A 230,686-nucleotide genomic window follows, 5' to 3' on the forward strand; every position below is an offset into this window, starting at 1 on the left:
CATACATCCCCTTCAGCATCGTTTCCCGCGGATGCTTGCCGCGCAGCACTTCCCGCTGTGAGTTCTGGCTTACGTGCGTATAGATTTCAGTCACCAGCAGGGAGCTGTGGCCCAATAAGGTTTGTATATTTCGTATATCAACGCCGTTATCGAGCAGCATGGTGGCTATGGTGTGGCGGAACATATGCGGGGTAATGCGATCCTTCACCCCTGCGATTCCCTGAAACTTCCGGACGATACGCCGCACGGACTGGTCAGACAGCGGCCTGCCGTCACGGTTTCGGTAGAACGCCTCTCCCTGTTCGAGATATGCCGCATAGGCAGCCTTGTACGCCTTCAGCGCCGTCAGCGTCTGCTTGCTGCACAACGGCACCATGCGCTCACGCTTGCCTTTGCCGAAGATACGCACTGAGCCGATTCTGCAATCCACATCTTCCACTTTAAGCGCGCACAGCTCGGAAACACGCATCCCCGTTGCAAACAGCATTTCCAGCACAGCGACATCACGCAAGGCCTCACGCTCCCGATGTGCAGACACATTGCTCCCCTGTCCCGACTTGTATGCAGCCTTGAAAACCTTCTCCACTGCCCCTTTTTCTATGGTTCTGGGCAGGGTTCGACTTTTGTCGAGATTCAGCTTCATCTTGCGGAACGGGCTGGATTCAACCACATCTTCGCGCTCCAGAAAGGCGAACAGCGATTTCAACGCTGCGGCCTTGCGCTTGATGCTCCTTGGCTTATAGCGACCATGCAACTCTTCGAGATACTCGCGGATCGTATTTCGAGACACCTCCGCAACGGGCATCTCCCCGCCCCCCTCCTTCTCCACAAAGTCGAGGAACTGCCTGAAATCCATAGTGTAAGCCTTCAGCGTATGCTCGGTAAGATCCCGTTCCACCTTGCAATGGCGCATGAAAAGGGAAACGGCATCAACCACCTTCAAACCGATCACGGAAACTACTGCTTCAACCAAAACAATTCCTCCTGAACGAGAACTTGATATTCCTATATATGCTTGCAAATATTAAATATATTCTCAATATGGGTCACTCCGGTCAAGTTCTTTGCTCAATCAATCACTTATACAGGCAGGTTGACAGCGATCTGTGAAAACTGATGAATATAATGCCAGTTACACTTCTTCCATGCCCCCACCCAAACAAGGAGCCTCACATGCCCTTTGTCTGCATCGAGATTCGCAAGCAATACACGCAGGAAGAGGAGGTCGGCATCATCAACGCCGTGCATGCCGCCTTGCAGGAAGCCTTTCTGATCAAGCCTGACGACAAGCACATCCGCCTGATCGTGCATAAGCCGCACCGCTTCACATGTCCCGACGGCAAGGCGAAGCCTGAATGCAGCACCATGGTAACCATAGACGCCTTTGCCGGACGTTCGCTGGATGCCAAGCGCGCCCTGTACAAGGCCATTGTGCGCAATCTTGAACCCTTCGGTATTCCGGCAGACCATGTGCTGACCGTGCTGCGCGAACACCCGCAGGAAAACTGGGGCGTGCGCGGCGGACAGGCGGCCTGTGACATTCAGCTTGGGTTCAAGGTAGACGTGTAACCGCCGTTGTCAGCGATGCCCGAACCATATCCTGTTGGCATGTAACGGACTGTGCCGGATGGCGTAACGCGGTACAGGACTGACGAAGCTGGCAGTCCCTGCGCCAAAGCGTTTCAGGCTGCTTTGCTGATGCTGATGGAGAGCGCACGACATCTCCCGCACCGTACCGGTCATCTTCCGGCAGCGTCGTAGCGTTCTGTTGACAAACCGGCCCGCGGCCCATCATGGTTCCCTGCGTATGCATGACGAAGCGGAAATCATATCGGAGTACGTGGGTGCGCTGAAAGCGTCTGACCGGCTTGGCGAGCAGGTGGTCTACCATCGCGTGCTGCCGGAAGCAGCGGCGCAGTTCGCGCCGAACAAGCGCCCGTGGTCCACTGCCATGCGCGACCTGCTGGCCATGCAGGGCATTCGCGAGTTGTATGCGCATCAGGCGCTGGCAACAGACTACATCCGCTCGGGCAGGCATGTGGTGGTGGCAACCCCCACGGCCAGCGGCAAAACCTTCGTCTACAACCTGCCGGTGATCGAACGCTTTCTGCAGGACCGCGACGCCCGTGCGCTCTACCTCTTTCCGCTCAAGGCGCTGGCGCAGGACCAGCTCAAGACCTTCCGCCAGCTGACCGCGCACTGGCCCAAAGAAGCGCGTCCGGAAGCCGCCATCTATGACGGCGACACCACCCCGCATTTCCGCAAGAAGATACGCACCAATCCGCCCACGGTGCTGATGACGAATCCGGAAATGCTGCATCTTTCCATTCTGCCGCACCATGAGCAGTGGGTGCAGTTTCTGGCCTCGCTCCAGTACATTGTGGTGGACGAGGTGCACACCTATCGCGGCGTGCTCGGCTCGCACATGGCGCAGCTCTTCCGCCGCCTGCTGCGCATCTGCAAGCAATACGGCATTACGCCCACCTTCATTTTCTGCTCCGCCACAGTGGGCAACCCCGGCGAACTGTGCCGCCAGCTGACCGGCCTGCCGGAATCCGACATTCAGGTCATCACGCAGAGTGGCGCACCGCAGGGCAAGCGGCATTTCGTGTTTCTGGACCCGTATGAGAGCCCTTCCACCGCTGCCATACAGCTTTTGAAATCCGCGCTTTCCCGCAACCTGCGCACCATCGTGTATACGCAGTCGCGCAAGATGACGGAGCTTATCAGTCTGTGGGCGGGCCAGAAGTCCGGCCCGTACAAGGAACGCATCTCCGCCTACAGAGCGGGCTTTCTTCCCGAAGAACGGCGCGAGATTGAAGCAAAGATGTCCAGCGGCGAGCTGCTTGCGGTCATCTCCACCAGTGCGCTTGAGCTGGGCATAGACATCGGCGCGCTCGACCTGTGCATTCTGGTGGGCTACCCCGGCACGGTCATGGCAACCATGCAGCGCGGCGGCCGCGTGGGCCGAGCCACGCAGGAAAGTGCCGTGGTGCTGGTGGCGGGCGAGGATGCGCTGGATCAGTATTTCATGCGGCATCCGCAGGACTTTTTTGAACGCCCTGCCGAGCATGCGGTGTTGAACCCGCATAATCCGGTGATCCTGAAACGGCATCTGGAATGCGCGGCGGCGGAACTGAGCCTGCGGCCCGCAGAACCGTGGCTGCAGGCGCAGGACGTGCAGAGCGCCATACATGAACTGGAGATGGAAGGCCTGCTGCTGCGCGATGCGGACGACACCGCCATATTTGCCGCACGCAAACGGCCACAGCGCCATGTGGACCTGCGCGGCGCGGGCAACAGCTTTCATATCCAGACCACGGACGGCACGGTCATCGGCAGCGTGGACGGCATAAAAGCCCTGCGCGAAACCCACCCCGGTGCGGTGTATCTGCACAAGGGTACCACGTGGACCGTCACATCGCTGGACCTTGAAACCCGCACGGCCCGCGTAGCCGAAGACAAGGTGGACTATTACACCCGCGTGCGCGGCAACAAGGATACCGAAATTCTGGAAGTGCTGGACCAGAAGGTGGTGTGGGGCACCCGCATCTGCCTCGGCAGGCTGCGTGTTACCGAATACATCAGCGGATACGAACGGCGCAGCGTGCGCGGTGGCGGCAACCTGCTCGGCATCATCCCGCTGGACCTGCCGCCGCAGGTTTTCGAGACCGAAGGCTTGTGGTTCGAGATACCCATGGACGTGCAGCGCGCCATGGAAGACGCCTTCATGCACTTCATGGGTTCCATCCACGCCATAGAACACGCGGCCATAGGCATTCTGCCCCTGCTGGTCATGACGGACCGCAACGACCTTGGCGGCATTTCCACGCCCATGCACGCGCAGGTGGGCAAGCCTGCGGTATTCATCTACGATGGCATGCCCGGTGGCGCTGGGCTGACCAGACTGGCCTTTGAACGTGCGCAGGATATGTTTGAGCGCACGTTTGCGGTTATCCGCGACTGCGGCTGCGAACTGGGCTGCCCTTCGTGCGTGCATTCGCCCAAGTGCGGCTCAGGCAACCGGCCCATAGACAAGGCCGGAGCCCTTGATCTGCTGCTGCGCCTCGGTTCCCGCGATGCCGCTGCTGATGAACAGCTGCGCGAACAGTTCGTATTACAACCTGTCAGTCAAAATAGTGGGCAATCCAGCGGGCAATCCGGCTCTGCGCCGTTTGAAGCCACCGCACATTCTGCCTCTGTCCTGCCAGAGAACCCTGACGTGGCAACGCCTCCTGCCAAGTTTGCGCCCGCTGGCGGAATGGAAGCTGCCAGACAAAGCGAATCACCACATCCCCCCCTGCCCGCTGGAGGCATGCCGCAGAATTCACCCTCAGCCTCTGCCGACTCTCTTTCCGTTCCGAAATTCACCCCTGCCCGCTATGCGGTGCTGGACGTGGAAACCCAGCTTTCCGCGCAGGAAGTCGGCGGCTGGAACCGTGCCGAACGCATGCGCGTGAGTGTTGCGGTTCTCTACGATTCCGCAACGGATGCCTTTACCGCCTACACGGAAGACCGCATGCCCGAGATGCTGAAGCTGCTTGAAGAGTTCGAGCTTGTGGTGGGCTTCAATATCCTGCGTTTCGACTACAAGGTGCTGTCGGCCTATACCACGCAGAACCTTGCCACCCTGCCCACGCTGGATATGCTGGATGTAATCCGCAAGCGGCTGAGTTACCGCGTTTCGCTGGATAATCTGGGTTCGGCCACCTTTGATGCTCCCAAGTCTGCGGACGGGTTGCAGGCGCTCAAATGGTGGAAGGAAGGCAAGGTGGACGAGATTGCCCGCTACTGCGAGCAGGATGTGCGCATAACCCGCGATTTGTACCTGCACGGCCGCGAGCACGGCTATGTGCTTTTTACCAATAAAGCCAAGCAGAAAGTCCGCATTCTTGTGGACTGGTAGCCTGAGCATCTGAACGGTCAGCATTTGCTGACGCCTCTTTGCGTATTTCTCTTTTCCTTATCAGGAATCGTGTGTTATAAAGTGCATTCTTGCCCTCTCCTTAAGGATGGGGCGTTTTTTAGAGTATACTTGCTGTTTCTGCAGGCTGTGCTCCAATGAGTTTCTGTGAGCCGGACCGGGCAAATAGCCCAACCCAATAACCGGCCGGAACCCGTTCAGAGCAACCCCATACAGGCACGGGCAGGCACAGACAAAAGAAGAACAGGCCAGCCCATGCGCGAACCATGGCGGGCTATCCACTCCGGCCTGTTCTGGCTGTTCTGGTAACTTTGCCAGTTCGGTATGTTCTGTTTGCCTAGTCTGTTCAGGCTATATTCAGGCTGCGTTCAGCCTGCATGGTCCGCATAAACAGCCGGGCATAGGGCCCTTACCCGTCACACATTGATTTGCTGGAGGAAAAAGCATGTTGCCGGCACCGTATGCTGATTTCTACAAGGAAGTCCTCGAAGTCGTCCCCAAGCATTGCATCTACACCGACCCGCTCCGCGTGCTCGCCTACGGTACCGATGCGAGCTTCTACCGCCTCATTCCCAAAATGGTCATCGATACCAATGAAGAGGCGGAACTCATCCACATTCTCAAGCTTTCCAATAAATACCGCATTCCGGTTACCTTCCGCGCTGCGGGAACAAGCCTTTCCGGTCAGGCGGTATCCGATTCCGTGCTGGTGCGCCTTGGCGATGGCTGGCGCAAGTTCCGCATCTTCGACGATGCCAGCCGCATAACCCTGCAGCCCGGCATTATCGGCACCAATGCCAACCGCCTGCTGGCAGAGTTCGGCAAGAAGATCGGTCCGGACCCGGCATCCATCGACTCTGCCAAGATCGGCGGCATTGTGGCCAACAACGCCTCCGGCATGTGCTGCGGCGTTGCCGAAAACAGCTACAAGACGCTGGACAAGATGCGCATTGTGTTCTGGGACGGCACCGTGCTCGACACCTCGGACGACAAGAGCCGTGCGGAATTTTCGCGCAAGCATCCCAACATTCTTGAACGTGTGCGCCTGCTGCGTCAGGAAGTGGTGGCAGATTCCACCCTTGCCGACCAGATTGCCCGCAAGTTCAAGATCAAGAACACCACAGGGTACAGCCTGAACGCGCTGGTGGATTTTGAAGATCCCTACGATATCATTCAGCACCTCATGGTGGGTTCTGAAGGTTCTCTCGGCTTCATCTCCGAAGTGACCTACCGCACCGTGGTGGAACACCCGCACAAGGCATCTGCCCTGATATTCTTCCCGGATATCAAATCCGCGTGCGAGGCCACCATCATTCTGCGCGACACACCCGTTTCCGCCGTGGAACTGATGGATGACCGCGCCCTGCGCTCCGTGGCAGGCAAGCCGGGCATGCCCGCAAGCCTTACCGGAGACATTGCGGACAACACCACCGCCCTGCTCGTGGAAACCCGCGCCGCCACCAAGGCGCAGATGACCAAGCAGATGGACAAGATCACCAAGTCCATTGCGCACATTCCCAAACTGGGCGATGTGGAATTCACCGACGTGCCTGCCGAGTTCAACAAGCTGTGGGCCGTGCGCAAGGGCCTGTTCCCTGCTGTCGGCGCCGTGCGCAAGGTCGGCACCACGGTCATTATCGAAGACGTGGCCTTCCCCATCAAGGATCTGGCGCACGCCACGCTCCGCCTGCAGGAACTCTTCAAGAAATACGAATACAACGAAGCCATCATCTTCGGCCATGCGTTGGAAGGCAACCTGCACTTCGTGTTCACGCAGGACTTCTCTGAAGCCAAGGAAGTTATCCGCTATCAGGGCTTCATGGACGAAGTGTGCGCCATGGTCGTGAAGGACTACGACGGCTCGCTCAAGGCCGAACACGGCACGGGCCGCAACATGGCTCCCTTTGTCGAAATGGAATGGGGCGCAGCCGCATACCGCCTGATGAAGGAGATCAAGAACATCTTCGACCCCTACGGGCTGCTGAACCCCGGCGTTATCATCAATGAAGACGCAGAGGCACACATCCGCAACCTGAAGCCGCTGCCGCCCGCCCACTCCATTGTGGACACCTGTATTGAATGCGGTTTCTGCGAACCCATCTGTCCCTCGCGTAACGCCACGTTCACCCCGCGCCAGCGCATCACCGCATGGCGTGAAATCAGCCGCATGAAGGCCAGCGACGAGAAGGACAAGCTGCTCAAGAAGCTCTTCTCCGACTACAGCTACTTCGGCGACAACACCTGTGCGACCGACGGCCTGTGCGCCACCCGCTGTCCCGTGGGCATCAACACCGGCTCGTTCATCAAGAAGCTGCGTGGGGAGAACGTAACCCCGCGTCAGGCCAAGGCTGCGGACTGGGTGGCAAACAACTTCGGCACCGTTGCCAAGGTTGTGGCAAACACCCTGAAGGGTGTGAACCTTGCGCACAAGCTGCTCGGCACCAAGGTCATGGATACCGGCTCGCAGACCCTGCGCGTGCTCTCGCTGAAAAAGGTGCCGCTGTGGAACAGGCAGATGCCCAAGGGCATAAGCCCCGTGAAGCCGGTGCCCGTGAATCCGGCCAACCCGCTGAAAGTGGTCTATTTCCCCAGCTGCATCAGCCGCACCATGGGGCCGGCAGAAGGCGATGCAGAAAAGACCGAACTGCCCAGAAAGACCATCGCCCTGCTGCTTAAGGCCGGATACGAGGTCATCTTCCCCGAACGTCTGGGCGACCTGTGCTGTGGTCAGGCCTTTGAATCCAAGGGTTTTGATGCGCAGGCAGACATGAAGTCCAAGGAGCTTTCCGAAGCCCTGCTCAAGGCCAGCAACAACGGCGAATATCCCATCCTCAGCGATACCAGCCCCTGCCTGTACCGCATGAAGGAAACCATGGATAAGCGCCTCACCCTGTTCGAGCCCATCGAGTTTGTGCTCACCCACCTGAAGGACAAGCTCGCCTTCACCAAGGTGTCCAGAACCGTGGCGCTGCATTCAACCTGCACCGCCCGCAAGATGGGGCTGGACGGCAAGTTCAAGGAACTGGCCGAGCTGTGCGCCGAAAAGGTTGTGGTGCCGGAAAACGTGTTCTGCTGCGGCTTCGCAGGCGACCGCGGATTCCGCTATCCTGAACTGAACAAGGCCGCCCTTGCCGAACTGAAGGCACAGGTCGAGCACTGCTCGGAAGGCTACTCCACCTCGCGCACCTGCGAAGTGGGTCTGGCACTGCACGCCACCATTCCGTACCGCAACGTGATCTACCTTGTGGATGAGGCAACACGGGAACTGAAGTAGCTAAATCACCATACGAAGATAAATAAACAGCCGGGGTGGCAACGCCCCGGCTGTTTACGTTGATGGACATTGCAATCCACAGGCTTCGCGTATAAACAAAAAAACCTGATCGTGAAGGGGGGGCGTTCACGTTGACCTTCACCATATGGTACACACTCTAACGACTACTGTTATGGGGGCATAACATGATCATTTGGAGCGGTTTGGGATTTCTGATCCCGGTTATTGCTTTCGGCTGCCTGTGGCTGGTGCTCGGCGTAACCGACTTTGCTTTAGGTGCCGATTATAAGACTGGACACGACTGGCTACTCGGTGCTTCTCTTCTTCTGTCCGGCATCGTGTCGTGGTTTCTGGGGCGCTTCCTCACTGCACGGCAGGGACGCGTCACGATCGACAAGAATACCGGCGAAGAAGTTCTGGTTACCCCCAGCAATTCCCTCTTCTTCATCAAGATGCAATGGTGGGGACCGATCTTCTTCTTTTTGGGTCTGGTTGTGATTGTGCTAGACCTCATACCTAAAGGCTAACCGCCAGACTACTTGCCGTTGCCTGCCCCAAGTCTAACGCCACTTGGGCGGGTAACATTCCACACAGATAAGACAGTCCCTGAGATGGACTGACTCTTCGGCACAAGCTTTCATCAACCCAACGGCCTACTCCACCGCGACCTGATCGTCCTTCAGGTCCACACCGGATATGCCGCGACGCAGCGATTCCCTGAGCAGGTAATGCAGCGTCTCCGCAGCCTGCGCGTAACTTTGTCCGGCAGGGCGGATGTTTGAAATGCAGTTGCGCCGCTCGTCCGTGGTACCCGGCCTGGCATCATAGGTCATGTATATGCCCATGCTGTCCGGCGAGGTCAGGCCCGGGCGTTCGCCTATGAGCATGACCACCACCTTGGCGCCCAGAATGGCGGCCACGGCATCGCCCGCCGCAACGCGCCCCTGCTCAACATGGACCAGAGGAGAATAGCGCACACCTTCCATGACGTTTTCACGGAAGACCTTGAGGAAAGGCACAAGGTTGTTCTGAATGGCAATGGACGACAGCCCCTCTGAAAACACAAGGGCAATATCCGGCTCGGCAGCCTGCGAGGCGGCCAGCGCGGCAAGGCGCTCTGCGCCGGATGCGGAAAGCTGGCGTCCCAGATCAGGCCGCCGCAAGTATTCCGTGCGGTTGGTGACCTTGCTTTTCACCACCACTATGCGCTGCTCCATCACTTCAAGATCATCATACAGCCGCTTGGTATCCAGAGGCTGCAACACAGCATCCCGCGCCTGCGCATGCGCCAGTTGAAAGCGCAGCACCTCCCGCGTGGGTATGCTCACCCCGCTGCGCCCAATGGCGATGCGGGCATCGGTAAATTCCTTGAGATAGCTCCATGCGTTGCGTTCAACCAGATCGGGCAGAAGCATTTGGTTCTCCTTATGCAAGCCGTTGCAGGGTGCGCTTGTCCGGCAGGGGCAGTTGTGCCAGCCCCGGCAGGGAAAGGGCGCCGTTTTCCGTCACTATGCCCATGTTATGCAGCCATTGCGCGAACTCCGGCGCAGGGGTGAGCCCCAGTTGGCGGCGCAGATACAGGGCATCGTGAAACGACGTGCTCTGGTAGTTGAGCATGATGTCATCCGCACCGGGAATACCCATGATATAGGTACATCCGGCCACACCGAGCAGGGTAAGCAGCGAATCCATGTCGTCCTGATCGGCTTCCGCATGGTTGGTGTAGCAGACATCCACGCCCATGGGCAGGCCCAGCAGCTTGCCGCAGAAGTGGTCTTCAAGCCCCGCGCGGATGATCTGTTTGGCATCGTACAGATATTCGGGGCCGATGAAACCCACCACCGTATTCACCAGCAAGGGCTTGAAATGCCTTGCAACAGCGTAGGCGCGGGCTTCCACCGTCTGCTGATCCACTCCGTGATGCGCGTTGGCAGAAAGTGCACTGCCCTGCCCCGTTTCAAAATACATGACATTATCGCCCACAGTTCCACGGCGCAGCTCCAGCGCCATTTCCCGTGCCTCGCCCAGCATGGCGAGCGAAACGCCAAAGCTGCTGTTCACGGCCTCGGTTCCACCGATGGACTGAAACACAAGGTCCACGGGCGCACCGCGCCGCATGGCTTCCATGGTTGTTGTCACATGCGTGAGCACGCAGCTTTGCGTGGGAATATCGTAGCGTCGGCGCAGATCATCCAGCACCTTCAACAGTTCCGTGACCGCCTGAATATTGTCCGTTGCGGGGTTGATGCCGATGCAGGCGTCGCCGCTGCCGTACATGAGGCCATCCAGCGTTGATGCCACAATGCCTGCGGGCGAATCCGTGGGATGGTTGGGCTGCAGCCGTGCCGCGAGCGTACCCGCAAGCCCTATGGTATTGCGAAACGCCGTAACCACCCGCACCTTTGAGGCAACATGAATCATGTCCTGCAGGCGCATGATCTTGGAGACGGCGACCACCATTTCAGGCGTAAGCCCGGGTGAGACGCTGGCGAGCACTTCGGCCGTGACGGACTCTGAGAGCAGCCAGTCGCGAAACTCGCCCACGGTCAGCCCTGCAACCTGACTGAACGCCTTGCTGTCGTGGGTGTCCACGATAAGCCGCGTAACCTCGTCCTCCTCATAGGGAACGAGCAGGTCTTCCAGAAAACGGGCCAGCGGAACTTCCGACAGAAGCAGCTGTGCGGCCACGCGTTCCTCCGCATTGCGGGCAGCAACGCCTGCAAGCTGGTCGCCGGACCGCAGGGGCGACGCTTTGGCCATCAGCTCCTTCAGGTTGGAAAAACCATGGATACGTCCTGACATGGAACAGGAATACATTGGCTATCTCCCATAGTTTCCGGGGCCTTTTTCAGCACCATTCGCAAAGCTATCGTAAAGCATTTGATAGCTTACGATTACATTTCTTTTTTCGTAATACGTTTCGTATCCGGTCACAAACCGGCAGCGCTGTGCCGGAATACCGGAGGGCGTTAAGCCCTCCGGTACGAGATACATCCGTTGTTACACTTCTTCGAGCAACTGTGCAAAGAACGGCTGGTCGCCCACCGACTCATGATAGGTGCTGACCTTGTAGTAGAAGAAGCTGAAGACCATGATGCCCGCATAAATGGCTGCAAGCATGGCGTTGTAATAGCACACGGCCACCATGGCCACACAGGCGATGACAAGGCCGATGGCGGGAGAAAGCGGATAGAACGGTACCTTGAAGGGACGGGTCATGCCCGGTGCCTTCTTGCGCAGCACGAACAGCGAGATCAGCGATACAATATACAGGGTCAGCGCGCCGAACACGGCAATGGTGATGATCTCGCCGGTCTTGCCCGTGAACAGGGCAATGATGCCGATCACCATGTTTGCCATCAGTGCGTTGGCGGGGGTGCGGAACTTGGGGCTGACTGCGCCCAGCGTTCTGGGCACGAATCCGGCGCGGCCCATTTCCAGCACGGCACGGCCGGCAGCCAGAATGATGCCGTGGAACGAGGCAACCAGACCGAACAGGCCGATGAAGATAAGCAGGTGATACAGCAGATGGCTGTCGCCCACGAGCTTGCCCAGTGCCAGCGGCAGCGGGGAGTCGGAAGCGGCGGCACCGGCTGCGGGGTAGACAATGGCTTCCCAGCCTGCCACGCCCACGGAGCTGAGGAAGGTGATGATTGCCAGCACCACAAGGGTGACAATGGCGGCACCGAACCCGATCAGGATGTTACGCTGCGGGTTGATGGCTTCTTCAGCCACATTGGCAACACCTTCAATGGCAAGGAAGAACCAGATGGCAAAGGGAATGGCGGCAAAGGCCCCGCCCCAGCCGTGGGGCAGCGCGTTATGCGTAAGGTTTTCCCACTGGAAGGCGGGCGCGGTCACACCAGCGAAGATGAGCAGTTCAACCACGGCAAGAATGGTGATGAACAGTTCAAAGCTGGCTGCGGCCTGCACGCCATAGATATTCAGCGCGGTGAAGAGAATATAGGCGACAATGGCAATTTCAAGCGTGGGCACATCGGGAAGAAACAGATTGAAATATGCGCCGATGGCTGCGGCAATTGCCGGAGGAGCGAATACGAATTCAATGACCTGCGCCATACCGGCAAGAAAGCCGAGATCGGTACCCAGCGCCTTGGTGGCGTAGTCGAATGCACCGCCCGCACGGGGAATGGCACAGGCAAGTTCGGTGTAGCTGAAGGTGAAGGTCAGATACATCAGGATGATGAACAGCGTGGCCACCCCAAGGCCCAGCGTTCCACCCTGCTCAAGGCCAAGGTTCCACCCGAAATACATGCCCGAGATGACGTAGCCGACGCCAAGTCCCCAGAGCATCCACGGCCCGAGCTTGCGTTCAAGCTGCTGAGATTCCGCTGCGTGTGACATAGTTCCTCACAAGGTTGATGGTTGCGTTTGTGGCAGAAAACACTCCCGTCAAAGCATAGCGCATGCCAATTTTCGGCACCCTGCAAAAATGTCGTTGCCCCGTTTTGAATATGTGTTCAGAATCGCCGTGTTCATGAAAAAGGCCCCGTGCGGTGCACAGGGCCTACAGAAATGTACTGTGGTCAAATTTACATATATGTTAAATTTTGATGTCTTAATTTTTCATATTTGTAAATTTAGTCGTTTTTCAACTCTCAGAGACCTGCTCCGCCTCCCCCCCCTGCTGCGCCTCGCTCCACTTCTGTGCGCTTCTGCGCTTTCGCATGCCACCCAGCCGCAGAACCACCACCCCCAGCAGAATGAGCACGGCACCGCCCCACTGGGCAGGGGTCATCGTCTCGCCAAGCCACCAGTAGGCCACAATCGCCGTGAGAGCCGGTTCCATGGTCAGAATGATATTGGCAATGGACGAGGGTAGATAGCACAGCGACACGTTATACAGGCCAAAGCCCAGCAAGGTGGGACCGGCAGCCAGCACAAACAGGGCGAACCAGCCGCCCCACTGCAGCCGCTCCGGAGCCATTTCCGTCAGTGATGTTGCCGCAAGCCCCAGCTCGGGCTTGAGGCTGCCCACGATCAGATTGAAAAGCGAAAGAAACACCACGGCGAACCCGAAGGTATAGAGCAGCGTCACCCACGGCTGCAGCCCGCGCGTACCCGCCCTGCGGCCCATGATGCTGTATCCGGCATACAACAGGCCGGACGCTATGCCCGCACCGGCACCCAGAGCGTTCAGCCGCCATGTCTCTGCGTTAAGCGCATCCGCCACCAGCACACACCCCGCCACACACATGACCACGGCCAGCAGCTTGGAGCCATCCAGCGGCTCTGCAAAGAAAATGCGCCCGAGCACAACGGTATAAGCTGCCGAGCAATACACCAGCACGGTACCCACAGCCGCCCCGTTCAGGATGACCGTGGTGGTCCACATAGAGTTGAACACTGCCAGCATGCCGCCGTAACACACGAAAAATCGCCAGTTGCGGCGCAGCGGCTCCACAACGGAAACGCCCTTCACAAGCAGCGCACACAGCAGCACGGCGCAGACAATGGAGTTACGCGAAAAGGCCAGCACCATGGGAGGCAGGCTGTACGTATCCCCGATGTATTTGATCAAAATGCCTGTAAACGACAGCAGCACGGCACTGGCCACCGCCGTGGCATATCCCTTTCCCGCGGTACTTTCCGCAGCACCGACAACAGTCGCGCCCATTATTCCGCTCCTTGGTGGTTCTCGTTATTCCGCTTTCTACAATCAAGATTGACCCCTTCGGAAGGCATGGTTTACACCAAAAACAACCATGCCAATTTGAGCAGGACACCTAGGAAGGAAACACATGCGTATTCCACTGGACCGTGAAAGCCCCACCCCGCTCTATTCCCAGATAGCCGCGTTCATCCGCACAGGCATAGAATCGCACACGCTGCCCGCAGGCATGCGGCTGCCTGCCATACGCAAGCTTGCCTCTGAACTGGGGGTTAACCGCATAACCGTGGAAACCGCATATGCCGAACTGGAGGCTGCCGGACTTGTGGCGGCGCGGGTTGGGAGCGGAACCTTCATACTGCCGCCTTTTCCCGCCTATATAGCCGGAAAGGGCGGACACGACATTTTGTCACCAGATGGTATATCATTTCGTAATACGAACGACGCACCATGGCCGCACTGGCAGCAGGGCGTTCTCGACAGGTTCAGCCATCTTCCTGCCAAGCCTGCCATTCCGCTGAACACGCACCATCCGGATACGCACATCATTTCCCTGAACAGCGGAAACAGCGATCCTGCACTCTTTCCCCTCGACGAGGTGCGGGCCAGCCTGCGCGACACCCTGCGGCAGGAAGGCACGGCCGCCGGAGAATATGCCGACATGGCCGGATACATGCCCCTGCGGCGGACCATTTCGCATGTACTGGCCGATCAGGGCATTCCTGCCGCCGTAGAGGACATCATCATCACATCTGGTTCGCAGCAGGCACTGGCGCTCATCACCCAGCTGCTGACCGTCCCCGGCGACACGGTGGTCATTGAAGCTCCGTCCTATGCCGACGGAATGGATCTGTTCCGCGTGCGCGGGCTGAATATCCTGCAGATTCCCATGGATGCGGAAGGAATGCGCGCCGACTTGCTTGAAGAAGCCCTGCAGCAGCATGCGCCCAAGTTCATCTTCACCATGCCCAATTTTCACAACCCCACGGGCATGTGCATGAGCGGACAACGCAGGCGGCAGCTGGTGCAGATTGCCGCAGCCCATGGCGTGCCGCTTGTGGAAGACGACTTTGTGGGCGACCTGCGCTACGAAGGCCACGCACAGCCTGCGCTGAAGGCACTGGCCGCCAGAGGAGCCTGTTTCTACATGGGCACCTTTTCCAAAATGCTCATGCCCGGACTGCGCGTTGGCTACATGGTGGCGGAAGGCCCCGTGCGCGACCTGCTGATACGCTGCAAACGTCTGCACGACATATCCTCTTCCGGCGTCATCCAGCGCGCACTCTACCGTTTTGTTTCCGTGGGCAGGCACCGAACCCACCTTGCCCGCTCGTGCAGCATATACCGCAAGCGGCGCGATGCCCTGCTGGAAGGCATTGCCGCGCATCTGCCGCACGGCATAACCGTGGCTCCGGTTACGGGTGGCCTGTTTGCATGGTGCACGCTGCCGCCCGATCTCAGTGCCACGGCGCTGGAGCAGGCTGCCTTCAAGCGTGGCGTGGCCATAGCGGCGGGTACGGCCTTTTTCCTCAATCCCGCAGAAGGCGACAGGTTCATACGGCTGAACTTTACCCCGCATCCCCCCGACGTGCTGCGCGATGCAATGCGCAAGCTGGGCGAAGCCTGCAATGACATACAAAAGGGTGGCGCAGCCTGAGCCGCGCCACCCTGAATATATCGTATATGCTGCCGTCGGTACCGGCGGTGTTCCATCCTTTCCCGCTGCCTGAAGATGTCCTGCCCCATTCCTGTGCCATTCCCGTACCGATTCAGGACCAGTTCAGAACCAGGTCAGGCACCGAGCAGGATACCTACGGGGCCCAGATCTAGACCCAGGCAAAGGTATCTGCCACAGCCGGAACCCTATTCTATACCAGCTTCCTTGAAGGCCTTGGCGATGGATTCCTTGTAGGGAGCACGCAGCACGCCCACTTCCGTGATAATGCCCGCGATGAGTTCACTTGGGGTTGCATCGAAGGCAAAATTGTATACCGGCACGCCGTCAGGGGTGATCTGGGTTTCCCCTACGTGGGTCACTTCGCGGGGCGTGCGGTCTTCAATGGGCGTAGAATCGCCGTCGGGCATGTTGCGGTCTATGGTGGACAGCGGCGCAGCCACATAAAAGGGCACACCATGTTCGCGGGCCAACAGCGCCACGGAATAGGTACCTATCTTGTTCACGGCATCGCCGTTGGCTGCCACGCGGTCGGCCCCCACGACTACCTTCTGCACCATGCCACGGCGCATGAGCAGGCCGCAAGCGTTGTCGCAGGCAACGGTAACAGGAATGTCGTCTTCCTTCAGTTCATAGGCGGTAAGACGCGCGCCCTGCAGGAACGGACGGGTCTCGTTGGCAATGACCGTAATGCCCTTTCTGCCTGCATCAATGGCACCACGCACCACGCCAAGCGCAGTGCCGTATCCGGCAGTGGCCAGCGCACCGGCATTGCAGTGGGTCATGATGGTATCGCCATCGCTGATCACGGTTGCCCCGTGCGCGCCCATGCGGCGGTTGATCTCTATATCTTCCCTGTGCACAACCCTGGCTTCTGCAAGCCACAGTGCCACGAGTGCGGCGTTGTCCAGACCCGAATTGCCTGCCCACAGCTTCTTCATGCGCTCCACACCCCAGCGCAGGTTCACGGCCGTGGGGCGCGCCTCTGCGATCTCTTCCAGCTTATGGGCGAGCGCCGTCTTCCAGTCAGCCTCGGCAGCCACTTCCATGGCGGCCAGAACGCATCCATAGGCAGCGGTAACGCCAATGGCCGGAGCGCCGCGCACCACCATGGTCTGCAGGGCATAGATAATGTCCTGCGTGTTGCGGCAGTAAAAATCGTCTTCGCGGGTAGGCAGGTAGCGCTGATCAAGCAGGACAAGCGCATTGTCCTTGTCGGAATAACGGATATGGCGTTCCATTCGGTTCGTCCTTGCGGCTTGAAGGGTGTTTGCGGTTCCGGTCGACGCCCACGGGCGGGCGCGCCGGTTCATGTCTGTTCGTAGCGGATCTTATCAGGCCGGGCCTGTTCGTTCCGGACTATATCGTATCGGATCATGCAGAGTCGGGCCGGATCGGGCCGGATCACGCAGGATAGTGCAGGAGCAATCCGATTCGATCTGCCCCAATCCGTAACAACCGGATTTTCAGGCGGACCTGTCCGCGTCTGGATACCGTCTTACCGCACTACGGGCAAGTGCCAGATTCCTTGCCTTGGCCTGTTGTGCGTTCAGCCCAGCCCCCCCTGTACCCAACCATAAACCCTGACATGTGCTCTACTGCGTACCCTGACGCCGCACACGTACAGGCAGCCAGCAGACAGCGGCTGCATCACGTTTCCGCACGGTCCGCACCAACCTGCCGTTGCTCATGCTGCCCCTTCGCGCTACACTCCGGCCATGATTGAACACACTCACCCTGCTGCTTCTGTTACAATGACCATGGGAGTTCATTCAGCATGACAGCCCTGTTCAGACTTTTCATGGCGCTCGTGGTGCCCGTAGCGCTTGTTACCGGAGCCTTTTTCGTCTCGGCGGACACGGCCAGAATACCTTCTGCCCTGCGGCCTCTGCTGCCTGCCCTGCCCTACATATTCAGTTTTGCGGGCGTGGGGCTTTCGTGGCGCTTCAAGCGCAGCCGCAGCGTCTTTCTGCTGCTCCTGCTCGCAGCGGGCTGCTGGATAACCACCAGCTTTCTGCCGGAAGCGCCCGTCTCCGCCCTCAATGTCAAACTCGGCTATGCGGCCACGTGCTTTCTGCTGCCGGTAAACATAGCCATACTTGAACTGCTTGAAGACCGTGGCGTGTTCACGGGCTGGGGCATTCTGCATTTCTCCGTCATTCTGACTCAGGGCCTTGCGGTTCTGCTGCTGATGACCGCAACAACCCTGCTCAGTCCCGCCACGGCCAATTCCATCATCAACGCCGTGCAGCAGGTCATCTACTTCCGCCTGCTGCCGGAATGGGCAGACAGCTGGACATACATCCCGCAGATGGCGCTAGTGCTTTCCGGCCTCATGATCTTCGGGCTGATGGTACATCTGGCCGTTGTTCCTGCCGCGCGCGATGCCATGCACGGCGCGCTGGCAACCACCATCATCTGCACCATGGCCGGGCTACATCACGTGGAACAGCCGGACCTTGCCGCCATGTTCTTCAGCGTGGGGGCGCTTATCGTCACCCTGACCCTGTTTCAGGAATCCTACTCCATGGCCTTTGCGGACGAACTGACCGGATTGCCGGGCCGCCGCGCACTGATGGCAGACTGCAAAAAGCTGGGCCGCAAATATGCCATTGCCATGTGTGACATAGACCACTTCAAGAAGTTCAACGACACCTACGGGCATGATGTGGGGGATGATGTGCTGCGCATGGTTGCGGGGCACCTGTCGCGCATATCGGGCGGCGGCACGGCTTATCGCTATGGTGGCGAAGAGTTCACCATACTCTTTCCCAAAGGAACGACCATTGATGCTGCCCCGCATCTGGATGCCGTGCGTGAAGGCATTGCCCGTGCGGAATTCCGCATACGCGGCCCCCTGCCCAAGAAGGCCAGAGGCAAAGACGTTGTGACTGTCACCATCTCCATCGGCGTTGCAGAACGCACGGACGAGGCAACCACGCCGGAAGAAGTTATCAAGGTTGCTGATGGATTGCTGTATAAAGCGAAAAAGGCAGGCAGAAACAAGGTTGTGGCGGGGTAGGAAGGGCTGCGGTGCTGGAAGGACTGCGGTGCTGGTGCGGGGCGTGGCAGACAACCCCGATCTAACGCGAGTGGGCTGGGTAATATTACCACCCCTGCCTTCGTTTTCTGGAAGCCATCCAAGGCCTTTTTGCCGAGCATGGCCTATCCACCGCTACGAAGGTCCATAAGCAACGTCTAAACCCACAAATAGACATAGCAAAATACACACTTACATAAATCTATCTATTGAATAACAACACCATTCTCTATCTTATACATCTTGCTTAAATCTTTTGTAACCAGATATTTTCCTTTATATTTACGCTCGCTGACTAATCCATAGGCCGCGATAATGAGAAATACAACGGCGTAACTATCATCAAGAGCAAAATAAATTGTCGATAACGCAAATATCAATACAACAAAACAATATCTCCGCATTGTAAAATCTCTAAATATGAACTGCTCACACCCTATATATTTTGATTTATGAGCCTTTTCATATATAAATTTAACAATTCCAAACACAATCAAGCACCACATTGAGGGAGATGACAACAAACCAACGACAATATCCATATTGACCTACCTTAACGTGGAAAAGAGAGAATAAGGCAATTCTATCCGACAAAGCGGCCGATGCGCGGGTCGTACTCACGGTAGCCCAGATGAACGAGGCCGGTGTCGGCATCGAGCAGACCGCCACCAAAGCCGAAGGGAATGTGTATAGAAAAGGAATTGCCCCCCTAGAGCTCAGCAAACCCGATGCAGAAGGGGGCCTCACCAGCCGCGATAAAAGAATCACGAAACACCTAGTCGCGCCCCCTTTTAGCCTTTATCCCTACTGCAAAAACAAAAGATACAAGCAGAGCTACAATCACGTTTACGTGAAAGGGAACAACTAACAAGGCGTGCTGAACTCCATACGTTTCTATCAACTCCGGCAAGAGGATTACTTGTCTGAACAGCGCTAGCAAAACAGTCACCACAATAAACCGCCATCCATTCAAATATCGCAAACAGAGAACGCACACTATGGTAGACATACAAATTTGCAACATCACATTCATAACATCACTTTTCACTTCTTAATTTTAACCAGCGCGCTATAAATACTACAAAAGACATCAACAATGAGACCATAAACAACAGGCCAGCAGTAATTATAAAACCATACGTTTCCTGAGTATCATTCATATAACTATTCACAAACTGCAGCACATCATACAAAACAGAAGTGATTACTGAATAACACAACCGGACTACTGGCTTTTCAAATGCTATATTACATACGCACACTGAAAACAGGCAAGTAAATACGATCTCAACCAATGCCCACCCTCCTCCCTCAAACATTTCTACTGCTGCGCCTTGCTATATGCAGATCCACCGAAGTGCTTTACTGCACCATAATACAAATCACGCGAAACACCGCACAACGCGTTACCGCCCTCTCTGCATACTTTATCCATGCTTCTTCTAAATTGCATGTCACAATCTTCCTTTTGGCTCCCTTTCGTACCATAGCAAACGTCATGTTCGCGGCAGGCTGCAGAAAAATTGTTCCCCAAAGGGCTCTCCGGGACAAAGCTTGAGTTCCAGCCAGAGCCGCACCAGTCCTCATCAGATCCTCCCGCCTTCTGACCCGCGCCGCTTCCTTTTTCAGCACTGCTAGCTGCTGGTTCCAACCCCAGCGGGTCCACAAGGTTCACCGGATCATCGAGGCAGTAGCCGTATACATCCACATCGCCGCCAGCGTAGCCGATGGGATCGGGCTGGATGAAGCGGCCGATGCGCGGGTCATACTCACGGTAGCCCAGATGAACGAGGCCGGTGTCGGCATCGAGCAGGCCGCCACCAAAGCCGAAGGGAATGCGGACATTCTCCGCCAACATGCTGATGACATTGCCAAACGCATCATGTTTGTAAGCCTGTATCAAATCGCCGTTTGCGTTGGCAACCGCAAACGGGGTGCCCGCATGGTCAAAGGCGATGGAATAGCGCTGCCCCGCACATTCCATGCACGCGGGCATGCGCGAGCCCTGCTGGTACAGGAAGCGGCAGAGGCCGGAACCATCAGGGCGGGAAGTTCCTTCCAGCGTCGCGGCTCCGCGCCATGCGTACTTTTCCAGCATCACGCCGTTCACACTCTTGGCAATGCGCCTGCCCGCGGCATCCAGCAGATATTCCACCACCCTGCCGTCAGGGAGCGCCACCGCGGCAAGATTGCCCGCTGCGTCATATGCATAGTTGGTTTCACCACCCGCCGAGAGACGGCGCACCAGCCTGCCGTAGTCGTCATAGGCGAAACGCTCTGCCCCCGCCTGAACCAGACGCCCCGCGTTGTCATAGGCATAGCGGACCTCGCCCGCGCCTGCATGGGCTGACGCCAGACGCTCACCCGCAGGTCCGTACAGGTAGGTCTCCGTCAGCATCCGAGCCTGTACCACAGGTTGCACCTTGGCCTGCACCGAAGATTGCCCCAAAAGTTGCCCTGTAGGTTCCACAGGCACGAGACCCGCGCCCTGACCGCCCCGGCCAGAAGACTGATCTTCCTGTGTTCCCTTGGCAGCGCGCGGCGCATACGGGTCACGCCCCTGTACGGCAACCATATCCCCGCCTGCAATCAGCCGTCCTGCGGCATCGTAGGCATAGAAACGCTCATCCATGCCCAGAGCGGTTCGCATGACCTTGCGGATGATGCGCCCCTCTTCGTCACGCTGCACAAAGAGTTCAGCGAACTCAGGCCGTGCAGCAGGCAACGCAATGCTCGATGTACCCCCATATGCCTGATTCTGCGGGCAGACAGGGAAGCGGCGCAGCTCTTCAGCGGGCAGCGAGTCGGGCGTCAGGTCACTCAGCTGGTCGGGTCCGGCCTGCGGCATGGCGGTTCTGCCGGAAGCGATGCCCCCGGATGCTGTCAGGGCAGATGCCGGGGCTGCGGGGACGCCCCCCTTTCCCGGCACTGCCAACGACTTTTGCAGTGCCAACCGCCCCCTGCCCTGCACGCCCGCCGAGCCCGATACGCCCGATGTCATTACCCCTGCGCCTGTTGCCCTTCCATCGCCTGCCAGAGCCAGTCCTTCACCTGCACGAACTGCCTAATTGCCACCCGCTACTCCGGCAGGCCGGTAGCCTGCCTGATCCGCGAACACGGGCAAACCCGCGGCATCGCATTGCAGTTCCCATTCATCCGCAAACATACCGCTCACACCGGCCACCCTGCGTTCCGCAAAGGGCTGCTCTGCGGGCATGCCGCTACGGGACACCGCAGCGACGTGCGCATACGGTGCTCCCTCCATGTTACCCATGTTACACATGTAACCCGTGTTGCCCGTGTTGCCTGTTCTGCCTGCATGCTGGCCCGCACCCTGATCTGCAAACATGCCCTGCAAGCATTCCTCCGTACTCAGAATACACGGCTGTCCTCCCGCGTATCCCGAACGTATTCCTCTGATCATGTTCATCTCCTGCCTGTTGAGGAAGATTATGCACCGACGAAACCCGCTGCTCCGCCGCGATGCCCCCTGTAGCACCCGCAATTTTGCGGATTCGGCGTGCACACGGTCTCACCATGCCGGAAGGATGGTCCCGAATGGGCGTAAGGGAAGGTGGACAGCAATCGCCATAGCACGCAAAAAAGCCCGTTTCCGGCTCAAAAACACCGGAAACGGGCTCACATGCATGTCATGCGTATTTTGCGCTACAAACGCCCTTCCTCGACTCCGTGGCAGGCAACCACGGTTCCGCTTTCAAGCGTCCGTGCAACAGGCACTTCCTTCATGCAGCGTTCCTGCGCATACGGACAGCGGCCATGGAACACGCAGCCGGAAGGCAGGTTGATGGGCGTAGGCACATCGCCCGTCAGCTTAAGGTGCTGGAACCCCTTGCCGATACGCGGAATGGCTGAAAGCAATGCCCTGGTGTAGGGGTGCTGGGGGTTCTCGAACAGCTCTTTGGACGTGGCGAGCTCGCACAGGGAACCGAGATACAGCACGGCAACGCGGTCCGAGATATGCTCAACAACCGAAAGGTCATGGCTGATGAACAGGTAGGTCAGATTGCGCTGCTCCTGCAGGTCCATCATCAGGTTGAGCACCTGCGCCTGAATGGAAACGTCCAGTGCGGAGATGGGCTCGTCGGCCACGATGAACTCGGGGTCCAGCACGAGCGCACGCGCAATGGATATGCGCTGACGCTGGCCGCCGGAGAATTCATGCGGATACCGTTCTGCCCACTGGGGGTTGATGCCCACCTGTTCCATCACCTCCGCAACTTTCTCGCGCACCTGCGCATCGGAAAGCTCCGGCTTGTGGAAGCGGACAGGCTCTTCGAGAATCTGGCGCACACGCATACGGGGGTTCAGCGAGGCATAGGGGTCCTGAAAGACCATCTGCGCCTTGGTGCGGAACGGACGCCTTTTGGTGCCCTGCAGATTGTCTATCCGCTGATCACGGTAGTAAATCTCGCCGCTGGTGGGCGGATACAGCCCGATAACCACACGCGCAAGGGTAGACTTGCCGCAACCGGATTCGCCCACCACGGAAAGGGTTTCCCCTGCCATGATGTCGAGACTCACGTCGTTCACGGCATGAACCACAGAGCGGTTGCGGACGATCTTGCCACCGGAAAAGGTGAGCTGATCCAGCAGACCGCCGGAGATGTCAAAGTGCTTTACGACATTCTTTATGCTTACAAGAGGCGTATTACCCATGACTACTCCAGTTCATGACAAGCGGCGCAAACGCCGGTTTTCTTGAGCTCCAGCAAGGGAACTCTGGAAAGACAGACGTCCTTGCACAGATCGCAGCGGTTGTTGAAAGCGCAGCCTTCCGGAATGTCCGTAAGGCTGGGCATGCTGCCGGGAATCTGGTTCAGGCGTGAGCCGGTGGCCCCTTCGGGCAGCGCGGCTATAAGACCTCTGGTGTAGGGGTGCTGCGGGTTGGTACAGACCTGTTCGGTTTCTCCCAGCTCCACAATGCTGCCTGCGTACATAACGGCCACCTTCTGCGTCACCTGCGATACGACACCAAGGTCGTGGGTGATGAGGATAAGGCCCATGTTCTCGTTTTTACAGAGCTCAAGCAGCAGGTCCATTATCTCCGCCTGAATGGTCACGTCCAGCGCGGTGGTGGGCTCGTCCGCAATGATGAGCGCGGGGTCGGTCAGCAGCGCAATGGCAATGACGATGCGCTGGCGCATGCCGCCGGAGAACTCGTGCGGGTATTGCTTAAGCCGCTTTTCGGGAGAGTTGATGTATACCTTGCGCAGTTTGTCGATGGCGATGGCCTCCGCCTCCTTTTTGGAGATGTTCTTGTGGGCCATCAGCGTTTCTATCATCTGCGTCCCGATGGTGAGCACCGGGTTCAGGGTCATCATGGGGTCCTGGAAGATCATGCTGATGCGGTTGCCCCGCACCCGGCGCATTTCTTCTTCAGAAAGGGTCGCAAGATCGCGACCGTCGAACCACACCGAGCCGCCTGCAAGGAAGCCCGGTTTGGAGATCAGATTTATTATGGAAAAACCCGTAACCGATTTGCCTGCGCCGGATTCGCCCACAAGGCCGAGGCGTTCCCCGCGCTTGAGCGTGAAGGAAACGTTGTTCACGGCCGTAAGCGCATAATCACGCAGGGCAAACTTGACGGTCAGGTTTCGTACGTCAAGCAAAGTATCCATGTTCCCTAGTCCTTATAGAGTTTGGGATTCAGGAAATCCCGCAGCCAGTCGCCCAGCAGGTTGATGGAAAGCACCAGCAGCACCAGTACCAGACCCGGGAACAGGGTAATCCACCAGCTGCCGCTCAGCACATAGGTGAAACCGGATTTGATGAGCGAGCCGAGGGAAGGCTGGGTGGCGGGCATGCCGAGACCGAGGAAGGAAAGTGCCGCTTCGCTCATGACCGCGTTGGCCACCTGCACGGTGGAGATGACGAGCACGGGCGTAAGCGTGTTGGGCAGAATGTGGCGCCACATGATGCGCGAAGGCTTAAGGCCGATAACGCGGGCGGCTTCCACATATTCCTTCTTCTTTTCCGCAAGCACGGAGGCGCGCACGGTACGTGCATACTGCGGCCATTCCGAGATGCCGATAACGAACACGAGGAACGGCAGTGCAATGTTGGCATATCCGGCAACGCCGAAAGCCGTCTGCAGAATGGCGCCGAAGAAGATGGCCACCATGTAGGAAGAGAAGGACAACTGCACGTCGGTGATTCGCATCAGAATGGAATCAATCTTGCCGCCCTTGTAGCCGGAAACAAGGCCCACGATGATGCCGAGCCCTGCCTGCAGCACAACGGCACCAAGGCCGATGAGCAGCGAAACGCGCGCACCGTAAAGAATGGTGGACCATATATCGCGGCCCTGCGCATCGGTACCGAGCAGGAAGTTGCCGCCGGAAATCCACATGGGCGCTATTTCGGCGTCCATGATGTCGATGGAGGAGCCGTCATAGGGGTTCTGTGTGGCCAGCAGGGGCGCAAACAGCGCAAGCATCAGCAGAATGAACAGAATGAGAAAACTGCCGACCGCAACAGGGTCGCGCAGAAAGCTGTACAGAAAGTAGGATTCGCGGAATTTTTTCCACATGTATTATTTCCTCCCCGAAATACGGACCATGGGGTTCACCAGGCCGTAGATAATATCCACCACCGTGTTCACGGTGACGAAGAGCGCGCCTACAAAGACAAGGTAGGCAACCAGCAGGGAGGTGTCTGAACGTTCCACGGCTTCGATGAACATGAAGCCCATGCCCTGCCACTGGAACACTGTTTCCGTCAGAATGGTGTAGGCAATCATGATGCCTATCTGCACACCGCCCACGGTAATAACCGGCAGCAGCGTGTTCTTGAACCCGTGAACCATGAGGATGCGCCACGGCTTAAGGCCCTTGGCGCGGGCGAACTTCACATATTCCGTCTGCATTACTTCCTTCATTTCCGCACGGATAAGGCGGATAAAGAGCGGCAGCATGATGGAAGAAAGGGCAACGGAAGGCAGAATCAGGTGCTTAAGGCCGTCCAGCGTCAGCAGGCCGGTATCCCAGAAGCCCCATAGTTGCACAGTATCACCCCGTCCGTACGACGGCAGCCAGTGCAGCTCTACTGCAAACAGATAAATGAGCAGGATTGCCGTAAGGAACACGGGAACGGAAACCCCTACAATACTGAATCCCATGATGAACCGGGCCAGCCCCGACTTGGGTTTCACCGCGGCGTAAATGCCTGCGGGTGTTGAAACCAGCAGAATGATCATGGCACTGCAGAACACCAGTTCAAGCGTTGCAGGTGCCTTTTTCATGATCACTTCGGTGGCAGGTTTGCGATAGAAGAACGAACGGCCGAGGTCGCCCTGAAGCGCATTGCTTACAAAGCGGGTCCATTGCACCACTATCGGATCATTCAGACCAAGCTTGTCCCGAAGGGCCTCGCGATCGGCGGCAGACACAGACATGCCTACCATTTCGCGCACCGGATCCCCGAAGGAGTACTTGATGCCAAAGCCTATGATGGAGATGACAAACATGACGAGCATTGCCTGCGCCAGTCGTCTCATGATGAACGCGAACATAACTGTTTAATATCTTTGTTGGTTATAGGTAATGTTGTGCGGTCGCCCGGACACGGGAGAACCGGCGCGGGGCCGGTTCCTTTCATTCGGTCCTTTTCAAAGTTACCCAGTTGCGACGGCGGACGCCCGCCGCCGCTCAAAGAAACTTTGAAAAGGAGAAGCCGGAGCGGGTGTCCGCTCCGGCATTTCATCCATTCAAGGCTATTCCATTACCAGGTCGCCAAAGTAGGGGAAGTCCATACCGTTCACGATTGCCTGAGCATTCTTGACCTTCTTGGAAGCGGCCCAGGAAAGGTCCTGCCAGTGCAGCGGAACGAAAGCTGCGTCTTCGTACAGGATTTTTTCAACCTGCTGCAGCATTGCGGTACGCTTTGCGCGGTCGGTTTCGGCATTGGATTCGTTGATGAGCTTGTCAACTTCGGGGTTGCAGTAGTTGCCGGAGTTGTATGCGCCCATGCCGGTTTCCTTGTTGGGGCACATGAGCAGGTATTCGGTGAAGTTAGCGGAGTCTTCGGTGTCGGAGTGCCAGCCGATCATCTGGATGTCGGCGACCTGAGCATCGAACTCATCCCAGTACTGAGCCTTGGGCATGGTCTTCAGGTGCACCTTGATGCCGATCTTGTCCATCATTGCCACGAAGGCCTGAGCAATGGCTTCGTCCTTCACGTAGCGGTTGTTGGGGGCGATCATGGTCACTTCGAAGCCCTTTTCGAAACCGGCTTCCTTCATGAGTTCCTTGGCCTTCGCTACGTCGTAACGGGGCTTCAGTTCTTCAACGTAGCCAAGGTAGCCCTTGGGGCTCTGCTGGCCGGCGGTGGTGGAACGACCCTTGAGGATCTTCTTCACGATGCCGTCGTTGTTGGTAGCGTATACGATAGCCATACGAACGCGCTTGTCGGCAAATGCGGGCACACGCTTCTGGTTCAGCTGCAGGGTGATGAGACGGGTACCGGAAAGAGTGATCAGGTCCACGTTCTTGGCTTCGTCAAGACGGTCGTAGTCCTGGGGGGGAACGGGCTGAATCCAGTCAACGTCGCCGGAAAGGATGGAGGCAACGCGGGTTGCTTCGTTGGCAATGGGCTTGAATTCGATGGTGTCCAGGTTGCCGCGGGGACCCCAGTAGCCGTCGAACTTGTTGAGCAGCAGCTTAACGCCCTGTTCACGCTCGGTCACAACAAAGGGACCGGTGCCGGATTCATGTTCGTTGGCGAAAGAAGGACCGGATTTTACGATGGCGGCCTTATCCTGGCCTGCGGCATCCTTGCCGGTGTAGAAAGCGCTGTCCATGGGGAAGATGTAGGTAGCCATGTTGAGAAGCAGGGGGTAGGCAACCTTGGTCTTCAGGTCCACGGTGTAATCGTCAACGATAACAGCGGGGCCGAACACTTCGAACAGGCCCTTGAAGTCGGGAGAAACTTTCAGGCGGTCAAGGGTCCAGGCAACGTCCTTGGCGGTAAAGGTGTTACCGCTGTGGAACTTGACACCCTTGCGCAGGTGGAAACGGACGGTCATGGGATCAAGACGTTCCCACTTCTCGGCCAGACGGCCTTCGAACTTCATGTCCTGAGTCCAGCGGATCAGCGGATCAAAGACCATGTGGGAATACTGCAGCATGCCGCCGGAAAGCTGAACATGCGGGTCAAGGGACACCGGGTCGGCGTCCATGGCGAGACGCAGGGTCTTGCCGGCCATAGCGGGGACGGCGAACAGTGCCAGAGACAGAGCCAGCACCATTGCGGAAACAAAACGTTTCATCCAGTACCTCCAGTACTCTTTCAAACAGGTTTACCTACCTCAACGACGGATCGTTGCCACATTCCTATAGCACTACAGCCGTAGTCCGGAATACCCCCGGACACAGCTTAGATCGATCCAAAGTAAACAACAGGAAAGCGACTTATCCAACCCATGAAAGGGCTTCAAGTCAAGCTATTTCTACTGCAAAATTGTCAATATTGTTATGTTGATACGACTAAAACATTCCTCTCGGAAACAGAAATGGCACTCTAGAGGCCCTTTTTCACAATTAGTGACGCGGGGTTGCGACTGTCTGTGCACACAGTGCGCCTCCGGACCTGTAAGGCAAAAAGGCAACAAAAAACCTTCGTGAATATAGCCGAATGCACCCGCCTTTTTTGGAGAGACCAGAAAATCACACGGGGCATTTTGAGGCATCACGCAGGCACAATCAGGCCAGAGCCTTCACAAACCGCTGTAGCGCCTCAGACAACTGGCTTTTTGCGCATGCGAAATTCAATCGCATGCCGCTCTCGCCTCCCGGCCCGTAGGTGGTTCCGTGGTTGAGCGCGAGGCGGGCATCCTGCTGTATGCGGCGAACCACCTCGGCCATGTCGCAGCCGGTGCGCTCGCAGTAGCCGGAGAAGTCCAGCCACGAAAGGTAGGTACCTTCAAGGGGCATGCAGTCCACGCCGGGCAGCGCCCGCACAGCCAGTGCCACGGTATCGCGATTCGTCGCCAGATACGGCAGCAGACTGTCGAGCCATGCATCACCGTGGGTATAGGCGGCCATGGCCGCGATCATGCCGAAGGTGTTGGGCAGGAACATGCCTGCGCGGTGCACCTGCCGCTCATACTGTCTGTGCAGAGTCGGATTGGAGATGATCACGTTCCCCGTAAGGGTGCCGGCAAGGTTGAAGGTCTTTGTGGCAGAAGTGCAGGTGATGGTGCGCGCGGCCACTTCCGGCGCAATGGAGGCCATGACGGTGTGGCGGTACCCCGCATCGGGATAGACAAGGTCATGATGGATCTCGTCCGCCACGATGAGCAGGTCGTGCCTGCAGCACACTTCTGCCAGCCGTTCCAGTTCCGGCCGCGTCCAGACCCTGCCGCCGGGGTTGTGCGGGCTGCACAGAATGAGCATGCGGGTGCGGGCGTCTATCTGCGCTTCCAGCGCATCAAAATCCATCTCGTATCGACCCTGACCCTTGCGTACCAGACGGTTGGCCGTCACATGGCATCCGTTGTTCCGCACGGCCCCGAAGAAGGGATAGTACACCGGCGTCTGCAGCACCACATTGTCACCGGGGCGGCAGAATGCCTGCACGGCCAGATTCACGCCCATGACAATGCCGTGTGAGGCAAATATCCATTGCGGTTCGATATGCCAGTTGTGCCTGCGCTCCATCCAGCCGGCAATGGCCGCATGATACTCCGCATAGTTGCCGGAATAGCCGAGCACGCCGTCTATCATGGCGGAAAGCGCCTTCTTCACTGCGGGCGGAGGCAAAAATTCCATATCCGCAACCCAGAGGGGAATGCCCCCTTCTGCGGGAGAAACGCCGAACAGGGCCTGCATGTCGTCCCATTTTTCGCAGTAGGTGTTGTTGCGGTTGATTACGGTGTCGAAGTCGAAGCAGTGTGCGGACACAGGCATATCCTTTCTTGTGAGAGTATTGTCTGCTGCGGGAACCTGTGCGGCTGCAGTGAGCCTCAACCGGCCCCGCAGTGTGATGTTATTACGATAACCTCGAAATATCGGGGTTTGGTCAGTTGCTCCCCGATGCGCTACGCGCGGGCCACGAACCAGCCGTTCAGCAGATCCGCCTTGCCATAGAGAAAGGGTTCACCCTCAAACCCGCACATGGAGCCGCCTGCCGCCTCCAGCAGAGCCTGACCCGCTGCGGTATCCCACTCCCACGTGGCATGCAGGCAGGGAAAGAGCTGGGCGCGGCCTTCCGCCAGCAGGCAGAACTTATAGGAACTGCCTGCCCGCAGGCGGGTATGGGGCGCATCCCCCATATAACTGTCGAGGCGCGGAGTCTTATCCACATTGCTCTGCAGCACCACGGGGCCGCCATCGCCCGCATCGCGTCGGGTGCGTATGCTGCTGATGGTGCGCAGAGGTCGCACGGGGCCGCCATCGCCGTCGCCTATGCGCAGTGCACCGGCTCCGGCCACGCCGAGATAGGTTGTGCCGTTGAGCGGCACATGGATGATTCCCGCCAGAGGGCGGTGATTCACCATATAGGCGATGTTCACCGTGAACTGGGCGTTACGCTTGATGAAGCCCTTGGTGCCGTCGAGCGGGTCCACAAGAAAATAGCTCGGCCACGCCGCCCGCTCTTCATAGGCAGGCAGCCCGCCCTCTTCGGAAATGACCGGAATGTCGGGGACAAGGCGCGACAGGCCGCTCAGAATGCAGTCGTTGGCTGCTTCGTCAGCTATGGTCACGGGCGAATCGTCTTCCTTGTAGGATATCTGCACATCCCCGCCATAATACTGCATAATCAGCGCTCCGGCTTCTTCCGCAAGCAGCGCCAGATGCCAGAACACCTCCGCCAGCCCTGCAGGCAGCGGGGTGAGAAGCGATTGCGGAAATTCGCCTTCCGCGTGCAGCTGTTCAATGACTGATCTGTTCATGACTGCTCTCTTGATGGCATTCCGGTGGCGTTCAGACTGCTGACAACGTCATTTGGGGTATTGTTTGGCTCCGCCGGGCAGGAACCTTACGTTCCTGCTCCTCGCATACGCGGTGAAATCCGTTTTTGAACCTCTGTCTCAACTTAACGGGCATAGGGTTTATTGAAAACATAGGTTTGTCATTACCCTTCACGTCATTCAGGTGGCGTTGCCCCCTTGGCGAAGTGCCCTCCACTGCTGTAGTACATGCATTAGCCGAGGATGTTAAGCACCACACGGCCATCGCAGTATCACAAACGAGGTAGCCATGTCCTTTGCCCGCCGCACCGCAGCACACGCCCATTCGCCCGCAGCCGCTCCTGCCATGCAGACGGACGACATCCCCCTGCGGGAAACAACGCCGCCCCCGCTGCGCCTGCTTCTCTGCCTGCTTGCCTGCCTGTGCCTGACTCCGGCGCTCGGAGGCTGCGGTTCACGCAATACCGCAACGGTAGTGCAGGACGGCCCGTTGCCCACGCGGCAGGAAGCGGCCATCGTCCGCACGGCCCGCAAAGCCATTGGTGCAGACTACAATTATGGCGGCTGCAATCCGGCCGAAGGCTTTGACTGCTCCGGGCTGGTCTGGTGGGCCTATCAGGAAAACGGCCTTTCCATTCCCCGCACCACCTCGGCCCAGAGTGCCGGTGGCCGCCCTGCCGACTGCGCCTATCCCAGACAGGGCGACGTGATCGTCTTCCGCATCTCGCACAAGGGGCTGCACTCCGGCATATATTCCGGCAACGGATATTTCGTGCACAGTCCCAAGACCGGCCACGTGGTGCGCGAGGAATCGCTGCGCAAGGATTACTGGCAGTCACGGCTGCTCACTTGCCGCCGCTACCTGCCCTGACCCTGCGCAGACCCTGTCCTGCCCCCTACCCCGGCTCCAACAGTCATGAAGCCCCTCACCCCCCTGAGGCCAGCCCTGACAAGACTTCCCCGAGACGTGCTGCAAACGCCCCTCTCAGGCTGCCCGCATGATCCAGCGAACCAATCGGCACCTCAAACGGGAAGATTCCGGCATAGATGTTTGCATGCAATACAACCATTTGATATAGTTGCATTATATTGACAAACCCTATCCGGAGAAGCCTCATGTATAGAAAAATTCTATTGCTCGTCGCAGCCTGCGTACTCGTTCTTGCCGGCAATGCCTTTGCCGGCAGCTACAACTACATCTCACCCGAGCAGATGAAGACCAACCTTGAACAGAAGACCCCCATGCACATCATGGATATTCAGGTAGAGGATGGCTATGCCAAGCATCACCTGCCCGGTGCCATGAAGTCCTGCGCGTATCCTGTAAAGTCCGCAGAAGACAAAGCCAAGCTCGATGCCTTCATGGCAGACATCACCAAGGACGAGGCTCCTGTCGTCATCATCTGCCCCCGCGGCAAGGGCGGTGCCGAGCGCACCTACGAACACCTGAAGGAAAAGGGCATTTCCGAAAGCCGCCTGCTCATTCTGGAAGGCGGTCAGGAAGGCTGGCCCTATCCCGAATCGCTGGACAAGTAATTCTGGTTCTGAATGTTGCAGAGCCGCTCCGGATGATCCGGGGCGGCTCTTTTTTGTATTGTCTCTGTCTGTCAATCACGGGGCAATCACGCGGACAACCGCGCGGGAACGGCTCGGCCCGAACACGGCCCGAAACACGACAGGGCATGGCAGTATATGACAGGCAGCTAGCGGGCCAGATGGTGCCGCAGCTTTTCCAGCACGGCCTGTTTCTTGGCAGGTTTGGCCAGATAATCGTCACACCCTGCGGCAAGGCACTTTTCGCGGTCTTCGGCATAGGCATTCGCTGTCAGAGCGATGATCGGCACCCGACGCTTGCCTGTTTCCGTTTCAAAACTCCGTATGGCCTGGGTTGCGGCATACCCGTCCATACCGGGCATCTGGATGTCCATGATGACGGCATCGAACTGCCCTTCCCTGAACTTGGCTACGGCCTCATTGCCGTCTTCCGCATAGTCGCAGGTATAGGGCGAATCCTTGAGATAGAAGCCCATGAGCATGCGGTTGGCACTGGAATCTTCCGCAATGAGCACCTTTCCTGTCTGGTCGGAATCATCCATGGAGCTCCCCTCGGCAGACGTTATGGAAAGGCCCGGCGCGAGCGTGTTGTTCAGAAGACCTTCCAGCACACTTATCAGCTTGCCCGGCGTGGCAGGTTTGGCGAGAATCGGCAGTCCGGTCTGGGGCAGCGTCTTGCCGCCCTGCGGGGAGTGCGAAGAATCCAGATAGAGCAAGGTGGGAGGCAACATGGAGCCGAAACGCTTCAGCATCTGCCTGTGCGCCGACACACCGTCCAGTTCTGCCAGATCACTGCCCATGATAATGGCATTAAACCGGGTGGCGCCCTGCCCGTTCTGTCGTTCCAGCTGATTCTGCGCCTCCTGCACCGAGAAAGCCTCCACACTTTCAGCACCATAGTTTGCAAGCGTGAGCACAAGATAATGCAGGGTAACGGGGTTATCGTCCACAAGCAGCACCCGCCTGCCCGCAAGCGACGGAGCAGAACCACTCACGGACGACTGTTCCGGCAGGGGCAGCACGCAGGTGAATGTAAAGGTCGCCCCCTGTCCGGGACGGCTTTCCACGCTTATGGCACCCCCCAGATACTCCACAAGGCGCTTGGTAATGGCGAGCCCCAGCCCTGTTCCGCCATATTTGCGGGCGGTTGAACTGTCAGCCTGCGTAAACACGTCAAAAATGCTCTGCTGCTTGATGATGGGAATACCTATTCCCGTATCCTTTACGGCGATTTCGAGCGTTACGTTATTCTCTACCCGCTGCAGCACGTGCACCGTGGTAATGACATGGCCGAGCGCGGTAAACTTGAGCGAATTGCTCAACAGGTTCAGCAGAATCTGCTGCAGCTTGTTGGGATCGCCCACCACCTTTTCCGGTACGTCGGGGGCAATGTAGAGAATGGTTTCCAGCCCCTTCTGCGCGGCCTGTACACTCGTCATGGAATACACGCGTTCAAACAACCCTTCGAGACCGAAGGGAATATGTTCAAGCTCTATATGGCCGGCCTCGATTTTGGAAAAATCCAGAATATCGTTGATCAGGTCGAGCAACACCTCGCCGGAGCCGCGCAGCATCTGCAGATACCGCGACTGCTGCTCGTTGAGGCCGGATGCCTGCAGCATATCCACCAGTCCCAGCACGGAATGCATGGGCGTGCGGATTTCGTGACTCATGGAGGCAAGGAACCCGCTCTTGGCGCGGTTGGCTTCCTCCGCATTCTGCATGGCCTTGCGCAAAGCGTTCTCGGCCGCAATACGCGGTGAAATATCGCGTATAACACACAGAACCGCGTCCTGCTCCTGATACCGGAGTTTGCGGATATGCATTTCCGCATGAAAGGCATCACCCTCAACGGGCATGATGCGCATCTCGAACTGCCGTTTGGCCAGCGGGCTGCCGGCAGGTGTCTTGCGCACCATCTCCAGCACCTGCCACATTTTCTGGCCGTATTCCTGCATCACCAGATCCTGCATGGACAGAGAGAGCATGCGGTTGCGTTCCGTCCCCATGAGGTCCAGCGCCTGCGCGTTGCATTCGAGAATCCTGCCGTCGAGGTCATAGATGATGATGGCATCCATAACCTCCTCAAACAGCAACTGATAGCGCGCCAGTTCCTCCGCCTTGCGCAGATTCACCAGCATCGCGTCCAGCGCATGAAGCACGTCGTTCACTTCGGTAATGGGCGTAACGCCTTCAGGCAGGGCAAGACGCGCCTGACCGAGCGAAATGCTCCGCGCGCTTTCTGCCAGCGCCCGCAGCGGGCCGGTGATCTTGAGACCTATGAAATAGGCCAGAATGGAACATAGAACACTGGTGAACAGCAGCACCACAACATTGTTCAGAAGGTTGGAACGCTTCAGTTCCTCAAGCGGGGCCGACGAGGCAAAGTAGTAGATACCCTCGAATCCGGTGGCAGCCAGCAGGCCCTCACGCCCTTCCACCAAACAAGGCTGGGGGATACCCTTGTCCGTGACTCCCGAAGTGTATTGCACAGAGGCAGGCCTGCCGGTGCGCAGGTCGCGAAAAGCTCCAAGATGGAGAACGAGCAGGGAATAATCCTCTTTTTCAAGAAGCACTCCCTCTGCCGGAGGTTGGAAGAAATACATGCCCACGGCCGTACCCACAACCTGCGAGCGGTTGCGTATAGGGCGCGTTGAGGCCACGTAGAACCGGCCTTCCGATGTCAGGGATAACGAACTGGTCTGCGGTGCAGGCTGAAGAGAAAATTCGTGGGCCTCTATGGGAATGGGACCGTCTGTTGCGGCATACACGCGCTGGGAATCGGCCGCGCGCAGATACAAGTGCAGATCAGGCGCAGCTGCGGCAAATGCGGCCAGACGTTCCCGCATCTGGTATTCCACCCCCAGCTGCAGGGTCACACGAATGGAATTGTCTTCGCCAAGGGCATCCAGTTGCCGCTGGGCCTCACCCATTCCCCTGAAATAGTACTGGCCGAGCTGCTTTGCTTCTGCGCCCACGCGGTCCTGGAACTGGCGGTACATCGAGCCGGAGTATGTATACTGCATCACCGCAAGCAGCGCGAGGGCGCAAACAAAGACCAGCCCCACGGTTGCTACAATGATCAGCGATGTGACCGATCTTGATGTATTACGTTTTAGCATACGATCTGCACATAAAAAACATTACTCTGTGTATACATAGTCCGCAGCCAGCAAAATATCTTCAGGAATGACTATGCCCAGTTCCTTTGCCCGCTTCAGATTGAACACCAGCGCATAGCGCTCTGCCTGCTCCAACGGGATGTTTCCGGGCTTTTCACCCTTGAGCAGCCGCCCGACAATTCTGCCGGCCTGCATGCCCATATGTTCAAAATCAACGCCCACACCGCCCATCACGCCCAGCTTTACGAAGGAATAGTTGATGGGAATGCTGGGCTTGCGGCAGATCTTCGAGGTCCACTTCAAAATTTCCGGCGCGGTATACGCCCTGCCAGAGGCATCCTTGAGCAGCAGAGCCATGGGATAGATGGTATCAATCTCGCTGTCGTTGCAGGCTGCCAGCATCTGGCGCTGATACTCCTCCCAGCTGTCCGTCACCATTTCCCGCACGGCAAAGTCATGCGGCTCGGCAGCCAGTTCCTCATGAAACTGCTCCATTCCGGCCTGCCCAGTGGTAGAATTATCCGCGATCACGAACACGGTATCCAGCGACTGCAAAATCTTGCGCTGCACCCTGAGCGCCGTGAGCGAGTGCAGCTTCTCCAGCACGCCAGTGATGTTGTGTCCCGGCTGTTCACGGGATTCAAGCCACCGCTTGCCCGCAACACACGTTTCCGGACGCATGTTCAGACCGGAAAATACCACCGGCATCTGCGAATCAACAAATTCCAGCGCAACCATGCGAAAGGCGTTGTCATCCAGCGTTACCAGCACATCAGGACTGAACGCGCGAATGGCTTTTTTTGCCAGCTCGGCCTGCAGGCGCATAAGCTGCGGGGTATTGTTCACCCGCTTGGTGTCCATGGGAAAGGTCTGCACCGCAAGATTCACCCCTTCGGTGAATCCGCTTTCCGCCAGTCCGCGCAACACCCCCACATGCTGCGGCTCACCGCAGACATGTTCGAGTTCATAACTGTGAAGGATAAAAACCCTCGGGATTTCCTGCCCTCCGGCCTGAGAAGCCAGACTCAGGACAAAAATGCCGACGGACACCACTTCAAACAGTTTCCGGATATGTGCGATCATAATTCCACCGGATTTTTGATGAACACCCCAATCCCCCCTTCCTGCCACTGCCCATAATTATCTACCGTGAGAGATAGCAAAGGTAAAGCATGACACATCAAAATCAGAAAGGAACATACGTTGCCAGTGCCTGCATCATACATAACAATATGTACCACTTGTTTTCCCAGGACCACTGGCGCAGCTCACTGCCTATCAGCTCAACAATTTTCAGGCTATCGTATATCGGCTATGCGGGCATTGATATGAAACCGGATATCCCCCGAACCAGCAGAAGGTTGCCACCCGGGCCGATGCATGGCATCACACCCCGCAGGGAAGCTCCCCCGTCCGAATCCCCGGCCAGAGACGCACGCGACACACTGCAAAGAGACATGCCCGTGACCACCACCGTAACCGGAACCCACTGCCTGCTGGAACTTACCGGCTGTTCCGCTGACCTGCTGAACGATGAAGCCTTCATCCGGCAGGCCATAACGGACGCCGCAGCCGCCGCAGGCTCCACCCTGCTCTCCCTGACCAGTCACGCCTTTGCACCGCAGGGCGTAACAGCCCTCGGCCTGCTGGGTGAATCGCACATATCCATCCACACATGGCCGGAAGCCGGATACGCCGCCGCAGACATCTTCACCTGCGGCAGCACCTGCCAGCCCCGCGCTGCCTGCGATCTGCTTGCGGAACGCCTGCGGGCGGGCAACGCCACCATACGTGAATTTGAACGGGGCAACGCACAATAAAAGCGCGCCACTGACCTTGTCGTCAGAAGCGCGCTTTCTCTTTTTCTGTCAGGAACGCCTACTTCAGCATTGAGCTGTAGTAGACCTTTTCCGTCACGTCGGACCATTCCTTCCACTGCGCCATAAAGGCCTTGCCGCACTCGAGACAGGTAATGGACTTTTCCTTTATCACCTTGGTCGGGTCCTGTTCCGTCTCAGGCGCTACCGTTTCTGCCTCCGCACCTTCGGCAATCTGCTTGATGGAAAGAGCAATGCTCCGCATCATGGAGCTGATCTCTTCTTCCGTCATGGTACGCACCGATGCCTGAGCCTTGATGATCTCCAGCGCTTGTTTCAGATACTCATCCATACGGTACTCCTTCGGGCCTTGTGCGTACTTTCCGGCATTGTGTCCGGCAGTGCCGCACTCCCCCCCTGTAGTTTCAGCGTGTATGTGATGGTCCCCCATGAGGATACAAATCACTCACCACAGACTATTTAAGCATCACCCAAGACCGTTGCCATTATTTTATACAATAAAACAAGCCTACAATCGTATTTTCTACCTCCCGCACAACAGGGGCCGCCCTCTGCGGCATTCTCCCTGCAACAAGAAACGGCGCAGACATCAATATCTGCGCCGTTGTTCTGCTGTGCGGGACCATTATTTCCACAATACCCGCTTAGTCCCACCGGTTGCGTTTGCGGTGCAAAAAATCATGTCCCTCACCCGGATAGACCATGCGGTCCTCTGCCGGAGTGGGTGTTCCTTCCGGCCATACTCCGGCAACAGGCTCAGGCCCCTGCAGTGCCGCGGCGCACGGCGCGCTGTCCGTCATACGCGGATGCTCGCGCACATCCACCCCCGGCACCATGCAGCTGAATTCCAAAGCTATACCGTTGGGGTCGAAGGTATACACCGAGTGGATGAAGCCGTGATCCACCGGTTCGGAAACCCATATGCCCGCCCCTTCCAGCCTGTCGCGTATCTCCCACAAGGCCTCGGAATCAGCCACCCCCACTGCCACATGGTCAAAGGCGTATCTGCCCCGCACGGGGACCCCGTGGTCTTTTTCCACAAGCGGTTCCACGCCTTCCCACTCGAAAAAGGCAATCATGTCCGTTGCCGATATCTCGAAGAAATACTGACGGTAGCCCTCATGCCCCAGTCCCGCCACAAGCCGCATTCCCAACAGATCGCGCCAGAAGCGCACGGTGGCATCCATGTCGCCCGTGGCCATGGCCAGATGATTAACGCCGGTATATCGTGTCATGCTGATTTCAAAATGAGGTTGAGATCGTGCTTGAATGCTGCAGCAAGCCCGCAGCGTCATCTTTTGGAGCGCCTACTGCAGCGCTTCCAGTTCCTTCATGATGCTGCCCAGTTCAGGGCGAAGATTTATGTCGGATACCGAGACGTACCGGATGATACCCTGCTTGTCGACAATGATGATGCCCCGCTCGCTCACACCTTCCGTCCGGAGAAGCCCGTAGGCTGATGCCACTGCGCCGTGCGGCCAAAAATCTGATAGTACGGGAAACCACAGGCCGCCTGCGTCCATCTGGTGCGTCCACGCATACAGCGAGGGCAGATTATCCGTGGTTATGCCAAGCAGAACCGCATCGTGCGCCTCGAACAGCTCGCGTGCAATGTTATACCCCGGCCACTGGTCGGAACAAACGGGCGTGAAGGCCGCAGGCACAAAACTGATGACCACGTTCTTCTTTCCGCGAAACTCCGACAGAGAAACCTTGCCCCCACTGAGCGAAGGCAGACTGAAGTCAGGCGCAGCCTGCCCCACGGCCACCTTGAGCACGCTGTCCACGGGTTTCAGACGCCCGGGGTCAAACAGCTGCGCAGGGTCCACTACCGCCCATGCGGAACCGGCCGAACACAGCATCAGAGCCGCCAGAAGCAGGACCAGCCTGCAATATGAATGATGACGGAGCATGGGCACCTCCTATTTAAGGCCCGCGGCCTGCTTCTGCTTCGTAAAGAACGCCGCGGGTGATTTCATGCGCCCTGTTTCCGAATACAGGGTTTCCAGCTGGCCGCCCTTGAGGTTCACCAGATAGAAATGCGGTGTTGCGGGTTGCCCCAGCTGCGTGTGCAGGGCAAGTTCCGTATCCTCGAACAGCGGCAGGGAAATACCATACTTCTTTCTGAAGAACTGCACCTCGAACCGCGAATTGCCCGCGCCTATGCCGATGAGCTTCATGGCGCCCGCATGGGGTGATGCGTTCATCAGCTCATAAAGTTCGTTCACGGCAGGCGCTTCCGCCTGGCAATGCGGGCAGTACATGCTGAATACCTCTATGAGCACGTAGTCTGCTTTCACGTCCTTGAGCGTCCAGGGGCCTTCCCCCGTGAGCCCCAGATAGTCCTTCTGCACAGCAGTCAGATCGCCCGAAAGCACGACATCGGGAAACGCTTCACCGGCTTTCAAGGGCTCGGCATGCAGTGTGCCCGCCAGCAGCGGTACCAGCAGAACAGCCAAAATGAGCAGCAAATTCGGACGCTTCATATCCCACTCTCCTTATCAAAGGTCAGTCTTGCATTTATACTAGTACAGCGGTCTAGCCTTTGCTGTCCAGTTGCCATGACATGCTTCAGTTTCACCACCGGACAGGTGTGCCAATGCATAGAACTGCAACGCTGAATTCGTGAATATTATCAAATTACACAGCACGTTATAAAATATAACCTTTCTATCTTACTGCAAGATATGACTATAATATTTACTGCAACACCGTAGACACGGTTATGCATATGTCGTATATTTCAACAAACGGTAATCGCCCGGGGTCGTCTTTGTACATCTTTTTTACGAAGGCTAGCAGGGAATTACGATCTATCGTTGACATAGTACATTGGCAAATTGAGTTGCCCATCATCAATCCAGTGTGCGATCGGCCCTTTGTTACGGATACACCCGACAGGGCACAGCCGGTCACCGGCAGGCACAAAACGCGGCAGAGGCGTGTTGCAAACATGATTAAGGAGGATACTTCTGGAAGAGATGTTCCCATATATCGGCAAAGTGAGTTGCCCATGAGCAGGGAAGATACTGACGTAAACCTGCATGTCGTGCGCGAATAGTCTCATTGCAATGTCCACCATCGGACTGAATGCATGAGAACGCCGGTCACCGGAACGCGCACGACTTCTTTTTTGCATACCCCCCTATTTTTGCCGCGCCAACTGCCCTCTTCTGCGGCAGTAAATACACACAGACCTTGCCAAATGAGCCGGAAGGCATTAGACCTACCTTTCGGGTAGGATTTGACCTGCGAGCGGAAGCTGCGTATTCAGGCAACGTCCTGCCCCGCAAAGGAATTCCCGTTGGTTTCTCTTTGCAGCCACTGGTTTCCGCCGCCCAGCTACATACCCCCATCAGGCATGACGGACGGCCCAATTCATGATCGACGGCAGTAACCGTCGCAAGCACGTGATTTCGGAGGAACCTCCATGTCCAAGCATGTTGTTGTCATCGGCGCGGTGGCACTGGGGCCCAAGGCCGCCTGCCGTTTCAAACGCCTCGAACCCGGCTCCAGGGTCACGCTCATAGATCAGGCTCCGCGCATTTCCTACGGCGGCTGCGGCATTCCCTATTTCGTTTCCGGTGAAGTGAACAGCGTCACCGATCTGCAGTCCACGCCCTACCACATAGTGCGCGACGCAGCCTTTTTCAAAACCAACAAGGACGTTGACGTTCTGACCAACACCCGCGCCACCAAGGTGAACCGTGCGGAAAAGACTGTTGAGATCGTCGACGTGCTCACCGGCAAGACCGACACCCTGCACTATGACAAGCTGGTGCTGGCCATGGGCTCCAAGGCCAACCTGCCCCCCTTTGAAGGCATCAACCTTTCCGGCATATCCGCGGCCACCAATCTTGATGAAGCCGAGATGCTTCGCAATGCCGTTGCCGCCGGTCAGGTGAACAGCGCCGTTATCGTGGGTGCGGGTTTCATCGGCCTTGAAATGGCCGTGGCCTTTGCCGACATGTGGGGCATTGAAACCACTGTTGTGGAACTGCAGGATCAGGTTCTGCCCAACTTCCTTTCCAAGTCCATGGCCACCATGGCCCAGCACGACCTTGAGGAAAAGGGCGTGACCGTTCTGCTCGGCGAGTCCGTGCAGCGCTTCGAAGGCGAAGACGGTGCCGTGGCCCGCGTGGTCACCAACAAGCGCACCATCGAAGCCGACCTCGTGGTGCTGGCAGCAGGCGTTTCCCCCAACACCGGCCTTGCCAAAGAAGCGGGCATTGAATGCGACCCGCGCGGTGCCATTATCGTTGACGAATACATGCGTACCAACGATCCCGATATTTACTCCGGCGGCGACTGCGTCACCATACCCAACCTCGTGACGGGCAAACGCGGCTACTACCCGCTCGGCTCCATGGCCAACCGTCAGGGCCGCGTTATCGGCACCAACCTTGCGGGCGGCAAGGACACTTTCCCCGGCGCAGTCGGCGGCTGGGTGGTAAAACTCTTTGATCAGTCTGCATGCGGCGCGGGCCTGACCATCGAAAACGCCGTGAAGGAAGGCTTTGACGCCATCAGCGTGCATGTGGAGCAGTTTGACCGCGCCCACTTCTTCCCCGAAAAGGCACTCATGTCCCTTGAACTGGTTGTGGACAAGCCCACCCGCCGCGTGCTCGGCATTCAGGGCATGAGCGAACTGGGCGATGCGCTTACCGCACGCATAAACGCCGTGGTACCGCTGCTCAAGGCACACAGCACCATTGAAGAGGTTTCTAACCTCGAAGTGGTCTACTCACCACCCTTCGCCTCTGCCATGGACATTGTGAACGCTCTTGGCAACGTAACCGAAAACGTGCTGGAAGGTCGCAATCACATGATGACCCCTGCCGAGTTCGCCAAAGCATGGGGCAACTGCGACACCGACGAAATGTGCTTCATCGATACCCGCCTTTCCGGCAACGCCCAGCCTCTTGTGGAAAAATATCCCGGCCGCTGGCACAACATTCCCAACGAGGAAATCCGTGCCCGGATAAATGAAGTGCCTGCAGACAAACCTATAGTGGTTATCTGCAACACCGGCCTGCGCTCGTACGAAGCCATGCTGCTGCTCAACGAACTGGGTCGCGGCGATGTAAAATCCGCTGCCGGCGGCATGGTTGCCCAGAAAAAGATCGGCTCAGCCATTTAGCTGCACCGCACCCCATTTAAATGCACAAAACCGCCCGAAAGGGCGGTTTTTCATTGGGACGCGAACCGCAAGCCGCTTTTCCTTTTTTAATCGCTTATACCGCAACTGTGCGCGTTGCGATTTTACCCGCTGCAAACCGCAATTTGCTGCGATACATCATTTTATTGAGATGCCACATTTATTACAGTGCATTTCGATCAGCGCCCCCTGTATTCCCCGACCAACGACATTGACGTTTGCTTTTTGCTTCCCCTATCATCACCTCTGGTGAGGGGGAAAACCTGATTCCCATTTTACCCCCGACCACATAAACACTCTCGAATACAAGAGCATCACCGCAGGCATTGTGCATGCAGATCCAGCATACCATCGGAGAACACACCATGACCCAGCCGAACCACGAGACAATCATCAACACCCGGAACGTTCTTGTCAGGGTCATGCGCCTCGGGCCCCGCGAATCTTCTCCGCAGCATTTTCACACCGAGATCACCGACACCATGGTCGGGCTGAGCGGTCCCGTTGTTGTTACCGAACATGCGGTAGCCGCAATCACCAGCGGGGAACAGACCGGCACCCCGCAGCCAAAGGAAAAGGCGACCGAAGTCGCCGTTTCTCTCGCTCCCGGAGAGCGCCATTCCGTGCCCCCCCTCACCAGCCATTCGGTATCCAATCCCGGTGACGAACCGGTGGAGTACCTGCTGATTCAGGGCGTGGGCAAATACGATTTCATTCTTACTGTGTAATCTCGCCCTCTTCCCTGCCTTCAAGGAACTTGGCGCGCAGGCGGGATATTTCGTCAGAAAGTTCCTGACGGTCTTCGCTGCTCAGAGAAAGCACGTCCATGCGATGCACGTCGGGCTCCAGATACTGGATGGATACAAGGCCGCCCTCTTCCGCAAACACGGAAGCAAGCCCGCGCACGGCATAGGCTTCGCCAACCTTGATCCGCTCGAAAGTGGACTTGTCGCACTGGGGGAAGAACAGGATGATGTCGTTCTCCTCATCTTCCGCGAACAGCACCTTGCCGTATACGTCCATTTCGTGGCCGCCGTCTTCCATGTGCTTTTCCACGATAAAGACGTCTGAATTCACTTCTACTACCAGAGGCATGTGTTTCCCTCTCCGTATATTGGATTGCGCCCCGCATGGGCGCAGACAGAATCAATCAGTACCGGTACAGCCCGATGCTGCATGCCGGTCGGATTTGGTACACGGCTCCCGCCTTCATGACCAGCGGAAAACGCACACCGGCTAACGCTTACTTATCGTAATACGATTTACAACTTTTTCGTAATACTCATTTTCCATATCCATCACCACGGCTGCATGACCGCGTTCCCGCATGCGGAAAAAAATGGCCTGCAGCTTCTGCATCTGCCGGTAGCGGGTCTGCTCATCCACGTTGCCCTGCAACATCTCGATTATGGTGGTGGCATCCTTTATGTCCTGCGCTTCCGGCGGCAGATAGCCTGCGTTCCTGAGCACCTTGTAGGCCATGCGCAGGTCCGGCGGCACCATGGAATCGTCATCCAGTTCCAGCGGTTTGCCCGCACCGGGCAGTTCCCTGAATTCGCCCTTTTCCGTGGCTTCCGATATGCGCTGCTCCGCAATGGCGGCGATGATGTTCATGTTACCGGCCTCTTTCTTCTGCCCGCGCCCTGTCTCAGGCTGCGGCAGCCTCTCCTAGTGCTGTGCAGCTATGGCCTGCAAACCTTCGGTCTTCAGCCATTCGCCAACGGATTGCGCTGCCGAAGCCATGCCCTTTGAAGCGGCATCGGCAATGGCCTGCGGTGTCATGGCGGAAAGAGGCTCATGCACGTCCACGGAACGGGTGAGCAGAAGCACCTTGCCCCGCTCGGTCCACAATGCCATGCGCAGGCTTATCACCATTTCCGACTCATGCTCACGCACTTCAAAGCGCTCCACCCTGCCGGTCAGCACGGCCTGATGCTCCTGCCTGTTGCGCGCGGGCCACACCAGCGTGTACTCGCGGTTGGCCTGCAGGGACGATGCGATACTGACAGTTGCAATGGATGCCGGAGCGCCTTCCCAGTACCAGCGGGTGCTGGGGGTGAGCACATTGCCCCGCGCCATCATCACGGCAGATCTGTCCAGCGCAGGAAAGCTCTCGAAATTCTCCATGAGGATGAGCGGTCCGCCGAAACGGTGCGAGGTACCAAGAGTACCGTCGCCCGTGCTGTTGGCCTGCATTGCGGCAGCCTGACGGGGCGCGATGCGCAGAATCTGCTCTGAAGGAATTTTGCTGCCCACGCAGCCGGAGATCATCACCGCAGCCAGAAGGAAGACAGCCACTAATGCCATACTCCCTGACGCGAATTCACGTCGGATACTGGCGGCGCCAGTGTGTATACTGTTCCGGACACTCTTGCGAACACGAGCCATGATTACTCCTTCATCCTGTCGTCCGGAGGATAGATGACCTGCCACGGACGTTCCTTGAGCGACTGGGTGAGCACCTTGAGATTGTGGGTAAGTTCGGCTGTATTGTCGAGAATCTCTTCAACCACGCGCTGGTCGTAATCAAGATCCTTCTGCAGCTGGCCGCTCAGGCCGGTAACCGAGGCGCCCACCGCCTCCACCTGCGTGCGCAGCACCTTAAGGGTTGTTGCGGTATCTCCGTGCACGCCGGTTATGGCCGCATTAAGGTTGTTTATGGCAGCATTAAGATTCTGTCGGGTTTCGCTCACCATCTGGCGTGTTTCCCGTATGCCGTCTCTGGCATCGTGTGCCACGCCCTTGAAATCGCTGTTCAGTCCGCCGATCATACCATGAGCATCCTTCAGAAGCCCGTTCATCTCCACAAGAATGCTCTGCACCTGCTTGCGGTTGTCCGTATTGAGCAATTCGCGCAGGCTGTCTGCAATCTCTGAAATCTTCGGTTCAAGCTTGGCGGCCATGGTGGCCATGGATGCCGCAACTTCCATGATGTCCGGTGTGGGTTCCTGCGGAATCTCGCTGCCTGGCGGCAGGGCCGGACCGGCCTTGCGCGAAAGGTTCAGCAGCACGAAGTTGTCGCCCACTATGCCTTTCTGCGAAATGGACGCCATGGTGCCGTCGTACACGGTAAAACCATCCTTCAGGCCTATCACCACAAGCACGAGACCGGGGTCGTCCTTGTCCACATCAATTTCCAGCACACGGCCGACATTGATGCCCGCATACTTGACCGGCCTGCCCACATCCAGATTCTTCACCCCGTTGAAGCGTATGACGTAGTGGTCAAGCTTTTCCCAGAACCGGTGGCCGCCGAAAGCAATGATGAAAAGACCTAATATGATAAGCCCCGTAACAACCGTTACGCCGGCACGGGCCATTTCCCTTTTTCCTGCTGCCTGATTCAGCACACTGCTTCTCCCCGTAATATGTTACCGCAGCCCGTCCGCTCTCTCCGCAACCTGCCCTGCATGCAGGACCGGTTACAAAAAGGGCGCCTGACGGATGTTGGGCTGCCGGTCAAGAAACTGTCTGATGTAAATATCTTCAGTGGATTTCAGCGCATCTATGCCGCCCTCGAACAACACCTTGCCACCGTGCAGCACCACAACATGCTCCGCAATGGTGAAAAGGCTGTCGAGATCATGGGTAACAACCACAATGGTCATACCCAATGCCTCATGCAGATCAAGGATAAGCCTGTCCACCTCTGCCGCGGTGATGGGGTCCAGTCCTGCAGAAGGTTCATCGCACAGCAGCATTCTCGGATCCATGACCAGCGCACGGGCCAGTCCCGCCCGCTTGCGCATGCCGCCCGAAAGCTGGTTGGGATAATAGTCCATGAACTGTTCCAGCCCCACCAGCGAGAGCTTGAGCCGCACCATGGTCTGTATGGTGCCTTCATCCAGATTTGTGTGCTCCAGCAACGGCAGGGAAATATTCTCGCCAAGGCTCAGCGACCCCAGCAGCGCGCCATCCTGAAATAGAACGCCCATGTTACGCTTGTGCTTGTAGAACCGGTCCGGACTCATGGCGAACAGGTCTTCGTCTTCAATAAAAATCTTGCCTTCGCTGGGTACGGCCAGACCGAGAATATGCCGCAGCAGCGTTGACTTGCCGCACCCGCTGCCCCCAAGAATGACGGATATCTTGCCGCCGGGCAGTGTAATGTTGGCATCACGCAGGGTGACGTTTCCGGGGTACCCCACCGCAAGATTTTTGGTGGTGATGCTTGGTGCCTTGGGTCTGGATGCCATTGCAGTGCCCGCTTACATGAAGGTGTAGTTGATGGCGGTGAAAAAGAAGTCGAGCAGTATGATCAGGAAGATGGACTGCACCACTGCCTTTGTGGTTCTTCTGCCCACGTCGGCAGCACCGTCGCGGGCCATGAGTCCCTGCCAGCAGGAAATGACAGCAATGGTTATTCCGAAGCCCAGTGCCTTTATGAGACCGGAGAATACATCGCCCACGGTCAGAAAGTTCACGCACTGTTCAAAATAGGTCTTGAGAGTAAGGCCGAGGAATATGGCGGAGAACAACCCGCCGGAGACTATGCCCACAAGGTCTGCCATGAGCGTGAGTACGGGCAGCATAACCGCCATGGCCAGCAGTTTGGGCCAGACGAGAAACCGTATGGGGTCTATGCCGATAACATGCAGAGCGTCTATCTCTTCCGAAATTTTCATGGTGGCCAGTTCGGCGCAGAACGAGGCGCCCGAGCGGCCGGTGAGGATTATGGCAGTGAGCAGCGGGCCAAGTTCCTTGATGATGATGACAGACACCATGTTGGCCACATAGCTGAGGGCCCCCACCTTTTCGAGCTGCCCTGCGGCCTGCAACGCGAGAATCATGCCTGTACAGGCGGCGATAATGGCGACGATGCCGACGGAACCCGTACCCACTGCGGTCATGTGGTTCCAGCTCTGCCATGAATAAAAGGCGCGCCTGTGCCGTAAAATGCCCGTGAAGCACCTGAGCAGATCGTTGATCAGCTTTGCAAGAATAGTCAGCTCACTCCACATGGTGTATTTCGTGTGCTCCTACATCCCGAAGAGAATGCCGACCTGCGTCAGGCTGAACAACTTGCGCACCTGAGGTGAGGCGTCTGTTACCTCAAGGCCTCTTCCGTCCATCATCAGCACCCTGCGGGCTTCAATGAGAACGGCCAGACCCGATGAATCGAGATAGCTGACATTGCCGAGGTCCAGTTTGAGAATGCCGCTGGTTTCCCTGACGGCGCCCAGCAGAAAGCTGCGCACGTCGGGTGTGACTGAATAGTCTATCTCCCCCCGCAACGTAATGAACCCATTGTCCTTGCTTGCAGTCCAAAGATCCTTCGCCGCCATTGCCATCCTCCTGTCCGGCTGCTTCTGCCGCTGCATGCTTCAAACCGGCAGACCATACTCCGGCCACACTCCGATCTTGCCTGGCCATCATGCGGGATCACGCCAGACTTCCAGTAAGGTTATGTCATCATTGCTGGCTATGCCCGCCTGCCACAGATCCACCGCCGCCAGCAGTGCCCTGCCATACGGTGCCGAGCTGGCCGCCTGCAACAATTCCATGACACGCTCTTCACCATACAGTTCATGAGCGGCATCATAAGCCTCTGTTATGCCATCAGAAAGCAGCAACAGAGACTGACCTGACCGCAATTCTACCAAAGTGTCATCATAATGCACATTCTGCTCTATGCCAAGCGGCAACCCTGTGGATACAGGCAATTCCCGCACGGTGCCGGAACTGACAATCAAGGGACGCAGGTGTCCGGCGTTGGCAAAGGTGACGGTCTGTGCAGCCATATCGTACACCGCAATGCATACCGTAACAAACAGGTTGTTTTCCATGTCGTTCAGCAGCATTTCGTTCAATATTTTCAGTATACCCGAGGGAGTTATTTCGCTTGCGGCATGGCTGCGGATGCGCGACCAGACCGCAGTGCCGACCAGTGCCGCACCAAGCCCCTTGCCCGCAACGTCCGCAATGTAGGTGACAAGCCTGCCGTCCGGCAGCGGAATGAAGTCATACATGTCGCCGCCCACATGGATGGCCGGCCTGCTTGTGGCCCACACGTTCCAGCCTTTCGGCATGGCCGGGAGTCTGGGCAGAAAAGCCTTGTGGATATGCGCTGCGGCCTGCAACTGCACGGTCATGCGCTCCTGCTCCAGCAATGCCTCAAGCAACTTGGAACGCACAAGCGCCACACCGGCCAGATGGGCAAAACTCTCGAGAATCTCCAGATCTTCAGTCGTAAAATCACCACCGTCGTGCGGGTTGAGCACCTGTGCCACACCCAGCAGTTCATTCTTGTAGAGTATGGGAACGCAGAGAAGTGAGCGGGTGGTAAATCCGGTTGCAACATCTGCAAGACGGTTTATGCGTGGGTCGCTCCCGCTGCACAGAATGGGTTTTCGTGATTCTGCAACGCAGCCGGCAATGCCTTCGCCCATGTGCAGGGTAAAGTCGCCTTCCAGAATCTGCTGCGCCACAACGGGAGAATCGTTTCTGGCCAGAGCGAATCTGAGCACGTTCTGCTCTTCATCGTACAACAGGATGGACGACGCCACCGCATCCGTCACATCCTGCGCCAGTTCAAGCAACCGCGGCAGCAGTTCCGGCAGGGAATCCATCTGCGCGAGCATCTGGTTTGCCTGAATAAGCTTGCGCAGACGGCTTTCTTGTCTTGTTGCCATATCCGGAAACTCCATCAGCCCCCCCAACGTTGTTCCCTGTTACCCGCCGGTGCACCCGCTACGGTACCGGCGTCACACCATCAGACCCACTGCTCTATTTCCGGCACGCCGGACCGGTTGATGGCCTCTACCAGCCCTTCCGGCGAGACCGTGGCCGCGCCTACATGGCCAACCACCACACCCGCCGCATAGTTTGCCAGCATGCATGATTCCAGCAACGGAAGCCCCGCCGCCAGCGCCAGTGCCGCCGTGGCGATAACCGTATCGCCCGCGCCGGTCACATCAAATACTTCACGCGCCATGGTGGGAATGTGCCATACGCTTTCCCGCCCTTCAAACAGGGCCATACCCTGCGGTCCGAGGGTGGTGAGCAGCCTGTCGCAGCCCAGCAGATCAAAGATGGCCTGCCCTGCGGCGATAATCTCTTCCTGCGTACCCACGGGCATATTCGCGCCTTCGCTCGTTTCCTTGGCGTTGGGCGTGAGCATGAAAACGCTCTTGTACCACTTGAAGTTCGGCGTTTTGGGGTCGACCAGAATTTTGGGGGTACGTGCCGCGCTTCTGCACAGCGCCGTAAGCCGCTCCATGAAGGTCTGGGTCACCAGCCCCTTGCCGTAATCCGACACAATGCAGACATCGTATTCGTCAATACATTGCGAAACGACCTTGAAGACTTCTTCAAGTGCCTCGCCGGATATGGGAGATGTGTCTTCCCTGTCTATGCGCAGCATCTGCTGCCGGCTGGCAATGATACGCGTTTTCCGCGTGGTCTTCCTGCCTGCTATGCGGATGAAGGTATGTTCGATGGAATCCGTGGTGAGCAGCGAATCCAGAAGGTCTGCGCCGCTGCCCGTGCCGGTGATGCACACAAGGTGGGGGATACCGCCAAGGCTGCATATATTGCGGGCCACGTTACCCGCGCCGCCCAGCACGTGCCTGTCGTTGAATACCCGCACCACGGGAACCGGCGCTTCGGGCGAAATGCGCTCCGCATCGCCGGTAAGGTATTCATCGACCATCACGTCGCCTATGAGAAGCACCTTCTTGCCCGCCAGAAGCGGGACCATATCGCTCATAGCACGAGTCGTCATTCCTGATTTCGTCGTCAAACTTGATTCCATTGTCAGTCTGGAGTCCATTATCAGTCTGGAGTCGGTCATGCAGGTTATCCGTTTACAGTAACGCCGAGTCTGGTCAGCAGTTCATTCAGCTCATCCTGGCTGGAGAAGGAAAGTGTAACCTTGCCCTTCTCTTCCGTTCCGCTGACAGCCACCTTGCCGCTGAAGACGGTTGAAAGCGTGCTGTGAATATCCTTCATGCGCGGAGATAGAACCATCGCAGGGCGCTGTGCCTTTGCTTCCTTTACCGCTTCAGCACCTTCATGCGCGGGCAGTTCGCCGTGCGCCTTCCAGTATTGAGCCATGGCTTCGGCCTGCCGCACAGTAAGCATCTGCTTGATGATGCGCTCAAGCATCTCATCCCGCACCTCTTCAGCAACCGCCAGCAGGGTACGCGCATGTCCGGCACTGATGGTGCCGTTCTGCAGCATGGCCCTTGCAGCCTCGGAAAGCTGCAGCAGGCGCAACGTGTTGGCTATGGAAGAACGGCTCTTGCTGAGCTTCTGCGAAAGATCTTCCTGCGAGAGGCCGAACTTGTCTTTGAGCTCCTGCATGCCGAGCGCCTCTTCCATGGGGTTGAGGTCTTCGCGCTGCAGGTTTTCAATAAGCCCCACGGCCAGAGTCTCAAGGTCCGTCATTTCACGGATGATGACCGGCACCTCGCGGATTCCGGCCATGCGGCTGGCACGCCAGCGGCGCTCACCGGCCACGATTTCATAAAATGTTTCTTCCCCGTTTTTCACGGGGCGGACCAGCAGAGGCTGCAACACGCCCTGCGCCCGGATGGATGATGCAAGCTCTTCCAACCCTTCTTCGGCAAATGCCTTGCGCGGCTGGTTGGGGTTCGGCTTCAGCATGCGCAGGGGAAGGGTGTTCGGAGTGGTGCCACCGGTTGCCACCGGTTCTTCATTCGACTTGAACAGGGCGTCCAGCCCTCTACCGAGACCTCTTGGTGCTCCTGCCATCTGTATAACTCCTTGACAATCCGTCATTTCGCCCTAAGTCTACAGCCTCAACTTAGTCAGTCGAAGCGCAAACGGAGGCATTCATGTCTGAAAAAGATTCTCACGTCGTCCAGCTCTATGCCAAGGACGGCTCAATGTACGGTGTTTTGCTCAGCCCTCAAATATGGGACATGGTGAGCCGCAAGGTTGCCCCCATTCTGGAGCAGGCTCTTGATACCATGTACCCCACTCTCGCCAGCGAGAAACCTGAACCCCTTGATGACTGGCAGCAATTCAAGGATTTCTGGGATTTCAAGTATCCGTTCAGTGCCGAGGTGGAGTGCAAAATATGCGGTAGCAAAACGTCCGATTGGGAACATGACCCCGCAAAACCTTTCCGCCTCAAAAACACCAGCTTGAGCGGGTTGTGTGTGTTCCATTGCATGAAGTGCAAGGCAACCGTCCGCAAAAAGCACTTCAAAGACCACATATGCTTTGAGGCAACCGCCACCAATACGAGCAACACGGTTGGTAGCTGCGGAACCATCATCGACTAGTTACAAACACACTACAACGCGTATTACGGGCGCGGGGGCCTTCTCAGCACAACCTCTTTGGCCAGTGCGAGATAGGACTCCGCGCCTTTTGATTTTACATCATAATGAATGATGGAACGCCCGAAGCTCGGCGCCTCAGACAAACGCACGTTACGCGGCACCACTGTTTCAAACAGGTGGTCGGGGAAGCATTTGCGCACTTCATTCTTCACCTGTCGGGACAATCTGTTGCGCACATCGTACATGGTGAGCACTACCCCAAGCAGGTTAAGATTGGGGTTAAGGCGCTTTTTCACCTGCTCAAAGGTCTGCAGCAGCTTCACTATACCTTCAAGCGCAAAAAATTCGCATTGCAGCGGAACAAGCAGTTCCCGCGCAGCGCACAGGGCATTCAGCGTAATCAGCCCCAGCGAGGGCGGACAGTCCAACAGAATATAATCAAAACGCGATTCAAGCGTATTGAGCACATCCTGCAGATAGTATTCCCGCCCCATTTTATCCACCAGTTCAAGCTCAATGGCTACCAGATCGGTGGTGGAAGGCAGAATGGAAAGGAAGGGAGTGTTTGTTTCATACACTGCTTCCAGCGCCTCTTCAGGCTGAAAGAAGGTGGTGTACAGGTTATTGGGCATGGTTTCATGATCCAGTCCCAGCCCGCTAGAGCAGTTTGCCTGCGGGTCGCAATCTACTACCAGCACCCTTTTTTCCATAACAGCCAAAGATGCGGCAAGGTTTATGGATGTGGTCGTCTTCCCTACTCCGCCCTTCTGGTTGGCTACAGCGATAATCCTGGCCACGTCGACCTCATTCTACGTTGGTTGTGTGGACATGTTTCATGTGAAACATCAAGAATCATCCAAATGCACATGCGTACCTTCACTAGCTAGAAAATGGAACGTTTTGTGTCAACTCACCCTTCCACTTACATTGACTACTTATCAGCTGCTTAACCTGCAGCACGCATGGCCTACGGGGGATTTTGCCACCCACAATCTTTTTTTGGAAAAATTTTGCCTCTTCGCAATTTGGAGAGTGAATGTTTCACGTGAAACAAACTACATGTTAAAGTGAAGTTAAAGCGTAATACGAAATGGCGATTACAACGCTCACATTAAGGAATCACAAGCGTAGAACAGAAGTAAAACATACGCTCAATGGCAACTCTGATTGGCGAAAACCAGTTAAGCAGACATGATCCGCAGCTCTAAGAACTGGCAGAACCGGCAATAAAAAAGGCCCGCACAAGGCGGGCCTTCCATACGGAAAAATCAAGGAGCTGCGTATTACACCTTGTAGTAGTCGCGGTACCAATCGACAAACTTGCTGATGCCCTCTTCCACCGAGGTGCTGGGCTTAAAGCCAGTGTCGGCGATAAGATCATCCACATTGGCGTAGGTGGCGGCAACGTCGCCGGGCTGCATGGGCAGCATGTTCTTCTGGGCCTTCATGCCGAGCTTGTCTTCAAGCACTTCGATGAAGTGGCCAAGTTCCACCACGTTGTTGTTGCCGATGTTGTAGAGGCGGTACGGTGCAGGGCTGGTGCACGGGTCGGGAGCTTCACCGGACCAGTTGGGATTCGGTTCAGCGGTGCGCTTGGTTACGCGGACCACGCCTTCAACGATGTCGTCAATGTAGGTAAAGTCGCGGCGCATTTTGCCGTGGTTGAACACATTGATCGGCTTGCCTTCCAGAATGGCCTTGGTGAAGAGGAAGAGTGCCATGTCGGGGCGGCCCCAGGGTCCGTACACCGTGAAGAAGCGAAGGCCGGTGGTGGGCAGACGGTACAGATGGCTGTAGGTATGCGCCATGAGCTCGTTCGCCTTTTTGCTGGCAGCATACAGGCTGATGGGGTGATCCACGTTGTCATGCACGCTGAAGGGCATGGTGGTGTTCAGCCCGTACACAGAACTGGAAGATGCGTAGACAAGGTGCTCTACCTTGTTATGGCGGCAGCCTTCCAGAATGTTGCAGAAGCCGACAAGGTTGGAATCGACATAGGAATTCGGATTTTCAATGGAGTAGCGCACGCCTGCCTGCGCAGCAAGGTTCACCACGTGGGTGAACTTTTCTTCGGCAAACAGCTTTGCCATGGCAGGACGATCGGCAAGGTCCACATAGGCATGCTTGAAGTTCTTGTTCTCGAGCAGAATGCCAAGACGGGTCTTTTTGAGTTCCACACTGTAATAGTCGTTCAGGATATCAAGACCGACTACGGTATGCCCTTCTGCCAGAAATCTGCGCGAAAGGGAAAAGCCTATGAATCCGGCTGCGCCTGTAACAAGAATATGCATGCTCTATTCCTTGTTCGTTCGTTTTGCTTGTCATTGAAAAAAAGATGCCTGCGAAAAACATGATACCGGAAAACGTCCGGAAAAAAATGAAGTGGCGAGGGGCAGGCTGGCGATTTGTAGCATCATATCGGCTGATATGCCAGCACCGCACAAACGGAAATTCTGATGGGAAGCATCAATTCAGATGAATTTACAGCCCGGCTTACATGTGCAAACCAGCCCCCCTGTCAATCAGCCGTAATCCCCCCTCTGAGCCGCAAAGCAATCCGGTCCGGCCCATATATCAAAATCACCAAAAAAAACGATTATATCGAAAATACGAAGGTCATGCAAAAGGGGTCCGAAGACCCCCTTTGGTCAATTTTTCATGACTCAACACAGTTTGCACACCCTACTCTTCACCCTCTGCAGAGACAGTCGGTGGAGAAGATTTGTCTGCGCCGTAAACAGCCGCATTGAGCGAGATAGGAAGCGGAGGATTTTTGAGGAACAAGCGCAGTGCCTTTTCCATGGTTTCTTCAGGAACAAAGGTATCAAGGCAAGGTCCGTTAGGCCGCTCGTTCAGCACGCCGAACACTGGCAGCGGATAGGTATCCTGAATGCCGGAGGTAAGGTCGCGTTCGCAGGCTACCGCAATGATCATCCTGGGCCGCTTCTGCACCACAATACGCCGTGCAATGGTTCCGCCGGTGGCAACGGCGAACTGCACACCGTAATGGTCGCGCAACCGCAACAACATGCTCACGGGGCATTTGCCGCAACGTTTGCAGTGATCCACATTATACGAAAGGCGGATGGAGCATTCGCTGGATTGCAGGCAGTGCGGTGTGAGAATGAGTATCTCGTGCGGTTCAAACGTACCGTTTTCGGACCGCACAAGCTCGTTGTTCACCTTGATGAAGGAGTGACGGACACGCTCTTTGGAAATGCCGAGAAAACGGGCCAGCAACACCATGAGGGGCAGAAAAAGCTTGATGGTAAGCCCGCGCATGCGCTGGGTACCAAGGACGGGCCGCCCTTTGAGAATATGCAGCACAAGACCCAGAGATGCCCACGCGATAACCGCGATAAGTGCAAAAAGGAATGCTCCGGTGAGATAGGGGAGCAGCGGGTGGATGTTTGCAAGCCCGATATAGGGAATTATCCAGAACAGCAGCAGGATGGTGCACAACAGAATGCTTGTACCGGTGATAAGACCGATAAACAGACGTTTGCGCGACCCGTAATAATCTTCCGGACCATACTCGTCAGATGATTGCGGAGTGGTTGCGGATGGGTGTCTTCTTCGTATCATTCAGCCTGCAGGGGTAAATGGTTTTAAGCAATCGAACCGCTTAGGCACAGCATACCTTATCCGGACGGAAGTGCAAGATGCGGAGTCATTACTCACCCCCTGCACACCATTCATAAACGTAGGCTGACAAATAAAAAAGGGCCTGCACTCAGCAGGCCCTGACGATGTTTCAACAAGGGGCACAGGCCTGTAACAGGCCTAGCACAACCCTTCGCCGGAACAGGTGGCATCGTCGCAGCTGCCCAGATAGCCGCAGTGAAATGCAGCAGCATTCATGGGCTTCTTGTTGGCAGGACGAAGCATGGAAATGTGATATTCGCGGTCGCGGGTGGCAATGACAAGCTTGCCGTCCTTCAGGCCGAGCACAGACCCCGGAGCAGGCAGACTGCCATCGGTAGCAGGCTCCATGGCAGGTCCTATTTCACCTGGCTCAATGGAAATGCGAAGATCCTTCTGCCCTGCCCTGTGCATCATGAAATAGGCCCCCGGCCATGGAGACACACCGCGGATGCGGGCATGCACCACTTTGGCCGGCTGGGTCCAGTCCACAACGCCTTCAGACTTCTCAAGCTTGGCCGCGTGTGTGGAGAGTTCATCGTTCTGCGGCTTGGGATGCAGGCCACCCTTGGGGAGCAGCTCAAGCGCTTCCACAAGAAGACGTCCGCCCATGGCTGCCAGTTGGTCATGCATGGTGCCTGCGGTATCTGCAATGCCAATGGCCATGGCCTTCTGCAGCAGGATCGGGCCGGTATCAAGCCCCTTTTCCATCTGCATGATGGTAACGCCGGTAACGGGGTCACCATTCATGATGGCGCGCTGAATAGGCGCAGCACCGCGATATTTGGGCAGCAGCGAAGCATGCACATTTATGGCGCCATACGTGGGAATATCCAGAACCTTCTGGGGAAGGATAAGGCCGTATGCAGCAACGAGCAGCACATCCGGGCGCAGGTCGCGAAGGATCTGCACATCCTCTTCATTACGGAAATTGAGCGGCTGGTGCACGGTAAGCCCCAGCTCAAGCGCAAGCTCCTTCACTTCGGAAAACTTGCATACCTGCCCTCTTCCGCACGGACGATCAGGCTGGGTGTACACACCCACAATCTCGCACCCGCTCCACTCAGCCACCTGCCGCAAAACAGTTGCGGCAAATTCGGGAGTTCCCATGTAAACAGCGCGCATCATGCTACTACTTCAACCACTTTTTGACTTTGTTATCGTACATGGTCCGCTTGAGTCGGCTGATCTTGTCGATGAAAAGCGTCCCTGAAAGATGGTCAATTTCGTGCTGCAGACAGATGGCAAGCAGGCCGTCCGCATCGATGCACACATCGTTGCCGTTCAGGTCTTTGGCACTCAGGCGCACCTTTTCAGCACGCTTGACCTTGGAACGATAGTTCACAACGGAAAGGCAGCCTTCTTCAGAATCAACCTCGCCTTCCAGATTGTCCAGACGGGGATTGATGAGCGTCATGAGCTCTTCACGCTTTTCAGGACCGCTCACGTCCACGACAATGAGACGGCAATGCTCACCGACCTGAGGTGCGGCAAGGCCGATGCCCTCTTCCTTGTACATGGTTTCGGCCATATCAGCGGCGAGCTGACGAATCTCGTCCGTAATCTCGGCAATATCGTCACACTCAACTGCGAGACGTTCGTCAGGATATTTCAATATTTCTCTTATCATGAATAATACCAAGCACATAGTCATAATGACTACATGCAATTTTCTGAATTTGTGAAAAGGCGGAAAAGATGATTACCGCCTGACGTGCCAGAACATAAGCACTTATTGCAGCGATGAAAAGAGGAAAAGTCCTACCTGTATTGAGGGAGATAACGGCCGGATAACCATGGTGCAAACAGGCGCATGTGTCCCGACTACTCTACCGCAAGCGCAATGCCGGTTGCAGCAAGCACACACCCGGCCGTGCGATTGAGGCGCTTACGGGCTCTGGCGTTGACGAAAAATCTGCGGCTGCGGTTGGCGAGGCAGGCATAGACGGAAAGAACCGCAAAGGAAACGCCGAATGCCGTAATACATACTGAAAGCACATCAACGGACGTAAGCGTGGTCAGGTCCATGAAGGTAGGCAGAAAGCTGAGATAAAAGAAAATAACCTTGGGGTTGCCAAGAGTGACGGAAAACCCCGTGAGCAGATCGGCAACACAGCTTTTGAACGATGCACCGCGCGATGAGGTGCGCACCCCACCGGCCGAGGGAAGCGATAACGATTCGTTACGGGTGCGAATAAGGGAAATGCCGAGCCAGATAAGATAGGCGCTGCCCACATATCGGATTACGGTGAAAACTTCGTGCAGAGAGCTCGCCAGCGCGCTTAAACCGTATATGGCAAACAGAAGGTAGACCATGTCGCCGAGCAGAAGCCCCGTAGCAAGCACAAGGGCATGCGACATGCCCGATGTCATGGCCCGAGTTGTAACCGCAAAAACACCCGGGCCGGGTGTTATGGCAAGAACGAACATGGCTGCGGCAAACGCCGCCAGAGCAAAAATATCCACCATCACCTCCGGAGCCGGCGCTACTTTACGCGCTGGTGCAGGTACTCCAGTCGTTTTTCAATGGCCATGGGGTTGGGATAGGTGTGCAGAATACTTTCCAGCAGCACGATGGATTGCTTCGTCTTGCCAAGCTGATCGTACACGTCTGAAAGCAGCAGAACCACAAGGGCATGCAGCTCCTCATCCATGTTCGGGGTCTGTATGACCTGCTCCAGCGTCTTCTCGGCCGCATGGTAGTTCTCGAGGTAGAACTGGGTCTGCGCAAGATCAAAGAGACAACGCGCATGCTCAAGATCGTTTACCTTGAGCTCCACACAGGCTCTCAGAGCATCAATGGCAAGGTCGTAATCACCGGTATACAGATAGGCTTCGCCTATATTGCGATAGGCCTTGGCCTGATCTACAGGTGTGCTTTCCGGAAGATTGAGCAGACGCTGCCATACCTCAATGGCCTTATCCATGTTTCTGGTATCCATGCACAGCGCACCGAGACGATAGAGAATATCCTTGGCGCGTCCGGCCTGATCACCAAACTCGAGAAACATGGCCTCAAGCAGTTCCATGGCGTCCTGACTGTTATTGCGGACGTTGTAGGCAAGCTCGTAGAGCTTGTTCCACACTTCCCATCGCTCGGCGCTCTGCTGATGAATCTTGAGATAGCGTTCGTACAGACGCTCCGCCTCCAGATACTGCCGTTCAACATAGGCCTTACGGGCAGAAACGAGATCATCCTCGGCCTCCGGCTGCGAGGAGCAACCGGAGGCGAGGATGGATATCAGCAATACTGCAAGCAGCGTCTGTTTCATTTATTCCTGTTCTTCGAAACTGTCTTCACGTTCCTGCACACGGTCAAAACCAACCACAAGTCCGCCCTCGTTGAGGGAAACGAGGCGCACGCCCTGTGTGGCGCGGCCGACGCTGCGAACTTCCTTTATGTTCATGCGGATGATCTTGTTGTCGGACGTGAGCAGAATGAGCTCATCTTCGAGTTCAACAGGTATCGCACCGAGAACGGGACCGGTCTTGGGCGTTACCTTGAAGTTGATGATTCCCTTTCCGCCACGGGACTGCACTCTGTACAGTTCCAGACGCGTGCGCTTGCCGTAACCGTTTTCGGAAACAGTCATAATCTCGGAAGTGGTGTCCTGAGAAAGGGTAACGCAGGCCACAACCTCGTCCTTGCCGCGCAGGGCAATGCCCTTCACGCCTGAGGCACCGCGGCCCATGGGACGGACGTCGCGGCAGCTGAAGCGTATGGCTATGCCTTCCTGCGTGGTGAGCACCACATCGCACTGGTCGTTAACCTCGCGCACCATGATGAGTTCATCATCGTCGCGCATACCCACGGCAATAATGCCGGTTCTGCGGCACTTGCCATACAGGTCGGCACTGGAGCGTTTGACCATGCCGCGCTTGGTAGCGAAGAGGAAGAACTTGTTCTCGTCAAAGTCGCGTACGGAAAGTGCGGTGGTGACGAATTCGTTCTCCTCCAGCGGCAGCAGGTTGGCAATGTGCACGCCCTTGGCGGTACGGCTGCCTTCGGGAATCTGATGCACCTTCAACTGGAACATGCGGCCCTTGTTGGTAAAGAGCAGCAGGAACTGGTGGTTGGTGGTGGTCAGGAAGTCCTGCACAAAGTCGCCGTCGCCGGTATGCACACCCGCAACACCCTTGCCGCCACGCTTCTGGGCGCGGTAAGATTCCAGCGTGGTGCGCTTGATGTAGCCGCGACGCGAAAGCGTGATGACAACATCTTCATCGGGGATAAGGTCTTCGATGTCGATGCCGTCCAGCTCTGCTTCAATGGTGGTGCGGCGGGGAGTCGAAAAGTTCTCCCTGAGCTGGGTCAGCTCATCGCGTACAACACCCTGCAGCACTTCACGATTATCAAGAATGGACTTGAACCACTCGATCTGCTTGAGCAGTTCGGTGTATTCTTCGATCAGCTTTTCATGCTCAAGGTTGGTCAGGCGCTGCAGGCGCATATCAAGAATGGCCTGAGACTGGATCTCGGAGAGACTGAAGCGCTCCATAAGACCGGTCTTGGCATCCTGAGGCGTCTTGGAAGCACGGATAATGCGCACCACTTCGTCGATGTTATCCAGCGCAATGCGCAGACCTTCGAGGATGTGAGCACGTGCTTCGGCCTTGCGCAGATCGTAGCGGGTGCGGCGAATGATAACTTCGCGGCGGTGTTCGATGAAATACGACAGCGCGCTCTTGAGCGTCAGCGTCTGCGGACGGTTGCCCACAACCGCAAGCATGTTGATGCCGAAAGAACTTTCCAGCGGCGTGAACTTGTACAGCGCGTTGATGACGATTTCAGGAATGGTGCCGCGCTTCAGATCCATGACCACGCGGATACCCTTGCGGTCGGATTCGTCACGCAGGTCGGTAATACCGTCGATCTTGCGGTCGTTCACCAGTGCGGCAATCTTTTCAACCAGGCTGGACTTGTTCAGCGCGAACGGAATTTCCGTAATGATGATGGACTGGAAACCCTTCTTGCGCTCTTCAATCTCCACCTTGCCGCGAATCTTCACGGTGCCGCGGCCGGTGGTGTAGGCATCGCGCAGGCCCTGACCGGCATAGCAGAAGCCGCCGGTGGGGAAGTCGGGTCCCTTCACGAACTGCATCAGGTCTTCAACGGTGCAGTCGCGGTTATCCAGCAACAGCAGCAGCGCGTCCACCAGCTCGCCGAGGTTGTGCGGCGGAATGTTGGTGGCCATACCCACCGCGATACCGGAAGAACCGTTCAGCAGCAGGTTTGGTACCTTGGTGGGCAGAACAGAAGGTTCCAGCAGGGTGTTGTCGTAGTTGGGCTTAAAGTCGACGGTTTCCTTGTCGATGTCGGAAAGGAACTCGCCGGCAAGGCGGGACATGCGCACTTCAGTGTAACGCATGGCTGCCGCGGCGTCGCCGTCGATGGAACCGAAGTTACCCTGGCCATCAACCAGCAGGTCGCGCATGGAGAACGGCTGCGCCATACGCACAATGGCGTCGTAGACTGCAGAGTCACCGTGGGGATGGTATTTACCGATAACGTCACCGACCACGCGCGCAGACTTCTTGTGGGCACGGTTCCAGCCGTTGCCCAGCTCGTGCTGCGCGAACATGATACGGCGGTGAACGGGCTTGAGCCCGTCACGCACGTCAGGAATGGCCCGGCCTATGATAACACTCAGAGAATACTCAAGATAGGACTTCTTAAGCTCTTGTTCGATGGTTACTGTATTCGACACGTTCAGGCCTCGTTTTAAATATCCAGATCGTTCACGCTCAGGGCGTTGCGTTCGATGAATTCACGACGGGGTTCAACCCTGTCGCCCATCAACTGCTCGAAGATGTCGCTTGCATCCTCGGCATCTTCCACGGTCACCTGAAGCAGTATGCGGTTCTCGGGGTTCATGGTGGTCACCCAGAGCTGCTCGGGGTTCATTTCACCAAGACCTTTGTACCGCTGAATGCTGAGACCCTTGCGGGCTTCCTGCAGCACATACTCGAGAACAGCGAAGATATCAGACAGTTCCGTTTCCGATTCCTTGCGCACAGCCTTGAAGGAAACACCGCCGAACATCTTGCGGATGTCGTCCAGCGCTATGTAGGGCTGCTTGTAGAGCTTGGAGTTGAAAAACTCGTTGCCAAGGCGGGTGCGGTGTCCGTTCTGGTCTTCGAACACAAGCCATACGCGGCGTTCTATTTCGTCCTCTTCCACCTCGGTGCACACGGAGAACCCGCGGTCCTGCAGGAACGTGCCGAATCCGTTTTCACTTTCGTGATCAAACGTTTCGGGGAACAGACGCACCGGATACTCAAGGAAGGTCATGAACAGATCCCTGCTCACGTTGATATTCTCAACCTCGGCAATCTTGCCCTGAATGGCCTCGATTGCCTTGAGCAGTTCCTTGAGATGCGCACCTGTGGAGGTCATGCCGTTGCCGCCATGCAGCACCACATCGTCTGCAATACGGTTGAGCAGAAACGCGTTCAGCTCAGTATCGTCCTTGATGAACTTTTCAAACTTGGACGAATGGGCGCGGTACAACGGCGGCTGCGCGATGTACAGGTAGCCCTTTTCGATAAGCCCGGGATACTGACGGAAGAAGAACGTGAGGAGCAGCGTACGAATATGCGCGCCGTCCACGTCGGCGTCAGTCATGATGACGATCTTGTGATAGCGCATCTTATCGTAATCAATGTCTTCTTCACCAACACCGGCACCCATGGCGGTAATCATCGCCTTGATTTCCTTGTTGGCCAGCATCCTGTCGAAACGGGTCTTCTCAACGTTCAGAATCTTGCCTCGCAGCGGCAGAATGGCCTGTGTTCCCGGGTTTCTGCCCTGCTTGGCAGAACCGCCTGCAGAGTCACCTTCCACGATGAACAGTTCAGACTCGGCAGGGTCCTTGGACTGGCAGTCCGCCAGCTTGCCGGGCAGCGAGTTGTCACCAAGGGCGCCCTTGCGGCGTACAAGATCCTTTGCCTTGCGGGCAGCATCGCGTGCACGGGCGGCATCCACGGCCTTTTCGATGACCATCTTGGCGTCCTTGGGGTTCTCGCCGAAGAAGGTCATGAGATGGTCGTAGCACAGTCCGGCCACAAGACCGGCCACTTCGCTGTTACCGAGCTTGGTCTTGGTCTGCCCTTCAAACTGGGGCTGCGGAATCTTCACGCTGATAACGCCGGTAAGACCTTCGCGCACGTCATCGCCGGAAAGCTTCACCTTCAGCTTCTTGGGAAGATCAGATCCCTGAATGTAGGTGTTGATGGCACGGGTCAGCGCGGTCTTGAAACCCTGCAGGTGCGTGCCGCCTTCCTTGGTGCGGATGTTGTTCGCAAAGGTGAGGAAGTTTTCCTTGTACCCTGCGTTGTACTGGATGGCGTATTCGACAAAGATGTTTTCCTGATCGCCGGTACCGTTGCCGGAACCGTAGATGATGGAATGGATGCCGCCTTCGCCGGAGTTGAGATCTTTGACGAACTGGCGGATGCCGCCTTCCGCGAAGAAGGTATCGGAATCGCCGGTACGCTCGTCGGTGAATTCGATGGTCAGTCCGGAGTTGAGATAGGACAGTTCTTCAAAGCGCTTCTTCAGCACATCGTACATGAACTGGTTCGTTTCAAATATCTCTTCATCAGGACGGAAACGTACAGTGGTACCGCGCTTGTCGCTTTCACCGATGGTTTCAACGCCCTTAACAGGCACACCGCGTTCATACCGCTGATTGTAGCGGTAGCCGTCGCGGTCGATGGTCACTTCAAGATACTCGGACAGGGCATTAACACACGAAACACCCACGCCGTGCAGACCGCCGGAAACCTTGTAGGTGTCGCTGTCGAACTTGCCGCCTGCGTGCAGTATGGTCATGACCACTTCAACGGCGGGACGTCCTTCCTTGGGGTGGATGTCCACGGGAATGCCGCGGCCGTTGTCACGCACGGTCACGCTGTTATCGAGATGCACCTTCACGGTGATCTTGTCGCAGTAGCCGGCCATGGCTTCGTCAATGGAGTTATCCACGACTTCATAGACAAGATGGTGCAGACCGCGAACATCGGTGCTGCCGATATACATGGCGGGGCGCTTGCGGACAGCCGAGAGCCCCTCAAGAACGGTAATGCTGTCCGCGGTGTACTGCTGTTTGCTTCCAGCGCTGGTCATTAAACTTCTTCCTCGCTGTAGTACGTCTCTTCCACAATCTTCATGGGCATGATGATAACCGTGTATTCCGGGTCATCATTGCCCTGCAGGCCGCAGGGGCCTTCCGAACCGGTAAGCAGGAACTTGAGGGTTTCGGACTGGTAGTGGTTGAGAATTTCGATCAGGTTGCGGGTGGGGAACGCAATGCGCTTTATGTCACCCTGATACTGTGCTTCGATGGCTTCGTTGGCCGTACCCACTTCCTGACCCTGTGAAGAAAGCTCCACTTCGGCTCCGTTGAAGGTGAAGTAGGTGCAACGGTTGTTTTCCGTGTTGAAGATGAGCAGACGGTCGAGTGCCTCGATTATCTCCTTTCTGTCTACCTCAAGGGTGCTCACTTCGGGAGCCTGAAGCTTTGAAAGGAAATTGTTGTAATCCGGATACTGGTAATAGGAAAGAGGCAGGCTGAACGTCTCGCGCTTGTCTCCGCGACGGAAGAACAGACGCTTGTTGTCGATGTTCAGTTCAATCTCATCACCGCCGAGCCACTTCTTGAGTTCGCCGAGATACTTCTTCTGCACCAGAATGCCGTCCTGCGGCAGCATGGAGTGAAGCTCATCGTTCATGAAGCGCTGCATGGAGAACTGGTGACCGTTAAGGCCGCAGGACTCGATGGTACCGTTGGTCATGGGCTTCATGCTCATGCAGGCAATGGCTTCCATCGTGTCTTCATCGGAGATGCAGTAGGAAAGCTTGTCTATGAGTTCCTGCACGAAGTCGCCCGACCAGTAAACGGAACCGGCTTCGGGGAAATCGGAAAAATTCTGGAACCAGGTAGGATCGTTCACGGGCAGTTTGTATTTTCTTCTGCCCTGCTCAATCTGCAGGCTGCCGGAGTCTTTGTCCAGACGAAGGGTAATTTCGCCTGAAGGCAGCTTCTTGAGAAGATCCACAAAGGCACGACCCTGCACACCGGCAAGCCCCTCTTCCATCACCTCGCCGGTATACCGGCCACGGAATTCGATATTGGAATCGGTAGAGAGCACATGCAGAGCGCCTGCTTCCGCTTTAAGCCAGATGGACCGCAAATAGGCTGCGCCGGTTTTGGCAGGAATGATATTTGCGGCTTTCTGGAGACCGTCAATCACGTCTTCTTTAAATACTCTTAAATGCATTATGATCTCCTTGTAATAGTAGTAGGGGGTGTGCCTTTGTTTCTACTAGAACTATCTAACTGATTTTCTTTAGCTTTATCGGTAACAATGAAGGTAACATTCTTTGCACCGTCATTGCGTAACTTGTTCGCTTTTTCCTAACTGTCTTTGGTTAGACACTTTTTCTTCAGCTCGGTTACCAAAAGTTTCGTATCTCTGTTACTTTCCTGTAATTCCTTGACTTTTTTAACGGCGTACATGGCCGTTGAGTGATCTTTGCCGCCGAAGATGCGCCCGAGTGAAGGGTAGGAACTGCCAAGAAGCTGACGGCATATGAACATGGCCAGCTGGCGCGCCTGCACGATCTTCTGGTGGCGTTTGGTGCCGGTTATATCCTTGTGGTTCAGCCCGAAGTGTTCGGAAATGACCGCAATAACCGTATCCGGCGTTATGGAGCTGCCCTGCTTGTCATCGGTGTGGGCGAGTATCTGCTCGAAATCCTTATCTGTCACTTCCCTGCTCATCAGGTCCCTGTAGGCGGCAAGCTTGGTCAGAATACCCTGCAGGTTGCGGAAATCAGGAAACCGCTGGCACAGCATGAAGGTCTGTTCCTTGGATATGCGCAGCCTGTCATGCTTGAGCCGCTGCTGCACGAAGCGCACGCGGATATCAAGATCCTGCGGCTTGATCTGGGCGATAAGGCCCCATTCCAGCCGTGATTTGAGCTTGGGGTCCAGAAAGTCGTATCCGGAAATGATGCCGGTGGAGGTGAATATCATCTGCCGTCCCGCATCGTGGAACATGTTGAACAGAATGACCATTTCTTCCTGCAGCAGCGGGAAGTCGCGAAAACGCTGCACATCGTCCAGCATAAAGTAGACGTAACGCGAAATATGGCGGCGGGCGCCGTACAGATCGCCTTCAAACTGCACGGCATAGAGCGCTGCAAGGTCTTCTACCGTACCGAGAAAAATGGATTCGGGATCGGTATGGCGGGCAATCTCGTTTGCCATGGCGCGCAGCAGGTGCGTCTTGCCCGAGCCGCTGGAGCCGCACAAGACAAAGGGGTTGTATTTGGGTGCTCCCTGCTTGACGACTTCACGGGCGCTGGCAATGGGAAATTCGTTCTTGCGGTTGTGCAGGTAGCTTTCAAAGGTGAATTGCTGGCCAAAGGGAATGTCCAGATTCTTCACACGGTCGGAAGAGGCGGAAACGGGCATTCTGCCGCCAGTGCGGCTGGCAGCGCGCGTGGTGTAATCGAGCTTGTACCCCTCGTCCAGATACTGCCGCAGGGCGTTTTCAAAGTCGCCTTGAGCATTCAGCTGAAACCACTTGGCAAAAAACGGATGCGGAAAATACACAGAAAGCCGTTTTTCCGTCGGGCTCATCACAAGAGTCAGCGGGTCATACCACTGGCGCAGCGCCTGGTCGGAAAAACTGTGGGAAAGATGATCGCGAAGGGCTTTCTTGAGCACGTGAATTTCTTTGCCGGTATCGGGGGTTACGAAGGATTTACGAGTAGTGGACAGCCGTGGGAATATCTGTATTCGGGGTGTGGAAAAAAAAGCCCCGATCAGCACACAACAACCCGTCATGCATAGCAGAAAACCATGCTCAAGCCAAGCAGAATGGCGAATCACGCAACCGGCGTAAAGAACTGACCTTTTTTTAGGGCTGTTATTAATTGTGGAAAAGTCTAGATTTTTATTAGACTATATAATAGGGTCAAACTAGGACAAGAAACTGTTTGCTCAGGGAGGATTGCATGATACACCCCTTTTCACGCGTCTCGGAACACGCGCTCATGCACCCCGCAATGCGCAGAACTCTCAAGGAGCTCCGCGTCTACATGTGGGCTACCACGGCACTGGTTTCCATAACCGCACTTTCGCTCATGTACCTCAGCCTCGTACACGGTGTGTAAAATCATACGGCATGAATAAAAATTATCGCTTTTCCTCATCCGGCCCGAAACGCAAAAAATATCTCGTCATTGCAGGTGTCTGTGCAGCAGCGCTGACACTTTCAGCCCTGTTTGGCATATTTGGTACCACTTCCGATACCTCCACTCCGGTTGCCGCCGTTGAACAGGAGAAAACGGTGGAGCAACCCGCTCCAGCAGTGCCTCAAGGTCCTGTGAAAGCCGTGCACCCCGGCATAGTAGGGAACGGAGACACTGCCTCCTCCATCCTTGCCCAATGGTTCAATCCTGCTGAAATTCATGAGCTGGCCCAGATTTGCAAACCCGTTTTCCCGCTCAGACAGCTCCGTGCGGGCCAGCCCTATCGCGTATACACTGAAGACGGTGTTGTTACCCGTCTTGAGTACGAAATAGACAACGACAAGTTCCTTACCATCACTCCGCAGAAGAAGCAGGAAGGTGTAGAGGCTTGCCCCTCATTCACTGCCGAACTGCATGATATTCCCTACGATTACAAAACGGTACGCGTTGCCGGCACCGTATCTTCCAGCCTGTTCGAGGCTGTTGAGCAGGCTGGCGAAAACGCCTCGCTTGCCATTGTGCTGGCCGATATCTTCGGGTGGGAAATAGACTTCATCCGCAACCTGCGCGAGGGCGACAAGTTTTCCGCAGTTGTGGAAAAGCGTTACCGTGACGGGGAGTTCAAAGGCTACAAGCGCGTGCTGGCCGCCTCGTTTACCAACCAGGGTGAACTGCACGAAGGCTTCCGCATGAAGGATGAATACGGCGTGTACCAGTTCTTCAACGCCGAGGGCGGCAACCTGCGCCGCGCTTTCCTCAAGGCTCCTCTCTCCTTCCAGCGTATATCCTCCAATTTCTCCAGAAGCCGCCTGCATCCTGTTCTCAAGACATACCGCCCCCATTACGGGGTTGATTACGCCGCTCCCACCGGCACGCCCGTGCATGCCATCGGCGACGGCACCGTTACCAAGGTGGCGCGTGACCATGCCGCCGGTAACTACATCAAGATCCGCCACGTAAACGGCTACGAAAGCGGCTACCTGCACCTTTCCCGCTTTGCCAAGGGCATGAAGTCCGGCAAGCGCATTCGTCAGGGCGAAACCATCGGGTACGTAGGCTCCACCGGCTACGCCACCGGCCCGCACCTTGATTTCCGCATCCAGAAGAACGGCTCCTACCTGAATCCCCGTCAGATTATCAGCCCCCGTTCCGAGCCTGTTTCCAAGAAGCAGATGGGCAAATTCAAGACCCTTGTTCAGGAGCTGCGCCCCATGCTGAATCCTGAAACCACAGTGGGAACAATCACTGTTCCTAACGAATCCAACTAGCCGAAATACAAATAAAATAATTAAGGCCCGTCCGGAATGGACGGGCCTTTACTTTTTGTGGCTTACCGATAGGTTTCGATAGTGGATAGGTAATAGTTACAGCATGTTGATTGCTACTCAAGTCCTCCGTGCCCCGTTATCTACTTAAAGAGCATATCAGGCACCACCAGCGCTATTTGCGGGAACAGGCAGACCAGCGCAAGGTTTACGATCAGCGCCAGCAAAAAGGGCAGTATTGCGCGGGTGATGGATTCCAACCGGGTTGAGGCTATGGAGCATGAAACAATCAGGCACACTCCCATGGGCGGGGTAAGCATGCCTATGGCAAGGTTCATGACCACGATGATGCCGAGGTGGATGACATCAAGTCCCAGTGCAGGCAGCAACGGCAGCAAAACGGGAACGAATAGGATGAGCGCAGCTGTGGTTTCCAGAATGGTACCCGCAAGCAGCAGAAGGCAGTTCACCAGCAGAAGCAGCAGCACGGGATTGGTGGTTATGCCGGTAAGCCACTCCGCTATGCCTGCAGGAATATCCTGAATGGCCATGTACCATGAAAACACGGATGCCGAGCAGATGATGAACAGAATGATGCTGGAGGTAATGCCCGCCTGCAGGATGAGTCCGGGCAATTGGCGCGGCGCGATCTCGCGGTAGATGAACAGACCCGCAAAGAGTGCATAGAACACGGCCACAGCGGCAGATTCCGTTGCTGTGAACACACCGCCCAGAATGCCGCCCAGAATGATGACAGGCGCACCAAGCGCCCACAGGGCGTGGCGGAATGCACTCGCCACCTCCCGCAGCGAGAATCCGTGTTCCGGCTGCCAGCCATGGCGTTTTGCGTGCAGAACGCACACGGTGATAAGCGAAAGACCGGCCATGATTCCCGGAACAATGCCCGCTGCGAACAGCTTACCTATGGATGCACCGGTGAGCACTCCGAAAACGATCATGGGAATGGACGGGGGAATGACCACCCCGATGGAGCCTGCCGCCGCCTGCACAGCTCCGGCAAAGGCAGGTGTGTGGCCGCGCCTGACCATGGAAGGAATGAGTATGGCACCCACGGCAGCCGTATCTGCGGCAGCGGAACCGGAAATGCCCGCAAAGAACATGGCGGAAACGACTGAGACAGCAGCAAGCCCGCCCGGAAGGTGCCCCACCAGTGCATCGGCAAGGCGCACAATGCGGCGTGATATGCCGCCAGCACCCATGAGGTTGCCCGCGATCATGAACAGCGGCACAGCCATGAGGGGAAAGGAATCAGCGCCTGCGTACATGCGCTGGGTAACAAGCATGAGATTCATGTCGCCCTGCAGCATGAAGGCGGCAACGGCGCTTACCCCAACAGCCACGGCAATGGGCGTGTTCAGCGCAAACAGCAGAACCAGAAGGCCGAAGAGTACCAGCGTCATGCCCTGCTATCCTCCCTTCCCTGCCTGGCGGAAGCAGAAACGCAGGGCGTGCTGGAAGGGGGACCAAAGAGAAAGCACAGACAGTGCAGGGCCATGATGCAGCCGCTCACAGGCACGGCCAGAAAGGGAATGCGCTTGGAAACACCGAGCGTGGTGGTCATCTGCACAGAAAGGAAATCTGCAAACTTGAACCCGTACACCGCCATGACCACAAAAAGGAACAGGCAGGCCACATGTGTGAGCCGTGCCGCCATAGTGCGGCCTGCGGGCGAAAGGCGGCAGACAACAGTATCCACGCCGATATGCGCGCTGGCACGGTATGCCACGGCAGCACCGAAAAAGGTGAGCTGCACCAGCAGAACCCTGCCCAGTTCTTCTGACCAGAACAGGGAATAATTGAGCACATAGCGGAAGAACACCTGCGCACCGATAACAGCCACCATGCCGAAGCAGGCAAGGAACAACATGACGCGGCAAAGCGTGTCGGCATATGCGCTCAGCAGGTTCAAGAGTGCCAGCAGGCGTGAACGAACGTTGGAAACACTGTGCATGTTCGTAGTGTTTGTAATTTTTTTACTTATATTAAGGTTGGTTATATTTGTTGTGAACAACCTGTGTGCGTTTCTGGAATGGGGCGCATGTAACTATGGTTCTTCTTTGATGCACAAGGGAACATGGCTTGTCTGCAGGGGAAGAAGTACCGGAACAGGATAGCGCGAAGGGGGCATTTAGCTCTGCCTGTCCTCAATCACACATACACCGGAAAAGCCTTTCGAGAAAAACTAAAAAACGTTCAGTCTTATTTTGCGGCTTCGAGAATCTTGTCCAGCAAGGCACGGGTGGCGGGGGCTGCATACATATCCATGTCGCGCAGCTTTGCCACGCGGTCGCGGAAGGATTGCAGGTCGGGGTGCTCTTCCACGATCATGCCGTTTGCCCGCATTTCTTCAAGATTGGCTGCCTCCTGCGAGCGGTTGTAGGCACGCTGGAATATGGCTGCATCGTGCATGGCGGTGGCAATGAGGGTCTGCTGGTCTGCAGGAAGGCTGTTGAACCAGCCGAGGTTGGCTATGTCTATGTGCGTGGAATAGACGTGACCGGTGAGGGAAAGATACTTCTGCACTTCATAGAGCTTGTAGACGGAAAGCACCCACAGGGGATTTTCCTGCGCATCAATGGTGTGCTGCTGCAACTCGGAATAGATGGGCCAGCCCATGGGGGTGGGGTTTGCGCCAAGCGCCCGCCACAGTTCCTTGTGGAAGGTGGATTCCATAACGCGGATCTTCAGTCCCCCGGCATCCATGGCCGTGTGCACGGGCTGGCGTGAATTGGTCAGATGCCGGAACCCGTTTTCGGAAAAGGCGAGGCCCTTGAAACCGGCGGATTCGAGGGTTTTGAGAATCTCCTGCCCTACCGGTCCGTCCAGTACACGGTCTACGGTTGCGTGGTCCTTGAAAAGGAAGGGAAAGGCGACAACCTTAACTTCCGGCACAAAGGTATCAAAGGGTCCGAGGGTGATAATGCCCATCTGCACGGCACCAAGCTGAATCTGCTGCAGCATTTCGGTTTCCGTCCCCAGCGCGCCGGAATGGAATATTTTGACGGTGGTGGCACCGTTGCTGCGTTCCTTGACCAGCTCGGCAAACTTCGCTGCGGCAATGTACTGTGCGGAACCGGGCTTGGTCACCACGGCAAGGGATATCTGGGCGGCAGAAGCCTGCAGGGGCAGTCCGGTTACCAGCATGCACACAAGGAACAGGCAGGCGAACAGGCAGGCGCACACTGTGTGAAAGAAGCGCACCGGTGCAGCCGGAGATGACGGGCAGCCCGCGGACTGCACAGAACTGGGGGAGAAAGGCATATATGTTTCCTCGGAAGTGAAGGTAGGGTTGGTTCGCCGTGTAGACAGGCACTGTAACGCGCCTTTGAACATGCTTCAAGTCTTCACATGGGGTGCGTGTTCAGTAGTGTTTTGTGTGGTGTTGCGTCAGATAATGATGTTTTTGCCCTTGGGCTCCTGCCGGTGTGCCATAATATCGTTGCTTGACGCAGTGCTGACCATGGCTTATCGATGGGTTACGATATAGCACATACAAGCCTTTATGAGGGTTACGATGAGCGAAAAAACGCTTACCCACAGAGACCTCGGCCGCATGCTCGGTGTTTCGGAAACGACCATCAAGAGCTACCGCCGCAAATTTCCCGACTGCATCCCTGTAGCCAACGACGGCAAGCCCATCCGCTTCACCCACGAAGCCGGAAAGGTCTGTCTGCGCATACGCGAGCTGTTCAGCAGGGGCATGTCTGTTCCTGAGGTCCGTACCCGGCTTGAAAAGGAATTTTCATGGATAGAGCCCATGCCGGAAATGCCGCAGGAGCAGGAGCTGGAAGTAGCTCCCGCCGTGATTCCTGCCGGACCGGTGGAAGTGGAGCTGCCAGATGATTACACGCAGGCGCTGAGCAACCTTGCCAAGAGTATGGTGAACCTGACCATGAAGCAGGACGCCATTGCCCGCCGCATGGAATCCATTGATGCCCGCCTGCAGAAGCTGGACCTGCAGGGCGCTGCCGACGCTGGCATGGCTCCGGCAATGGAGGCATGGATGGAACGGGCAACCGCCCTGCTTGAGCGCCTTGAAGGGCTTGCAGGACCTGCCGTTGCATCTGCCGGTGTTTCGTCCGCTCCCCTTTCAGAATCTGCCGGCGGTTATGCTGATGCGGCAGAGCAGACGGACGAAGAAGCCGCTCACGCTGCCCCTGCCAAGGAACAGGCTGTGTCCGGTAAGGTTATCCGCATCCGTAACGCCTATGGCGATGTGAACGAATATACCGTGGAAACCTCTGCTATTCCTGCACGCCCGACTGAAGAAGCACCCGCCGATGCGGAACAGCCGGAATATGCAGAACCACATTATGCCGATCAGGACGCCGAGGGCGGCTTCATCTTCGATTCTGATGAAGCGCCAGAAGAAGCACCGGAAGAAGCGCCAATCATGCAGGAGCCGCACCGTGCCCTGCTGACCATGCCGCTGGTTATCCAGTCGCCGGATGGCGAGTTTCTCGGTGTGGCAGGCAGAACCCGCGGGCGGTTCAGCATCAACGACCTCAAGGCCATGCTCATGAGCCACTTCGAGGGCAGCGAGCGGTTCAGCGTGCAGTGGCAGTATACGGATAACGGCTGGCTCATGCTGCTGGAGCAGAAAGACCTGTCTGATCCGTATTCCCTTGCTGTGCTGGTGGATGAAACCACCACCCCGCGCGGGAATAATGTGGCGCTTATCGAACACTTGACGATTAACGGCAAAGATGAAAATCCTGTAGAAATGTATAATTTCATCAACAGGATATACGAGTCGTAATGAACACCCACAGGGGGCCGCATTGCTGAAAAGCTGCGGTCCCTTTTTGTTTCCCCAAGGAGTATTCATGAAGGCAACCGTCATTCTGGCGCATCCCTACGCAAAGAGCTTTAATCATGCGATATACGGGACCATATGCGCCACGCTCAAAGAGCTGGGCGTTCCCACGTATGCGCACGATCTGTACGCAGAGCGGTTTGATCCCGTGCTCACGGTAGATGAGCTCGGCAAAAAGCCCACGCAGGATGCGCTTGTACGCCAATATACCCGCGAGCTGGTGGAATCGGACGTGCTGTTCTTTGTGCATCCCAACTGGTGGGGGCAGCCGCCAGCCATGCTCAAAGGCTATGTGGACAGGGTGTTCCGACCTCCCTACACCTACGATTTTCCCCCCGAGGACAGCGGTGGCGGGTTGCCTATAGGCAAGCTGGCAGGCAAGACCGGCGTGGTGTTCAACACCTCCAACACCGAAGAGACCCGCGAGAAGGAATACTTCGGCGATCCGCTTGAGAACATATGGATTCAGTGCGTGTTCGGCTTCTGCGGCATTGAAAAGAGCCACCGTCGCATGTTCTCCATCATCGCGGACAGCACCTCCGAAGATCGCGCCGCATGGCTTGCGGAAGTGGCGGAAACCACACGCAAGATGGTCGGACGCTAGCGTTTGTTCCCCTAGCGCCCTGCGCTGCATCGCAAAACATAAACCCCCTGCCGGAATATCCTGCAGGGGGTTTTCTTATTGTATAGACGGGACAGGCTACTTGAACACGGCACCGCTGGCAGCGCTGCTGACCATGCGGCTGTAGCGCCGCAGCAGGGGGGAGGTAATCTCCTTCTGCACGGGCTTCCAGTTCTTCTTGCGTTCGGCAAGGGTCGCTTCATCTACAAGGAGATTCAGCTTGCGCTCAGGGATGTTGATTTCGATCTGGTCGCCTTCCTGCACAAACGCGATGGGGCCGCCGTCTGCCGCTTCCGGAGAAACGTGACCGATGGCCGCGCCGCGGGTGCCGCCGGAGAAGCGGCCGTCCGTGATGAGCGCCACGTCCGCACCAAGGCCGATGCCGGCAATGGCCGCCGTGGGCGAGAGCATCTCACGCATGCCGGGGCCGCCCTTGGGGCCTTCGTAGCGGATGATGATGGCATCGCCCTTGTTGATCTTCTGGCCCATGATGGCTTCAAACGCGGATTCCTCCGACTCGAACACGCGGGCGGTTGCGGTGCGCACCATCATTTCGGGTGCCACGGCAGACTGCTTTACCACGGCGCCGTCAGGGGCAAGGCTGCCGCGCAGAATGGCTATGCCGCCTTCCTGCGAATAGGGAGCCTCGATAGGCTTGATAACGGTGGGGTCAAGGTTCGCGGCCTTGAGATCCGAAAGGTTCTCGCCCACGGTCTTGCCGGTGACGGTCATGACATCAAGGTTGATGCGGTCCTTCTTGCGCAGCTCGGCCATAACGGCAGGAATGCCGCCAGCACGGTGCAGGTCCTGAATGTGCTGATCGCCAGCGGGGGAAAGCTTGCACAGGTTGGGCGTGCGGCGGGAAACCTCGTTGAACATGTCGAGATCGATATCAAGACCGGCTTCGCGGAACACGGCAGGCAGGTGCAGCACCGTGTTGGTGGAGCAGCCCAGCGCCATATCAACAGCCATGGCGTTGGCCACGGCCTTTTCGGTGACGATGTCGCGGGGCTTGATGTCGCGTTCCAGCAGTTCCATGACCTTCATGCCTGCCTTCTTGGCAAGGCGGATACGCGCAGCCGTGGTTGCAGGCGTGGTGCCGTTGCCGGGCAGCGCAAGGCCGATGGTCTCGGAAAGACAGTTCATGGAGTTTGCCGTGAACATGCCCGCGCAGGAGCCGCAGCCGGGGCAGGCGCCTTCGGAAAGGTCTTCCAGCTCGGCTTCGGTCATGTTGCCCTGCTTCACGCGGCCCACACCCTCGAACACGGTGATGAGGTCGGAGCGCACGCCGGACTTTTCGCCCGCAAGCATGGGCCCGCCGCTGATCATGACGGAAGGCACGTTCATGCGCAGCATGGCCATGAGCATGCCGGGAACGGACTTGTCGCAGTTGGGAATGAACACCAGCGCATCAAAGGGGTGCGCGGTGGCCATGATCTCAATGGAATCGGCAATGATTTCACGGCTGGGCAGCGAAAAACGCATGCCCTCGTGGTTCATGGCCAGTCCGTCGCAGACACCGATGGCAGGAAATTCAATGGGTGTGCCGCCGGCATGGCGCACACCGGCTTTCACGGCTTCTGCAATGGTGTCCAGGTGAATATGGCCGGGAACAATCTCGTTGGCGGCGTTCACCACGCCCACGAGGGGGCGGGCAATCTCTTCGCGGGTAAGCCCGAGGGCATAGAGCAATGAACGATGGGGCGCTTTCTCAAGCCCGTGGGTCATCTTCTTGCTACGCATATGCGGTGTCCTTTCGGTACTCTTGCGGTACCCGAATCTTGCGGTGTTGCAGGCTACAGACATTCAGATGAAGGCTGTCTCCGGGCCTATAGCTGTAAGCCGGATTTCTGAGGCTCACAGATAAGGAGAGCATAGATGAGCAGGGCTCTGCCCTGCTCCCGGCAGGGGGATAATCCCCCTGCACCCCTGACAGGATGCGTATACATTACGTGCGGCTTCACAAAGGGAGCGCTATCGCATGTCTGAGGGGCGAGAGTCCTGAAAGCTGAAGTTCTGTGAATATGACACCTAGTTTCTTACAGCGATCCAGCTGCTTACAAAGCCCATAAGGGCCGGTAGAGCCACCAACAAAACACTCTGTTCAAAGGGCAGGAAGTGCAGCTCCATGAACAGCGGAGAAAAATTGAGTACATCTTTCAGGTGGTACCATGCAAGCCAAAGCAGACCCACGGCAAGCGTGCCGCCCATGATGCCCTGCAAGGTGCCGGTAACGAGCAGCGGCAGGCGGATGAACCAGTTGCGCGCTCCCACAAGCTGCAGAATATCTATTTCGTCACTGCGGTGCACCAGCGAAAGCTTGATGGTGTTGCCCACCACCAGTGCCAGCAGAAAAGCCAGAAAGCCGATTACAGGCCACATGACCGAGTTTGCAAAGGCCTTCCATGCCTTGGTGAGATCGTCCTTGAGCGGGTTGGCGCGCACGGTTTCCACGCCGGGCAGCTTTTCAAGATAGCCGTGCGTGGCCTTGTTCCATGCGTCAAGGTCGGCTTCGTGCGGCGAGAAGTGCAGCATGGCGGTGGGCGGCAGGGGGTTGCGTTCCTTCAGCCAGCCTGCATGGGCAGAGATGGATTTGCCTCCATCGGTCTGCGATTCCTTGAGCAGGGCATCCAGCGCTTCATCCGGCGTAAAGGTCTTCATCTCAGTCAGCCAGGGAAGGTGGCGCATCTCATCCCAGCGGGATTTGACAAGATCCATGCCCGTGTCAGCCTTCCAGAAGACCTGATACACCACCTCGCCGCGGGTGATGTTCAGTTCCTGATTCAGGTTGGTAAAGCACAGCAGAAAAAAGCCGGAAAGAAAGGTCACCAGCGTCACGGCTGCCAGCGTGAGCAACTGCGCCCACGGGTGCAGGCCGAAATCCCGAATGCCCCGGGCAAAGAGTTTGCAGAACACTCCGAACATGGCGATTCCTATGCGTGAATGCGCAGGCCGCTCGGACGGCCTGCGGCGCAGGTTTCATCATCGTCTGCGCAGTTTTCTATAACCGCGCCGGGCCAGTTGGCCGCAGTGATTTTGCCGTCGTCCAGCCGCAGCAGCTTGGCCTTGGGGTGCTGGGCAATCAGCTCGGGGCTGTGGGTTGCGAGCACCACGGTGGTTCCATAGGTGTGGAACTGCTTGAAAATATCCATCATGCGGCGTGAAAGTTCGGGATCAAGGTTGCCTGTGGGTTCGTCCGCCAGCAGAATCTGCGGGTTCACCACAATGGAGCGCGCAACGGCAACGCGCTGCTGCTCGCCGCCGGAAAGCTCGCCGCACAGAAGCCCAATGCGATTTTCCAGCCCGAGCCCGCGCACCACGGCGCGCACACGGCGGTCTATATGCTGGGGGGGCAGGCAACGCACCTCGAGCGCAATGGCCACGTTATCGTAGACCGTGCGGTGCGGCAGAATCTTGAAATCCTGAAAGACCACGCTCACCTGCCGCCTGAGCAGCGGCACCTGGCCGGAACGCAGCTTCTTCAGGTCAAAGCCTGCCACTTCCACCAGGCCGCGTTGGACGGGCAGCGAGGCATAGAGCAGCCTGAGCAGGGTTGTCTTGCCGGCACCGGACGGGCCGGAAAGGAATAGAAAATCGCCCTTTTCCAATTGGAAGGAACAGTTTTTGAGCGCCCAGTGCGTGCCGAAATTGTGCGAGAGGTGCTGTACCTTGAGCATAAAATCCAGAAAGCGGGTTGGGTCGTGATTAAGGGCCGTTTGTTACGTAGCCTTTTTTCCGACGTTTGTAAAAAAGGTCTGTTGCAGGCGTAGCGGAAAAGCGCGTTGCGGGCCAGCCCGAAAGCAAAAAACAGGCAGATTACGGGGTGACGTTCGGGTCGCTTTGTCCTTTGGCAGAGAGAACGGAACTCAGTCGCTTGCTGTGGAATTGTATGTAAATCTGAGCGTATGCTTGCGGGTGATGTGTTCATTATCTGTAACAACGAAAGGAGAATGCAATGAACCAGACCCGCCACATCCGCCACATCCGTGAACACGGAAGATCGGCACTTCCCACGAACTCGGCACCTCGTAGTGCCGCAGACAGCCAGACGCGTCCCATGTCCACTGAGGAATACCTCCGCACTGAAGTCTTCGGCGACCAGAACCGCATGCAGCAAAAGCGGATGGCGAACCTTGCGCAGTTGGAACGCCGCGCAGAGGATACGCCTATCTCCATGGAAGAATACGTGCGGCACATTGTCTATGCCCAAGACCTGCCGGATGCCGCAGCATGCGCGCCTGTTGCGCAGCATGCCATACCTGTCGTGATGCCTCGTCCCATGCCTGCAGTTGCAGCCCGCGCGGCCGTTCCGTATGCCACGCCCGACACAGGGCACACCGCTTCCGGCACGGCATTGCAAGCCGTTGCGGTGCCGAATAACCGCAACAGCGCATCGGTTCCCCGCTATGCCGGAGCAACTGCAACCGGCCTTGGTTCGTGCTGTGTGGTGCTTCCGGGCATTCGGCATGGAGGCAGTGCGGTCGGTAGCGCAACGCAGCCTGCTGTGTTGTCTGGCATGCAGCCCGATACGCAGCCTGATACGCAGCCTCCCCGGCTGAATGTCAGGCTGCAACGCAACGCCCAAGGCCGCATCATTCGCAAGCTGGAAGGCGCTGGCGATTCCATGCGGGAATACTGCTTCGCCTATGACGCACAGGGGCATCTGACGCATGCATGGCTGAACGGCAGCCTTGTCGAGCAGTATGCGTATAACGAGGCTGGCCAGCGTGTGGCAGATGAAACGGTATGGCGCGGCCCCCGCAGCCTTGCCTACGACAGAGCAGGCCGCTTGGTGCAGGCTGGCAACGTGCGCTGCGAGTACACGCCGGAAGGTTCCCTCTGCAGCCGGATTCGCACAACCCGGCATGGGGAAGAGATCACCTCCTTTGCCTATGGCGCAGACACCCGACTGGACAGCGTTGTCCTGCCTGACGGTACGCAGATTACCTATTACTACGGCTCTGCACTCGGTCCGGCGGAAAAGCACGTAAACGGCGTGCTGGCAGAGTCCTACATCTGGAAGGATGCGTTGCGTCTCGGCGCATGGATAGACCACGCCAGCGGCACCCGCTGCCTGTTCCACTACGAAGCTGGGCACAGCCCCGCAGCTGTTACCATGGAGCATCCGCAGGGGGCCGCAACCTATCGTCTCGGCTTCGACCAGATAGGCTCGCTCAAGCTGGTGGTGCTGCCGGACGCCAATGGCGGCAAGTTGATAAAGGAAATGGCATATGATAGCTTCGGGACTATGCTGAACGACTCCAATCCCGAGCTATTCCTGCCTGTTGGCTTTGCCTCCGGCCTTGTGGACCGCCACACGGGACTCATCCGCTTCGGCTACCGCGACTATTCCCCCGAACTGGGCCGCTTTACCGCCCTTGACCCCGCCCGCGACACACGCGGCGATGGTGATCTGTGGGATTACTGTGTGGATGATCCCATAAATTGCGTCGACCCGTGGGGGCTTTTCCGGTTTGGAGTCCGTTCTCTGGATGGATTTACATCAGTCTCCCGCCCCGGTTTCACCTCCCCCATGCCTGACAGTGGTGTTGCACACGGGTGGATAGACGGGATGAATAATCCCGGCGAGTACAACCTGCAGCTGCATCATGAGCAGGGGTTTTATGAGGATGAAAAGGGAGGGGATATTGGTCATGGAAAGGAGGGGCCAATGGTGAATGAATCCAATAGGAAAAATGAATATAGGTTGGATCCCAAATCATACGATGACAACATAATGCGGCAAAGCCAAAAAATTACTATTCCTGGCCAGTATAACATTATTTCGAATAACTGCCAGGACTATGCAGATAGGCTCAGAGATAATTATGAAATATTGAAAGAGAGTCCTGAGATTAGAAGGCAGATAGAAAAAGAAAAACGTAGCAATGAATAGTATGTCGAGGCCCCTCGTAAAAGAGGGGCCTCGCATGGAGTGTATATGAAATATAAAAAATTAATACTTATTGTTTTCGCATTGTCATTGTTGCTAGTTGGACCAATAAGAAGAGCCATTATACCGAAATACACACGCGCATGGTGTAATTTAATATTTAGAAATCTTGTTGTAGAAGTGTGGAGTGGTAATTTTGATGTTACAAAGAACGGAACAAGCATTAATGCTACTATGCATTCTGATAATACATATAAATATAATGTGTTTATGAATTACAATATTGACAGAGACTACATAATATTCAAGCCAGATGAGATTAAATTTAAAGGCTTAATTAGGTACACAGTTTATAGTAATGGAAAAATTATTGACTCACACGACATTCGGTCCAGTTATGGATGGCAAGGATGGAATGATATGCCCGATGATTTTTGGAGTGAAAGCCTGTTCGAATTTTGGATGCCATATAACGATGAGTTTGATTCTGTAACTATTGAGATGGAAGTTCTGGAGGGCGATCCCTCTTATATAAAAAATAAAAAGAACGCGTATCTTTCAATTAAAGGAGCGTGGAATCCATAACCGTTTGGCGACTGAATCGACATGGCAAGGCATGCCCGCTTCGGCTACCGCGACTATTCCCCCGAACTGGGCCGCTTTACCGCCGACTCTATCTGCTTTGGCCCGCCCGCGACACACACGGCGATGGAGACCTGTGGGATTACTGTGTGGATGATCCGATCAACTGCGTTGACCCGTGGGGGTTAGAAACCAAAGGCGTAGGGCTTGGTGTTTCCGCTAGCGGCTTTGGATTTGGTGTTGGAGCCGGAGCAATGGTGGTGAAGGATGATAAGGGGAACTGGGGAGTGGAAGGTTTCGCTGATTACGGAGCCTCTTCCGGTTTTGGTGTCTCAGGGGACGCCTCTTACCAGACAACCACGGCAAAAACGATTAAGGACCTTGCGGGAACATCTCAAAAAACAGGAACCTCAGTCGCTGTTGCGCCGACGGGCTACCCAAACCTTGCGCTAACTGTTGGGGCAGAAAAGGTGAAAGGGGATGGCTATACTGGGGATACAAAAAGTGTTGGTGTTTCTTGGGGAGGAAAAGTTGTTGCACCTCTAGATGTGTATGTAAAGCAAGAACATAGCGACGTTGCAACGGTATTTTCTGAGGACTGATAACAATACAGCACGGCGCGCGGCCTTGCCGCGCGCCATAAAAATATATGAATAAGTATACTGCAACATCATTTTTCATTGGAATTTTTTTGGCAATACAGTCTATATTCTTTTTTTGTGCTGGTATGTCCGTAATTGTTTTGAATGGTGGTTTTATTGGGTTTATTCTTGTCTTCATTTCTTTTTTCACAACGTATTTTTTAAGACTTGCGGCTGTGTTTGATTCGATTTCAAACGATATTATATTTGTTAAAAATTTATATGGTAAAAAAGAGTTACATCTAGATAGTGTTAAATTTATAGCATTTAATGAGCACCCACTATGGGATGAAACTACATATGTTCATATAGTTATGAAAAGAGGGTTCATATATTACGGCGGTGTGTCTAGCTTGAAGTGTGTGCAGTCAGCTATTGATAACTCACCTTGGGCGGTTAGAGTAAGTTCTACCAGATTTAAATATAAGTACATATTTAATACTCCCAACGTCACAGCATGTTGAGTGTAATCAGCTTAGCTTTTGCATTTGCCACACGGGACTCATCCGCTTCGGCTACCGTGACTATTCCCCCCAATTGGGCCGCTTTACCGCCGCCCTTATCCGCTTTGGCCCGCCCGCGACATGCGTGGCGATGGAGACCTGTGGGATTACTGTGTGGATGACCCCATAAGCTGCGTCGACCCGTGGGGACTTTGGAGTGCTCCCGTCCAGATTGGTTTGGGGGCAGCTACCGCCATCGCTTATGGGGGGGCAAAAGGAGCTGCTTATCTAGCCGACAAGCTTAACGGTCAAGGGGATAAGGCAAGCAGAGAGGTTGATAGGATTTTTGGAAAGCACGTTGTTCCGATAAATGCGGGCATGGCTGCTGCAGCTTCGGGTGCACAGGCCGTACAAATGGGGGTTGCCAATCTGCCCGGGGCGGCATCTGCGGTCAAAGAAGGGGCTAAGATGGCGGCTACAACAGTCAGAAATAAGGGCTTGGATGCAGCTAATGCGGTGCTGTCAAAGCCGGCAACCATTAACGGTGCTGCTCTTTCGGCGGGGGATTTTATAGCCGGATACGCACTACCTGGACCTTATGAACCGACAAAAGCAGGGGCATTGGGTTTTACAGCTAGCGCTATTGAAGAATTGAAAAATATAGCGACTGAAAACAAAAAGGGATCTGACCCAAATGAAAAATAGATTTCAGGAGTGGTTGCTTTGCATCATGCTTTTTATACTAGGATTCGGCGGGCTCATGACGGGCAAGCTTTCACGACACGGGATTTCAATTCCCGCATGGGCCAGCTATCCCATCTTGGCGTGGGCGTGTTGGCTACTGTATCAGCTTGTGAAGGAACGGCTTGATCGTAAGAACAATATTACTGACGATTCCGGGCATGATGAAGAGTAATTTCCGGCAAGGAAAAGCTGGATAACGATACTGTGCGGCAGAAGATGATCCAAGGAAACTGTTGTGGCAACACTGCGTGCGCTAGGCAGAGAATAAAAAAGGAGCCTGTACCATGTACAGGCTCCTTTGCATTTTTACTGACCAGACAACACGCGGGCGCGGGCTAGCCGCACTTGGTGTAGCCGCAGGAATAGCACTTGTTGCAGCCTTCTTCGAACACCAGTTCCTGACCGCATTCGGGGCAGCTCTGGCGTGCAAGGCCATTGGCACCGTGCACGGCAATCTTGGACTTCATGTAGCGGTTTTCCAGAATGGAGGAGATGGCGTCCGGAATGGAGAGCAGCAGGCCCTTCTTCTGGAAGACCGGATGCTCGCCGCCAATGCCCTTGAGCTGCTTCACGATATCCACAGGCTCTACCCCTACGCGGAAGCACAGGGAAACAAGGCGGCCGATGGCTTCTGCTTTGGCAGTGATGGAACGGCCGGACTTGCCGATGGTGGTGAACAGTTCAAAGGGCTTGCCGTCCACTTCGTTGATGGTCACATACAGCACACCAAGGCCGGTCTGCACCTTCTGAGTAAAACCGTAGACAATGTCGGGGCGTTCACGCTTGGGGCATACAACGCCGGCAGCGGCAGAGGCGTCCTTCGGTTCGTCGTCCTTCTTGCTGGAATCGCCCGTGCAGAGAACCTGCGAGGTAAGGCAGCCGTCACGATATACGGTTACGCCCTTGCAGCCTTGCTCATACGCCATCCAGTAGATGTTGCGAATGTCGTCCACGGTGGCATCGTGCGGCAGGTTCACGGTCTTGGATACGGCGTTGTCCGTGTGGTGCTGGAAGGCAGCCTGCATTTTCAGGTGATACACGGGTTCAATATCCATGGCGGTAACAAAGACCTTGCGCAGCGATTCCGGCAGGGTGTCTTCCATCTTCCGGATAGACCCCTTGGCCACCACGCTTTCCATGAGCTTGGGCGTCCAGCACCCTTCTTCACGCAGCGCGGCTTCGAAATAGGGGTTGGTTTCCACCAGACGCTGACCGTCCATCACGTTGCGGGCGAACGAGAGCGCAAACAGCGGTTCAATGCCGGAAGAGCAGCCCGCGATAATGGAGAGCGTGCCCGTGGGAGCAATGGTGGTTACGGTGGCGTTGCGGTAGGGGCCAAGATCGCGGGCAGCGAAGATGGAATCGGGATACGCGGGGAATGCCCCACGTTCCTTGGCCAGCTGCTTGGAGGCTGCACGGCCTTCGCCGAGGATGAATTCCATGACGCGTTCGCCAAGATTCACGGCTTCCTGACTGTTGTAGGGTATGCGCAGCTGATACAGCAGGTCTGCCCAGCCCATGACGCCAAGACCTATCTTGCGGTTGGTGTGCACCATCTCGGTGATGCGTTCCAGCGGGAAGCGGGAAGCATCAATGACGTTATCGAGGAAGCGGACGGAAAGATGGACAATGCGCTTGAGTTCGTCCCAGTCCACACCGGCGTCCTTTTCAGGAGCGAACACCGTGGCAAGGTTGATGGAGCCGAGGTTGCAGGCCTCGTACGGCAGCAGGGGCTGCTCACCGCAGGGGTTGGTGGATTCAATCTCGCCGAGCTTGGGCGTGGGGTTGTCGCGGTTGATGCGGTCAAGGAACACGATGCCGGGGTCGCCGCTTTCCCATGCCTTGCGCACCAGCACTTCAAATACCTCGCGGGCGTTCAGGCGGCCGCGTTCCTTCTGGGTGTGCGGCGCAATCAGGGGGTAATCCTCACCCTTTTCCACGGCCTTCATGAAGTCTTCGGTCAGCGCCACGGAGAAGTTGAAGTTGTTGAACTCCCCTTCCCTTTCCTTGGCCTTGATGAATTCCATGATGTCGGGATGGTCCACGCGCAGAATGCCCATGTTCGCACCACGGCGGGTGCCGCCCTGCTTCACCTGCTCGGTGGCGGTGTTGAAGATGCGCAGAAACGAGACAGGGCCGGAGGCAACGCCGCCGGTGGAACCCACACGGGCTTCCTTGGGACGCAGGCGGGAGAAGGAAAAGCCCGTGCCGCCGCCGGACTTGTGGATCATGGCGGCATACTTAACGGCGTCGAAAATTTCTTCGATGGAGTCACCCACAGGCAGAACAAAACAGGCGGAAAGCTGACCCAGATCGGTGCCCGCGTTCATCAGCGTGGGGGAGTTGGGCAGGAACTTCCAGCTGGTCATCAGATCATAGAAATCTCTGGCAAGCACCTCGGCCTTTACCGTGCTCTTCTTGTACTTCTTTTCTTCGCCGGCAATGGCGGCGGCAACGCGCCAGAACATCTGGGTTGCGTTTTCGGTGGGCTTACCATCCGGTCCCTTGCGGTAGTAGCGCTTGGTAAGCACGATCTCTGCGTTGGTGTTGATATCGGCCGGTTTCAGGTCTGCAGGCAGCGTAATGTCTGACATGGAATGGAATCCTAATAGATTGGAATTATTGAATATGTATTTTGTGGGTACTGTAATTAACTAGGAAGTGTTCTTATCTGAACCAGAGGTAAAAATCCACTCTCTTTTGAAAAATTCTAGATTTCCATTACCAACGCACAGTTATGGGGAGGGCGTTTTTGCAAGGTGAATAACCTGATTCACCAAACAGCAAGTTTGACGCTTTTCTACAGGCATAATACAAGCAAAGGATGGTATGAACGTATCCGGCGTTCCGCGAGGAAAACCGGATTACCCCATGAACCTGGTGAAAACGCAGACCGGCAAACGCATTTGGTGCGCATAGCCTGCCGTTCGCGTCTTTCGTCATGACCTTCAGGTACGGAACCGCATGTTCATTCGTATTATCATGGCTTTGGTGGCGGCGCTCATGCTTGTGCAGAGTGTGGCCCTGTACGGTCTTACATCCGCAAACGGTCTTGCCTATATGCTGGGCATTGCCTTCATGGTACTTCTCTTTGTGCCGAAGCGGGCCGCCTTCAGCGCGTTGGGGTCCTTTTTTGTGGCTACCTTGCTGATATGGGGGGCAGTGGTCGGGTTTGGATTGCTCGGCAAGCAGGGCAACAGTCCTGACCGCATTCTCGCAGCCTATGACATGGTGCTTGATACCCGCATGTACAAGGCGGATGTGGATATTGCCATGACGCAGGCTTCCGGCGATCTCGGCGTAATAACCTCCGATCCGCTGGTGCCGCGTATGCCCCGCGAGATTGCGTTCCGTACTGATGCTCTGGGCTTCCGTAACAGCTCTCCTCTGCGGCCGGACGATACCGTGCTGGTCGGCGGAGCATTTATTCAGGGCAGCGGCAACACCCAGAGTGACACGTTGGCATCGGTGCTGGGTGAGGAATTTGGCATGTCTGCCTATTCCCTTGGCGCTCCCGGCGACTTGTATGCCTATGCCACACGCATTCAGGCGTTTGCCAACGATCACAAGGGACCGGTGTACCTCTTTTTGTCTGAAGGTGAAGATTTCGGCCACTACAGTAAAACGCTGCGGCCGTTGCTGCACCGCTATGTGCGGCTGATGGAAACCACCGCCATGGCCAAGTTCTGCATCATGCAGCTTGAATCGTTGCGCGCGGCTGAATCAGCATCGGCCGTGAGCACGCTGCCGCTGGAAAATATCCGCATTGCCTTCAGTCAGGCAAACATCAGCGAAACCAGAAAACCCCAATGCGCTGCGGGAGAGGTGTTCCCCGTGCTGATTGCCTCGCTGAAAGACAGCGTGGACGGGATATTTTTCATACCCACCAAATACCGCGTATATGCTCCTCTGCTGGAAACGGCCGATGCTTCCACCCTGCCCTCTGCGGACTGGGATTTCCTCAAGGCTGCCTGCGATGCAGCAAAGATACCCTGCTACAACCTGACGGAACCTTTGCAGGCAGAGGCCCGCAATACGTGGGAGAAGAGCCGCGACCTGCTCTGGTGGCCGGATGACACCCACTGGAACCGTAACGGCGTGACTGTGGCCGCACACACTATTGCGGCATTGCAGAAGCCGGAGGAGTTCGGGCAGCCTTTAAGCAATGGTCAGAATGATGTTCAAGGGGCGGTTCAGAACGTGAGCCAGAATGCGACTCAGAACGCGACGCAGAGCGATGTGGGGAACACGCAGAGTGCTTCTCCGGCCCCTTCCGGCGGGCAGGATGCACAACCCGCTGCCGGAGCGCAGAAGCCCGAAGAAGCAAAGGCTACCCAGTAGTCTGATAGCAGCCCGATACCGGTCTGATGCCGATCTGATAACTGTCCGGAAAGATTCCGCCTGTAAGCGGAAAGCAGTCTGGAACTGCACAGGCATAGCCTTGGCGGGAGCCGGACAACGCCGGTTTCTGTGCAGCAAAATCGGAGCACACACGGAAAATGAACGAGGGGTACCGCACGATTTGGTGACCATGTCACCGAACCCTGCGGTACCCCTCGTCTGTTTCGGAGAGGAAAGTTCTCTGCCCTACTCGTCGTGCACCTTGCCGCGCATCTGCTTTACGCCGCCCCGCTGTTTTTTTGCGGTTATCCTGCGGTTCTTGGAGCCAAGCGTGGGCCGTGTGGGTTTACGAGGCGGGCGTTTTTTCAAGGCGCGCTGTACAAGCTGAATGAACCTGTCCACCGCTTCCTTGCGGTTTGCATGCTGACTGCGTTGCGTTTCGCACGAAATGGCAAGTACGCCCTCCCTGTCTATGTATCCCGCCAGCTTTTCGAGAATCTTGCCGCGCTGCCACTCGGTGAGCGAGGGCGAATTCTGCACGTCAAACCGTAAGGTAATGCGCGAACTGGTGGTGTTTACATGCTGCCCGCCGGGACCGGAGGACCGTGAGGCCGTGTAGGTGAATTCCTCTTCGGGAATGGCAAGGTCCGGCTGGACGGTGATGAGAGCCATGATAGTAACCTGCTTCTGGCGTTGGATATATGCGGAAAAGGGCTTGGAGCCTGTTACCTGTTCAGGCTTCCGGCGGCAAGCAATAGTCGAGCTTGCTGCTCCGGCGGACACAGCGCATGGGCTGTCTGTGTTGCCGTGCGGCCCAAAAGCTCTGCGGAAAAACAGCGTCGCGGGTGAATCGGCTACAGGGCCGTGCTGCCCGCAATGCAGTTTGTCCGCCAAGCCGTTTTATGAAGCGCCTTTCTCAGTTAGGCCGCCCTGCAGTGGCTAACCGCTGTGCTGGGGCGGATCAGGACGGCTCAGTTTTCCTGCATGGCCTTGTCTATGAGGCACTTCAGGGCATTCTGGGTATCCCAGTCTATGTCGAGAAAACGGATGCCCACAAGATATTTGCCATAGGAATTTTCCACCCACGCCACTTCGGCAATGGCGTTGAGGTATTGGTCAATATCATTTTCGTGGTGCTTGAAGAATCCGCAGGAATATTTATTGAGAGTGGGAATATGCACCCGCACCTGTACCTTGGAACCCTGATCGAAACGGAAGGGAGATTCGAGGCAAAGGCCACCGGTGCTTATATCCACGCACGTTGTTTCAACGCGCGGCTGGGATGCCATGGGGAACTTGAATTCAAACGCTTGAACGGAAAACGGCTTGGGAAGGCGGACAAATTCGCGACGTTCATCGGTTGTTAAGCGCGTCATGTTCTCTCCTGAACCTGATGTTCGGCCCCTGTCCCAAAGGGGGAGAATGACAGAGGCAATTGATGGATACTCGTGTTTGGCGTAACCTATCATTTGTTTTCCGGCTCTGACAACCGAATAGCTGAATATATCAAAAGCTCCCGCAATTACGGAAGTTACGGGGTATTCATTCGAAGCGTCACCCATGATGTAAGTGACCATTGACTTATCTTTCCGAGGTACTATATCTCGAAGGTTCATTTCAACATATCATGGAGAATCATCATGAAGATTGCCATTCCTTCCCGTCAGGGTTTTCTGGACGAACACTTCGGTCATTGCGAAGCCTTCACCATTCTCACGCTGGACGAAACCAGAAAAATCGTGAAAGAAGATCTTCTCACGCCGCCTCCCGGTTGCGGCTGCAAGTCCAACATCGTGTCCACCCTTGCGGAAATGGGCGTGAAGGTACTGCTTGCCGGCAACATGGGACAGGGCGCTGTTAACAAGCTTGAGGAAGCAGGCATTTCCGTTATCCGCGGTGCAAGCGGCTCAGTAAGAACCGTTGCCGACCAGTGGCTCGCCGGAAACCTGCAGTCCAGCAACACGATCTGCACCGCGCACCATGACCATGACGGTCACGGAGGCTGCGGAAACCACTAATAGGATACTCGAATGAGCACTTGCCCTTGCGGCTCCGGCCTTACTCTGGAAAACTGCTGCGGCCCCATCATTCATGACGGAAAGCCCGCCCCCTCTGCGGAAGCCCTGATGCGTTCGCGCTACACTGCGCACGTTCTCGGCGTTTACGAATACCTGAACACCTCCATGCACCCCTCCGTGCGCGGGCAGGACACTGTGGATGATATTGAACAGTGGTCCTCCAAGATTGAGTGGAAGGGACTGGAGATTCTCTCCACCTCCGCCGGTGCCGAAGGCGACACCGTGGGCGAAGTGGAATTCGTGGCGCGTTATGATCTTGCAGGCGTACCCCAGCAGCTGAACGAACTGGCAGAATTCCGCAAGGAAGGCGACTACTGGTTCTATGTGGACGGCAAAGTGCGCGGCCACGAGACCGTTCGCCGCGAGGCCCCCAAGGTAGGCCGCAACGAGCCCTGCCCCTGCGGGTCCGGCAAGAAGTTCAAGAAGTGCTGCGGCTAGCAGCCTGCGGCGCTGCCATGTCTGCAGCTGGTCTGAACCAGACCTGAACCGGACCTAGTCCGGAACCTGACCCGATATGTTCTGATCTGTTCAGATTTGCCAAGACGTGTTCACTGGCCGGAGAGCCTTCACTCTCTGGCATCCCGTGACTATACCGGCGTGATCCCGCACCGGCTCAGGAGTCACGGGCAGCATGAGAAAAAACAAAACGTGGGGCAACGCGCGATGCGGTGACAGATGCACCGTATTTCGCGTTGCCCCACGTTTGTTGCGTTTTCCGGCAAGGCCTGTTCCAGATAACAGGCGCAGAGTTCAAGGCATGGTTCCCCATGCATCAGGTGACAGAAGTCCGCAGTTCGGATACAGCAACGATCATGACGAAAGGTTCCACACTCAAGGCAATACGCCGCTTCTGCATGGCGTGTCAGGGCGGTTCTTCACGGCAGGTTGCGGCCTGTGAAGACACGGGCTGTGCGCTGCACCTGTATCGCTCCGGCGAACAAATAGAACGGCCTGCACCGCCTGAACGGGCTGGACAGGCTGGACAGATCGAACAGTCCGACCTCGCCGGAAAGGCTGGCCAGATTGAGCAGTCCGAGCAGATAGAACAGGAAGGACAGACAGAACATGCCGAATTGGCCGAGCAGGCCCCCTGCCCTCCCATCCGCACTGTCCGCCGCTTCTGCATGGCCTGCTGCGCCAATCTGCGCGCAGAGGTACGTGCCTGTGCCGCGCGTGAAGACTGCGCCCTGTGGTCGTTCCGTTTCGGCTGTACGCCGGAAACATGGCGGCGCGTGAAGAACCGTCGCTCCTCTCCCCGCCCCCTGCTGCTGCCGGGATTCAAGAAGTAATATTGCGCATATCCGCGTGACCTGGGTCACATCCTTTTGCCGCCTGTGGCGATAGGCTCCCTTCTTATCTCTTCAGACAAGGAGCCTTGCTTCGTGCGATATTTCAGAAAGATGTGCGGTTGCGGGTGCAACCCCTGCTGCATCAGTTTTTCAGAGGCGGTATGGTCCTTTGTGGGCGCCCTGCTCGGCATCGGCGCGGTGAGCTATCTGCATTTCAATCTGCTGGCAGAGGCAGATGCCGTCATGCTCATCGGCTCTTTCGGCGCATCGGCCGTGCTGCTCTACGGGGTGCCCAATGCCCCGCTCTCGCAGCCGCGCAACCTTGTTGGCGGGCATGTTCTTTCCGCCATTGTGGGTGTTTTCATGGCGCAGCATATTCCGGTGCTGTGGATGGCCTGCGCGCTGGCCGTTGCCACGGCCATTTTCGTTATGCATCTGACAGCCACCCTGCATCCCCCCGGAGGGGCCACCGCGCTCATTGCAGTCATCGGCAGCCAGAAAATCCATTCTCTCGGCTACGGTTATGCGTTCATTCCCGCATTGAGCGGCGCACTCATCCTGCTTGCGGTGGCTCTGCTGGTGAACAATATTCCCCATTCAAGGCGCTATCCGCAGTACTGGAACTGAGTTGCGTGCGTGGCGGGCATGCGCCTCCCCTGTTGCCGAAGGCGAAGGTCCGCGGGGCGAATTCCGGCATGCCGTTGCGGACTGTTTCTGCGTACCTGCTTGCAAGACCGGCCTGCCCGTGCGAAGGCTATCGTAGCCATGCTGGCTGATCCCGATGGTACGATGGTTTCAGGTGTTCGGTACCGTGCCGGCTGGCGGGCTGAACGGTCCCCGCATCGGGGCTTCCGTTTTTGCATTTGAATCATATCGCAATTCGGATTACTAAGCTTGCCGGAGGCTCGGCTTCCGCAATCGACACGCACACCCCGCAAGCCGCCTTATGGCGCGGCAAAGGAGCAGTATATGCGCGGAATGAATGACATGCTGCGTCAGGCGCAGCTTATGCAGAGAAAGATGACCGCCCTGCAGGATGATCTGGGCAACCGTTCCCTCGAAGTTACCAGCGGCGGCGGCATGGTTACCGTGACCTGCACCGGCAAGCAGGAAATAACTTCCATCAAGATTGATCCTTCCGTTGTTGACCCCAACGACGTGGACATGCTGCAGGATCTGGTGATGACCGCCGTGAACGAAGCCGTGCGCCAGACCAAGGCCATGGTTGAGAAGGAAATGAGCGCCATTACCGGCGGCCTTCGTGTTCCCGGTCTGATCTAGGACGGTATTAAGGCTGTGCAACGACTCCCCGAACCGCTCAAGGTGCTGGTGGAGCAGTTGTCGCGGCTGCCCGGCCTCGGACCCAAATCGGCACTGCGTCTTGCAATGACGCTGCTGAAATGGCCCGAGAACAACACCCGCAGCCTCGGCAAGGCCATCCACGACCTGCGCGACAATCTGCATCTGTGCTCGCGGTGCGGCTCACTGACCGATACCGACCCGTGCACCATCTGTACGGACGGCTCACGCAGCCGTGAGACCCTGTGTCTCGTCTCGGAATGGGATTCGCTGCTTGCGATGGAAGATGGCGGGTTCTACCGCGGTCAGTACATGATTCTCGGCGGGCTTATTGCTCCGCTGGATAACGTGACGCCCGAACATCTTGAATTGAACAGGCTGCAGCACCGGCTTGCGGAAGGCGAGATCAATGAACTCATCTTCGCGTTGGGCACCACCATGGAGGCGGAGAACACCGCCACCTACGTGAAGCAGCTTGTGGCCTCGCGTTTTCCGCATATCCGTGTAACCCGCCTTGCGCAGGGCATTCCGCTCGGCTCTGAGGTGAAATTCGTGGATAAGGAGACCCTGCGGCAGTCGCTGAACTATCGGCAGGAACTGTAGCAGCGGTTTCAGGCACGCTCAGGCAGCGTGCAGGCGCATGAAATGAAGAAAGGGAGCATCCATGAGGGTGCTCCCTTTTTTGCTGCTCGCGAGCACCTTTCTACATTCTTGGCGTTATCGTAGCGGCGCAGGTAATGCCATGCGAATTTTTTCCAGCACAAAGCAAGTGGCGAAGGTGAGAAGAGACAGGTTGAGCAGAATGGCTATGCCGTAGCGCGGAGCGTAAGTTAAGGGCTGGAGGAAATAGTAGCAAAAATATGAGTGCACAAGCCACATAGGGAAGCTGTATTTGCCAAGTATTTCAAATAGTCGGGTGAGCAGCTCGCTAATTCGCAAGGCCCGGGACGCACCTATTACGAATAGGGGGGTGGTGACGAAAAAGTAGAGGGGATGGAGGTAGCGTTCATACACTACCAGCCTGAATGTAAGCAGGAGAGTAACCAGCAGTGCACCCCATAACAAAGGAGATTCAATACATCGATAGGTGACGCGTTCGTATAGCTTCATGCTGGAAAACAGCATGCCGGTCACAAATGGGACCTGATAATAGGAGATTTGTTTGAAATAGTTTGTGAACTGCGTTGTGGGCAGTAGCTGTAACGAGGCATAGGTGAGAAGGCTGCCTGCAATGAGTATGGCGGGTTGGTCAAGATACTTGCGCACAAGTGGAAACAAAAGAACCATCACGCAGTAGACGCGGACAAACCACCATTCTTCATTGTACGTTGTTATAATGTTGAATATATTGAGAAGCAAGGTAGTGATGTCCGTCGTGTATCGCGCGGTGCCGTCCGGCATGGTGACGTTTGGAAAGAACAATATGCCGATGCTAACGGTGACGATGAAGTAGAACAAGTAAACCTTGCAAAATGCGGAAATACGGGACAACGGGTGTATCTTGTTTCGAAGTGATGATCGATGGAGTCCGTAACCGCTGATGAAGATGAACAGGCATACACAAATTTTGCCCAACGTCCCCAGCATAGCTTCTCCGTCTATCCCCGGCAGGGTTGGAATATGCCGCAATGACGCAGGAATGCGGTCCGGAAAAGCGAAGGCGTGGTGCGCCATCATCATGACAATGGCAAACCCTTTAGCGATTCCCGAGTCTCGTTGGCTGAAGATCATGATCGGTTACTCCTCCGAAATGAAGCACACCTACAGATCAAACGTTTGTGCACAAATTGGCAGAAGAGTGCAATTCTCCATGGTGAAAAGGAGGAGAGCGGACTCTTGGCCATGCCTTGGCGTTACGTGCAGGCGCATGAAATGAAGAAAGGGAGCATCTGTGAGAGTGCTCCCTTTCTTCATTTTTTTAAATCAATCTTTTAGATCGTCATCTTCTATTGTTTCAAATTTATACTTTAGCATTATTTCGATGTACTCATCGGCAGAGATTAAACCGTTTGTATATAATTTAGATATGTAGTTTGGAGATAGATGTATTTTTGTTGTGTTATGTTTCAATGGTTCGTTGATGTAGTGTTTTGATAATCCACTTATTTCATTGATAATGTTCATGTTGTGTGATTTGTTTGTATCATCATTGAATAATGAGTGTATCAACGATTTATGAAGTGACTTCGAAAAAGCGTAAAAAGGGTATTCTTCCTTTGTTATTTCTTTGCTGATGATTGTGTTTTGTAATTGTTTTGCTTCTTGGATTGATTCTTCATTAATTTTGATGTCAAGAAATTGTTCCGCGTTTTTAAAAAAATCAATCATATCATATATTTGAAAATATTTAACATCAGACTCTTTGCAGATTTCTTCTTTTAGCCGAGCGTCGTGCCCTATGCGCTTTTCTCCACCCGAATCAATGGTGTACCACCAATCTTCTTTCAAATCATTTGTAACAAATATTACATTTTCTATGTTTTCGTTTTTTGCATGGTTTATTATTTGCTTCCATATGACTAAATCAGAGTATTGACGTTCATATTTCAAATTTGAAAATTCAAAGTATGGTTCCTTTGAATTTTCTTTGTTTGCATCCTTAAATCCGGGTGGTGTTTTATTTTCAAAGCGGTTTTTACCTTCAGAATAAATATCATTGAGCCAATCCTGTGATTCAGGAGGCTGTCCAACTTTGTTTTCGAAAAGGATATCGATTTTATCTCTTATTGAGTCATGGCTTCGTACGCATATTTGTTTTTTATCCCAATAGTCAACTGATTTTTTGTAGTTTGTAATTAGTTTTGTGATGTCTTTGTAAAGTGTATCTGTATTGCGTGCAAGTTTTGGGAGTCGTGTTGTCAAATCAAGTTTGGCAATATCTTTTTTAAAAATTGTTTCTATATCATCCAGACTTTTATTTATATGTCTAAAAATTGCCTTCTCTTCTTTGATTGCACTCAATCGTCCTCGTTGGAACTCGAGTGCAACATGGTATGGAATCCATATTTTATCGGATACCGCTTCTAAAAGAGCGAAAAAGTCTTCTCTAGTTTGTTCTGCATAGCTATATAGCTTGCGTAGTATGTTTGTATCAAATATGAATAAAGTATTCGGGCTTTCCCAAACTTCTTTGGCTCGATCAACATCGCTATAGAATGCTCGCATAACATTTTTCATACATGACCTCACAATTCTATATTTGAATAGATCATTGCATTGGACGATTTGTTTTGTCAATGATGACCCAGTGTTAGTAATGAAAAAGGGAGCATCCATGAGGATGCTCCCTTTTTTGTTGCGTTCCAGTCGAAAAATTACAAGCCCGCCAGCTGCTGCATCTGCTCAAAGCTCAGTTCAAGGGGGCAGGGCTCGCTAACGGCCTGCTGCAGAAACTGGTTGATCTGCGGTACCATGTGGATGGCTTTGTCTATGTCGGGGTTGGAACCCTGCGCGTAGGCACCGATGTTGATCATGTCTTCCACACGTTTGAACGTGGCAAGGTGCTTGGTGAGCACGCGACCTGCCTGCATCACTTCAGGCGAGCAGATGTCGCTGCGCAGACGCGAGATGGACCTGAGCACGTCTATGGAAGGATAATGCCCCTGGTCGGCAAGGTCGCGGGTAAGCACGATATGGCCGTCCAGAATGGAACGCACAGCGTCCGCAATGGGTTCGTTGAAGTCGTCGCCGTCCACAAGCACGGTATAAATGCCGGTAATGGTGCCTTTTTCGCTCCGGCCTGCGCGCTCCAGCAGTTTGGGCAGCTGTGCGAATACGGTGGGCGTGTAGCCCTTTGTGGTGGGGGGCTCGCCTACGGCAAGGCCGATTTCGCGGGCTGCCATGGCAAAGCGGGTGACGGAGTCCATCATCAGGAGCACGTCCTTACCCTGATCGCGGAAAAATTCGGCCACAGCGGTGGCTGCATAGGCGGCGCGCATACGCACCAGCGGAGACTGGTCGGATGTGGCGATAATAAGCACGGAGCGGGACATGCCTTCAGGACCAAGGTCCTTCTCCATGAATTCCACCACCTCGCGGCCACGTTCGCCCACAAGGCCGATGACGTTTACATCCGCCTTGGTGTAGCGGGCCATCATGCCCATGAGGGTGGACTTGCCCACGCCGGAACCGGCCATAATGCCCACGCGCTGGCCTTTGCCGAGGGTGAGCAGGCTGTTGATGGCGCGCACACCCACATCCAGCGGCTCGTCAATGCGGGGACGCAGCAGCGGGTTTGGCGGGTCGGTATACAGCGGATTATAGCCGCCTGTGGCAATGGGCATGGAGGCACCGGCCTTGAGTTCGGCACCAAAGGCATCAAACGCCTTGCCGAGCAGGCCGTTACCGACAGGAAATACGGGAGGCAGGCTGGAGTTGCGGATGAGCGAACCGGGGCTTATGCCGCGCATGTCGCCATAGGGCATGAAGAGCAGGTTGCCGTCGCGGAATCCCACAACTTCGGCAGGAACGGGTTCGCTTTCGTCGTTGGGGATGATCTGGCATACGGAGCCGAGGGGCGCCTTCATGCCGCATCCTTCCGCCACAAGACCCACAACCTTGTTGACCTTGCCGTAGGCCTGCGCCGGTCTCAGGCTTTGCAGCATCTCCAGCGCACCACGGGGGGCGATCATATGCCGTCTCCGGGCAGTTCCAGCTGCTCAAGAATCTGATCCACCAGCGCGTAGCGGCTTTCTATGGTGTTATCCACCATGCCGTCGACACTTTCCACCACCAGTCCGCCGGGATTGATGGAGGGATCGCCCTTGACGGACCACACTTCAAGCCCGGAATGGCGCTGCTGCGTGGTCACCAGAATATCTTTCACGGCGGCTTCGTCCTCGGGATTCACGCGCACCACGAGCTTGCGTTGGCTGTCGAGTGTTTCCACGGCTTTTACAAGCAGGGTTTCGAGGATGGCCGCGCGGTTTTGCGAAATTTCCAGCCCCACGGCACGCTGCACGGCAACGCGCAGCAGGGTGACAAGATCTTGACGCCAGCGGTAGAAGATGCCCGAGCACTGGCCCTGAATGGCACCAAGCACGCCGGACACGGAGTCGCTCATGGTCTGCTGAAACTCTTCCAGCTCATGCTGTGCCTGTTGCAAACCGGCGTTATAGCCGTCCTGCATGGCCTGCTGCCTGAGCTGTTCGGCATCCAGCTGGGCCTGCGCCAGAATATCGGATGCGCGCTGGGCGGCACGGGCGCACACGCGCTCCATATAACTGGCCTCTGTGGCTGCGTCCCACTGCATGGAGCGTGAGCCCTCCACCTGATTGAGCGAGCGCTCGTCGGTGCGGGCGGGCCCCATGAAGATGGTACCCCACTTGGATGCTTCCGAGGGTGCATCAGATGAAGACATCTCCACCTCCGCGGCCGATGACTATGCGGCCTTCCACTTCGAGCCTGCGCACGACCTTGACCACGTTCTGCTGGGCGCCTTCCACATCGGCGAGGCGCGTGGGTCCCATGATTTCGAGGTCTTCACGGATCATGGTGGCTGCGCGTTCGGACATGTTCTTGAAGAAGCGTTCCTTCAGTTCGTCCGAGGCGCCACGCAGGGCCATGGTCATGTCCTCGTTGGAGATTTCCTTCAGCAGTTCGCGTACAGCGCGGTCGTCCAGTCCGGTAACGTCTTCGAACACGAACATGAGGTTGCGGATATCTTCGGCCATCTGTGCGGATTCTTCTTCGATCTCGGAGAGAACCTCTTCTTCGGTGGCGCGGTCCACGGCGTTGAGGATTTCGGCAACGGCGCTGACACCGCCCACCTTCTTGCCTTCCTTGCCGCCCATGGCGATGAGCTGGCTCTGGAGAACCTTGTCCACTTCCATGAGCATGTCTTCGGGTACGGCTTCCAGCTTGGCAAGACGCATGAGAATTTCGGGGCGTACGCCTGCGGGCAGGTTGGTGAGCAGTTCGGCTGCCTGGTCGGGATGCAGGTGACCAAGAATGAGTGCCAGCGTCTGCGGGTGTTCGTTTCGCAGAATCTGAGAGAGAATGCGCGGGCTTACGTTTTCCAGTTCGCGGAAGGGAGCAGGGCCGGAATCCAGATTCAGCGAATCCATGATGTACTTGGCGGTTTCGCTGTCCAGGTTCTTCATGAGCAGGCGCTTAACAGTGTCTGCGCCGCCGGAGATCATTTCCTGTCCGGTCACGAGGGCGTGGTGAAATTCACGCAGCACGTCCTCTACCAGATCCTTGGGAATGGATTCCAGTTCGACCATGGCCTTGGAAATCTGGGCGATTTCGGTTCTGTCCATGCGCTTGAACGCTTCGGACGTGAACTTGTCACCCATGGCCAGCAACAGGATGGCGGTCTTTGACGCGCCGCTCACCTTCTCTGCCACTACTTCGCTCCTTCAGGCTGCTTGAGCCATGTCTTCAGAATGCTCACGGCCTGTTCCATATTCTGCTCGGCAAGCTGCATTGCATGGGCCTTGATGTCTTCAATCTTCTTCATGGCGTCAAGGGCGTCGAGTTCGTCGCCGCTTTCAATGAGTGCCAGCCGTTCTTCGCCTGCGGGCAGACCTTCCAGACCTTCAACCACGTCACCGGCATGAACCTTGGGACGGATCATGGCCATGATGACCGGCCGCACGATCATGACGAGGAAGAGGAAGACCAGCAGGGCGTTAAGCAGGGGCTTGCCGAGGCGCAGCGCGTAGTCCATGACCACGTCGGTAAGGCTGGGTTCAAGCGCCACATCGGGACCGCCGAAGGAGATGCTGGAAACTTCTATGGTATCGCCGCGTGCGGAGTCATAGCCCACCGCGTTGGAGACAAGCTGGCGTATGCGGGCCAGTTCTTCCTCACTGCGGGGGGTGAAGACGTATTCGCCGGTATCTGGGTTTTTTACATACGTGCCGTCGACGATTACCGCAACAGAAAGGCGGCTTATTTCGCCCACAGGCGCGACGATATTATGCTCTTCCTTGTTGATTTCAAAGTTGGTGGTGCGGGTTTCGCGGTTGGAATCCTGACTGCTCAGGCCGCCGGTCAGACCGTCGCCGCGGAAGTTGGGGTCGGGAGAACCGGCGTTAAGGTTGGACTGCCCTCTGGTGCTTTCTTCACTGCGCTGTTCGGAGCGGACAACTGCGCTTTCAGGGTCGAAAAGTTCCTTGCGGATGGTGCGCTGCGAGAAGTCGAGGTCGGCGTTGACCTTGGAGATGACCTTGCCGGGGCCAATGACAGGGTAGAGCATTTCCTGAATGCGGCGTTCAATATCGCGCTGCAGGGTGAGCTTGTTGTCCAGCTGTGAGGAGCTGAGGCCCTGCAGAGTTTCTTCGTCGCTGGGGTAGTAGAGAATGTTGCCCTTGGTGTCGTTCACCGAAATGCGGCTCTTGTCCATGCCTTCAACGGCCATGGTCACAAGATTGACGATGGCCATAACGTCTTTCTGGTCCATCTTCTTGCCTTCAGCCAGCGTCAGTACGACAGAGGCCGATGGCTTCTGCTCTTCTTCAATGAACAGGCTGCGGTGAGGCACTACAAGGTGGATGCGGGCGCTTTCCACATCGGGAAATTCCATGATGGTACGGGCAAGTTCGCCCTGCAGAGCGCGCTGGTAGTTGATTTTCTGCACGAATTCGGTCTGGCCGACCTTTACTTCGTCGAAGATTTCAAAGCCGATGCCCTGGCCCACAAGACTGCCTTCGCCGGCCACACGGATGCGCTGGTCGTAGACACGGTCTGCGGGAACAAGAATGGTGGCGCCGTCATTTTGCAGCTGATAGGGAATCTTGTCGGCATCCAGCAGTTTTACGACCCTGTTGGCGTCCTCGAGGCTGAGGTTGGAGTAGAGCACCTTGAAGTCCGGCTGGTTGATCCAGAAGATGAGAGCGAAGAACACGCCCACAACGGCCAGCGATACGCCGCCGATGAAGACGCGCTGAGAAATGCTGATCTGGCCCCAGAAGGCTTTGGACTTGTCTACGGCATCATTAAGCAGGGGTGACATGTGCTACTCCGTGGTGGTGTCGGGTTCGGGCGCCAACAGTCGGGTCAATGGCGTTTGGGGCGACTGGTCAGTCTCGCGGGTTAGAAGCCGGTGCGGCTGAGTTCCTTGTAGGCTTCCATCACCTTGTTGCGCACGGCGCTGGTCATGGACATGGCGAGACTGGCCTTCTGCAGGGTAACCATCAGCTCATGCACGTTCTGGGTTTCGCCGGAAGCGAACGACTTGATCTGGCGTTCTTTTTCACCCTGCATGTCGTTGGTCTTGCGGACGGAATCCTTCACGGTTTCCACGAGCGAGGCCTTGGGGGCTTCGGGCAGGGTGAAAGACTGACCGGTGGTTGCCTGCTGCGCCTTGCTGAAGTTGTGCATGGCGTTGGAATACGCCTTCATGCCGATGTTCTGAATGCTCATGGCTTGTCTCCTTCAACCCTGCTATTTGGCGAGTTCGAGTGCTTTGTTGTACATGGACTTCACGGCGTCCATGGTGGCCACGTTGGCTTCGTAGCCACGCTGCACGGTCATGAGTGCGGCCATTTCTTCCACCACGTTGATGTCGGGGTAGGAAACAAAGCCCTCGGCATTTGCGTCGGGGTGGCCGGGTTCATACACCTGCTTGAGAGGGCGCTTGTCCTGCGCCACATGCATGACGCGGACGCCGCGCAGTTCCCTGTCCAGTGCGGACTGCATCTGCTTGCTGAACGGATGATCCACTTCCGTTTCCGCCATGAGCACCGTTTTGCGGCGGTAAGGACCGCCCTCGGCCGTTCTGGTGGTCTTGGCGTTGGCAAGGTTCATGGATATGATGTTCATATGGGTCCGTTCCGCGCTGAGCGCAGAGGCGCCGATATCGAGTGCTGTCATGAAGTCCATTACTTCTGCCCTTCCGTTATGATTTTGTTCAGGCCTTCAAAGTTGCCTTTCAAAATGGTAGCCAGCGCGTTGTAGCGCATATTGTTCTTGGCCATCTTGGCCATTTCCTTGTCGATATCCACCTGGTCTTCACCGTGAACAACGCGCGGTTTGAATACCTTGTCCCATTCGGGACCGAAGTTGTCCGGGTTGAAAACTGCAGGCATATGCGACCCCGCAGTGCGGGTCATCTTGCCCTGAGCGTCGAGATTGAGCGCCTTTTGCAGATCTTCTTCGAATTCGAGGGTGCGCTCTTTGTATCCGGGCGTTTTCAGGTTTGCGAGGTTGCTCATGACGACATTCTGACGCTTGAGCTGCATGTCCAGTACCTTTTCAGTAATGGCCATGTGGGAGCTGAACAGGCTTTTCATGCAGTATCCTCCATAGTTACGATAGTGTGGGCATTCTTGTCGGGTGCCCTTCCGTATTGATCTGCAGGGTAAATAGCAAGAGGTGTTCCACTGCTGAAACATGCTGATATATAATGATAAATTTTGGTGAAACGGGAGATGTGCCCCTGGTGGCGTGCAGCCGGAGCGGTGCAGCGTCAGGGAGTCGGCGGAGAGAAAGGCGAAAAGGAAAAAATACCTGCTCAACCGTGCAGTTTTCTGCCCTTTGGCCGATAAGCGCCCGTAGCGTACGGCGGGCAGCCTATATATGGATGGTAAACCGGACATGCGTATGACGGTACAGACGCCCGCAAGAGTGACACACTTTTTCACAACCATTTTGGCACATGCATTGCATATGTTTTCGCAACCGGCGTTTTTCAGGGTTGAGTGGATAAAATTTGCCTGCATGCGCCGGCTCGCAAAAAACCGGTCTCCGAATGACCGGGGGAGCGAGGGGAAACTTTGTCCTACATGGAGGGGACCATGAGCAACCATCTCGATTACGAAATCAATAAAGAACTCGGTGAATGCTACCTGTTTATGGGTGAGCTGGAAAAGGCGGAAGAATACTACAAGAAGGCCGCCAATTCCAACGGAGTGCACCCTGACCCCTATCTGGGTCTTGCCACCATTGCCGTGCAGCGCGGAAAGCTTGACGAAGCGCTCGTTCTGTACAAGAAGGCTGACACCATCGAGAGCAGCGACAAGGCACTCGCAGGTATGGGCCTGATCCATATGGATCGTGGCAACCACAAGGAAGCATTGGAATTTTTCGTCCGTGCATTGGAGTACAATCCGGATAACATGATCGCCATGAGCGGAATGATTCAGGAAGGTTACGCCCTTGGTTGCGTGGCTGACATCGTTCCCATGCTTATTGGCAGCCTTGAGCATGATCCCAACAAGGACGCCGTTCGCTTTTCGCTGGCCGGCTGCCTGATCTGGCTCGGCAAGAACGCGGAAGCCATGGAACATCTCGAGCTTCTGCTGGAAAAGGATCCGGAAAACGAAGGCGCGCGTCAGCTTTATGAAAAGGCAAACGGCGCACTGTAATCCATAGACGGCAAAATCTCCCCTCCCCATACGATTTTCCGGCCCTGACGCTGGCGCTTACGGGCCGGGAAATCCCTATTTCAGAACCGCCTGCGGCAATTCCTGCCGCAGGCGGTTTTGTTGTCTTGCATATGATCGTTAATGCATGTTCTGCCGCCTGCAATGCCCTGCTTTGGACTTCAAATAACCAATGCTTACTTGCGAATTGTAATGCATGACTGCATATCGCATTGAAATAACATGGGCTTGTTATTGTTGTGCCGATATATTACAGGGAAGCGGGAACAGTCCGGGGTGAGCCCGTTGCATCGGCGATGTGGTCGGGGTGTTTGCGAGAGAGTTTGAGGTGAGACTGTATGGGTGTATTCCCCAACGAATGAACAGGAGGGAACTGGCCATGGCAGGTTCGACACCTGACAAGAGCCCAGATACCTGCGAATCGGGGGAAACGGTTGCAGGAACTTGTGCGCGCGGTGACAATAGCCGCGCGCTGTATGACTGCCAGCAACGGTTTGCCGTGCTGGCAGAGCATCTATTCAACTGGGAAGTGTGGCAGGGGCCTGACGGCCGCATGGAATTCGTTTCCGATGCCTGCGAACGTGTTTGCGGGTACAATGCGGAACACTTCTACCGCAACCCCGACTTTTTTTCCGCCATCATGCACGAGGCGGATATTCCCATCTGGCGCAAGCTGCAGGGAATGATGCAGGGCGGCGCACGTGCGGGTGAAGCCGAATTCCGGCTGCGCACTCCGGACGGACGCGAGCGCTGGATTCAGTATCTCGTCCGCCGTGTGGAAGATGAGAACGGCGGATTCAGAGGGTACCGTGCCATCTGCCGCGATATAAGCGAGCGCAAGCTCATGGCCATGCAGCTCAAGCATCAGGCATGGCATGATCCGCTGACAGACCTGCCCAACCGGACCCTGTGCATGGACCGGCTCGGGCGTACCCTTGAAAGAGCCAAGCGCAAGAAGGGAACCGACTTTGCGCTCATGTTTATCGATCTGGATCGCTTCAAGGTCATCAACGATTCCCTCGGTCACGCCATAGGCGACCAGATTCTGCGTGAGACAGCAGTACGCATGGTGCGCGAGGTGCGCGCCATGGATACGGTTTCGCGCATCGGCGGCGACGAATTTGTCATCCTTCTTGAAGAAGTGGATACGCTGGAAGAAGCCCAGCACATAATACGCCGCATCATGAAATCCGTGGAAGAGCCTATCTCCATCGGGCCGCGCATTGTCCGCGTTACCGCGAGTTTCGGTGTCGTCATGGGCGACCCCGGCTACGCCACCGCGGACGAGGTACTCCGCAATGCCCATATCGCCATGCACCACGCCCGTGAAGAGGGATGGGGTAACATGGTGATTTTCAACGAGGGCATGCTCGAACGGGCCATGAACCTCATGCATATCGAGATGGACCTGTACCGCGCTCTGGACATGGGCGAATTTTTTCTGACCTATCAGCCTATCGTCAACATCGGCTGCCGCACCATCACCGGATTCGAAGCGCTGGTGCGCTGGCGGCATCCCGAGCGGGGAACGGTGTCTCCTGCCGAGTTCATTCCCGTGTCGGAAGGCACAGGGCAGATTCTCAGTATCGGCAAGTGGGTGCTGTATGAAGCCTGCCGCGATATGGCCCGCTGGCGCAGCGAATTTCCCGAATTTGAAGACATGGTGGTGAACGTCAACCTTTCCGCGCGACAGCTTTCCCAGCCCGGCATGGTCGATCAGGTCGCGGATGTGCTGCGTGAAACCGGGCTGCCTGCCCGGTGCCTGAGGCTGGAAGTGACGGAAACCATGCTCATGGGCAACCCCGAATTTGCCAACATGGCATTGCGAAGGCTCAAGGAAATCGGGGTGAAGCTGTGTATCGACGACTTCGGCACCGGCTATTCCTCATTGAGCTATCTGCAGGCTTTTCCCATCGACACGCTGAAAGTGGACCGCAGCTTCGTTTCCAAGATGAGCCGCGAACCCGGCAACTTCAAGATTGTACAGGCCGTTGTGGCTCTGGCGCATTCTCTCGGACTCGAAGTGGTGGCCGAAGGTGTGGAGGAAGAGGAACAGCGCATCATGCTCTCCGAGCTGCGCTGCGAAGGCGGGCAGGGCTTTCTGTTCTCCCGTCCGGTACGGGCCGAAGATGTGCCTGCGCTGGTTTTCGGCGGTACCGCGCCGGATTCTCTCAAGGGTGTGGCATGATGATTCATCGGCCTCTGTGCCAGTGACGGGCATGGCGGCTGAGACCAGATCCGATACCAGATCCGATACCAGATCCGGTACCCGATACGATAAGAGATCGGCAGAAAACGATGCCGGAAAAAAGCAGCAGGGCGCGTGTATGACGCGCCCTGCTTTTTTGTACCTGTCAGCAACTCCGGACAGGAGCCGTTCTAGCTTCGGACGGGCTTGTGCGTTCCGCCGGTCCACCGCGCGAGTACTTCTCGCAGATCATTGTGCGAGAAGGGCTTGGAGAGGTAGTCGTCCGCTCCGGCCTTGAGGAAGCGTTCCCTGTCTCCCTTCATGGCATAGGCGGTCACCACGACAACGGGTGTGCGGGCCACGCTCTGATATTTATTGTCGTTGCGCAGTTTTTCCAGCATTTCCAAACCGTTCATGACGGGCAGTTGAATATCCAGCAGAACAAGGTCAAACGGCTTTGCAAGCAGGGCCTGCAGAGCGTCCTTTCCGTTGGCCGCGGTATGGGCCAGCCACCTCTGCTCCATGAGGAACGTTTGAATGACATGCTGGGTGACCGGATCATCCTCCACAATCAGCACGTTGCGCATGCCTGTGCCGGACAAGGGAGCAGGTGTTTCCCTTGTCGGGTGTTCTTCCCTGTCTGAAAGAGTCAGAAGAATGGTGAACGAGGCTGTGGTGCCAAGCCCAGGTTTGCTTTCAATGGCAAAGGAGCCGCCCATTTCGGACACAAGGGACTTGCAGATGGCCAGACCAAGCCCTGCGCCCTGGTGGCGTCGTGTGAATTTGAGATCGGCCTGCGTGAAGGGTTCGAGCAGCAGGGGCAGTTCTTCAGGAGCAATGCCGCAGCCGGTATCCTCGACCGCAAAGGTGACTCTGGCTTTGGTGTTGTCCTGTATGGACATGAGCCGCACGCTCAGCGTCACTGAACCGGCCTCTGTGAACTTGCAGGCGTTGCTCATGAGGTTGGCAAGCACCTGATGCAGGCGTTCCGCATCGCCTTCCACAAAACGCGGAATGGCAGAATCCATGTCCAGCCGCAAGGTTACGGCACCATTGTCGAGCAGTTTGGTAAACTGCTCCGTCATGTTGTGAAGCAGTTCATGCAGGTCGAACGGGCGCGCAATGATATCGATTTTTCCCGCTTCTATCTTGGCCAGATCAAGCAGGTCGGAGATGAGCCGGGAAAGGCGCTCGCAGGATTGCGAGGCCAGGCCGATAAGTTCCTTCTGCGTCGGATTGGTTATCTGCAGGCGGAGCATCTGCAACACTCCGGCAATACCGTTGAGCGGCGTCCGGAACTCATGGCTCATGTTGGCGAGAAAGAGTGATTTGGCCTGCGTTGCCGCTTCTGCCGCTTCTTTGGCAGCGGTCAGTTCGGCGTTCATTTTTTTGAGCTCCTGCACATGCTGCCGGGTGGAGCGTCTGAACAGCATCTGCACCGGGAGCGAGGCAAGAATGAGTGTTGCCGATATGATGGCGGCAATGAGGAAGTTCTTTATCCTGAGATCGGTGATGCGGGAAATATCTATGTCTGCGCAGGCCAGATAGGCGCGCCCGGCCCGGGTGGTTTCCGGAATGACCACGGAGCGGAAGGTACCCCACTGGTCGGTATAGGTGGTGAATACGGCCCTGCCGGTTCTGAGGGCGGAGACAAAGCTGGCCGGTACATCCTGATAAGGATAGTAATACCAGCGCTTGCGGCTTGCGGCTTCGTCGGGACTGACGGTGGGGGCGGCAAAGAAGTATTCACCGTGGTTGCTGACAACCGTGTACGCGTAGGTAAGGCCGGAGTAGCGGACAAGGTCGTTTACGCGGAGCCGGTTTTTCATCTCTTCTTCATAAGAAATGGTTTCCGGACCGGTGGCACGGTCATGAAAGTCGGAGGCGAGCATGTGTTTGACGGATAGGGCAGCTGTTTTCAGGCGCATGTCTATGTGCGCCATCTGTTCCCGTTCCTCATACACTGTCCAGGTAACGGCCAGCATTACCACGACAAGAATGAACAGCCCGTACAACACGGGGTATTTCTGAAAGCTGCGGTCGGCTTGCATGATTTGCATCTGAACTATCTTCCGGCAGTTTGCCGCAAAGGGATAGACCGTCGTGGCAGATTAAAAATGTATCGAAAAAATGCAGGAATCCTCAGTATGGCATAAATATGCCACGGTGAAGGCTTTTCTGCAATAGCTGCTGTCAAATCATGCCCGGCGGGGGTGACGTTTGCATTGCGCGATCCGGTTATCTGCCGAGAGCGTCCTCTTCTCCGGTGTAGTCGCTGCCCTGCACGAGCTGTGTGGGTGCTCCGCCGAAACGGACAAGGACCATGCCCGAGAACTTGTCGCCGCGATACACTTCCACTCGGTACACATCTCCCGCATTGTCTATGGAGTAGGCGTTCAGGATTTCATTGCGGCGTATGGATATGCCGCATTCGCTGTCCACACCGGGGCGGGTGTAGCCGATAATATTGATGCGGTAGCCTTCTTCCGGTGCAATCTCAAAGGCGTCGCTTACATTCACGATGCTGCCCATGGGCGTTGTTTTGGCCAGTCCGTCCACCGTCATGCGCAGCGCCTTGAGGCTGTCGTCGTAGTCAAAATACTGCGGCACGAGCTGGGTAATGCGGTTGTTGCCGTAATAGACCCTGAAGGCATTGCCTTCGCCCACCATGGTGAGCAGCGGCTTGGAAGGAGTGAAATCGTCGCCCGCATTGCGGCTTAAAGGCACATAGCGCAGGGTGCTGCGGATGTTGTCGAGATCAAGCGTGAGCCTGCCGTCATGAAAGGCGAGGTGCAGGTTGCGGTTCATGGCGGCTTCCAGCCCCTCGGGGGTGAGGGTGAAGTCACGCTCGAACTGCACTCCGGCCTGCCGCATGAACGATTCGAGAATGCGCACGTGGTAATAGGCGCGTGTTGCCGTGTTGAACGCCTTGCTGGCCTCTATGCCGAAGGCGGGTTTGCCGTGGGTGATGGCGAAATAGGTGAGGGTTTTTTCCATCTCTACGTCACCCTCGCGGGTGCGTGTGTTCTTGAGATGGTATAGGTGGTCGGGCACCAGCAGGGCATTGTTGGCATCCTGCACGGCAAGGGTGCCCATGTTCGCAAGATTGCCGAAGCGGGTTGAGGCTATGGCCTCCTGGTCGATGATAACGCTCTGTCCCCAGCGCTTTGGGTTGCGTACGGCGTCTTCCCACTGCGGGCGGTAGAAGCCGCTGCCGTCGTGCAGGTTGAGAACCATATCTACCTGCGGGTGCACGATGATGGACTTGATCTTCTCGACGGTTTCGTATTCCGGGTCATCCTTGCCAAGGCGGGCGAACTTGCGGTTCATGTCGCCGTGCAGACCCCTTGAACGGGTAATGATGCTGGGAAAGTTCAGGTTCGGCACCACCCATACATTACCCTTGGTGATGGTGTAGTGGCTGCCGAGCACACCGGCAGCATTGAAGCCGCCCGGTTCGTCCCCCTGAATGCCGCCGATGACCAGCACGGTGGGGCCTTTGGGGTCGTTGCCCAGTTTGAGCAGGGAAAAGTCCAGCGGGTTGCGGGCCTGCACAGGAAGCGCGGTACAGAGGATGAGAAGGAGTCCGAGTAGATATTTCATGCCTGTTTCACTTTCACATGCCAAGGTTCGAAGCGTACGCCCAACTGGTTGTCGCGCGGGTAACGCAGGGTGAGATAGCCGAGTTCCTCAAGCCGCAGAAAAACATCTGTTTCGGTAAAGCGATCAGTGAAGTTGAATTCGCCGAAATCACGCTGCCCCACGTCGAAATCGCTGACCCCGTGGAAGGAATAACCGGGGGGGGCCAGAGAGCGTGATGCAAGGGAAAGGTTGGCGTCGTTCGTGGCGGCCTTGTTGAGAAAGAGGTGAAACTGCTTCATCACGCCGCGCACGCCGGAGGTGAGCACCACCTCGTTGCCAAGGGTTTTCTGAATGGTGTTCCACGTATCCAGAGGCTCTCCCTTGAAGAGATAGTTGCCGCTGTACGGCACCTTGTATACGTCGCGATCGCGGATGTGGGCGGTGAGCCCCGTTATGACCTTTACCCCGTAAAAACCATAGACAGCGGCGTCTGCATAGAACTGGCATTCCAGAAATTCCAGTTCGCTCCGAGAGAACGCCCCTACATTCGGGTAATTACGGGCTACGCGGATGGCCTCGTCAAAGCCGAGCAATGAGAAATTGCCATGGCCCACGGTGCGCACCAGCCGTTCTATGCGCTGCAATGACTGGAACAGGATGGCGCGGTGCTCGCCCTGCAGGACGATGTCACCTTCAAAAGGCGCGTCAAAGTGGCGCATCTTGTCGTAGTAGTCGCGGATATGCAGGTCGTAGGCCCCTTCCTGCGGTGAAAAATGCAAGGCTGTTGCATCCTGCATGGTGCCGGAAAAGGCTGTGACCGCGCGGGCGGGTGCCGGGAGGAGCGACTGGACCGCAAGGGCAGAGGCGCAGCAGCAGATCTGGTGGAGAAAATGTCGCCGGTTCAGCTTCGGACTCCTTTGGCCAAGAGTGGGTGTGAATCGCGGTACAAGTGTACCTCAGAATGCGGCGGGACGCAAAAACGTTATAGACTCATTCCGCGCTTTGCACAGATGCAGAGAGGCTGCAGGGCAAGCGGGCCGCATGCTGCAGAGCTTGCCACTTGGCCGGAATTTCTTTAGCCTGTCACATTGTCCGCAATGGCCAGCAGCCCCTTTTGCCATCATGGTGCAGGGGCGTTGCCGTTTCGGTGAAAACGCAACGGAACCGCAGCAATCAGTACAGTATCCGGTGGCGTACCGGCACATACTCCGGTACCGGTTCCGCAACGTCACTTCCATATCGCAGGGAATCATGAGCACAGCATCTCTGACCACAGCATACCGTCCGCAAACCTTTGCCGATGTGGCGGGGCAGGAAACCATCAAGGCCATCCTCTCCCGCGCGGCACGAGAAGACCGCATAGCACCCGCTTATCTGTTCAGCGGCACCCGCGGTGTGGGCAAGACAACCATTGCCCGCATATTCGCCAAGTCGCTGAACTGCGTGAACGCGCCCGCGGCAGAACCCTGCAATGTGTGTGAGCACTGCCGCAAGATCACGCAGGGCATGCATGTGGACGTGGTGGAAATTGACGGCGCTTCCAACCGCGGCATCGACGATGCCCGCCGCCTGCGCGAATCCATAGGCTATGCGCCCATGGAAGGCCGCTACAAGGTCTTCATCATCGACGAAGCGCACATGCTCACCCGCGAATCGTTCAACGCGCTGCTCAAGACGCTGGAAGAGCCCCCAAGGGGCGTGACTTTCATCATGGCCACCACGGAGCCGCACAAATTTCCCATCACCATCATCAGCCGCTGCCAGCACTACATATTCAAGCGTCTTGGCGAGCATGAGCTGGAAGCGCACCTCACCAAGATTCTGGGCAGGGAAGAGCGCGATTTCGAACCGCAGGCCGTGAAGCTCATTGCCCGCCGTGCGGCCGGTTCCGTGCGCGATTCCATGTCGCTCATGGGGCAGGTGCTGGCTCTGGGGCATGACAAGCTGGAAGAAAGCTCTGTGCGCTCCATTCTCGGCCTTGCCGGTCAGGAACTGTTCTTCAAGGTCATGGAGGCCATGAAGGCACAGGATGTGGTGGCGGTTTCTTCCGTCATCCGGTCCATTCTCGATCAGGGGGTGGATATCGGTTACTTCCTTCGCGAACTGGCCACCACTTGGCGCAACCTCTTCATGCTCAAGCAGGCCGGAGAGCAGGCGCTGCCCCTGCTGGACCTGCCCGAGGCGGAAGCCCGCCAGTGGCTGGAGTGGGTGCCGGAATTTGAACTTGCGCACGTGCATGCCTGCTGGCAGCTCACACTGGAAGGCCAGCGCAGGGTGCTCACCAGCCTTGAACCGGCCATGGCGCTGGAACTGCTGCTGCTGAATCTGACCTTCCTGCCCAAGCTGCTGAACATGGAACAACTTTCGCGCGGGGGGGCCAAGCCTGCCCCGCAACAGTCTGCCCAGCCCCAGGCTCAATCCGGTGCGCCAAGGCCCGCAGGGCAGGGGGCACCGCAGGGCAGAGGGCCGACAAACCCTTTTGATGCCGCAGCCGGTGCCGCGATCCAGTCGGGCGATCAGTCCGATGCACCGTCTGCCGCAACCGGAACTGCTCCTTCCTTCTCCGGCAACCGGAACGAGGCTCCTGTTTCTGCACCTGCAGGGCAGGCTTCTCATGGCAAGCGTCCGGAGCCTCCGCACCGGCAGCGCGCTGCGCAGGCTGCGGCGGCCCGTGAGAATGCCGCACCCGCGTATATGCCGTCCGGAGGGATGCCTTCCGGTAACACGTCGGGCAACTTGTCGGGCAGCATGCCTTCCGGCAATGTGTCTTCCGGCGAGGATTCCGGCCCGCCCGCAGGCTATCTGGATGGTCCGCCACCGGACCTGCCGCCGGAATTCGGCGGTGCAGAAGGCATGGGCGGCCCGCAGCCCGAACCGCAGGATATCTATGGCGGGGCAGAAATGCCGGGCTCGTCTGATTCCTATGCCGCGGCCGGTTCCTATGCCACGACCTATCCCTATGGCGCACAGGAAGAAGCCGCACCGTCTGCGGTGCCTGCCGTGCTGGACCCGTCCAGTTATGACGGTCCCCGCGACTGGGATACCTTTCTGGAATTCTGCAAGCAGCAGAACGGCGAGGGCGGACGCAGCGTGAATATTCTGCATTCCGCCAAGGGTGAGTATTCTGAAGGTGAGCTGCGCATCCGCACGCAGTCCGGCATTCAATATGGCCGCCTGAATGAGCCGGGGCTTGTGGCCGTGCTGACCGAGCGGGCGCGCCAGTGGTTCGGCCCGCAGGCCAGGCTTGCCGTTCTTGAGCCCACCAGCCGTGTGCGCCCCTATGCTGAACTGCGCAAGGAGGTGGAAGACCACCCCCTGTCGCGCATGCTGGAAGAAGAACTTGGCGCCGCGCTCATCCACTTCCGCCACAAGGACGAACCGGGCAAATAGGCCGCGCCGCAATGGTGTAACCACCACGCAATATCGAAAATGAGACCCCGCTGTCTTTGCGACAGCGGGGTTTGTTTTTTGTGTGGGGCAGCGGTAGCTTGCCGCGATACCGCTAGGACTGCTTGAAGCAGGCACTCCATGCGCCGGAACGGGAGAATGCGCTTTTGGCAGTCAAATCCAGCGATATGGGCGTAACGGAAACAACCCTGTCCACGGCCAGCGCGTATACGTCGGTATCTTCCGGTTCCTGTTCATCCGCGCCCTTGCTCGTCACAGCCTCTCCCAGCGGGCTGGTGAGGGAGGGATTGTCCAGTGTGGAGCGGTAGTAGAGGGTCTTGGAAAGGCGGGTGATGCGCCATGGGCTTTCAGGGGTGGCTGTGCTCGGCACGTCCACTTTCAGAATGTCCACGTCTGCCGGAAAGCTCTCGCTCAGGGACGTGTAGGCGAGCCGTCTGAGTATCTGGATGGACGATTCCCAGTTTTGTTCGGTGTAGGTGAAATGGCTGTGAATGGGCGTTTCAAGGGATGCGGCAATGGCCGGAATGCCCCTGTATGCACCTTCCATGGCTGCCCCTACGGTACCGGAGCTGGTGATGTTTGCGCCGAGGTTCTCGCCGTAGTTTATGCCGGAGATGACAAGGTCGGGGCGAAAATCGCTGAAGATGTTCAGAGCATGGCCGAGCACTCTGGCCGGTGCCGCCTCGCATGCGAAACCTTCAAACTGCCGGTCGCCGATAGTGAGAATCCTCTTCTGGAGCACAGAGGCAGGCTTGCCCACCTGCGCTCTGCCCATGGCCGTCTGCTGCGTGGCGGGAGCAACGATCAGGACCTCGGCAAAGGGCTCCACAGCCTGCACTGCGGCTGCCAGACCGGGTGATTCAATGCCGTCATCATTGGTGATGACTACCTTATATTTCCTGTTGGTCATGCAATACCTCTTCTTCGGGCTCGGAACGGATTCCTGCCGCATTGCCCGTGCGTTATCTGTTTCTCTGCGGCGGTTGAAAGGGCCCCCCCTCTATGCACCATTTGCAGGGGGCCAGCAACTCGCGGCGAGCATGGCGACCGGATTCCGGTGGGGGCCAGCTCAGGGCCGGATCATGCTCGGATTATGTTCGGATATGGGCGCGCTTGGGCAGTTACGGCGGCAGGCAAGACAAAGCCCCCGCCTTGCGGGCGGGGGCTCAGGGTAATGACAAACCCTCGTTTTCGGTAAAACCGCGTTTCCGTTAAGCCGGAACTGATGTCCAACAAACCGATTCTCATCGCTTATACGAGGGGCAGGAACGTTAGGTTCCTGCCCGGCGGAGCCATCCCCAGAAGTGACTTTGCCAGCAGTCTGAGCCCCTGCCCCTGCGGGCGGGGGCACGTTTTTACGGGTTGCGGCGTCTATTTTTGCGGGCAGCGCACATGGCACACTCCCGCAGGAGTTGCCTTGGCGTGGGGGAAATACCGCTTCTTGAACCGCAACGCCACATTCACCAGCGCAATAAGCACAGGCACCTCGACCAGCGGCCCAATGACAGCGGCAAAAGCTACACCGGAGTCTATGCCGAACACTGCAATGGCAACGGCAATGGCCAGCTCGAAGTTGTTGGATGCGGCCGTGAAGCTGAGCGTGGTGGCCTGTTCATATGTGGCGTCCGCCTTCCAGGAAAGGAAGAAGGACACGAGGAACATGACCAGAAAATAGATGGTCAGCGGCAGGGCTATGGTCAGCACGTCCATGGGCAGCTCCACAACCTTGTCGCCCTTCAGGGAGAACATGACCAGAATGGTGAAGAGCAGAAAGACCAGCGTGAGCGGGCTGATCTTGGGAATGAACACCTGCTCGTACCATTCGCGCCCCTTCAGCCGGATTCCGGCAAAGCGTGTGAGCATGCCGCCGAGGAAGGGAATGCCAAGATAGATGAACACGCTCTCGGCTATCTGGCCAATGGAGATATCCACCACCGCCCCTTCAAGCCCGAACCATGCGGGCAGCACGGTGATGAACACATAGGCATAGACAGAGAAGAACAGCACCTGAAAGACGGAGTTGAAGGCCACAAGCCCTGCACAGTATTCGCGATCGCCATTGGCCAGATCGTTCCATACGATGACCATGGCTATGCAGCGGGCAAGCCCGATGAGAATGAGCCCCACCATGTATTCGTGCTGACCGGAAAGAAAGGTGATGGCCAGACCGAACATGAGCACGGGGCCGATTATCCAGTTCTGCACCAGCGAGAGCATCAGCACGCGTCCGTTGCGGAACACCTGCCCCAGTTCCTCGTAGCGCACCTTGGCCAGCGGCGGGTACATCATGAGCACAAGGCCGATGGCGATGGGAATATTCGTGGTACCCACCTGCACGCTGTTGATTACATCCTTCACGGAAGGCTGGTAGTAGCCGATGGCAACACCGGCAAACATGGCCAGAAAGATCCACAGGGTGAGGTATCTGTCCAGAAAGGACAGTTTTTTCATCAGAGATTCGCTCACGGCAGACTCCGTCATTTGCTGCAAGCCTCATGCGTGGTGTCGGCACAGGTTGCGGTGGTTTTGGTGGCAAGGTGGCGCGCAAGGCGCTTATCATCCTCTATCGCTTCGGGGCGGGGCGGCAGCAGGTCTTTCAGCGCCCCCAGAAAGGCTGCATGGGCAGGGTCGCGGGCAATGGCGAGGCTGTAATACACCCATTTGGCACTGCGCCTGCCGTTTACCCAGCCAGCCCGTTTCAGAAAGGACATGTGGCGCGAGATGGTGGACTGCGGCAGGTCCAGTGCGGCCATAAGGTCGCATATGCACAGCTCGCCGTGCATGAGCAGCCTGACAATGCGCAGGCGGGTCGGTTCCGACAGGGCCTTGAGTTGTTCTGCGAGATTTTCCATGGGGGCATCATATCCGCTTATGCGGATTCGTCAATGCGAAAGAAGGGATGTGCCTGTTACATTTTGGCGACGGACAAAAAAGAAGCGCTCCCGTTGTTGCCTCGGGAGCGCTTTTCCATCCGGTCGTAGCGGCTGTGGAGTTTTTCGACACATCTGCCGCGTATGGGGTCTCCGGTTGTTGATATCCGGAGGGAGGATGAGGCCCATACGCTGTTGCCGTGGCTTTTGTGCCTATGTGCGGTTGCCGGCGCACAAGGGGGGTTAGCAGTTACGGCCTATGGGAACAGCGGAGTGTTGCCGGCTCCGCCGTCGGGGGTGTTATGAAAACTACAGGGTAACGGGAGCAGCTGCGGGCTGGTTGCCGCCGGTGATCTCGTACTGGCGCACGTCGATAACGGCTTCGGACTGATTTACCAGCTTTACGGTGCCCTTGATGACCACGTCAGCACCGTTCATGGTGTAGTCGTGAATGCCGTCGAGCTTGTAATAAACTTCCTGACCGGGAAGCTGCAGGAAAAATTCGTCGTTCAGCTCGGCAATAGTGCCGGAGAAAACAACATCGTGACCAACGTGAATCTTGCCAACCTTGGCGGTTGCGGGGCTGTAAACCTTCTGGGCGGCCTGCGGTGCGGAGGCAACAAAGGCTGCGAATACGGCGCAAAGCACCAGAATGGCGGCGAAACGTGCAAACAGGGTCTGCTTGGTGGACATGGCGTTCTTCCTTTTATGCGGCCGTCTGCCACTGCCTTGGCTCGGGCCTTTTGATATATGCTGAACTGCGGTGCTTCCTTCGGCCTCCCCTTGAAGCCTCTGTGGAACGTCCGGACGGTGCCGGTTCGCCGCAGTGCATTTTCATGCGTGTTTGATTCTCCATAAAGCATGGCCCGTGCCAACATTGTATCCTATTGAATTTATGGAATATGTAGTGCCGACATAAACTTGCATGAGAACTGCAAGTTCCGGTATGACTGTGCACACATATAGTGCTTTTGGGGAATTGTGCATCAAAGTGCAGATAACACTCTGAAAAATAAGCAAATCAAAGATTGTAACGGCATAGCAAGAACCCGCAGTTCCGAATATGTATTTCAGAACTGCGGGTTCTTGTTTTTGCGGCGGCCGAAACGGCCTGACTCACATTATTTGAAAATTTCTTTTTTCAGTCCGTGGCGGGTCATCAATTTATGCAGCTGGCGGGTGGTAATGCCTGCTTTTTCTGCAGTTTGGGCTATGCTGCCGCGTGTGGTGCTCAGCAGTTGGGAAAGGTACATGCGCTCAAACCGGTCTATGGCCTGCTGCCGTGCCTCCGCAAGGGGCATGTCCGTATCTGCCTGAAAGGAGACGGGGCAGCGGTCCTCGCCAAAGAGTTCCTGCGGCACGCTTTCCGGAGAAAGAACAAACCCGGTTTCCAGAATGCACGCGCGCTCCACAAGGTTTTCGAGCTCGCGCACGTTGCCGGGCCAGTCGTAGCGCATGAAGGCATCAAGCACCTTGGGGTGGATGGAGTGAATCTCTTTGCCAATGGGTTTGGACCGCTGGATGAAACGGGTGGCGAGCTGGGGAATGTCTTCACGGTGTTCGCGCAGCGGCGGCACTTCAATGGGAAACACGTTGAGCCGGTAAAAGAGATCGCGGCGGAACTGCCCCTTGCGGACCAGATCTTCAAGGTCTTCGTTGGTGGCGGCAATAACGCGCACATTGCAGGGAATGGTTTCCTCACCACCCACACGCTGAAATTCCCTGTCCTGCAGCACGCTGAGCAGTTTTACCTGTGTGGCATGGCTGATGGTGCCTATTTCATCCAGAAAAATGGTGCCGCCTTCGGCCAGTTCAAACTTGCCCGCCTTGCGCTTTATGGCGCCGGTAAAGGCTCCCTTTTCATGGCCGAAGAGTTCGCTCTCGGTCAGCGGTTCGGGAATGGCCCCGCAGTGCACGCTTATGAACTGGCGGCCGCGGCGTTTGCTGTTCTGGTGGATAAGCCGGGCCAGAAAGCTTTTGCCCGTGCCTGTTTCGCCTGTGAGCAGCACGGTGCTGCGCGTGCCCGCAACACGTTCAACCTTTTCGTACAGGGCCTGCATCTTGGGGTTCTGGGTCTGCAGGGCATCCAGCGTCTTTTCCTGCCACTGGTCATCGGCCTGCACGCCTAACTCGGTCTTGAGTTCGACAGAGCGGAACAGGTGGCCCATGACAAGATGCAGCTCATCGGGTTGCACCGGGGCGGTCAGGTAGTCGGCGGCCCCGTCGCGCACGGCGTCCACGGCCAGACGCACGGAATCGGGCGGGGTAAGCACCACGACTTCGCAGGAGGGGCGGCGCTTCCACACCTCTTTCATGCCCTTGTGCGGAGAGCCGAAGGAACCGGAAAGCGTTTCAAGATCAATGAACACGGCGTCGAAGAACAGGCGCGAGAGCACCTCCAGCGCATCGTCCAGTGTGGGGAACACTCGCACGTCGTGGTTGGCGAGCTCTTTGAGCAGGGTGTACCTGTCGGTCTCGTCCCTGCAGATGATCATTATGGATTTCACGCGTTCTCCGTGGGCGGGAAGTACAAAACAGGCGGCACGATATGTGCCGTGCCGCCTGCGCTTCGTCTGCTATTCCTGCTGTCCGGTCTTCATCTGGTGAACCTGACGGCTCATGGAATGGATAAAGGTGTTGGTGGCGTCTATGGCAACCTGCGCCTGATCAAGCAGTGCCTGCAGGTCGGTCTGCGAACGATCCAGTTCGGCGAGAATGGTCTCCGAAGCCTGCGCATTGCGATTCATCTTGAGATGAATGACGTGCTGCTCAAGCGCACTCAGCACCGGCGGCACCCTGTCCGAAGCGGAGCGCACGGGGCGCATCATGCTGCGGAAGGCCTCGCGCGTTTCATCCAGTCGTCTCTGGCTGGCGGCGCGCAGGCTGTCGGTGGGCTGCTGGCTGGTTTCTTCAATCCAGTCCTCGAACAGTGAGTTGGCAACTTCTTCGGTCTTGCCGATGCTGTTGTTCAGCTCGTCGTAGCGTTCCTGACAGCTGTCATACAGAATCTGGGCCTGTTCATACTGCTGGTCGGGGGCAAGGGCATCCGGCTGAACAATGGTTGCCAGCCTGTTGGGGGCAACGCCGAATTCGGTTTTTACCAGATGCAGAGTGTCGCGCAGCTCTTCGGTATTTTCGACGAGCATTTCGCGTTTTTCCACGCCCACGGCCTGCATGGCATCGTAATAGACATTGCGGCAGCCGGTTGCGGCGCCGAGCATAAGAACACACAGTAAGGAAGTCAGAACAAACACAACATTACGCGTCGCGCGCATACTGCACTCACCCTGTAGGTTGTTAGGAGTCGAGAAAGGTATCAGGCCGTTCCACCACAGTCTTGCCTATGGGCGCAAGACATATGGCCGCCAGCTTGATGTGCTGGAAGCCGAAAGGAATGCCGATAATGGTGATGAAGTTCAGCAGCGCTGCAAGCAGGTGGCCAATGGCCAGCCAGATTCCGCAGAAGATGAACCACACCACGTTGCCGATGAATCCAAGCGCGCCGGTGCCGATATCGTCACGTCCGGTGACGTATTCGCGCCGTACCACTTCCTTGCCGAACGGCCAGAACGCAAAGGTGCCTATGACAAAGCACGCCTTTGCCCACGGAATGCCGATGATGCTCACCAGCATGATCAGTCCGGCAAGATACCAGCCTATGCCCATCCACAGGCCGCCAAGCAGAAACCAGAGAATATTCATTATCATTCGGATCATGTTCACGCCCTTGTAAGGGTTTGCTGCGGGCTGGAGCCTTCTTCCTTCAGGGTGGAAGCATGCTCCGCCAATGCAGTGCGTTGCATGAAACCTAGCTATCCTTACCGGCTATGGCAAGAGAAACACCACGTTGCCGGTCATGGAGCGATTAAGGAGCGATTATGGCACGATTATGGACCGGCGATTCCCGCACCCGCAGAATGCCGTGTTCCGAGAGCCATAATGTCGGTCATGCTGTCGGCCCTATCCAATCCGACTCTATCTGGCCCTATCCGGTTATGTTCGCCCATATCGGGCGGGTCCCCGCGCCACTCTCCGCAATCAGGGTACCTCTTCAAAGGGGTGTGGCAGCGGAGCAGCTTTCACGTTACAAGAATTTGCGCAGGGAGTCAGGCGATGGTTCCGGTATTATGCAGTTTTGTGGTATCCCTGTCAGGATGGAAGGACAGGTTTCCTACCAAACAGCGAAAAGAAAGCCCTCGTTTTCAAAAAACCGCATCTCCGTTAAGCCGGAAGTGGGGCCAGATAACGGATTTGCATCGCTTACGCGAGGTGCAGGAACGTCAGGTTCCTGCCCGGCGGAGCCCAAGAAAACAGAAACGACATTACCACCAGCCTGCTCCGTAACCTGCTCCGTAACCAGTTCCGTCGTCGGTTCCATGGCCACTCCCGTTATAACGGTCCGGAAGCATATACGCATAACATACTGCGTCTGCGAACAATACTCAGTTTGGCCGACGCAATGACAGGAAGCATATGATGTGGGGAAAATCCGTATTCGCCCAGCGTTGGGACGAGCGTCTGCGAAAGGTGCAGACCAATGTTGATCTGCCGAGCATGGAAGGCGTGCTCCGCCGTGCGGCGGATGAAGGCCGCGCGACCTTGTTCGAGCATGAGGTGTATCAGTTTCTGAAGCATCTGGGGTCGGAGACGCCCCCGCGCACGCTGCTGCTGCCCGTTACGGCTATGCCGGATGACGAAGAGCTGATGAGCATGCCCGGAGACAAGGTGGTGCTGAAGATCGTATCGCCCACCATTGTGCACAAGACCGAGGTGGGCGGCGTGCGCATTGTACCCAAGGAGCCGGACAAGATTCGCGCCACCTGCCGCCGAATGCTCTATGAGGTGTCCGAAAAATACGCCACGCTTATCGAGCGGCATCCGGCCAGTGCGCCGGAGAAGTATCGCGGGCTTTCCGGCGATGCGCTGCTCACGGCCATTTCCCTTGATATCGTGGGCGTGCTGCTGGTGCAGTTCATGCCGCCGGACAGCGATGCCTTCGGCAACGAGCTTATCGTGGGGCTGCGCAACACCCGCGAGTTCGGCATGGTGCTTACGGCGGGGCTTGGCGGCACGGACACCGAACTCTATGCCGAGCATTTCCGCAAGGACCGCGCGCTGGTTTCCGCAGCCACGGCCAATCTGGACGGCATCACCTTCTTCGAGCTGTTCACGCGCACCGTTTCCTACAAGAAACTGGCCGGGCTCACCCGCAGCCAGACCCGCATGGTCACGGATGAGCAGCTTGTGGAATGCTTCTCGGCGCTTATCAAGGTGGCAAACCACTTCTCGCCCCATAATCCAGAAGCGCCCTTTGTCATCGACGAACTGGAGGTGAACCCTTTTGCCTTCAGCGATTACAGCATGGTGCCGCTGGACGGCCTGTGCGCCTTTTCGGAACCCAGGGCAGGGGGCGTGCCGCGCCCCATAGCCAAGATTGATGCCCTGCTGCACCCCAAAAGCATCGGCATTATCGGTGCATCGCCCACGCGCATGAACTTCGGGCGCATCATACTCAATAACATCATCAAGGCCGGTTTTTCGCCGGATGACATGTGCTGCATCCATCCCACAGCGCAAAGCGTGGATGGCGTACGCTGCGTGGCCGGTCTGGACAGGCTGGAAGCGCCGCTCGATTTCCTCGTCGTGGCCGTGGGCGCGGACATGGTGCCCGATCTGGTGGATCAGATCGTGGAGCGGAACGCCGCGCAGTCCGTGTTGCTCATCCCCGGCGGACTGGGCGAGACGGAAGAGAGCCGCGAGCGCGCCGATGAAATTATTGCCAAGATTGCGGCCGCGCACACCACGCAATCCGGTGGTCCGGTCTTCTGCGGTGGCAACTCCATGGGCATTATCTCGCATCCCGGCAGATATGACACATGGTTCCTGTCGGAAGAAAAGCTGCCCAAGCAGCGCGGCACGCATCATCGCAACATGGCCTTCATCAGCCAGAGCGGAGCGTTTATGGGTACCCGCGTGAGCCAGTGGCCCTCGCTGGACCCTGCCTATCTCGTTTCCGTGGGCAACCAGACGGATCTGACGCTCGGCGACTTCATGGCCTATTTCAAGGACAGGCCGGATGTGGATGTCATCGGCGTGTATGCCGAGGGATTCAATGATCTGGATGGCCTTGCCTTTGCGCGTTCCGTGCGCGCGGCTGTGAACGCAGGCAAGGAAGTGGTGTTCTACAAGGCCGGACGCACTCCGGAAGGCCGCCTTGCTACGTCTGGCCACACGGCATCGCTGGCCGGAGATTACACCGTGTGCGAGGCGTGCCTGACACAGGCTGGGGCCATGGTGGCCAAGAATATCGGCCAGTTTGAAGATTTGCTGCGCCTTGCTTCGCGCCTGCACGGCAAGCCCATTGCGGGCAACCGCATTGCGGGCTTTTCCAGCGCAGGATTTGAGGCGGTGGCCATTGCGGACTACGTGCAGACCGATGATTACCAGATGCAGCTTGCCGAGTTCTCACCTGCCACGCAGGAGCAGCTGACCGAACTGGTCCGCCGCAAGCGTCTGGAGAGCCTTGTGACCGTGAAGAACCCGCTGGATATCAACCCGGGTGCCGATGATGAGGTCTTTGCCTCGGTTATCCGCCTGCTGGACAAGGATTCCCGTGTGGATGCCGTGGTGGCAGGGCTGGTGCCCATCACACCGGCCATGCATTCACTCATTACCGCTGCGGCCTGCGGCGTGCAGAACAAGGCGGAAGGCCCCCCCGATGCACTTGGCGCCTCCTGCGATTGCAACGCGCCGGAAAAGGCCCGTATTGTGGATGAACTGGACGCTCTGCGCTCAGGGCTGCGAAAGCCCCTTGTGCTGGTTGTGGACGGTGGCCGCATCTTCGACCCCTTCAAGGATGCGCTGGAAGCTCTCGGCTTCCCCGTATTCCGCTGTGTGGACAGAGCCATGGAGGCACTGTCGCTGTATATCAAGGCTCGGCTGACAACGGCACTGGGCAGGCGGTAGGGCATCCGTATCCACAGGCAAAATGCTGATAGTCTGATGTAATCGCACCCCGCTGGTTGATACCGGCGGGGTGTTTTTAGGTGGCCTGCGGCCCGATATATCCCGGGGGTGATTGTGGAAGCGTCTGCTTGGTGCTATTTCGTTGCGTATCTGATTGCAGGCATTGGCAGTTTGTCTGCCCATTATTTCACCCCAAGGAGCTTCAGATGCTGTTGCACCGCTTAGTGTCCGTTGTCGCCATTGCGCTGGCTGTCGCGTTCGCAGTTCCCGATCTGGCCCATGCCACCAAGGCCGAAGACAAGGCCATGACCAAGGAAGTGCTGAACGAAGCAAAGGCTCGCTACGATGCCTTTGAAACCATAGCCAAGGCATGGAAAAAGGCACCGCAGGGAACTGCGGAGGCCGATGCGCTGGTGCAGAAGGGGGCAGATGCCCTTTCGGCACTGGAAGGCTATGTTGAAGAAAAGCTGGCCGTGTTTGAATCCCGCGAAGCCTGGTATGCCCAGCAGGGCAAGGACTACAAGCAGGGATTGGATTTCATGAAGGGCAATATCAAGAAGCTCAAGGAATATCTGAACGGTGCGAGGGATTCTGAATTCTACCAGAACCTGAATCCCTAACTGAGTGCGAGTGGTATGATATGCAAAGGGCGTGGAGCTGGGTTCCGCGCCCTTTGTGCGTATGGTGGCCGGTGTTCAATCCGTGCTCGTCAGGCCGTTCGGGTCCGCCACGTACTGTACTCGCGCAAGCCGGTTTTTGTGCCGCAGGTGTGAGCTGTTGCGGGTGTTTCGACAGTATATGACAGTAATGCCAAATTCGGATGCGGCGGGCGCTTCTGTTGCATCGTTTTTTGCACAAATTTAGCAATCCTCCCAAATTTCCTGAACTTTTCATCAATGCCTATTCCATCTCTTTCAAAAATGGGGCAGTGTGGTTCTGCATATTTCCTGACCACACAGTACGGGCTGGTTGCCGAAATCTGTCTGTGTATTTTTTAAGGAGCTATATTGTATGGAGATTCTTGAGATCATCAAGGCAAGGGACCCGCAGGAACGGGAATTTCATCAGGCAGTGAGCGAGGTGGTGGAATCCATCAAGCCCGTGCTTGACCGTAATCCTGAATACCGCAGCGCAAACATTGTGGAGCGCATTGTGGAGCCCGAGCGGGTCATCATGTTCCGCGTGCCGTGGGTGGACGATCAGGGCAAGGTGCACGTGAACCGTGGCTACCGTGTGGAAATGAACAGCGCCATCGGCCCTTACAAGGGCGGGCTGCGCTTCCACCCCTCGGTGAACCTCGGGATTCTGAAGTTCCTTGCGTTCGAGCAGGTTTTCAAGAACGCGCTTACCACCCTGCCCATGGGCGGCGGCAAGGGCGGCTCGGACTTTGATCCCAAGGGTAAGACCCCCATGGAAATTCAGCGGTTCTGCCAGAGCTTCATGATAGAACTCTCCCGCCACATCGGGCCGAATACCGACGTTCCTGCCGGTGACATAGGCGTCGGCGCGCGCGAGATCGGCTACATGTTCGGCATGTACAAGAAGCTGCGCAACGAATTTACTGGTGTGCTTACCGGCAAGCGCCTCAACTGGGGCGGCAGCCTCATCCGGCCGGAAGCCACGGGCTACGGTGCGGTCTATTTTTCGGCTGAAATGCTCAACGTGACGGGCAAAACGCTGGAAGGAACCACCAGCCTTGTTTCCGGCTCCGGCAACGTGGCCCAGTTCACCATGGAAAAGCTCATTGAGCTTGGCAGCAAGCCTATGACCTTCTCCGATTCCTCCGGCTACATCTACGACGAAAGAGGCGTGGACCGCGATAAGCTCGAATTCATCATGCAACTGAAGAATGTGCGCTTCGGCCGCGTAAAGGAATACGCAGAGAAGTATCCCGAAGCCGTATACACCCCTGTGGACCCTGCACGCGATTACAACCCCCTGTGGGATCACAAGGCGGACTGCGCCTTCCCCTGCGCGACCCAGAATGAGATAAACGGCAAGGATGCCGCAAACCTCGTGAAAAACGGCGTGCATGTGGTTTCCGAAGGGGCGAACATGCCCACCACCCCTGATGGCGTGGATATCTTCCTCGATTCCCACCTGCTCTACGGCCCCGGCAAGGCGGCCAACGCAGGCGGCGTATCGGTTTCCGGTCTGGAAATGACCCAGAACTCCATGCGTATGGCCTGGACCCGCGAAGAAGTGGACCAGCGCCTGCAGATCATCATGCGCACCATCCACAAGATGTGCCTTGATACTGCAGAGCAGTACGGCACCCCGCTCAACTACGTGAACGGCGCGAACATTGCCGGATTCGTGAAGGTGGCGGACTCCATGCTCGATCAGGGCATCGTCTAGCTCGTCGGTCAGCAGTCTTTATGGCTCTGCCGGTACTCTGGACGGAAACGCCCCTGTGCACCGGTTCTGAGACGAAATGCGATGCAAATTGAGAGGTACAAACCAAAGGCCCTGCCCCATATGGCGGGGCCTTTGTCATGCTGCATGGCAGCTGTTGTCCTCAGTAACGGGAAGACGGAAACGGCCTCGATAGCAGCTACCGGTAACTTCCGGTGACTTCCGGTGACCTCGGGCAATCTCCCGCACCCTTTCGAAGCTTTCCGCAACCTCCCGCAATTTCTCGTTGATGGAGGCGGAGGCGCATGCCTTGGGGCATGAACCGCATTATATTGAAATGCCTTGCAATTATGTGCAGCATTTGCCTTTGGTTATGATGTATTCGTCATGATGCGCCATATCCCGCCGTGCTGCACGACGGGCAGCCCCCTGCCGGTAAAAAGAAAAACATACACGATTTGATTTTTTCCTGTTGACATCGGAAGGGCTCTTCGCTAGTTACCTCTTCCACAGCGTGGGGCTGTAGCTCAGTTGGGAGAGCGCTTGAATGGCATTCAAGAGGTCATCGGTTCAATCCCGTTCAGCTCCACCAAATTTTTCAAGGGTTTATGTCGAAAAGACATAGACCCTTTTTTCGTGCTGCTGAATGTCCACTGAATGTCAGCGATTGTTGACGAGTCGTGTTTTCGCGGTAGGCATTTGGGATATATAGGGACTGACGATACACCACCGCTGAAGGTTGAACATTCAGTGGCTGAAACGTGCCTTGACCCGAAAGCCAATTTTGAAGGACTGCCTCAGCTCAGACGGCTTCAGGCTTGCCTCAAGTCTGCCCATTGGTGGCCCACCCCCCCCTCTTGCGCGTAAAGGCGTTGTTGTGCTCAGATTTGACCGGATAGGCTTTTGTTGCTTCTGAGGGTGATCGGGGTATCGCCATCGCCTATTGAGTTGAAGCAATTGTCTGTTGTATGAGTTCGTTGTGGCGATCAGTGCGTTCAAGGGGTTTTGATGCGGGAGCTTTGTAATGGCTTGCAGAGGTTGCCTAATAAATGACTACCACATAGTGGGCTATTATTGACGGAAATGAGGGGCGATATGTCAGAAGAGAAGGTGGTTACGGCTCATAGGCGCATCCTTACTCACAAGATGGAGTCTGATTCAAAGGATGTTTTTAAGTCGATTCTCCCTGAGGGGTGGGTGGTTCGGAATTATGATTATCCTGACTATGGAATTGACCAAGCCGTAGAGGTTTTTGATGCGGTAGCAGAAGGCGTTTGGGTAACCGCTGGTGAACATTTGTTCATACAGGTTAAGTCTGTAGAAAAGTGTGATTTCAGTAGAGTAACGTTTGAAGGACTGGGTCGGAAAGGTATAGATGTCATAAAGTTTAAGATAGATACAAAAACTTTGTTGACTGCTGCAAAAATGAGTTCAGCACAGCCTTTGATGCTTATTCTTGTTTGTTTTGAAGATATGTCAGTTTATTATATTTGTCTAAATGATTATATTGTAGCTTGTGCGCCTGACTTGCGTGAAACACAAAGTAGTAAGACGATATATATTCCAATAGAAAATAGACTTACTGCTGATGAGTCGGAGATAAGGCTTAGGTTTTACTCAGCGAGGGTAAAGTTGTACGCATTATTCTCTGCCATTGAGTTTCAGTATGCAGAAATATTATACATGACAGATGGTTGTATACAAGATGAGTTTTCAGATTCGGAGAATGAAAAAATAAAAAGATTTATTGTTGAGTTGCTAAATAATGATATTTGGAATTTTGAGCATAGATGGGGTGGTATATCTGTACTGCACAGGCAAATACTGTGTGCAGATAAATACATGAAAACTGGAGTTATGGATGAAGGTACTCATTCGTTTAATTTTGTTCTTGAAGAGATGGGTGAGAAGGCTGCTGTGAAATTGATATGGGAACAGATGTCTGTCTTGCACAAAATTTACCATCAGGTCATACTGTTGCGTGAATTGCCTTCAGAAATGGAGGCTATCTATGCTTAAATTAGACGAAATATCGGCAACGTATCGCGGGTTGGGGACTTTTCTTCGCTAATTATTGATGTATGAGCTCTTTTAGCTAATTGGAAAAAGACCGGATAAGATTGGTGGTTACCCCAGAGGCTCTAGCTCGGCTTCCCACCCCTCTCCATCTTCCATCTCCACCATCTCTTCCGCCACCCCTGGATCACGGCGTATGACCAGCGTATCCTTCCAACGGATCATCACCGGACGCTGATCACTCACCTTCACGATACTCGCCTCCTTCCGCAGCACGTTCTTCAGCTTGTCCGAGTCGGCAAGCCAGAGGGTGTCTGCGTCTATCGCCTCCACCACTGTCCAGTGCGCCCAGCCCTCGGCTTCTACCGCCGTTATGATGGCTACGGGTGCCGGGTCGGACAGAATCTCTTCAAATGTGCCCCACAGTTGCCCTAGGTTGCTCGGTTTCGCGCCAACGAATGGTCTGGCATGGACTACACCGAAAGCGGGGCGGAAAATGGCCCTGCTGAGATACATCAAGTCTCGGACGCCAAGGCCCAGCATGTTTATGGCTGCCACGTCGCGTCTATCTTCCAGTGCGAGCAGGCAGGACACGAATAGGCTGTGGCAAACCCCGACCGAGAGCCGGGGTTCCACTATACGAACTGCGTTGAAGAGGCTGTAGATGCCGCAGAAGCCATCCAAGGCCCCTTGCTGGAGTGGTTTTACCCTGCGTTTCTTAGGGATTGCCACTGTCGCCCTCCCCTGTCTTGCAGATGAAGACATGAAACACGCTGCCATCGTCGAAGCGGAAGATGAGGCTTGCCGTGTTTCTGAAGACCTCAGTCTCATTCGGGCGCTCCACGATGACGGGGAAGGTGTTTTCCAGCATGGCGCATCGTTCTTCGGCATCGTATTCCGGCGAGAATAGATCAATGAGGAGTTGGGCTACTGCGCGTTCGTGCATGGCTACCCCTCCAGCATGATGTCTACGAGGACAAATGGGCGTGGATACCAGTGCAGATCGTTATCCACTTCGATACCGGCTATGGAAATGTCTTTGAGTTCCGAGAACGAGAAATAGCCCCACTCTGCGTTCTGGTAGTCACAGTTGAGGATGGCGAACCCGAAAAAAGTATCTTCTCCATCAAATTCTGCCACGTACCAGTCGCTGCACCCGATGAAAAAGTGCAGGTAAATGGATTTCGCTTCCGGGGAGCGGTCCTCAGTCTCGTACAGGCGGGGGATACGGTCTAATTGTTCCTTGGTCGGCTCGTTCCACATATTGGTGTCTCCTATGCGTTGGCTCTGAAAAGCGAAAAGCCCAACGGCACAGGCCGATGGGCAAGCAATGGGTAACGCGGAATTCCGCATATCCATTTTAGCATAGGAGGTAGGCAGATCAACGGTAAAAGTGGTCGTTTTCGTCGTGATTTCAGTGGGTTTTGTGATGGGAAAGCAGGTGTTGGGATAGGAGGGTGGCCTATGGTGCGATTTGCCGCATGAAAGTGCTTGGCCCATGGCGGCGGCAATCGTGGTGGCGGGCTCTCGACCTTAAGTGAACATCCTATACATGATTGGTCATAATACTGCCGTATGCCAATGCTTTTGGCTGCATAGACAATGTACTGCATATCCTGAGAGGTCTGGCAGGACGTCAGGTACGTTTTCTCCGTTTAGCCTAGCGATTCACGCTGTCAGTGGCGAAAGGTCGACGTGGGGTGTGATAGTAAGCTGAGATTATGATAGATCGTCCTTGTGCTTTTCTATGAAAATTTTCCAGTCCTTAATGCTGTGAAGATATTTTTGAAAAGTCTTTTTAATCGCATGGTTATCCCATGCCGTCCTCATCTGTTTCGCTGACTGAATTTTGTGCTTTTTGAGCAAGGCAATGGCTTGTTTCTTCTTTTCTTCTGGAAGTTCTAGCTCAATGAGTCGCCCACGGAGCTCAGCTAGCTCTTTCTTAATTTTCCCAAGCTGATTTGGCAATCTGCATTCAGTCACCCCCTCCAATTCGGGCATATGATCCCCCAGAACTGTCGCCCCATATGCAATGATGGCCTCTGACACAAACGAGGCCACATTCTTTGCATTCCCCGCCTGAACCCCCTTGTAAGCCTCAAGCACAGCAATGGCATCAGCCGTAATGCTCCACGACCTTGCCTTGGGGGCCTTCTCAGACTTTTCCACGCCCTTAGTTCTACCCTTAGTGTTTTTCTTAGAATTTGGCATGCTACCCTCCCATAATTTGCCATTCATACACCGTGAATTGGCTTTGTAAAAACTTATTTTAATCTAAGCTATAATGACTATATAAACTTAGGATAATTCTTAGTCAATAATTAGGATAAAATTGGTCTTTCCATATGATTCACATGGAGGGGTATGGTTAGTAAATTTTATTAGTAGATACCTATAACAACCTTTAACTTAGTAATTCAATTAACTAAATCATGATATCTTTCAGCTAAAAAACGGCATAAATCAACCCTAAAAGCGCCATTTTGCCATTTCCCAAAAAGTCACTCACCTCGTCATCCAGAACTTCAGATCGAAAATCGTTTGAGAACACTAGGCAAAGGTTTCCCTCTTTTCTCCTCAGAAAAGTTGGGCCTAGTTTTCTTTTTTTTTCGCTCGGAGGTTTCGATGAGCACGCTTAGTTTTGGTCCGTATTTTGACTTAGAAACAGCAGCGAATTTTTGCGGTTTCAAATCCGGTGACGCATTTCGCCGGGCAATGAAAAGGAATGGAATCGACCTTCCGACCTATGGATTTACCAACCGCAAATACTATGCGCGGCACGACCTTGAGCAGTTGATGCAGCGTAATAACACCCCTGCCGCAGACTATCACCTGATTGCTCATCCCAAACCCCGCAAGGTTGTGGTCTAGGTGGCTGCTATGTCCAAAGAAACAACCATGACGCTTTGGGGTAGTGGCGTCTCCTTTGGCGAGGGGCATGGACGCATACACGAACAGCTGGGAACGGAGAGGAAGCGGGACACAAGCGTTAGGGGGGCTTGCAAGCGTTGTCGCAACTCCTGCCGTACATTTTGGTGTCTTTGCGCGAAGCTTGTGGGCTCGGTTAACGCCTCAATAGCACTTATCTACGACAGCGCAGTGCGCCCCGAAATGCATTGCGAGGGGTATGTCTTCCCTCAGGCGAGCTGGAAGATATTCGGGGATGAGAGAAAGGAATTTCTTGCAGAGTTACGAGAACGCTTCCCTAAGGCCAGAGGAGTATGGAGAGCTGAGCTAGGCAGAAGCCGCACGCTACACATGCACATTGCTTTGAACCTTCCTAAGGGGAAGGAAGCGGTCTTTGAAGAGTTTGCTCGCGCCACATGGGGCAAGATCACAGGATGCTATGGAAAAAGGATATATAAAATGAAGAGATACTCACATAGCCGTGCCCTATCGTACTTGTATTCACAGGGAAAAGTAAAATTCAACTATCCCCTTCATGCTGCGCCGGAAAGAAACAGCAGGCATACATGGGGGGCGTTTAACGGCCCTTTAGTCTACGAGCCCATTAAGCTGTTCCTTCCGGCCCGTGTGAGCAGAGAGGTTCGTATCATGCTGAAAAATAACTACAAAAATGAAGCCGCAGGGCGCAGCTTGAGAGATAGTGAGCGCAAGCACTTACGTGCCCTTACTGAGAATGGCGGAGTTCGGCACGGCTTGCAAAAGGATGATCTGAAATTGATCAACCGGGTCCTTGAAAAGCATGGCTTGGACCCTGTCAAATTGAAAAAGAAAAGATATAGATAGAACAAGAGGTTATCATGCCCATATATCGTTATAAGAACGGAACTTGGTATGTGAAGTATTATGTCAGGGGCGAGGGATACAAGACGAAATGCTTCGGAAAGGGCGAGGAAGGAAGCCCTGCACACAAAGAAGCAGTGGTTTTTGATGATCAGATGCGGGAACTTAGCAAGCAAGGCCTCCTGACCAAGGCTAATTGCAACGCGCCTGCAACCTTCTACCTTGCTGACATTGCACAGGATTATTACGACGAGTTGAAGGCATACGGAAGGTTCCGCGAGTATCACCGCTATTTCGTCAACATCCTGAATGATGTGATCTTGCCTACCCTTGGGAGCATTCCGCCAGACCTTGCTACACACAGAGAAGTGCGACAAGTCGTCCAGTCCCTACGGGATCGCGGCAACAGCGCGGCAACCGTAAACCGCTACCGCACCTACTTGGATCAAATCTATCGTCATGGCCTCAAGAAAGAGCTGATAACCAAGAATCCGGTTAGGTTCTGGGATAAGCTGCCTGAAAGCAAGCGTGACATCCAGTTCTCAGTGGAAGATGCCCGAAAAGTGTACAATGTCAGCCCCGACCATGTCCGTTGGGCGATGATAGTAGGGATGCAGTTGGTTGCCCGTATTGGCCCCTCAGAGCTCTTTGCCGTGAGGTGGAGCGATGTGCATTGGGAGCGGCATGAAATTCGGTACTATATGCCGAAGGTGTCTGCTTACAAGACCGTCCCATGTTCCGATGAGTTTATGCAGATGCTGCGGCAGCGGCATTCGGTGGCACAGACGGAATACCTCATCGAGTATCGGGGCAAACCCATCAAGTCGTTCAAAACCGCTTGGGCTACTTCTGTCGTCAAGGCGGGGTTGGGTTACAGTCCTCGGCCCTATGATCTGCGGCATATAACAATCTCCGGGCTGTTAATGGATGGGAAAGTCCCTGTAGCGGCAGCGGCTCGACTGGCAGGGCATCGGAACACAACCACGACACTTGATACCTACTGCCATGCCGACACGGCCCATGTGCGACAAGCGGTTCAACGCCTTCCTAGGTTGATAGTATGAAAGTAGCCCCCTGCTGAATATCTCGGCAGGGGGCTTTTTTGCATCTAAAAAGCTGGTTTTTCAATGGCCTGTGCTCGGGTTGCGTATGTGTCTGTAATCACTTGATCTTGGGCTGTCCCATGCTACCATTGGGCAAAAGGACAAGTGATTATGAGTATTCATCAAACAAGCAAATCCCGAAAATGGTATGTGAAGTGGCTTGACCCGAAGACCGGACAGCAGCGTTCCAAGTGGTTCGGCAAGGGCGAGGACGGCAGCGCGGCTCAGAAGGCCGCTATCGAGTTCGACAACGAGCTGAAAGCCTTGCGTCAGTTGGGCAAGCAACTCCCAACCTCTGGCAACCCCAAGGGCATTTCCATGCGGGAGTTGGCGGAAGCTTATGTCGGGCATCACCGGACTTCGGGCAAGAATACCAAGTGGCTTCGGGACTGGATCAGCGTGTTGGACAACCACATTATTCCGCTACTCAACGACACCCCGGTGAACAAGCTGGAGTACAGCGACATGGTGCGGATTATGGATCACTACGGCAAGCGCAGGGTGTCATCGGTCACTATCAACCGCTACCTGTCCTACCTGAAGGCCATGTTCCGGTTCGGCATCAAACTCCAGATCATCGAGAACAACCCCTTGGAGCACTGGCAGAAGCGCAAGGAGCTGCCAAAGAAGTCGCTGCTGACGCTGGTGGACTTGCGGAAGATCCAGCAGCACTCCCCCGACCATCTGTCATGGGCCATTGAGGTGGCGTTCAACCTCGTGGTGCGTGTCGGGCGGTCGGAGCTTACCGCCATTACGTGGGACCGAGTGGATTGGTCGAAAAAGGGTGTGTGGGTGTTCATGCCGAAGACCAACCGGGAGAAGTTCGTGCCCTGCACGGATGCCTTCATGGTGAAGCTGGCGGAGCGAGAAAGCAAAGCCCGTTCCCGGCATATTGTGGAGTACCGTGGCAAGCCTATCGGCTGTATTCGGGTTGGGTGGAATCTCGCTGTGAAAAGGGCGAACATTCCATACCACACCACACCGTATGACATCCGGCATCTGGCCATCACGGAATTATTGACGCGCGGCGTTGATCCCGGAGCCGTGGCAGACATCGCTGGTCACGCCAACCCGTTTTTCACGATCACCCGCTACCATCATGTGCGTGAGGGGGCGAAGCGGCAGGCCATTGACCAGTTGCCTAGCCTGTAGGGGGATTGAGTGAAACGCGTGACAATTCTTCGGGCAACCCGGCATAGAACCAAAGGGCCGGACAACTACGTGGTGCTCGCGGTGGCCGAAGTAGACGGAGAAGAGGTGGAACTGGTCTTCTTCCCAAAGGAGGCAAGGAGGCAAGGAGGCTTCCGCCCTTTGAGAGCCTCTGTGGTCGAGCCTGTGACCTGTTTCTGCGGGAATGTGCCCCTGTGGCTGGCGGAAGAGGCAAACGGGCTCCTAGGGTGTTTTTCGGCAGAATTGATGAAACGTAAGTTAAAATAGGTTGATGAGACACAAGAGCCCCTCCGCGGTATGACCGGGAGGGGCTTTTCTCGTCTGTGATGAAGGTCTAGCGGTAAATGTGATCAAGGATCATTTTCAAATTCATAGTGCCAGCAGGAAGCTTCCATGCAGGGCTTTCCCAGTGGCTCAACTGGAATGTCTTTCCATCGGCATTGATTACCCATTGAAACTTAACCGGACTACCTGCCTGCCAAACGTACCAGCCTCCAATCGCATCCTGTAGCGCGGCACGCTCCGGATTGTCATAGCCTTGATCGGAGTACGTCTTAATGAACTGATCAAACTTTTCATTGCCTACAATTGATCTGCCTACATTGACGTAGTTGACTTGGGCAGCCAGGGCGTTGCCTTGCTGGATGAGTGCATCATATTCACCCATATAGAGCGCGACCCAGTTGTCATGTAGCGTTTTTGATATCTTGCCGGAAAACTCGACGACCCGTTGCCCCTTAGCCGTCTCGAAGGCTTCCCACTTCGGGCTGTCAAAAGAAGCTTCAAAGGCCTTGCCGATGGTGGTAGATTCGTAGCCGTTCATGGTGCCGTCCTGCACAAGCGAAATATTGCCGTCCGTACATCCCGCCAGAACGAACATTGCTAAGAGAAGTGCGAGGAGCGTTTTCTTTCTCATCATTGTTTCCATTACCCCTTCATGAATTGTATCAGCGACATTGCGCCGGAGAATAGCGAGGCGCCGATGACGGCGAACAGAATGGCTTTGGGCCAACTGAATGCCTGTTCGCCAATTGGCAGATCGGCGTTGGCCTTGAAACCGGCATAAAGCGGAACCCCGATAAAGACTACGGGGATGCATGCCGCCACTGCCAGAGCGAGGGCCTTGGGAATCCGTCCGTATCCGGCGTAGTATGCGTAGCTGAAAATGAAGGCCAGCCAGTTGAACCCTTTCTTCTTGTTTTCCGTACTCATGATTTCCTCCGTTGATTAATAAATTGTGATTACGACGATATCCTATTTTGGGATAATTTCAATCGCAACATAGGCTGACCTGTACGGCATGTGGAGGTCGATCAATGAAATCAATATATTCGCGAGAGTATGAAGCGGTCATTTCCGCCTTGGTCGATGCGCGGAAAGCTGCGGAAGTGACGCAGGTGCAACTCGCCGAGAAACTCGGCAAGCCTCAGTCCTACGTTTCGAAGATCGAAAACCGGGAGCGCCGATTGGACATCGTGGAGTTCTTCCACATCTGTCGGGTTATCGGCGCGGATGGGATTGAGGTGTTGCGGGTGGCTGGTTTATGTCTATAGCATAGGCAGCTAGTTGTGATTTCTGGATTGAGAGATTTGTCTCATTTCGCCCCTTTGGCTTCGTAAGCTCCACCTTCAGAATCCGAATGATAAGGCTTTTCGGAAATCGAGATTCCCGGGGAGCCTTTATTTTCCTGCATATTATGCATGGATTTCGCTCCCCTCTTGGTGGTACAGGGCAGGCATGCTTAACGCAGATCAGCACATATTCGCCATTGGTGACATTCATGGCAACCGGGAGGCCCTGGAGCGTCTGCTGGGGCGTTTGCCTGTGCGGCCGCAGGCTGATCTGCTTGTGTTCATGGGCGACTACATCAACAGGGGACCGGATACGTGCGGGGTGCTTGATGTTCTTGTGAAGGTACGCGAGCAGTATGCCCACACCGTCTTTCTGAAGGGGAACCACGAGCACCTGCTGCTGGAATACGCCGCGTATGCAGATGTGGAGATGCTGCGTACCCTGCGGGGGATGGGGATTGAAGCCACCCTTGCCAGTTACGGGGCTTCTGTGCGGGATTTGCAGGGGCTTGCGTTCATGCCGCAGGCGCACAGGGATTTTCTGCATTCCCTGTCGCTGTCACATTCCTGCCCGCCATATCTTTTTGTGCATGCAGATACTGAAGAGGCCGAGCTGGCGGCACTGCTTGCCGAATCCGGGCAGCCGGACCCGCATGAGGCGGTATTGGTGGACAAGGTGCTTTCCAGCCGCAGGCTTGTGAAGGAACATGAAGTCGCCGGTTCCGCAGATGCCGCCCCGCTTGTGGTGTTTGCCCATGCTCCCTTCGAGATGCCGCTGGTTTTGCCGGACCGCATCTGCATCGACACCGGTTCCGTGCACGGCAACATGCTGACTGCACTGGAACTGCCTGCCATGCGTTTTTACCACGCCTGAGTTTACCCTTTGGCCTGCGTGCCACCAGCCGTTAGGCCACACCGTTCTCTGTGCCACTGTCCGCACCGTTGGCAGCACTGTTGTCGGCATCGTTGCCAGCAGTTTTGCCAACAGTGTCATCGGGTTCGCTGTCTGTATCATTCTCAAGAGCCAGCCGGGAATCGTAATGCCCTTGCAGAAAATGTTCTGCAAGCAGCAGGGGCGTATCGTCATTCTTCATGGTGCCGTCGAGGAAGCGGCTGTAGCCGAGCAGCCTGCCGAGCATGATCATCCGTTCCCGCACCACGTCGCGTGATGCGCCGGTAAGGGATGCCGTGATGAGGTCGCCCACAACGGTGGTGACGAAGCCGTTTCCTTCCAGAACGTGGCGGAGGAACATGGCCCGCCTGTGCCCGCGCTCCGGCCCTGCTCCGCCCCCCTTGAAGCGGAAGCGGATGTAGTTGGCCTGCGCATCACCGCCGCACACGGCATCCAGCATGGCAAAATGGAACTCCACGCGGGCGTTCAGGTTCAGGTAATCGCGCGCCGCCAGTGCGTAATTGAACGAACCTGCGGGGCGGGCACTGCGTGCATCCAGCATGGTGCGTGACATGATGCCGGAAATGGCTTCGGGGTCGGGGTCGGCATGCCAGCTCAGGCCGGGAGTAAGCAGCCCTTCGCACAGGGCCGCCAAAGGTGCGGAAAGCACATCGTCTCTTTGCAGGGGATTGCGGATGGCGCGGCGCAGGAGCGATGCGCCCCCTGCCTGTTTTTGCCGTCGCGTGGCACCGCCAAGATCAATGACGAGGAAGTGGAAGGGAATGCCGAGGTCCAGCGGCCTGAGCAGCCCGCCTGCCTCTTCCATGACGGTATCACCTGCATCGAACATGGCCAGCACGGCCATTTCGTGGGTGTAGCGTACAAGGTCGTGCATGGAGCGGCATTCCTGCCATGAAAAGGTGCCCCCGTATGCTTCCGTCAGGTTCAGGGGAACAAGCATTTCCCACAGGGCATGGCGTTCTCCGGGCATATCGGTCGAGCCGCTGCGGGTGGGTGTACCCGCCGACTCCGGGGGACCTGCTTCCGGTGTGTCTGGTTGGGGAGTGGTTTGGCCGGAACGGGAAAATTCCATCCACAGATGTTCCGGCGCGGCATGAACAAGTCCGTTGTCGGCATCCAGTACAATCCACTGGTCCGGCTGTAATACTGTGCAGCCGTTGCGCACGGCCGTGACGAGAGGAATGCCATATTCACGGGCAATGCAGGAAAGATGGTCTGTGGGGTTGCCGGAATCAATGATGACACCGGCATAGCGTTGCAGGTGCCTTGCTGCATCCACCAGAGCCTGCGGCAGCACCAGAATGCGGGGGTAGCCGTTCGTTTCTGCCTCCAGCATCTGCAATTCTGCGGCATTGCGTGCAATGCGGACTCTGCCCGCCGTCTTGCCTGCCGATGCACAGATGCCGGTAGCCAGAGGCGGGCCGACAACAGGAGCGGGAAGTAATATGCCAGACCGTGAGGTAAGGCGCAGCGGCCGTGCCTGCAGGATATGCACTTCGCCGTCGTGCGAGACAGCCCATTCCACATCCTGCGCCGTCCCTTCAATGTTCTCGATCATCTCGCCGAACATGACCAGCCGCTGCAAGGTGGCAGGGGTCAGCAGCGGAGCATCGGCCTCTTCCGGCGGAACGGATTCCACGGCCACGCCGCCGTCCGGCAGTGAGACCTCGCGTATGGTCTTGTGTGCAATTTCGGCCTTGTCCATGAGCAGGGCGGTCTGCCGTTCTTCGCCGCTGAGCAGGGAGATAGCCGCAGGCTCTTCGCTGTCCGAGCGCCACGGATGGTACAGGTCTACGGGAGCACTGCCGCCCACAGCCAACGTACCCAGCCCCGGCGCCGCACTGATGAGCAGCCTGCCGGTTTCCGGTTGTGCAGGATTGCGGGTCATCAGCACGCCTGCACATCTGGCCGCCACCATGCGCTGGCAGAGCACTGCCAGATCGAAATCGGCCGGAGAGAGTCCGGCGTTCAGGCGGTAGGCAATGGCCCGTGCGCTGAACCCGCTGGCAATGACTTCCTTGTAGGCATCGCACAGGGCATCGGCAGAGGTGACGTTGAGCACGGATGTGAACTGTCCGGCAAAGGAATGGTCGGGCCTGTCCTCTGCAACGCCGCTGCTGCGCACTGAAACGGCAAAGCCCGCATGGGGGGCGGCAGCGTGCGAGAGTTGCGCAAGCTCGTCAAAGGCCGTGTGCATGGCCTGCTTCAGCGCGTGCGGCAGGGGGGATTTTTTGACAACATCCCCGATCAGACTTGCGGCGGAAGGAACGTCCAGTTCGCCGCGTTCCACCTCTCGCAGCAGTGTGCGAATGTTCGCCGCCATATCGCCGGATGCCAGAAAATCGCGGCAGCACCGTGTTGTGCAGACAAATCCGTCCGGAACAGGAAGGCGCATACGGTGCAGCTGGGCAAGGTTGGCGGCCTTGGTACCGGCAAGGGGATGCAGCGAGGGATCAAGCGCATCAAAGGTGATGCAGTATTGAGGTACGGCTTTGCGGGTGATGAGGGCCTGCATGCGTTCGCGTACGGTCGTGCCCATTTTGCCGTGCAGGGTGTACAGGCCGGTGTGGGCTTCGCCGGAAAGCAGGTTCAGGCCGTCCACAAGTTCGCCGGTGACGGAGATGAGGCGGTCTGTCGTGTGTTGCAGGGTTTCCTGCTCGCCGTGGTGCAGGGCATTGTCGGCAGCTACGATCAGCTCAAGCGCCTGCCCGTTGTTTTCCAGAAAGATGCGGAAGGCGTGGTAACGCGCTTTCAGGGCGGTGAGAGCGCGTTCCTCGTGCCGGTGCTTGCGCGCGGCAAAGAATGCCTGAACGGCCTTGAAGGGAGAGATCATGCCGTACCGCCCTTTGTCGGTTTCATGTCCGGTTTTGGTCCGGATTCACTCGGCGTAGCATCCGGAAGCGTGCTGCCGGATGTTTCCGCAGGGCGGCTGCCTGCGGAATCGGCCTTGCCGTTAGTGAAGCGCCCGAAGTGGTGCAGAAATCTGGCCGCAAAGTCGTCATACAGGGCGTGCATGTCCGCGTCGCTGTACAGGGCCGTGTCACGCTGGCGGGAATACGCGGTCAGCGCCCCCAGCACCAGCAGTGCGCCGCGCATGGTGGCCGGCTCTTCCTGCTTGAGGCTTGCAACGACAAGGTCGCCGTTGAGCACCACCTTGAAGCCCATGTCTTCCAGCACATTGCGCAGGAACTTTGCCCGCCGGTTGCGGCGCTCAGGGTCGGCAAGGCCGCCCGCAAAACGGAAGTAGACATGGTTGCGGTTCCGGTCCGGTCCCAGATAGGCGTCCACAACGCTGAAATGGTAGCCGAGCCGCAGGCTCAGGTTTACATAGTCGCGTGATACGATGGCAAGATTTTCACCAAGGGTGTTGGCGTTGGCACTGAGCAGCGACATGCTGAGCGGCATGCTGTTGATTACATCGCGCAGTCCCAGCGAAACGGGGCCGATATCCCATGCTTCGTCGCGCAAGAGGCCTTCCAAAAAGGCCGTAAAGGGATCGGAAATCACATCGTCGCGCGTGGGGTGATCTGCCACATCCTCGACAAGCCCGCCGGAAATGTCCAGCACGCGCAGGTCCATGGGGCGGCCCAGATGCATGCGGCGGGTGCGTATGGCCCCGAGCCCGGGTCTGCGTTCCTGAAAATGCGCCAGTTCATCCACGGCCTTTTCATGGCAGTAGTGGATGAGGTCATGGAAGGTGCGGCAGCCTGCGGGAGAAAATTCCGGCGCTTCAGGATTGACCAGATGCAGGGGCGCGATGAAGCGCAGCAGCCTGCGCAGGGTGTGATATTCCGGTGCTGTGGGATACAGGTCCGCTCCGGCGGTGGAAAACTGGAGCAGCGCCGGAAGAACGCCCCTGTAGATGGTGGTTTCTCCGGCATCCATGGTCACTTCCACCCCTTCGGGCAGGCGGGTGAACACATTATCCACGCCGAAGATGGCGGGCAGCCTGAGCTCACGCGCCACAGTAGCGAGGTGTCCGGCAATGGTGCCGTTTTCACAGACAATGGCCGATGCCCGCTGCAATATGGGCGTAAGGCGCGGTGAAGCCGTCTGCGTTACCGCTATGCTGCCTGCGGGAAAATCCTGCGGCCGCATGGTATCCGCCACATGCACCACCTTGCCCGCCACCACGCCGGATTGCACCATATGCCCTTTGCGGCTGAGCACCTCGGCGGTTTCCAGCTCTGCGGCAAGGGCGTCAGATAATCCGTCTGGTAATCCGCCTGGCAACTCGTTTGTCAACCCGTCCGCATATTCGTCGGCATAGCCCGAACGCAGGCTCATATCAGATCTGCCCATTCTCTGCTCTCTGGACAGGACGGGGGCCACGCGGACTATGCGGCAGTCTCCGGTGGCATCCAGTTCCCAGTGCAGCGTCACGGGCAGGCCGAGCATGCGCTCCATGGTCATGGCGGTTTCCGCCAGTCCCCGCATGGTGTGCTGGCGCAGCAGCGATGATCCTCGCCCGTTGCCGTTTTCCATGACCGATGTGGCCCGTTTGCCGTCCGGAAAGCGGAAACCCACGGGCCGTGTGCCTATCTTGGACTCCATCAGCGAATAGGGATAGGTGCGTTGCAGCAGGTAGCGGTCCTTAGTGATAGCAGGTGGGACCCCTGCCATATCCTGTGCCGTGGTCTGTGGCCCGTTTGGTTCGGGAGCGGTCAGCACTGCCTCTATGCCCAGTGCTTCCAGACAATAGGCGGGCATGGCCGGTGCGCGCAGGCTGTGCAGCGAATGGCAGGCCACGCGGCTTGTGACCGAGCCGTGCACCACGGCGGGCTTGAGGCTGGTAAGCAGTGTGGTGATTCTGGAAGCGGCGGGCGCTGCTTCCTGCCGTCCGGTCAGGTGCCGGTGGCAGTGCTGCAGAATGTGCTCCACCAGCCCCGCACAGGCTTCGGGTGTCTGCGTTGCCGCACGCAATTGCGGTACAGGGGGCAGGTTGGGGATATCCGCTGCCAGTATTTGAGCCGGTTCCTGCGTGACCTTCAGGCCGCCGTTTTCATCCGGTTCCTGCGTGACCTTCAGGCCGCCGTTTTCATCCGGTTCCATGCGGACGACAGCGAGTACGCCGCCTGCGGCATGCCTCTCGGATATTCCATCGGGCCGGTTGTCACGGGTATTGGCGGCAAGGGCATCGGTAAGCAGTCCTGCCAGTGAAACGACAACACGCAGCCCGGGATGCGGTTCATCGCGCAGCAGATCCGCAATGCCTGCGGTCAGGGCCTTGCGGGTCTCCGCGCTGCGGGAAGCTTCGGATGTGTCGTCCGTCGCCATCCGCAGGGGAGAGGCGGGAGCGTTGACGGAGCGCAGCCCCGCAAGTCCGTTGAACGATGCTGAGGGCATATCCGGAATGCCCGATGCGAAAGCCTGCCCCGCGCGGGGGGCGACGTTTTGCCTGCTCTGTGCCTGCGTGCCCAGCAGCAGGTCTGTTCCTTCCGTTGTCAGCACGTAGCCACGTGCCACGGAAAGGCCTGCATTGCCGGAATGGTTGAGCAGTTCCGCCATGCAGACGGCCTCCATGCCTGCAAGGGGCTCAAGCTCCCAGCCCACTTCGGCCAGCGGCAGAACCGGCACACCGGCAAGGGCGCGCATGTCGCCCGCCAGAATGTCGTCGAGAATGATGCGGATGTCCTGATACCGGTCATAGAGCGGCACATGGGCGTTGCCCGTGAGCGCATTGAGGCTGTAAACAACGTGATGCACGTGTGAGGCGATGCGCCTGACGGATTGTTCAAGGTAGGTGCGGTCGAAGATGTATTCGCCGCCGAGCGCGCGGTCCATGTCGGCCACGGATTCGAGGATGGCGTTATTCAGCTCAAGAATGCGGCGGAAATTGTTGAACATAGACTGCAGCCGCCAGAAGGCGATATCCGGCCCTGCCGTATCCCGTTTGCGCCGCCTGCGCTCGATGATGCGCTGCCACCACATGGTCCGCTCCTGCCGCCGGGGTCTGCCCTGCGCCCTTTGCAAGCTGGCCGTTGAATGTTGCCGGTCGATCACTGCCTGCCGGTCTTTGCCCGCCTGTCTCTGTCTGTCTCTGCCCGTCGGTATCTGGCGTCTGTCTATGCCAGTCTGTCTATGCCTGTCGGCTTATCTCAGCGTAAGCCTGTCTGCTGTTCCCGGGCTACAGCGCGTTGCCCCGTTGTTCCTGCTCGATCTTGCGCACGCAGTCCAGAATATCGCCCAGTTTGAACGGCTTGGCCACGAAGTCGAATGCCCCCTTGCGGTAGGATTCCTTGGCTGTTTCCAGCGTGGCGAAACCGGTGATGATGATCACCCGCGTTTCCGGTGCAACGGATTTGGCTGTGGAAAGTACCTGCATGCCGTCTGCGCCTTCCATCTTCAGGTCGGTGATGATGATGTCGAAGGTGGCTTCCTTCAGGCGGGCAATGGCCGAGGTGCTGTCCGTAAAGGTTTCCACCTCGTAACCCAGCTTCTGAAAGGCGGGTTTGAGGCGCTTGCAGACAATGGGCTCGTCATCAAGGATGAGGATGCGGAAGCGTCTGCCGTTGCCGGTATTTTCTGTGGTCATGTCAGGCTCCTAGAAAGTGCTTCATGGCGGTGATGAACGCCTGTGCATGGGTTCGTATGTCTTCGTCGGTGTGCATGCGGGCATCAAGCTGCCGCGTGTAGCCCACTAGGCCGCCGAGCATGCGCATGCGTACGGCCATGCGGTCGCGCGAAAGCTTCTTCAATCTGCCTACCACAAGGTCTCCGTGTACCTCTACACGAAAATCAAAGTGTTCCAGCACCGTAGCGATGAATCGTGCCCTGCGCGAGCGGCGGATGAACTCGGTTACCCCGCCCAGAAAGCGGAAATAGATGTAGTTGTCGTTGATGACGTCAGAGATGTAGGCGTCGATGATGTTGAAGTGGTAGCCGAGCCGCATGTTTATGTTCATGTAGTTCTTCAGCACCACCACGAGGTTGCGTCCCACCTCTTCCGGGCTGGCAAGGGAAGAGGAAAAGGTGCGCGTGAAGCTGGACATGAAGCTGCCAAGGTCTACGGAGACAGGGTCCGTGCACCACACTTCGGAGCACTCCGTTCCCTTGAGAAATTCCTGCAGGGGGATGGATTCTATCTGCGAGGTGGAGGCTGTGCGTGATTCCGGTGCGCATGAGGTACCGTCGCCCGCGTCTATGAGCATGAGGCCGAGGGGAAAGTCCGTGACCAGCCGCTTGGGGGCGGAAAGGTACTGCGCTCCCTGGCGTTCGCTGATCAGGATAAGATGTTCCACCGCCTTTTCATGAATGTAGCGGGTAATGTCGTGATAGGTGCGGCATGAAGAAGGCTTGAAGTTGTCCGCGTGCGGGTCCAGCAGATTGAGCGGGCTGGTGTGCTTTATCACCCTGCGCAGCAGGCGGTATTCGTAGGAATCTTCAAATACTTCTTCTTCAGTCAGGGTAAAACGGTCCAGAGCGCATATGCTGCCCCGGTAGACCACGTTTTCCGTAGCATCCAGCGTGATTTCATCCCCTGTCTGCAGCAGGGTTGTCGCCACTTCCGTATTTACCACGGTGGGCACGCGGAATTCACGGGCAATGGTGGACATGTGGCCCGTGGGGGAGCCTACGTCCGTGATGATGCCCTGCGCCTTGTGCATGACGCGGGAATAGCGCGGCGATGTGTAGCGGGAAACGAGCACGGCCCCGTGCGGAAAGGTATCAAGGTCCGTACTGTGATCCACCACGAAAACCTTGCCCACGGCAACGCCGCGCTGGGCAACGAGCCCCTTGCCCGAGAACACCACCTCTGCGTTGCGGGTGACATCTTCAAGCTGCGGTTCGGTGCTGAGCGGTGCCGCCCAGAAACGCAGGGGGCGCGATTGCAGAATCTGCAGGGTTCCCTTGCCGTCGTAGGCCCATTCGATGTCCTGAGGACGTTTGTAGTAGCGCTCGATGCTCATGGCGGCCTGCGCTAGATGCTCCAGCTGTTCAACGGTCAGGCTGGGCACGTCGTGCAGGCCTTCGGGCGTGTCGCACCATTCCGTGCCGCCGCCTTTGGCAAGGCGAAGCTGCCTGCGTTTGTCACCTACGGAAAGGGAGCGCAGCGTGTAAGGGGCGGCTCTGTCCAGCACTATGGTATCCGTTGGGGCGTTGCCGTCCACAACCGGGGAGCACAGTCCCCAGACGGCATTGGCCACCATCACGCCTTCGGCAATGTGCGGGGCATAGGTATGCAGCACGCCGCCCACGGCGCTTTCCACCATCATCTGGCAGCCCACGGCCATGGCCACCTCGTGCTCCCTGTATCCCTTGAAGAGCCGGTAGCGCCATGCCTTGCAGGAATAGGTGCTGGCAACCACCTTGCGGTAGGCGTCCATTACTTCGTCGCGCGGCACATTGAGGCAGGTTTCATATTGTCCGGCAAAGCTGGCGTCGCCGTCTTCGCCCCATGCGCTGCTGCGCAGGGCCACGCGGATGTTGCGGGTGCCGTGTGCCTTTGCCAGTGCGTCCAGCGCGGCAAGTACCTGTGTGGTGAGATTGCGGGGCAGGGGCGCGTTCATTATGCGTTCCTGCATGGTGGCAGCAAGGGATTCAAGGGCTGCATCGTCCTGCCCGTCCCATGCGTTTATGCCTTCGCGCGCCATGGCGAGCAGCCCGTTCTGCTGCATGAAGTCGAAAAATGCCCGGGAGGTTATGACAAACCCGTCCGGAGTGGAAAGGCCGAGCCGGTTGCGGATGTCGCCCATGTTGGACATCTTGCCGCCCGCAAGCTCGCTGAGGTCGTGCCCCACATCCTTGAGGGGAATGACGTAGCTGCCGCCCGTGGTTACGTGCGTGCCGGTCAGCTCTTCCTGAATGGCCTGACGGATGCGCTCAAAGGCCAGAAACAGTTCCACATTCTTGCGTTGCGTGAGAATGCTGAGGTCGGAAATGAGCTTGAAGACCATGTCGGCCTGCTGCTCTGCGGCATCCAGAATGTACTGACGGTCAAAGACATACTCGCCCCCCAGCTTGTCGCCCATATCGGCCATGAGTTCGAGAATGCGGTTGTTCCGCTCCAGAATGCTCTGGAATTTCTTGAACAGCACACCGAAGGGCAGCACCCGTTGCCTGGGTCGCCAGAAGGCGAGTATGTCTCTGAGTTTGCGCAACATTGGTTTCACCTGGGGCTTACCAAAGGTTCTCTCTGGGAGTTTCCCCGGGAGTATCCCTGTTAGTGGGCACCCTTGCTCTGGAAGACCATGCCGATGGCAAGGCCGCTGAAGATGGCAACAAGGGTGGCCATGATGCCGTACATCAGCCCGTTGTCAAAGGCCAGGTTGTTCAGCCAGAGGGGAAAGCCGGTCAGCTTTGCTTCCACCGGAACGGATGCCTTGTTCACGACAGTGCCGTCGTGCAGGGCAATGGCCTCGACAACATACTTACCCGTGGCGAGAGCGGAAGGTACGTGCAGGGTGGCAGTGAATTGCTGCACGCCGCCTGCTGCGGGAGCAAGCTGCACCCCGCCTTCGGATTCATGGTACAGGCCATCGCGTTGCTTGAGCAGAACCAGTTCATGCGCAATATCAAGATCGGGAGACTTGGCTGCCTCTTCTATCTCTATGGCATCACGCAGTCCTTCCAGACGGAAGGGCGTTGCGGCTGCCCCAATCTGATCGAAGGGACGGCTCGAATCCACAAGGCAGACTCTGGGCACGTTCTTTACGGAAACCTTACCCACGTTCATCCAGAGCAGGCCGAAAAGCTTGCCCTTTTCACGCAGATGCATGTCGGCGGGAGCCCCGGTAAAACGAAGCACCACGTCGCTGCCTTCCGGCACGGTGCCGGTGACGGTAAGGTTCTGCCCGTTGTACTGGGCGCCCATGACAACAGCCTGCGGAGTAACCTCAATGGTGGAATCTCCGGCAGCATGTGCAGGGCGCAGGGTAACCGTGAGAAGCAGCAGCATAAAGGCGGCTGCGGCAAGGCGGAAAGTGGTGGTCTTCATATTAATGACCTCCCATGTATGCCAGCAGCACATCGGGACGTGCCAGCAGATCGTAGAGCATCTTCACCATCACGGCCAGAACCAGTGTGGCGAGACATATCTTGAGCTGCTCGCCGCCGAGCTTCTTGCCGATTTTGGTACCCACCTGCGCGCCGATGGAGGAACCCAGCAGAAGCAGCAGCGCGAGGATGAAGTCCACGGTGTGGTTCTGTACAGACTGCATGATGGTGACGTTTATGCAGGTGAAAAGAATCTGGAACAGACTGGTGCCCACAACCACGTGCATGGGCATGCGCAGCAGATACACCATGACAGGCACCATGATGAACCCGCCGCCCACACCCATGATGGCAGCGAGAACACCTACAAGGGTGCCGAGAAGAAGCGGCATGAGCATGGAAAGGCGCACGCCGGAACGGGGAAAGTCCATCTGGAAGGGCAGCTTGCCTATTGCCCTTGCATAGCGGGATTCCTGCTTGGGCGCTGCGTCCGCCTTGGGAGCGGATGACTTTCGCAGAGCCTGCAGGCTTTCAAGAAACATGTAGCCGCCCACGAACCCGAGCATGAGTACGTAGGTGATGCTGATGAGGAAGTCGGCATTGCCGAGCGCGCGCAGCACCTTGATGATCTGCACGCCGAGGCTGCCGCCTGCAACGCCGCCCACAAGCAGCAGCAGGCCCATTTTGAAGTCCACGTTGCCCAGCTTGAAGTGGGCAAAGGTGCCGGATGTGGAGGCCCCCACGATCTGGTTGGAGTCAGATGCCGCGGCCACCGTGGGCGGAATGCCCAGCATGATGAGCAGCGGGGTCATCAGGAATCCCCCGCCGACACCGAAGATGCCGGAAAGCAGGCCCACTATGCCGCCGAGTCCCAGAATGGCGAGACAGTTCACACTGTTGCCCGCGATGGGAAGATACAGATTCAAATCAAGGCTCATATAACCCTCTCTTGCGGTTCGCTATATGCCTTTTTTGGGGGCCACGACTTCCACCCTGCACGACACCCTGTGGCGTATGGTGCGCAAGGTGGCATATTCTTTTTCCGTGGTTCGTGCGTCCCCTTCAGGTAATTCATGCACCAGTAGAGTAATCTTGTTATTGTTGATGAACGCTATCACTTCCTCGTCGTAGCTACCCTCCGCCAGAAAATAGTTGATGCGTATGCCTTCTGACTTTGCCGCTTCGATGTGCAGTCCCAGACGTTTGCGCACGTCTTCTTCCATCTGCTGCTCAGCGTGCGAAAGCACATGGCGTGCGGAAGGGACAATGAGCAGGACGTTCAGTTTCACATCCATGCGTTGAGCCAGTGCGCATGCTCTGGAAAGGGCCCCCCAGGACCCGTGCTTTCCGTCAATTGCGACAAGTATGCTTTCCATGAAATTCCTCTGCGAAATGCCTTTAGCAATGAGGGTGCCGGAATGCGCTGGAATATTTTATGCATATAATTAAGCTGGATAGAGAATGTTGTGGGCGGTTTTGAATACATTTTATTTCATTTTGAAACAAAAGCGGATAATCTGTGCAGAACGTGTTTCAAAGTGAACCATAGCCTTCGAGCCGAATCAGGGAGGTGTCATGGAGCCGAAACAAGAGGCGGCCCTTGCAGGGCCGGGACGCTGGCTTGCGCAGCATGTGCGGATGAGTTCCATCAAAGGGAGGATCTTCGTTCTCTTCATGGTGACCTTCCTGTCCATCGGTGCGCTTTCCGGGCTGCATCTCTGGAATCTGAGCACGGTCAAGGAACGCATGCTCATCAGTGAGCGGTATGACGATCTCTTGAACAACATTCTGGAAGTGCGGCGGGTGGAGAAGAACTTCTTCATCTACGGAGACAAGGAAAGCCTGAAGGAAGCCCGCGTCTACATGGACAAGGTGCACGAGCTTGTCAGCGAGGTGGGCGACGATCTGCCGCGCGTGGTCGGGCAGGACGTGTATCAGCGGTTTATGGCAACGGTTGCGGCGTATGATGCGCAGGTGCAGCGCTCCCTTGCCGGCGAGGCCATCACTGCCAAAGAGCTGCGTGATCCCGGCAAGCAGCTCACGGACGCCGCCGAGCAGTTCAGGCGCATCAAGCGCGAGCGCATCCACAAGGCCATTTCGCGCTCATCCATCCTTCCCTTCGCCTTCATGGGCGTTTTTCTGCTGCTCATGGTGCTGGTCATAAAGCTTATCGCGCTGGGCCTTCTGCGGCCGCTGGATGTGGTGAAGAACACCACCCAGCAGGTGGCGCGGGGGGATTTCAGCCCCATTCACCATGACGGGACGGGGCTGGAGGAGATCAATGCGCTCGTGGACGCCTTCAACCGGATGGCACAGGAGCTGGAAAGCAATCAGGAAGACCTGCTGCAGGCGCGCAAGATTGCGGCCATAGGCACCCTGACGGCTGGCGTGGCGCACGAGCTGAACAATCCCATCAACAATATTTCGCTGACGGCGGAAAGCTTCGGCGAGGTTTACGGTGAAAACGTGGACGACGACGGGCGCGAGATGCTGCGCGATATTCTTTCGCAGGCAGAGCGCGCGGCGGATATCGTGAAGAACCTGCTCGACTTTTCCCGCACCGAGCGGCCGGTGTTTGATACGCTTGACCCTGCACGGATAATGAACAGCTCCATTGCGCTGGTGAAGAACCAGTTCCGCATTGCGGGTGTGTATCTTGAAACATCCATAGCGCAGGATCTGCCGCCGGTGGCCGGAAACCTGCGCAACCTGCAGCAGGTGTTTACCAATCTGCTGCTCAACGCGGTGCAGGCAAGCCCGCAGGATTCCACCGTGCGCGTCACCGTGGACACCACGGAAGATGACCGTTTTGTGCGCTTCTGCGTGGGCGATTCCGGCAGCGGCGTGCCACATGAGATTCGGGAGCATATCTTCGAGCCCTTCTTCTCCACCAAAGAGGTGGGCAAGGGTACCGGACTGGGGCTGGCTGTGAGCTATTCCATTATCAAACGCCATAACGGGCGTATCGATGTGGGCGGCGAAGAAGGGGAAGGTGCCGAGTTCACGGTGCTCATCCCCTCTGTTTCGGAACAGGATACGGCCTGCGCATTGCGGGCAGGGAGCGAGAGCTGATGTTGCGACTGGCCATTGTGGATGATGAGGAAATTGTATGCAAACGGCTGAGCCAGACCCTTGCCCGCGAAGGGTTTGAGGTGGAAGCCTTCATGATGGCGCGTTCCTTTTTGGAACGTATGGTCCAGCAGCCGTTCGACATCGTGTTTCTGGACATGCGTCTGCCTGATCTGGATGGGCTTGAGGTGCTCTCGCGCATCAAGTCGTTGCGGCAGGAGACGGAAGTCATCATCGTCACCGGCCATGGCACGGTGGAAACGGCCATAGATGCCATACGCAACGGGGCCTACCACTACATCACCAAGCCGGTGAACCTGAACGAGATCCGCCTGCTGGCAAAGCAGGTGCAGGACCGCATATCCATGCGGCTGGAAAACATCCGTCTGCGTGAGGCGCTCAAAGGCGATTCCGGCCTTACCTCCATCATCGGCAACAGTCCGGCCATCCAGAACCTGTTCAGCATGGTCCGCAAGGTGGCGCCGGTGGACTGCAACGTGCTTGTTCAGGGTGGCAGCGGCACGGGCAAGGCACTGGTGGCCCGCGCCATTCACCAGCTCAGTCCTAAGCACGATTATCCCTTTGTGGCCTTCAACTGCGGCGGGTTCACGGACGAGCTTATCAGCAGTGAACTTTTCGGGCATGAGCGCGGGGCATTTACCGGAGCAACCGCGACCAAGGTGGGGCTGCTGGAGGCTGCGGCGGGCGGCACAGTGTTTCTGGATGAAATAGGCGAAATGCCGCTGCCCATGCAGGTGAAACTGCTGCATGTCATACAGGAGCGCCAGATACGGCGCGTGGGCGGCACCACGCCCATTGACCTGAACATCCGCGTTATCGCCGCCACCAACAAGGATCTCAAGCATGAGGTGGAGCACGGCAACTTCCGAGAAGACCTCTATTTCCGCCTGAACGTGGTTTCCATATCGCTGCCACATCTTGCGGAAAGGCGTGAGGATATTCCTCTGCTCATCCGGCACTTCATGGAAAAATACAGCCTTGCCTTTCACAAGCAGGTTACGGGCATTCACCCGCAGGCCATGCAGATTCTTGCCAACTACAGCTACCCCGGCAATGTGCGCGAGCTTGAGAACATCATAGAACGCGCCGTGGCCCTGACAGAGGGCGAGGAAATTCATGCCCGCGACCTGCCCGGCGACCTGCAGCAGCTGGAATTCGACACGATGGAAGGCGACGGCCTGCCCACCCTTGAAGAGATGGAGCGCCGCTACATCATCAAGGTGCTGGAAAAGACCGGCTACAACAAGGGTATGACAGCTCAGATTCTCGATATTCCCAGAACCACGCTCTGGCGTAAGCTCAAGCAGTACGGGGTGGAGTAGGTAGGGGGAGGATCTCTGTGCCGTGCCCCCATGCAGTACGGTATAGAAATTGTGAAGCGGCCAGCACTTGTCGGCCGTTGTGGCTCCAGGATGTAACAGCGGGTAGTATGTAAATAGGGCGGGTTATCCTCATGAGCGTAGGAAATGAGCCAGAATCGAACTGAATATCCCTGGTCGGCAAATGTCGGCAATTGTCCGACGCAGTTATTCATTATATCGCATATCCAAAAGAAATACCAAGACAATCTGTTCCGTAGGGTTGCATGGCATTCAAGAGGTCATCGGTTCAATCCCGTTCAGCTCCACCACGCGAACACAAGCGGCTATGTCGAAAGACATGGCCGCTTTTTTCGTTGTTGCTGAATGTTCACTGAATGTCAGTGTCTCTGACGTGTTGAACTATCGAGGTAGGTGGTTGGGATATTTGGGGGCTGACGGTACACCATCACTGAAGATTGAACGTTCAGTGGCGGAACGGGCTGCGGGACGAACTCGGTAGTGTGGTTCTCAGACGGACAAGATTACGAAGAGGCCTCTACCAACTCCGTTTCACACCCCACATTGCTGTCAGCCTCGTCAACTTCCGTTCCTCCCATTTCCTCAGTCACCACCGGATCACGGGGTATGACCAGCGTATCCTTCCATCGGATCATAACCGGGCGCTGATCACTTATCTTCACGATACTCGCCTCCTTCCGCAGTACGTTCTTCAGCTTGTCCGAGTCGGCAAGCCAGAGGGGGGCTGCGTCAATCCCCCCCCAGCATGATGTCTACGAGGATGAACGGGCGTAGATATCCATAAAACTCTATTTTTGCCCTGTGTGCTTTTAGGGGAAGCTAACGGTATTCGATTTACCAAACGTTGAGTGGTCGGCTTGGTGGTGGGGCAACTCCACTGTCCATCTCCATCTCGTTTGGCAAAGTAAATACCATGCCTCGAAAATAATAGTATAGGCGAGCTGGGATGCTAGTTTTGGAGATTGCAAACTTGGGAGGTGCCCATGGGCAATTGGCTACCAATTGGGCTGGTTTCTGTGATCGCTAACTCTGGAATCCTGACACTCATATTCTTTTTCCTCAAATCTAAGTACGATCACGTTTATTTAGCGTATTGGGGGTTAGCATTCGCCGCATTCTCTGCAAGAAGTGTTTGCATTCTGGCAAATGTCCTGATGGGAGAAGGCAACAAGGTGTTGTTGTTTGGCGAGCAATGTTTAATAATGATAGCGGCACTGCTTCTTTATAAAGGTATTACTTCTTTTGCGAGGAAGGTATTTCCGAAAAGATTATATGTATTTTCTTTACTATTTATACTTTTTTTATCTATAGCAGCATTTTCACAGAATCTCTGGAGTTATATATACATACCAAGTTATCTGTCTTTGGGAACAATATTTATATTGTGTAGCCATATGCTTTTCCGCCTCGACAGTGATTACGGAGATGTAGGGCGCAAATTATCTGGTGCAGCGTTTGCGCTTTGGGGGTTGCACCAATATGATTATCCATTGCTGCGCCACATTGCGTTTATAAGTCCTTGGGGGTTCCTGTTCGGTTCGCTAATGGCCTTGCTCGTTGCCATAGGCACCATCATCATGTTCTTTGAAAAAATGCAGATTATCCAGCAACAGCAGGAAGATAAGTACCATTTCGTTCTTCAGTCTGCCATTGATGGGTTCTTTCTTCTTGATGATCAAGGGTATGTTAAAGAGGTTAATCAATCATACTGCCGCCTTACTGGTTTCCCTGCACGCGCTTTGCTGGGCAGGCATGTTGTCGAGCTTGATGCCGTGACGCATCCAAACGAACTTAATGGAATCTTGATAGAAACTAGAGGAAAAGAGTTTAGCCGCTTTGAATCGAAGCATAAGCGAGTTGATGGCAGCGATTTTGACGTTGAGGTGAGTATCCAATACCAACCCCTTGGTACGCCATATTTCAGCGGGTTCGTGCGTGACATCACTGAACGAAAAGCTTCAGAATTGGCCCTTTACGAGAGCAATGAGAAGTACAAGAACCTATTTGATACCATAGATGACCCCGTCATGGTGGCAGAGGTGGCCACCGGAATTATCCTTGAGTGCAATAAGGCGGCCGAGCGGTATTTTGGACGTTCCCGGGATATGCTTGTGGGCCAGCGCCAGAAAAGCGTCATGCATCCTGTTCAAGCTGAAGAGGAAGACTGCTTTGCTGTCGACTTTAAAGCTCACGTGGGAACCGAAGGTATCACGCAAGATGTCACTGTGCTGGCCAACGGCAATATGCTTCGAATCGTCTCAATTCGCACTACTCCAATAAATATCCAAGGGAAGAATGCCATTCTTGGCATATTCCGAGATGTCACCGAGCGCACCAGAACGGAGGATGAATTACGAAAGTCCGAGCTGACCTTGCGCACCCTGATGAATAGCATCCCGGATCCTGTTTGGCTCAAGACTCCAAACGGTGTGTATATGCACTGCAACGAGGCTTTTGAGCGTCTCTCCGGCAAGAAAGAAGCGGAGATGCTCGGCAAGGACGACTATGCCTTCTTCGACCAGGAATTGGCGGATTATTTTAGAGAGAAGGACTTGTTGGCCATTAAGGCAGGCTCTCCCAGCATCAACGAAGAATGGTTGACTTACGCCGAAGATGGCTACCGTGGCTTTTTTGAGACCATAAAGACGCCGATGAAGGGCGCTCAAGGCCAATTGATAGGCGTGTTGAGCATCGCCCGCGATATTACCCAGCGCATGCGAAACGAAGAGGCCCTCAGGGAGAGGGAGATGTTTCTTCAAGAGATTCAGAGAATCGCCATGATCGGGGGTTTGAAGGTCAACATCAATGAAGACTATCTGTTCTGGAGCGACGAGGCTAACCGCATCATAGAGATGCCCATTGACTATAGGCCGAGTCTCTCTGAAGGCATGCAATACTTTTCGCCTGAGTACCTTCCGCAGATAAGGCAGGTGCTGACCTCGGCTCTGACCGATGACGCTACAAACGACATGGAGTGTGAGCTGACAACCGCGAAGGGCAAACGCAAATGGGTCCATCTGCGCGCGGTTGGCAAAATGGAAGCTGAAGACCGCACTTCGGTAATCGGCATAATTCAAGATATCGATCAACGTAAAAAGGCCTCTCTTGAGCTGCTTGAGGCTAAAGCCAGAGCAGAAGCAGCTAACAAGGCCAAGTCAGAGTTCCTGGCGAATATGAGCCATGAAATCCGTACGCCGCTCAACGGAATTATGGGCATGCTCCAATTGTTATCGGCCGTTGCCAAGTCTCCAGAAGAAAAGGAATACCTGGATAAAGCCATTAACTCATCCGACAGGCTCGCGAGTTTGTTATCTGACATTCTTGACCTCTCGCGGATCGAAGCGGGCCTGATGCCTGTACGAGTGGAACAGTTCGAAATTCATAGTCTAATGCAGTCGGTTGTGGATTTGTTAAGCATGAGCGCCAAGGAAAAGAGTCTCACGCTTGAATGTGGCATTGATGAGCGTCTTCCGCATGCCGTGCTGGGCGATGAAGTTAGAGTGCGACAGCTGTTGCTTAACCTTACCGGCAATGCCATCAAATTCACTCGGCAAGGGACTGTGCGGATCGACTTTTTCGCCCTGCCCAGAAGGGGGGCAGCCGTCTGCCATATCCTCTTTGTCGTACAAGATACCGGGACAGGAATATCGGAGGAAGCGCTAGAATACGTTTTCGAACCCTTTGTACAAGAGGAAAGTTCCTATGTACGCCGGTTTCAAGGAGCGGGCCTAGGGCTAGCTATAGTAAAACGGATTGTGAAGTTGCTTGAAGGAGGGCTCGCCATAGACAGTGAGCCTGGAGTGGGGACTTCGGTGTACGTCTCAATACCGTTTGGGATAAACCCCGAACTATCAGTATTGCCCGAAGCGACCATCAAGTCGACACGCGCGGAAGGACAGCGCGTTCTTCTGGCCGAAGACGACGGCGTGACGCGAATTGCGACGATGAAGCTCCTTGAGCTGGCAGGATTTCAAGTGACGGTGGCCGTGGACGGGCTAAACGTTTTGCAGTGTCTTGAAGAAGGCTCTTTTGATATAATCCTGATGGACATTCAAATGCCAGAGTTGGACGGCGTCGAGACTGCCTTGGCCATTCGTAGCCAAGAGCGTTTCAAGAGGGTGGCGGACATCCCCATTATTGCCGTTAGTGCATACACAATGGTCGGAGACAGAGAAAGGTTTATGGCTGCCGGAATGGATGATTACGTAGCCAAGCCAATTAATATTACTACACTTACGGCTTTAGTACTTAAGGTCATCGAGAGACGAGCGCTAAAGTCTTAATCTGAGATGGCCGGCCCCCCCAAAAAAAAGGGTGTGCACCATTCATTTACGTCTAGGGTGCTTCATTGAGCCTAGAGGCGCCTTTCAAGTGAACCTTTTGTCCAGCTTTGTGGGTCCAAAATGTGTTGCGCTTGCTGCCACATTTCTAAATAGGTATAGGATGTGAGATGGAAAACGAGCTGAATATCCCCGGTCGGCAAATGCCGCCAATTGCCCGGCTTTACTCTTCTTAATCTCAAATATCTCATTGAAGTACAAGAATAGTCTTTCCAGTGGGGTTGTATGGCATTCAAGAGATCATCGGTTCAATCCCGTTCAGTTCCTCCACGCGAACACAAGCGGTTATGTCGAAAGACATGGCCGCTTTTTCTTTGTTGCTGAATGTTCACTGAATCTCAGTGTCGCTGATGTGTTGGACTATCGGGGGAGGTGCTTGGGATATTTGGGAACTGACAATACACCATCACTGAAGATTGAACCTTCAGTGGTTGAAATGCGCCTTGATCCAAAAGTCATTTGTGAAAGGTAAATGCAGCGTGGGCAGTTTCAGGATTGCTTCAAGCCTGCCAATTCGCCCATCTCGCCTCTTCGAGAATTATCGGCTATAGGGATGAATGAGGTGCAGCCCCTGAGGGCGTGTTACTAATTTTGTACTTGGTATAAAAAACTTGGGCTGGTCAATGTAGATATTACATAAAGCCTATATTGGCACATGTATTGATGTAAGTTTTTAATATTTACGCTGTGAATGTTGATTGAGACTTCATACCTTTTGGTGGTTGGAGTTGAGCCACCATGCCTCTCCTGCCAATCATGAGCTGGTCACATCAAATACAATATCATACATGTATTAATAATTTGGAGATCTTCGAGCGGTGCATGGGAAAGTGTAAATATCAAGTATGTCGTAACGTTATCTTTTTGTTGCTGTAAATAGCATGATATGCATAATCAGTGTTGTTGCGACCAGTATGTCGAGTTGTGAATTGTGATTTTATTTGTATTAATTTCTGCAAGGGTGGGTGTGGGTAATAATATAATAGCTATATTGATTGTATTCTTGGAGTTGGTTGTAATTATCACTTCGGAATAAAAAGTATTTGTCCACTTAGTTTTGAGGTAAAGGATAAAAATGCATTCACCTATACATATTGGTATTTTGCATTCGCAGGAAGGGCCAATGGCTCCCAACGAGCTCCTGCTTATTAAAGCAGCCCTTTTGGCTGTTGATGAGATTAATGAAAAAGGGGGGCTGCTCGGTCGAAGGGTAAAGGCCCACATTCCGGAGTGGCTGTCTGATGCAGAATCCTTTGAAAAAGCGGCCAGTAGCCTTCTTCGCCAAATAAAGCCATGCGCTCTGTTTGGCTGCTGGACTTCTTCGTCAAGAAAAGCAGTAAAACGGGTTGTGGAGCAGCAGAATTCATTGCTCTGGTATCCTGTGCAGTACGAGGGATTGGAGCAATCTCCCAATGTCGTATACACTGGCAGCTGTATGAATCAACAGATCGCGCCAGCCGTTGAGTGGGCTCTTTCAACAGGGAAACGACGTTTTGCATTAGTTGGCTCGGATTATGTCTTCCCTCGTACGGCCAACAAGCTTGTAACATCTATGCTCGCCATGACAGATGCCCATGTCGTATATGAGAAATATAAGCCTCTTGATTGCAAGGACTTTTCCTCTCTTATAACTGATCTGCGCGAATCTAGGCCAGACATAATTATCAATACCGTCAACGGTATTGGCAATATCTACTTTTTCGAGCAAATGTACCGTGCCGGCATGCAAGAGCAAGGCATTACCTTGTCCATGAGTTGCACTGAGGATCTATATTCAAAATATTCTTATAGTCCCAAGGGGCACCTTGCATGCTGGGGATACTTCCAGTCTCTCGACAATCCTGACAATAGATCGTTCCTTAGAAAGCTTGCATCCGCCGGAATCTTTGTTTCTTCAGATCCCATAGCCACGGCTTACAGCCAGGTGCTATTGTGGGCCTCTGTCGTTGAGCGCATCGGCTCGTTCGATCATGTGGATGTACGAAACAACCTTGCAGGAAGTGGCATAAATTGTCCCCTCGGCCGATTAGAGATCAGGCCAAACCAGCATGTTCTTCGAAACGGCCTTATCGGACGATGTGACGAGCATGGACAATTCGATGTTCTTTGGCAGAGTGACGGGCCAATCGAGCCTCTGCCGTGGCTGGGGATTGAACAGACTGACTTGCCATTCAAGGGGCTGCTACTACAGGTGCTCAACCAATTGCCGCAAGACATAACAATGCGTGCTCAACTTGAAACAGAAGTTTTGGCGCGCAAGGCAATGGCAACTGCTCTGGAGAAAACTATCCGGAGACTCTCGGAATCAGAGGAGATCGCCAAAATTGGTGGGTTTGAACGCAATCTGGAGTCTGGTGAAGGATACTGGTCAGATACGTTATTCCATATCCTTGGTGAATCTCCTGGCAAGTTACGACCAAGCCTGAGGGAATTTACTCGCCATTTGCTCGAAGAAGATCGGCAGGATTTTGTTCGTGCAATTTCAAAATCGGTACGTAGCGCCACAGAATTGAATTGTCGATGCCGCATCCGGAGAGCAGACGGAAAAATTCGCCATGTGCAGGTACGCAACGTTGTGCTTTTTGACGAACATGGCTGTGCGAGCCACTACCATGGCACTGTGATGGATATAACTGACCAAGTGTTGATTGAAGATGCTCTTAAGGCGAATGAAGAGAGAATGCGTCTTCTCGCTCAAACAGACGCGTTGACTGGACTATTGAACCGACGAAGATTTTTGGAATTAGTGACTAAGGAAATAGAACGTAGCGATCGATATGCTCTGCCGTTTACGCTTATCATGTTCGACGTTGATAAGTTTAAATTGGTTAATGACACATACGGGCATGATGTAGGCGACAAGGTCCTGAAGAGCATTTCCGAGCGTGCCAAGGAGGTCGCACGGGAAGTGGACATAGTTGGCAGGCTGGGGGGCGAAGAGTTTGCGATTGCTTTGCCGCAGACAGGAATGGATGGTGCAATCGCAGTTGCGGAACGGCTCCGTGCGACCGTCGAGGATCATGTGATAACCATACAGAATCACGCCTTGCATTGCACAATCAGCCTCGGTGTGGCCGCCATGACAGGATGCATAAACAACGCTGACGGCCTCCTTAAAGCCGCAGATCTTGCGGTATATCGTGCTAAGAAGGAGGGACGCAACCGAGTGGAGAGAATGATCCCCGATGACTTCGCGTCTGCTTGCGCCTTGACGGAAAGCAATCAATGATTGGATCAAGTGCCCTGAGTTGCCGAAACGCCACTTGCTTACGGCGAATATCGTTTGTCTTGATACAAGCTTCGCCATCCTTGAGGAGGGCAAGGCTCTGTGTCTCAGTGAATCATCATTTTTTCATGGTCGTCTCCTGACATGGGTATGCCAGAAACTCTATTTTTGACCTCTGTCCATTTAGGGGAAGCTTACGCTTATAGGTGTAGGATATGAGACGGAAAACGAGCTGAATATCCCCAGTCGGTAAATGTCGCCAATTGCCCGACCTTACCCTTCATGATCTCCCGTATCTCATGGAAATGTCGAGACAATATTTCCCCTAGGGCGGCATGGCATTCAATCGGTCATCGGTTCAATCCCGTTCAGCTCAACCACGCGAACACAAGCGGCTAAGTCGAAAGACATGGCCGCTTTTTCGTTGATGCTGAATGTTCACTGAATGTCAGTGCTGCTGGTGAGCCGCATCTTCGATATCTGCGCTTGGGATATAAATGGGCCGGCGAAACACACCGCTGAAGGTTGAACATCCAGTGGGTGCAATGCGTCTTGAAACGTCAGGCGATCAGCCAGTTATCCAGTGTGTAGGGGTGAAACGAAGCATCTGATAATTCTTCGGATAACCCGACTCAGAACCAAAAGGCCGAATAACTACGTGGTGGCCTCGGTGGACGAGCTGGACGGTGAAGAGGGGAGCTGGGCTTTTTCCGAAGGAGGCAAGGAGGCTACCACTCCTGAAAGCCTCTGTGGTCGCTCCTGTGGTCTGTTCTTGAGAGAATGCGAGGGGGGGCTGTGAGGCAAGTCTGGCAGTATATGGGATCAAAGATTATTCGTAAGGTAATAGTTCAGCCGGAAGCTTCCATTCAGGGCTTCATCTCAGGGGTTTAACCTTGATCTCTGGCATGTTGATTCTGGCAACACGTATGTCCGCCTTAGCTAGTGGTTCAGTTCTCTCGGGTCACCTCTGCATAGCGTCTTTTTCGGGACTGTTCAGCGGAAACGCCACAGAACATGGGTTGTTGCTATTTGGTTAACCCCAAGGGGGAATCGTCTTTGTCCCCATAATTACACAACCAGTTCTCAAGCTTTATAAAGTGTTGATCCGCCATTGGCGGCACTATCTTCTGAAAACGCCAATGTTTTTGCACAAAAGTTGGTATCAAACGGGCTCCTCCTGCAAGCATACAGTATCGGGCTCCGACTTGCCCCAGCCATTTTTTTGAATAGATGCCTCTCGCAGTTGCTCTGCCGGAGATCAGGCTCTGCTTGAGCATGTCTTTCCAGAAGGCTGGGCGTGCTGCTTGATAATCTGTCCCAACCTGAACCTTTACCGGTGCGCTAGACAGATGTTTTGTACAGTCGATGGGAAAAGGCTGAGATGTGAAAGGGAAATTGAACATGCGCGGATCAAGTTTTTCCATGATCTTGAGAAAAAGCAGGCCGTTTTTCCTGTACCGCGCAGGAATACGAAGAAGTTGTCTGCACAGAGCAGCACTGCCAAAAGGGGTGCGAAGTGGTTGCCAAAAAAACACGATCGGATTCAGCCATTTTCCGCCTCCCAAATGATCTTGATTGAGAAAACAGCGAATATTATTAAGTAAATAGTACTTGAGATCTCTGTTCTCATCTCTACCGTAATCAGCATTATTTGAGATGGGAACAAATCGGGAGGAATTATATTCACAAAAATCAGATGAGAAATAAGTTTGAAACACAGCCTCACGTCTACTTTCTAGGGCGGAAAAATCAGGGGGCAGTCCTTTGAGATAGCCGGAAAAATGACCGTGAATGCCGTATTCCAACTTCACTGGCCTTAACGGCTCGTACAAGCACTTCTGCTGTTCCGATTCTGCCAAAATGTTTGGGTTTTTTCCGAGGTGTTGGACTTTATGGGGAAGGCCAAATGCTGCGCAGATCTGTTTCGCGATGAGAACATCTCGATCTTCACTCTCTGATAAGTCCGGACTGCATATGGTTACCCATTGCATGGATTGCCTTATGGTATCAGGCAGACAAGCCATCATGAGTCTGCTGTCATAACCGCCGGTTATAGGCAAGGTGGGAACTCGCCCATCTTGCAGAAAGGCGTACATGCTATGCCGCATATGCTCGCATAACAACTCGGCGGCAGCACCTAGAGTAAGTGAATCGTCTATTGTGTAGTCCCAGTCATCGTAGCAGGAGGTTGTTATGGTCAACGAGCCGTCGTTGAATGATATGCCAATATCGCTGGCAGGGGGTGCACTGTTGAGGTCCAGCAAAGGAGTGCGCCCGTCACAGCTGAACCCGTATAATGCCCAGTCTGCCAAAAACTGTGTGTCGAGTTTATGTGGCAGGCCAAGCTCAATAAGCACCTGATATTCACTGGCAAAGGCTATCCATCTGTCACGCTGTACAATGTAAAGGGGGTATAACCCCATGGCGTCGTTAACCATGCGGAGAGAAAGTGTTGTGCGGCAGTAGCGGGCAATGCAGAAGTGACCGTCAAGCATGCGCAGGCGATCCGCGTCAGTACTGAATATGCTGTTCAGAAAATCATGTCCCTCTTCTGAGTCAAGACTGCCCGGAAGTGTTCTTGAAAAGGGTGCGGAAAAGAATTCTCCGCCAATAATGTAGGTGTAGTTTCTTTTTTTATCACTGAAAATGCACTGTACTCCCTCTGGAGCAAAACCTCCGAGCAACCCATGGGCTGTGGGGCATGTTTGCAGAGAGCGCAGTCCGCTCAGTGAAGCGGCTTTGAGCATGGCAGCCTCCATGGCCTCGAATTCCTTGTCGTGAAGAAAAGGGGTGGCTGAAACCATGCCGAAAACTATGGTCATATTTTATATTCTTTTGAATTCTTGAATATTGATGTGCGAGAGGTGTTGTTTTTGGTTCGGATAAACAAAAGTGCGATAGGGAGCATGCACGCTGAGGTTAACGCGGCAATGAAATATACAGCAGAAAGGTGAAAAAGCCCTTCAGGGGTAGTGTTAAAAATTGGTATTGAATTGAATACAGAAGGATACCAGTTTATGGCATTTCTCAGTATCTGAAGAAAGAAAAGATGGATCATGTAGATAACGAGAGGAGCTTTGCCAAAAAGGTTAAAGATGCTCAGTGTAGGATTTAATAACGAAAGGCTGTGTTCATGGAAATATTCTACGGTAATATACAGAAAAAGGAACAGCCCCGTGGTAACGAGCAGGTAGTCCGCTTGGGGAGGATACTTCTGTACGTTGAGGAACGCAGTCAGAGAACTTGTATCTTCGCATTGCCATCGGATTACTGCAAAAAGGGCAAAGCATGCCAGTCCGGAATACGCCATGAGTTTTCGTCTTGCTTGCACGGAGCGGGCAAGGAGTACCGGGGCCCCCAAATAGCCAATCCACATTAGGCCGAACCAAGGTAAAACGGGGTATGAGGTATGAAAAGCCATGTTATGAGGCAGGACAAAAGTACCCGGAATGCAGAGAAGGGCACTCAGCAATTCTGGTAGCGTGTCGGCGCGTCCTGTGATGGCAGGGGCGATATATTGGGATAGAATGCAGCAGAGTGCTGCACTAAAACCAACTAGTCTTGGAATTGAAATAACACAGGCAAGCAAGACCATGGACCATCCTATGGCCCATATGACCTGCAGATAGGTCATGGAAAAATCCATACGATAATTCCAGCAAAACTTGACTAGTGAGAGTTCCAGCATGGCAATGAATACTCCCCGACGCAGCAGGAAGGGGCGGGTACCTCTCTCGCCATGCCGCAGGCCATATAAATGGGCGCTGGCACCAGCCAGAAGAATGAATGCGACGGCAGCAATATGCGTTATCCAGCGAGTGGTAAACAACGCCGGCGTTGTATGTTGTAAGTCGGTTGGTGAAAATATCGAGGGACTAAAGAAAAAACGAGTATGATCCAAAATCATGAGAACAATGACAATGCCTCTGACGGTATCAATGGCGGGCAGACGTTTCATGGGTATTGTTCGCTCGTTGCTTGAGTGTAGCCTGATTTGTATCAGTGGTGTCTGGATAATGAAGATTGCCCGGTGTATAATTTGTAGTAGCGCAAAGGAGGGCTCTGCTTATCTCTGGCTTACGGTAATGTAAAAGTTCTTTTTTAGATTATATCACAGCAATCATGATAGTTCAATGTCATATATTATTTTTGTTATGTCGGATTTCTTTCCATCAATACAAAGCAATCCAATGCGCAAAATGTTGTATGAGTCTTTGCTTATTATGGGAATAGCTAGTTAGGACACGCGGATTGAAGGGTATAATGGTGTCTCACTTGCCTAACGCTGCTGCATTCTCACAAGGCTGGAGCATATTGGTGGCCGAGGGAGTCGGAGGAGCATTAAGTTCGTATTTCGGTGCGCCCTTGATTATGAAGGGCGTGGAATCAGCGCCCCAAGTGTCCATCCGCGTGAAAAGGTAGTTCCGGCAACATCGTACCTTGTATCATTGTTCTCTATGGCTTGGAGAGCTTCTCCTCGGCGAATTTGTTGCTCTTTGTGTTGGAGTACGTAGTTGGCCACAACATTGCACAAGGGCTGGCTGCCGTTTTGCCCATGGCTCTTGGCGGCTATCTTAAATTGCTCTTTGCGTTGAGAATCAACCCTCGCGCGTATGGTTTCCTGCATGACGAATCTCCTTTGTAGCGACAATATGCTACATGGAACGGGGTGTAGTGAGGGGGGGGGCGATCCTCATGAGCGTAGGAAGTGGCCGGGAATCGAGCTGAATGTCCCCGGATCGGCAAATGTCGCCAATTGCCCGATTTTGCCCTTCATGATTTTCCATATCTCCCAGGAATACCGAGATAGGCTTTTCCATAGGGTCGCATGGTATTCAAGCGGTCATCGGTTCAATCCCGTTCAGCTCAACCACGCGAACACAAGCGGCTAAGTCGAAAGACATTGCCGCTTTTCGTTGATGCTGAATGTTCACTGAATGTCAGTGCCTCTGCGTGTTGAATTATCGGGGGAGGTGCTTGGGATATTTGGGTGTAACCTTCCCTTAAAATTGGACCAGCGAATGGTAGAGACATTCTGGGTTGAATGATGACAGCGTCTTGTCCCTGCGGATGCCTGAGCACATATCCTATGTGTCATTTGAGGCTAACTATGCCAACAAAGGGTGCTCAGTATCGGACGATGAACGAGGCGGTCGGTCTAGCTCCTGAAAAGTCAGAAGCAAGTCGAGGCGGAATACACCGATTCCACAATAAGGAAAGGGGGCGAGGCCTCATGCCGTCTGCTAAACAGCATAAGTTTATTCTTGCCATATAATATGATCCATACAATATTGCGATATGAGGTAGGTGCTCCATTCTTATGCACGCCAACTGATCAAGCAAACAATGAATTATATCCTCAAAAGGGGTCATTATGATTTTTAAATCGATAAAGACAAAAATTGTTTTGAGTTCTGCGTGCTGCATTTCAATTCTCGCAATCTCAATCGTAGCCTTGCAAGTCTACGAGCAGAATAATACCAGTGAGTTTGTAGGGATAAAAGTTGACAGCCTGATAGAAGAGTCAACAGCGAGAGGTTTGCTTGGAATTGCCAAGGGCGAAGCGGGAATAATTCAATCGAAACTTGAAAAAAATATTAATACTGCAAGAACCATCGCCAGTGCATTCAAATCAATACGATCTGACGATGAAAGCCGACATGCCATCGATATCAGAAAAGTTTTTAATGATATTCTTCTCACGGCTCTTAATGACAATCCTGAATTTCTGGGGACATACAGTGCATGGCAGCCCAATGCCATCGACGGCAATGACAGCGCCTACCAGGGCAAAACCGCTGATGGATATGACAACACTGGGCGCTTCGTTCCTTACTGGAATAGAGATAAAAATGGGAAGATAGCACGACAGGCACTCGTGGGCTACGAAGATGCAAGCCAGCACCCCAACGGCGTGCGCAAAGGCGGATGGTATTTGAGTCCACGGGAGCGTGGCAAAGAAAATATCCTCGATCCCTTTCCATACATTGTGCAAGGCAGACAGGAATGGCTTACCACCATGTCTGTTCCCATTCTGATTGATAATGAATTCCTTGGGATAGGCGGCACAGACTTGCGGTTGGACTTTGTGCAGCGGCTCGCTGAGGATGTCGCTAAAGGACTGTATGATGGCAACGCTATTGTACAAGTTATCAGTTACATGGGCATAATTGTCGCAGACAGCTCCAATGCAAATAATGTCGGGAAACCTATATCTCAGACGGACAACAAGTATGCAGCCCAAATAAGCCAGAAGGTTAAGGCCGCGGAGTTTTACATCAATTTAGGGAAAGAAGAAGGCACGGTTTTGGCCATGTCTCCAATACCGCTTGCCGAGACAGGAACCCCGTGGGCTGTGCTGATCACCGTACCAAGAAATATTGTGTTTGCTGATGCGATTCAACTAAACAAGGAAATGGCAGAAAATGCCAAAGACAGTATTCAGGCAGTCCTGGTGATCGGCATAGGATTGGCTGTCTTTGCATGCATTGCACTTTGGTTCCTTGCAGGCGCAATAGTGGCACCTGTAAAGAAGTCTGTGCGTTTTGCTGAAAGCGTTGCGAATGGGGACTTTGATCAGAAATTGGACATCAATCAGGCTGACGAGATAGGCATCCTCGCGGAATCGTTGCGAAAGATGGTCACAAATCTGAAGCGGATGATCGTTGAAGCCGAAGAGAAAAGTAAAGCCGCTGAAGAGGAAGCTGAACGAGCAAATACTGCTGTTGCAGAAGCGAACAAAGCAAAAGAACAGGCCGCAAGAGCTGAACGGGATGGCAAACTTCAAGCTGCTAGAGGTCTTGAAGAAGTTGTTAATATTGTAACTTCAGCTTCGGAACAGCTCATATCGCAAATCGATAAATCAACCCGAAGCACAACGGATCAATATGCCCAAATCAGCGAAGCTGCGACGGCGATGGAAGAGATGAACGTAACGGTGTTAGAGGTTGCAAAAAACGCATCAAGATCAGCTGAAACCGCTAATCAAACGAAGGAGAAGGCGCAAACAGGATCAAACATCGTCACCCAGGTTCTTTCCAGCATGGAAGAAGTGCAGTCCATAGCCAAGCAGCTCAAGAAAGACGTTACTATCTTGGGTGAAGATGCGAAAAGCATAGGGCAAGTTATGGAAGTCATATCAGATATCGCAGACCAAACAAACCTCCTTGCCCTTAACGCTGCCATAGAGGCTGCCAGGGCTGGCGAAGCCGGTCGCGGCTTTGCCGTTGTTGCTGACGAAGTTCGTAAACTGGCTGAAAAAACAATGACAGCGACCAAGGAAGTAGGGGCTGCCATCAAAAAAATCCAACATGGAACACAGGTTAACATAGTTCATGTAGAAACCGCAGTCACAAAAATTAACGAGACTGCAGAGTTTTCAGGGGAATCCGGTCAGGCACTTAATTCCATCGTTTCATTTGCGGATGAGACATCTGAACAAGTTCACAGCATAGCGACAGCATCTGAAGAACAATCCGCCACTAGCGAGGAGATCAACCGTTCACTCGCTCAAATTGCTGAAATTTCATCTGAAACAACAAGAGCCATGCAGGAATCAGCAAAAGCCGTTAATGAGATGGCAAGGCAGGCACAAGTACTGCAAAGCCTCATTACCCAAATGAAAAGTTAACCCTCGGCAGACGCTTTGTTGCGAACTTCAGACCTGATTTAAATATCTCAATTGTCCAAAACAGCCAGTCTCAACCGGCAGGGGCTGTAGCATGGGAGGGGTTGGCATTGGCCGGCCCCTCCATTCTTTTTCAACAAGACACAGAGGCGGTACATTGAGGATCTTCATACCCCTGTCTGCTGTAGGGTAATCTCCCCGAAAGAAGGTGCGTCTGAAAAGTAGAGTTTTCTCGTACCCCCCATGAGGATATCCTGCATGAGTACATCGTGCTACCGCTCCTCCCTCCCGTGCCACACACTGAGCACATAGACAGGCGTATCCTCACAGCACAGCAGGGCATATCTATGCCTGCAAAGCATGCTGCACGTATCCAGGCGAATCACCTGCCTGAGCGAATAATGGCTCTGAGTGTCCGCTCCCGTGAATGAACGATACGTTCTTCAAGACCTTCGCAAGGGAGCGAGTTTGCTTCTTGAGTCGGCTGGCGGTATGTTATTCCGCTGAGCCAGTTCATAAAGCAGACGCTATACCATGGAGGAAGCAGGATGAAACATGCAGGAGGCTGTTTGTGCGGCAAGGTCGCATTTGAGGTGGAAGGCGATTTTGATAGTTTTTTCCTCTGTCACTGCGAACGGTGCCGCAAAGACACCGGCTCCGCCCATGCTGCCAATCTGTTTTCCTCCACAGCCAGGCTGCGGTGGCTGTCCGGCGAAGAGGACGTGCGGACGTTCAATTTCAACGCAACAGGGCATATCAAGAGCTTCTGCATTCATTGCGGTTCTGCTCTGCCGAATATTCAGATGGATGGAGCGCTTCTCGTCGTCCCCGCTGGCAGTCTCGACAGCGATGTGCCTATCAGGCCGGATGGCCATATCTTCATCGCAAACAAGGCCAATTGGGATTCCGGACTGGAGAATGTGCCCATGTTCGAGCGGCTTCCTGATGAGTTTGAAGAGTGAGCGTGAGCCATCGGTTCAATCCCGTTCAGCTCCACCACGCACGCACAAGCGGTTATGTCGAAAGGCATGGCCGCTTTTTTGTTATGTATCGAAAACCTGTGTCGAGCGATGGTGCCGGTCTTCTTCCCGAAGGGGGCAAGGGGACTGCCGCCCTTTGAGAGCTTCTGTGGTCGAGCCTGTGACCTGTTTCTGCGGGAATTGGTCCGGTAGCTGGCGGAAGAGGAAAAGGGGCTCTCTGGGGCTTGTCCGGCAGAATTGATGAAACGTACTTTCAATAGATGCATTGGACGCAGAAGCCCCTCGCGGAATGACCGGGAGGGGCTCTTTTCGTCTGCTCACGCAAGACTAGCGGTAAGTGTGATCAAGGATCTATGGTATCTAAAGGGAAACCTTTTCGATTTTCCCGGAGAACTGTCTGATCAAATCGCAACTGCTTCAGCAAAGAGACCGCCGCAGCTATCTCCAGCACAACTCGGATCTGACCCTGCTAACCTCTGAAATGATCTGCTGAGCTATTTGGTCCATGTCGGTCCCAAGGCTCATGCTGGCTCCGAGCTTCTTCAGTTCTTCCGCACGCATGAAGGGCAGCATGTTCTGCAGTTCTTCTGATGGTGAGGGGGCGTGGATTATAGAATCTACACCGAAGAGATGGAACGTGAGAGCTGCGTTGATTTCCTTTCCGCTATTACATTCGGGAATGATAGCTGCAAATGGAAGCTCTTTGATCGGCCGTCCTGCGTATTTTGCAATTTCCCTGAACGTCGCGAGGATTTGAGTGTTGTCGATACACCCTCCGAAGTGCCAGACAGGGGGCATGCTCTGACCAAGGAACAGTTGCAGCATGTCGCCGCATTTGTTTTGTGCTTCCGTGGAGCAATAGCTGTGCGCGATCAACGGAAGAGAAACGCAGCCGTTTGTGAAGATCAGAATGTTGTTCTTGAGTAAGGTGTCTGCAACGCCAGTGATGGCAGTGTCAAACTCCGCGCTGTGTCCGTGGCACCCTGAAAGGCACACAATCCCTCTGATTCTGCCGTCAATAAGGGCTGATGCAACCCGCTCAAGGCACCCGAAATGTCTATCAACTGCCTCAAGGCTAAAGCCCACAATCGTCTTATCCGTGCCTGAAGGAATATGCCGCGGTGTCTTCTTGCGCGCTTTGAAGCTCTCGATTGCCTGAAAGAGAATTTGTTCAGCGAGCGCTTCAGCTCCGGCCTTGTCATCAGCATCACCCATGGGCTCCACGCCGGGCAGCGAACGTACGTTGTTTGGCGAGATAACGGTTGTACGGTTGCAGCTTGCAATATCCAGCATGCCGGTAAAGATATGGTGCGTGTCTGTCAGCAGAATATCAAGAGCGCCGGTCGCAAGCGCCGAGCCGACTCCCTTGGGAGAAGACAGCGGAGCGACTGCATCGGCATTGCTAAATCCCGTTTCGGAGGATTTACTGATGCCGTAGAGCTGCACACCAGCCGCACCGGCTTCGGTGATAGCTTCCAGCGCCTTCTTCTGCTGGCTGGCAGCAAGCAGGTATTCGGCCATAGCGGCGAACTCGTTGTGCAATGCGATGTTGATTGTATTGGCCTGCAATCGTTCGAGGTTCAGGCTGGTCGTCGTGCGTTCCGGTGATCCGAAAAGACAGTCGCCGGCAATGTGGTTGCCCGCCAAACACTTTGCCAGAAAGGAGATACTCGAACGGAGTATCTGAGCCGCAAAGGGGTCGGGATTCTTCCGCGAAGGCTCTGCATTTGAGACTTCGGATTCAGGAGCATCCAATACCCCAAGTTCCTTCCAGACCTGTATCCGTTCGGGTGGAACAACCACGCTAAGGACTCTGGAAAAGCCCTGGCTCGCGACATCAAGGTTCAAGAGAAGAAATTCAGCAAGTTCAACTGCTATATCTGCTGTTGTTTTTCCTTTGGTGGATATATCAAGCGCCCCCGCAACGTTTCTGATTCTGCGTTCATCAAGATCAAGGGGGGTGTCTTCAGGGGCGGAGACAAGCTTTAAAGCATGCAGAAGTTGAATTGTGTGACTTTCACGACAGGCTATGGCCTCTGCCATTGAGCTGAGGATGCTGTCGCTCGCATGCTTGTTGTGGCTATCGTTCTGAAAGGTTTGGTCTTCAGCGTACATGCCTATCTCCTATTTCTTTTTGAAGATGATCAACGGACAATTCTTGCAAATGTCAGCACCGGGAAATCCATCTCCCGGGCGGGTGATGGAGCTACTGGCCAACGCTATTCGTTGCCTGAGTCTTTCAATGGTGATCCGGAACTTTGAGCCGGGGATGATTACGTTGATTTCTCCCCGTTCCGTTTTTCCGGCATTGTAACTGCCGGAGCAGGCAGGAAGCATGTTGAATTTCTGTTCGACAAAGCTCCAGACGTTACCGCCGCAGGCCGAGGAGTTCATGGTTATGTTGGGTCGCAGGGGGTGGGTGTCTGTTGCAGCCATGTAGTCGACAGCAAGATGGTAGGCCTGCATGTTGTCACAATAGAAATGGACAGTGTCGGGTTCGAAGAGATTGTCGATGGCTTCAAGCGGAGCGACTGCCACCCCCAGCAAGCCCGGCATGAGAACCGCCTTGGACGCGACGAACTTCTTCGCTTGGTCCATATCCCTGACGTATTTGGCGTGGCCCTTGATCTCGGCCTCGTCCAACCCCTTCCAGCCAAAGCAGTATTTCGCATTGCCGCACCCGAGGCCATCCGCGTCGGAATAGACGATTTGTCCCTGCATGCGCGCTGCGATTTCCCATTGGCAGAACGTCATGGGTTTCAAGGGCGTGTGAATTTCCCTTGCGCGATCATGAAACGCCTTCAGTTCGCAGGCATCGTAAAAGAACTTCACCGCCACCGGATAATGGTAGAGGCGCAGTTCTTTCATCAAGAGTGCTTGTATTTCTTTATACGTCATGCAGCGTGTCTCCCTGATTTATGTATCCGTGCGGAACAGGTTGGTGCTTCTGAATACTTGCATGGAAGCGAGCGAAGCAGGTCTGTCGGCTTTGCGGACGACCCTGTCATGACGGATGAGCAATTGAATGCATGGTCAAACAGCAAAAGATATGCCGTTTGCTCCTATCTGCTGGTGCGCAGAACACTCTTGGTACCCGTATCCCTTGCGCTGTCTACGTAGCGCGTCTTTCCCGAGAGAGCCTTTTGCAGGGCAGACACGTTTTCCGGATGCATTCTCGGGGTGCTCCGGCAGGCTAACAACGGAAATACGTTGCAAATGGAACGGATTTACGGTGGTCAACTGATTTCCGTTGCCTGCCCGCTTTGCTGAAGCCAAAAGTATAATAATTTGAGATAAATAAGATGATGTCGTCTGCGGTATAGTAATTGCTTGCTCCGCAGCGGAGATTGCTGTTGCGGAGTGCTGAACGGCGCGATCATCAGTCCGGGTGCGGATTGAAAACCGTTTCGAGTGAACGGGGAGATCTCGCCCTGTATACACACATGCACCGCGCGTTGGAGAAGGGGTCATGATCTTGGGTGTGGCCGTTTTGGGGAGCCATCATTTCTGGCGTATCAGGCGGGTGCCCCGGGACTTTTCGACAGGGCCTGCTCTTGTTTCGCTTGCCGGGGAAGAGCGCGGAGGAGTGTAGCAGCGTACGGGATATGTCCTCCGGTAGTTCGGCGCAGTTTTTGTTGCTGTGCATCACAGTTGTCGTCAGAGGGTGATTGGCATACTCTGCCTCAATGGTCGAAGTGAAAACATTTCATTTTACAAACGAACGTATTCAGGCGCTGTTGTTGCAGATGGGACAACAGCGCTCTACCGGTTTGCTCTTCAAATTGATTGTCGACCATCTCTCCGCATTCAACGAGATAGCCCTTGCGAGGATATGGCTTGTCCGAAGGGGTGACAGTTGCTCCTCGTGCCTTTTGGCAGAAGAATGCGGGTCTCAAGATAAATGCCTTCATCTCGTCGCAAGTGCAGGGCACTCTCAGGTAGACAAAACGGCAGACTGGACTCGATTGGATGGAGCGCACAGAAGATTCCCGATGGGAGCCCGTAAGGTGGGTCACATTGCGGCATTGGGCGTGCCGGTGATTATTGAGTCGATCCAGAATGATTCCAAATGGATTGCTCATCCCGACTGGGCACGGAAGGAGCATCTGGAGAGCTTTGCAGGGTACCCCATGCGATTTCAGGGGGAGATATTAGGAGTTCTGGCTGTGTTTACCAAAAACCGGATGACGCAGTCAGCTCTGGATGTTTTGGGAATAATCGCAAACCACGCCGCCTCGGCGTTGGCCAATGCGATGGCCTTCGAGAAAATTCAGGCATTGACGAAACAGCTTGAAGCGGAAAATGACTATCTGCGTGAAGAGCTCTCTGATGTTGCTTCCGCAGGAGGATTTGTCGGCCGAAGTGCCTCGCTGCACCATGTAATTGACCAGATTGACCTTGTGGCTCCTTCGAATGCGAACGTGCTGATTCTTGGCGAGTCGGGTACCGGCAAAGAGCTTGTGGCGTGGGAGGTGCATCAGAAAAGCTCCCGCAGAAGTAAGCCTTTGGTCAGGGTTAACTGCGCCTCGGTACCCAAAGAGCTGTTTTCGAGTGAATTTTTTGGTCATACCCGTGGGGCTTTTACCGGTGCGCTTGCAGACAGGGCAGGGAAATTCGGGGCGGCGCATCAGGGTACCTTGTTTTTGGACGAAATCGGTGAAATCCCCATGGAACAACAGGCCCAGTTGTTACGCGTCCTGCAGGAAGGGGAATATGAGAGATTGGGGGAGGAAAAAATCAGAAAGGTTGATGTGCGCATAATTGCCGCAACAAACCGGGATCTGAAAAAGGAGATGCAGGCCGGGCGTTTCCGCGAAGACTTGTATTTTCGTTTGAATGTCTTTCCTATAACTATTCCTCCCTTGCGCGAAAGAAGAGAAGATATTGAGCCGCTGGCAGATCATTTTCTCAAACGCTGTCTCAGAGATATGAATCGTTCCGTATTCAGTTTTACTCCCGCACAGATAGATGAACTTGTTCGCTACGATTGGCCGGGCAATGTTCGTGAGTTGCAAAATGTCGTGGAGCGTTTTGCCATTTCTTCCTCCTCAAGATCCGTCCGTCCGGGGGCCCTCGGGCTTTTGGGCGACGTGCGGAATTGCGCCTCGTTCCCTCCTTCTGCAGATGCCTCTTCGGGGGTGCTGACCGAAAATGATATGATGCGGCTTCAAAAGCAGAATATCGAGAACGCCCTCAGGCTTTGCAATGGCAAGATCTATGGTCCGGATGGAGCTGCCTCGTTATTGGGTGTGCGGCCAACGACACTGTCTACCAGAATTAAGGCAATGAAGATTGGCCGGAAATGAAGAGGTTTTGGGAAAACTGGATTTTGCGAACAATCCGTTGCCGTTTGCCCTGAAGAGGCGGGGCGGCGAGCCTTATAGGATATCCCCGGCCGGAGAATGTCGCCGATTGCCCGATTCAGCCTTTCGCGGCTTCTCCTATGCGAGTTGCCGGTATTCCTGATCCCATTCCTTCACCGGAGCCATAAGAACGCTGCGGTCATGCCACACAACGGTGGCCGCCAGGCTATGTCCGCCACGGTCGAACGTAGCGCAGCTCATGCCACGTTCACAGCAGAGTGCCGGCACGGGGAACGCCGTTCCCGGCTTACTTCAGAATGGGCGCGCTATTCCACCAGAATACAATACTTCTGCGCGTAGCAATCTCCAGTGTCATTGATGATATAGCTCATCATGTCGTACACATAGATATCACTCTTTATGGTCATGCCGGAGGAAACGATTGTTTCCAACATGTTGGTAAGGGCCTGTCTGTGCGTTTCTTCCGTTCCTTTATGAGCCAGAATGGCCCACCTGCCTTTAGGTTTGACGTGAAGCCGTGAACGCGGCGTTGTGCGCCTTGCCCGGTGGAAGGAATAGCGCTCGAGGAGCTTGCCCCGGCGCACGTCATCCGGTTCGAAGATAAAACCGAACGGGGAGCGTGGCTTTTGTTCCTGCCTTTCATAGGTATCATGGAACTCGACAAATCGTTGGACCAGGTCCCATTGTGACTCGGATGGGCTTGCCCCGGTGGGGGTCACCTCCAGACGCTCTTCTTCCTGCTGTTCCACGGTCAATACGTCGTAGTCAAAATTCAAAGCTTCGCGCAGACACTCGGCCATGTCCCCGAGCATAAGCGTCCGTTGCTTCAGTTTGTTCAATTCCCTTTCTGCGGCAACCTGCTTCTCCTCAAGAAAAGACAGGAAACTCTCACCATCCATATGGCGTAAATGAGTTTTGATTTCTTTCAGCGAACTGCCGACTTCCTTGAGCATCGAGAGCAGGTCGAATTCAAAATACTGTTCTATCTCGTAGCGCCGATAGCCGTTTTCAGAAACGTGCTTTGGTTTCAGCAGCCCTTCTTTGTCGTAAAACAGCAGCGTCCCTTTCTGTGTTCCGCATAGCTTTGCGAACTCGCCTGTCGTAAGAATATGTTTTTTCATGTTTATTTTTCTGTTGACTCTAAAGTTACTTCATACCTTAACCTCGCACAAACTAGGACAAACAGCAAGTCGGCACGTCTGGTGCCGAATAGGATAGAGGTGTCTCAAATGGTTCGGGGGATTGTGAATATACAATTGTGGCGGGTGGTTATAGCGCTGTGCTGTATTGTGTCCGTGGCGGGCTGTGACGCATCGGAACCGCTCGCGTCCGCGCCTGCCGAGGTGCGGTACTCGGTGGTCAGGGAAGAAAAATTAACTCTGAGCAGCACATTGCCGGGGCGGGTTTCCGCGCTTGTAATGGCGGAAGTAAGGCCTCAGGTGGACGGCATCATCGTTGAACGCCTCTTTGAAGAAGGCGCGGATGTGGCAAAGGGGCAAGTATTGTATCGTATTGACCCTGCAGTTCACAAGGCGGCGTACGCCATGGCCAAAGCATCGCTGGCGGAGGCGCAAGCCAATGTGGCGGCTATTGCCCTGCTGGAAACACGGCAGCGGCTTTTGATCTCCCAACATGCCGTCAGCTCACAGGAACTGGACAATACCATTTCCCAGCACGGACAGGCCACTGCCCGGGTTGCCAAGGCTCAAGCCGAACTGGAAGCCGCCGCAATTAATCTTGCCTACACGGAAATTAAAGCACCGGTGGCAGGACGCATTGGAGCTTCGTCCGTAACTGTCGGTGCTCTTGTCACGGCAAACCAGCCATCTGCTCTCGCCGTCATCCAACAGACGGATCGCGTCTATGTGGATATAGCGCAATCCAGCACGGACACTATACGCCTGCGCCGGGCCATGGCTCAAGGGCGAATGGCTCCCGAAGGCAGTGCCACCAAGGTGCGCCTTACCCTTGAAGACGGATCTCCGTACACGGCGATAACCCGGACAAAGGCGGATGGAGAACAGGAATGGATACAGGGGGATCTGTTGTTCTCGGAGATATCCGTCGGGCAAAGTACGGGAAGTATTCTGTTGCGGGCTGTATTCAGTAATCCGGACAGGCTGCTGCTGCCGGGAATGTATGTAAAGGCAACTATCGAAGAAGGGGTGGTAGGCAATGCAGTGCTGATTCCGCAAGGCGCTGCGTTTGCGAACAATGCCGGCGGACATTCTGCCTATGTATTACGGCGAGATGCTGCCGGAGATGGTGTATTCCGGGTTGAGCGCCGCGATATCCGGCTTGAACGCGCATCAGGCAACCGCTGGGTTGTCGGCTCCGGCTTGAATGCCGGAGATATTCTGGTGGTGGAGGGATTTCAGAAAGCCACTCCCGGCGAACTGGTCAAGGGCACTCCCGCGCAACGCGTTCCCGCTGAAGCTGTCGCCAGAGCCCCCGAAAGGAAGGATTGATAAATCATGGCAGCGTTCTTTATCAATCGCCCTATTTTCGCCTGGGTTATCGCCATCGTCATCATGCTGGCCGGAGTGCTTGCCCTGGGCAGGCTTCCGGTGGCCCATTATCCGGACATAGCCCTGCCGCAGATATCCATTTCCGCTCAGTATCCCGGAGCCTCCGCGTCCATTGTTGACCGGAGCGTAACACAGATTATCGAGCAACAACTCAAGGGACTGGACAACCTGCTGCACATGAGCTCCACCAGCGGCTCTTCCAGCGGTTCGGAGATTAATCTCACTTTCACGGCCGGAACGGATATAGATACGGCACAGGTTCAGGTGCAGAACAAGTTGCAGCAAGCCATGTCCCTGCTGCCTGAAGCGGTGCAAAGGCAAGGAGTTCAGGCATTCAAGGCCGTTGAGAACTCTTTCATGACCGTTGCTTTGTATGACGCCCGTAACATGATGCGGGCAAGCGACATCAGTGATTACGTGGCGAGTTCCCTTGTTGATCCGTTAAGCCGGATTCAGGGAGTGGGGTCTGTCACTCTCTATGGCTCTCAGAACGCAATGCGTATCTGGTGCGATCCCGACAAAATGCGGCAGTACAGGCTGAATCCTCAGGACGTTCTGACCGCTATACGTGAACAAAATTCTCAGGTTGCAGGCGGGCAGGTGGGCGAATCACCTGCTCCCCCCGGTCAGGAAATAAATATTGCCATCAATGCCTCCTCGAGTCTGGAGACCGTGGAGCAGTTTGAGCAAATACTTCTGCGCGTGGAAGAGAACGGGGCAGTTCTGTTGCTCAAGGATGTTGCCCGCATCGAGCTCAATGAAGAAAGCGCAACAGGCGGGACCTATTTTAACGGCCACGCGGGAACAGGGTTGTCATTCAAACTTTCCTCCGGAGCCAACGTCCTGAAAACCACTCAGGCCATCAAGGCCGAACTGGAAGCGCTTGCCGCCTTTTTCCCGCCGGGGCTCACTTACGCCTATGCCGAAGACAAGGCGCCCATTGTAGAAAAATCCATACAATCAGTTGTTCGCACTCTTCTCGAGGCCATAGCCCTGGTCGTGGTGGTGATGTTCTTGTTCCTGCAAAGCTTCCGCGCCACGCTTGTTTCGGCCATCGCTGTTCCGGTAGTTTTGCTCGGTGTATTTGCGGTGCTGGCGGTTGCCGGTTTTTCCATCAACACGCTGACCATGTTCGGCATGGTTCTGGCGATCGGCCTGTTGGTCGATGATGCCATTGTCGTGGTGGAAAACGTGGAACGCCTGATGCGGGAGGAGAAACTCTCTGCCAGAGAAGCCGCGCTCAAATCCATGCGTCAGATAACCGGGGCACTTGTCGGCGTTGCCGTGGTTATTTCCGCCGTATTCATTCCCATGGCCTTCATATCTGGTTCAACAGGCTCTATTTTCAGGCAATTTTCCATTACCATCGTTGCCTCCATGGTGCTTTCCGTTGTTGTGGCCATTGTGCTTACACCGGCTTTGTGCGCCACCATCCTGACAGTAAAGAAGCACAGAGCGGAGGCTGGTGTGTTCGGCAGATTCAACAGGTGGTTCGACGCGCTCACCGGACGGTACGCCGTTCAGGTGGCTGGTATTGTGAAACGGCCCAAAACGTGGACGACCACAGTTGTCTTTGTGGTCGCGATGTGCGCGGTGTTGTTCTCGCGCCTGCCGGATTCTTTTTTGCCCGACGAAGATCAGGGAATCTTATATGTCGATGTGCAGCTTCCGTCCGGCGCATCACAGGAGCGTACCGAGAAAATAGTCAAAGAAATCGATGAGTATTTCCGCACTGAGGAGAAAGATGCCATCCAAAGTGTCATGTCGGTCGTGGGTTGGGGCTTCAGTGGCTCAGGCCAGAGTTCGGCCATGGTGTTCCCCTTGCTGAAGGACTGGAGCGAACGGGGACAGGGGCAAGGTGTCTTTGATGTTATGGAGCGGGCTTCCGCCCGTTTTTCGTCCATTCATGGTGCAGACATTGTCGTTATGGCACCACCGGCTGCCATGGATCTCGGCACGTCCTCAGGCTTTGAAATGGAGCTGATGGATCGCGGAGGCAACGGCCGTGCGGCTCTGCTCAAAGCCAAGGATGCTCTGCTGGAAGACGCCGCGAAAAGGCCCTCCGTCTCCTACGCCCGTTATGGCGGAATGGAGGACGCAGAGCAATATGACCTTCTGATTAATAATGGAAAAGCAGGCGCATACGGCCTTTCCAGAGGGGACATTAATAACGCCATCAGCGCATACTGGGCTGGGGAGTATATCAACGACTTTTCGGACCGGGGCAGAACGAAAAAGGTGTATTTTCAGGCTGAACCATCGTTTCGGACCGGCGTGGACGACTTCAGGCGCTATTACCTGCGCAACGCCAAAGATGAAATGGTGCCGTTCAGCAACTTTCTTGCTGTGAAGTCGGGTTTAGCCTCGCCAAGCCTGACGCGCTATCAAGGGATTCCATCAGTGAAAATCGAAGGGGCCGCAGTTCAAGGGAAAAGTTCCGGACAGGCGATGCTGGAAATGGAAGAAAGTGCGGCAAAACTGCCTTCCGGTTTTGACTATGCATGGACGGGCCTTTCATACCAGCAGCGCATGGCCTCCAATCAGGCTCCACTGCTGTACGCCATTTCCATCATCGTTGTTTTTCTGAGCCTTGCAGCGTTGTACGAAAGTTGGACGATTCCCCTGGCGGTGCTCATGGCGGTCCCCACAGGCGTAATTGGAGCCCTGGGTGGGGTGTACCTTCGCGGCATGAATAACGACATCTATTTTCAGATAGCCCTGCTCACCATCGTTGGCCTGTCCGCCAAGAACTCCATCCTGATAGTGGAATTCGCAAGAGCTTTGCACCATGAGGGGAAAGATCTGCTCACGGCCACCGTGGAAGCTTCGCGTCTCCGTTTGCGGCCCGTGCTCATGACCTCGCTGTGCTTCATTCTTGGTGTTGTGCCTTTGGCCTTCAGCACCGGCGCCGGTTCCGCAGCGCAGAACGCCCTCGGAACGGCCGTAATGGCGGGTATGATCACCGCAACGGGACTCGGTGTTTACTACACACCGCTGTTCTTCGTTCTGGTGACCAGGTTGTTTGGGCGAAAAAAGGGTCATGAACATGCTCCGGCCTCATCGACGGTTCCTAACGCATAAGCTGGAAAAGTCTCTCGCGGATACGGATAACTAACTTCCGGAAGGGAGGATATACAGGTGACGAGGATCAAAACAGAAAGGCTGCTTATACGGAATTTTGAGACCAAAGATGCTGAAGGGGTGTTTGCATATCTTTCGCATCCTCGTGCGAATTGCTTTCTTGCGGAAAGAGTCCGCACGCTGGAAGAGGCTGCTGCCACTGTTGCGCGCAAAAGTCAGGACGAATTGCAGCTGGCCGTTTGTTTACAGGAAACAGACTCCGTTATCGGTGAGGTCTTCGCGATTAAAGAGGAGCCCGACACGTATAGCGTGGGTTGGAACTTCAACGCGCAGTATGAGGGTAAGGGATATGCAAGTGAAGGGGCGAGGGCATTCCTCGATTTCCTTTTCACCAGCAGGGGAGCAAGGCGAATTTATGGATACGTAGAAGAGACGAATCACAGCTCCCAAAAGCTCTGTGAACGCCTCGATATGTGCAGAGAGGGGTTTTTCATAGAGTTTGTAACTTTCACCAACAATCCTGATGGCACACCGAAATATGAAAACACCTTTGTCTATGCGGTTTTGAAAAGAGAGTGGGAATTCTGCAAGATGCTCAACTCACAGTATTTCGACCAGCCTTAGAGTTTGCTCAAAGATTCACCGGAAGCGCGGCATTACGTTGACGTTGAAATAACAATACAACGCAAGGAGTTGCTATGAACATCGGGACAGTCGGTACGCTTGGAACAAATGTTGATGAGATGCAAAGTACACAGCGCACAGGCCAGAATATAAAGGCGGGTGCGAAAAACGAAACTGCGGCGGCGCATGGGGATACTGTAGTCATTTCCGAGGAAGGGCGCAGAAAATCCACGGAGCTGCGGACGGACGCCTCCGGCAAGGATGCATCTGGTGGTGCATCCAATTCCGGGAAAGGTAGCGTCGATGTGCATGCCGCCAGCAGCGTGAATGTCACCGACCTTGAGAAGGAACTGCAAACTAAAAAGGGCGAGGTCAAATCGAAACAGGCGAAACTGGATGAGGCAGCGCAGGCGGCAGCGAATGATCCCTCAAAGGAAGAGCAGGTAAAGAAACTCAAAAATCAGGTGGATCAACTGGAAAAGGAAGCATCGAAGATTCAGTCCAAAGTGTATTCCTCAAAATGATCCACTTCCCCAATGATGCTCCACTTTCCGAGCCGTATAAGAGGCCGTCATGCTTGTCAGGACGGCCTCTTTCTCGGTAACCGTTCAGCACCTTCTTGATATATGAGCTAGCCAGGGTTGGTTAGTTTCTCTTTGAATGGTTTTGTTAAGTATTTCGGTGGAATATTCTTGTGGTGCTTGGCGTTGGAAATGGATGGTTGCCAAAGCACATCATGGTTCTATTCGCTTGAGATACGCCACGAAGGTCGGGGGGGGGAAGAGGAGAGCGATTGCCATGGGCGAAGGAGGCGGACTTGGGTCGGGCTGAATATCCCTGGTCGGCAAATGTCGCCAATTGCCCGACTCTGCCCTTCATAGCTTTACATATTTCACAGAAATACCGAGACAAGTTTTCCCATAGGGGGGCATGGCATTCAAGCGGTCATGGTTCAATCGCGTTCAGCTCCACCACGTACGTTCAAGGGGTTTCGAGCGATTCGCTCGAAACCCCTTTTCTTTTTTACAATCGTGGCCCGTGGAGATACCTTGTAAACTGATTGAATGTTGTTTCAACGGGAAGCGTGGCTTCGCCATGCCCCATGGGAGGTTGGGTGAATCGAATTGACCGGCTGCTGGGCCTGATCATCTATCTTCAGTCCAGGCGTTTCGCCACGGCGGCGGATATGGCCGATCACTTCGGCCTGAGCATTAGGACTATCTATCGTGACCTAAAGGCTCTGGGCGAGGTGGGGGTGCCTATTCTGGGCGAGGCAGGTGTGGGCTACTCGTTGATGAAGGGGTACAGCCTGCCGCCCGTGAACTTCACCAAGGCCGAGGCCTTGGCCCTGTCCACAGGCGGCCTGCTTCTTCAGCGCCACGCAACTTCGGACTTCCGCAAACATATGGATACGGCCTTGGAGAAGATCAGGGCCATTCTGCCTGCGTCCAACCGGGCGGAGATCGACCGGATTGAAAACAGCATGGCTAGCGTCGCGGAAGCCATAGTCCCGAAGCAGGCCGACCTCTCGCTCATCCAGCTGGCTTTGGGCGCACAGCAGCTCCTGCGCTTCCGGTATCAGGGATACGGTAAAACCGAAGCCGAGGTACGCGAAGTCGAGCCGCGCGGACTGCTCTACTATCTCGGTCGCTGGCATCTCATTGCCTGGTGTCGACTACGGGATGATTATCGTGATTTTCGCACCGACCGGATGCGCGATCTGGAAGTCTTGGCCCAACGCTTTACCTCAGACCGTGAGTTTGACTTGGCCGCCTATGTGCGCGAGCACATGCCCGCCCCGGCTCTGCGCGTTCGTGCACGGTTCGAGGCGGAAGCTCTGGACAGGGCCCGGCGTGAATGGTGGATGGGGCTGACCGAGGATCGGGCTGAAGGCTGCGAACTGACTCTGAACACTCCCGATCTCGATTCCGTCGCGTCCTGGCTGCTTTCCTTTGGCACATCCGTCACCGTACTCGAACCGCCTCGGCTTCGTTCGATGTTGGCTGAGCGCGCTGCTGCTGCGGCAGCCCATCATCGCCGTACGCCATGAACGGTTTGCGCCTGAAGAGTTCTGTCACTAGCGCGTGAAGACCGTCTTGCCCTGCATGCGTCCTTCAATCATATCCCTAAACCCTTCCTTGGCTCGTTCCATCGGGAGGACGCTGCCTATTTCCGGGACGACACCCGCATCGACGACAAGTCGCATCAGGTCGCGCATCTCGTCCAAGGTGCCCATGATCGTCCCCCTGATGGTCAGCTGGTTGACGATTACCGGCAGCAAGTCGGTGGTCACATGCCGCCCAGTGGTCACGCCCATAGTGACCACGACGCCTCCACGCCTGACGGAGCCAACCGAGTGCGTCCAGGTGGACTCCCCCACACTGTCAAAGACCGCGTCCACCTTACGTGGCAAGGTTTCGCCGGACAGAAATCCTCGGTGCGCCCCCAATCTTGCGGCAAGGTCCAGCCCCTGAGCGGTGCGGCTGGTGACCCAGACCTCCATACCCGCGGCGCGGCCAAGCTGAATCAAGGCCGTGGACACTCCGCCCGATGCCCCTTGGACCAACATGACCTGGCCCGGACGCAATCCGGAACAGGTTACCAGCATGCGGTAGGCCGTGAGCCAGGCCGTGCCCAGGACAGAGGCGTGGAGGGGGGACAGTTCGTCCGGCAGCGGCAGCGCATTGCGCCTGGGCACGACCACATGGTCGGCGAACGTTCCCTGTACCTTTTCACTCAGCACGTGCCAGTGTGGGTCAAGGGTCTCGTCGCCGGTGCGGTCAGAGCCGGTGATCAGCGGATAGATTGCCACCGGGGTGCCGTCGTCGAGCACGCCTGAAGCGTCGTTGCCCAGAATCATGGGGAAGGGAATGGGACTGTCCTGTCCGGTGACCCCGCGTAGTGTGAAGATGTCGTGCCGGTTCAGGCTGGCGTGGGTGATACGCACCCGAACCCATCCTTCGGGCGTTTCCGGCTCGGGGCGCTCCCCTACCACCAGGGCTGCCAGCGGGTTCTCGTCGTCGGGCTTTTCACAATAGACTGCAAACATGGTGTTCTCCTATGCTGGTTGATCGAATGGCTCATGGTGCGCCTTGCCCCTGACAACTGTGTGTCAGCATGCCTGCCGGATTTCCCTGCTGACACACTATTGTCAGTGGGAGCCTATAGACAGGGGCCATGGGACCACTGAAGCCACCCGTAACCACAAGGAGAATAGCCATGTCACTGAATCTGCCCGTCGTGATCGGAACCTATTTCGAGGGCGCCAATGGATTGAATGCTGATGTCTTGCTGCCGTGCTTTACGCCCGAAGCCGTGGTCGATGATGAAGAAAGACGCCACATAGGGCACGCGGCTATCCGTGTCTGGATGGAGGAGAGCTTCACCCGCTACCGTCCGGTCCATAACCTGCGCGCATCAAAGCAGGATGGCCCCGTGGTGTCGGTGGTCTCCACCGTGTCCGGCGATTTCCCGGGCAGCCCGGTGGATCTGCTGCACAAATTTACCCTGGAAGGAGACCTCATCGTCCGGCTGGCCATCACCCTGGCGTAGAGATCCCGTCGGTTGTCCTTGCCCAAGAGGAGAGTTGTCCTTGGAGAGCTGGAACAGTGGCCTGATTTTGAGGGTGGAGAAGGTCTTGAAGCTTCACGTTGATTTTTTGCTGCAGATTGGCCCCGCATGGCATTCAAGCGGACATGGTTCAATCCCGTTCAGCTCCACCACGCAAACACAAGCGGCTATATCGAAAGACATGGCCGCTTTTTTGTTGTTACCAATGTTCTTTCAATGCTGTGACAGCTGCTCTGCATAACGAACGGAACCCCGGATGGTGTATATCCGTTACATGCTGGCTGCGCGTGAAGGTGGTCCAATTGTGATGGTTCTGAAGATGAAACATCGGTTAATAAAATGTTTGCATTCGTCGTGAATTATCTGGTTTTCAAATCCAATATTGTCTTTTCATTGACATTGATGATTGCCCCAAAATCGTTTGCGAAAACACATTCTATACAGTAAGGCATGTTTTTATTGTCAGGTTAAAGGGCTTGTTGAATACAATAGAAGGGTGTTTGTAGATGGATATATTGTCTTTTCGTATTGTTTCGGTCAGGTCGGGAGTGCTGTTTTTTTTGCTATTGTTTATGATGACCGGTTGCGCAGGACGCAGTGCCGACTATAAGGAAGCGACAGGGAATCATCAGTTTGGAAATGTGGCTTTTTCTCTCCCCGCAGCCTACCAGCTCAGTTCAAAACGCGTTGTGATTCAAGGAATGTTGGTGGAGGAGTTCCCCCTTGGCGACAAGACAGATGGTTCGGGTATTGATGCCGTGCTCAAGGTGTGTTTTTCCAGCATTTCATTAGTACAGGCTCTGGTTAGTGAAAAAGGGTTTAATAATAATATAAAGGACGTTTCCGAAGAGTTTGGCGTCCCGGCGCGGTGGATGCTCAGCAGTGTCCTTCAGGGTGAAGAGGAATTGATCATTTCCATTCACATTGTGCAGGAAAGCAATGTCTATTTGGTGTTAATCAAGGCTGATGCGGATCTCGACATAGATGGCGTGCAGAACAGCGCAAAGCTGCTCCACTCTCTATACAGGCCCGAAGCGGGCGAAGGTACCAAGGATTTTGCCATTACGAATGGATTTTTCAGGGGATTGCTTTCCACGTCAATTCCATTCACCTATGAGGTGACCTACCGTTCTCAGCTTTCCTCTGACTATATTCTCATTGATTACGGTGGAAAGCTGAAACACTTCCAGCTTCCCCTTCCAACGGCCATGAGTGCTGTTCTTCATATTCACCCTGCTGCGTATTTTTTATTGCCAGATGAAGAGCGTAATCATGAATATGAGATTGACGGTATAAAGGGATATGAGGTGGTCGTTGAAGATCAGGGTCTGTTTGTAACAATGGGCATGGGCGACAGGTCCATATTCGAATGGTGGGGCAAAGTGCCATCGCCGGCCGGAGAAGGGGAATTAACGCTCAAGATAGTATCTGCTTCAACCGATTCTAAAGCGTACGATAGCAATCTTAAGGTCTGGGATCATTTGCTCAAGACCATTACCGTGAGGCGCTAGCCATGGTCGTTCGCTTTGTTGTTCTTTCTCTGTTTCTGGCACTGGCTGGCGGATGTGGCCGCACATACAAGGTGCAGGATTACAACCCCGTAGAGTTTGGCGTGTACAGCATGGACGTGCCGACCTCGCTTACTACCCGGGTTATGTACACAAGGATAAACGATGCCATCTTGCGCGAGCTGCCCAAGTCGAAGATTGATTCCTCGTCAACGGCGAGGGGGATAGCAGCGAAAAAGCTGTTTTTGACATGCAATGATGCGTCCAAGTGCAGGTTGATGGTGCCGGACGAGCTGCCCATGGATACGATGACAGCAAGAGTGGGGCTGCCTGCGAATATGAGTATTGTAGCTGAAGGAGACCTGTTCTGGGGCGCAGCCTTTGAAACAGATTTAGGATATATATGGCTGAACTATCTCAAGCCCGTATCTACGGATACGTTCATTTCCGATATTATGCTGGCGCAAAGAAACTACAAACCAGCGACTGTTGGTTCATACCGAACACGCTATGGCGCCCTAGAGCAGGCCGGGGACATAACGCATTGGCAAACAGTGGTGCAGGGGAAAGACAGTTCCGGCTCCCTTGAGCTATCAGTCTACTACGCGAAAGAACCTTTGAATTCAGACAAGCACATGATTGATTTGAAAACCGGAACCTCTACCCACGAGAAATTTGGGCACAAGGCTGAATATACCAGGAAGCGGAAGGTCTGCGGTTTTGAAGGTACCGAATGGATGGCTGAGGGGATTCTGCCGAATATCCGGTATTATGAATGGTTCTTTGAGGGAGATATGCCGGATGTGGGAAGGGTTCATCTGGACGTGTCTCTGAAAGGCTCTCTTTCCAGGGATGAAGGCTGGCATGAGGCCGTTTGGAATTTCGTCCTGAATTCCATGAGATTGCAGGCTGCGCACCAATAATGCCTGGCTTGTTCGTGTGCAAGGTTAGAAGCAGTATTCAAACAGGGAGACCCTGTAGAATGTCTGGGTGTAGTGGTATAGTCGGCAGGCTGTTAAGGCATTATTGTTCCGGTCTTCGTCCATAGCTCCGTGCCTCGTTTGAGCCAGGAAGACGTTGTCCGCGTCCGCTATGGGCGACCCAGTATCAGGCCGTGCCGTTCCATGAAGAGATGATGTAGCGGTCGAGCCGCAGGGCAAGGTCAGGGGTTTCCTGTTCCATAAGAAGCCTTGCCTGAGCGGTGAGCATAACCGTACGGCATGGGCCGTCAGCCACAATGTGTTCCCGTGCGACGAAGGGGGCAAAGGCCGCCTGCGGTACCAGCACATCGCCTGCACGAAGGTGGGCCAATCGGGCGCCTCCGTCCAAATCCGTGGCCGTTGCAGAGCCCCATACAAGCATCTGCAGTCCCTGCTGGGCTTCCCCTTTCAGTACAAGGGGCGTTTCGCCTTCGTAGTGGCATTCCTGCAGCCACGGACGCAGGTTTTCCACAAGTTCCTCAAAGAGAACCTGCCGGTCCAGATGCGCCATCATATCATCAACGGATTGTTCGAACAGCATATCCTCGGCGTTTGCCTGTTGCGCCGTCCGCTCTGCATATTCGGTCAAAATGATTTCTTCGCACGCTTCCATTCCCCGGTCGAGATCCTGTGCGGTCACCAGAGTATTGAAGCTCCCTGCCGGCAGAATCCGTTGAAGCATGTTCATGAAACGCGGAGAAGTCTCGGTAAGTACAATGCGTACATGCTCCGCATGGGCCGAGGCAATGAAACGCTGGAAGGCGTTTGCGGCGGATATGTCAAATCCTGAAACCCCTTTGAAATCCAGAAGGATGCACCATGGCTGCGGGGTTTTGCGCAGCTCCTGCTTCAGGGTTTCTACCAGAAGGGAGGCAGAGCCGAAAAACAGGTAGCCGTTTAATGTATACCCACGGATGTGTTCCCCATGCTGCTGGAGAATTGTCCGCTGGGGAATGGAACGGTTTATCCTGCTGTGAAGGGTGAGGCCGGTAAAGTTGCCGTGGATGATGTCCACCCTACTTAAACGGATTATGAACAGCACCACCGTGATGACGAGACCGACTGCAACGCCTTCAAGAAATCCCGAAAAGCAGATGACGAGAAATATGACGCCGAGAACAAGGTAGTCGGAAAGGGGAAGTCGGCGACGGGTGGCCCGGAGCCAGCTGTCCATTATGTCTATGCCCAAAAAGACCAGCAGCCCTCCCAAAACCGGCAGAGGGAAGTACTCAAGCACACTGCCGCCCATGAAAAGCACCGCGGCGATAACGCCCGCAGTGATCAGGCCCGCAAGGCGGGTGTAAGCCCCGCTGGAACTGCATAAGAGCGAGAGCGAAAGCGTGTGCGAACCGGGGGCGCTTCCGCCAAGGCCGCCCAGTGTATTGGCAAGCCCGGCGTTGCGAAATTCGCGGTCAAAATCGATATCCGTGCCGCTTCCAAGCTCCAGACCGCTTATGTTCAACAACAGTCCCATCATGGTTACGAGCATCACGGTGATCATGATGGGGGTCTGGTCAAACACGACATCCCAGCGCACAGCCTGCAGATCGGAAAGGGAGAAGGCGGGCCAGAGGCCCGAGGAGGGAACGCCTGAAAGAAGGATGCCTTCCGCGCGGGCATCTATCAGGGATATGCCGAGGACGTGAAAGGCCACGTAGTAGGCTGCTGTGACCATCACAATGGAGCAGGGCAGAATCAGAAAGTGCGACCATCGTTTGAGCACCAGCCATAGCGAAATGGCATACAGGGCTCCGGGGCTCCACTTCCAGATGTGCATGCCTTCAAACAGCATCGGCAGGGTGTCAATATCCGGCGAAATGGAGCTCATTACGGAAATGCCGCCTTTGACAAGCATCCAGCCGCCGCCGGCGAGAAATCCGCCTACAACCGGATAGGGCATGAAGCGGAAATATCTGGTGAGCCGGAATTGTCCTATGGCTACCAGCGCAATGCCCGTGGCAAGGGTGGCAATGCTCATTGCGGCGAGCATGGTGGCAAATGTGGCGTTGGGGTCCGACATGCCCATTGCAGCTGCCACGGGCACGCCCATGGTGGCCAGAACGGCCACGGGTGCGTCTTGCGGTGTCGATATGGCTGCACGGAAGGAGCTGGAAAGAGCCAGAAAGCCGCACAGGGAGGCAGCTCCGAAAAGAGTGAGCCCTGCACCGCGGGTTGCCAGCGGGGCCAACGGTCCGGAAAAGATCATGGCGGCAAAGGAAACGCCTATCACGACAAGCAGTACGCCGATGACAAGCCCGAGGGCCAGAGCGGGAACCATTTTGGGCGACGTGGCGTCTTCGGCGAGCTCTTTGAAAAGGCTTTTCATGCAACTTCCTCCGGCGCCGCTTCTCGTGTCAGGTCTGGCGGCAAGTTGCTTGCTTTATAAGGAGAATTGTCACAAACAGCAATGGATCAAATGCGTTTGAGGCATGAGCTTTTCCTGCGGCGGATTATGGTGTGCCACATGGCAGGGGGAAGAAGGCAGGCACACTCTTTCCGGGATATTTCAAATGCGATCGCACAGCGCGGCAAGTAAGCGGGAGACGTCCCTCTGTACTGTTTTTTCGCTGTGGCGGGTATTAAAGAGCTGCAAGCCATTATTGAGGCAGCTCGGGAAAGCGGGGCATAGGTAAGCATGCGCGGTATTGTTGAAAACACTGTTTTACACGGGCCGACGTTGTGGGGTAATCGGAGCTGTTTTGCGTACACGGCCGGAACAGGCAGGTGAACCTGACGCTGTGCATGGCAAGCATTTTCATTCCTTTATTCTCAGTCTGGTCAGGCGAAAAGCGGGATCAGCCGGTGTGCGATAGCGTACGTGTTGTGGTGTTCATCCGGAAGGGTCAGATTTGTTTGAATGTCAGCTATATAATACCAAGGTGACGTTGATGAAGAGCAAAAAAATATTCGGAATGCAGCTCCCTGAGAATGTAGAGAATATATCAGTAGCTTGCAGCGCAGCCCGCGAAAGCGCGAGGGTGAGAGGATTTTCACCGAAAGATGTGCAGACGTTTTGCCTTGTTGTGGAGGAAGCTCTGACCAACTCGATCGAGATGGGGTTTGGGGGAGCGGATGATGAAGTTGATATTACATTTTATACTATAACGTCAGGAATCGGGGTCAAAATTCGCAGCTTTTGCCTGCCTCTGGAGCCGGAAAAGCTGCCTCAGTATAATTCCCAAAGAGTGTCAAAGTACAATGACACAACAGGATTAAGCTACCATCTCGTAAAAAATATGTCGGACAATTTCCGTGTTTATGTTGGTGAAGACGGAGCCAGGGAACTGTATTTTGAAAAGTATATTCCAGAACAAAAAGTTCAGGATACAGGCGCCAGAAAAAAAGTTCTGCGAGTTAACACAGAACATATAAAAAGATTTGCAGTGCCTGAAGACGCAGAAAATATTTCCCGTCTTGTTTTAAGGTCGCATGATGCAGTCTTGTTCGGTGAGAGTATATACTATCCAGATATGGTTCGGGAAATGCTCGCTGAAAAGAAAATGGTTTCAGTAGTTTCCGAGGCTGAATGTGGAGAGCTGATAGCCCACTTTGCTCTTTTGAAGGATATTTCAGGAGATCGGGTGGAGGAGTTGACCTATGTGGTGAGTGATAAAAATTATAAAAGCCGCGATGCTGCAAAACTGCCTGCAATACTGGTTGAAGATGCCAAGTGTCGCGGGGTGTACGCTATCAATTCGTATGTCGTGACCAATCATGTATACGCGCAAAAAGGGTGTCTGGCTGATGGGTTTTCGGAAAACGCCTTGTATCTTGCGCTGAATACGGCTTCTCGCCATACGCAGAATGAAGAGTCCGAATCTCATAGAATAGGAACTCTTGGTTTTGTGAGATATCTTGGGGAAATGAGCCCTGCCCCCTTGTTCCTTCCGCCCCGCCATCGGGAAATGATTCTGGATATTTACGCAAACATGGCAATTGAGCCACCGGTTGCTGAAGGTACTGCCGGTAGTGGTTCAATGGGCGGGTCTTCGCACATCGTGACGGATGTGGGATTCACGGAAGGCTGGATGTTAATCGTGGTAAAGGAATACGGCCCTGATACTCTTTCGCATCTGAAGAGTGAGGTTTACAAGGCTGTCGTTCAAGGGATTCCATCCATCCAGCTCGGGCTCCCTCTCTCAAACTCGATGACTTTGGAAATGTGCAGCGAATTTGAGTCTATGGGATTCTTCTTTGCCGGTGTGTCATCAGGGTACAACTGCAGTGAAAATCTGATGCTGCAGTATTTGAACGGTGTTGAGCCAGGTTTTGAATCGGTACATACTTTCTCTGATTTTGCGAAAAAACTGAAAGAGTATGTTGCTGGATGCTGGGAAGACAGGGCCGTTTAGATTATTTTCCTGAAGACGTATAGTTAAGGCCTACTACTCCTATGATTATCAGTAACAGAGAGCACATTTTGACGGCTGTTGCCCGCTCGCCAAAAAGACAAATGCCGATCACAGCCACGGTTGCTGTCCCTACGCCGGACCACACTGCATAGGCGATGCTGACATCCATTTTTTTTACCACTACAGAGAGTCCCCAAAGGGCCAGGCCATAAAAGACAAAAACAGAAATGGTCGGAATGATTTTGGAAAACCCATCCGATAGTTTCAGGCATGAGGTTCCGGTAACTTCACAAAAAATAGACAGGAAAAGGATAATCCAGCTTTCTAACATATATTTCACCTTGCTAATAGTGTCGGAATGCGTGCCATGGCTGCGTGATCTGCCAGACCGGCCGCGCATGACATGAGTATCAATCTGGTTTCAGGAACAGGAGCATTCTGCGCGGAAACCTGTGTGGCACAGCGGAGAACGGAGAGGTTTGCAGCGGTCTGTGTGCGCTACTGTGTATCCTCCATGCGGAGGTAGGCTCTGAACTCGTTGGCGTCACCATTTCGTTGGTACTCGCAGCGATCCGTCAGTTCCCGGATGAGATAAATGCCGAGTCCGCCAACAGGCCGCGATTCAATATCGGCGTCCAGATCAGGGGTCTCCTTGCCCAGCGGGTCAAAGGGCACACCCCAGTCGCGCAGTATGATGCAGAGCATTGCAGGGGCGCCCGGTGCTTCCCTCAGAACTTCACACCCCACTTCCATGTCACCCTCGTCGTCCGGATAGGCATAGCTGCCTATGTTGACGACCAGCTCCTCCAAAACCAGCTCAAGACGCCCCAAAAGCAATTCCGGCACTCCCAGTGCGGTACTTCTCTCGCGGAGGAAGGCCTGAGCCCCGGCAAGGCTATCCAGCGTTGCCGGGATTCGGAGGGTCACGCAGTTTTGTGTCATTCTGCAAGGGCCTCGTCTTTTGTTGCAAACACACGGAACATTTTCAGAAAACCGGAAACGCGGAACACTTCATCCACCATTCCGGTCATGCCGCAAAACGAGAGGCTGCCCCCTGCTGCGCGCAGCTTCTTGGCAGACGACAGTATGCTGCGCAGCCCTGCGGAGCTTATGTATTCAAGGCCGGACATGTCTGCGATGACGGCAGTGGTTCCCTGCGTTATCAGAGAATCACAATGCTGCTCGAACGCAGGGGCGGTTACGGCATCCATCCGACCGGAAAGTTCTACCAAAGCACGATTGTTGGAAAGAGTGCATGCGATGTTCATGTGTTCTCCTGAAACTATTTTTCAAATAAGGTTTCTCATGCTGACCGGGGGCCGACGTAGCGCACCGCCAGCATGGTAATATCATCGGATTGCTCTGCCTCTCCGGCAAATGCGGCCACAGAAGCCTCCACCCCCCGTATCTGGGTGGTGATGTCTTCACCGGCAAGGCGCGTAAGAGTCTCCAGCAGGCGGCTTTCCTCATACAGGCCACCGTTGGTGTTCATGGCCTCGGTTACGCCGTCCGTATACATGAAAAGGGTGTCTCCGGGCATTAACTGCATTGTTCTGGTCGTATAGGTCATATCCGGCATGGCGCCGGCCATGGGTTCTTCCAGCGTTTCAACCCACTGCGGACCATCCTTGAGGCTGAGCAGTAGCGGCGGGTTATGTCCGGCGTTGGCATACCGCAACGTGCCTGTCTCCATATCAAGAATAGCCAGAAAGAGCGTTACAAACATGCAGGAAGGGTTGTCTGCGGCCAGATCGTCATTCACCTTGGCCAGAATTGTACCGGGCTCTGCACTGCGTTCAGCAACGGCTTTGAGCAGGGTTTTCGTTACAGCCATGAAGAATGCAGCCGGAACGCCTTTACCGGAGACATCGCCGACAAGAAAACAGAACTGTTTGTCATCTATAAAGAAAAAGTCATACAGGTCGCCGCCGACTTCCTTGGCAGGGACAATGGTCGCATAGACATCCACCTCGGTCCGTTCCGGAAACGCAGGGAATATTTTGGGGAGAATGCCCATTTGAATATCGCGGGCAATGCGCAGCTCCGACTCTATCCGTTCTTTGGCGGCTGTCGTGGTGGTCAGTTTGGCAATATGCGTTTTCAGGTCACGCTTCATGGCAGAGAAAGATTCTGCAAGGTCGCCCACCTCATCTCCGGAAGCAATGGCCGGCAGCTCTATGTCCAGATTTCCCTTGGCGATCTCGCCGGTAACGCCGGTGAGTGTTTGCAGGGGACGAATGATGGAACGGGAAACAAGCGTTACCATGCCTGCGAGCAACAAGGCTCCCACAACACTGATGGCGATGATTGTGTTGGTAAGGCTGTGCAGGCTGGCAAGCAGTTCCGATTCCGGCATGACAACGCCCAGAGACCAGTTCTGGCCTGGCAACGGGATGTAGGTAACATGGACAACGCCAAATTTGGCTACCGGCGGAAGCCTGATAAAACCTGACTCACCGGCAACCATGCGTTTGCCGAGTTCACGTATTTCAGGAACGCCGACTTCTTCCGCGTAGGTGAAAATGGTTTCGTTCATGACCATGTCCTGAATCGGGTGGGCAATGAACGTGCCGTGGCGGGAAAGAAGGAAGACAAAGCCTGTTTCGTACACTTTGATGTCGTTTACGATTGTCTGCAGCCAGTTGAGTTCAATGTCCGCAGTAACCACACCAACCTGCTGCATCCCCTGAGGGGTGCGACGCGAGAAGGGCGTGGCGAACGTAATCATGGGACTGTTTCCGCCTCCGCTATCAAAATAAGGCTCAGTCCAGATGGGCTTGTTCAGTTCATGGGCAAGCTGGAACCAGTCCATGTAGGGATACTGATATTCCGGCCCTCCAAGGATGTCCGTGGTGACCTTGCGGCCCGTTCGGTGTGTGTAGGGAGCGTAGAGTTCTCGCGAACGGTCAAACGCGAACGGGTTGAACGCCACTGCCATGCCGAAAATGCCGGGATTGGCAGACAGAATGCGCTTGCTCATGTTCACGATCTGAGGTTCGTTGATCTTGATGTCTTCCTGACTCACCGCCATGGTCGCGGCAACTTTGGAAGTTTCGGAAAACACAGCCCCGATTTTGTTTGCAGTGGCCTGTGCCAGAGCGGCTGCGTTTTCGTGCGCCATTTCGATTATGCTGGCACGGGACGCGCGGTATGTGTAGCCTACCACCAGTCCGAGAATCAGGATGGCACAGCTCAGAATAAGTGCGGTCAGTTTGGTGGCTATTCCTGAACGTCTCATGGGTGGTCCTGCCAGATGAAATCTTCATAGGGCAGAATTGCCCGGATGAACCCGCCTGCCAGCAGGACCTGGGACGCCTGCCCGAAGGCCTTTTCAGACAAGGTGAGGTCTGTGCTTTTTCGCCCCCCGGTCAGGATGATGTCGCGCATTCTCGCCAGCATCCATCGCTGGTGGCTGCGGTTGGCCCGGACCTTATTGGCTTTCATGACGCGGAGGACAAGCTCAAGGGCCTCGTCCGGATGCGCAAATACATAATCCCACCCTTCGGCCGTTCCTTTTCGCATGGCATCGATGGTCTGGGGAGTCATCTGCGCAGACCGGCGGCAGTATAGACCGTCTTCGGGAAAGTTGAGGCCCAGATCGCGGAAGAAGAATGTGGTCATCTCGCTCTGTTCCAGCCCGTATGACATCAGGGTGTGGTATTCGTTGTACCACATGGCTGAAACAACATCCAATCCGCCGCGCATGAACAGGTCCATGGAAGGTGCCTGCTGAATGATGGTGGCACGGATGTTCTGCTGCTTGAAGAGAGCGCGGGGCTGGATTTGAAAATCTGTCCCCCATACGCCTATCCGTGTTCCGGCCAGATCGGCCAGAGAGCGTATTCCGCTCTTTTTGTGCGCAATGAGCATGAGTGCCGAGTCATGCACCACTTGACCGACGTGCACGACATCAAGTCCGCCGTTCCGCCGTTGAATGGCTGTGGACAGAAAACCGAGGGCGAAGTCCGCTTTGCCTTGCTCAAGCCAGTCGAAGGGGCCTATGTCGGCTCCACCGGGCAGGATTTGCACATCAAGGCCACGGCTGGAGTAAAATCCTTTTTCCACAGCCATATAGTACCCGGCAAACTGGGCCTGAGGATACCAGTGCAGAACCAGTTTAACCTGCTTTTCAGCGTGGGCGCTCAGGGCAAGGCAAAGGCACAGGAGTATGCACGACACATAGCAGAGCAGTATGCTTCGCGGGGAGCGAAGGCGGGAAGGACGAGCGGGGAGCATTTCTTTATCCTCAATAGAGTCTGTATGCGACAGCGCCAGTGCAACCCGGCTCATGTGAGTAATCTGAGGAAACCAGCTGCGCAAGTTCATTGTTGAAATCGGTTATAGATTCTTCACAACAGAGTGCGGACGGGTACCTGCAAGTTACAGGGGGCGTCCTTTGACACGCAGTTTTCGTTTGGCGTTCAGGTTCTGAATAATGCGTTTAAGTTATCGTTCCACTCTTGCTTTATCAACATTGAACTTTGCCCCGATGGTGGTCGCGGCATTTGGATTTTCAACAGGTGCGTATCCCGTATCCATAAGGTTTTTTTACATGTTTATTTAGAGTGTTGTCAATTGGCGGGCGATGCGCAGGTGCAGGGGAGGGGGGAAGAGTGAAGTGTCTGTGCGGCACGATCGGCTTTCTGTTGACCGAGGGAACAGAGCTTGAATGCACCGACAAGTTTTCCCTTATCAAGGATGGGGATATGTTCAGCCACATTTCTGGCGACTGTTTTGCCTCCAAAAGGCATGTGATTATTCATTGCGATTTTCAAGAAGGTATTACCTTTTGCGACTATCCGGCTGAATTCGTAGTACTCGTTGATTGCGTTGATGTTCTTTGCGTCTGCGGAGTTTTGTATCTTTCTTCCGGTAAGAATGTAATACATGGCAATTCGTATTGGGGCACGTAGTGATGTAGACTGGTAACCTTTCTAATGTCCAAATTTAGCAGGGAAAATTCCGTATCCGACATCTCTTAGTATATGCCTGTTCATTGTTATCACAAAGGAAGTCAGGCATCATGCTGTATGTATATTGCTTTGCTGCATATCAGAGGCAGAATCGGAGAGGCGGGTTGTGATACTTTGATGGGAGCCATGCGTTGCATGCCACGACTGTGATTAGGTTGAACATGCCGGCATGGTTAAATAATGTGTTGATGGGCGAAGCCGATAGATATAAATCATACCGGGCTGGCTGCTCCCGTCCCTGTCGCTGCAGCAGAAGTGTTTTGAATGATATTGGCATATTCCCTTCATTCACCGAGGAATTGCAGTTGAAAATAGCTATTTGCTCCAAGATGGATCTGGCGGGATGTCTGGCTCTGAACAGGCTTCTGGAAGGGTTTGCAGGCCGGCATGAAGTGTTTGTGATGCTGTCCGACTATGTGTTGGCGGCAGAGAAGGCTGAGGGCTTGGCTGCAACTCTTGTCCTGCACGAGCGGGACTGGATTCTGGAGCATATTTTCCCCTATCTGGATGCCCGCTTTCCTGAAGGTTCGCAGGCGCGGTACCTGACCTATGCAGGACTGGCTGCGCGATATGGCGTTCAGATGGAGCTCCGGGGGGCAATCCGTTCTCCCGCCTCTGTGCAGCGTATGCGGGAGCTGGCGCCTGATCTCATCATTTCCTGCCGGTACGACTACATTATCCCCGAAGCGGTGTTTTCAATCCCCGCGCTGGGTACGTACGGCCTTCATCCGGGTGCGCTGCCTGCGTTGCAGGGCCTGTGCAGTCCCTACCGGGCCATGGAGCGGGGAGATGCGCAATCCGGCTGTACAATGTTCCAGCTTGATGCAGGGCTGGACACCGGGCCGATTGTGGAGATCGGCTGGCACGACATAGCCTATGACAGGTCTGTTCTGTGGAATTTCGTGCATACCTATTTTGCGGGTATTGAGGTGCTCATGCATCACCTGCCTGAGCTGGAGGCAGGAAGAGCACTGAAGGCCACGCCGCAGACCGGTGAAGGGCGGCAGTACTATTCCTATCCGACAGAGGAAGAGCTGCAGGCATTCATGCGCAAGGGCGGGCATCTGGTCCTGCCCGGCGACTATCTTGAATTCCTGTCGCAGTTTCTGCCGGACGGCATGCACGATGCGCACATGCCCGCACTGGAACAGCTGGTCAGTTCTTTGGAGAGTTCTTTGGAGAGCTGAACCGCCAGGCCGCCATGAACACCAGTGCGGCGCTACAGATGCCGACTCCCATGAGCGTGAGAGCCTGCTGCGACCCAAGGGCGACAATGGCTCCCCCGAACAGCATGGGGCCTGCGACCTGTCCTATGCGTTCCATGCTTCTGTAGATGGACGCCGTCTTTTCCTTCCCCAGTCGTTGAGCCGATGTAAGGGCAAGAACGCACAGCATTGTCGCCGGTGCGGCGATGCATTGCGCCAGCCCGAGTGCCACGACCGCAAAAGCCGCCATGAAGACGCCCTTGCCGGTGCCAAGGAGAAGGGCCACACCTGAGAGCAGTCCCATGAGCATGAGAAAGACGGCCTTGTCTGCCGTGCGGTCTATCCATCTGCCTATCAGCGGACCGGCCGTGATGAAGCAGAGGCCGTAGAGCATGAAAATGCGGCCGATGTCGGCCTGTTCCACATGCTCTGCGTTCAGGAGCAGGGGCAGCATGTAGTGCAGAAAGCCGGTAAGGCAGATGGCCGCAGGAATGCCCGCCAGCAACAGAATAAGGTGCATGCGCGGGTCTTTCAGCAGGCCCGAGCTGCCGGTAAAGGGTGAGGCTGCAGCCAGTTTTGCGGCTCCGGAGCCTGCTGCGGATACTGTTGTGGAAGCTGCGTTCGTACCAGAGGCCAAAGCCGCGTTTGTATCGGACGCGAAAGCCGCGTTTGTGCCCGAGGCGTAGGCAGTGTTTCTACCCAAGGCGACAGCCACGTTTGTATCGGACGCGGGGGTCGCCCTGCCGAACAGAACGGCGCGGGCTGCAAACAGAATGATGACGGCTCCGGTCAACAGCGCGGCTTCAAAACTCATATGTTCCGCAATCATGGCACCCGCGGCGGAACCGCAAATGCTGCCGGAGAATATTCCTGCGAACACTCCGGCCAATCCGGCTCCGGCTTTTGCGCTGCCGAGCGTACCCAGCTGAGACGCCATGAGCACCAGACCGAAACCGAATCCGGCAATGATCCGCGCCGCAATGAGCATGGGAAGGTTGGTGGCCAGCCCCCCCAGCAGGAGTCCGGCCGCAGCCGAAGCAATCCCCAGCAGATAGGTTGTGTGCCAGCCGTGGCGCTGGGAAAAGGTGCCCGAAACAAGCAGGGCTATTCCCGCGCTGACCATCTCTGCCGAGATGGGCAGGCCGATGACAATCTCTTCCGAAAGTCCCCAGAATGGCTGGTACAACTTGCGCGCGAGCAGCGGGATGAAGCTGATGCCCATGTCGTAGCCGAGAAAGAAGATGAACCCTGCAGCCCGCAGGGCCTGCGCGGCGTATGAACTATTGTTCTGCGCACCATCCGGTGTCAGGCTTTTTGAGATGACAAGCCCCAGCAGTTTGGCCAGTTCCATGAGAAAGAGAAGGCTGATGAGCAGAGAGGTGCCAAGGTCCATGGCGAGGCGGAACAGCCGTTCTGTAATGGTTCCCCTGTCCAGCACCAGCCTGAGCAGCATGACGTGCTGGCGTTGCGAGAACCGGTTCGTCCAATAGGCATCGAGGGGCCTTTCAATGGCCGTATCCGCGCTGGAGAATACTCCGGCCGATGCAACGGTCTTGCCGTCCGGCGTGACAAGATAGGCTCCCTTCAGTTCCGGTGTGGCTTCAACCACCTGTTGCAGCAACTGGTCTTTGCCCCGCAGTGTGACCACATCCACCCCTTTGTGGATGAGATATTCGAAATCCCGTTTGACGGAGGTGGCAATGATTTCCGTCTTGGTCCGCACGGCCTGCTCCACAAAGGAATCAAAGAGCACGAGGGTGCCTGCGGAGTAGGCCAGCTGCGTTCCGCCTATCAGCACCAGCAGCAGCCTGCCCAGAGAAGTGTGCAGGGAGCTTCTGTTCTCGTCCGTGCCGGTGAGCATGCCCAGCCAGCCTGTGAGAATCAGCGTCACAACTATGCAGGCGCCAAGGGCAAGTCCCAGTGACCAGTGCAGAAAGCTGCCAGCGGCCCTGTCCACCTGTTCTGCGGAAATTTCCATGGCAAGCCAGCCAGCAAGCCCCTTGTTTTGCAGGGGAATGAGGATGCGATAGCCGTCGGCAAGTTGTATGACGGCGTCGGCCGGAGATGCCTGGCCGGATTGCATGAGCTTCAGATCATCCGGTCTGGTCCGGTTTGCATTCGGGTCTGTATTATCGCCCTTTTCGTTTGCAGCCTGACCGGAAGCGGGGCCGCCTGAGCGGCCTGAAATCTGACTGCTATCTTGTCCGGACACCGTTTCGTCGCCGGATCGGGAAATCCCTTCCATCGTGCCGGCCTGTGTATACAGTACCGCGCCCGTGGCATCCACGATCTCCATGCGGGTAACGCCCCGGGTGCCGAGCTGCACCTGCCTGAGCATTTCTCCCATACCCGCATAGGATTCCAGCGGCTTGCCGAAGCGCATGCCCCGTTCCACACTTCTGGCAAAGTGCTCGCCGGAGCTGCGATAACCGGAAAGTATGACATCTGCCGCCAGCGAATCCAGTGTGGAAACGGAAAGCAGCAGGTTGAAGCCGAGGGTGAGTATCAGCACCCCCAGCGAAAGCAGCATCATGTGCACACGCAACCTGCGTATGGAAGTGCCGGACACGGTGTTTCTCCTACTGGTTGGCATTCGGATCGGGCAGGGTGATGGTTTCGTGGAGTTCATCCGCAGTGACCAGCACGTCGAAGGGGAAATCAAAGCCTATGGCCTTTGCCGTGGCAAGGTTGAGGGCAATGGAAGGTTCAGACCGGACGAGCATGGAAAGAGATCTTGGCTGCGTGCCAGACAGCATGGCGTGCGCGAGATTGGATAGAAACTGCCCTGTGGGGGCAAAATCCCATGTGGAAAAGCCCATCAGCGCACCGGCCTTGACGTATTCCGAGCCGTCGCGCGCAAAGGTGGGTATCTTCCACGCATTGAGCTGGCCCAGCAGGGGGGCCATGCTGCTGCCCTCTATATCGAAGCAATTGAGCGGGCCTATGAAGAAGGCATCCATGCCCTGTGCGCGCAGCGCCTCAAGCCCCTTGCCGCATTCCTCGGCAGATTCCGACGAGGAAAGTCCGCCATACTCAGCAAGGGAAAAGCCCAGTTCGGAAGCAATGGCCCGTGCATCGTCAACGGCCGAATAGACCTGTCCCTCGGGGCTGTCGTTGTACATTATGCCCATCTTCCTGAACCTGACCACGTCGTAGAAAACGCGGAACATGGATGACCAACGGTCCACCGTGACGCGGCAGGTGAAGTTGTCCACGCCGGAATCCTGCGCGCTGACCACAACGCCCGCTGCAATGGGATCTGCCATGCCCATGCCCAGAATGGGCGTTTTGCCGTTGTTGGCGGCGAGCAGTGCCTTGACCGCGGCTGTGCCCATGCCCACAACAAGGTCCAGATCGTTGCGGCGCATCAGCTCCGCAGCCCGATCCGGCAGTGTTTTCATGTTTTCCGGAGCCCAGCCGGGACTGATGAAGGCATCCTGCGGATAGTCGCAGCGTATGCCGTCCTTGCGGGCCATGGCGGATTGAAACGCGCTCCAGGTTCTCTCATACAGCCAGAAAGGACCGGCTTCGAGATAGCCGATGCGTTTGGTGACGGCCTGCTGATTTGTTTCTCCGGCAGCAGGCTGCGCGCCTGTTACAAGAAACAGCAGAAGAACGAGCGAAGAAAGCAGCGGTAGGCGGCAGAAGCTGCACCGTATTGAAGCGGGGCGGGCAGACTGCGGGCCGGTCTGCGGTACGGCACCGGCTGCAGCAGCTCCGGGGAACCCGGAAAACTGCGCTGCCTCCGGTTGCGGAGCCTGTGTTGCGACGTGCATGGGAGTCTGTCCTTGCTCACGGCTGTGTGAGCCCTTATCAAATCACATGGCCCGCATGGTTACTCGGGTTTCGGGCGCTTGCCGGATGCTGCAACAACGAGCAGAAGCCCCACAACGGGGGTAAGCAGCATGCTTGCAAAAAAGTTGCCCCAGAAGCCGAAACGGGTGTTGATGCCAAGCAGTCCGACAAGCGTACTCACGCATAATAGAATGAGCAGAAGTTGCACGGTTGCCTCTCTTATGGTTTTGGCGTTTTTGCCGCGTTGGGGGCCAGCAGGGTTTTATCCAGCCGTTTTATGAACTCCATGACGCTTTCGTCAGAGGGCGGCAAGTTTGCGTCTTGCTGCGTCTTGCCCTGTTCGGGCTGTTTGGGCTGTTCGGGCGTCTTGCCGTCCGTTGCCTTTGCAGATCCGGGTTTAGCCGGTTGAGCTGCGCCGGGTGTCCCGGTATCCTGTGTTGTACCGGCTTCCGGCGTTGTAGCAGCCGTCTGAGCCTTTGCAGCGTCGGGCAGGGCATCCGGAGAAGCCTGTTCTTTGCCTGCCGGTGCAGGGGCGGGCTGTGACTCGGTGTTCAGGATAAGGGGCAGGCCGTCCTTGCCGCCCACAACCACGATCTTGGCGTTGGGCGAGGCTGCCAGTTCCTTGGTGGCCCTTATGCCTTCATACCGCAGAAAGTTCGGGGTCATATTCTTGTTCACGAGGCTCTGGTACATCTGGATGCCCTCGCCCTCAATGGCCTTGCGTTTCGCCTCCTGCTTTGCTTCGAGCAGCAGGTAATTGTAGCGCAGGTAGTTCTGTTCCGCGACCAGCTTGTCTTCTATGGCTTTGCGCAGCACCTCGGGCAGGGTGATGCTCTTTACGACAAACCCGTGGATGAGAATGGGAATGCGCCCCATTTCTTCAACGGCATCAACGAGCATCTGGTCCTGCAGTTCCTGACGGGCCGTGGAATACAGATCATCCGGTCTGTAGTTGCCTATGGTCTGGCGAACTGCCGAGTTCATGATGGGAATGATGACCTTGTTGCGGAAATTGGGGCCGATATCCTGATGCAGCGTGGGCAGTCTGTCACGTATGATCTGGAAACGCAGTGAAACCTGCACGTTGATGGTGAGACCATCCACGGTAAGCACATCGATATTCTGTGTCTCTTCCTGAATGCGGACATCGTAGATGTAGAGAATGTCCCACGGCTGGATGATGTGCAGCCCTTCGTTGTAGCTTCTGTCCAGCTGGGTACCGCCGAAGAAGCGCGAATAGAGCACGCCAAGCTCACCTGGCCGTATCGTTATCACGATGCTGGGCCACAGGAATGCGAGAATAAGCGTCAGGATAACGCCCGTGCACACAAGACGTACGCGGTTCCGGCGCAGCATGAGGCGGAATTTCGTATAGAGTTGTTTCATTGATTCAACCGGTATGTTTGTTGTGTGTACTGAGCTGCACCCCGCCAGTAGACGTCCAGCGTGTAGTCTATGCACTGGCGTTCGAAAAGAATGCATCGTTCCCTGTCATTATCGGTTTGCCCTATGCAGAGATTGAAGAGCACGGGGCAGATGCCGACATTGAGAACGAACTCGCCAAGGCTCGGGCGGGAATGGATGGATTTGCGTGCAAGCCGGACGACTTCTTTGATGTAGGTATTGTTGCAGATCTTAATTCGCTGTGTGTAGTCGTGATATCCCTCGTAGCAGCTGAGCCGTTCACGGATTGCCTCTTCATTCTCTTGTGCATTGACGACTGAGGGCAGGGTCCGGCTGACTTTTCTGTAGCGGTCCCGCACAAGGTTGATGTTGGTTTTACCCTTAAGATCCTGCGCACGGGCCGTGGTGGTTTCTGCGGGGGCAAGAAGCAGGCACAGAAGCGCCGTGCACAGGCATATGCGCACCGTGCGGGCTGCCGGAGTGCTGCGGAAAAAACGTGCGAGTCTGATGTTCCGGAGTAGCCGGACGGGCAGAATGCCGGACGGACGTGGTGCGAAGCAGGCGCTCATCGGGTTCCTTCCTCGCTGTTTTGTGCGCCGTTGCGGAAGAAACCGTCCTGCATGGTCAGCACCCTGTCCGCAACATGGAAGAAGCGGTCGTCGTGCGAAATAGCCAGTACCGTGCCGCCCCGTCTGGTGATGTCCGGCAGCAGTTCCTCGTAGAAGAAGCGCCGGAAAACGGGGTCGAAATCTGCTGCAACCTCGTCAAAGAGATACACGTCACGTTCCTCCAGCAGGGCGCAGGCAAGGGCAAGGCGCTTGCGCTGACCTGCGGAGAGATCCAGCGTCGAGAACCTTCCGTCTTCCGTCAGGTGCACCTTGGTTTCAATGCGCATGGTGGCAAGCACCTCCTGCAGGCGCTCCGGCGTGACATGCAGGCCGAGCGGGCGCGAGAACAGGTGATAATCCGTGGGAACCACGGTGAACAGGTTGCGGTAGGCTTCCATGTTAATGTCGGCAATGCGCGTGTCGTTCAGGATGATTTCTCCGGCGTGCGGGGTATACAGTCCGGCCAGCACCTTCATGAAGGTGGATTTGCCCGATCCGTTGCCGCCGCCTATGAAAACAAGTTCACCTTTGTTGAGGGTGAATTCATCCACCGAAATGCCGAAAAGGCGCATGTCGTTGCGGTCGTGATAATCGAAGCGGATGTCGCGCAGCTGCAGGTGGGAAAATTGTGGGATAACAGGGTCCGCATGCTGCCAGCGTGTCTGCACGCCCTGTTCCTCAAACCGTTCGGCAACGTTATCCAGCCGTGCTTCCACATCGGCCAGCTCGTTCAGGTTGAACTCCACCTTGGACAGCATGGGGACAAAGCTGACAAGGCTGATCAGCGGGGTGAGGCTGAACATGCACAGCACCAGCAGGGTGGAGGTATCCTCCGGAGCAAGGTCGAGCAGCCCGGGCAGAAGAAACAGGATAAGGCCCAGAATTAGCAGGTTGAACATGGCGAAAAAGGAAATACCGAGCGCATGCTTGCCTTCCACCATCTCTCTGGCGTCGGAGGCGGTGTTCAGTCCGGGAATGATCTGGTTGCCGAACAGGTCGGTAGTTTTGGGCTTGTGCAGTTTGAGCTGCTGCAGGCCCTCTTGCAGGTCGCGCAGGCTTGCACTGAAATTCTGGTCCGCCTGCATGGCGGGGCCCATGTGGGCGTGCACGCTGTTCACAATCCGCAGGAAGACCCAAAGGCCCACGCCCATGAACAGGAACACGCATATGGTGCCCTGCACGGATACGGTGAGCATCTTGGCGCACGCCACGAAAATCATGACGATGTTGGCTGCGGTGGCCATGAGCATGCGCGCGGCTTCCACCACCAGTTCGCGCCCGTCGAGCAGAGCAGTCTGAACGCGGTTTTTGTCCAGCCTCTCGTATTCCAGCAGGGAGATGCTGCGCAGCTTTGTGGCAATGCGCATGCGCCATTCCATGATGCCGCGCAGGGCAATCTGCGCCGAGCGGCCTGTGATGTACCGGAACAGGAAGTAGAACGAGCCGAGGCAGATCAGAAAGGCGAGAAAGGTGTGGAATTGAATGCCTTCATCCGAGAGCTGCTCAAGTCCTTGCAGGACGGTGAACACGGCAAGCCCCTGCATGACGCCGGAGGCCAGACATGCAGCAGCAAGCCTGGGCCCTTCTGCGCCCGCCTGCGTGCGGAGGAGTTTGAGAAACAGCGAGTTGTTCAGTTGCAGCATCGAGTTTGTGCGTCCCGGATTTCGTATTTACACAAATGGTGGCCCGGCTTCCGGACCATGGCTGTCCTGTTTCAGGCGATGTATCGAAACCCCTGTTGTCCGTTTCCGGCAGCAGCGGGTTTTGTTCCCGCAGCAGAGACTGCCTTCCGGCAGCAGCGCTGAAGGCTTCGGATGTTTCCGGCCGCGGCAGGAACATCGGAAAGCACCGGAAGGAGTATAGTACTCCCTCCGGTGATCTTCCTGAAAACCTGACAGGAAAACGCTATGCAGGTGTGGCTGCCTGCTCTTCTGCTTTGGGCTCTTCCGCTTCGGCAGGAGACTTTTTGATCTTCTGCTTCATCTTGGAGACCATGCCCTTGCCTTCTTCCATCTTGGTCTTGAAGTAGGCCTTTGCCTCGTTCACATCAAGGTTGCCAAGGGTGCCGCCGTTTCTGAAGTGACGGTCGAAGACCCAGCCGAGGGCATAGGTGCTGGCACCGCCCATGATGCTGATGGTGGCGGCACCGGCGGTATAGCCGATGACGGGAATGCTCTTCAGCAGGGAGGCAGCCAGCGGCACGCTGGCCGTGGTCAGTGCGCCGCCGCACAGGGCGGAGATGATGGACTTTGCGCGTTCCTTCTTGAATTCCACGCCGTGCGCCTTGGAAAGGGCATGGATCATTTCCAGCTGCACAGCCGTGAGCGCGGCAAAGTCCACAAGCGGAACAGGCACAAAGCCTACACCGATGGCGGCATACACGCGCTTGCGGATAATGGCATCCACAGCGTCTTCAGCGGGGCAGTTGCAAGGGGCTGCTTCAGCGTTTTCAACAGCTTCCGCTTCCAGGGTTGCGGCCTGTTCTTCAACGTCTTCATGCTTTTTAGCCATTGTCATAGCCTCATAATGGTCTTTTCAGGTTTTCAAGGAAACTACTGGGCCATAGTCGCATTCTGAACGCCCGCGAGCGTGGAATCGAAAATTTCATCGGCGGAAATGAGCAGGAGAAGGGGCAGGTCGATGCCGAGATTGCTGGCGGTAACAATATTCAAAGTTATCTTGGGCGTATATGATTCCTTTTCCAGAACTGCTGTCGGGGGGAGCAGATTCAGCCGTTGTCCTATGCGGTCGGCATAGAATCTGCCCAGCGGAAGATAGTTCAGGGTGGAGAGCCCCATGAGCGCGCCGCGCCGCACGTGGATGCTGCCGTCGCGGGCAAATGTCCGTATCTTGCGGCTGTTCAGGGTGTCGAACATGGGCTGCGGGTTGCCCTGCGTCCAGTCGAAACAGTTGAGGGCAGAGATGTAGAAGGCGTCCACTCCCTGATCCAGCAGGGCATTAACACCTTTGGTGCAGGTGTCCATGCTCTCCGCCTTGTCCAGATAGGGGTATTCCACAAGGGTGAAACCGCGTTCACGCGCAACCTCGCGGGCCTCGTTCACGTTGGAGTAGGAGAGCCCCTCGGGGCTGTCGTGGTACATGATGCCCAGACGGGAAAAGGGCAGGGCCTGATGGAACAGGGTGAACACCTTGTACCACTTGTCGCGCTGATACTGGATGGTGAGGTTCGGGGCGGTTTTGCCCGTCTGCGCATCCACTATTCCCGCGCCCACGGGGTCGGCCACGTCAATGGACATGATGGGGGTAATGCCGTTGTTCTCAGCAAGCAGCGCCTTGGTGGCTGCCGTTCCCATGGCGAGGATCATGTCCACGGACGAATTGGTCATGAGCTTTGCGGCTTCCCGCCGGTAGTCGGCGTTTGAGGCATTCCAACCCGGGCTTATGTACAGGCTTTGCGGAAAGTTCAGATGCTGCAGCAGGCCGCGCTGCTCGAGCGAGGCACGAACCTGTTTGTAGATGAGCGAAAATTCCCAGTAAGGTCCGGCTTCGAAATAGGCGACGGTTTTGAGAGGGGCAGTCGTGCTATTGCCGGTCGTGGCAATGGAGCTGGCCGGGCCGGTCGGGGAAAGGGGCGTGGTGCCTGCCGCCGTGGTGGCAGCAATTAGGGCAGCAGCGGGTGTGCCGGCGCATGCAACCGGCACCGCATTGGCCGCCATGAAAAGGCAGAACGCGGCAAGGGCGGCAATATGCCGGAGAATGCTGGTGTGACTGTTCTTCATTGATCAGCCTGTCCGTAGTGCAGTTGTAATACACCCGATTATAGTGTGGTCGACAATGTATCAGACGAAAAGTGTTATAGTCTACATGAACTTGGGGCCGTTATAACTCCACAGGCGGCAACTCTTGCGAGCGCGGTCCGCAAGATGCTTCGCAGAGGTCCGCAAATAACAGAGTCAGCCGGTTCACTCTGCGTATAGGTACCGGCCGTTTTGCGTCAGCTGGCCCGGGTCATATCTGCTCTGTCACAGGGGCTGCATCCGGGAGGCGGAAAACGGCAACGTCAAGCTGCGGCGCGCACGCGGCCATGCTGCAGTGGTAGGCAGCCTCCGTGTTGATGTCGCGGACCGTCCAGCAGCCGGAACCTTCGGAGCCACCGGTTTCAGGCGTATCATCCGGAGGCAGCGAGATGAGCCATGCATCCGTCTTACTGTCTGTGCAGACCTGAAAGCTGTCCATGGTCATGTTCAGTCCTGTACCTGCGGCTTTGAGAACGGCTTCCTTGCGGGTCCAGCAGCGGTAGAAGATGCGCAGGCGTTCTTCTTCAGGAACTGCGAAAACGCCCGCCTGTTCGTGCGGGTGCAGCGCGGCCGCAAGCACTTCCAGCTCCGGAACGGGGCGTATTTCTTCCACGTCTATGCCCACATGGCAGCTGCGGCACAATGCTGTCCAGACCATGCCGCCCGAGTGTGAGATGGAAAAGTCCACGTCTGTGTCTTCAAGCTGCGGCTTGCCCCATCGCGTAACAGAAAACGCTTCAGGTACGGGGCGGTTGAGCGCAGCCTCAAGACAGCGCCGGGCAAGCGCTCTGCCTACCATATGCCGCGCGGCGTCTGCAGCGTGGATGAACCTTCCTGCCCGTTCTCTCTCATCCCTCGTCACAAAGGGCAGGCTGGCGGCTATCCAGTCCTGCGCATCACCTTCCAGACGCAGCCCCACACAGAGAATTGCACTGTCCCCGACAGGGGGAACATGCAGGCTGGCGAGCGAGTCCGGCATGGCCATGGCGTTACCTTTGTCCCAGTCGCTGCTTTATGCAGTCCGCAAGACCGGCCCAGTTTTCCTGCAGATAGAAATGGTTACCCGGAAAGAGGTGCAGGGAAAAATCAACTGTGGTCAGGGATTGCCATTCGGCAGCCTTTTCCTTGGTGAGAAAATCCTCTTCACCCAGAAATACGGTGATGGGTACGGGGATGGGCTTGATGGTTCCCTGCGGCTTCCATGAGGTGACGGCGGTGAAATCCGCATGCAGGACAGGCATGAGGTAGCTGCGGAATTCATCGGAAGAGGCCACACACTGCGGTATGCCGCCCATTTCTACCACATGCTCCCAAAGTTGCTCGGGCGAGAGTTCTTCAAACGACGGTTGGGCGCATGGCAGACCCGTGATGTCGGGCATGAACCGGGGGCTTTCGGGCGTAGCTGTTGCTGAGAGAAAAAGCCTTCTGGGCAGGGGCATGTTCCGCTCTGCGGCGCGCATGGCACAGAGAAAGGCGAGCAGGCCACCCATGCTGTGGCCGAAAATGGCATAGGGGGCGGCTTCGGCTTCAGGCCGTATGGCATCGAGCAGATCGTTGCACAGAGTGCTCATACTGGTGTGCAGGGGCTCGTTATGACGCCGTCCGCGGCCGGGAAGTTCCAGAGGGTGCAGGCGCAGGGTGTCCGGAAGAAAGGACCTGAGTTGTGTATAGTGGGCTGCACTTCCTCCGGCGTGGGGAATGCAGAACAATGTTGCGGTCGTTTCTGGTGCCATATTCTATCCGTGTGTCCGGCAGGTTCGCCGGGAGTTGTCTATCTCAAGGGGGGGAGCGCCCATCGGGCCGCTACAGGGTTACCCAGCCCGCCTCGTCATCCAGTTCCTGCATGATGAGGCGCGATGCCTGTTCATCATGCCCCGAGCGGGCATGTATCTGCTTGAGCACGATCTTGCCGTCGATCATGCCGCAGATTTCAAGCTTACCCACGTCGTGCCCTATGATGTATTTGAAGCGCGTGCCGTAGCCGTTGAGATCGGCTCTGGCCCTGTCCACGATTGCTATACCCTGCTTCAGGGGAATCTGAAAATGGTGGCGCACGCGCGAAACCGGCATGCACTGGTAGAGATAATAGGGATTAACCCCTATGCCGAGCAGGCCGTTCATAAGATCCACAAGGTCGTGCGCGGTATCGTTCACACCCCGCAGCAGCACGGCCTGGTTGTTTATGGTGGCCCCGCATTTCCGTATGCGGCGTATGGCCTCGGCAGAGGTGGGGGTTATCTCGCGGGCGTGGTTAAAGTGGGTGGCCACATACAGGGGTTTATGATTGTTGAATTCCTGCAACAGATCGGTGAGGTCGTTTTCGAAAATGCGGACGGGAAAGGTGACGGGAACGCGCGAGCCGATGCGCACGAAATCAAGATGCTCGATTTCCGCCAGCGACATGAGCATGCGCCTGAGCACCGGAGTCGGCAGCATCAGCGGGTCGCCGCCGGAAAGAATGACGTTGGTGATTTCGGGGTGTCCGGCAATATATTCCAGTGCGCCGGTAAAATCCTTCAGCACCTGATCGCTGCGGCGGCCCACTATTCTTCTGCGGAAACAGTGGCGGCAGTACATGGCGCAGTATTCCGTAGCCACCACAAGGGCCGTGTAATCGTACTTGTGCAGCACGCCGTTGCCCTTGTCGTGTTTGTCGTCACCGTAGGGATCGGTTGTGGTCTCGCCCATGGAGCCGACCACGACCAGCTCTTCAGTGCTGGGAAAACACATCCTGCGGATGGGGTCTGCGGGGTCGTCCCTGTTGATGAGCCCAAGGTAGTATCTGGGAATATTGATGGGGTGTACTTCTACAACCCGCCTGAGTTCCTGCTCGTCTTCCGCACTGAAGACGGCATGTGCCTTGAGCTGATCAACGGTTGTCACGTTGTTGGAGAGTTCTTTTTTCCAATCTGTTCGTGTCCAGTCTGCCTGTGTCCAGTCTGTTTCCCCGTTCATTCTGGTGGGCTCCCTTTGTCCGGATTGCTGCCCCGTATGTCTTGCAGGTATCTCATGCCTAACATTCAAACACGGTACAATTATAGGAACAAGCCGCAGTTGCATAGAGGTTTTCAAGGAAAACGAGGGCATTTTGAAATACAAGTCAGATCGTTGCCTTTCTTAATAACTGTAAGAAACGGCTGTACAGGTGAAACTTGCGAACTTCTGAACCGTCAGGCAAGGCACTTTTTCCGGTTGAGAGTGTTACTGCAGGCGTTTTTGTCGTTATTTGCCGTGCCGCCGATGGAGTATGGCGCACACCGTTATATATAATGGCGGCGGTTGCACAGGGTAATTTCCTTACAAACAATAGTATGTCTTATTATGATGGTGGCTGCGTGCAAGGTCTACGTTTTACTACATTCCGTTTACTGCAAGTTGAACTTGCGAAGCTTTTGTGAGTGGGATAGTCCAGCATGGTAGCGAGGTTATCCATGAAAGACATTGAGTTGGATGGAGATTTGGCAGTATTGATTCCTTTTACCAGCGGGCAGAAGGAGTTGTGGTTGTCATGCCAGGCGTCGCTTTCCGGCTATTCGGAAGTAGTGAACCTTGCCCGCTTCAGGGTGGGGTGCCTTGCTTCTCCTGACCTTCTGCGTCAGGCGGTGCGCTTTGCCCTGCGGCACACCCCTCTTCTTAATGCATCGATAATCACGCACGGGGCAGAACCCTATTTTGCAGCGGGTACTGGTCTGGAGCCGGATGTGCGCTTTCTTGATTTCAGCAAGCATGAAAATCCGGAACGCGCTGTAAAGGAATACCTCACCGTGTTCTTCGAAGAGCCGGTGGATAGCGACTGCCTCATCCGCTACGCGCTTATACATACCGGTAAAAACGAGAGCACACTGGCTTTTAAAAGTTCCCATATCGTCATGGACGGTTTGGGATCTTTTTTTCATGCGGCCTTTCTGGCTGATATCTACCACGCACTGGCGCAGGGGCAGGAGCCGGATTTCGGTGAACCCTGTGCCTTTGACGAGGTATACCGCAAAGAGTGCGCGCACCGTGAATCATCCCGTTTTGAAAAAGACATGGCGTACTGGCGGGCGCATCTGGAAAGGCTGCCGGAAAAACGCATTTTCAGGGCTCGTCCGGGCTACCCCGACATGCTCGGGAATACCCGTTTCGACAAATATGCCTTCAGTGACGAAACATCATCCCGCATAGAACGTTACCTTGCCGATAACAGCCTGACACCCAACGTCTATTTTACTGCGCTGCATGCTCTTGTGGTTTCCTTCATGACCGGGGAGAAGGAAATAGTCATCCAGACGCCGGTTGCATATGGCGAGCGCAAGGTACCGGCCAGACGGCAGGGCTCGCAGATTGCCATGCCTCCCGTTCTGGCAGATCTGCGCAAGCACGAAACCTTCGGGGAGCTGTGCGCCGACATTGTTGCCCAGAACGGCCAGTTTTACAGGCACATTCTTACGCCGTATCAGCTGGCGATGCGGGAACTCCCCCACAAGAATCTATCGTTCGTGGCAGATACCTTTACCAATTTTCTGCCCGGCACGCCCAAGGGCAGCCCCTCGTTTCCCATACTGGAAGCGTTTCAGTGGCATAGTGAAAAGGAGCCCACTCTCTTCGGCGGCATGATCATGCGCGAGACGGAGACCGGCCGTTTTTCCATAACCGTGCGCAGTTGCCGCAACCACTTCAGCAGGCAGGATGCGGAACGCTATGTGCGCAGGCTTGAACTGCTGACAGAGCAGCTGGCCGCCGGAGTGGAAGTGCCGCAGCTCACCTACCTGCTGGAAGAAGAGGCGCGGGAGCTGGCCGTGTGGCAGCGGGGCGAGCGGCGTGACTATGCCGTAGCAACCATGCACGACCTTTTTGATGCCGTTGCCGGACGGTTTGCGCGGCACCCTGCCGTGCGGGATGAACAGGGCTCCGTGCTGGCCTATGCGGATGTGCAGGAATATTCCCGCATGTGCGCCGCGTGGCTGGCAGATAACGGCGTAACGCCGGGCGACGTGGTCGCCGTCATGGCCGGGCGGTGTATCAACCTGCCGGAAATAGTGCTCGGCATACTGCGTTGCGGGGCCGTGTATCTGCCGGTGGATCCCAAGGCATCGGAAGATCGTCTTTCCTACATTCTGGCAGATGCCGGTGCCGTGTTCACCGTGGACCCTGCCGACCTTTCCTACAGGACTGTGCCGCAGGCGGGCAGTTCGCCAGAAATGACATGGCAGGCTCCGGCCGTATCGCCTGAAAGCCCTGCCTATCTCATCTACACATCCGGCTCGACCGGTCGGCCCAAGGGGGTTGTCGCCCCCCACGCCGGCTTCGTGAACATGATTCAGGGGCAGATGGAAACCTTCGGCATAACGGATGTGGACCGTGTGCTGCAGTTTGCCCCGCTCATTTTCGATGCCTCGCTTTCCGAGATGTTCATGGCTTTGCACGCGGGTGCCTGCCTGTATCCGGTCAGCGATGCCAGCCGCAACGAGCCGTGGGGGCTGCGGCAGTATATGGCGGATAACAGAATCAGCGTTGTCACCTTTCCTCCGTCATATCTGCACCTCTTCGACAGGGAATTCTTCCCCGGCCTGCGGGTGCTCATCACCGCCGGAGAACCGCCCGTTGCAGCGGATGCGCTGCACCATGCAGCCACGCTGGACTATTTCAATGCCTACGGTCCCACGGAAGCATGCGTCTGCGCTTCCATGAAGCGGGTTGCGCCTGATGAGCCTCTGCCCATCACGTCCGGCCGCCCCATTCCCAACGGCACGGCATACGTTCTTGATGCCGAAGGCCGCGCGCTGCCTGCGGGCATGGTGGGAGAACTCTGGATAGGCGGTGCGGGCGTTGCCCTTGGCTATCACGGCAATGCCGAGCTTACCGGAGCGCGCTTCCGCCCTTTGCCGGAGCTTGGCGAACCGCGCGCCTATGCCACGGGCGACCTTGCGCTCTGGTCTGTGCAAGGCGAGATAGTGCTGGTTGGCCGCGCAGATGATCAGGTGAAGATCAGAGGCAACAGGGTGGAGCTTGGCGAGGCGGCATTCCTGCTGGAACGCTGCCCCGGAGTGAGTCAGGCTGCGGTTCTGGTTGTGCGCGATGCCTCGGACCAGCCCGCGCTGGCCGCATTTCTGGTGCTGCATGCGGGAAGCACCGCAGAGACGGTGGTTGCGTGGTGCCGTGAGAACCTGCCCGCCTACATGATTCCTTCTTTCTGGCATGAAGTGCCGGCCATGCCCATGACGCCGACAGGCAAGGTGGACCGCAACGCACTGAAAAAACAGCTCAAGGTTTCCCGTGCCGATTCCGCACAGCAGGAGCTGGACCCGCAGCTGCGCGCCTTGTGCGATCAGGCGCTGGGCGTTGCCTGCCGTCCCGAGGTGAGCTTTTTCGATCAGGGGGGCAACAGCCTCACAGCCATGGGGTTGCTGCATGCCATCCGCACCACCTTTACCGTGGATATTGCCTTCCGCCAGTTTGTGACCTGCGACACCCTGTACGCCTTGCAGACCATGGTCAGGGAGGCTGTTCCGCAGGGGCCCACAGGCGGGACCGATGAAGCGGGACTCAGCAGCCCCCAGTTTCGGGTCTGGGCGTATCAGCAGGCCAACTACGGCTCCATTGATTACAACATGCCCCTCATACTGGATATTCGCGGCGAACAGGCGGCGGCGTTTCTTGATGCCTTCCGTCAGGCCGTGAACGGGCAGGAGCTGCTTTGCTGTACCATAGCAGGTGATGTTGACCGTCCGCGGTTTGTCCGCAGCGGCAGGTCTGTTCCCCTGCATATGACGGATTTTGCCGATGCGGAATCCGCCATGCGCCATTTTGACGGTCGCATCCACATTCCCTTTGATCTGCGCGCGGAATTGCCTGTGCGTCTGGAAGCGGCAAGGCTGCCCGGCAATACCTTTCTGCTGCTGGTGCTCATGCACCACATCGTCGGGGACGGGGAGAGTCTGGAACTGTTGCAGGACAATGCACTGCGGATTCTGCACGGCGAAACGCCCGCGAAGGGGCAGCTGTCCACACAGGTCGCGTTTTGCCGCAGGGAAGAAGAGTATCGCCGGTCGGATGCGCACAAGGCCGACAAGGCCTACTGGGAAGGGATGTCCGGCGAGACTGCCGCACTTCCCTTTGTGCGGAACCGTTCCGGCGCCATGGTCGGCCTGCCCGTGCCTGCAGCCCTTATGGAAGGACTGGATGGTTTCGCCAGAAGAACCGGTACCGGCGTGCTGGCGGTATTCACCTCACTGGTGGCGCGTTTTCTTTGCTCCCGCTACGGAGTCGATTCCCTGCGGATAGGCATTCCTGTGGGCTTGCGGGAAACACAGGAAGAATTTCGTACCTCCGGATTCTTTGTGAACACGGTGCCGTTGCTGATTCGATCCGGCAGGGCGGACGAGGGGTCGGATATCGAGGCGGTCGTCAGGGATGTGGCAGGCCAGCTCAGGGATGGTGTGGCGCGCAGCCGCTATTGCCCCATTATGCCGATGCCCGAGGTGCTGGTCACGCAGGTGCATCAGGAAGACAGAGTGGAACCGGGCCTCAGCCTGCGGCAGAAGGAACCCCGGCTCCGTGCCAGCAAATTTTCCGCCAGCTTCATCCTGCGGACGGGGGTGCATGCCGGAGTCTTTCTTGAGCACGACATGGGGAGCATTCCCGATGGAGACTCTCTGCTGCGGCAGTTGCTGGAGGCGATGGCAGAATATTTGGCAGACCATCTGAAAGATCATCTGGCAGACCATCTGAAAGACCAACTGGCAGACTGTCAGGCAGATCATTTGGCATTCAACGGCAATGCCGGAACGCCCCTTTCGCCCGTGGAAGCACTGGCCGGAATATGGCAGGAGGTGCTCCATTCCGCACCCGAGGCGCAGAGCGACTTCTTCCGCTACGGCGGAGACTCCATAAAGGCCATTCAGATTACCGGCAGTCTGCTCCGTCAGGGCATTACGGGCCTTGCGGCTGCGGATTTTCTGCGCACACCGAATTTCGGAGACCTCTGCGCGCTGCTGGAGCGTGCCGGTGAATTGGCTACGGCAGGTACAGTCGACTCACCAGACAAGGTCGCATACCGGCAGCCGCAGGCAGGCAGCCTGATTCCGCTTCTTCCCATTCAGCATGCGCTCGTGCACGGGCATCCCGAGCACTGGAAGCACTATTTCATGGCGCTGCCTCTGGCGCTTGAGGCCGGAGTTACCCGCGAGGGTATCCAAGCGTGGCTGGCCTCGCTCCCTGAGCGGTTCGAGTCGCTGCGGCTTGCCTTTTCTCCGGACGGGGCGCGTCTGCTGCCTGTCCCGCAAACCGTATGCCTGCATGAAGGGTTTACTCCGGCGGCGGACAGCCTGAGCCTGTTCAGGGCCATGGCCCGTGCTGTTTTTGCAGGGCTTGATCCCGAGGCGGGCAGAACCTTCGGGGCTGCATTGGCAGAACAGGACGGCGAACGGTTCCTTTTGCTGGCAGGGCACCATCTGGTGCTTGATGTCATCTCCCTCGATATTCTCCGTCGTGACCTGCTCGCCCATTGTCAGGGCGGGGAAAGGGCAGGAGAGCGCTTCGGCATGGCCACCAGAGCCGTGGAAATGGACCGGCTGGTCGCGGAGGGCAGCTTCCCTTCTGAAGAAGAGCGCCTTTTCTGGGAATCCGTGTGCGATACGCCGCACGGCACGCTTGCCGGTCTGCTGAACGGCCCGGATGCCGGCAACACAGATGATGGTCGGCCCCCCCAGGGGCAAGATCTTGGTGCTGACAGGCAAGGTCGCGGCGCTGGCGACCGCATCTATCTTACAAGGTCGCTTTCCGGCTTCCGGTCTGACTACTCGCAGTCACCGCTTTCGGATATTCTGGCAGCATTGTCCTGCGCCCTGCATGGGCAGGGACAGGGGCAGACACAGACTCAGACACAGACACGGCCGGTATTTGTCACACTGGAAAGTCACGGGCGCGATGCCCTGCTGCCTGGGTTTGACGCCTCCCTGAGCCTTGGCTGGTTCACGGCGCTTTGCCCGATGCCGATTGTGCCTTCCGTCAGTGTCCATGAGGCGCGCAAGGGCGTGCAGCCGTGGATAAAGGAGCACTTTACCGCCCGCAACAGCAACGCCTACGGCTATCTGCGCCTGAAAGATCCGGCCCGGTTTGCGGTAGATGCCCGTATCTGCCTCAACTATCTGGGCACGGTTGCCTCCGGCACGGGCAGCAAGGCAACCACGCAGATGTCTCTGGCCGTGCCCGGAGCCATTTCCGAACTGCTGCACCCGGACTTTGTACCGGACAGCCCGCTGGAACTGAGCGCGTATTTTGACGAGGCAGGCACCTTGCATCTGGGCGCTTATTTCAGTCCCTGCGACCTCTCGCAGGAGTGGGTAGATGGCCTTATGGGCAGGATGACCGAGGCGCTGGCATCGCTTCCGGCATACAGCCCGCCCGTGTCTGCCGGGGTGCAGGCGAGGATAGGTGAGCTGTGCCGTTGCACACCTGAAGAGATAGAGGCCATCCGCCTGCCGGATGTCTGCCACGAGCCCATGCTGTATCAGGCGCTGACGCCCGATCAGGGCAGCTACACGCAGCAGGTGAGCTTTCATCTTCGGGGAGACGTGCAGGACTTTCTGCTCCTTTCGGCATGGAACAGGGTAGTGGATCGTCACGAAAGTCTGCGTTCCCTCTACCCCATGCCCCATGCAGGCGAGTTTTACCGCGTGGTGATGCGTCACGGCAGGCTGGGCGCGGAATATCACGACCTTTCGCATTTGCCCGCGCCCATGGCCGCTGAAAGCATGGCCCGCCTGCTGCTGGAACAGCGGGAACGGGGCTTCGACCTTGCCGCAGGCCCCCTGCTCAGGTCGCAGCTGTTCCGGCTTGATGCGGACCGTGTTGTGGTGAGCTGGTGTTTCCATCATCTGCTCATGGACGGCTGGTGCATAGGCATTCTCATGCATGAGCTGCTGAGCGAGCATGCCCGTTTGGCCGGACGTCCGATCGGACGTTCGGCCGAGGCACTGCCCCCTGCGGTGCCGCTGGCAGAATACGGCCGCTGGCGCACCCTGTTTGATGAAGAGGCCGCGCGGGCCTACTGGTCTTCCCTTCTTGATGGATTTGTCCCCCTGACAGGGATTGCGGAAGGCTATTCCGCGCAGGATGCGGGCGAGCCTGAAACTTTGGAACGGGATATTGATGCTTCCCTCACCGCCGCCTTGCAGGAGGCCGCCGCCGCGGCATCCATAACGCTGCCCGTGCTGGTGCAGAGCGTGTGGGCGTTGCTGCTCGGTGTGGAAAACGGGTACCGCCGCGACGTGGTGTTCGGTCTGGTCACATCCGGCCGTCCGGCGGAAGTGCCGGGAATAGACCGTGCCGTGGGTCTGTTCATCCAGACGCTGCCCTTGCGGGTTCGCTGGTCTGAGGACGCCATGTTTGCCGACGTGCTCGCGGACGTGAAGGAACAGAGCCTGCAACAGATGCGGCACGGGTATCTGCCGCTGGCAGAGATGGGCAGGAATCTGCTCGATCATCTCATGGTGTTCGAGAACTACCCCTTCGACCCGGTGCTCGACGGGGGCAGGCTGGAAATGCTGAAGGTGGAAGGATATGAGAAAATTCCCTATCCACTCGGCATTTCAGTCATTCCTGGAGCAAGTCTGCGGTTCAGGTTCCTGTATGATCCCGGCAGCATGAGCGCTGAACGTGTTCAGGCCTTGCAGGAGCGCTTGTTTGCCGCGCTGCAGCGTGTGGCAGCCTCGCTTGAAATACCCTGCGGTGCTCTGGAAGCCTGCATTCGTGACGGTGCCGCCCTGCCCGTATCGGAGAAGGCAGCCGAAAGCTTTGCGGGCCATGCTGTATCGGTTCAGCCGGTTGCGGAGGCTCCTGAATGCGGAGCCGGAGCCGATATCGAGTCCGTGGTGATGGAAAGCTATGCCGCCGTGCTGGACTGCCCGATCGCTTCAGCGGAAGAAGACTTCTTCCTGCTGGGTGGTAACAGTCTGCTGGCCATGCGTCTGCTGGCGCAGTTGTCCAAACAGTTGTCCGTCAAAGTCTCCGTGGGTGATATTCTGACCTTCTGCACTCCCCGCAGTCTGGCGGCGCATATAGCGTCCGTCAAAGATCAGGAAGCCTCTGTTGCCGCCCGCATCCCCCTGCTGCCGGAACGGGATGTATATCCGCTTTCCTCCAGCCAGCAGCGCATGTGGTTTTTGCAGCGGCTGCACGAGGATGGCCGGGTATACCTTATTCCCTTTGCCGCCCGCCTTTTTGCCCCCGTTGACCGCGCCGTATTGCAGCAGGCGCTTTTGCTGGTCGAGGAACGGCATTCCGCGCTGCGCCTGCGGGTGTCCGCAGATACGCCCGAGCAGAGATTTGCGGCTTCTGGCAGCCTGCAGCTCGAATATCATGAATTGCCGGATGCCGGAGCCTGTGTGCAGGCTGCCCGCGTGGTGTTGCCCATGGCGTTCGGCTTTGACAATCCCCTTGTCCGCGTTGCCCTGTACCAGTCGCCGGAAGGTACGTCAGTTCTTGCGTTCTGCTTTCACCACATCATTTTCGACGGCTGGTCGTCCGAGGTGTTCCTGCGCGATCTGAACCGTGCCTATGAGGCGGTCATGAACGGAAGCACTCCGGCATGGGAACCGCTGGATATTGATTACGTCAGCTATGCGGAATGGGGGGCAACGCAGGAATCCCCTGATTTTGCGGCCATGCGGCAGGACCTGCTGCCCTTACCCGAGCGCCTGCCCCTGCCGCTGGATATGCCCAGACCGGCCGTGCAGGATTATGCGGGCGGGGTGCATGTCTTTGCCCTGCGTCCCGAGCAGGTGCAGGGACTCCGGCGCTATGTGGCGGAGCAGGGGTGCACGCTGTTCCCTGCGCTGCTCGCGCTGGTAAAGGTGTTTTTGTTCCGTCACACCGGGCAGCCGGATATCGTGATCGGCTGCACCGCCGCGAACAGGGAGCACGATCAGGTGCAGAACATGATCGGCCTGTTCGTGAACACGCTGGCCGTGCGCACCATGCTGGATGCGCAGCGCGACTTCACCACCCTTGTGCATCAGGAGCAGGCTGTGCTGCAGCGCGCCCTTGCCGCGCAATCATACCCCTTTGAAAAGGTCATTGACGTGCTGGGGGTGGAGAGAAACCTTTCCCGCAATCCGCTCTTTGACGTGTTTGTGGCGCTGGAGGATGCATCGTGGGCCGTGTATGACCGCGACCCTCTGCGCATGGAGGCGGTGTCCGTACCGCACAACACGAGCAAGTTCGACCTCAGTCTCTATTTCAGGGAAACAGCTCCGGACTGCTTTGAGGTGCATCTGGAATACTGCACGGAGCTGTTCAGGGAGGATACCATCCGTGCCATGGGCGAGCGTCTGAGCGTTCTGCTTGATGACGTGCTGCAACGGCCCGCAGCCCCCCTGCATGCGCTTGCCGTCATGCCGGAACGGGAAACGGCCCTGCTTGCCGGCTTCAATGCCACGGATGAGCCCTTTGACACCGAACGCGACGTGGACAGCTGCTTCCGCGAACAGGTGGCGAAGACGCCGCAGGCCATGGCCATGCGGGATCATACGGGGCAGGCCCTTTCGTATGCGCAGATGGATGCGCGGGTATCCGCCCTTGCCGCGCATCTTGCGGCGCAGGGACTTGGGAAGGGGCAGTATGCGGGCATCTGCTTTGACAGATCAGTGGAGATGATGCTCGGCGTCTTTGCCGTCATGCGTCTCGGCGCGATATATGTTCCACTTTCCGCCACGTTGCCGCAGGCCCGTCTGCAATCCATGTTCGAAGACCTTGGCGGATGCACGGTAATCACGGCTGCCCATCTGTCAGACCGGTTTGAAGGCTGCGGTCAGCAGGTGCTGGTGCCGGATATGGCATCCCTGCCCGCAGCGGAATGCGCCCCGCAGGATATTGCTCCTGATTCCGTGGCCTACACGCTGTTCACCTCCGGTTCCACCGGAAGGCCCAAGGGCGTGCAGATAGAGCACCGCAGCCTGCGCAACCGCCTGCTGTGGATGCAGTCGCGCTTCCCCATCGGGCAGGGCGATGTCATTTTGCAGAAGACGACCATTTCGTTCGATGTCTCCATATGGGAGCTGTTCTGGTGGTCGTGGTGCGGTGCGGAGCTTGCCCTGCTGGAACCGGAAGGGGAAAAGAACCCCGCGAAAATTGTTGCCGCCGTTGCCGCAAATCGCGTTACGGTGCTGCATTTTGTGCCCTCCATGCTTCGGGTATTTCTGGATTATCTTGAGGCCAATCCGAAAGAGGTCGGCAGGCTTGCGAGCCTGCGCTACGTCTTTACCAGCGGCGAGGCACTGCCCGCAGACCTTGCAGAACGGTGGAATGCCCTGCTGCAGGCGGAGCTGCATAACCTCTACGGCCCCACGGAAGCGGCCATAGACGTAACGTGGTACCCCTGCACCGGCAGCATTACCCGCGCCGTTCCCATCGGCAGGCCTGTGAGCAACACCCGCCTGTATGTGCTTGATGCGCAGCGGCGGCCTGTCCCCCCCGGTGTGACCGGAGAGCTGTATATAAGCGGCATTCAGGTGGCCAGAGGCTACGTGAACCGGCCGGACCTGACGGAACGCAGCTTTTTGTCCGACCCGTTCTTCCCCGGCAGCCGTATGTACCGCACGGGCGACCTTGGCAGGTGGCTTGCGGACGGCAATGTCGAATACCTCGGCAGGAACGACGATCAGGTCAAGATTCGCGGTTTCCGCATCGAACTTGGTGAGGTGGAAGCTGCCCTGAACCGCTGCTCCGGCGTGTCGCAGGCCGTTGTGCGCGTCTGCCGTGTGGGCGGATACGACGCTCTGGAAGCCTTTGTGCTGCCCCATGCGGGTGCAGCGCTGACGCTCGGACAACTGCGCACCGAGCTTGCGGCCATGCTGCCGGAATACATGCAGCCGTCGCTGTTCCGCCTTGCGGATGTCATTCCTCTCAGCCCCTCGGGCAAGGCCGATCGCAAGGCCATGCAGGGCAGATTGTTGCAGTCTCCGGCTGATTTTGTGCAAGCGGATGAAAGTCCGCTGCACGATGCCATTCGCAGTCTCTGGCACCGCGTGATGCCGGAAGTGGCGGTGGCCGACCCTGAGCTGGGATTCTTTGATGCGGGGGGCAATTCCCTGCTGCTGGTGCAGCTGCATGCCCTGCTGGAGGAGCACTGGCCTGGGGTGTTTTCTCTCGCGGGTCTGTTTGCGGACAGTTCCATCAGCAAGCAGGCACAGCGGATTGAGGCGAGCCGTACCGAGCAGGACCGTGTCGAACAGATTCGTGTACGTCAGGTTGCTCCGGCCACGACGCTGGCGGACCACCATGCCCCTGTGGCCATCATCGGTATGGCTGTGCGCGTGGGAGACTACGAAGACGCCGAGCGCTTCTGGGAAGACCTTGCAGGTGGGGTAGACAAGAACATTCCCCTGCCGGAAAGGCGGCAAAGGGAAGTGCGCCAGATTTTCGAGGCCGTGGGCTATGCCTTTGATGCGGCAAAGCTGCGCGAGGCGGCGTATCTTGCAGATATTTCTTCGTTCGACCACAGGCGTTTCGGCCTTTCTCCCGGCGATGCAAGCATGCTGGACCCGAAGCAGCGCCTCTTTCTGGAAGTGGCAGCACAGGCCCTCGATGATGCGGGCTATGGCGGCGCAGCCCTTGAAAACCGGAACGTGGGTACCTTTGTGGGTGCCAGCCCCTACAGACTGTTTCAGGATGCCGTCACCCGTGCATTCCCCGACCAGTCCGAGCAGATATATCTGCTGAACGTGCCTTCCAACGTGGTGGCGCGGTTGAGCTATCTCAAGAACTGGAGCGGGCCTGCGGCCACGGTGGATACGGCCTGCTCGTCGGTGCTCAAGGCTGTGCACGATGCCTGTCAGAGCCTGCGTTCGGGAGAAAGCTGCGTTGCGCTTGCGGGCGGGGTGCACACCATTGATCTGCCGGTGAAGAGCGACACGGCCTTCACCATCGAGGCTGCTTCCGGCAGGACAAGAACCTTTGATGCTGCGGCAGACGGCGTGGGAGCGGGTGAAGGCGCGGCAGTGTTCGTGCTCAAGCTGCTCGATGCGGCCGTGCGCGACAACGATGCCATTCATGCCGTCATCGCGGGCAGTGCCGTCAATCAGGATGGCCGCTCGTCCAGCATGGCAGCCCCCAACCCCGATGCACAGGCAGAGGTGATCACCCTTGCGGCCCGCAATGCCGGTGTTCCGCTTTCTGCCATGAGCTTTTTCGAGGCGCACGGCACGGCCACCGTGCTTGGCGACCCCGTGGAGGTGGAAGGGCTCACAACAGCCTTTGCCCGCGCCGGAGTGCGACCGGAACCCAAGGCCTTGATCGGCTCGGTGAAGGGCAACATAGGCCATCTGGATGCGGCCGCCGGTGCCGCCGGTCTTGCCAAGGCCGTGCTGTCTCTCCGCAAGGGCCTTGTGCCCCCGCAGCCGCACTTTGCATCGCCCAATCCCCATATCGATTTTGACGCGGCTCCGGTGCGGGTGGCCCGCTCGCTTGAGCCGCTGGCCCCGTATGGCAGGCCGTGGCATTGCGGTGTCAGCTCCTTCGGGTTGAGCGGCGTGAATACGCACATTGTCCTTAGAGAATATGGGGGACACGGAGAAGACGAGGAGCATGCCCCGCAGCCGGAAACCCCAGGCATGTGGTACTGCGTTCCCCTTTCCGCAGGCAGCGAGGCCGGTTTGCGCGCATACTGCCGTAATCTGCGTGATGCCCTTGTCCGCAACGGGCAGGTGTCGTTGCATGCCGTGGCCGCAACGCTTGTTGCAGGGCGTGAACATTTGAATGTGCGCGCCGCGTTCGTGGTGGATTCCGTCGCGGCACTGGTGGAGCAGCTTGGCGGTGACATCCGTCCTGTGCACTGCGGCAGGGAAAGGCAGTCGGGCGTGCAGATCGTTGGTTTTGCCGGGCAGGCCGCAGCCGAGACCATTGCGCAGGCCTATCTGCAGGGGGCAACTCCCCTCTGGCCGGAAGACGTGCCTCTGCATCGCGTGCATCTGCCTGCAACGCCTTTTGACCGGACAAGCCTGTGGCCCCGATTTGCCGATACGGTGCTTTCCGCTCCTGTGGAAACCCCCGACGGCATGGCCTATTCGGTGGCCATTGACCGTGCGGATTTCTGGCCCGTGGCCGAGCACCGGTTGCAGGGCATTCCCACGCTGGTGGGCATGGGTATGGCAGAGCTTGCTGGCAAGGCGCTGGGATCAAGCAGCCTTGTCATGGAAGACCTGCGCTGGAAGCGCCTTGTCACCCATGAAGAAGGCAGCAGGGCCACCCTGTTTGTGAAACCGCAGGGTGCAGGGTTTGCGCTCAGCCTGCGGCATGGCAGAAACGGAGAATGGGATACGGCTGTAAGCGCCACGGCGTATATCGGGGCCGCTCCGGCCTCCGTGCTGGATGTCGCCGCATTGCGCAGCTTTATGCATGAGCAGGCTCCGGAAGGCGGGGCTGCACCTGTGACCATCGGCAGGCGCTGGCACTGCCGCGAGGAACTGCTGGTGTCGGAAGACGGCTCGGCACTGCTGGCCCGCCTGTCGTTGCCGGAAGAATTCCGGCACGACATGTACACCTACAAATGGCATCCCGCCATGATGGATATTGCCGCAAGCCTTGCCTTGCATGGCGCGCCCGGCTTCATCCCCGCGCAATGCGGACAGATGAGGCTGCATAAACCGCTGCCTGCCGTTGTCTGCGCATATGTGCGCATAACCGAGCGGCTTTCGGGCATGATTACGGCAGACTGCACCATAACGGACAGTGCCGGAGTGGTGCTGGTTGAGATGCGGGGGCTTGTCTTTATGTCTCCGCACTTGCCCCTGCACATGTCTGGTGAATTATCTGGTGAAGTGCTTGGTGAAATCCCTGCCGAAATTCCCGCAGCAGCGGCGCAGAGCAGACCACGGCCGGAACCGGAACTGTATGAGCTTGGCTGGCAGAGAGTCCGTCCGGAACCGGCATTCCCGCCTGCACAGGGCAGGCTGCTGGTGCTGGACGCAATTGGGTGCGCAGTGGCTGGTATAGATGGAGATAAGGCTGTCGCGCGCTACAGTGCGCTGCGCGATTCGCTCGTGGCAGCGGCGGACAGTGTGCAGGCGTTCCCGCAAGAACGCGAGGCCCAACAGTCTCTTGCCGCGACAATAGTACACGATGGAGTGGACCGCATTGTCTGCCTGCTCCCCGACGATGCCTGCGCATGGAGTTTCGGCAGTCTGATGCGCGAAGTGGCCCGTGCCGGTCTGCGCCGTCCTGTACATATCACGGCGGTGGGGAACGGCGCCCTTGCCCCCTGCACAGACTTCACGGATTGTACGGACGATCCGGACCGCATGTGTGTGGCAGGCGGTCATCCGGCCACGCCGGAACATGCTCTGGCCCTCGGGCTGCTCCTGTCGCTGAAGCAGGAAGAACCACTTATCGGCACGGCGTATGCGGAGCTGGAATCCTCCCGTCCCGAATCCGTTGCCGCATTCATGGCCTCGCTCGGGCATATGGACGGAGCGTATCGCGTCAGTGCCGACGGGGATATTCTGGTCGGACGGCTCGAACGGGCCGGTGTTCCTTCATCCGGCTGCAGCGTGCCTGAAGGTTGTATCGTGCCTGAATGTCGCATCGCATCTGACGGCTGCGTCGTCATCACGGGCGGCCTTGGCGGCATGGGGCTGACGCTGGCGGAGCAGATCACTTCACAAACCGGTGCACAGGTGGTGTTGCTGCACCGCGGCACAGCATCTGCCTCCGGCCTGCCGTATGCTACCTACCAGTGTGATGTCACGGATGCCGGACAGCTTGCCGAGACGTTTGGCTGCATCCGCCGCGAAATAGGCCCTGTGCAGGGCATCATTCACGCAGCAGGTGTTGCCGGTGACGGGTTCCTTGTCACCAAGGAACGCGATGCCTATGAGGCGGTGCTTGCGCCCAAGGTCACCGGAACATGGAACCTGCATCACGAAACCCTGCAGGACAATCTGCGGTTCTTTGTGCTGGCATCGTCCCGCACATCGCTGGTAGGCGCACCCGGCCAGTGCGACTATACGGGGGCCAATGCCTTTTTGAACAGCTTTGCCGCCTACCGCAGGCAGCTTAACCTGCCCGCTCTTGCCCTGTGTTGGAACACGTGGTCCGGCGTGGGCATGGCGGCGCGGCTGCATTCGGCCAGCGATGGTCATACGCTGGCGCCCGAACAGGCCTTCGGGGTGCTGGAAAGGGCCCTTGCCTGCTCTTCGGGGCTGGCAGTGGTGGCCATGTCTGACGAAGATGTGGCCTCGTACCGACTGGCGTCATGGTCAGCGGAACACGAACTGCCTGCCGGCGGCATTGCTTCCGCCGAACAGCATGCGGTTCAGAGCGCTGGGGCAGATACCGCGCCTGTGGTGGCCGGTGCGCATGCAGAGGCCGAACTGCTTGCCATATTCAAGGACTGCCTCGGCTATGATGCGGAACTGTCCCGGGAGGACGACTTCTTTGATCTCGGCGGCGATTCCATCTCCGGCACCCGTATCGTGAGCAGGGTGGACAAGGCCTTCGGCATCAAGGCCAGCGTCATCGATCTGCTGGAAAGTGATACCCTCGGCGATTTCATGGACAGGGTCCTTGCAGAGTTGAAGAAGGCTGCCGGAACGGAGCCCGCAAAGGCACCGGCACAGGTGGGGCCTGTTCCCGCTCCTGTGCGTGAAAAATACCCTGTGGGCCGCGAACAGCTTTCCATCCTGTATGCGGACCTGCTGGGTGATTCCCATCTGGGCTACAACCTGCCCGCCTTCCTGAAGCTGCCGGATAATCTGGACAAAAAACGTCTGGAAGAGGCCATCGCCACGCTGATCGAGCGGCATGAGGTGCTGCGTACCTCCTTCTGCGATTTTGAAACGGAACATCCGCAGATGGTGGTGCATGCCTTTGATGGCTTCACGCTGGAGGAATCGCATATACCCGATCTGTCCCGCAAGGATGCCTTCATCACCCCCTTCGATCTGAAAAGGGAGCGGGGCTTCAGGGTCCGGCTGCTCGTGGTGGGCGGCAGGGAGAACATTCTGTTCTACGACATCCATCACGCGCTGGCGGATGGCAGAACCATATCCCTTATCAACACAGAGCTTTTCAGGCTGTATCATGGCAAGGAGCTGGCTCCGGTAACCCTGCAGCAGAAGGATATGGCGTGGTACCAGTTCACGCAGGATAACAGCGCAGACAGGGAATACTGGCTGAGCCTGTTCAGCAGCGGCATTCCCCGGCTTGATCTGCCTGCGGATTTCCCGAGGCCGCCGGTGCACACAAACCGCGGGGGCATGCACGAATTCGCGCTTTCTCCCGAACTGGTTTCCGGCATCAGGGCGCTGGCCCGGCGTGAGGGTGCGACCAACTACCACATCGTGCTCACGGCGTGGGCGTTGCTGGCCCATATGTATGCGAAGACGGACGATGTGGTCATCGCCATTACCGTGGACAGCCGGGGTGAGCACCTCAACACGGCGGGCATGCTGGCATCGCTGCTGCCCCTGCGGTTTGCCGTGGACAGCGGCGGAACCCTGAATCAGCTGCTGGCGGAAAGCCGCCGCGTAAGCAACGACGGCCTGCGGCACAGCGCCTACATTCTCAACAATCTGCTCACGGACCTGCACCCGCCGGTTTCCCCTGGCAGGTCGCTGCTTTCGGAAGTCATCCTTTCCTACATGAATTTCGAGTTTGCCAGCGGCGAGGCCGAACTGTTCGAAGCCCTGCGCTTTACCAAGGGAGCCAGCAAGACGGACCTTTCCATCTTCGCCAGCGATACGGGAGAGATCATCAGCTTTGCGCTGGAATATTATGCGGACCTGTTCAGGCATGAAACCGTTGTCCGCATGGGGCATAACCTTGTGCGCATTCTTGAAGCCATGGTGGCCTGCGGCAGCGATGAGCCTGTGGTTGCAGCGGTGGCGCTAGAGCCGCTCCCCGCAGCCGCAGTCGGGGTTGCTGCCGGTGTTGATGGTTCTGGGACACCGCCGGTCCAGCGGCCCCTGTCGCCGGAGCTTCATGCGGCAGTGAAGGCGTACGCGGCACGGCATGGCGAGCCTGTCTCCATGGTGGTGCTTGCCACCTTCGGGGCGTTGCTGAGCCGGGTGACGGGGCAGGAACGGTTTGTACTGGAAGTCGGGCAGCCGGAGCCGTGCATGGTGTCCTTTGTGGTTATGGAAGATACGGAGTTTGCCGAGCTGCTTGCCGCAATCGGTACCCACCTGCGCAGTGGCGGCAGCCCGCAGGTGCATGAGCAATCCTCCCTGCGTATCGGCTTCGTCGCATGTAACGGAAATGCTCCGGCAAGCGGCATGTGCGCCGGGGAACAGCGATACGATCTGTTCTGCACCGTGCACGAGGGCGCAGACGCCATGACCCTGTGTTTTGAATACGATGCGCAGAAGCTGGCAGCAGAGACGGTGCAGGACTGGCTGGGCTATTTTACGCTCTTCCTTGAAGGCATAACCATGGAAAATGCATGATGAAAATATCTGATTTGAAGTTCGGCATTCCCGCAGCGCCGGGGTCGCAATCCGTAAGACCAGAGGCATCGAGACCGGAAGCAGCGGGAGGGGGCACGTCGGGAAAGGCCGCTGCGGGTTCCACGGCAGGCACTTGCCCGCAGGAAGAGGCATCGCTGGAATCGCTGTTCATGGACGTGGCAACGCGCCACCCGGAACGCACAGCGCTTGCCTGCGACGAGGGGGCCATGACCTTTGCCGAGCTGGAGGCATTTTCCGCGTCTGTGGCACGGTTTATCGCGGCACGGTTTGTCACGGCGCGTTTCTCCGAGGCCGGAGAATGCGGGCCGGAAGCCGTGGTGGGTGTTCTGTGCCGACGGGGCAGTCTGTATCTTGCGGCGGCCCTCGGCATCATGCGGGCCGGTGCTGTCTATGTGCCGGTGGAGCGGGAGCAGCCCGTGACGCGGCAGGAAGCCATGCTTGAACCTGCCTGCCTGCTCATTACGGACAGCCACTGCCTGCGCGAGGCAGAAGAACTGCGTTACCGTCTGCCGCAGATAGCCCATATTCTCTGTATTGATGTCGATAATATCGCAGGCGTTCGGGAAAAGAGCACGGAACTGTCCAGCACGGCCTATTGGGAGCATGTGACCGAAGCCGCACCGGACAGGGGCTGGATACGCTACCTGCACGGAGATACCTTCCCTGCCGCAGTGCTGGAAGAGATGGCGGCGGGCATTCTTGCCAAGGGCGCCCTTGCCGGAAAGGCACAGCGACGGGTGCTGGATATAGGCAGCGGAGCGGGCGTGGTGGCGGGCAAACTGTGTGCTGCCGCTACCCATTACACGGCTGTGGAGTTTTCTCGTATAGAGCTGGACCGTCTGGAAAAATTGCCGGTTGCCGGGGACGTGAAGCTGCACCAGATGGGAGCCGAGGATATCCGTTTTCTGGAAGGTGCCGAATACGACCTCATTGTGCTGAACGGCGTGGTGGAGAATTTTCCGGGGTACACCTATCTGCGCCGGGTGCTGGACCATGCGGTCGGGCTGCTGGCACCGGATGGCATCCTGCTGGTCGGCGCTGTACGCGACATGGCAAAGCGCGAATCCTTTCGGGAAACATTGAAAGAATTGCTCAGGGAGCCGGATAGTTCGGGGGCTTCGGGCGTTTCAGGTGTTTCGGGTACGTTGGGTGGTTCTGGGGACGGCGCCCAAGAAGATGTTACAAATAATGTTGCAGACGATGTGGCAAATACAACGCGCCGCCTGCATGCCGGACTGCTGCGTCTGGATGCCTCGGAAGAATTGTGGCTTCCGGAGTGCTTTTTCACTGAATGGGCTGCGGAATCTTCCGTGCCTGTGGCTGTGGAGATTTCACGGACCGCCATAAGCGATGTTGAACTCTCTGATTTCCGTTTCGACGTGGTCATCCGCAAGCAAGGCACCCCCGCTCAGGCGTGCCGTCCTGTCCGTTTCGCAAGGGGGGACCTTGATACGCATCATGGCAGCCGGTCCGGCACCCCTCTGCCGACCTGTCGGCCGGAACAGGCGGCATATATCGTTTACACCAGCGGTTCCACGGGCGTTCCCAAGGGCGTGGTGGTGGAGCATCGCCACCTCATGCATATCCTGCGAGCGCTGAAGCCACTCTCCGGCGACACCCGCTATGCCGCGCTGGTTGCCCCGCTTTCGTTCGATGCCTCCATCCAGCAGATCGCGGTGTCGCTTTTCTGCGGCAACCCCCTGTATATCCTTTCGGATGCGGAGCGGAAGAATCCTGCCGCATTGTGCGAATGCGCGCGTAAGCACGGCATAGACCTGTGCGACATGACGCCCGCCTTCTTCAACGTGCTGGTGGAGTATCTGGCGGAGCGCAACCAGCCCCTGCCCATGTCGCGGATTCTGCTTGCCGGAGAGATTCTGCGGCCGGATACCATTCGCAAGTTTTACGCCGTGCCCGGCAACGAAAATGTGGTGCTCTACAACGTCTACGGCCCCACGGAATGCACGGTGGATACCACCGCCTTCCGCATAGACAGCACCAATTATCGTGACTTTTCCGCTTATCCCATCGGGTATCCGCTTGAAGGATGCGAGGTCACCATCCGTGATAGAAAAAACATGCCACTGCCGGATTCCGTGACCGGAGAAATCTGGATTTCCGGTGCCGGTGTTTCCAGAGGCTACCGCAATGTGCCGGAACCCAATGCCTTTACCGTGCTGGATGGGGAACGCTGCTACAGAACCGGCGATTACGGCTACACGCGCGGCGGGTTGCTGTTCTACATGGGGCGTGAAGACCAGCAGGTGAAGATACGCGGCAACCGCGTGGAGCTTGGCGAGGTGGAAAACGCCATTGCCGGGTTTCCGGGAGTGAAACAGGTGGCCGTGGTTGCAGATGTCTTCCGCACGGGAGAAGAAAAGGCCCTTGCCGCATACGTTGTAGGCAATGTGGACAGCAACGCCCTGCGGGACTATCTCGGCCAGCTGTTACCATCCTTTTGTGTCCCCGCCTACATCGTGCCCATGGTGGAGCTGCCCTTCAACATCAACCGCAAGGTGGACAGAAAGGCTCTGCCTTCGCCTCTGGGCAGCGGCAATGTGTCTGCGGTGCGGGGCCGCAAACCCCATGGGCCGGTGGAAGAGGCACTCGCGGGCATATGGCGCAGGCTGCTCGGTGTGGAGGTGACGGATGCCGAAGCAAGCTTCTTCAATCTGGGCGGGCACAGCATTCTGGCTGTGCGCCTTATTGCGCTGATCGAAAAGGAACTGCATGTCCACCTTACCGTGAGTGAGCTCTTTGCCAACCCCACCATTGCCCGTCTGGCTTCCTTTTTCGAAGGCCGAATCGCCGTGCAGGACAGCCCCGTCATCAAGCTGTGCCACTGCGAGGGCGGCAAAAACATCTTCCTGTTCCACCCTGTGGGCGGCAGCGTATTCTGCTACAGCGCCCTTGCCGATCTGCTGAGCCACAGATTCACGGTGTATGCCGTGGAAGCCGCAGGGTTCCGGTCTGAGCGCAATACCCTGAATACCGAACTGCACAGGGTGGAGGACCTCGCCGGCTATTATCTGGACGAGATTCTCAAGGTGGAGACAAGGGACATTATTTTCGGCGGGTGGAGCTTCGGCGGCCTGCTTGCCTACGAGACGGCATGTCTCTTTGGCCGCAAGGGAGGGCAGACCGGGAACATTCTGGTGCTGGATACCGTTGCGGACAACAGCAAGGCGAAGCAGATGGCTGCCAAGGACGATATGGAGCTGCTTAAATGGATGTTGCAGGATGCGCTGGATTTTGACGAGGCCGTACTGAGGTCTTTACCGCGGGATGAAAAGCTGGACTATCTGGTTTCCTGCGGCGAAAAGACAGGCCTGCTCCCCTTCGGTTTCAGCTCTGCGCAGATGGCTAATCTGCTGCATACCTACCGTAGCAACGCCATTGCGGCGGCACGATATGACAATCCAACTCGTTCGGAGCGCAACATCCTGCTGATCCGGGCGCTGGATTACTCCAGCAATCCGATGATGGTGGATGATGATATCTATCAAGGCTGGAGCGCTTTTCTGCGTGAAGAGAACATCACTCTCAAGTGGACCGAGGGTACCCATGAGAGCATGCTTTCCCCCGGATTGGCCGGGAACATTGCAAATCATATTCTGGAGTATCTGAGCCATGAATAAAATCGGACGGCTGTTTGCGGCGCTGTGCTGTGTTTCGGCAATATGGCTGACATGTGTTCCTGCACAGGCCGGATATGATCCCGTGAAAGTGCATGAGATTATCCTCCGGCTGGGGGCAGAGGCGATGAACAATCCGCAGCTGCCCGGCATCTCTATAGCTGTGCTTGAAAAAGGGGGAGATGAGCCTGTAACCGCCGCATTCGGCACTGCGAATGTGGAAAATGCCTGTGCCATGACCCCGCAGTCGCGGTTCAAGATAGGCTCGGTGACCAAGGTGTTCACCGCTGCGCTGATCCATCGGCTCATTGAAGAAGGAAAGCTCACATACGAAACAACGATAGACCGGTTTTTCCCGCAGTTTCCTGACGGCAGCGTGATCCGTATCCGCCATCTGCTGACGCATACTTCCGGCATAATGGATATGCTCAGGCTGGAAGATGTCTGCGGAAACATGACCCGCTACAGAACGCCGGAAGAGCTTATTGCCATGGTGGGGGCGCAGCCCCTGCTGTTTGTTCCGGGGACGCGGCAGCAGTATTCCAACACCGGATTCCTGATGCTTTCGGTTATAGCCGAAAAGGTCGCGGGCGAGTCCTATGAAAAGCAGATAGCCACGCTGTTTCAGGGCACGTTAGGCATGCGCACCCTGCTTGTGGGCAATGACAGCGCAGTGGTTCCGCATCTTGCCAGTGGCTACACCAACGGCAAGCCATCCGGTCTGCAGCTGCCCATCATGGCAAGCCTTGCCATTGCCAGAGGCACGGGCAATCTGGAAGCCACCCCTTCGGATGTGGTGCGCCTTGTCAATCTGGACAAGATTCTGCGCAAAGACGTGCAGGATACCCTGCCGCTTGAACCGCTGGTGCTGGATGACGGCAACGAGGCGATTTCTTCGCAGCCGACGGACAACTTCAGCACGAGCTATCTGGACGGCTGCACTCTGTTCATGTTTCGCGATCCGGAAATTATCCTTATAGGCAAGCTCGGTTCCTTTCCGGGGTTCGGCACAGCCTATTTCTATGACCAGAAAACCAAGATTGCCGTGGCCATAAGCGTGAATAACGAAATGGCCATTCCTCACGCGATTGGCCTTGGAGCGCGTATTCTGCACGAGTTGCGTTAGGGAGGGAGCTTGCTTCGATAGCATGGACAGGCGGCAGTTTGTATCACTCTCGCGGGCCTGATGGCGTGGCGCTCGTTTTCCGCGTGGAGAATTCAAGATACCCGTAGCATCGTCAGAATTGTTTTTCCCGTACCCGTAGCGGCCCGGCTGATCCAGTCGGGCCGCGTTTTTGTGTTGGCAAGGATACTGTTGAAACTCCCGCCCGCATTTTAGGCTTGCATTGCTGTGTCATTGTGACACAGTGAGAGTAACTCTCTCTTCGGCTGGCAAGGCCGAAGAGAGGCGCGGGGGCGTGACTCAGGCGTATTTTGCCTTGGTGATCTGTTTACGAGCAGAATATCTATTATGCTGTATTATTTGAATTTGTAGTTTGAGGACAATCGCCTTTTCAGAGTCGCTGTGTCAATTTGACCACCTGCAAGAGGGAGTGAGTCACTTTGGCCGTCTTCTTGCTATGTGTCAGTCATACTATAACGCGCCGTACCTTCGCCGGTACCGACTACGTGCCGTATCGGGGGGCCACCTCTAGCTGCAACGGAAGGAACATGCTGGTAACCAAATTTGCCATTCCGGAGATCATTTTCGGTAAAGGGAGCACGAAACACCTTGCCCAATGCGCCCGCAGGCTGGGAGCACGCCGGGTGCTGCTGGTCAGCGATGACGGGCTGGAGCGGGCAGGGTGGGTCTCCATGATAAAGGGCCTGCTGGAAGAAGACCTGCTGGACTGCGTCTACTTCAACAACGTGGACTCCAACCCGCGCGACCATCAGGTGCACGAAGGTGCGGCCCTGTATAGGGAAGCGCAGGCGGATGTCATTATCGGGCTTGGCGGCGGCAGCCCCATAGACGCGGCCAAGGGTATTGCCACCATCGTGGGCAACGGCGGCCAGATCCGCGACTACGAAGGCGCCAACAAGATCATGCGGCCGCTGCCGCCCATGATCTTCATCCCCTCCACGGCGGGCAGCGGCTCGGATATGTCGCAATACAGCATCATCACCGACGTGGAACGGCAGGTGAAGATGTCCATCATCAGCCGCTCGCTGGTACCCAACCTTTCCATCATAGACCCCACCATGCTCACCACCAAGACGCCTGAGCTTATCATCGCCTCGGCCGTGGATGCGCTGGCACATGCGGTGGAATCCTATGTCTCCAAGGCCGCCTCGCCCTTTACCGAGCATCAGGCGCTGCTTTCCATCCGTCTTATCCTCGACAACATCAACGAGGCAGTGGAAACCCGCTCCCTGCATGCTCTGGAACAGCTCAGCATTGCCAGCACAGCGGCGGGCATGTCGTTCAGCAACGCGGGGCTCGGCATAGGCCATTCTCTGGCGCACTCCATAGGCGGGCGCTACGACGTGCTGCACGGACTGGTGCACCCCATTCTGCTGCCCGTGGTCATGCGCTTCAACCTGCCTGCCTCGGAAAAGAAGATGGCCTGCATCGGCAAGGAAGTGCTTGGCCCGCGCATCTGCTCGGAACGCTGCCTTGGCGAAAAGGGCATAGACGCCCTGCACGAAATGTTTGTCCGGCTCGGGGTGACCACCCGCCTGCGCGATATTCTGCCGACCAACTCGGACATGGAGGCAATCTGCCGCATGGCCGAACGCGACACCTGCACCATAACCAACCCCAGACAGGCTTCGTGGCAGGACCTTCTCCGTATCTGTGAGGAGGCATGGTGATGGAAAACACCACTATTCAGGACCTCATCGGCATTGAGCACAGCAAGCTCAACTTCTTTCAGGAACTGCAGCAGACCATTGTGGAACTGAAGACCAGCCATGAGAAATCCGAAGCGCAGCGCAGAGAGATAGCCGCAATTTTTGAAGGCATTACCGACCTGATGATGGTGCTCTCGGAAGACATGCGCATCATCTCCGTGAACCACGTGTTCATGGAAATTTTCCCCGACGGGGACCCGCGTGGCAAATACTGCTACGAGCTGTTCACGGGCAACAATGTTCCCTGCCCCAATTGTCCGGCCTTCCAGTCTCTGCGGCACGATACGGTGTGCAAGGAGACGGCCATCTTCCGCATCGCAAACCGGAACATGCATTTCGAGATGGTTTCGTCGCCGCTCAAGAGCCCGCACCTGAAGGAACATCAGGTGGTTATCTTCAAGCGCAATGTGACCATGGAAAAGGAATATCAGGCCAAGTTCTATCAGGCTGAGAAAATGGCCACCATGGGTGTGCTGGCTGCCGGTGTGGCGCACGAGATAAACAATCCGCTTACGGCGGTATCCGGCTTTGCAGAAGGCATCCGGCGGCGCATTCCCAAGCTTGAAGGGGTGGTGGATGCAAAGCTCATAGACGACTTCAAGGAATACACGGATACCATTCTGAAGGAATGCCAGCGCTGTCAGGCCATCGTGCAGACGCTGCTCACCTTCAGCCGTCCCACCAAGGCGGCGTTTCAGCCGGTGGATATCAATTCCGTGGTGGAAGATACCGTGCGCATTCTCCAGCACCATTTCAAGAAGCGTCCCGGCCTCAAGGTCGTATTGCAGTTGCAGCGGGGGCTGCCACATATCATCGGCGACGAGGCCCAGCTCAAGCAGGTGGCTCTGAACCTGCTGACCAACGCCGTGGACGCCATAGAAGATAACGGAACCGTCATCGTGACCACCGTTCATGCACCGGAAACACAGGGCGTGCGTCTGATAGTGCAGGACACGGGCTGCGGTATTCCGGAAGACAAACTCAATAAGCTGTTCGAGCCGTTTTTCACCACAAAGCCGGTGGGCAAGGGCATCGGAATCGGCCTTGCCACCTGCTACGCCATTGTTCAGGAGCACGAGGGAGACATCAGCATCATGAGCGCACTCGGGGAGGGCACGTGCTTTACGGTCACGTTGCCGCAAACACAGGCAGGAGTACATGCATAGTAAGAGTTACAATGTTCTCGTCATAGATGACGAAGAATCCATTCTTAAGTTGCTTGAGCGTGAACTGGCCACAACGGAACGATCGGTTGAAACGGCTTCCAGCGGGCGTGCGGCCCGTGAGAAGCTGAACAAGAAGCGGTTTGATGTCATCATCTCCGATATCCGCCTGCCGGATGCGGACGGATTGGATCTGCTGACGGAATTTCGCAGCATGTACCCCGACGTGGAGATCATACTCATTACCGGTCACGGCGACATCGACAACGCCGTGGAGGCAATGCGCATAGGTGCGTATGACTACATTCCCAAGCCCTTCAATCTGGACAGGATTGAACTGGTGGTGGAGCGCGCCTATCAGCGTTCCTGCCTGCAGCGGGAAAACAGAACCTTCCGGCACACCAAGACGAGCACCCCGCCATCCAAGTTGGTGGGCAATTCTTCAGTGGTGAAGCACCTGCGCTTTCTCATTAACAAGGTGGCACCCACCGAGGTGCCCGTGCTTATCACGGGCGACAGCGGGGCCGGCAAGGACGTTGTGGCACAGTCCATTCAGAATGCCAGCACCCGCAGCGACAAGCCGTTCATCATCAAGAACTGCGCGACGTTGCAGAAGGAACTTATCCGCAGCGAGCTTTTCGGGCACACCCGGGGTTCCTTCACGGGGGCAACGGATGACCGCGAAGGCCTGCTGGGCTTTGCCGATACCGGCACACTGTTTCTGGATGAAATAGGCGAGCTGCCGCTTGAGCTGCAAGGCTCGCTGCTGCGCGTGCTGGAAGCCCGGCGCTATCGCAGGGTGGGCGAAAAGACAGAGCGCTGCATCGATATCCGTTTCATTTTTGCCACCAGCCGCAACCTTACGCAGGGGGTGGAAGACGGCACCTTCAACGAGGCGCTCTATCACCGCATCAACGTGTTCAATATCCAGATTCCGCCCCTCAAGGAACGCAAGGAAGACCTTTCTCTGCTTACGGAGCACTTTCTCGGGCGCATGGCAGCCAACTTCGGCCAGCAACCTCCTGCCATATCAGACAAGGCCATGCAGGCCCTGCTGGCGTATCACTGGCCGGGTAACGTGCGTGAACTGCGCAACGTGCTGGAACGCAGCCTCATACTCTGCGAAAACAACGTCATCACGGACCGCGCCCTGCCGCAGGAACTGGTAGCCAAGGCTGCCGAGCGACGCAGCGCGGGCAACAGCATATTTTCGCTGGGCGAGGTGGAACGGGAACACATTCTGCGGGCGCTCAATTTCTTCAACGGCAACCGCCTGCACGCGGCTGAAGCGCTGGGTATTGGCAGGAAAACCTTGTACCGGAAGCTGGAGAAATATTCTATCTCATGAAATTACAGGTAGATATGATGAGAATAGCGGGGCTTTCGCAAGAAGGCCCCGCTTCATTTTGCATCACTATGAATCACTGTGTCATTCTGACCCAAACGGGGTGTTTTGCAGGGTCATTTCGACACTGCGACATAACATGCCGAAGTTTATGAGATTAATGATAGATCCTACCACGCCGGTAGGGTGAGATGACTACAGTGGTCCATGTAAGTGTCACATCAAATTCGTGCGCATTTCCTGTAACGCGCTGCAAAGTATTGAGAATCACGCTTGGCACAGCACTTGCCTATAACAGGTATCAACGTTGCGGCGAGCCGTTAAATACTTCTCATCAACCCAAAGCATTACCAGAATGGTAGGAGAGCGTTATGGCAGTAAGAGAGGAAGTGTATGGTTTCTTTATTCCCAGCGTAACTCTTATGGGCATTGGGTCCCACAAGGAAA

Annotated in this window: 178 protein-coding genes and 1 tRNA gene (1 of these 179 running past the window's edge); 66 read left to right on the forward strand and 113 right to left on the reverse strand. The window is 56.0% G+C overall.

What is annotated here, in order from left to right:
• Positions 1 to 973, reverse strand: a 973-nt coding sequence (locus tag HUV30_RS15460) for a tyrosine-type recombinase/integrase (protein WP_243452214.1), incomplete at its 3' end; no start/stop codon positions are given.
• A gap of 200 nt (positions 974 to 1,173) precedes the next feature.
• Here HUV30_RS15460 and HUV30_RS15465 point away from each other — a divergent pair.
• The 4 genes from HUV30_RS15465 (at position 1,174) to HUV30_RS15480 (ending at position 8,725) form a co-directional block, all read left to right on the forward strand.
• Positions 1,174 to 1,569 carry a tautomerase family protein gene (locus tag HUV30_RS15465; protein WP_174406405.1) on the forward strand — a complete coding sequence of 132 codons (396 nt, stop codon included), beginning with the start codon at positions 1,174 to 1,176 and terminating at the stop codon, positions 1,567 to 1,569.
• A gap of 238 nt (positions 1,570 to 1,807) precedes the next feature.
• Positions 1,808 to 4,906: a DEAD/DEAH box helicase gene (locus HUV30_RS15470; protein WP_174406406.1), complete on the forward strand. Its 3,099-nt coding sequence runs from the start codon at positions 1,808 to 1,810 to the stop codon at positions 4,904 to 4,906.
• 463 nt (positions 4,907 to 5,369) lie between these two features.
• Positions 5,370 to 8,198: an FAD-binding and (Fe-S)-binding domain-containing protein gene (locus HUV30_RS15475; RefSeq protein ID WP_174406407.1), complete on the forward strand. Its 2,829-nt coding sequence runs from the start codon at positions 5,370 to 5,372 to the stop codon at positions 8,196 to 8,198.
• A 185-nt stretch (positions 8,199 to 8,383) separates the two neighbouring features.
• Positions 8,384 to 8,725 (forward strand): hypothetical protein, encoded by a 342-nt coding sequence (locus HUV30_RS15480; protein WP_174406408.1) that lies wholly within the window; start codon positions 8,384 to 8,386, stop codon positions 8,723 to 8,725.
• A 126-nt stretch (positions 8,726 to 8,851) separates the two neighbouring features.
• Here HUV30_RS15480 and eutC read toward each other — a convergent pair whose 3' ends face one another.
• The 4 genes from eutC to HUV30_RS15500 form a co-directional block, all read right to left on the reverse strand.
• Positions 8,852 to 9,613, reverse strand: a complete 762-nt coding sequence (gene eutC / locus HUV30_RS15485; protein ID WP_174406409.1) for an ethanolamine ammonia-lyase subunit EutC — start codon at positions 9,611 to 9,613, stop codon at positions 8,852 to 8,854.
• 10 nt (positions 9,614 to 9,623) lie between these two features.
• Entirely contained in the window at positions 9,624 to 11,015 is a 1,392-nt protein-coding gene (locus HUV30_RS15490) for an ethanolamine ammonia-lyase subunit EutB (RefSeq protein WP_174406410.1), read from the reverse strand.
• A 183-nt stretch (positions 11,016 to 11,198) separates the two neighbouring features.
• Positions 11,199 to 12,563, reverse strand: a complete 1,365-nt coding sequence (gene eat, locus HUV30_RS15495) for an ethanolamine permease (protein WP_174406411.1) — start codon at positions 12,561 to 12,563, stop codon at positions 11,199 to 11,201.
• Positions 12,564 to 12,810: 247 nt separating this feature from the next.
• Positions 12,811 to 13,836 (reverse strand): DMT family transporter, encoded by a 1,026-nt coding sequence (locus HUV30_RS15500; protein ID WP_174406412.1) that lies wholly within the window; start codon positions 13,834 to 13,836, stop codon positions 12,811 to 12,813.
• A 124-nt stretch (positions 13,837 to 13,960) separates the two neighbouring features.
• On the opposite strand from HUV30_RS15500, the gene pdxR reads away from it, so the two are divergent.
• Complete coding sequence (gene pdxR, locus HUV30_RS15505; protein ID WP_174406413.1) at positions 13,961 to 15,487, forward strand: MocR-like pyridoxine biosynthesis transcription factor PdxR; 1,527 nt, start codon at positions 13,961 to 13,963, stop codon at positions 15,485 to 15,487.
• 206 nt (positions 15,488 to 15,693) lie between these two features.
• Here pdxR and mtnA read toward each other — a convergent pair whose 3' ends face one another.
• Positions 15,694 to 16,746 (reverse strand): S-methyl-5-thioribose-1-phosphate isomerase, encoded by a 1,053-nt coding sequence (gene mtnA / locus HUV30_RS15510; RefSeq protein ID WP_174406414.1) that lies wholly within the window; start codon positions 16,744 to 16,746, stop codon positions 15,694 to 15,696.
• Positions 16,747 to 17,282: 536 nt separating this feature from the next.
• Between mtnA and HUV30_RS15515 the strand changes: the two genes are divergently transcribed.
• The gene (locus HUV30_RS15515; RefSeq protein WP_174406415.1) at positions 17,283 to 18,527 is read left to right on the forward strand and encodes a GGDEF domain-containing protein; all 1,245 of its coding nucleotides are present in this window, start codon (positions 17,283 to 17,285) and stop codon (positions 18,525 to 18,527) included.
• Between the two features lie 224 nt (positions 18,528 to 18,751).
• On the opposite strand, the gene HUV30_RS15520 is transcribed toward HUV30_RS15515, so the two are convergent.
• From HUV30_RS15520 to HUV30_RS15570, 11 genes are all read right to left on the reverse strand, one after another.
• Positions 18,752 to 19,087: a hypothetical protein gene (locus HUV30_RS15520; RefSeq protein ID WP_174406416.1), complete on the reverse strand. Its 336-nt coding sequence runs from the start codon at positions 19,085 to 19,087 to the stop codon at positions 18,752 to 18,754.
• Positions 19,088 to 19,128: 41 nt separating this feature from the next.
• Entirely contained in the window at positions 19,129 to 19,236 is a 108-nt protein-coding gene (locus HUV30_RS18540; protein ID WP_174406939.1) for an RHS repeat-associated core domain-containing protein, read from the reverse strand.
• A gap of 630 nt (positions 19,237 to 19,866) precedes the next feature.
• Entirely contained in the window at positions 19,867 to 21,546 is a 1,680-nt protein-coding gene (locus HUV30_RS15530; RefSeq protein ID WP_174406417.1) for an RHS repeat-associated core domain-containing protein, read from the reverse strand.
• A gap of 63 nt (positions 21,547 to 21,609) precedes the next feature.
• Positions 21,610 to 21,894, reverse strand: a complete 285-nt coding sequence (locus HUV30_RS15535) for a hypothetical protein (protein ID WP_174406418.1) — start codon at positions 21,892 to 21,894, stop codon at positions 21,610 to 21,612.
• A 317-nt stretch (positions 21,895 to 22,211) separates the two neighbouring features.
• Positions 22,212 to 23,222 carry an ABC transporter ATP-binding protein gene (locus HUV30_RS15540; protein WP_174406419.1) on the reverse strand — a complete coding sequence of 337 codons (1,011 nt, stop codon included), beginning with the start codon at positions 23,220 to 23,222 and terminating at the stop codon, positions 22,212 to 22,214.
• A 2-nt stretch (positions 23,223 to 23,224) separates the two neighbouring features.
• Positions 23,225 to 24,184: an ABC transporter ATP-binding protein gene (locus tag HUV30_RS15545; protein ID WP_174406420.1), complete on the reverse strand. Its 960-nt coding sequence runs from the start codon at positions 24,182 to 24,184 to the stop codon at positions 23,225 to 23,227.
• A gap of 5 nt (positions 24,185 to 24,189) precedes the next feature.
• Complete coding sequence (locus HUV30_RS15550; protein WP_174406421.1) at positions 24,190 to 25,095, reverse strand: ABC transporter permease; 906 nt, start codon at positions 25,093 to 25,095, stop codon at positions 24,190 to 24,192.
• A gap of 3 nt (positions 25,096 to 25,098) precedes the next feature.
• Positions 25,099 to 26,076, reverse strand: coding sequence for an ABC transporter permease (locus HUV30_RS15555; RefSeq protein WP_174406422.1), 978 nt, complete (start codon positions 26,074 to 26,076; stop codon positions 25,099 to 25,101).
• Positions 26,077 to 26,277: 201 nt separating this feature from the next.
• Positions 26,278 to 27,831 (reverse strand): ABC transporter substrate-binding protein, encoded by a 1,554-nt coding sequence (locus HUV30_RS15560; RefSeq protein WP_174406423.1) that lies wholly within the window; start codon positions 27,829 to 27,831, stop codon positions 26,278 to 26,280.
• Between the two features lie 433 nt (positions 27,832 to 28,264).
• Complete coding sequence (locus HUV30_RS15565) at positions 28,265 to 29,464, reverse strand: MalY/PatB family protein (RefSeq protein WP_205245245.1); 1,200 nt, start codon at positions 29,462 to 29,464, stop codon at positions 28,265 to 28,267.
• Between the two features lie 137 nt (positions 29,465 to 29,601).
• Positions 29,602 to 30,456, reverse strand: a complete 855-nt coding sequence (locus HUV30_RS15570) for a 3'(2'),5'-bisphosphate nucleotidase CysQ family protein (RefSeq protein WP_174406425.1) — start codon at positions 30,454 to 30,456, stop codon at positions 29,602 to 29,604.
• A gap of 307 nt (positions 30,457 to 30,763) precedes the next feature.
• Between HUV30_RS15570 and HUV30_RS15575 the strand changes: the two genes are divergently transcribed.
• Positions 30,764 to 31,345 carry a C40 family peptidase gene (locus HUV30_RS15575; protein WP_174406426.1) on the forward strand — a complete coding sequence of 194 codons (582 nt, stop codon included), beginning with the start codon at positions 30,764 to 30,766 and terminating at the stop codon, positions 31,343 to 31,345.
• Between the two features lie 245 nt (positions 31,346 to 31,590).
• The gene (locus HUV30_RS15580; RefSeq protein ID WP_174406427.1) at positions 31,591 to 32,010 is read left to right on the forward strand and encodes a rhodanese-like domain-containing protein; all 420 of its coding nucleotides are present in this window, start codon (positions 31,591 to 31,593) and stop codon (positions 32,008 to 32,010) included.
• A gap of 167 nt (positions 32,011 to 32,177) precedes the next feature.
• Here HUV30_RS15580 and HUV30_RS15585 read toward each other — a convergent pair whose 3' ends face one another.
• Entirely contained in the window at positions 32,178 to 35,150 is a 2,973-nt protein-coding gene (locus HUV30_RS15585; protein ID WP_174406428.1) for a PAS domain-containing hybrid sensor histidine kinase/response regulator, read from the reverse strand.
• 21 nt (positions 35,151 to 35,171) lie between these two features.
• The gene (locus tag HUV30_RS15590) at positions 35,172 to 36,233 is read right to left on the reverse strand and encodes an ABC transporter substrate-binding protein (protein WP_174406429.1); all 1,062 of its coding nucleotides are present in this window, start codon (positions 36,231 to 36,233) and stop codon (positions 35,172 to 35,174) included.
• Between the two features lie 380 nt (positions 36,234 to 36,613).
• Here HUV30_RS15590 and speD point away from each other — a divergent pair, with 380 nt between their 5' ends.
• Positions 36,614 to 36,970 (forward strand): adenosylmethionine decarboxylase, encoded by a 357-nt coding sequence (speD, locus tag HUV30_RS15595; RefSeq protein ID WP_243452215.1) that lies wholly within the window; start codon positions 36,614 to 36,616, stop codon positions 36,968 to 36,970.
• A 58-nt stretch (positions 36,971 to 37,028) separates the two neighbouring features.
• On the opposite strand, the gene HUV30_RS15600 is transcribed toward speD, so the two are convergent.
• The 4 genes from HUV30_RS15600 to HUV30_RS15615 all read right to left on the reverse strand — a co-directional run bounded on the left by HUV30_RS15600 (position 37,029) and on the right by HUV30_RS15615 (position 39,474).
• Positions 37,029 to 37,319: a MucR family transcriptional regulator gene (locus HUV30_RS15600; protein WP_174406431.1), complete on the reverse strand. Its 291-nt coding sequence runs from the start codon at positions 37,317 to 37,319 to the stop codon at positions 37,029 to 37,031.
• A 313-nt stretch (positions 37,320 to 37,632) separates the two neighbouring features.
• Positions 37,633 to 38,223 (reverse strand): VOC family protein, encoded by a 591-nt coding sequence (locus tag HUV30_RS15605; RefSeq protein ID WP_174406432.1) that lies wholly within the window; start codon positions 38,221 to 38,223, stop codon positions 37,633 to 37,635.
• 72 nt (positions 38,224 to 38,295) lie between these two features.
• Positions 38,296 to 38,901 carry a peroxiredoxin gene (locus HUV30_RS15610; RefSeq protein ID WP_243452216.1) on the reverse strand — a complete coding sequence of 202 codons (606 nt, stop codon included), beginning with the start codon at positions 38,899 to 38,901 and terminating at the stop codon, positions 38,296 to 38,298.
• Positions 38,902 to 38,910: 9 nt separating this feature from the next.
• Positions 38,911 to 39,474 carry a peroxiredoxin family protein gene (locus HUV30_RS15615; protein ID WP_174406433.1) on the reverse strand — a complete coding sequence of 188 codons (564 nt, stop codon included), beginning with the start codon at positions 39,472 to 39,474 and terminating at the stop codon, positions 38,911 to 38,913.
• 944 nt (positions 39,475 to 40,418) lie between these two features.
• Between HUV30_RS15615 and HUV30_RS15620 the strand changes: the two genes are divergently transcribed.
• Together HUV30_RS15620 and HUV30_RS15625 are read left to right on the forward strand one after the other, a co-directional pair.
• Positions 40,419 to 42,128, forward strand: coding sequence for an FAD-dependent oxidoreductase (locus tag HUV30_RS15620; RefSeq protein WP_174406434.1), 1,710 nt, complete (start codon positions 40,419 to 40,421; stop codon positions 42,126 to 42,128).
• A 350-nt stretch (positions 42,129 to 42,478) separates the two neighbouring features.
• A complete protein-coding gene (locus HUV30_RS15625) occupies positions 42,479 to 42,874 on the forward strand; it encodes a type 1 periplasmic-binding domain-containing protein (protein ID WP_205245247.1) in 396 nt (131 codons plus the stop codon).
• Here the strand turns inward: HUV30_RS15625 and HUV30_RS15630 are convergent.
• The 10 genes from HUV30_RS15630 to HUV30_RS15675 form a co-directional block, all read right to left on the reverse strand.
• Positions 42,864 to 43,241, reverse strand: a complete 378-nt coding sequence (locus tag HUV30_RS15630) for a hypothetical protein (protein WP_174406436.1) — start codon at positions 43,239 to 43,241, stop codon at positions 42,864 to 42,866. The two genes, HUV30_RS15625 and HUV30_RS15630, sit on opposite strands and share 11 nt — an antisense overlap.
• A gap of 141 nt (positions 43,242 to 43,382) precedes the next feature.
• Positions 43,383 to 43,760 carry a DnaJ family domain-containing protein gene (locus HUV30_RS15635; protein ID WP_174406437.1) on the reverse strand — a complete coding sequence of 126 codons (378 nt, stop codon included), beginning with the start codon at positions 43,758 to 43,760 and terminating at the stop codon, positions 43,383 to 43,385.
• A 54-nt stretch (positions 43,761 to 43,814) separates the two neighbouring features.
• A complete protein-coding gene (locus HUV30_RS15640; RefSeq protein WP_174406438.1) occupies positions 43,815 to 44,453 on the reverse strand; it encodes an ABC-type transport auxiliary lipoprotein family protein in 639 nt (212 codons plus the stop codon).
• An 83-nt stretch (positions 44,454 to 44,536) separates the two neighbouring features.
• On the reverse strand, positions 44,537 to 45,496 hold the full coding sequence (locus HUV30_RS15645) for an MlaD family protein (protein ID WP_174406439.1): 960 nt from the start codon (positions 45,494 to 45,496) through the stop codon (positions 44,537 to 44,539).
• 72 nt (positions 45,497 to 45,568) lie between these two features.
• A complete protein-coding gene (locus HUV30_RS15650) occupies positions 45,569 to 46,342 on the reverse strand; it encodes an ABC transporter ATP-binding protein (RefSeq protein ID WP_174406440.1) in 774 nt (257 codons plus the stop codon).
• A 12-nt stretch (positions 46,343 to 46,354) separates the two neighbouring features.
• A complete protein-coding gene (locus tag HUV30_RS15655; RefSeq protein ID WP_174406441.1) occupies positions 46,355 to 47,107 on the reverse strand; it encodes an MlaE family ABC transporter permease in 753 nt (250 codons plus the stop codon).
• Positions 47,108 to 47,125: 18 nt separating this feature from the next.
• Positions 47,126 to 47,431 carry an STAS domain-containing protein gene (locus tag HUV30_RS15660; protein ID WP_243452217.1) on the reverse strand — a complete coding sequence of 102 codons (306 nt, stop codon included), beginning with the start codon at positions 47,429 to 47,431 and terminating at the stop codon, positions 47,126 to 47,128.
• 87 nt (positions 47,432 to 47,518) lie between these two features.
• On the reverse strand, positions 47,519 to 48,778 hold the full coding sequence (locus tag HUV30_RS15665; protein WP_174406442.1) for a PP2C family protein-serine/threonine phosphatase: 1,260 nt from the start codon (positions 48,776 to 48,778) through the stop codon (positions 47,519 to 47,521).
• Between the two features lie 80 nt (positions 48,779 to 48,858).
• A complete protein-coding gene (locus tag HUV30_RS15670; protein WP_174406443.1) occupies positions 48,859 to 49,869 on the reverse strand; it encodes a bifunctional heptose 7-phosphate kinase/heptose 1-phosphate adenyltransferase in 1,011 nt (336 codons plus the stop codon).
• A gap of 74 nt (positions 49,870 to 49,943) precedes the next feature.
• On the reverse strand, positions 49,944 to 50,861 hold the full coding sequence (locus HUV30_RS15675; protein WP_174406444.1) for a ParB/RepB/Spo0J family partition protein: 918 nt from the start codon (positions 50,859 to 50,861) through the stop codon (positions 49,944 to 49,946).
• An 83-nt stretch (positions 50,862 to 50,944) separates the two neighbouring features.
• Here HUV30_RS15675 and HUV30_RS15680 point away from each other — a divergent pair, with 83 nt between their 5' ends.
• A complete protein-coding gene (locus HUV30_RS15680; protein ID WP_174406445.1) occupies positions 50,945 to 51,397 on the forward strand; it encodes a hypothetical protein in 453 nt (150 codons plus the stop codon).
• 23 nt (positions 51,398 to 51,420) lie between these two features.
• Here HUV30_RS15680 and HUV30_RS15685 read toward each other — a convergent pair whose 3' ends face one another.
• The 11 genes from HUV30_RS15685 to HUV30_RS15735 form a co-directional block, all read right to left on the reverse strand.
• A complete protein-coding gene (locus HUV30_RS15685; protein WP_174406446.1) occupies positions 51,421 to 52,194 on the reverse strand; it encodes a ParA family protein in 774 nt (257 codons plus the stop codon).
• 486 nt (positions 52,195 to 52,680) lie between these two features.
• A complete protein-coding gene (locus HUV30_RS15690) occupies positions 52,681 to 53,688 on the reverse strand; it encodes an NAD-dependent epimerase (protein WP_174406447.1) in 1,008 nt (335 codons plus the stop codon).
• A gap of 391 nt (positions 53,689 to 54,079) precedes the next feature.
• Positions 54,080 to 54,982: a DUF116 domain-containing protein gene (locus HUV30_RS15695; protein ID WP_174406448.1), complete on the reverse strand. Its 903-nt coding sequence runs from the start codon at positions 54,980 to 54,982 to the stop codon at positions 54,080 to 54,082.
• 198 nt (positions 54,983 to 55,180) lie between these two features.
• Positions 55,181 to 56,167, reverse strand: coding sequence for a methionyl-tRNA formyltransferase (fmt, locus tag HUV30_RS15700; RefSeq protein WP_243452218.1), 987 nt, complete (start codon positions 56,165 to 56,167; stop codon positions 55,181 to 55,183).
• A gap of 4 nt (positions 56,168 to 56,171) precedes the next feature.
• A complete protein-coding gene (gene def / locus HUV30_RS15705; RefSeq protein WP_174406449.1) occupies positions 56,172 to 56,669 on the reverse strand; it encodes a peptide deformylase in 498 nt (165 codons plus the stop codon).
• 194 nt (positions 56,670 to 56,863) lie between these two features.
• Complete coding sequence (locus HUV30_RS15710; protein ID WP_174406450.1) at positions 56,864 to 57,508, reverse strand: LysE family translocator; 645 nt, start codon at positions 57,506 to 57,508, stop codon at positions 56,864 to 56,866.
• Between the two features lie 17 nt (positions 57,509 to 57,525).
• Positions 57,526 to 58,311: a tetratricopeptide repeat protein gene (locus HUV30_RS15715; RefSeq protein ID WP_174406451.1), complete on the reverse strand. Its 786-nt coding sequence runs from the start codon at positions 58,309 to 58,311 to the stop codon at positions 57,526 to 57,528.
• On the reverse strand, positions 58,312 to 60,747 hold the full coding sequence (gene gyrA, locus HUV30_RS15720; RefSeq protein ID WP_174406452.1) for a DNA gyrase subunit A: 2,436 nt from the start codon (positions 60,745 to 60,747) through the stop codon (positions 58,312 to 58,314).
• Between the two features lie 14 nt (positions 60,748 to 60,761).
• Positions 60,762 to 63,167: a DNA topoisomerase (ATP-hydrolyzing) subunit B gene (gyrB, locus tag HUV30_RS15725; RefSeq protein WP_174406453.1), complete on the reverse strand. Its 2,406-nt coding sequence runs from the start codon at positions 63,165 to 63,167 to the stop codon at positions 60,762 to 60,764.
• A complete protein-coding gene (dnaN, locus tag HUV30_RS15730) occupies positions 63,167 to 64,321 on the reverse strand; it encodes a DNA polymerase III subunit beta (protein ID WP_174406454.1) in 1,155 nt (384 codons plus the stop codon). The genes gyrB and dnaN overlap by 1 nt, the downstream gene beginning before the upstream one ends.
• A gap of 137 nt (positions 64,322 to 64,458) precedes the next feature.
• Complete coding sequence (locus HUV30_RS15735) at positions 64,459 to 65,775, reverse strand: helix-turn-helix domain-containing protein (RefSeq protein WP_174406455.1); 1,317 nt, start codon at positions 65,773 to 65,775, stop codon at positions 64,459 to 64,461.
• A gap of 290 nt (positions 65,776 to 66,065) precedes the next feature.
• Between HUV30_RS15735 and HUV30_RS15740 the strand changes: the two genes are divergently transcribed.
• Positions 66,066 to 66,224 carry a hypothetical protein gene (locus HUV30_RS15740; RefSeq protein ID WP_174406456.1) on the forward strand — a complete coding sequence of 53 codons (159 nt, stop codon included), beginning with the start codon at positions 66,066 to 66,068 and terminating at the stop codon, positions 66,222 to 66,224.
• A gap of 11 nt (positions 66,225 to 66,235) precedes the next feature.
• A complete protein-coding gene (locus tag HUV30_RS15745) occupies positions 66,236 to 67,570 on the forward strand; it encodes a peptidoglycan DD-metalloendopeptidase family protein (protein ID WP_174406457.1) in 1,335 nt (444 codons plus the stop codon).
• A 140-nt stretch (positions 67,571 to 67,710) separates the two neighbouring features.
• On the opposite strand, the gene HUV30_RS15750 is transcribed toward HUV30_RS15745, so the two are convergent.
• The 3 genes from HUV30_RS15750 to HUV30_RS15760 all read right to left on the reverse strand — a co-directional run bounded on the left by HUV30_RS15750 (position 67,711) and on the right by HUV30_RS15760 (position 70,849).
• Positions 67,711 to 68,988: a TRAP transporter large permease gene (locus HUV30_RS15750; protein ID WP_174406458.1), complete on the reverse strand. Its 1,278-nt coding sequence runs from the start codon at positions 68,986 to 68,988 to the stop codon at positions 67,711 to 67,713.
• Positions 68,985 to 69,539, reverse strand: a complete 555-nt coding sequence (locus tag HUV30_RS15755) for a TRAP transporter small permease (RefSeq protein ID WP_174406459.1) — start codon at positions 69,537 to 69,539, stop codon at positions 68,985 to 68,987. Before HUV30_RS15755 ends, HUV30_RS15750 begins: the two co-directional genes overlap by 4 nt.
• 248 nt (positions 69,540 to 69,787) lie before the next feature.
• On the reverse strand, positions 69,788 to 70,849 hold the full coding sequence (locus HUV30_RS15760; protein WP_205245248.1) for a TRAP transporter substrate-binding protein: 1,062 nt from the start codon (positions 70,847 to 70,849) through the stop codon (positions 69,788 to 69,790).
• Positions 70,850 to 71,102: 253 nt separating this feature from the next.
• Between HUV30_RS15760 and HUV30_RS15765 the strand changes: the two genes are divergently transcribed.
• Positions 71,103 to 72,347 carry a MerR family transcriptional regulator gene (locus tag HUV30_RS15765; protein WP_174406460.1) on the forward strand — a complete coding sequence of 415 codons (1,245 nt, stop codon included), beginning with the start codon at positions 71,103 to 71,105 and terminating at the stop codon, positions 72,345 to 72,347.
• 67 nt (positions 72,348 to 72,414) lie between these two features.
• A complete protein-coding gene (locus HUV30_RS15770; RefSeq protein ID WP_174406461.1) occupies positions 72,415 to 73,008 on the forward strand; it encodes an NAD(P)H-dependent oxidoreductase in 594 nt (197 codons plus the stop codon).
• 96 nt (positions 73,009 to 73,104) lie between these two features.
• Here the strand turns inward: HUV30_RS15770 and ilvD are convergent, their stop codons facing one another.
• The 3 genes from ilvD to ftsE all read right to left on the reverse strand — a co-directional run bounded on the left by ilvD (position 73,105) and on the right by ftsE (position 76,703).
• Positions 73,105 to 74,769: a dihydroxy-acid dehydratase gene (gene ilvD, locus HUV30_RS15775; protein WP_174406462.1), complete on the reverse strand. Its 1,665-nt coding sequence runs from the start codon at positions 74,767 to 74,769 to the stop codon at positions 73,105 to 73,107.
• Positions 74,770 to 75,057: 288 nt separating this feature from the next.
• Complete coding sequence (locus tag HUV30_RS15780; RefSeq protein ID WP_174406463.1) at positions 75,058 to 75,951, reverse strand: cell division protein FtsX; 894 nt, start codon at positions 75,949 to 75,951, stop codon at positions 75,058 to 75,060.
• Between the two features lie 8 nt (positions 75,952 to 75,959).
• Entirely contained in the window at positions 75,960 to 76,703 is a 744-nt protein-coding gene (gene ftsE, locus HUV30_RS15785) for a cell division ATP-binding protein FtsE (protein WP_174406464.1), read from the reverse strand.
• Positions 76,704 to 76,981: 278 nt separating this feature from the next.
• Here ftsE and HUV30_RS15790 point away from each other — a divergent pair, with 278 nt between their 5' ends.
• From HUV30_RS15790 to HUV30_RS15810, 5 genes are all read left to right on the forward strand, one after another.
• Positions 76,982 to 78,922, forward strand: a complete 1,941-nt coding sequence (locus HUV30_RS15790) for an RHS repeat domain-containing protein (RefSeq protein WP_174406465.1) — start codon at positions 76,982 to 76,984, stop codon at positions 78,920 to 78,922.
• A gap of 45 nt (positions 78,923 to 78,967) precedes the next feature.
• Entirely contained in the window at positions 78,968 to 79,504 is a 537-nt protein-coding gene (locus HUV30_RS15795; protein ID WP_174406466.1) for a hypothetical protein, read from the forward strand.
• Positions 79,505 to 79,650: 146 nt separating this feature from the next.
• On the forward strand, positions 79,651 to 80,103 hold the full coding sequence (locus HUV30_RS15800; RefSeq protein ID WP_174406467.1) for a hypothetical protein: 453 nt from the start codon (positions 79,651 to 79,653) through the stop codon (positions 80,101 to 80,103).
• Between the two features lie 656 nt (positions 80,104 to 80,759).
• The gene (locus tag HUV30_RS15805; protein ID WP_174406468.1) at positions 80,760 to 81,290 is read left to right on the forward strand and encodes a hypothetical protein; all 531 of its coding nucleotides are present in this window, start codon (positions 80,760 to 80,762) and stop codon (positions 81,288 to 81,290) included.
• A gap of 25 nt (positions 81,291 to 81,315) precedes the next feature.
• Complete coding sequence (locus HUV30_RS15810) at positions 81,316 to 81,501, forward strand: hypothetical protein (protein WP_174406469.1); 186 nt, start codon at positions 81,316 to 81,318, stop codon at positions 81,499 to 81,501.
• 163 nt (positions 81,502 to 81,664) lie between these two features.
• Here HUV30_RS15810 and HUV30_RS15815 read toward each other — a convergent pair whose 3' ends face one another.
• Positions 81,665 to 83,923, reverse strand: a complete 2,259-nt coding sequence (locus HUV30_RS15815) for a vitamin B12-dependent ribonucleotide reductase (protein ID WP_174406470.1) — start codon at positions 83,921 to 83,923, stop codon at positions 81,665 to 81,667.
• Between the two features lie 370 nt (positions 83,924 to 84,293).
• On the opposite strand from HUV30_RS15815, the gene HUV30_RS15820 reads away from it, so the two are divergent.
• On the forward strand, positions 84,294 to 85,670 hold the full coding sequence (locus tag HUV30_RS15820; RefSeq protein ID WP_174406471.1) for an alginate O-acetyltransferase AlgX-related protein: 1,377 nt from the start codon (positions 84,294 to 84,296) through the stop codon (positions 85,668 to 85,670).
• Between the two features lie 246 nt (positions 85,671 to 85,916).
• On the opposite strand, the gene arfB is transcribed toward HUV30_RS15820, so the two are convergent.
• Positions 85,917 to 86,342 (reverse strand): alternative ribosome rescue aminoacyl-tRNA hydrolase ArfB, encoded by a 426-nt coding sequence (gene arfB / locus HUV30_RS15825; RefSeq protein WP_174406472.1) that lies wholly within the window; start codon positions 86,340 to 86,342, stop codon positions 85,917 to 85,919.
• A 299-nt stretch (positions 86,343 to 86,641) separates the two neighbouring features.
• Entirely contained in the window at positions 86,642 to 87,046 is a 405-nt protein-coding gene (locus HUV30_RS15830) for a PilZ domain-containing protein (RefSeq protein WP_174406473.1), read from the reverse strand.
• 264 nt (positions 87,047 to 87,310) lie between these two features.
• Between HUV30_RS15830 and HUV30_RS15835 the strand changes: the two genes are divergently transcribed.
• The 6 genes from HUV30_RS15835 (at position 87,311) to recR (ending at position 90,939) form a co-directional block, all read left to right on the forward strand.
• Complete coding sequence (locus HUV30_RS15835; protein WP_174406474.1) at positions 87,311 to 87,688, forward strand: NifB/NifX family molybdenum-iron cluster-binding protein; 378 nt, start codon at positions 87,311 to 87,313, stop codon at positions 87,686 to 87,688.
• Between the two features lie 12 nt (positions 87,689 to 87,700).
• Entirely contained in the window at positions 87,701 to 88,186 is a 486-nt protein-coding gene (locus HUV30_RS15840) for a YchJ family protein (RefSeq protein ID WP_174406475.1), read from the forward strand.
• Positions 88,187 to 88,560: 374 nt separating this feature from the next.
• Positions 88,561 to 89,037 carry a hypothetical protein gene (locus HUV30_RS15845; RefSeq protein ID WP_174406476.1) on the forward strand — a complete coding sequence of 159 codons (477 nt, stop codon included), beginning with the start codon at positions 88,561 to 88,563 and terminating at the stop codon, positions 89,035 to 89,037.
• A 93-nt stretch (positions 89,038 to 89,130) separates the two neighbouring features.
• Entirely contained in the window at positions 89,131 to 89,664 is a 534-nt protein-coding gene (locus HUV30_RS15850; protein ID WP_243452219.1) for an HPP family protein, read from the forward strand.
• Positions 89,665 to 90,006: 342 nt separating this feature from the next.
• Positions 90,007 to 90,318 carry a YbaB/EbfC family nucleoid-associated protein gene (locus HUV30_RS15855; protein WP_174406477.1) on the forward strand — a complete coding sequence of 104 codons (312 nt, stop codon included), beginning with the start codon at positions 90,007 to 90,009 and terminating at the stop codon, positions 90,316 to 90,318.
• Between the two features lie 15 nt (positions 90,319 to 90,333).
• A complete protein-coding gene (gene recR / locus HUV30_RS15860) occupies positions 90,334 to 90,939 on the forward strand; it encodes a recombination mediator RecR (RefSeq protein WP_174406478.1) in 606 nt (201 codons plus the stop codon).
• A gap of 114 nt (positions 90,940 to 91,053) precedes the next feature.
• Here the strand turns inward: recR and HUV30_RS15865 are convergent, their stop codons facing one another.
• The 9 genes from HUV30_RS15865 to flgB form a co-directional block, all read right to left on the reverse strand.
• Positions 91,054 to 92,067, reverse strand: a complete 1,014-nt coding sequence (locus HUV30_RS15865) for an acyltransferase family protein (RefSeq protein ID WP_174406479.1) — start codon at positions 92,065 to 92,067, stop codon at positions 91,054 to 91,056.
• A gap of 192 nt (positions 92,068 to 92,259) precedes the next feature.
• Positions 92,260 to 93,513 (reverse strand): PIN-like domain-containing protein, encoded by a 1,254-nt coding sequence (locus HUV30_RS15870; RefSeq protein WP_174406480.1) that lies wholly within the window; start codon positions 93,511 to 93,513, stop codon positions 92,260 to 92,262.
• Between the two features lie 137 nt (positions 93,514 to 93,650).
• Positions 93,651 to 94,967: a FliI/YscN family ATPase gene (locus HUV30_RS15875; protein ID WP_174406481.1), complete on the reverse strand. Its 1,317-nt coding sequence runs from the start codon at positions 94,965 to 94,967 to the stop codon at positions 93,651 to 93,653.
• Positions 94,964 to 95,695 carry a FliH/SctL family protein gene (locus tag HUV30_RS15880; protein ID WP_174406482.1) on the reverse strand — a complete coding sequence of 244 codons (732 nt, stop codon included), beginning with the start codon at positions 95,693 to 95,695 and terminating at the stop codon, positions 94,964 to 94,966. Before HUV30_RS15880 ends, HUV30_RS15875 begins: the two co-directional genes overlap by 4 nt.
• Complete coding sequence (gene fliG / locus HUV30_RS15885; protein ID WP_174406483.1) at positions 95,682 to 96,683, reverse strand: flagellar motor switch protein FliG; 1,002 nt, start codon at positions 96,681 to 96,683, stop codon at positions 95,682 to 95,684. The genes HUV30_RS15880 and fliG overlap by 14 nt, the downstream gene beginning before the upstream one ends.
• Positions 96,683 to 98,293, reverse strand: coding sequence for a flagellar basal-body MS-ring/collar protein FliF (gene fliF / locus HUV30_RS15890; protein ID WP_174406484.1), 1,611 nt, complete (start codon positions 98,291 to 98,293; stop codon positions 96,683 to 96,685). The genes fliG and fliF overlap by 1 nt, the downstream gene beginning before the upstream one ends.
• An 80-nt stretch (positions 98,294 to 98,373) precedes the next feature.
• Positions 98,374 to 98,703 carry a flagellar hook-basal body complex protein FliE gene (fliE, locus tag HUV30_RS15895; RefSeq protein WP_174406485.1) on the reverse strand — a complete coding sequence of 110 codons (330 nt, stop codon included), beginning with the start codon at positions 98,701 to 98,703 and terminating at the stop codon, positions 98,374 to 98,376.
• A gap of 21 nt (positions 98,704 to 98,724) precedes the next feature.
• Positions 98,725 to 99,162, reverse strand: coding sequence for a flagellar basal body rod protein FlgC (gene flgC, locus HUV30_RS15900; RefSeq protein ID WP_174406486.1), 438 nt, complete (start codon positions 99,160 to 99,162; stop codon positions 98,725 to 98,727).
• Positions 99,162 to 99,572 carry a flagellar basal body rod protein FlgB gene (flgB, locus tag HUV30_RS15905; RefSeq protein WP_174406487.1) on the reverse strand — a complete coding sequence of 137 codons (411 nt, stop codon included), beginning with the start codon at positions 99,570 to 99,572 and terminating at the stop codon, positions 99,162 to 99,164. The genes flgC and flgB overlap by 1 nt, the downstream gene beginning before the upstream one ends.
• A gap of 504 nt (positions 99,573 to 100,076) precedes the next feature.
• Here flgB and HUV30_RS15910 point away from each other — a divergent pair.
• Positions 100,077 to 100,646: a tetratricopeptide repeat protein gene (locus HUV30_RS15910; protein WP_174406488.1), complete on the forward strand. Its 570-nt coding sequence runs from the start codon at positions 100,077 to 100,079 to the stop codon at positions 100,644 to 100,646.
• A 397-nt stretch (positions 100,647 to 101,043) separates the two neighbouring features.
• On the forward strand, positions 101,044 to 102,852 hold the full coding sequence (locus HUV30_RS15915) for a putative bifunctional diguanylate cyclase/phosphodiesterase (RefSeq protein ID WP_243452220.1): 1,809 nt from the start codon (positions 101,044 to 101,046) through the stop codon (positions 102,850 to 102,852).
• A 191-nt stretch (positions 102,853 to 103,043) separates the two neighbouring features.
• Here HUV30_RS15915 and HUV30_RS15920 read toward each other — a convergent pair whose 3' ends face one another.
• The 3 genes from HUV30_RS15920 to HUV30_RS15930 form a co-directional block, all read right to left on the reverse strand.
• Positions 103,044 to 104,912, reverse strand: a complete 1,869-nt coding sequence (locus tag HUV30_RS15920) for a response regulator (RefSeq protein WP_174406490.1) — start codon at positions 104,910 to 104,912, stop codon at positions 103,044 to 103,046.
• A 178-nt stretch (positions 104,913 to 105,090) separates the two neighbouring features.
• On the reverse strand, positions 105,091 to 106,455 hold the full coding sequence (locus HUV30_RS15925) for a M14 family metallopeptidase (RefSeq protein WP_174406491.1): 1,365 nt from the start codon (positions 106,453 to 106,455) through the stop codon (positions 105,091 to 105,093).
• Entirely contained in the window at positions 106,452 to 107,213 is a 762-nt protein-coding gene (locus tag HUV30_RS15930; protein WP_243452221.1) for a M15 family metallopeptidase, read from the reverse strand. Before HUV30_RS15930 ends, HUV30_RS15925 begins: the two co-directional genes overlap by 4 nt.
• Positions 107,214 to 107,685: 472 nt before the next feature.
• Here HUV30_RS15930 and dnaX point away from each other — a divergent pair, with 472 nt between their 5' ends.
• Entirely contained in the window at positions 107,686 to 109,824 is a 2,139-nt protein-coding gene (gene dnaX / locus HUV30_RS15935; protein WP_174406493.1) for a DNA polymerase III subunit gamma/tau, read from the forward strand.
• 112 nt (positions 109,825 to 109,936) lie between these two features.
• Here the strand turns inward: dnaX and surE are convergent, their stop codons facing one another.
• The 8 genes from surE to HUV30_RS15975 form a co-directional block, all read right to left on the reverse strand.
• The gene (gene surE, locus HUV30_RS15940) at positions 109,937 to 110,752 is read right to left on the reverse strand and encodes a 5'/3'-nucleotidase SurE (RefSeq protein ID WP_174406494.1); all 816 of its coding nucleotides are present in this window, start codon (positions 110,750 to 110,752) and stop codon (positions 109,937 to 109,939) included.
• A gap of 461 nt (positions 110,753 to 111,213) precedes the next feature.
• Positions 111,214 to 112,308: an ACR3 family arsenite efflux transporter gene (gene arsB, locus HUV30_RS15945; RefSeq protein WP_276512322.1), complete on the reverse strand. Its 1,095-nt coding sequence runs from the start codon at positions 112,306 to 112,308 to the stop codon at positions 111,214 to 111,216.
• An 11-nt stretch (positions 112,309 to 112,319) separates the two neighbouring features.
• A complete protein-coding gene (locus HUV30_RS15950; RefSeq protein WP_174406495.1) occupies positions 112,320 to 112,694 on the reverse strand; it encodes an ArsR/SmtB family transcription factor in 375 nt (124 codons plus the stop codon).
• A gap of 327 nt (positions 112,695 to 113,021) precedes the next feature.
• Positions 113,022 to 113,405 carry a hypothetical protein gene (locus HUV30_RS15955; protein ID WP_174406496.1) on the reverse strand — a complete coding sequence of 128 codons (384 nt, stop codon included), beginning with the start codon at positions 113,403 to 113,405 and terminating at the stop codon, positions 113,022 to 113,024.
• 428 nt (positions 113,406 to 113,833) lie between these two features.
• On the reverse strand, positions 113,834 to 115,219 hold the full coding sequence (locus HUV30_RS15960) for a sigma-54-dependent transcriptional regulator (RefSeq protein WP_243452222.1): 1,386 nt from the start codon (positions 115,217 to 115,219) through the stop codon (positions 113,834 to 113,836).
• Between the two features lie 69 nt (positions 115,220 to 115,288).
• A complete protein-coding gene (locus tag HUV30_RS15965; protein WP_174406497.1) occupies positions 115,289 to 115,987 on the reverse strand; it encodes a DUF2959 family protein in 699 nt (232 codons plus the stop codon).
• A 22-nt stretch (positions 115,988 to 116,009) separates the two neighbouring features.
• Complete coding sequence (locus HUV30_RS15970) at positions 116,010 to 116,429, reverse strand: YccF domain-containing protein (RefSeq protein WP_174406498.1); 420 nt, start codon at positions 116,427 to 116,429, stop codon at positions 116,010 to 116,012.
• Between the two features lie 454 nt (positions 116,430 to 116,883).
• On the reverse strand, positions 116,884 to 117,090 hold the full coding sequence (locus HUV30_RS15975) for a hypothetical protein (RefSeq protein ID WP_174406499.1): 207 nt from the start codon (positions 117,088 to 117,090) through the stop codon (positions 116,884 to 116,886).
• Positions 117,091 to 117,185: 95 nt separating this feature from the next.
• On the opposite strand from HUV30_RS15975, the gene HUV30_RS15980 reads away from it, so the two are divergent.
• The 5 genes from HUV30_RS15980 (at position 117,186) to HUV30_RS16000 (ending at position 124,052) form a co-directional block, all read left to right on the forward strand.
• Positions 117,186 to 119,678 (forward strand): acetate--CoA ligase family protein, encoded by a 2,493-nt coding sequence (locus HUV30_RS15980; protein ID WP_373869341.1) that lies wholly within the window; start codon positions 117,186 to 117,188, stop codon positions 119,676 to 119,678.
• A gap of 206 nt (positions 119,679 to 119,884) precedes the next feature.
• On the forward strand, positions 119,885 to 120,298 hold the full coding sequence (locus tag HUV30_RS15985; protein WP_174406500.1) for a hypothetical protein: 414 nt from the start codon (positions 119,885 to 119,887) through the stop codon (positions 120,296 to 120,298).
• Between the two features lie 391 nt (positions 120,299 to 120,689).
• A complete protein-coding gene (gene gdhA, locus HUV30_RS15990; RefSeq protein WP_174406501.1) occupies positions 120,690 to 122,036 on the forward strand; it encodes an NADP-specific glutamate dehydrogenase in 1,347 nt (448 codons plus the stop codon).
• A 513-nt stretch (positions 122,037 to 122,549) separates the two neighbouring features.
• Positions 122,550 to 122,625 (forward strand) — tRNA-Ala (locus tag HUV30_RS15995).
• 503 nt (positions 122,626 to 123,128) lie between these two features.
• Positions 123,129 to 124,052 (forward strand): DUF4365 domain-containing protein, encoded by a 924-nt coding sequence (locus tag HUV30_RS16000; RefSeq protein WP_174406502.1) that lies wholly within the window; start codon positions 123,129 to 123,131, stop codon positions 124,050 to 124,052.
• A gap of 108 nt (positions 124,053 to 124,160) precedes the next feature.
• Here HUV30_RS16000 and HUV30_RS16005 read toward each other — a convergent pair whose 3' ends face one another.
• The 4 genes from HUV30_RS16005 to HUV30_RS16020 all read right to left on the reverse strand — a co-directional run bounded on the left by HUV30_RS16005 (position 124,161) and on the right by HUV30_RS16020 (position 126,260).
• On the reverse strand, positions 124,161 to 124,643 hold the full coding sequence (locus tag HUV30_RS16005) for a hypothetical protein (protein ID WP_174406503.1): 483 nt from the start codon (positions 124,641 to 124,643) through the stop codon (positions 124,161 to 124,163).
• Positions 124,644 to 124,767: 124 nt separating this feature from the next.
• Positions 124,768 to 124,995: a hypothetical protein gene (locus tag HUV30_RS16010; RefSeq protein ID WP_174406504.1), complete on the reverse strand. Its 228-nt coding sequence runs from the start codon at positions 124,993 to 124,995 to the stop codon at positions 124,768 to 124,770.
• A gap of 2 nt (positions 124,996 to 124,997) precedes the next feature.
• On the reverse strand, positions 124,998 to 125,312 hold the full coding sequence (locus HUV30_RS16015; protein WP_174406505.1) for a DUF2958 domain-containing protein: 315 nt from the start codon (positions 125,310 to 125,312) through the stop codon (positions 124,998 to 125,000).
• A gap of 456 nt (positions 125,313 to 125,768) precedes the next feature.
• Positions 125,769 to 126,260, reverse strand: coding sequence for a hypothetical protein (locus HUV30_RS16020; RefSeq protein WP_174406506.1), 492 nt, complete (start codon positions 126,258 to 126,260; stop codon positions 125,769 to 125,771).
• 414 nt (positions 126,261 to 126,674) lie between these two features.
• On the opposite strand from HUV30_RS16020, the gene HUV30_RS16025 reads away from it, so the two are divergent.
• The 4 genes from HUV30_RS16025 (at position 126,675) to HUV30_RS16040 (ending at position 130,051) form a co-directional block, all read left to right on the forward strand.
• Positions 126,675 to 126,920 carry a hypothetical protein gene (locus HUV30_RS16025; protein ID WP_174406507.1) on the forward strand — a complete coding sequence of 82 codons (246 nt, stop codon included), beginning with the start codon at positions 126,675 to 126,677 and terminating at the stop codon, positions 126,918 to 126,920.
• Between the two features lie 9 nt (positions 126,921 to 126,929).
• A complete protein-coding gene (locus HUV30_RS16030; protein ID WP_174406508.1) occupies positions 126,930 to 127,799 on the forward strand; it encodes a hypothetical protein in 870 nt (289 codons plus the stop codon).
• A gap of 14 nt (positions 127,800 to 127,813) precedes the next feature.
• The gene (locus tag HUV30_RS16035; RefSeq protein ID WP_174406509.1) at positions 127,814 to 128,860 is read left to right on the forward strand and encodes a tyrosine-type recombinase/integrase; all 1,047 of its coding nucleotides are present in this window, start codon (positions 127,814 to 127,816) and stop codon (positions 128,858 to 128,860) included.
• A 150-nt stretch (positions 128,861 to 129,010) separates the two neighbouring features.
• Positions 129,011 to 130,051 carry a tyrosine-type recombinase/integrase gene (locus HUV30_RS16040; RefSeq protein ID WP_174406510.1) on the forward strand — a complete coding sequence of 347 codons (1,041 nt, stop codon included), beginning with the start codon at positions 129,011 to 129,013 and terminating at the stop codon, positions 130,049 to 130,051.
• 352 nt (positions 130,052 to 130,403) lie between these two features.
• Here the strand turns inward: HUV30_RS16040 and HUV30_RS16045 are convergent, their stop codons facing one another.
• Both HUV30_RS16045 and HUV30_RS16050 read right to left on the reverse strand, forming a co-directional pair.
• Positions 130,404 to 130,997, reverse strand: coding sequence for a hypothetical protein (locus HUV30_RS16045; protein WP_174406511.1), 594 nt, complete (start codon positions 130,995 to 130,997; stop codon positions 130,404 to 130,406).
• Positions 130,997 to 131,281, reverse strand: coding sequence for a hypothetical protein (locus HUV30_RS16050; RefSeq protein WP_174406512.1), 285 nt, complete (start codon positions 131,279 to 131,281; stop codon positions 130,997 to 130,999). The genes HUV30_RS16045 and HUV30_RS16050 overlap by 1 nt, the downstream gene beginning before the upstream one ends.
• 104 nt (positions 131,282 to 131,385) lie before the next feature.
• Between HUV30_RS16050 and HUV30_RS16055 the strand changes: the two genes are divergently transcribed.
• Positions 131,386 to 131,622: a helix-turn-helix domain-containing protein gene (locus HUV30_RS16055; protein ID WP_174406513.1), complete on the forward strand. Its 237-nt coding sequence runs from the start codon at positions 131,386 to 131,388 to the stop codon at positions 131,620 to 131,622.
• 184 nt (positions 131,623 to 131,806) lie between these two features.
• The gene (locus tag HUV30_RS16060) at positions 131,807 to 132,514 is read left to right on the forward strand and encodes a metallophosphoesterase (protein ID WP_174406514.1); all 708 of its coding nucleotides are present in this window, start codon (positions 131,807 to 131,809) and stop codon (positions 132,512 to 132,514) included.
• 31 nt (positions 132,515 to 132,545) lie between these two features.
• On the opposite strand, the gene HUV30_RS16065 is transcribed toward HUV30_RS16060, so the two are convergent.
• The 7 genes from HUV30_RS16065 to HUV30_RS16095 all read right to left on the reverse strand — a co-directional run bounded on the left by HUV30_RS16065 (position 132,546) and on the right by HUV30_RS16095 (position 143,865).
• Positions 132,546 to 135,386 (reverse strand): PEP/pyruvate-binding domain-containing protein, encoded by a 2,841-nt coding sequence (locus HUV30_RS16065; protein ID WP_174406515.1) that lies wholly within the window; start codon positions 135,384 to 135,386, stop codon positions 132,546 to 132,548.
• Positions 135,383 to 138,484: a PEP-utilizing enzyme gene (locus tag HUV30_RS16070; RefSeq protein ID WP_174406516.1), complete on the reverse strand. Its 3,102-nt coding sequence runs from the start codon at positions 138,482 to 138,484 to the stop codon at positions 135,383 to 135,385. Before HUV30_RS16070 ends, HUV30_RS16065 begins: the two co-directional genes overlap by 4 nt.
• Positions 138,485 to 138,680: 196 nt before the next feature.
• Entirely contained in the window at positions 138,681 to 139,088 is a 408-nt protein-coding gene (locus HUV30_RS16075) for a response regulator (RefSeq protein ID WP_174406517.1), read from the reverse strand.
• Between the two features lies 1 nt (position 139,089).
• Positions 139,090 to 141,657 (reverse strand): PEP/pyruvate-binding domain-containing protein, encoded by a 2,568-nt coding sequence (locus HUV30_RS16080; RefSeq protein WP_174406518.1) that lies wholly within the window; start codon positions 141,655 to 141,657, stop codon positions 139,090 to 139,092.
• Between the two features lie 59 nt (positions 141,658 to 141,716).
• On the reverse strand, positions 141,717 to 142,490 hold the full coding sequence (locus tag HUV30_RS16085) for a TIGR02186 family protein (protein WP_174406519.1): 774 nt from the start codon (positions 142,488 to 142,490) through the stop codon (positions 141,717 to 141,719).
• A 1-nt stretch (position 142,491) separates the two neighbouring features.
• Positions 142,492 to 143,427, reverse strand: a complete 936-nt coding sequence (locus HUV30_RS16090) for a sulfite exporter TauE/SafE family protein (RefSeq protein WP_174406520.1) — start codon at positions 143,425 to 143,427, stop codon at positions 142,492 to 142,494.
• 21 nt (positions 143,428 to 143,448) lie between these two features.
• Complete coding sequence (locus HUV30_RS16095) at positions 143,449 to 143,865, reverse strand: universal stress protein (RefSeq protein WP_174406521.1); 417 nt, start codon at positions 143,863 to 143,865, stop codon at positions 143,449 to 143,451.
• Positions 143,866 to 144,064: 199 nt separating this feature from the next.
• On the opposite strand from HUV30_RS16095, the gene HUV30_RS16100 reads away from it, so the two are divergent.
• Entirely contained in the window at positions 144,065 to 145,561 is a 1,497-nt protein-coding gene (locus HUV30_RS16100; protein WP_174406522.1) for a sensor histidine kinase, read from the forward strand.
• Positions 145,561 to 146,901, forward strand: coding sequence for a sigma-54-dependent transcriptional regulator (locus HUV30_RS16105; protein WP_174406523.1), 1,341 nt, complete (start codon positions 145,561 to 145,563; stop codon positions 146,899 to 146,901). Before HUV30_RS16100 ends, HUV30_RS16105 begins: the two co-directional genes overlap by 1 nt.
• Before the next feature lie 521 nt (positions 146,902 to 147,422).
• On the opposite strand, the gene HUV30_RS16110 is transcribed toward HUV30_RS16105, so the two are convergent.
• The gene (locus tag HUV30_RS16110) at positions 147,423 to 147,581 is read right to left on the reverse strand and encodes a hypothetical protein (protein WP_174406524.1); all 159 of its coding nucleotides are present in this window, start codon (positions 147,579 to 147,581) and stop codon (positions 147,423 to 147,425) included.
• Between the two features lie 321 nt (positions 147,582 to 147,902).
• Here HUV30_RS16110 and HUV30_RS16115 point away from each other — a divergent pair, with 321 nt between their 5' ends.
• Both HUV30_RS16115 and HUV30_RS16120 read left to right on the forward strand, forming a co-directional pair.
• Entirely contained in the window at positions 147,903 to 151,202 is a 3,300-nt protein-coding gene (locus HUV30_RS16115) for a PAS domain-containing hybrid sensor histidine kinase/response regulator (RefSeq protein ID WP_174406525.1), read from the forward strand.
• Between the two features lie 1,132 nt (positions 151,203 to 152,334).
• Complete coding sequence (locus HUV30_RS16120; protein ID WP_276512323.1) at positions 152,335 to 154,488, forward strand: transporter substrate-binding protein; 2,154 nt, start codon at positions 152,335 to 152,337, stop codon at positions 154,486 to 154,488.
• A 1,022-nt stretch (positions 154,489 to 155,510) separates the two neighbouring features.
• Here the strand turns inward: HUV30_RS16120 and HUV30_RS16125 are convergent.
• The 3 genes from HUV30_RS16125 to HUV30_RS16135 all read right to left on the reverse strand — a co-directional run bounded on the left by HUV30_RS16125 (position 155,511) and on the right by HUV30_RS16135 (position 159,112).
• A complete protein-coding gene (locus HUV30_RS16125; RefSeq protein ID WP_174406527.1) occupies positions 155,511 to 157,307 on the reverse strand; it encodes an asparagine synthetase B family protein in 1,797 nt (598 codons plus the stop codon).
• Complete coding sequence (locus HUV30_RS16130) at positions 157,304 to 158,443, reverse strand: acetyltransferase domain-containing protein (protein ID WP_174406528.1); 1,140 nt, start codon at positions 158,441 to 158,443, stop codon at positions 157,304 to 157,306. The genes HUV30_RS16125 and HUV30_RS16130 overlap by 4 nt, the downstream gene beginning before the upstream one ends.
• Positions 158,444 to 158,854: 411 nt before the next feature.
• Complete coding sequence (locus HUV30_RS16135) at positions 158,855 to 159,112, reverse strand: hypothetical protein (protein ID WP_174406529.1); 258 nt, start codon at positions 159,110 to 159,112, stop codon at positions 158,855 to 158,857.
• Between the two features lie 747 nt (positions 159,113 to 159,859).
• On the opposite strand from HUV30_RS16135, the gene HUV30_RS16140 reads away from it, so the two are divergent.
• Complete coding sequence (locus HUV30_RS16140; protein WP_174406530.1) at positions 159,860 to 162,115, forward strand: methyl-accepting chemotaxis protein; 2,256 nt, start codon at positions 159,860 to 159,862, stop codon at positions 162,113 to 162,115.
• A gap of 545 nt (positions 162,116 to 162,660) precedes the next feature.
• A complete protein-coding gene (locus HUV30_RS16145; protein WP_174406531.1) occupies positions 162,661 to 163,074 on the forward strand; it encodes a GFA family protein in 414 nt (137 codons plus the stop codon).
• Between the two features lie 456 nt (positions 163,075 to 163,530).
• Here the strand turns inward: HUV30_RS16145 and HUV30_RS16150 are convergent, their stop codons facing one another.
• A complete protein-coding gene (locus HUV30_RS16150) occupies positions 163,531 to 165,207 on the reverse strand; it encodes an anaerobic carbon-monoxide dehydrogenase catalytic subunit (RefSeq protein ID WP_174406532.1) in 1,677 nt (558 codons plus the stop codon).
• 9 nt (positions 165,208 to 165,216) lie between these two features.
• Positions 165,217 to 165,990, reverse strand: coding sequence for a DUF169 domain-containing protein (locus HUV30_RS16155; protein ID WP_174406533.1), 774 nt, complete (start codon positions 165,988 to 165,990; stop codon positions 165,217 to 165,219).
• Between the two features lie 788 nt (positions 165,991 to 166,778).
• Between HUV30_RS16155 and HUV30_RS16160 the strand changes: the two genes are divergently transcribed.
• Positions 166,779 to 168,398, forward strand: a complete 1,620-nt coding sequence (locus tag HUV30_RS16160; RefSeq protein WP_174406534.1) for a sigma-54-dependent Fis family transcriptional regulator — start codon at positions 166,779 to 166,781, stop codon at positions 168,396 to 168,398.
• 135 nt (positions 168,399 to 168,533) lie between these two features.
• On the opposite strand, the gene HUV30_RS18485 is transcribed toward HUV30_RS16160, so the two are convergent.
• Both HUV30_RS18485 and HUV30_RS16165 read right to left on the reverse strand, forming a co-directional pair.
• Positions 168,534 to 168,656 carry a hypothetical protein gene (locus tag HUV30_RS18485; protein ID WP_276512324.1) on the reverse strand — a complete coding sequence of 41 codons (123 nt, stop codon included), beginning with the start codon at positions 168,654 to 168,656 and terminating at the stop codon, positions 168,534 to 168,536.
• A gap of 65 nt (positions 168,657 to 168,721) precedes the next feature.
• Positions 168,722 to 169,537, reverse strand: coding sequence for a MerR family transcriptional regulator (locus tag HUV30_RS16165; RefSeq protein WP_174406535.1), 816 nt, complete (start codon positions 169,535 to 169,537; stop codon positions 168,722 to 168,724).
• A gap of 108 nt (positions 169,538 to 169,645) precedes the next feature.
• On the opposite strand from HUV30_RS16165, the gene HUV30_RS16170 reads away from it, so the two are divergent.
• From HUV30_RS16170 to HUV30_RS16190, 5 genes are all read left to right on the forward strand, one after another.
• Positions 169,646 to 170,884: an efflux RND transporter periplasmic adaptor subunit gene (locus HUV30_RS16170; RefSeq protein ID WP_243452223.1), complete on the forward strand. Its 1,239-nt coding sequence runs from the start codon at positions 169,646 to 169,648 to the stop codon at positions 170,882 to 170,884.
• A gap of 6 nt (positions 170,885 to 170,890) precedes the next feature.
• Positions 170,891 to 174,025: an efflux RND transporter permease subunit gene (locus tag HUV30_RS16175; RefSeq protein WP_174406537.1), complete on the forward strand. Its 3,135-nt coding sequence runs from the start codon at positions 170,891 to 170,893 to the stop codon at positions 174,023 to 174,025.
• Between the two features lie 57 nt (positions 174,026 to 174,082).
• A complete protein-coding gene (locus HUV30_RS16180; protein ID WP_174406538.1) occupies positions 174,083 to 174,649 on the forward strand; it encodes a GNAT family N-acetyltransferase in 567 nt (188 codons plus the stop codon).
• Positions 174,650 to 174,723: 74 nt separating this feature from the next.
• On the forward strand, positions 174,724 to 175,173 hold the full coding sequence (locus tag HUV30_RS16185) for a hypothetical protein (protein ID WP_174406539.1): 450 nt from the start codon (positions 174,724 to 174,726) through the stop codon (positions 175,171 to 175,173).
• Positions 175,174 to 175,763: 590 nt separating this feature from the next.
• Complete coding sequence (locus tag HUV30_RS16190; protein WP_174406540.1) at positions 175,764 to 176,699, forward strand: helix-turn-helix transcriptional regulator; 936 nt, start codon at positions 175,764 to 175,766, stop codon at positions 176,697 to 176,699.
• Positions 176,700 to 176,726: 27 nt separating this feature from the next.
• On the opposite strand, the gene HUV30_RS16195 is transcribed toward HUV30_RS16190, so the two are convergent.
• Positions 176,727 to 177,698, reverse strand: a complete 972-nt coding sequence (locus HUV30_RS16195) for a quinone oxidoreductase family protein (RefSeq protein ID WP_174406541.1) — start codon at positions 177,696 to 177,698, stop codon at positions 176,727 to 176,729.
• 170 nt (positions 177,699 to 177,868) lie between these two features.
• On the opposite strand from HUV30_RS16195, the gene HUV30_RS16200 reads away from it, so the two are divergent.
• The 3 genes from HUV30_RS16200 to HUV30_RS16210 all read left to right on the forward strand — a co-directional run bounded on the left by HUV30_RS16200 (position 177,869) and on the right by HUV30_RS16210 (position 180,650).
• Positions 177,869 to 178,201 carry a nuclear transport factor 2 family protein gene (locus HUV30_RS16200; protein ID WP_174406542.1) on the forward strand — a complete coding sequence of 111 codons (333 nt, stop codon included), beginning with the start codon at positions 177,869 to 177,871 and terminating at the stop codon, positions 178,199 to 178,201.
• A gap of 524 nt (positions 178,202 to 178,725) precedes the next feature.
• Positions 178,726 to 179,730, forward strand: coding sequence for a hypothetical protein (locus HUV30_RS16205; RefSeq protein ID WP_174406543.1), 1,005 nt, complete (start codon positions 178,726 to 178,728; stop codon positions 179,728 to 179,730).
• A gap of 2 nt (positions 179,731 to 179,732) precedes the next feature.
• Complete coding sequence (locus tag HUV30_RS16210) at positions 179,733 to 180,650, forward strand: hypothetical protein (RefSeq protein WP_174406544.1); 918 nt, start codon at positions 179,733 to 179,735, stop codon at positions 180,648 to 180,650.
• 184 nt (positions 180,651 to 180,834) lie between these two features.
• On the opposite strand, the gene HUV30_RS16215 is transcribed toward HUV30_RS16210, so the two are convergent.
• Complete coding sequence (locus HUV30_RS16215) at positions 180,835 to 183,033, reverse strand: SulP family inorganic anion transporter (RefSeq protein ID WP_174406545.1); 2,199 nt, start codon at positions 183,031 to 183,033, stop codon at positions 180,835 to 180,837.
• 562 nt (positions 183,034 to 183,595) lie between these two features.
• Here HUV30_RS16215 and HUV30_RS16220 point away from each other — a divergent pair.
• A complete protein-coding gene (locus HUV30_RS16220) occupies positions 183,596 to 185,059 on the forward strand; it encodes an ATP-binding protein (protein WP_174406546.1) in 1,464 nt (487 codons plus the stop codon).
• 1 nt (position 185,060) lies between these two features.
• Here HUV30_RS16220 and HUV30_RS16225 read toward each other — a convergent pair whose 3' ends face one another.
• The 6 genes from HUV30_RS16225 to HUV30_RS16250 form a co-directional block, all read right to left on the reverse strand.
• Entirely contained in the window at positions 185,061 to 185,390 is a 330-nt protein-coding gene (locus tag HUV30_RS16225) for a DMT family transporter (protein WP_174406547.1), read from the reverse strand.
• Positions 185,391 to 185,557: 167 nt separating this feature from the next.
• Positions 185,558 to 185,986 carry an ATP-binding protein gene (locus HUV30_RS16230; RefSeq protein ID WP_174406548.1) on the reverse strand — a complete coding sequence of 143 codons (429 nt, stop codon included), beginning with the start codon at positions 185,984 to 185,986 and terminating at the stop codon, positions 185,558 to 185,560.
• A gap of 11 nt (positions 185,987 to 185,997) precedes the next feature.
• On the reverse strand, positions 185,998 to 186,327 hold the full coding sequence (locus tag HUV30_RS16235; RefSeq protein WP_174406549.1) for an STAS domain-containing protein: 330 nt from the start codon (positions 186,325 to 186,327) through the stop codon (positions 185,998 to 186,000).
• A 35-nt stretch (positions 186,328 to 186,362) separates the two neighbouring features.
• Complete coding sequence (locus HUV30_RS16240; RefSeq protein ID WP_174406550.1) at positions 186,363 to 188,297, reverse strand: SpoIIE family protein phosphatase; 1,935 nt, start codon at positions 188,295 to 188,297, stop codon at positions 186,363 to 186,365.
• Positions 188,294 to 189,295: an ABC transporter substrate-binding protein gene (locus HUV30_RS16245; protein WP_174406551.1), complete on the reverse strand. Its 1,002-nt coding sequence runs from the start codon at positions 189,293 to 189,295 to the stop codon at positions 188,294 to 188,296. Before HUV30_RS16245 ends, HUV30_RS16240 begins: the two co-directional genes overlap by 4 nt.
• A 335-nt stretch (positions 189,296 to 189,630) precedes the next feature.
• The gene (locus HUV30_RS16250) at positions 189,631 to 189,948 is read right to left on the reverse strand and encodes a hypothetical protein (RefSeq protein ID WP_174406552.1); all 318 of its coding nucleotides are present in this window, start codon (positions 189,946 to 189,948) and stop codon (positions 189,631 to 189,633) included.
• A gap of 389 nt (positions 189,949 to 190,337) precedes the next feature.
• Here HUV30_RS16250 and HUV30_RS16255 point away from each other — a divergent pair, with 389 nt between their 5' ends.
• Complete coding sequence (locus HUV30_RS16255; protein ID WP_174406553.1) at positions 190,338 to 191,219, forward strand: formyltransferase family protein; 882 nt, start codon at positions 190,338 to 190,340, stop codon at positions 191,217 to 191,219.
• Here the strand turns inward: HUV30_RS16255 and HUV30_RS16260 are convergent.
• The 11 genes from HUV30_RS16260 to HUV30_RS16310 all read right to left on the reverse strand — a co-directional run bounded on the left by HUV30_RS16260 (position 191,188) and on the right by HUV30_RS16310 (position 203,757).
• The gene (locus HUV30_RS16260) at positions 191,188 to 193,806 is read right to left on the reverse strand and encodes an MFS transporter (RefSeq protein WP_174406554.1); all 2,619 of its coding nucleotides are present in this window, start codon (positions 193,804 to 193,806) and stop codon (positions 191,188 to 191,190) included. The two genes, HUV30_RS16255 and HUV30_RS16260, sit on opposite strands and share 32 nt — an antisense overlap.
• A gap of 10 nt (positions 193,807 to 193,816) precedes the next feature.
• Positions 193,817 to 195,013: an ABC transporter substrate binding protein gene (locus HUV30_RS16265; protein WP_174406555.1), complete on the reverse strand. Its 1,197-nt coding sequence runs from the start codon at positions 195,011 to 195,013 to the stop codon at positions 193,817 to 193,819.
• A 59-nt stretch (positions 195,014 to 195,072) separates the two neighbouring features.
• A complete protein-coding gene (locus tag HUV30_RS16270; RefSeq protein ID WP_174406556.1) occupies positions 195,073 to 195,240 on the reverse strand; it encodes a hypothetical protein in 168 nt (55 codons plus the stop codon).
• A gap of 11 nt (positions 195,241 to 195,251) precedes the next feature.
• Complete coding sequence (locus HUV30_RS16275; RefSeq protein ID WP_174406557.1) at positions 195,252 to 196,418, reverse strand: prohibitin family protein; 1,167 nt, start codon at positions 196,416 to 196,418, stop codon at positions 195,252 to 195,254.
• On the reverse strand, positions 196,415 to 197,005 hold the full coding sequence (locus HUV30_RS16280; protein ID WP_174406558.1) for a hypothetical protein: 591 nt from the start codon (positions 197,003 to 197,005) through the stop codon (positions 196,415 to 196,417). The genes HUV30_RS16275 and HUV30_RS16280 overlap by 4 nt, the downstream gene beginning before the upstream one ends.
• On the reverse strand, positions 197,002 to 198,687 hold the full coding sequence (locus HUV30_RS16285) for an ATP-binding cassette domain-containing protein (RefSeq protein ID WP_174406559.1): 1,686 nt from the start codon (positions 198,685 to 198,687) through the stop codon (positions 197,002 to 197,004). The genes HUV30_RS16280 and HUV30_RS16285 overlap by 4 nt, the downstream gene beginning before the upstream one ends.
• Positions 198,688 to 198,949: 262 nt before the next feature.
• Positions 198,950 to 199,555 carry a YcjF family protein gene (locus tag HUV30_RS16290; protein WP_174406560.1) on the reverse strand — a complete coding sequence of 202 codons (606 nt, stop codon included), beginning with the start codon at positions 199,553 to 199,555 and terminating at the stop codon, positions 198,950 to 198,952.
• 41 nt (positions 199,556 to 199,596) lie between these two features.
• The gene (locus tag HUV30_RS16295; protein WP_174406561.1) at positions 199,597 to 200,784 is read right to left on the reverse strand and encodes an ABC transporter substrate binding protein; all 1,188 of its coding nucleotides are present in this window, start codon (positions 200,782 to 200,784) and stop codon (positions 199,597 to 199,599) included.
• Between the two features lie 229 nt (positions 200,785 to 201,013).
• The gene (locus HUV30_RS16300) at positions 201,014 to 201,787 is read right to left on the reverse strand and encodes a 4'-phosphopantetheinyl transferase family protein (RefSeq protein WP_174406562.1); all 774 of its coding nucleotides are present in this window, start codon (positions 201,785 to 201,787) and stop codon (positions 201,014 to 201,016) included.
• Positions 201,788 to 201,791: 4 nt separating this feature from the next.
• Complete coding sequence (locus HUV30_RS16305) at positions 201,792 to 202,535, reverse strand: thioesterase II family protein (RefSeq protein WP_174406563.1); 744 nt, start codon at positions 202,533 to 202,535, stop codon at positions 201,792 to 201,794.
• A 70-nt stretch (positions 202,536 to 202,605) separates the two neighbouring features.
• A complete protein-coding gene (locus tag HUV30_RS16310; RefSeq protein WP_174406564.1) occupies positions 202,606 to 203,757 on the reverse strand; it encodes a KamA family radical SAM protein in 1,152 nt (383 codons plus the stop codon).
• A gap of 548 nt (positions 203,758 to 204,305) precedes the next feature.
• Between HUV30_RS16310 and HUV30_RS16315 the strand changes: the two genes are divergently transcribed.
• From HUV30_RS16315 to HUV30_RS16345, 7 genes are all read left to right on the forward strand, one after another.
• Positions 204,306 to 221,222 carry a non-ribosomal peptide synthetase gene (locus HUV30_RS16315; RefSeq protein WP_174406565.1) on the forward strand — a complete coding sequence of 5,639 codons (16,917 nt, stop codon included), beginning with the start codon at positions 204,306 to 204,308 and terminating at the stop codon, positions 221,220 to 221,222.
• Positions 221,219 to 224,881 (forward strand): alpha/beta fold hydrolase, encoded by a 3,663-nt coding sequence (locus HUV30_RS16320; RefSeq protein WP_174406566.1) that lies wholly within the window; start codon positions 221,219 to 221,221, stop codon positions 224,879 to 224,881. The genes HUV30_RS16315 and HUV30_RS16320 overlap by 4 nt, the downstream gene beginning before the upstream one ends.
• The gene (locus tag HUV30_RS16325) at positions 224,874 to 226,004 is read left to right on the forward strand and encodes a serine hydrolase domain-containing protein (protein ID WP_174406567.1); all 1,131 of its coding nucleotides are present in this window, start codon (positions 224,874 to 224,876) and stop codon (positions 226,002 to 226,004) included. The genes HUV30_RS16320 and HUV30_RS16325 overlap by 8 nt, the downstream gene beginning before the upstream one ends.
• 545 nt (positions 226,005 to 226,549) lie before the next feature.
• Positions 226,550 to 227,692: an iron-containing alcohol dehydrogenase gene (locus tag HUV30_RS16330; protein WP_174406568.1), complete on the forward strand. Its 1,143-nt coding sequence runs from the start codon at positions 226,550 to 226,552 to the stop codon at positions 227,690 to 227,692.
• Positions 227,692 to 228,897: a two-component system sensor histidine kinase NtrB gene (locus HUV30_RS16335; RefSeq protein ID WP_243452224.1), complete on the forward strand. Its 1,206-nt coding sequence runs from the start codon at positions 227,692 to 227,694 to the stop codon at positions 228,895 to 228,897. The genes HUV30_RS16330 and HUV30_RS16335 overlap by 1 nt, the downstream gene beginning before the upstream one ends.
• Positions 228,890 to 230,242 carry a sigma-54-dependent transcriptional regulator gene (locus HUV30_RS16340; protein WP_174406570.1) on the forward strand — a complete coding sequence of 451 codons (1,353 nt, stop codon included), beginning with the start codon at positions 228,890 to 228,892 and terminating at the stop codon, positions 230,240 to 230,242. The genes HUV30_RS16335 and HUV30_RS16340 overlap by 8 nt, the downstream gene beginning before the upstream one ends.
• Before the next feature lie 368 nt (positions 230,243 to 230,610).
• Positions 230,611 to 230,686, forward strand: partial view of an iron-containing alcohol dehydrogenase gene (locus tag HUV30_RS16345; RefSeq protein WP_174406571.1) — the beginning only. The gene runs 1,106 nt beyond the window's last position; only the first 76 of its 1,182 coding nucleotides appear in the window; its start codon is at positions 230,611 to 230,613; its stop codon lies beyond the right edge, outside the window.

This window comes from Desulfovibrio subterraneus (assembly GCF_013340285.1).
Classification (GTDB): domain Bacteria; phylum Desulfobacterota; class Desulfovibrionia; order Desulfovibrionales; family Desulfovibrionaceae; genus Halodesulfovibrio; species Halodesulfovibrio subterraneus.

Excerpts from the sequence above, each read along its gene's own strand:
- HUV30_RS15630 (WP_174406436.1), bottom strand. The coding sequence starts at position 43,241 with ATGCCTCTGGTAGTAGAAGTGAATTCAGACGTCTTTATCGTGGAAAAG.
- HUV30_RS16025 (WP_174406507.1), top strand. The coding sequence starts at position 126,675 with ATGAGCACGCTTAGTTTTGGTCCGTATTTTGACTTAGAAACAGCAGCG.
- HUV30_RS16200 (WP_174406542.1), top strand. The coding sequence starts at position 177,869 with ATGTCACTGAATCTGCCCGTCGTGATCGGAACCTATTTCGAGGGCGCC.
- HUV30_RS15920 (WP_174406490.1), bottom strand. The coding sequence starts at position 104,912 with ATGCAAATCATGCAAGCCGACCGCAGCTTTCAGAAATACCCCGTGTTG.
- HUV30_RS15915 (WP_243452220.1), top strand. The coding sequence starts at position 101,044 with ATGGCAGGTTCGACACCTGACAAGAGCCCAGATACCTGCGAATCGGGG.
- HUV30_RS15815 (WP_174406470.1), bottom strand. The coding sequence starts at position 83,923 with ATGTCAGACATTACGCTGCCTGCAGACCTGAAACCGGCCGATATCAAC.
- HUV30_RS16065 (WP_174406515.1), bottom strand. The coding sequence starts at position 135,386 with ATGATCTCTCCCTTCAAGGCCGTTCAGGCATTCTTTGCCGCGCGCAAG.
- HUV30_RS15870 (WP_174406480.1), bottom strand. The coding sequence starts at position 93,513 with ATGAAAAATGTTATGCGAGCATTCTATAGCGATGTTGATCGAGCCAAA.
- HUV30_RS15880 (WP_174406482.1), bottom strand. The coding sequence starts at position 95,695 with ATGTCTTCATCTGATGCACCCTCGGAAGCATCCAAGTGGGGTACCATC.
- HUV30_RS16265 (WP_174406555.1), bottom strand. The coding sequence starts at position 195,013 with ATGCACGTCGCAACACAGGCTCCGCAACCGGAGGCAGCGCAGTTTTCC.
- HUV30_RS16195 (WP_174406541.1), bottom strand. The coding sequence starts at position 177,698 with ATGTTTGCAGTCTATTGTGAAAAGCCCGACGACGAGAACCCGCTGGCA.
- HUV30_RS16150 (WP_174406532.1), bottom strand. The coding sequence starts at position 165,207 with ATGTACGCTGAAGACCAAACCTTTCAGAACGATAGCCACAACAAGCAT.
- pdxR (WP_174406413.1), top strand. The coding sequence starts at position 13,961 with ATGCGTATTCCACTGGACCGTGAAAGCCCCACCCCGCTCTATTCCCAG.
- HUV30_RS15755 (WP_174406459.1), bottom strand. The coding sequence starts at position 69,539 with ATGCACAGTGTTTCCAACGTTCGTTCACGCCTGCTGGCACTCTTGAAC.
- HUV30_RS15475 (WP_174406407.1), top strand. The coding sequence starts at position 5,370 with ATGTTGCCGGCACCGTATGCTGATTTCTACAAGGAAGTCCTCGAAGTC.
- HUV30_RS16135 (WP_174406529.1), bottom strand. The coding sequence starts at position 159,112 with ATGCAGGAAACCATACGCGCGAGGGTTGATTCTCAACGCAAAGAGCAA.
- HUV30_RS15910 (WP_174406488.1), top strand. The coding sequence starts at position 100,077 with ATGAGCAACCATCTCGATTACGAAATCAATAAAGAACTCGGTGAATGC.
- HUV30_RS15490 (WP_174406410.1), bottom strand. The coding sequence starts at position 11,015 with ATGTATTCCTGTTCCATGTCAGGACGTATCCATGGTTTTTCCAACCTG.
- HUV30_RS15635 (WP_174406437.1), bottom strand. The coding sequence starts at position 43,760 with ATGAACATCATCGCCGCCATTGCGGAGCAGCGCATATCGGAAGCCACG.
- HUV30_RS16070 (WP_174406516.1), bottom strand. The coding sequence starts at position 138,484 with ATGTGGTGGCAGCGCATCATCGAGCGCAGGCGGCGCAAACGGGATACG.
- HUV30_RS15480 (WP_174406408.1), top strand. The coding sequence starts at position 8,384 with ATGATCATTTGGAGCGGTTTGGGATTTCTGATCCCGGTTATTGCTTTC.
- HUV30_RS16090 (WP_174406520.1), bottom strand. The coding sequence starts at position 143,427 with ATGAGCCTTGATTTGAATCTGTATCTTCCCATCGCGGGCAACAGTGTG.
- gdhA (WP_174406501.1), top strand. The coding sequence starts at position 120,690 with ATGGAGATTCTTGAGATCATCAAGGCAAGGGACCCGCAGGAACGGGAA.
- HUV30_RS16115 (WP_174406525.1), top strand. The coding sequence starts at position 147,903 with ATGGGCAATTGGCTACCAATTGGGCTGGTTTCTGTGATCGCTAACTCT.
- HUV30_RS15540 (WP_174406419.1), bottom strand. The coding sequence starts at position 23,222 with ATGGGTAATACGCCTCTTGTAAGCATAAAGAATGTCGTAAAGCACTTT.
- HUV30_RS15600 (WP_174406431.1), bottom strand. The coding sequence starts at position 37,319 with ATGGATGAGTATCTGAAACAAGCGCTGGAGATCATCAAGGCTCAGGCA.
- HUV30_RS16165 (WP_174406535.1), bottom strand. The coding sequence starts at position 169,537 with ATGAAAAAACATATTCTTACGACAGGCGAGTTCGCAAAGCTATGCGGA.
- HUV30_RS15520 (WP_174406416.1), bottom strand. The coding sequence starts at position 19,087 with ATGGATATTGTCGTTGGTTTGTTGTCATCTCCCTCAATGTGGTGCTTG.
- HUV30_RS15865 (WP_174406479.1), bottom strand. The coding sequence starts at position 92,067 with ATGATCTTCAGCCAACGAGACTCGGGAATCGCTAAAGGGTTTGCCATT.
- HUV30_RS15655 (WP_174406441.1), bottom strand. The coding sequence starts at position 47,107 with ATGTGGAGTGAGCTGACTATTCTTGCAAAGCTGATCAACGATCTGCTC.
- HUV30_RS15625 (WP_205245247.1), top strand. The coding sequence starts at position 42,479 with ATGCAGATCCAGCATACCATCGGAGAACACACCATGACCCAGCCGAAC.
- HUV30_RS16295 (WP_174406561.1), bottom strand. The coding sequence starts at position 200,784 with ATGAAGAACAGTCACACCAGCATTCTCCGGCATATTGCCGCCCTTGCC.
- HUV30_RS15500 (WP_174406412.1), bottom strand. The coding sequence starts at position 13,836 with ATGGGCGCGACTGTTGTCGGTGCTGCGGAAAGTACCGCGGGAAAGGGA.
- HUV30_RS16220 (WP_174406546.1), top strand. The coding sequence starts at position 183,596 with ATGAAGAGCAAAAAAATATTCGGAATGCAGCTCCCTGAGAATGTAGAG.
- HUV30_RS15610 (WP_243452216.1), bottom strand. The coding sequence starts at position 38,901 with ATGCTCCGTCATCATTCATATTGCAGGCTGGTCCTGCTTCTGGCGGCT.
- HUV30_RS16225 (WP_174406547.1), bottom strand. The coding sequence starts at position 185,390 with ATGTTAGAAAGCTGGATTATCCTTTTCCTGTCTATTTTTTGTGAAGTT.
- HUV30_RS15620 (WP_174406434.1), top strand. The coding sequence starts at position 40,419 with ATGTCCAAGCATGTTGTTGTCATCGGCGCGGTGGCACTGGGGCCCAAG.
- HUV30_RS16320 (WP_174406566.1), top strand. The coding sequence starts at position 221,219 with ATGATGAAAATATCTGATTTGAAGTTCGGCATTCCCGCAGCGCCGGGG.
- HUV30_RS16080 (WP_174406518.1), bottom strand. The coding sequence starts at position 141,657 with ATGTTGCGCAAACTCAGAGACATACTCGCCTTCTGGCGACCCAGGCAA.
- HUV30_RS15545 (WP_174406420.1), bottom strand. The coding sequence starts at position 24,184 with ATGGATACTTTGCTTGACGTACGAAACCTGACCGTCAAGTTTGCCCTG.
- HUV30_RS15515 (WP_174406415.1), top strand. The coding sequence starts at position 17,283 with ATGACAGCCCTGTTCAGACTTTTCATGGCGCTCGTGGTGCCCGTAGCG.
- HUV30_RS15750 (WP_174406458.1), bottom strand. The coding sequence starts at position 68,988 with ATGACGCTGGTACTCTTCGGCCTTCTGGTTCTGCTGTTTGCGCTGAAC.
- HUV30_RS15570 (WP_174406425.1), bottom strand. The coding sequence starts at position 30,456 with ATGAACAGATCAGTCATTGAACAGCTGCACGCGGAAGGCGAATTTCCG.
- HUV30_RS15680 (WP_174406445.1), top strand. The coding sequence starts at position 50,945 with ATGTCTGAAAAAGATTCTCACGTCGTCCAGCTCTATGCCAAGGACGGC.
- HUV30_RS16085 (WP_174406519.1), bottom strand. The coding sequence starts at position 142,490 with ATGAAGACCACCACTTTCCGCCTTGCCGCAGCCGCCTTTATGCTGCTG.
- HUV30_RS15590 (WP_174406429.1), bottom strand. The coding sequence starts at position 36,233 with ATGATCGCACATATCCGGAAACTGTTTGAAGTGGTGTCCGTCGGCATT.
- HUV30_RS16170 (WP_243452223.1), top strand. The coding sequence starts at position 169,646 with ATGGTTCGGGGGATTGTGAATATACAATTGTGGCGGGTGGTTATAGCG.
- HUV30_RS15845 (WP_174406476.1), top strand. The coding sequence starts at position 88,561 with ATGACGAAAGGTTCCACACTCAAGGCAATACGCCGCTTCTGCATGGCG.
- HUV30_RS15980 (WP_373869341.1), top strand. The coding sequence starts at position 117,186 with ATGATGTGGGGAAAATCCGTATTCGCCCAGCGTTGGGACGAGCGTCTG.
- fliE (WP_174406485.1), bottom strand. The coding sequence starts at position 98,703 with ATGAGCATTCAGAACATCGGCATGAAGGCGTATTCCAACGCCATGCAC.
- HUV30_RS15740 (WP_174406456.1), top strand. The coding sequence starts at position 66,066 with ATGATACACCCCTTTTCACGCGTCTCGGAACACGCGCTCATGCACCCC.
- dnaX (WP_174406493.1), top strand. The coding sequence starts at position 107,686 with ATGAGCACAGCATCTCTGACCACAGCATACCGTCCGCAAACCTTTGCC.
- HUV30_RS15560 (WP_174406423.1), bottom strand. The coding sequence starts at position 27,831 with ATGAAACGTTTTGTTTCCGCAATGGTGCTGGCTCTGTCTCTGGCACTG.
- HUV30_RS15670 (WP_174406443.1), bottom strand. The coding sequence starts at position 49,869 with ATGACGACTCGTGCTATGAGCGATATGGTCCCGCTTCTGGCGGGCAAG.
- HUV30_RS16040 (WP_174406510.1), top strand. The coding sequence starts at position 129,011 with ATGAGTATTCATCAAACAAGCAAATCCCGAAAATGGTATGTGAAGTGG.
- HUV30_RS15465 (WP_174406405.1), top strand. The coding sequence starts at position 1,174 with ATGCCCTTTGTCTGCATCGAGATTCGCAAGCAATACACGCAGGAAGAG.
- HUV30_RS15955 (WP_174406496.1), bottom strand. The coding sequence starts at position 113,405 with ATGTCCACCAAGCAGACCCTGTTTGCACGTTTCGCCGCCATTCTGGTG.
- def (WP_174406449.1), bottom strand. The coding sequence starts at position 56,669 with ATGATAAGAGAAATATTGAAATATCCTGACGAACGTCTCGCAGTTGAG.
- HUV30_RS16055 (WP_174406513.1), top strand. The coding sequence starts at position 131,386 with ATGAAATCAATATATTCGCGAGAGTATGAAGCGGTCATTTCCGCCTTG.
- HUV30_RS15650 (WP_174406440.1), bottom strand. The coding sequence starts at position 46,342 with ATGGCATCCAGACCCAAGGCACCAAGCATCACCACCAAAAATCTTGCG.
- ftsE (WP_174406464.1), bottom strand. The coding sequence starts at position 76,703 with ATGCTCAAGGTACAGCACCTCTCGCACAATTTCGGCACGCACTGGGCG.
- HUV30_RS16020 (WP_174406506.1), bottom strand. The coding sequence starts at position 126,260 with ATGCCAAATTCTAAGAAAAACACTAAGGGTAGAACTAAGGGCGTGGAA.
- fmt (WP_243452218.1), bottom strand. The coding sequence starts at position 56,167 with ATGATGCGCGCTGTTTACATGGGAACTCCCGAATTTGCCGCAACTGTT.
- HUV30_RS15790 (WP_174406465.1), top strand. The coding sequence starts at position 76,982 with ATGAACCAGACCCGCCACATCCGCCACATCCGTGAACACGGAAGATCG.
- HUV30_RS16275 (WP_174406557.1), bottom strand. The coding sequence starts at position 196,418 with ATGAAACAACTCTATACGAAATTCCGCCTCATGCTGCGCCGGAACCGC.
- HUV30_RS15745 (WP_174406457.1), top strand. The coding sequence starts at position 66,236 with ATGAATAAAAATTATCGCTTTTCCTCATCCGGCCCGAAACGCAAAAAA.
- HUV30_RS16215 (WP_174406545.1), bottom strand. The coding sequence starts at position 183,033 with ATGAAAAGCCTTTTCAAAGAGCTCGCCGAAGACGCCACGTCGCCCAAA.
- HUV30_RS16105 (WP_174406523.1), top strand. The coding sequence starts at position 145,561 with ATGTTGCGACTGGCCATTGTGGATGATGAGGAAATTGTATGCAAACGG.
- HUV30_RS16145 (WP_174406531.1), top strand. The coding sequence starts at position 162,661 with ATGAAACATGCAGGAGGCTGTTTGTGCGGCAAGGTCGCATTTGAGGTG.
- HUV30_RS16120 (WP_276512323.1), top strand. The coding sequence starts at position 152,335 with ATGCATTCACCTATACATATTGGTATTTTGCATTCGCAGGAAGGGCCA.
- eat (WP_174406411.1), bottom strand. The coding sequence starts at position 12,563 with ATGTCACACGCAGCGGAATCTCAGCAGCTTGAACGCAAGCTCGGGCCG.
- HUV30_RS15580 (WP_174406427.1), top strand. The coding sequence starts at position 31,591 with ATGTATAGAAAAATTCTATTGCTCGTCGCAGCCTGCGTACTCGTTCTT.
- HUV30_RS15795 (WP_174406466.1), top strand. The coding sequence starts at position 78,968 with ATGAAATATAAAAAATTAATACTTATTGTTTTCGCATTGTCATTGTTG.
- HUV30_RS16325 (WP_174406567.1), top strand. The coding sequence starts at position 224,874 with ATGAATAAAATCGGACGGCTGTTTGCGGCGCTGTGCTGTGTTTCGGCA.
- eutC (WP_174406409.1), bottom strand. The coding sequence starts at position 9,613 with ATGCTTCTGCCCGATCTGGTTGAACGCAACGCATGGAGCTATCTCAAG.
- HUV30_RS15575 (WP_174406426.1), top strand. The coding sequence starts at position 30,764 with ATGTCCTTTGCCCGCCGCACCGCAGCACACGCCCATTCGCCCGCAGCC.
- HUV30_RS16035 (WP_174406509.1), top strand. The coding sequence starts at position 127,814 with ATGCCCATATATCGTTATAAGAACGGAACTTGGTATGTGAAGTATTAT.
- HUV30_RS15985 (WP_174406500.1), top strand. The coding sequence starts at position 119,885 with ATGCTGTTGCACCGCTTAGTGTCCGTTGTCGCCATTGCGCTGGCTGTC.
- HUV30_RS15765 (WP_174406460.1), top strand. The coding sequence starts at position 71,103 with ATGAGCGAAAAAACGCTTACCCACAGAGACCTCGGCCGCATGCTCGGT.
- HUV30_RS15770 (WP_174406461.1), top strand. The coding sequence starts at position 72,415 with ATGAAGGCAACCGTCATTCTGGCGCATCCCTACGCAAAGAGCTTTAAT.
- gyrB (WP_174406453.1), bottom strand. The coding sequence starts at position 63,167 with ATGACCAGCGCTGGAAGCAAACAGCAGTACACCGCGGACAGCATTACC.
- HUV30_RS16060 (WP_174406514.1), top strand. The coding sequence starts at position 131,807 with ATGCTTAACGCAGATCAGCACATATTCGCCATTGGTGACATTCATGGC.
- HUV30_RS16160 (WP_174406534.1), top strand. The coding sequence starts at position 166,779 with ATGGTCGAAGTGAAAACATTTCATTTTACAAACGAACGTATTCAGGCG.
- HUV30_RS15925 (WP_174406491.1), bottom strand. The coding sequence starts at position 106,455 with ATGAAATATCTACTCGGACTCCTTCTCATCCTCTGTACCGCGCTTCCT.
- HUV30_RS16310 (WP_174406564.1), bottom strand. The coding sequence starts at position 203,757 with ATGAACGGGGAAACAGACTGGACACAGGCAGACTGGACACGAACAGAT.
- HUV30_RS15695 (WP_174406448.1), bottom strand. The coding sequence starts at position 54,982 with ATGATACGAAGAAGACACCCATCCGCAACCACTCCGCAATCATCTGAC.
- HUV30_RS15965 (WP_174406497.1), bottom strand. The coding sequence starts at position 115,987 with ATGCGCGCGACGCGTAATGTTGTGTTTGTTCTGACTTCCTTACTGTGT.
- HUV30_RS16330 (WP_174406568.1), top strand. The coding sequence starts at position 226,550 with ATGCTGGTAACCAAATTTGCCATTCCGGAGATCATTTTCGGTAAAGGG.
- HUV30_RS15585 (WP_174406428.1), bottom strand. The coding sequence starts at position 35,150 with ATGCTAAAACGTAATACATCAAGATCGGTCACATCGCTGATCATTGTA.
- HUV30_RS16100 (WP_174406522.1), top strand. The coding sequence starts at position 144,065 with ATGGAGCCGAAACAAGAGGCGGCCCTTGCAGGGCCGGGACGCTGGCTT.
- HUV30_RS15875 (WP_174406481.1), bottom strand. The coding sequence starts at position 94,967 with ATGATCGCCCCCCGTGGTGCGCTGGAGATGCTGCAAAGCCTGAGACCG.
- arfB (WP_174406472.1), bottom strand. The coding sequence starts at position 86,342 with ATGGCTCTCATCACCGTCCAGCCGGACCTTGCCATTCCCGAAGAGGAA.
- HUV30_RS15660 (WP_243452217.1), bottom strand. The coding sequence starts at position 47,431 with ATGGCGGCGAAGGATCTTTGGACTGCAAGCAAGGACAATGGGTTCATT.
- HUV30_RS15950 (WP_174406495.1), bottom strand. The coding sequence starts at position 112,694 with ATGGAAAATCTCGCAGAACAACTCAAGGCCCTGTCGGAACCGACCCGC.
- HUV30_RS16050 (WP_174406512.1), bottom strand. The coding sequence starts at position 131,281 with ATGAGTACGGAAAACAAGAAGAAAGGGTTCAACTGGCTGGCCTTCATT.
- HUV30_RS16175 (WP_174406537.1), top strand. The coding sequence starts at position 170,891 with ATGGCAGCGTTCTTTATCAATCGCCCTATTTTCGCCTGGGTTATCGCC.
- surE (WP_174406494.1), bottom strand. The coding sequence starts at position 110,752 with ATGACCAACAGGAAATATAAGGTAGTCATCACCAATGATGACGGCATT.
- HUV30_RS15830 (WP_174406473.1), bottom strand. The coding sequence starts at position 87,046 with ATGACGCGCTTAACAACCGATGAACGTCGCGAATTTGTCCGCCTTCCC.
- HUV30_RS15690 (WP_174406447.1), bottom strand. The coding sequence starts at position 53,688 with ATGCATATTCTTGTTACAGGCGCAGCCGGATTCATAGGCTTTTCCCTT.
- HUV30_RS15760 (WP_205245248.1), bottom strand. The coding sequence starts at position 70,849 with ATGCCTTTCTCCCCCAGTTCTGTGCAGTCCGCGGGCTGCCCGTCATCT.
- fliF (WP_174406484.1), bottom strand. The coding sequence starts at position 98,293 with ATGTCACCCCTGCTTAATGATGCCGTAGACAAGTCCAAAGCCTTCTGG.
- HUV30_RS16340 (WP_174406570.1), top strand. The coding sequence starts at position 228,890 with ATGCATAGTAAGAGTTACAATGTTCTCGTCATAGATGACGAAGAATCC.
- HUV30_RS15970 (WP_174406498.1), bottom strand. The coding sequence starts at position 116,429 with ATGATCCGAATGATAATGAATATTCTCTGGTTTCTGCTTGGCGGCCTG.
- HUV30_RS15555 (WP_174406422.1), bottom strand. The coding sequence starts at position 26,076 with ATGTTCGCGTTCATCATGAGACGACTGGCGCAGGCAATGCTCGTCATG.
- flgB (WP_174406487.1), bottom strand. The coding sequence starts at position 99,572 with ATGAAAAGCCTGTTCAGCTCCCACATGGCCATTACTGAAAAGGTACTG.
- dnaN (WP_174406454.1), bottom strand. The coding sequence starts at position 64,321 with ATGCATTTAAGAGTATTTAAAGAAGACGTGATTGACGGTCTCCAGAAA.
- HUV30_RS16155 (WP_174406533.1), bottom strand. The coding sequence starts at position 165,990 with ATGACGTATAAAGAAATACAAGCACTCTTGATGAAAGAACTGCGCCTC.
- HUV30_RS16290 (WP_174406560.1), bottom strand. The coding sequence starts at position 199,555 with ATGGCTAAAAAGCATGAAGACGTTGAAGAACAGGCCGCAACCCTGGAA.
- HUV30_RS16075 (WP_174406517.1), bottom strand. The coding sequence starts at position 139,088 with ATGACCACAGAAAATACCGGCAACGGCAGACGCTTCCGCATCCTCATC.
- HUV30_RS16015 (WP_174406505.1), bottom strand. The coding sequence starts at position 125,312 with ATGTGGAACGAGCCGACCAAGGAACAATTAGACCGTATCCCCCGCCTG.
- HUV30_RS16285 (WP_174406559.1), bottom strand. The coding sequence starts at position 198,687 with ATGCTGCAACTGAACAACTCGCTGTTTCTCAAACTCCTCCGCACGCAG.
- HUV30_RS15780 (WP_174406463.1), bottom strand. The coding sequence starts at position 75,951 with ATGTTCGGAGTGTTCTGCAAACTCTTTGCCCGGGGCATTCGGGATTTC.
- ilvD (WP_174406462.1), bottom strand. The coding sequence starts at position 74,769 with ATGCGTAGCAAGAAGATGACCCACGGGCTTGAGAAAGCGCCCCATCGT.
- HUV30_RS16280 (WP_174406558.1), bottom strand. The coding sequence starts at position 197,005 with ATGAGCGCCTGCTTCGCACCACGTCCGTCCGGCATTCTGCCCGTCCGG.
- mtnA (WP_174406414.1), bottom strand. The coding sequence starts at position 16,746 with ATGGAACGCCATATCCGTTATTCCGACAAGGACAATGCGCTTGTCCTG.
- HUV30_RS16305 (WP_174406563.1), bottom strand. The coding sequence starts at position 202,535 with ATGGCACCAGAAACGACCGCAACATTGTTCTGCATTCCCCACGCCGGA.
- HUV30_RS15820 (WP_174406471.1), top strand. The coding sequence starts at position 84,294 with ATGTTCATTCGTATTATCATGGCTTTGGTGGCGGCGCTCATGCTTGTG.
- HUV30_RS16300 (WP_174406562.1), bottom strand. The coding sequence starts at position 201,787 with ATGGCCATGCCGGACTCGCTCGCCAGCCTGCATGTTCCCCCTGTCGGG.
- HUV30_RS15640 (WP_174406438.1), bottom strand. The coding sequence starts at position 44,453 with ATGGCATTAGTGGCTGTCTTCCTTCTGGCTGCGGTGATGATCTCCGGC.
- HUV30_RS15530 (WP_174406417.1), bottom strand. The coding sequence starts at position 21,546 with ATGACATCGGGCGTATCGGGCTCGGCGGGCGTGCAGGGCAGGGGGCGG.
- HUV30_RS16030 (WP_174406508.1), top strand. The coding sequence starts at position 126,930 with ATGTCCAAAGAAACAACCATGACGCTTTGGGGTAGTGGCGTCTCCTTT.
- HUV30_RS16125 (WP_174406527.1), bottom strand. The coding sequence starts at position 157,307 with ATGACCATAGTTTTCGGCATGGTTTCAGCCACCCCTTTTCTTCACGAC.
- HUV30_RS15605 (WP_174406432.1), bottom strand. The coding sequence starts at position 38,223 with ATGACACGATATACCGGCGTTAATCATCTGGCCATGGCCACGGGCGAC.
- HUV30_RS15835 (WP_174406474.1), top strand. The coding sequence starts at position 87,311 with ATGAAGATTGCCATTCCTTCCCGTCAGGGTTTTCTGGACGAACACTTC.
- HUV30_RS15470 (WP_174406406.1), top strand. The coding sequence starts at position 1,808 with ATGCATGACGAAGCGGAAATCATATCGGAGTACGTGGGTGCGCTGAAA.
- HUV30_RS16205 (WP_174406543.1), top strand. The coding sequence starts at position 178,726 with ATGGATATATTGTCTTTTCGTATTGTTTCGGTCAGGTCGGGAGTGCTG.
- flgC (WP_174406486.1), bottom strand. The coding sequence starts at position 99,162 with ATGGACTTCATGACAGCACTCGATATCGGCGCCTCTGCGCTCAGCGCG.
- HUV30_RS15710 (WP_174406450.1), bottom strand. The coding sequence starts at position 57,508 with ATGGTGGATATTTTTGCTCTGGCGGCGTTTGCCGCAGCCATGTTCGTT.
- HUV30_RS16240 (WP_174406550.1), bottom strand. The coding sequence starts at position 188,297 with ATGAGACGTTCAGGAATAGCCACCAAACTGACCGCACTTATTCTGAGC.
- HUV30_RS15715 (WP_174406451.1), bottom strand. The coding sequence starts at position 58,311 with ATGAAACAGACGCTGCTTGCAGTATTGCTGATATCCATCCTCGCCTCC.
- HUV30_RS16185 (WP_174406539.1), top strand. The coding sequence starts at position 174,724 with ATGAACATCGGGACAGTCGGTACGCTTGGAACAAATGTTGATGAGATG.
- HUV30_RS15840 (WP_174406475.1), top strand. The coding sequence starts at position 87,701 with ATGAGCACTTGCCCTTGCGGCTCCGGCCTTACTCTGGAAAACTGCTGC.
- HUV30_RS16000 (WP_174406502.1), top strand. The coding sequence starts at position 123,129 with ATGTCAGAAGAGAAGGTGGTTACGGCTCATAGGCGCATCCTTACTCAC.
- HUV30_RS15975 (WP_174406499.1), bottom strand. The coding sequence starts at position 117,090 with ATGGAACCGACGACGGAACTGGTTACGGAGCAGGTTACGGAGCAGGCT.
- HUV30_RS16335 (WP_243452224.1), top strand. The coding sequence starts at position 227,692 with ATGGAAAACACCACTATTCAGGACCTCATCGGCATTGAGCACAGCAAG.
- HUV30_RS16235 (WP_174406549.1), bottom strand. The coding sequence starts at position 186,327 with ATGAACATCGCATGCACTCTTTCCAACAATCGTGCTTTGGTAGAACTT.
- HUV30_RS16140 (WP_174406530.1), top strand. The coding sequence starts at position 159,860 with ATGATTTTTAAATCGATAAAGACAAAAATTGTTTTGAGTTCTGCGTGC.
- HUV30_RS15535 (WP_174406418.1), bottom strand. The coding sequence starts at position 21,894 with ATGTTTGCAGATCAGGGTGCGGGCCAGCATGCAGGCAGAACAGGCAAC.
- HUV30_RS15855 (WP_174406477.1), top strand. The coding sequence starts at position 90,007 with ATGCGCGGAATGAATGACATGCTGCGTCAGGCGCAGCTTATGCAGAGA.
- HUV30_RS16210 (WP_174406544.1), top strand. The coding sequence starts at position 179,733 with ATGGTCGTTCGCTTTGTTGTTCTTTCTCTGTTTCTGGCACTGGCTGGC.
- HUV30_RS15675 (WP_174406444.1), bottom strand. The coding sequence starts at position 50,861 with ATGGCAGGAGCACCAAGAGGTCTCGGTAGAGGGCTGGACGCCCTGTTC.
- HUV30_RS16045 (WP_174406511.1), bottom strand. The coding sequence starts at position 130,997 with ATGGAAACAATGATGAGAAAGAAAACGCTCCTCGCACTTCTCTTAGCA.
- HUV30_RS15550 (WP_174406421.1), bottom strand. The coding sequence starts at position 25,095 with ATGTGGAAAAAATTCCGCGAATCCTACTTTCTGTACAGCTTTCTGCGC.
- HUV30_RS16130 (WP_174406528.1), bottom strand. The coding sequence starts at position 158,443 with ATGAAACGTCTGCCCGCCATTGATACCGTCAGAGGCATTGTCATTGTT.
- HUV30_RS16250 (WP_174406552.1), bottom strand. The coding sequence starts at position 189,948 with ATGTATTACATTCTTACCGGAAGAAAGATACAAAACTCCGCAGACGCA.
- HUV30_RS16095 (WP_174406521.1), bottom strand. The coding sequence starts at position 143,865 with ATGGAAAGCATACTTGTCGCAATTGACGGAAAGCACGGGTCCTGGGGG.
- HUV30_RS15810 (WP_174406469.1), top strand. The coding sequence starts at position 81,316 with ATGCTTTTTATACTAGGATTCGGCGGGCTCATGACGGGCAAGCTTTCA.
- HUV30_RS15665 (WP_174406442.1), bottom strand. The coding sequence starts at position 48,778 with ATGGCAACAAGACAAGAAAGCCGTCTGCGCAAGCTTATTCAGGCAAAC.
- HUV30_RS16245 (WP_174406551.1), bottom strand. The coding sequence starts at position 189,295 with ATGCTCCCCGCTCGTCCTTCCCGCCTTCGCTCCCCGCGAAGCATACTG.
- HUV30_RS15615 (WP_174406433.1), bottom strand. The coding sequence starts at position 39,474 with ATGAAGCGTCCGAATTTGCTGCTCATTTTGGCTGTTCTGCTGGTACCG.
- HUV30_RS16010 (WP_174406504.1), bottom strand. The coding sequence starts at position 124,995 with ATGCACGAACGCGCAGTAGCCCAACTCCTCATTGATCTATTCTCGCCG.
- HUV30_RS18485 (WP_276512324.1), bottom strand. The coding sequence starts at position 168,656 with ATGAGCTGCGCTACGTTCGACCGTGGCGGACATAGCCTGGCGGCCACC.